The sequence below is a fragment of the Pseudomonas sp. NPDC089422 genome, assembly GCF_044749405.1.
Classification (GTDB): domain Bacteria; phylum Pseudomonadota; class Gammaproteobacteria; order Pseudomonadales; family Pseudomonadaceae; genus Aquipseudomonas.
Window position 1 is genome coordinate 168,556 of the sequence record NZ_JBIVHW010000006.1, and the last position, 224,593, is coordinate 393,148.

Here is a 224,593-nt window from a genome sequence, read left to right on the forward strand (position 1 = left end):
TACACTGCGCTGGTCGGTTCCACCGAAATGGGTTCGGGCGGCGGCATCAAGTCGACCTTCTCCACCTGCTTCGGCGCACCGTTCTTCCCGCGCCCGGCTGGCGAGTACGCCGAGCTGCTGATCAAGCGTATCAACGCCTTCGGCTCCAAGGTCTACCTGGTCAACACCGGCTGGACCGGCGGTGGCTATGGTGTTGGCAAGCGTTTCAGCATCCCGACCACCCGTGGCGTGATCGCCGCCATCCAGAGCGGTGCTCTGGTCGGCGCCGAAACCGAGCACCTGGACATCATCAACCTGGACGTGCCAAAGGCCGTTCCGGGCGTTGACACCGAGCTGCTCAACCCACGCGCTACCTGGGCTGACAAGGCTGCCTACGACGAGGCCGCCCAAGGCCTGGCCAAGCTGTTCATCGAAAACTTCAAGAAGTTCGACGTTTCCGACGCCATCAAGGCTGCTGGTCCACAGCTGTAAGCTGACCCCAGCCGTAACGAGAAAGCCGCCCCCTGGGGCGGCTTTTTTATTCCTGGAGCACTGGCGCTATCAGTGTAGGAGCGGCCTTGTGTCGCGAAAGGGCTGCGCAGCAGCCCCAGGATTTCTGCATTCAGGCAGATATTGCTGGGGCCGCGATGCGGCCCTTTCGCGACACAAGGCCGCTCCTACAAAGGATCGTGGGCAGTCAAAAACTGGAATTTCTGTTTCACTGTCTGCATCCACTGCCAAGACACGGGCCTACCAGATGACCGAATCCCCCAGCCGCACGGCCTTCTCCCATTTCCACCCGATCCTCACCCGCCCCCAGGACAACGATGTCAACGGCCACATCGCCGGCGCTACCGTGCATGGCTTCTTCGAAACCGCGATCCAGGCCTTCCTCGTCGAACAGGCCGACCTGGACCTGCGCGACGGCGAACTGGCAGCCTTCGTGGTGAGCTCGGCGGCGGACTTCTTCGCCTTGCCGGGCTTTCCGGATGTGCTGGAGGTGGGGCTGGGCGTGACACGGCTGGCAGGCAGTACGGTGGAGTACCGCCTGGCGTTGTATCGCCCGGGAGAAACGGATGCATGTGCGGCCGGCAGGGTGGTGCAGGTATTCATCGAGCGCACCAGCGGCAGGCCAGTGCCGTTGCCCGAGACGTTGCAGGTGATCCTGGCCGGCCTGCAGCTCGATCCGCAGGCATGAAAAAGCCCTGCCGGTGAGGGCAGGGCTCTTTTTACCCGTGGGCTTGGCCCCAGGTATCAGTCACGCCAGTGACGGTGCTTGCGGTGGCCATAGTGGCGGCCGCGGTCGTAGTGGCGACGGTCGTCGTAGTCACGACGGTAGCGACGGTCGTCATGGCGCTCGTCTTCATCGGCCTTGTTGCCCATGTAGTTACCCAGCGCACCACCCGCACCGCCGCCTGCGGCTGCACCGATGTAGCTACCGGTGGTGCCGCCCATCGAGCGACCTACCACGTTACCGCCTGCAGCGCCCAGGGCGCCACCGATGGCGGCCTCGCCACGCTGGCGCTTGTCGGCACCCAGGGCACCGCCGGCCGCACCGCCCAGACCGGCACCAATGGCACCGCCGGTGCTACCACCGATGGAGTTGCCCACTACGGAGCCGAGTACCCCACCCAATGCGCCGCCAATGCCAGCCTCGGTATTGCCGCCTGCCATGGCAACGCCGCTGAGCAAGCTGAAAGACAACAACAGAATCGAGGAGTACTTCTTCATCAAGAGAGCCTCATAGGGATGACGACGCGAATTTGAGGCTACGGAGGGCGGCTGGCAACGAAAATCCGACGAGTAACACGAGTTGTACACAATTCTCTAAGTTACTGTATTTGCTATGAAACTTTATCGTTTTTCGCTTGTCTGAGCTTATTGTGACAAAGCCCTGGACCTCGCGGTTCAGGGCTTTTTTGGTTTTTGCCGAGGCGTTTCTGCTTACAGGATCCGGCCGTCGTCCCGGGCGCGTTCCAGCTTGATCGCCACGAACTTGGACGTCGGCGTATGGCTGCCGTCGCCGATGCTTTCCAGCGGAATCAGCGGGTTCACTTCCGGATAGTACGCCGCTGCCTGCCCGGCAGGGATGTCGAAGGCCAGCAATGTGAAGCCCTGCACACGGCGCACATGCTCATCCCCCCACAACGAGACGATGTCGACCTTCTGCCCTGGCTGGAAGCCCAGGCGGATGATGTCGGCCTCGTTGGCGAACAGTACATCGCGCTGGCCGCGTACACCGCGGTAGCGGTCGTCCAGGCCGTAGATGGTGGTGTTGTACTGATCGTGGGAGCGCATCGACTGCATGATCAGGTCCGGCAACTGGCCGCTGGCGCGAACGCGCTCGTCGAGCAGGGTATCGGGCAGCAGGTTGGCCTTGAAGTTGGCGCGGCCCGTGGTGGTTTTCCACTGACGGCTGGCGGCGCTGTTGCCCAGGTAGAAACCGCCCGGATGGGCCAGGCGCTGGTTGAAGTCGGCAAAGCCGGCAATGGTGTCGCCGATCAGGTCGCGGATACGCGCGTAATCGGCCACCAGCCAGTGCCAGTCCACCGGGTGCTTGCCCAGGGTAGCGGCTGCGATGCCGGCGACTACGGCAGGCTCCGAGCGCATCTGGGGCGACAGCGGCTTGAGCTGGCCGTTGGAGGCGTGGACCATGCTGAACGAGTCTTCCACAGTGACTGCCTGCGGCCCATCGGCCTGCAGGTCGATGTCGGTGCGACCCAGGCACGGCAGGATCAATGCTTGCTTGCCGTGGATCAGATGGCTGCGGTTGAGCTTGGTGCTGATGTGCACGGTGAGTTCGCAGTTGCGCAGGGCCTGTGCGGTGCGTTCGGTGTCCGGGGTGGCCTGGGCGAAGTTGCCGCCAAGGCCGATGAACACTTTCGAACGGCCATCGAGCATGGCGTGGATCGCCTCGACAGTGTTGTGGCCGTTATGCCGCGGTACCGCGAAGTTGAAGCGCTGTTCGATGGCATCGAGCAGGGCCGCTGGCGGGCGCTCGTTGATGCCCATGGTGCGGTCGCCTTGCACGTTGCTGTGGCCACGTACCGGGCACAGGCCGGCGCCCGGCACCCCAAGGTTGCCGCGCAGCATCTGCAGGTTGACGATTTCCTGGATGGTCGGCACCGAATGGCGATGCTGGGTAATGCCCATCGCCCAGCACATGATCACCCGCTTGCCACGGCAGTACATGCGTGCCGCCAGCTCGATGTCGGCCAGCGTCAGGCCGGATTGCGCCTGGATGTGCTCCCAGGAGGTGGCGTCCACCGCAGCCAGGTACTCCTCCACACCATGGCCGTGCTCGGCGATGAATACATGGTCGAAGACTGCCGGCTCGCCGTTGGCCTGGGCTTCGCGCTCCCATTGCAAGACAAACTTGGCCATGCCGCGCAGCAACGCCATGTCGCCGCCCAGCGCCGGGCGGAAGAACGCGGTGTTGGTCGGGCGGTCGCTGTTGGTCAGCATCTCCAGCGGGTTCTGCGGGTGCTGGAAGCGTTCCAGGCCACGCTCCTTGAGCGGGTTGACGCAGACCACCTGGGCGCCACGTTTTACCGCGTCGCGCAGCGGGTCGAGCATGCGCGGGTGGTTGGTGCCCGGGTTCTGGCCCCAGACGAAGATCGCATCGGCATGCTCGAAGTCGTCATAGGTGACAGTGCCCTTGCCGACCCCGACGCTCTGGCCCAAGGCCACACCGCTGGCCTCGTGGCACATGTTCGAGCAGTCGGGGAAGTTGTTGGTGCCGTAGGCGCGCACGAACAGCTGATACAGGTAGGCCGCTTCGTTGCTGGCGCGGCCGGAGGTGTAGAACTCGGCCTGGTCGGGGCTGGCCAGCTTGTTCAGTTCACGGGCGATCAGGGCGTAGGCGGCATCCCAGGCGATCGGCTGGTAGCGATCACTCTGTGGGTCGTAGACCATCGGCTCGGTCAGGCGGCCCTGGTATTCAAGCCAGTAGTCACTCTGCTGCAGCAGCGCGCTGACGCTGTAGCGCGCGAAGAATGCCGCATCGACGCGGCGTTTGGTGGCCTCCCAGTTGACCGCCTTGGCGCCGTTCTCGCAGAACTTGACCATGCCGCTTTCGGGCGAATCGCCCCAGGCGCAGCCGGGGCAGTCGAAGCCGCCGTTCTGGTTGGTCTTGAGCAGGGCGCGGAGGTTCTTCAGCGCGTTGTCGCTGCCGACCCAGGCCTTGGCCACGCTGCGCAGCGCGCCCCAACCACCGGCGGGGCCGTGGTAGGGCTGGTAGCGAGGGGTGGAGGCTGGGGCGTTGTCCGGGAGTTGCTGGTACGAGGTCACGACTGTTACGACTCCGCCGCTGGGCTGTAGACCCGCGGTGCACTGTGTTTGGGCAGATGAATGAGGTTGAGGTTGTGCTTGCGTGCCCATTGCAGGGCAAGGCCGGTGGGCGCCGAGAGGCTGACCAGGGTCTGGATGCCGGCGCGCAGCACCTTCTGGATCAGCTCCAGGCTGCAGCGGCTGGTGACGATGGCCAGGCCGCCCTCGGTGCTGATGCCTTGGCGCAGCAGGGCGCCGATCAGCTTGTCGAGGGCGTTGTGCCGGCCGATGTCTTCGCGGCCCATCAGCAATTCGCCCTGGGCGTTCATGAACAGCGCGGCATGCACGGCGCCGCAGTGCTGGCCCAGCGGCGTGAATGCATCGATGCGCTCGCGCAGGCCCGCCAGCCAGTGCGCCGGCGGCAACGGTGCGCCAGGCAATGCGTTCAGTTCCGGCAGCGCCTGTTCCAGGGCTTCCACCCCGCACAGGCCACAACCGCTGGTACCGGCCAGCTGGCGGCGCTGGTTCTTGAGGTTCCAGAATGCACGGCTGGAGATCTCCAGGTCGGCGTACATCGCCGAGCCGCTGCCGGAGAGTTTCAGGTCATAGATTTCCGACGTGCCTTCGACAATGCCGCTGCCAACGCTGAAACCGACCGCGAAATCTTCCAGGTCGGTGGGGCTGACCAGCATGACGGCCTGGTTCAGGCCGTTGTAGGCAATGGCCAGGGCAACTTCTTCGGCCAGTGGCGTGCAGGTGCGTTCGCCGTCGTTGAGCTGGACGTAGTCGTAGGTGTTGCTGGCGGCGGGCAAGGCCAGAGGCGTCGAGGCCGCGCAGACCGGAGGTTTGCTTTGCATCGGGCGAGATAACCGGCGGCTATTTGATAGCACCAGCCTAGGCCGACGGGCCGGGCGCGTCTAATCGCTAGGGTCTATGCCTTGATAGACCGCGTCGATTGGTCGCAGAGGGGCGGGCAGGGCAATGCTGGCCTAGACTCCTGGCTCCGAGGTTTACGTCAACAAGGAGCGCGTCATGAGCCTGTTCAGTTTCGTGAAGGAAGCCGGCGAGAAGTTGATCGACCTGCTGACTCCCGGCAACGCCAATGCCGAAGAGCAGCTGAAGAAACACGTGGAAAGTGTCGGCCTGGGCAACCCGAACATCTCGGCCACTGTAGAGGGTGACAAGGTCATTCTCAAGGGCGAGGTGGCCAGCCAGGAGGAGAAAGAGAAGATCATTCTTGCCGCCGGCAACATCAAGGGGGTGGCCAGCGTCGATGACCAGATCACCGTGACCGGGCCGGTGGTGGCGGCGGCAAGGTTCGTCACCGTGAAAAAGGGTGACACGTTGTCGGCCATAGCGTTGGTTGAATATAAAAATGCGGGCCTGTACAACAAGATTTTCGAGGCCAACAAGCCGATGCTCAAGCACCCGGACAAGATCTATCCGGGGCAGGTGCTGCGTATTCCTGACTGATCTATGCAGGCTGGTCCGGCCTCATCGCGGATAAATCCGCTCCTACAGGCGATGCGAATCTGTGTAGGAGCGGATTTATCCGCGAAGGGCCCTTACAGGCCTACCAGCAGATCCCGGTAGTCCTCGACCGCCGCAAACTCCTCGGTATCGCGCGGCTGCGCCTTGCTGTCCGGCTGGCGCACCGCCAGCAGGTGCCCCACGCCAAAGCGCCGCGCACTGCGCAGGATGGCCAGGGTGTCATCGATGAACAGGCTGCGCTGCGGGTCAAAGCCGATATCCGCCTGCAAGGCGTCCCAGAACTGCGCGTTTTCCTTCGGGTAACCGTAATCGTGCGAACTGATCAGCCGTTCGAAATACGGCGCCAGCTCCACCCGCTCCAGCTTCAGAGACAGTGAATCGCGGTGGGCATTGGTGATCATCACCACGCGCTTGCCCGCCTGGCGGATCGCTGCCAGGAACGTATCGGCATCCGGCCGCAGGGCGATCAGGTCGGCGATTTCGCGCTTGAGCTCACGAATCGGCAATTTCAGCTCACGGCTCCAGAAGTCCAGGCAGTACCAGTTGAGGGTGCCGGCGTTGCGCTCGAACAGCGGCTGCAGCTCCATTTCTGCCATGGCCCGGCTGACCCCGTGCAGCTCGGCGTAGCGCTGGGGCAGGTGGTCGAGCCAGAAGCGGTTGTCGTAGTGCAGGTCGAGCAGGGTACCGTCCATGTCCAGCAGGACGGTATCGATGGCAGACCAGGGAAGAACAGGCATGGGAAACTCTCGATCAGTCGGCAAGCCACGGTATAGTAACCCGTTCACGCCAAGGAGCCGCCCCATGCGCCAGAAACCCACCGTCCTCAGTCGCGAGATCGTCGCCAGCAGCCGCCTGTTCCGGGTCGAGGCCGTGCAGCTGCGCTTCAGCAATGGCAACGAGCGCACCTATGAGCGCCTGGTCGGCCGTGGCAACGGCTACGGCGCGGTAATGATCGTGGCCATGCTCGACGCCGAGCACGCGGTGCTGGTGGAGGAATACTGCGGCGGCACCGACGAATACGAGCTGTCGTTGCCCAAAGGCCTGATCGAGCCGGGTGAGGACGTGCTGGCCGCCGCCGACCGTGAGCTCAAGGAAGAAGCCGGCTTTGGTGCTCGCCAGCTGGAGCACCTGACCGAGCTGTCGCTGTCGCCTGGCTACATGAGCCAGAAGATCCAGGTGGTGCTGGCCAGCGACCTTTACGAGGAGCGCCTGGAGGGCGACGAGCCGGAGCCGATGCGGGTCGACAAGGTCAACCTGCGCGAGCTTTCGGCCCTGGCCATGCACCCTCAGTTCACCGAGGGGCGGGCGTTGGCGGCGTTGTACCTGGCCCGTGACCTGTTGATCCAGCGGGGGCTGCTCGAAGCATGAACGACCTGCAACTGATGCACGAAGTGGTCAAGCTCGCCCAGTTGGCCGGCGAGGCCATTTTGCCGTTCTGGCGCGCCGACGTGGCGGTGACCAACAAGGCCGACGATTCACCGGTGACGGCCGCTGACCTGGCTGCGCATCGGGTCATTGCCGATGGCTTGCTGGCGCTGGCGCCGCAAATTCCGGTGCTCTCCGAAGAAGACTGCGATATTCCGCTGGCCGAGCGCCAGGGCTGGAGCCGCTGGTGGCTGGTCGACCCGCTCGACGGCACCAAGGAGTTCATCGCCGGCAGTGAGGAATTCACCGTCAACATCGCTCTGGTCGAGAACGGCGAGGTGGTGTTTGGCGTGGTGTCGATGCCGACCAACGGGCGCTGCTATTTCGGTGGTCGCGGCCTGGGCGCCTGGCGCTCTGAAGGGGCTGCCGAGGCGCTGTCTGTTCAAGTGCGCAATGCGCCGCCTGCCGATGGCCGTTTCACCGTGCTGGCCAGCCGTCGTCATTCCAGCCCGCAACAGGAGGCACTGCTGGCAAGCCTGAGTGCTGCTGTGGGTGAGCTTGAATTGGCGAATATCGGCAGCTCGCTGAAATTCTGCCTGCTGGCCGAGGGCAGCGCTGACTGCTACCCGCGCCTGGCGCCGACTTCGCAGTGGGACACGGCGGCGGCGCAGGGCGTGCTGGAAGGTGCTGGTGGCGAGGTGATCGAGGTGGATGGCCAGCCGTTCCGCTACCCGGCGCGTGAGTCGCTGCTCAATCCGTTCTTCCTGGCTTTGCCTGCCAAGGCGGCCTGGCGCCAGGCCTTCCTCGACCTGATCTGAAGCACTCACAGGGATCGTGCCAGCCTTGTTAGCGGTGCAGGACGTATTGGCCGCTGAAGGTGACGGCAGGCTCGTCGCTGCCGGCGTTGCTGACAGTGGTCGCCAGCGTCAGCCGGGCCCGGCCGCGGCGCTGGTACAGGGTCAGGAACCGCTCCCAGGTCTTTTCGTCCGGCGCCGCGCAACGCGCCACCGCCGCGCCGGTCACCGGCAGCGGGTAGTTGATCTGGCCTTCCTGGATGACGATATGCCCGTCATCGATGCCCAGTTCGCGCAGGCGCAAGTGCAGCCAGCCCCATCCCACCAGCACCGCAGCGCAGTACAGGCTGCCGCCGAACATGGTGCTCTTGTGGTTGACGTTGGCCGCCAGCGGCAGTTGCAGGCGCAGGGTCTGGGCTTGCCAATCGATGACTTCCAGGCCCATCTCACGGGTTAGCGGAATGTCGCCGTGCAGCACGGACTGCAGGTATTGGCTATCGGAACTCATGGGCGGTTTTCCTCGTGGTCGTCGCTGCCGCTGCTACCGCCTTCGAAATGCAGGCCGTGCTTGCGCAGCTTGTCGTGCAGGGTCTTGCGCGGGATGCCGAGGGCTTCGGCGAGGCTGCGCATGGAGCTGTGGGGCTGGGCCAGTTCGGCGGCGATCAGTGAGCGTTCGAACTGCTCGACCTGATCGCTGAGATTGCCCAGCAAAATCGGCGTCGCGGCTTGCGCAGCAGGCGGTGCCTGGCCATCGAGGGCCAGCTCCAGGCCCAGGGCAAAACGTTCGGCAGCGTTCTGCAGTTCGCGCACGTTGCCCGGCCAGTCATGGCGCAGCAGCATGGCCCGCTGGGCCGGTTGCAGGCTGTGAGGTGGCAGGCCATGGCGCTGGCTGGCGGCATCGGCGAAGTGCTGGAACAGCACCAGGATGTCGTCACCGCGCTCGCGCAAAGGAGGAATACGCAGCGGCGCCACGTTCAGCCGGTAGTAGAGGTCGGCGCGGAAGCGGCCCTGGTCGGCAGAGGTGCGCAGGTCTTCCTTGGTGGCCGCGATGATGCGGATATCCAGCGGGATGAGCTGGTTGCCACCGAGTCGCTCGACCACCCGCTCCTGCAACAGGCGCAGCAGCTTCACCTGCACATCCAGGCTCATGCTCTCGATCTCGTCGAGGAACAGCGTGCCGCCGTTGGCGAACTCGAACTTGCCGATGCGGCGCTTCTGCGCACCGGTGAAGGCGCCCGGCTCGTGGCCGAACAGCTCGCTTTCGACCACCGACTCGGCCAGTGCGCCGGCGTTGATGGCCACGAACGGCCCATCGCGGCGGCTGGACAGGTCGTGCAGGGCGCGGGCGACCACCTCTTTGCCGGCACCGGTTTCACCGAGGATCAGCACGTCGGCACGGGTGCCTGCCAGGGCGCCGATCTGCTCACGCAGGCGCTGCATCGACGGTGAGTGGCCGACCAGCCGGGTGGCCAGCTGCTGGCGGTCGCTCAGGGCCAGGCGCAGGCTGCGGTTGTCCAGCACCAGGCGGCGCAGGGCCAGGGCGCGGCGCACGCTGTCGAGCAGGGCGTCGCTGGCGAAGGGCTTTTCCAGGAAGTCGTAGGCGCCCGCGCGCATGGCCTGCACCGCCAGCGGCACATCGCCGTGGCCGGTGATCAGCAGCACCGGCAGTTCGCTGTCGCGACCGTGCAACTGCTCCAGCAGCTGCAGGCCATCGATGCCTGGCATGCGAATATCGCTGACCACCACGCCCGGCCAGTCGGGCTCGATGCGCTCGGCCAGGCCTTGGGCGTCAGCCAGGGCAACGACCTTGAGCCCGGCCAGGTCGAGGGTCTGGCTCAGGGCCTGACGCAGGTGTGGGTCGTCGTCGACCAGGATCACCTGGGCCTGGCTGTCGATGTAAGGCTCGGTCGTCATGCCGAGGGGTCCTCCGAAGTGGGCAAGGTAGCGCCAGGTGCGGCCACGCGCAGTTGCAGGGTGAGCAGGGCGCCACCTTCAGGGTGGTTGGCCAGCAGCAGTTCACCGCCCAGCGTGCGCATCAGGCTTTCGCAGATGGCCAGGCCCAGGCCCAGGCCCTGGGTGCGGGTCTTGGTGGTGAAGAACGGCTCCTTGGCGTGCTCCAGGGCCTGGCGGCTGAAGCCCGGGCCGTTGTCGCGAATGTACAGGTAGACGTAGTCATCGTGCCTTTCGGCACTCAGCCACAGGCGCCGTGGGTTGGCCTTTTCCGTCAGGGCGTCGAGGGCGTTGGCCAGCAGGTTGCCCAGCACCTGGCGCAGGCGGGTTTCACCGGCCTGCACCCACAGGGTGGCCTCGGGCAGGTCGCGGATCAGCTCCACGGCCATTGCCCGACGGCGCTTGGCCAACAGGGCCAGGGCATCATCCAGTGCCGGTTGCAGGGCCACGCTTTCCGGGGCGTGGCGGTCGCGACGGGCGAAGGCGCGCAGGTGGGCGATGATCGACGCCATGCGCCCGGTCAGTTCGCCAATCAGCTTGAGGTTGCCGCGGGCGTCCTCGGTGCGTTGATGGTCGAGCAGGATTTCGGCGTTCTCGGCGTAGCTGCGGATCGCGGCCAAGGGTTGGTTGAGCTCGTGGCTGATGCTTGCCGACATGGTACCGAGCACCGACAGCTTGCCGGCCTGGACCAGTTCATCCTGGGCGCGGACCAGTTCCTGCTGGGCATTTTCGCGCTCGAGCACGGCGCTTTTCAGCCGGGTGTTGAGGCCTTCGAGGGCGGCGGTACGCTCGGCCACGCGCTTTTCCAGCTCTTGGCGGCCACGGGCCTCGAAGCCGATGCGGTCGATGTAATGGCGACGCCGCTGCATCACCAGGCCGGCGAACAGCATCAGCACCAGCAGCGCGCCGGCGCCGATGGCCATGACCGTCTGCACCGAGCGGTCGACCAACAGGCGCGGGGCGAGGATGCTCACCTGCCAGCCGGTTTCCTTGATGTCGCGGGTCTGGGTGAGCCAGGCGTCCTGGTTCAGCACCAGCGGTTGCGGGGCCTGGGTCGGGTAGGGCTGGATGGCGATGATCGCCTGGCGCTCGGCGTCGGTCAGCTCACGGGTGGCGCGAAAGCGCCAGTCGGGGCGCGAGGTAAGGATCACCACGCCGTTGTGGTCGGTCAGCAGCAGCTGCTCGGGGGTACGGCCCCAGAGGGTTTCGGTATGGTCCAGGTCGACCTTGACCACCAGCACGCCAACGATGCGCTCGCGGTCGCGCACAGCGGCAGCGAAGAAGTAGCCGCGTTTGGCCGAAGTTGTGCCCTGGCCGAAGAAGCGACCCAGGCGGCCGGCCATGGCTTCGATGAAATACGGGCGGAAGGAGAAGTTGCGGCCGACGAAGCTGTCCGGCTTGTCCCAGTTGGACGCGGCCAGGGTGTTGCCACTGACGTCCATCAGGTACATCACCTCGGCGCCGGTCTGCTGGACGATGTCCTTGAGCAGGCGGTTGGCGTTGGTGACCGCCTCGAGGCGGAACGGGTCGGCCAGCACGCCGCGCAGTGCCGGCAGGTCGCCGAGGATCTGCGGCAGGGTTTCGTAGCGGTGCAGGGTACCGAGCAGGTTGGCGACGTACAGGTCGAGGGTCTGGCGGTTCTGCGAGGCCAGCTCATCCTGGTAGTAGCGCTCGGCCAGATGGTGCAGTGGCCACAGCAGTGGCGCCAGGCACAGGGCCAGCAGGGCCAGGCTGCGCCAGCGGGGACGGCGAGGGGGCGTGGGTTTTGCAATCATCGCGTAAGTGCGCCAGAGGGGTCTGGCGCAATTATGCGCTACTTGAGGCAGTCGATCAGCGCTTGCTGCCAGTGCGGCAGGTGCACGTCCCACTCACGGGCCAGGCGCGAGCAGTCCAGGCGTGAGTTGGCTGGGCGACGTGCTGGGGTCGGGTACTCGCTGGAGGGGATCGGCAGCAGCTCGGCACAGGGCAGGCCGCGTGCCTTGAGCTGTTCGCCGATGGCCTGGGCGAAGCCGAACCAGGAGGTTTCGCCCTGGGCGGCCAGGTGATAGGTGCCCCAGGCGCCGCGCTGCCCGGCTTGCCAGCGCTCGATGAGCTCCCGGGTGGCGACGGCGATGGTCGTGGCCCAGGTGGGGGCGCCGATCTGGTCGTCGACCACGCGCAGCTGTGGTTTTTCCTGCAGCAGGCGTTGCATGGTCAGCAGGAAATTGCGCCCGTACAGCGAATACACCCAGCTGGTGCGCAGAATCAGGTGTTCGCCATCCACTGCGGCAATGGCCTGCTCCCCGGCCAGTTTGCTGCGGCCGTAGACCCCCAGCGGGTTGGGGCGGTCGAGCTCGGTGTAGGGCAAGGCCTTTTCGCCATCGAAGACATAGTCGGTGGAGTAGTGAATCAGCGGCGCTCCCAGGCGCACCGCTTCTTCGGCCAGAACCCGCGGGCTTTCTGCGTTGATTGCAAAGGCCAGGTCCGATTCGCTTTCGGCCTGGTCCACCGCGGTATGGGCGGCGGCGTTGATGATCAACTGCGGGGTCAGGCGCCGCAGTGGCGCGCGCAGCGCCTCGGGGTTGGCCATGTTCAGTTGGTCACGGCCAAGCAGGTGCACTTCGCCGAGCCCGGCCAACTGCGCCTGCAGTGCCTGAGCGACCTGGCCATGGTGGCCACAGACGAGAATCTTCATGGGAACAGGTCCGCGTCTTTCAACAGCACGGCCGCCTGGTCCTTGGCTGACAGGATCGGGTTCTCCACGCCCCAGTCAATGGCCAGATCAGGGTCGTCCCAGCGGATCGAGCGCTCGGCGGCGGGGTTGTAGTAGTCGGTGGTCTTGTACAGGAAGTCGGCTGTTTCGCTCAGCACCAGGAAACCATGGGCGAACCCCGGCGGGATCCAGAACTGCAGGTGGTCGGTGGCGGTAAGGTGCCGGGCCACCCAGCGGCCGAAGTACGGCGAGCTGCGGCGGATGTCCACGGCCACGTCCAGCACTTCGCCCTGCACCACGCGCACCAGTTTCCCCTGCGGGTTGTCGATCTGGTAATGCAGGCCGCGCAGCACGCCGCGCTGGGAGCGCGAATGGTTGTCCTGGACAAAATGGCCATCGAACCCGGTCTGTTTCTTGAATTCGCGGGCATTGAAGCTTTCGAAGAAAAAGCCACGGCTATCGCCGAAGACCTTCGGTTCGATGATGACTACGTCGGGTATCTCGGTCGCTATGATGTTCATGGAAATTCTTCGGTCAGTGTGCTGAAGGTCCGACCTTGAAAGGTCCGCTCTAAGTCCGCCGTCTTGGCAACCTGAGCCTAGATCGGCTGGCGGTGAGCCAGCACGCGCCCACCGGTCGATTTCATCTTCGCACCGGGTTATCGGCCGCAAGTCCGGCTTCCCCAGTAGAAAGATGAAACAGGTTTCATCTTGAGGCTTTTTGGCATGCAGATGCAGCCTGCGCAAACAGATTATAGAGAACGTCGAGTCCGGTGAGATTGTGGTCGACCGCTTATCGATCTATATCGACAAAAAATAGATATTTGTTAACATTTTGCCATTCACTAGGCTTCTAAAGTCGATATGTATCGGTTATAAACTAGCCAATACCGCCGGGCATCCTGCACCGTCGGAAATGTCACATTCACTTGCTATCCATCGACCATCGGCCCAGTGCCTTTGCAGAGGTTACCCATGAAGACCCTCAACTCCACCCCCCGCGCCGACGGTTTCCACATGCCCGCCGAATGGGCCCCGCAAAGCCAGGTCTGGATGGTCTGGCCGGAGCGTTCGGATAACTGGCGCCTGGGCGGCAAGCCAGCCCAGGCAGCGCATGTCACCCTGGCCAAGGCAATCGCCCGTTTCGAGCCGGTCACGGTGGCCGTTTCCGCCGGTCAGTACGAAAACGCCCGTCGCCAGCTCGACCTGCCGAACATCCGTGTGGTGGAAATCAGCAACGATGACGCCTGGGTGCGCGACACCGGCCCGACCTTCGTGATCAACGACCACGGTGAAGTGCGCGGCGTGGACTGGGGCTTCAACGCCTGGGGCGGCTTCGACGGTGGCCTGTATGCGCCGTGGAACCGTGATGAGGAACTGGCAGCCAAGGTGCTGGAAATGGAGCGCTGCCAGCGCTACCACACCGAAGGCTTCGTGCTTGAAGGCGGTTCGATCCACGTCGATGGCGAAGGCACCCTGATCACCACCGAAGAGTGCCTGCTCAACCGCAACCGCAACCCGCACCTGAACCGCGAGCAGATCGAAGAGATCCTGCGCGAGCAGCTGGCGGTGGAAACCATCGTCTGGCTGCCCGATGGCCTGTACAACGACGAAACCGACGGCCACGTCGACAACTTCTGCTGTTACGTCAGCCCAGGCGAAGTGTTACTGGCCTGGACCGATGATTCCAACGACCCCAACTACGCCCGTTGCCACGCCGCCTACGAGGTGCTGAAAAACACCCGTGACGCCAAAGGCCGCGAGTTCGTGGTGCACAAGATGCCGATCCCCGGCCCGCTGTTTGCCACTGAAGAAGAATGCGCGGGTGTCGATCAGGTGGCCGGTAGCCAGGAGCGCGACCCGTCGGTGCGCCTGGCCGGTTCGTACGTGAACTTCCTGATCGTCAACGGCGGCATCATCGCACCGAGCTTCAATGACCCGGCAGATGCCCAGGCCAGAGCGATTCTGGCCAAGGTCTTCCCGGGTCACGAAGTGGTGATGATCCCGGGCCGTGAGCTGCTGCTCGGCGGTGGCAACATCCACTGCCTGACCCAGCAGCAGCCGGCACCGGTCAAGCGCTGATACAGGCCACACGAAGAAGCCCGTCGGATGACGGGCTTTTTTTTGCCCGGACGATATCCGGAAGCCTGGATGGCATATGTTTTGTATTGTTTTTCAGGGAGTTACCCAGGCAGGCCGGGCACACCGTTCTGTAACAATCACGACGTAGATTAGCCGCTCACGGGCCCAGGGAGTACGTGTGGACATGAACGCAGCAAGTGAGACGGCTTTGCGCCCATCGGCAGTCAATCACCAATCGCTCGCGGTTGTGGCGCAGTGGTTGAAACACCATGGAGGCAAACGGGTCAGGACGACCGACCCACGACGTCTGCTTGACGGCCGCTATCCTCAAGGGCTGATCAGCGATGCTGAGCTGGATGCGCTGCTGGGGGTCTGGCACTGACCAGGGCAGGAGCCCGCCCCATGAAGAACGCCACCGCAATTGCGGTGGCGTTTTCGTTTGTGCAAGGCGCAGACGGTTGATCAGAAACGGTAAGTACCGGTCACCACCAGGCTGCGCGGGTCGCCGACCTGGATCTGCGCGGCACTGGTCGCCGAGCTGTAGTAGGTCTTGTCGGTGATGTTGCTCAGCGCTGCCCGCACATCCCAGTCATGGGTGCGGAACCCTGCCAGCGCATCCCAACGGCCATAGCCTGGCAATACCGTGGTGTTCTGGTTGTCGGCGTAGCGTTCGCCGACCAGCGTCAGCCCGGTCTCGGCATACCAGCCCAGTTCTGGTTTCCAGGTCACGAACAGGCTGGCGTTGCGTTTGGCCACATCGTTGATGCGATTGCCTTCCTGGCCGTTGTTGTCCTTGACGATGGTGGCATCCTGCAAGCCAATGCCGCCGCGCACGTACCAGTTGCCGACGATATTGCCGGTGGCCGTCAGTTCGATGCCGCGTGAGCGTTGCAGGCCGCTGAGCAGGGTGATCTCCGGGTTGTTCGGGTCGCGGGTGCGGCGGTTGTAGAGCTCCAGTTCATAAATGGCGAGGGTGGTGCTCAAGCGTTCGTCCAGCCAGTCGCTCTTCACACCGATCTCTTTCTGCCGGGTCAGCTCCGGGCTGGTGTCGTTGCCGTTGCCCGGCGCGCCTGGAGTAATACCGATCAAACCGCCGCCCACGGGCGAGAATGTCTTGCTCCACGACGCGTAGAAGGCGTGGTCGCGCCAGGGTGTGTAGACCACCCCCAGGCGCGGGCTGGTGGTATTGCTGTCCTGTTTCTCGGACAGGTTGCGGACCTTGTTGGTGGTCTCTACCTCGAACTGGTCGAAACGCACCCCGGCCAGCAATTGCCATTGGCCATTCAGGCGGATCTGGTCCTGCAGGTAGAGCCCGCGGCTGTCGACCACGGTGTGGTTATTGCTCGACACCACCATGCGGCCATTGTGCTGCAGGCTGCGGTCGGGGTTGTAGACATTCAGGCTGGGGACCGGGCTGCCCCCGGCCGAGACCGGCGCGGCGGTGTACAGCGTCGGGTCACGGCGCTGATTGCCGAACTCCAGCCCGACCAACAGCTTGTGCTCCAGGCCAAGGGTGGCGAAATCACCTTCGGCTTCCAGGTTGTTGAACAGATTGCGGGTGTTCAGGTCCTGTTGCCAACGCTGGCGGGTTACCGTCTGGTTGCTGGCGTTGTAGCCGGTCAGGTAGGTGTTGTCGAACTCGCTGTCGAGCTTGAACAGGCCTAGGGTGTGGCGCAATTGCCAGGTTTCGTCGAGCTGGTAGTTCAGCCGAGCGCGCAGCGATTGCGCACGGTCATCGATGTAGTCGCGCTGGGTGTCGCCATAGGTGGTGCTGCGGCCGACATCGGCCGGGCGCCCGTCGACACCGGGAATGCCACGGTCAGGCGTGCGGTTGTAGCGGCTGTACTCGTACTGCACCAGCCAGTTGAGGTCGGGTGAAAGCTGCCAGCTCATCGATGGCGCGAACAGTTGACGGCTACCGTCGATGCCATCGCGGAAACTGTTGTTGTCCTGGTTGCCCATGTTCAGGCGCAAGCTGATGGTGTCGCTGGGGTCGGCACTGAGGTCGGCATACAGGCTGCGCAGGTCTTCACTGCCACCCTGGGCTTCGACCGACGAGCGCCGTCCACGCTCTGGCGCCTTGCTCACCCGGTTGACGATGCCGCCCTGGCTGCCACGGCCATAAAGCACGGCGGCTGGCCCTTTGAGTACTTCGACCCGCTCGATGTTATGCAGGTCGCGAATGTACTGGCTGTCGTCACGGATGCCGTCCAGATAGAAGTCGTTGCTGGCCTCGAAACCACGAATACGGATGCTGTCGAAGCGCGTATCGGCACCGCTGCTGACGTTGGGAATGCCCTCCAGGGCCTTGCCCAGCGTATTGCTGCCGTAGTTCATGACGTTGGAGGTCTTCACCGTGTCGATGGCTTGCGGCACATAGCGCACCGGCGTCGACGTACGGGTCGCGGTGCTGACTTCCTTGACCTGTGGGTTGTCTTCTTCGCGCTCGCTCTCGGCAGTCACCGAGAGTTCGGGCAGTGTGGTGCTGGTGGCGCTGGCCAGGCTGGGGCTGATCAACAGTGACAGGCCAAGGCCAAGGAAGGGCAGGCGATTGGGGACGAGCATCGGACATCCGGCTGAGGTAAATGAAAAATAAGCGCGAATGGTAATGCTTGTTATTTACTGCCGCTCGAGTATTTGTAAAGACTTGTCTTTACATATGTATCAGTTTGTAAATGTCGCTTTTCCACAGTTTGATGCAGAAAGTTCCCACGGAAGACAAAATGCCTGCCGATTGCTTCAAGTGGCATGGAAATGCACCAGTCACGACAGTGAAATTGGTTATATCAACCTGCAATTCACGACTTTTTGACATTTGTAATCGCACACAGCTAGGATTCGGCCAACGCTTGCTGGCCACGACTGGCCATGCTGCTGCTCAAAGCCCGCCACACCTACTGTCGGCGGGCTTTTCAGTTCGGATCCGCACAGCGTCGAACCTACGAAGGGGCGTTGGTTCCTGGCGTAATGGTGCAAAGCGTTTTTGATTTAGAAATAAGGAAAACAACATGTTGAAAACCAGGATCAGCCTGGTCGCCCTGGCGATGATCGCCGCGACCCAGGCCCAGGCCAACGATCAGGCCGACAGCAAGGGCTTCCTCGAGGACAGCCACGCCAACGTTCTGCTGCGCAACGCGTACATCAACCGTGACAAGAAGCACGGCAAGAACGACCAGAGCGAATGGGGCCAGGCGTTCATCGGCAAATTCTCTTCCGGTTTCACCCAGGGCACCGTTGGCGTGGGCGTTGACGCCTTCGGCCTGTATGCCATGCGCCTGGATGGCGGCAAAGGCCGCAACGGCGCTGCCGGCATCGACTTCTTCAAGGCCAGCGACAGCGACCCGAAGAACTCGCCGCACAACCTGGCCCGCGGTGGCGCTGCCATCAAGTTCCGCGTCTCCAACACCGTGCTCAAGTACGGTGACATGATGCCTGAGCTGCCGGTGCTGCAGTACGACGACAGCCGCCTGCTGCCCGAGAGCTACACCGGTACCTTCATCACCTCCAAGGAGATCGAAGGCCTGGAGCTGAACGCCGGTCACTTCACCGAGGAAGCGCGCAAGAGCGCTGAAGGTCGCGACAGCGGCCACCTGAAGTCGATCGATGTGTTCGGTGGCAGCTACAAGTTCACCGACAACTTCACCGCTTCCGCCTACACGTCGAACATCGAAGACGTGATGAAGAAGCACTACCTGGGCATGAACTACGTCTTCCCGATCGCGGCGGACCAGTCCCTGACCCTGGACTTCAACGGCTACAAGTCGGACATCAACAGCAAGTACGTCCAGAAAGCCGAGCTGACCGGTGACGAAAACACCATCTGGAGCCTGGCGGCCACCTACGCCTTCGGCCCGCACTCGGTGACTCTGGCGCACCAGCGCAGCACCGGCAGCACCGGCTACAACTACGGCTGGTACCAGGACCGCGGTGGCGTGGGTGACGGTGGTTCGACCATCTACCTGGCCAACTCCTACTGGTCCGACTTCAACGCCGAAGACGAGCGCTCCTGGCAGCTCGCCTACGGCCTGGACTTCGGCGCCTTCGGCATGCCGGGCCTGACCTACAAGATCGCCTACGTGGCGGGTGACAACATCAACACCCACGGCTTCGGCGAAGGTAAAGAGCGCGAAATCTTCAACCAGCTGCGCTACGTCGTGCAGGACGGCCCGGCCAAGGACCTGTCGGTCAAGCTGCGTGGTTCCTGGCTGCGTACCAACAACGCGGTACAGCAGAACGGCTACAACGACGACGGCAACGAAGTCCGCGTATTCGTCGAGTACCCGATCAGCATCTTCTGATCCTGACCGAGCGTCTCAAACAGCCCCGGCCTATGCCGGGGCTGTTTCTTTGCGGCGCACACTGGCCGCTGCAGGTGCTACCGCAACATCCCCCGTCTCTGGCGCAAAGCTGTCACTGCGCGCCATCCGCCACATCCGTGCATAGAACTCACTTTCAATCGAGCCACTGAGCAATTCGCCCGGCTTGAGGAATTGGTGCAGGTCGGAAAACAGGCTGATCTCGCTGGTGCTGATGCGTCGCGCCAGGTGCTTGGGCTTGAGCTCCGAAGGGTGCTCCAGGCCTGCGGCCGCGAGCATTTCGGCCAGGGCGTGCAGGGTGTTGCGATGGAAGCTGGCCACCCGTTCGGCCTTGTCAGGCACCACCAGCGCACGCTGGCGCAGTGGGTCCTGGGTGGCGACACCGGTCGGGCACTTGTTGGTGTGGCAGCTCTGCGACTGGATGCAGCCGATGGCGAACATGAAGCCGCGAGCGGAGTTGACCCAGTCGGCACCGATGGCCAGCACGCTGGCGATATCGAAGGCGCTGACGATCTTGCCCGCGGCGCCGATGCGGATGCTCGAGCGCAGGTTCAGGCCGACCAGGGTGTTGTGCACGAACATCAGCCCCTCGCGCATGGGCACGCCCATGTTGTCGCTGAACTCCCGAGGTGCCGCGCCGGTGCCGCCTTCCTTGCCGTCGACGACGATGAAGTCCGGGGTGATGCCGGTCACCAGCATGGCCTTGGCGATGCCCATGAATTCCCACGGGTGGCCCAGGCAGAACTTGAAGCCCACCGGCTTGCCGCCCGACAGCTCGCGCAAGCTAGCGACGAAGTGCAGCAGCTCCACTGGGGTGCGGAATGCGCTGTGGGCGGCAGGCGAGATGCAGTCCTCACCCACGCGCACGCCGCGGGTGGCGGCGATTTCCGGGCTGACCTTGTGGGCCGGCAGAATCCCGCCGTGGCCGGGCTTGGCGCCCTGGCTGAGCTTGATTTCGATCATCTTCACCTGCGGACTGCACGCTTGTTCGGCGAAGCGTTGCGCGTCGAAGCGGCCATCTTCGGTGCGGCAACCGAAGTAGCCACTGCCGATTTCCCAGATCAGGTCGCCGCCGTGCTCGCGGTGGTAAGGGCTGATGCTGCCCTCGCCGGTGTCATGGGCAAAGCGGCCAAGGCGTGCGCCCTGGTTGAGCGCGGCAATCGCGTTGGCACTGAGTGCGCCGAAGCTCATGGCCGAGATGTTGAAGATCGACGCGGAGTAGGGCAGGCGGCATTGCGGCCCGCCAATGGCAATGCGGAACGACGCCGGGTCGGGTGTGGCGACCGGCAGCATCGAGTGGCTGATGAATTCGAAGCCGGGCTTGTAGGCATCGTTGAGCGTGCCGAAGGCTTTCTCGGCGCTCTCGTTCTTGGCCCGGGCATACACTAGCGAGCGCTGTGAACGGGAGAACGGCAGCTTGTCGTCGTCGCCTTCGATCAGGTACTGGCGGATCTCGGGGCGGATGGTCTCGATCAGGTAGCGGATATTGCCCAGGATCGGGTAGTTGCGCCGCACCGCGTGGTGGCTCTGGCGCAAGTCGTTGAGGCCGACCAGGCTGAGCAGGGCGGCAACCACCGTCAGTGGCCACAGCCAACTGTGCTGGGCAAGGAACGGGATACTGGCGAAGGTGAACAGCAGGCACAGGGCCAGGCAGGCATAACGGCTGGGGAGCGAATCTTTCATGGGTCCATCACAGGCTGGATGACGCGGCCTAGGATAGGCAAACCCCGGGTCGGGAAAACCTGGGGTTTTGGTAAAAGACTATTACCTGAACGTGAGGGGCTGGATCACCGGGGCAGCAATACACTGACGCGCAAACCGCCGCCATCGCGATTGCGCAGCAGCAGTTCGCCGCCATGGCTGCTGGCGATGCGCTGGGCGATGCTCAGCCCCAGGCCATAGCCCCCGGACGCCTGATTACGTGACCCTTCGCCACGCACGAACGGGTCGGTGATGGTGGCCAGCAGGCCTGGCGCAATACCGGGGCCGCGGTCGTCGATGTGGATGTACACGCCGGTGATGGCGGTTTCCAGCGTCACCGATACCTCCTTGGCATAACGCAGGGCATTCACTACCAGGTTCTGCAGGCAGCGTTGCAGCAACAGGGCATCCACCCGCAGGCTGCCAGCCCGGCCGTGCACGGGCAGAGGCTCGGCGCTGCTGGCGAGGTCTTCACAGAGCCGCGCCACCAGGCGGTCAAGGTCGACCTGCTGGAGGTTCTGCTGCTCGCCGGCACGCAGGTAGTCGAGCACCTGGCCAATCATGTTGTCCATCTGGGTGATGTTCTGCCGCAGGCGTTCGCGCTGCTCGTCGTCCGGCAAGCGCTCCAGGCGCAAGCGCATGCGCGTCAGTGGGGTGCGCAAGTCGTGGGACACGGCAGCCAGGAAGTAGGCCTTGTCGTTGACCATGGCGATCAGGCGCTGCTGCATGGCGTTGAACGCCAGCGCGGCCTGGCGCACTTCCTCGGGGCCGTCCAGGGCCAGCGGTGGCTGTTCGAGGTTGCTGCCCAGCCCGCGCGCGGCGTCGGCCAGGCGCCGCAACGGGCGTAGGCACAGGCGCACCGCGATCAGGCAGACCAGCAGCACGGCGACGATCCGCAGCGCATAGACCCGCAGCAGGTAGTCGCTGATCAGCACCCACGCCGACTCGCCGCTCCAGCCCTGCAGTTCCTGGCCGTCGATGCTCAGCCAATGGCCATCGGGCAACGGCACGGCGAACTGGACATGCGCCTGGGCGGTGCGCAGGCCGAACAGGCTGCGCCAGACGATTGGCTGGCCCAGTTGATCGGTCAGTTGCACCTTCAGCAGGCGCACTTCCTGCGGGTGGCCCAGTTCGTACTTGAGCGCCTGTTGCAGCAACAGCTCGACGCGCCGGCGCTCGCGCCGCTGGTCATCCTGTTGCGCAGGTTCGCTCTCGGCGCAACGCAACTGATAGTGCGCCGGTACCTGCAGGTGTTCCGTGTGGCAATCGGCCTGGGCAATCAGCGGGGCGCTGCGTGCGGCCATGAGCCGGATCGGCGCCTCCAGCACCTGGGCGAAACGCACATCGAACCAGATACTGCTCGACATCAACTGGATCAGCAGCGTGCCGCTGACCATGATCAGCAGCAGCTGGCCAAACAGCGTGCGCGGCCACAGACGACGGAGCCAACGCATGTCAGCTGTCGGCCTCGGCGCGGGCGATGCTCAGCAGATAGCCTTCGTTGCGGATGGTCAGGATCTGGATATCGCCGGCCGGGGCACGGCGCAGTTGCTGGCGCAGGCGGCTGATGCACATGTCCACCGAGCGATCGTCGGGGTGGTGATCGCGGCCAAACGCACTGCGTGTCAGCTGATCGCGCGAGACCACGCGGTTGTTGGCCTCCAGCAGTTCACGCAGCACCCGGTAGTCGGAGCGGGGCAGGGTGAGGGTTTCGCCGTCGGGGCGGGTCAGCAGGCGCTTGACGTGGTCGAGGCTGAAGCCGGCGAAACGCTGGGCTTCGGCGGCCGGCCCTTCGCCAGGGGTATCCAGGCGTTGCGGGCGGCGCAGCACGGCCTTGATGCGGGCGATCAGCTCACGCGGTTCGAAGGGCTTGGCCAGGTAGTCGTCGGCGCCCACTTCCAGGCCGATGATGCGGTCCAGGGTGCTGCCCTTGGCCGACAGCATGATCACCGCCAGGCCCGGCGTCGCTTGCAACTGGCGGCACAGGCTCAAGCCGTCCTCGCCAGGCAGCATCAGGTCGAGTACCACCAGGTCGACCTTGCTCGCGGCCAGTTGCTCACGCATGCCTTCACCGTCTGCTGCCGCCAGTACGGTATAGCCGGCATCGGTAAGGTAATCGCAGAGAAGTTCGCGGATCTCGTCGTCATCGTCGACAACCAGCAAGGTTGTGCTCATCGGGAAAACACCTGTTCGTGGAGGGCCGGCAGCGCTCGTTACGTTCAATTACATCCCCGTACAAGCCGGGTATGGAGCCCAAAGGGCGGATCCCTAGAATCGTAACAAAAAATCATCTGCGAATACGAAACCTTCCCAAATGAATCACAAGAGCGCCATGAACGACTTCACTTCTGTTGTCCGGGGCGGCAGCCGCCTGCACCCGCTTGCCTTCTTCGTTGCCGTCGCTATCAGTGGCGGCGCCTTGGCAGCCGAAATCCAACCTTTGGAACTGGATGCCACCCAGATCGAGGACAGTGCGCTGGTGTCCGCAGATGAAACCGGCCAGCTCGGCTACACGGTGGAAAGCACCCGCAGTTCCACGGGCCTGAAGCTGACCCCGCGGCAGACGCCGCAGTCGGTCACCACCATCACCCGCCAACAGATGGACGACCGCGATGTGCATTCCATCGAGCAGGCCCTGGACACGACCCCAGGCGTGAGCGCCACCAAGTCCGAAGTGGGTGGGCGCACCGATTTCCGTGCCCGTGGCTACTCGATCAGCAACTGGAAGGTCGACGGCCTGCAGTTCCAGGGCGGTTCCGACTTCAGCGGTGGCGGCAACGCGCTGAACATGGACCTGTACGAGCGCATCGACATCGTCCGCGGCGCCAACGGCCTGCTCGGTGGCACCGGTGACCCATCGGCCACCGTCAACCTGATCCGCAAGGCACCCACCAGGACCTTTGGCGGCAGTGCCTACGCCACCTACGGCAGCTGGGATAAACGCCGCCTGGGCGCCGACCTCAACCTGCCGCTGTCCGAAGACGGCCGCCTGCGTTCGCGCTTGGTAATGACCCAGGGCGACGCCAACTCGTTCCGCGACAACCAGTCCGAACGCTCGCGCGCCGCCCTGGCCAACTTCGCCTTCGATATCGACGATGCCACCACGATTGGTGCCGGCTACCAATACGAATACAACAAGGTGGTCGGTGGCGGCTGGGGCGCCAACATCCCGATCTGGTACAAGGACGGCAGCAAGACCGACTTGCCGCGCAGCACCAACGTGGTGCCGAGCTGGAGCTTCGGCGAGTACACCACCCGCACCGCCTTCGGCTCGTTGGAGCACCACTTCGACAACGACTGGAGCCTCGACCTGAAAGTCGCCCAGAGCACGGCCGAAGTCCTCAACCACCGCGGCCTGGCCAAGGTCAACTCGGCCGGCCGTGGCAGCTACGGCGGCTACTGGGATCAGGACGGCAGCGGCGCAGTGCTCAACGGCCTGCACAGCTCCAGCGACACCACCCAGCAGTCCGCGCAGATCGACCTGTCCGGCCCGTTCCAGCTGTTCGGTCGCACCCACCAGGCGATGGTCGGCTACAACGACAGCCGTACCGTGGCCTGGTCGCCGGAATACAGCTGCACCATGGTCAGCGACGGCCGCGTCAGCGCGCCGTCGGTGGGCTGCCAGTTCCGCGCAAACAACGGTTTCCCGCTCACCGACTGGCACAACGGCGTGGACAGCGACTACGACATGATCGCCTCGCGCACCGGCCGCCACAGCAAGACCACCACCCGCTTGCAGGGCATGTACGCGGCCACCCGGCTGAGCATCAGCGACCCGTTGTCGGTGATCGTCGGCGTGCGCACCACCGATTACTCGGCAACTACCAACAGTGTCGCCGGCGTGCGCAGCAACCAGCAGAACAACGGCATCGTCACCCCGTACCTGGGCGCGGTGTACGACCTCAACGACCACTACTCGCTGTACGCCAGCTACACCGACATCTTCAACCCGCAGACAGCCGAGACCGAAAGCGGCACCAAGGTCGAGCCGATTCGGGGCCAGAGCTACGAGACCGGTATCAAGGGTGAGTGGCTGGACGGGCGCCTGAATGCCTCGGCGGCGTACTTCCGTACCAAGCAGCAGAACAAGGCGGTGCTAGACGACGGCCTGACCACGCCGACCGGTGGTGATGCCTACAAGGCCGGCACTGGCCAGGAAACCGACGGGATCGACCTGGAAATTGCCGGTGCGCTGACGCCGAACTGGAACGTCTATGCCGGTTATACCTACCTGCACTTCCGCCGCGTCGACAGCGACGGGCGCAGTGACCCGTCGCACCTGTTCAAGGCCTCGACCACCTATCGTCTGTCTGGCCCGCTGGACCGCCTGACCCTGGGTGCAGGGGTGAAGGCGCAGACCAACATCCGCGCCATTTCCAGCCCGGCGGGGCAGCCGGTGAACGGCGTGAGTGCAGGGGCGACCGACGTGAACTGGTCCGGTTATGCGATCTGGAATGCCATGGCCAAGTACCAGCTCACGGATGACACCACGGTGAGCCTCAATGTCGACAACCTGTTCGACAAGCACTACTACACCCAGTACGGGTTCTACGCCGGGGCGATCTACGGTGACCCGCGCAACATGTCGCTGACGGTCAGCACCGCGTTCTGATCAATTGGGGCGCTTTGCGTCCCCAACCACTGTGGGAGCGGCTTTAGCCGCGAACACCGGCAAAGCCGGTGCCAGACACCGCGTTGCCTGCTTCGCGGCTAAAGCCGCTCCCACATGACATACGCAAGCCTATTCGTCCTCTGGCATTTCATCGGTGACCATGACGCGCACATGCGAGCCGCACGGGTCTTCCATGTGCAAGCCAAAGTAACGGGAGTCGTTGGCATCCCAGAATGCCTCGACCTGCGCCATGGAGGCATTGGCAAGGAGCACTTCAGCGTTGTGCTCCAGGATGATCGAGTAACGGATTTCGGCATTCATTGCAGAGGGGCTCACAACGGCGGATTGAATAAAAGGATGGGCGGGTAGATTGCGATGCCATTATGCCAACCTGCTGATTCTCGATCTCCGCCACTCGTCGCGCGGTACAGTCCGTCGTCGGCAAGCATGCTTCCAAGGCATGCACATATCCTGTGGGTGCCGCGCTTGCCGTGGCGACGAACCGCGTCGATGGGCCGCAAAGCGGCCCCAGCTCTCTGCTTAACTGTGACGATGTGGCTGCTCGTTTTGCAAAGGCTTGCTCAACGAGTTGTCGAAGCTGTCCCAATCCTCCCCAAACAGCTCCACCGGATGCATCGTCCGATCCGCACCATTGCCGCAGGCCAGGGCTTTGGCCGGACAATACAGGTCACACCCCCAGCAGATGCGTTCGGGATGGCGGGGGTTGTTGGGGAATTTCTTGGCCATGTCATGCCTCCAGCGTTAGCCGCTCGATCCCAGCTTATGCCCACCACCTCTGACAGGCTTGATCGGGATCAAGCGCTGCTGCATTGGGCCTGTCCCGTGACGTTCTCGCCCGTCTGCTTGGCAAACTCGTGCGGCGTCACATGGTCCTCGCGGTTCGCCTCCAGAAACCGGCTCCACCAGGTCATGATCATCCGGCGCTTTTCAAGGAACTCGGCCTTGTGGGTGTAAGCGGCCCGTACGTTGTTGCGTTCCTTGTGACTCATCTGCCGCTCGATTGCCGTCTCCGACCACAGCCCGGACTCGACCAGCGCACTGGACGCCATAGCTCGGAACCCGTGGCCGCAGATATCCACCTTGGTGTCGTAGCCCATCGTCCTGAGCGCGGCATTCACCGTGTTCTCGGAAATCGGTTTCCACGGCTTGGCATCCCCCGAGAACTCCAGCTCGAACTTGCCGGTGATCGCGTGGATCTGCTCAAGCAAGGCCAATGCGAGCCAAGCATGTGTAAGAAACAGCATATTTCAGGCTGATATCCCGAAACATTTCTATCCCCGTCCACGGCAGTCGACTGCGCTAAATTCCTCCTTCTCCGGCATTTCTGCCGTCCACGATTACAGCCTTTCCTTTTTGGGTAGACCGTTGAGAAAGTTTGCGTTTGTGAGTGCAGCCGCTGAGCGTGAGTACAAGGCTCTGCCGCAGGATGTTCAGGACGACTTCGGCAAAGACCTGCGCCGTATTCAATATGGCCAGGACCCCGAGCGGCCGATCAAATCGCTGACGGAGTCGGTGGGTGCGGGTGCGATAGAGCTCATCATCAACGGCAGCCCTGCATTTCGCTGCGTGTATGTGGCCAAATTTGCGGACATGGTCGTAGTGCTGCATTCGTTTGTGAAAACGACCAACAGGTCCGACCGGCATGCGATGCAAGTTGCTGAAGACCGGATGAAGGAGTTCAAGCACGAGCTTCGCAAGATGGGGTATCGGGTCTAGTTGCCAGGCGTTTGAGAGATGACGATCTGCGGAGGGGAGCCGGCATCGTTCGAGGGCAGGGTAAGGCTGGTGCGAAAGCCGAGCTTGTCGAGCATGTCCATCATGGCATCGAGCGTGAATTTCTCGATCTTGCCATTTGCCAGCTCGGAAATGCGGGATTGGGTCACGTTCAGCCTGACCGCCGCATCATGCTGCTTGAGGCCCATTTTTTTGATGCAGTCGGTGATGAAGATGGACAGGTCCATCTTCAAGGCCATTTTGCTGGCGGTGTCGGCATCATGGGTGGCGTGGAAGGGGCTTTTGTGGAAACGAAGCGCCATGGGCTGGCCTCATGAGAAATATCTAAAATTTACGATAAATCTAGCCGTACCTTCGTGGCAAGTCAAAGCGATTCTCTTGGACGGCGCTGCTGCCCTTTGAGCTGTGCTGTGGATCAGAGATTTTACTTGGCATTGCTGGGGCCGCTGCGCGGCCCATCGCAGGCAAGCCAGCTCCTACACCGATCGCGTTGGCTTCAAGGCAATTGATCCGGCAGGACCCAGGCACCGAAAACAAAAAGGCCCACCTTTCGGTGAGCCTTTTGAGTACTGCGTATGGTGCGGCACCAGGAGTCGAAAAAAAACATAAGATAATGATTGTGTTGACTAAATTTATCTAAGTAGATTTTTTCTATCTCTAAAACTATCCTTTCGCATTCGTCGGGTATTCAATAACCTGAGGAAGGATGATATCCCTCAAAGAAATTTGAGCATTCCTTTCTCGCATTATGGGTTTTTTGAATCGGATTTTGAGTTAAACCTGAATTCCTTATCGCCTAAAGTTACGACGGTCTCCATCCCAGAACGTATTAGCTCAAATCCTAAGTCAAACGGCTTTTCTGCTGTGGACGGCATATAAGAGATGTACACATCAACGTTCTGATAAAAGCACAGCTTTACCAGAAAAATACCGAATTGGTCTGGTTCGGTATATTGGTAATAAAAAACGGATGGATTGTCACCGTGCTTAGTCTTGTCAGCAAGCTCCAGAGCCGCTTTTTCTTTGATAAATGCTTTGAAGACTTTAGGGTTGGGCACATTCGTGTGAAGAAATCCTAATAATGCCTTTGTAGTGCCCTCAAAGTTTACTTTAAAGTGATGCCTGTGTATTCCGTGAGCGATATGTGTAAAGCAGTCAATCAGGCGCTTGTAATCTGGAGTGCCCCAAAGTACGTCGATAAATTTGTTTTCGTCGCCGATCCGAGTAAACTGTTTTTTAAGGAAAACTTTTTCTAATAACCTGTAAGATGTGCGCTTGAGAGCTCGTTGGATTTTTCCATTGTAATGTTCATATCCAATGGAGTTGTTTCCTATAATCCCAGCAATGCTTACCATCAAGAATTCATCGTCATCAGATTTTTTACAGTTGTGCTCCTCGCAAGAAGGTACTGTTATTAAGTTTGACCTTAGATTTATACCTGCATCCTTTTGTTCAGGAAACAGACATTTTGGAGGAACGTGCTCTACCGTAACTCCCGGCTTATCGCACATGTAGCATGATTCAGGCATAGGGCTCTCACTGTATATTATATTTTTGTCAAGGGCGTATTGCCTGAATTATATCAGAGCAGGTGTCCAGTTTTCCAGGTGATGAATCAGTCACATCTGTCTAAGGAAGGCTTAGATCTGAATGTCGCAGATCTAGATTTATAATCAATAAGGAAACCTAATTTTTGGTAGGTTTGGAACGGGCCGGGGTAATAAAAATTCTAAGTGAGGTATTGTTACATCTGCTTTGTTTGAGCAGCACTGCCTAAATATTTCGCCACTTTTGCAAGGGCATTCAGAGTCAAGATCAACACGAGAAAACATATCGATTGGAAAGCTCTTTGTCTTTTTGATAAAGGCCCACTCATCAAAAGCCTCTTCCAAGGCAGGCATCAGATATTGAAGTGCCGAAAAATCCAATGTCTCATCATTATGGACGACTGAGTATTTTTGTACCGGCTTGGATACGATAGATATTTCTTTAAGCACTATGTCGTGTGCGATATGAACGCATAATTTTCCGTTGTATATTTTCCCTTTTTTGTGAGCGCATCTGGATCGAGGCCGTATTTTATGGTCGCAAATACCGCACGAATAGTAGCCAACAACCATTCCTGGGCTTGAGAATACACAATAAGGGTACAGTGACTGTAAGTTTGAAACCTGCTGGCTTATAAAATGAATATTTTTTGCTAGGCAAAATTCTTCGCTCGAGTTTCGTGCGATGATTTTACACTTTATTTCGCATTGTTCTAAGTCGTACCACGCCTCTCTGTAATCCGCGTTCTTTAATTTATGAAATGCCTTTATATAGGTCAGTGTAAGCTGAAGCGCTTCTGACTCTCTCCAGCAATTGTTTGCAAGATTTTCGTCTTCTGCAATAGCGGCTTGCTCTTTTATTCTTTCTAGCTCACTCAAGGCCCATTGAATATCTGGGTTTTTTGTGTGTTCAAATTTCGTCAATTCAAACTTCATTTTCTAAATCCTTGATGGCACCAAACACCTTGTCTAATTTTTCAACGCTACCGTCATAGCTAATGGAAACTGTCGAGCCGCTTTTCTTTTCGATAATAAGCTTGACAGATATTCCGTCAGATTTATCGGCTTTGAGCTTATCGTAAATATAAGAAGACATAAGATTTGTTAGAAGCGGAAGAATGAGGCTTGAGACAAAAAAAGTTCCTAGCCAAAAATCTGCCCCGTGCAGGCTTAACTCTTTGTATTCCTCATCTGTCGCGTAGATTTCAACGTCTACTTCGTTGTCGTTGAAATAGTCCAACGTATCTAATGTGCCGGTGTAAAATTCATCTGCTGTTCCGTGGGAAGGTAGAATAATTAAACTCTTATCCTTGATAAGTTTTGCCAGTGGTTGAGACGCCTTACGCATTAACTCTTCTCGGGTTACTGTGTCTTCCTTAACCTCGAAGCGAAATTTTTTCTCCAGTACTGACATTTCAGGTTGCTCCCTTGATGGCTATAACGCGTTGTCTGGAGGGGCCACCATTCAAAGGAGCTGAATGATGTATTCTGGGTGCCGACTGTCACCGCTCCCCCCCTCCCTTAATCATTTTATAGTACTAAGCCGCAAATGCATGAGCACTCTAAGATATGTAAGGGGAGTGCTTTTCTGTTGCGTTGTTTGCTTTTATTGTTGGTCAGCGCGCCTTGCGGTAGCAAGATCGTACTTCGTCGTAAACAAAATAAAGTCTTTGATTTGCCTGGCTCCAGAAAACGAGTCAGGCAAACACAGAATACCTCGATAGTATAGGCGTGGATTTATATATCGAGTTTGCCCCGAGCTTTTTACTTTCTCCAGCGCTCAATGACCTGGGCGAAGACAACATCGCGCCATGGCGTTTTCCATTCACTATGAACCTTGACGCTTTGAGAATGTGGCTCTGGAACTGGTAGTGGCATCTTTATCACCGCTGGCAACAACACGGCGTCACCAACTACTACGCACTCGCCAGGAGCGAGATTAGGCAGTATTTCTGTGATAGCATTGGCGTTATCTGGAAAAAGCCGTCGCACGTAAGTCTGATCCGCATCATTCGTCAGTCGCAAGGAAATGAAGTTGTTACATTGCGCGAATATTGTTTCCGATACTTCAGAAGGGCGTTGGCTCACTACCATTAGGCTTAAGCCATATTTTCGTCCTTCCTTCGCTATGCGTTCTATCGACTTTCGGGAAGCGCGATAGGCCGCATGACCATCTCGCGGAACATAGTTGTGCGCCTCTTCGCACACGAGCATGACTGGGATGTCATTAAGCTTGCCTTCGGCGTGCTGCAATTTAGAATAATGGAAGGAAAAGTCAAAGATTAGACGCGAGATTAGGCTAACGGTAACGCTAAGAACTTCAAACGGAACTCCGCTCAAGTCAACAATAGTAACGTTCGCCTTGTGAAGGTAACCGATGAATTGCTTCATTAGCGATTCAAAGTCTTCAGTAACATGCGCTTGTCCGTCAGACTTTTTCGAGTTTAAAAGGAAGCGAAGGCGTTTATCGGACAGTTTTCCCTCCAGTCGCGAAACGAACCTGTTGAATTCCCCATTAAATGGCCCATTGGTAGCTTTGGTTGCTGCCGCAGTCGAACTGGCAACAAAGTCGTGGATTTTTTCAAAGTAAATGCCCCGATCAACCACTAAATTGCCATTCGCTAGCTTAGGCTTATCTTCTCCAGGTAGTCGTCCAATGACCTCGCGATTAAGGTTTTCAATGAAGTTGTAAACTTCTTTGATTGAGAAGTAAACTGGGGTGTCATAGGTTACTTCGGGTACGCCTGGGTTGTGAAATTCTTTATTCAAAACAACTGCATTTTTGAACTGGCTAACCTGGTTGTGAGAGTTTGATTCGTTGCTCTCGATGAACATGCTTTCAAGTTCTTCTGAGTTCATCAGCCAGTAAGGGAGTTGCAGTGAGTCAATGTCTAGCCTGCTCAGCGTGAATGACTCTTCCTTATCTAAGGTGAATGCAGCCGTATATTCATCGTGAATGTCGAATATAACCACATGCGAGTTGTTCTGCTTTCCCTTGTTGCTGTTTTTATGCTTAGATATTCCAACAATACCTTGTAGCACGCTTGCAACTGTGCATGATTTCCCAGAGCCGGTGGAGCCCACCACAGCAATATGCTTACTAAAGAATCTATTACCGTTGATCACAAGATCAATGGCTTTGTTCATTGAGAGTTTACCTAGAGGGAAATCGTGGTCGCTATCTACCGAAAATATCTTGTCTAAGGTATCATTCTCAGCAATAAATGCATGTTCAGTCGGAACTGGCAGAAGAAGACTTCCACGGTCAAATACTCTATCCTCCACCAATGTTCCAATCGCTTGGCATTCAATTTGAAAGCTCCAGATCGTCTTTCCGTCTAGCGTAGTGGTGTTTGTGCCTTTTATATTTCGGATGGTAGCGATGGTAAAATCATGGTTGCCTTGTGCAATCTTAAGAAAGCGCCCAACCTGAAGTCGTTCCTTGTTTTTTTCGAACGCTTCAAGACTATCTACCGCGACGATGACCGCTTCTGGCGCACACGACAGTACAGATCCAATCTTAATAGGCATTGCTCACCCCCAGCATATATTTGATTTCATCAAAATTCTCGGCACCTAGGGTTTCAAGATTTATATCCTTGAGATCCAGGGTTGCGATGTCTCCAGCTCCAATCACAAAAAAATCATCTGCCTTGTTTTTAAGCTGAAGATTTTTGTAGTCATCCCAGCGAATGAGCCTCAAGCTGAACTCTTTTTTATCCTTGGAAACCATCGGTTCACGGAAAAAACTGACTTCGGAAAAAGCTTTAACTGGTCTTCCGAGGTTTGGGATCACATCTTTTCCGATTAATCGCTCCGCAATTTCATCGAATGAATCTTGAGAAACATCCAGTGCAAATAACGGGGTGTGTGTATGTGCTTGTTTGTAATGGTATTTATCAATAAATGACTTAATAAATAGAACGATTTCGTCGTCAAATCGTTCTAGGAATTCGGGGAAAATCACTAAGAATCTCAGGCGGACATTTGCACTAAGATTTTCTCTAAGCTGCTTGCGTCGTGACTCCACAACCTTCTGTCGTGTTTTTAAAGCAAGTGTCCACTGAGAAATCGCCGTATGTCTGATCCGTCGTAGTACATCCAAGAAATCCTTCTTCGTGATTTTTCTCAGTTTCTCATCGTGCTTAATACTAAGGTCGGCAATAATTTGAATTGCATTTGGGTAAAATAGCGTTTCTACTTCGCTTTTGTTGAAGCCTAGATTTTCAAGTAGCTTTGTATTTTCCTCCATTAGGTCGTCATATTTTGGTGTTATCGTAATGGAAAATACCTTCAAGAATCCATTGACGTTAACGCCACAAGCTTCCGCAATTAGGGCTTGTAGATCTTTGTTTTTTGAGTTGAGAGCGCTATTTAGATCTGTAGCGGAAATGACAACTTCTGGAGCGTTCGGGAAGTGTGCGTAAAGATGATAGCTAATTTTCGCCATCGGATTGGACTTGAAATGCTTCATCATCTGAAGCAAAGGATCATATAGGATGCTCGGCGTATATTTGTCCTTTGTTTCGTGATACTTACACTGAATCGCCTTAGTTCCGGAGAATGTTGCGACCTCAATGTCTTCAACAATTCCTTCGATGGTGATTTCAGCGTCGTCCGCCGCCTTGAGTAGTTCAGCGAGGGTCTGATTAAATTGATACAAGAATCCTTGGATTGTGTAGTCGGCCGAACGTCCCATTTTGACCTCTGCATGTTTTGAATCCAAACGCTAGCATCATTTTGATATCAAGTCACTCCACGGGCCGGCCACTTGGAACCCGAGACTGGACAGGACATGCTGCTATTGGTTGGTCGGTCGGTGCGGGGCAACCAAGGCCTAGTCCACTCAGATGAAGGTCCACGATCTTGCCAAGCGTAGCGTTAGCATCCGAACCGTAAGCACGTAGTAGTATCGTGTCGCCTCACTGCGATGGCTCATACGATTTTCGAGAAACCAAGCGACGTGCTTTCTCTGCCAAGTCCAAGGCGTCTGTCGCTGCCACCGCTTTGCAATTTCAGCCTGGATTATTTTCGCCTGTCGCACATGGCGTTGCCGAGTCACATGCGAGCCAGTCAGCACCCCAGCCAAGAACACCTCCATATCGAATGGCTTACTCATGCCCGCCCACCAATGTATGCCGCGACCACGTCGATCCGACCGTGCCCAAGCTCGTAACTGATTTGACTCCGGGCCTCACGATCAAGGCGCTGATCTAACCCGTAGCATTGACCGCCCTTGATGGGTGCTCGGTGTTGGGTGATTTGCTCATAGCGCTCACATGCGTAAGCCGCTCGTAGCTCATGGAAGCCTTTGAGGTTGTGTGAATGTAGGATGTCCCGTGCAGGGCGGATGATTTTTTGCAGCAGACTCAGATAGCTTTCGTGTGGCGCGATCAGGTTGCGGCTGCCCACAGGCGACACTTGCCGTGCAAACTCAAGGGCACCTCGAACACTGTCGCTCACCGCAATCCAGCGTGGCGCTGAGGCGCCGGCGCGGCCGCCTTTGGTGCCGTCTTGGATATTGATCTTGTCGAAGGCTTCAGCCTCACGACTTAGCCGTGGCAGGTCAGCCAAGATGGCTTCACGCAAGCGCATGCCGATTGCTCGCGCCAACAGAACGATCGCGGCGGCCCGGAGCAGATTTTGGCTGCAAAGCGCATCGACGATCTGCTTCACCTGTTCGCGGTCCTGGCCCTGTGGCACAGACTGGCGAACCCCGGTGCGCTGCATACCCAACGCCTTGCTCGGACTTGGCAGTTTCACATGCTGGTCACCGCGCAGCGCCGCCATGGTCCTGTTAACGCTGGATAGGCGGTTTTGTGCGGTACTGACAGCAAGGTCGCCGCGCCTAACCACGTCGCGCAGATACGCCGCATAGTCCGCCAGTACCTTCCGATAAATCTGCCGCGCATCATTGATACCCGGCCCCTGTTCTGAGCGGCACCACTTCACGAATGCCTGCCACCGATCACAGTGTGCCTTCACCGTGCCGTAGTGGCCGCTGCCGAACATGTCCTTCAACGCCTGCGGCCCTGCATACCTCAGTTGCCTGCCGTAGCCGAAATTGCGGCCATCGCGTCTACCCACCAATGCCATATCGGTCACCTCATCTTCTGCTCTCCAGTCCTCGCCCCACGTCATCCCGCCAAGAATGCTGAGTGTTATCAGGGATCAAGGCCCCTGCGACCTGTGGGGATGTCCTCTAACGCGGGACTGGCGGCTCCTTACGTCCGGGAGCTAGGGCATCTCATGATCTGGCCTCCTTAACACCGTTGCCGGTGGGCGGGTGGAGGCAGTGCTGGCTGACGAAACCAGCACCTGAAGATCCTGAGCCGGGTGAACGCAGCAATGCGGTGACCGGGGCATGCCTGACTGTCAGTCAGGTGCAGTCCATTCCTTGGTCTGCGGCACCATCATCCACAGCGCTGTTGCTGGTGACATCGGCGTTTGTCACGCCGATTGTCACGAGGGGAATTGCCGCAAAGCCATGTGCGATCAGGGCTGCAGCAGTGGTAGAAGTGCCCGTCTCTTTCCAGAGAAAGAGACGGGCACAGGTTGGCGCAGGATTCGGCCAAGCGGGTAGGTTGCTGCAGGGCAGCGAGGTACGGTGTGTCTGGCGCACGAGCGCTATAGGTGTAAGAGCATCCATCACATGGGTAGTGACCGGGCGAGCTGCCGGATGCGAATCGCCCTTGGGGAGAACCACCGCGGGAGCGGCGTGACCTTTAAGGTTCGGGGCACCTGGGGTGCTGTCATCGACAGCGCTTGCAACTCCCGGTCTACGCCTGTGGACAATATTCGTCAAGCAAAGCGATTTCTGGGATTTAGCGCCTGTGGATAAAACTATCCACCGGTGGACATCAGTGGTTTTCCACAGACGCACTCTGTGCCAGCGGTTTTTTTCTTAGGAATGATCCTTTCAAACGGGGCGGCTTTGCAGCCCCGTTTGAAAGGACCCGCGCGGAGGAGCTTCATGCGGTGCTGTGGGTAACTTCACAGCGAGTTGAGGTGGTGGTGCGGCGGGTTACTCGGTCCTCTTGGCACTGCGAAGCCGTGTGACGTTCTCGCCCGTCTGCTTGGCAAACTCGTGCGGGGTCACATGGTCCTCGCGGTTCGCTTCCAGAAACCGGCTCCACCAGGTCATGATCATTCGGCGTTCTTCGAGGAACTCGGCCTTGTGGGTATAAGCGGCCCGCACGTTGTTGCGTTCTTTGTGGCTCATCTGGCGCTCGATCGCTATCTCTGACCACAGACCGGACTCGACCAGTGCACTGCACGCCATGGCTCGGAACCCGTGGCCGCAGATATCCACCTTAGTGTCGTAGCCCATCGTTCTGAGCGCCGCGTTCACCGTGTTCTCGGACATTGGTTTCCACGGTTTAGCGTCTCCCGCGAACACCAGGTCGAATTTGCCGGTGATAGCGTGAATCTGCTCAAGCAAGCCCACTGCCTGCGGCGATAAGGGTACAACGTGAATGTCCCCGGCCATCTTCGTACCCCTTGTGGAAAACGGCACGCCGTCCAGTGCCGGCCGGGTGTCGGGGATTTCCCAGATTCCCCGCTTGAGGTCGAACTCGTTCCAGCGGGCGAAGCGCAGTTCACTGGAGCGTACGAACACGTGCAGCGATAGCATCACCGTGAGGCGCGTGAGCGGGCGACCTCTGTAGTCCTCGATGCATGCCAATAGCTCTGGGAGTCGCGATAGGGGTAGTGCGGGTCGGTGAGTTACCCGTGGTGTCTTGATCGAGCCATCGAGGTCGTGGGCCGGGTTCGCCGTGATCAGCCGCAGCCGTTTGGCCTCGCGCATGATGCTTTGCAGGTAGTTCTTGATCCTGAGCGCCACGTCGATGGTGCCGCGCTTCGTCACGGCTTCCAGTGGCTGCATGAGGTCGTGGGTGTCGAGGTCGACGATTGCCCTGGCGCCGAGAATGGGGAAGACGTGAGTCTTCAACCGGCTGAGTACAGTCTTGGCGTGGCCGGGCGCCCACTTGGGCACCATGCTGGCGTGCCAGTCGAGCGCAACGCTTTCGAAGGTCCGACCGTTGATCACGGCCTGAGTCTTGGTTTGTTGCTTGTACTGGATAGGGTCTATGCCGTTGGCGAGCTGCTGCTTGATCTCGAAGCGCTTGCGGCGTGCGTCGCCCAGCCCGACTACCGGATAACTGCCGAGAGCGGTCAGGCCTTCGCGGCCATCGGGTTTCACGTACCTGAGCCGCCAGCCTTTGCGGCCGTTGGGTTGCACAAGCAGGTAAAGACCGTCGCCGTCGAAGAGCTTGTACTCGCGCTCTCTGGACTTTGCCGTGCGACAGGCGGTGTCTGTAAGCGGGGCAGTGGTGCGGGCCATAAGGGTAGTCTCCGATATCGAAACGGACCTCTATCCTTAAAACTACCCTTATTAGCGCTGGCTACCCTCGGAATCCGACGGAACGCCAAAACGAAAAAACCCGCCAGAAGGCGGGTTTTTCGGGGGTTCCAGAGATTTTGAAAGCTTTCTATGGAACCTTGAATGGTGCCGGCACCAGGAATCGAACCCGGGACCTACTGATTACAAGTCAGTTGCTCTACCATCTGAGCTATACCGGCAATGGGGCGTCATTATAACGATCGGTTGGCGCCTGTAAACCACTTCCTTGCGAAAGCGTGCAAATAGCCTAAGTCACCGGCCCAAAAGGATATTTTCTTACCAGCCGCGGTGGATGGTGTTGACGCTCGGCTCGCTCTTGCCGGGGTTGAAAAACAGCTTGTCGTTGTCGCAGCCACGCTTGCGGCAGGGGCTTTCGACGCGCAAGGGCAGGCCGTTGTCGCCGCCCAGCTGCATGCCTGGGGTATTCCAGTCCAGGTTGCTGGCAGGTTGCGGGGCAGGGCTGTTGGTGCAAGCGCCAAGGGTCAGCGTGAAGGCCAGCAGGGCAAGGGGTTTGGCTTGGGTCACGAGGGTTTAGTCCGTTAGTCCATTGTCGGTTCTGGCGCAATGCCAGACGGTCGCAGGGCTGGCGAGCAGCGTGCGACGTAGCTTTTTAATGATTTGGGGGGCGGATGATACACCGTCGGGCCTCTTCGCGGGTGAACCCGCTCCCACAGGGATCTTGGTGATTTTGTGAGGGATTTCTGAACTTGAGACCAAATGCTTCAGGATTGGGGGATTTGGGAATTATCCTGCGCGCGCTACTGAACTATCGCTGTTGGCTGACAAGCGCCTTGGGGATAACGTTTCCCGGTCGTTTCGGCGACCGGGTGTGAGAACCCGAGGCGAATAATCGGTAGCCTTTCATGGCGGCCATACGCGGGCAGACTTCGGTCTGGCCGAGCTTCCTTATTCCCTCGGTTTCTCACCCCGCGTACGGCTGCCACCCTAATCCGTGAGAAAGATTCGGATGGCGGCTCCTTTCTTTGGAATAAGGAGTTTTGCCATGAAAAAGATCGTTCCGGATCCACCCCGCTGTTTAATCCAAACCCCCTATTTCTCCGTCCACAGCGACATTTCCCCCGAAGATGCCATCATCCATGGCGCCGAGCTCATCCGCGGTGTCGCCGAAACCATCGATGAACACTGCCGCCTCCATGCCGGCGAGCCTGGCTTGAACACGCTGGCCAACGCCGCCTTTGCAGCCGAATCGGCATTGATCCTGTTCCAGCACGCGTTGGCGAGCCTCAGCGATGAAGAGAGGCCGGCGCATGAGTGATGCCGCTAAAACCATCGTCACGGCAGGTGTGGAAACCTTCCTGGAAGCCGGAAACCCGACAGTGGACCTGCTACGCGTGCAGCCGGGTATCCCGATCGACCATGCCTACGAGCATGTGTCGGTGCTGCTCGGCTATATCAAGCACCTTGTGCGCGAGGGGGATATGGAGGATGACCACAAGTTGCTGGGCGCTGCCGATTATCTGTTGGCGTTGGCCAAGGCGCTGATGAACGATATCGAGATTGCCAGGAACAAGGTGCATTGATCTGTGTTGCCGCTGACATCCTGGGGCCGCTTTGCGGCCCTTTCGCGACACAAGGCCGCTCCCACAAAAAAGCAGTGCGCAGCATGCACAACGAGAGCTTATGCACAAGAGGCATTGCCGCCTTGCGCGAAAGGCATGCCGCTTCTCCATACCGCCGGTCTTTGCGCAAACACCTGTTTTTACTGGGCTTGAGGCGTATGCCGGAATAAGCCAGGCGCTTGAAATAGCGCTTGGCTCCATCCATTCATCACAAGCTTGTTCACAGAGTTATCCACAGGTTGTACTGCGGCTAACGGTCACGTTCGGCCAGTAGCAGCAGGTTGCGTGGCGTGAGCGGGTAGTCGCAGAAAGTGCCCAGGCGCACGGCGTAGCCCTGTTCTTCGAGGAACAGGGCACGGTCGAGCACCAGCCACAGCTCCAGCGGGCGGCGGAACAGGTTGCGCAGGCGCTCGAGGTTGCGCACCTCGGCCAGGCGCCGCCAGCCGGCGGCCTCCAGCGCGGTCCAGTCCGGGTTGCCACTCAGCTCGACCTTGCGCAGGTCGGCCAGCTCACGGCAGTACTGCTCGAAAGGCTTGTCCAGCCAGGCAATCGGCAGGGAAGGGGTGGACAGGTATTCATCGCACTGGCGCTGTTCGCGCTGCAGCAGGTCGAAGCCCAGGCGCCGCGCCATGGAGCAATCGCGTTGATGGCGAACGCGGGCGCTGGCGGTGACGGCTTCGTTCAGCGGCAGGCCCAGGTCGATCATGTTCAGGTGCAGCGATGAGTTCTGTGCGGCTGTGGATAACGGCTGATAGTGCTCGCCCGGGATGCGGTTGTAGCAGCAAGGTGCCACGGCCAGGTGGCGGCAGCCTTGCTGGCTGGCCTGGCGCAGCAGGTGCACGTGCAGTTCGCCGCAGGCGTGCAGGGCGACCACGCTTTTCTCGTGGTTCAGGTGCTGTGTGCTGTCGACGGCCATCACATCCTGGTGGACGTGGGTCGCAGGCAAGTGATGGTGATCGCTCAGGGCTTGGCCCGCGGCAACCAGCTCAGGGTTGTACTCCAGGCAGGTCAGTTGCTGGCCGGGTTGCAGCAGGCGGCGGCCGAGGTGGCCTTTGCCGGAGCACCAGTCGAGCCAGTGGTGCGTGTGTTCGCGAAAGCCCAGGCGGCGGCTGAAGGCTTCGATCTGCTGCCATTTGCGGCCTGGGACGTTGACGTCCAGGCGGTGGCCGGCGGCAGGCAGGCCATTGTCGGGGAGCTCGCCCAGGGCTGACAGTTGCTCGGCTTGCGCGGCCAGTTGCGGGAATGGGGCGGGCAGGCCGTGTGGGTTGATGTCGTCTTCGGCATCAGCCAGTGAGCATTGGCGCAGGTGGGCAGCGAGGTCGGGGTGTTCGGTTTCCCAGCCCAGGCGCAGAACGGTGAAGGGCCGGGGTTTCCACAGCGGCTGATGCTCGGTCAGGAACTGGTCGAGGGCCTGGAAGCGGTCGCTCAGGTGGTGGCTGTGGAGGTAGGTGGACATGGGTGTGGCTTGAGATGTGTAGTGGTTTTCAGGGCCTATTCGCGGGTAAACCCGCTCCCACAGCGTTCACCACAGCCCAGGAGGCAGTGGAATTCCTGTGGGAGCGGGTTTACCCGCGAAGACGGCAGTGGGGTCTAGCGGCCCTGGCAGGCGTCCACGCGCAACCAGCGCTCCAGCAGCTTGAAGCCTTGCACCAGCACGAACGAGATCACCAGGTAGAACACCCCGGCAGCGAAGAAGATCTCCACCGGCAGGTAGGTCCGGGCAATGATGGTACGGGCCATGCCGGTCAGCTCCAGCAGGGTCACGGTACTGGCCAGGGCGCTGGCCTTGAGCATCAGGATCACTTCGTTGCTGTAGGCCGGCAGGCCGATGCGCGCGGCACGTGGCAGCATGATGTAGAACAGCGTCTTGCCCCGCGACATGCCCAGCGCCCGTGCTGCTTCGATCTCCCCCTTGGGGATCGACTGCAGCGCACCGCGCAGGATCTCGGCGATGTAGGCGGCGGTGTGCAGGGTCATGGTCAGTACCGTGCACCAGAACGGATCGCGCAGGTAGGGCCACAACGAGCTGGAGCGCACCGCGTCGAACTGCGCCAGGCCGTAGTAGACCAGGAACAACTGCACCAGCAGTGGCGTGCCACGGAAGAAGAAGATGTAGCTGAACGGCACGGCGCGCACGTACCAGTGGCGCGAAGAGCGGGCAATGCCCAGCGGGATGGCCAGGATCAACCCGGCAACCACGGCGATGGCCACCAGCTCCAGGGTCAGGGTCGCACCCTGGGCCAGGCGCGGCAGCCACTTGAAGATGACTTCCCAATTCATTTATTCGGCCCTCGCAAAGCCGCGAGCGGCGCGTTTTTCCATGAAGTGCATGCCGGTCATGGCGATGATGGTCAGGCTCAGGTAGATGCAGGCGGCGACCATGTAGAAGGTGAACGGCTCCTTGGTCACGGTCACGCCGATCTGCGCGTGGCGCATGATTTCTTCCAGGCCGATCACCGACACCAGCGCGGTGTCCTTCATCAGGATCATGAACAGGTTGCCCAGGCCCGGCAGGGCGATGCGCCACATCTGCGGCAGGATGATCCGCGACAGGATGCGGCCCTTGGACAGGCCCAGTGCCAGGCCGGCCTCACGGTGGCCCTTGGGGATCGCCAGGATCGCACCACGGAACACTTCCGTGGCATAGGCGCCGAAGCACAGGCCCAGGGCGATAACGCCCGCAGCAAAGGCGCTCAGCTCAAGGCCCGGCATGCTCAGGGCTTCGCCGAGGCTGTTCATCAGGCCGACGGTGCCGAAGTAGATAAGCAGGACCCAGAGCAGCTCGGGCACGCCGCGCACCAGGGTCGAGTAGAAGCCGCCAAGCCATTGCAGTGGCTTGATCGAGGAAGTCTTGGCCAGGGCGCCGAGCAGGCCCAGGACCAGCCCCAGCAGCAGGGCGCAGAGCGCCAGTTTTACGGTCATCAGGGTGCCGGCCATCATGGCCGGACCGAATCCGTGCAGGTCGATATTCATGGGCAGGTCATTCTAGGGACTTGCGCGCCGCGTGGGCGCGCAGGTCGGGGCGGATCATTCGATGCTGAACGGGAAGTACTTGTCGTTGATCTTCTTGTACGTACCGTCAGCCTTGATTTCCGCCAGGGCGGCGTTCAGCTTCTCGCGCAGCGGGTCACCCTTGCGCACGGCGATGCCGATCTTGTCGCTGTCGACCACAGGCTCGCCCTTGAACTCGAAGTTCATGCCGTCCTTGCTCTTCAGCCACTCGTACTGCACGTACTTGTCGGCGAGGATGCCGTCGATGCGGCCGGACACCAGGTCCAGGTAGGCGTTTTCCTGGGTGTCGTACAGTTTGATCTCTACGTCGTTGCCGTAGTTGTCTTCCAGCCAGGTGCCCGCCAGGGTGGCGCGCTGGGTGCCGATCACCTTGCCCTTGAGCGAAGCCTTGTCGGTCTTGAAGTCGACATTCTTCGGCGCGATGAACTGCAGCTTGTTGGAGTAGTACGGGTCGGTGAAGTCGACGGCCTGCTTGCGCTCGTCGGTGATCGACAGCGACGACACCAGGAAGTCGAACTTCTTGGCGTTCAGGGCCGGGATGATGCCGTCCCAGTCGGAGGTGACCACCGAGCACTCGACCTTCATCTTGGCGCACAGGGCGTCGCCGATGTCCTTGTCGAAGCCGACGACGTTACCGCTGGCATCCTTGTTGTTGAACGGTGGGTAGGCGGCTTCGATACCCATGCGCAGTTTTTCCGCGGCCATGGCGTTTGCCGACATCACCAAGGTGGCAGCGGCTGCCAGGAGGAACTTCTTGTAAGTGTGCATGTATTGCTCCGTTAGCGGTGGCTGGACATGAATTGCTTGCAACGCGCCGAATTCGGGTTCTCGAAGACCTGCTGCGGCGATCCTTGCTCTTCAACCAGGCCCTGGTGCAGGAAGACCACTTCACTGGACACCTGGCGGGCAAAGTTCATCTCGTGCGTCACCAGCAGCATGGTACGGCCTTCTTCGGCCAGTGCGCGGATAACGTTAAGCACTTCCTGGACCATTTCCGGATCGAGCGCCGAGGTCGGCTCGTCGAACAGGATGACCTTGGGCTTCATGGCCAGGGTGCGGGCGATGGCAGCGCGCTGTTGCTGGCCACCGGAAAGCTGGGCGGGGTAGCTGTGGCGCTTGCCGTAGATGCCGACCTTGTTCAGCAGCGCTTCGGCGGCTTCGATGGCCTCGGCCTTGCTCTGGCCGAGCACGCGGCGTGGCGCCTCGATGATGTTGTCGAGGATCGACATGTGCGGCCACAGGTTGAAGTTCTGGAAGACGAAGCCGATCTCGCTGCGCAGGCGGTTGATCTGGCGGTTGTCGGCGGCGATCAGGTCGCCGTTCTTGGCGGCCTTGAGCTTGAGGCTTTCGCCGGCAACGAGGATTTCGCCCTGGTGGGGGTTTTCCAGCAGGTTGATGCAGCGCAGCAGGGTGGACTTGCCGGAGCCGGACGACCCCAGGATGGAGATCACGTCACCGTCGCGCGCGGTCAGCGAAATGCCCTTGAGAATTTCCTGCTCGCCGTAGCGTTTGTGCAGATTGCGGATTTCCAGCGCGGGCGTGGCCTGGGCCATGTGCGGTCCTCATGTGATCGGGTGCGTTCCCAGCTGTTGGCGGCCTTCCTGGCGAGCGCCACGCTAGCATAGCGGCAATATGACGGCCAACAGGGTCGCAGGGGGCTCAAGGCGTTGCCGGGGCAGTTTGTCGCATCGTTGCAGTGCAACGTCGCGCAGATGTCCGCAAAGGGTCTCGCCCAGCTCCATAGCCTTGATGAAAAAAGGCGCGATGGTGCCAGTTTTGGCCGGCACTGGGAAGCGGTTTTAGACCATTCGCGGGTCTGCTCCGCGGCTGCGGGTGCCACTTCGCCAGTTGATCCGGGGGTGGAAGGTTGTACCTTTGGGTTGCACTTATGTGCTTTGCGCTGGTGCAAAGGTGTTACCGGGGAGCACCTTTGGTGCGTTTGTAAGTGGGTATTTCAGTAATCCGGAGTTGGTAGGGGGATTTGGCGACCTTTCGGTCAAGGGGTGGCCGAATGCCCTGCAACCCGCGCCGTATACGGCCCCCGATATCGATCTGACGAATGCATTCAGCACATGGCGCGGTTATTGCCAGTAGGAATGCGCCGATTGCAGCGACGCCTAGGTCAACCCCAGGTGCGCTCTGTTCCCGCAGTCGGAGTGGTCCACTCCTTACAAAGGTAGTTTTAATGAGCGGTAACAATTCCAATGACCTCGCTCAGGGGCTCAAACAACGGCATGTCACCATGCTGTCCATTGCTGGCGTTATCGGCGCCGGTCTGTTCGTGGGTTCCGGCCACGCCATCGCAGCTGCCGGCCCGGCCGTGCTGCTGGCCTATGCCGCCGCGGGTACCTTGGTCGTACTGGTAATGCGCATGCTCGGCGAAATGGCGATCGCCTCGCCGGACACCGGTTCGTTCTCTACCTACGCCGACCGCGCCATTGGCCGCTGGGCCGGTTTTACCATCGGCTGGTTGTACTGGTGGTTCTGGGTGCTGGTGATTCCGCTGGAAGCCAACGCCGCTGCGGCCATCCTCCACGCCTGGTTCCCGTCCGTGGACCTGTGGGCCTTCTCCCTCCTTATTACCCTGGCGCTGACCCTGACCAACCTGTGCAGCGTCAAGAACTACGGTGAGTTCGAGTTCTGGTTCGCTTTGCTCAAGGTGCTGGCGATCATCGGCTTCATCGTCGTCGGCTGCATCGCCATGTTCGGCTTCGTGCCGAGCAGCCAGGTGAGCGGCGCTTCGCACCTGTTCGACACCCAAGGGTTCATGCCTAACGGCCTGGGCGCGGTGCTGGCGGCCATGCTGACCACCATGTTCTCGTTCATGGGTACCGAAATCGTCACCATCGCTGCTGCCGAATCGAAAGACCCGGGCAAGCAGATCAGCCGTGCCACCAACTCGGTGATCTGGCGTATCTGCCTGTTCTACCTGGTGTCGATCTTCCTGGTCGTGGCCCTGGTGCCGTGGAACGATCCGGCGCTGGCCGAAGTCGGTTCCTACCAGACCGTGCTCAGCCGGATCGGCGTACCGAATGCCAAGCTGATCGTCGACATCGTCGTGTTGGTGGCCGTGACCAGCTGCCTGAACTCGGCGCTGTACACCTCATCGCGCATGCTGTTCTCGCTGAGCAAGCGTGGCGACGCCCCGGCCATCGCCCAGCGCACCACCAAGGCGGCTACCCCGCATGTGGCCGTGCTGCTGTCGACCGCTGCTGCGTTCCTCTGCGTATTCGCCAACTACGTGGCCCCGGCCCAGGTGTTCGAGTTCCTGCTGGCCAGCTCCGGCGCCATCGCGCTGCTGGTGTACCTGGTGATTGCCGTGTCGCAGCTGCGCATGCGCAGCCAGCGTGAAGCCCGTGGCGAGAAGATCGCCTTCAAGATGTGGCTGTTCCCGGGCCTGACCTGGGCGACCATCGCCTTCATCGTTGCCGTGCTGGCGGTGATGGCGCTGCGTGAAGATCACCGTGCCGAGATCATCGCGACTGCGCTGCTGAGCATTGGCGTGGTGGCGGCGGGCTTGCTGGTGCATCGCAAGCGTGAAGCTGCCGGAAAGGTGGCGCTGGACAACTGATCCGCGCTGCCTGAAATGAAAAAGGCCGCGTCCTGTGCAGGACGCGGCCTTTTTTATTACCTGTTCCGGCCCGATCAGCCAAACTGCTTCTGCTGTTGCTGCTGCTTGGCCACCAGCTCGGACGCGGCGATGTAGGCTTCCTGGAACTCATCGCTTTCCAGCCAGGCCATGGTGGTGTCTTCATCGGCGCCGTCGAGCCAGGTGCGGTAGGCGTTGAACACCAGCACGATGTAGTCGGTGGCGTGCTCTTCCTTGTGGCCCTTGAGTACCAAGGCCAGCAGCGGGTCGACCAGGAACACCGAGATCATCGCCACCAGGCTGGTTTCCTGAGCGGCTTTCATCTTCGCGAACAGCTCTTTGTAGCTGTCGGTCTCCATGGCCTTGTTGAACACCTGCTCGATGCTGGCGCTGTCACCGGCGCTGGCCTTGACCGCCTGGCCGCTGCGCACCATGCGGTTCTGCTTGGCTTTGCTGGCGGCGCGCTTGGCGCGTTTCTGTTGCTTGGTTGGGGTGGCCATGGGGTGAATCCTTGGGGTGTTCGGAAATTGCGCGTATTGAAGCGCAGCAGCCCGGGCGATTCAACTGGCGGGCGCCGTCGGTTCGTCCTCCTCGAACCCGCGCGATGCCCGGCCGACCAGCAGTGCATCCGGCGCATGCGCCACGCGGTGGTCTTTGCCCGGGTAATCCAGCGAATGCAGGAAGTGCCGGATGCAGTTGATCCGCGCACGCTTCTTGTCGTCCGACTTGATCACCGTCCATGGCGCATCGGCGGTATCGGTATGGAAGAACATCGCCTCCTTGGCTGCGGTGTAGTCCTCCCACTTGTCCAGCGACTTGATGTCGATGGGCGACAGCTTCCAGTGCTTGAGCGGGTCGTCCCGGCGCGAGATGAAGCGGCGCAGCTGCTCTTCGCGGTTCACCGAGAACCAGTACTTGAACAACAGGATGCCACTGTTGCACAGCATCCGCTCCAGGTCCGGTGCCTGGCGCATGAACTCCAGGTACTGCAGCGGCGAGCAGAACTCCATCACCTTTTCGACGCCGGCGCGGTTGTACCAGGAGCGGTCGAAGAAGACCATCTCGCCCGCCGTGGGCAGGTGCTGGATGTAACGCTGGAAGTACCACTGCCCCAGCTCCTGCTCGGAAGGCTTCTCCAGCGCGACGATCCGTGCGCCCCGCGGGTTCAGGTGCTCCATGAAGCGCTTGATGGTGCCACCCTTGCCCGCCGCGTCACGCCCCTCGAACAGGATCACCACGCGCTGGCCGGTTTCCTTGACCCAGCTTTGCACCTTCAGCAGTTCGATCTGCAACGCATGCTTGGCCTTCTCGTAATCCTGGCGGCGCAGGCGGGTGCGGTACGGGTAGCTGGCCGGCAGGCGCGCCGAGGTGCTGTCTTCGTTACTGCCTTTTGGTGCGCTGGCCACTTCGAGCGCAGCCGGGGCCTGGCTGACCTGAGTGATGGTGGGCTCGGGTTTGCGCTGGCGGGGGCGGCGCGTGCGTGGAGTGGCCGGGACGCGAGTAGAGGATTCGCCGGGGGCGGGGAGCAGGAGTGGGGCTTCTTCGCTCATGGAGGTCCTTGCGAGGTGGGGTCGAATGTCCACCTGCAATTTTGAGTCTGAGCGAGAAAGGGCTATTTGATATCGGTCAACGGCGGAGGGGCAGGGCAAAAATCCCAGACAACAAAAAACCCGCACTAGGCGGGTTTCTTGTTGTCGCTTCGGGTAACTTTGCAACCACCAGAAGCTTGAAGGTGGTGCCCAGAGACGGAGTCGAACCGCCGACACGAGGATTTTCAATCCTCTGCTCTACCGACTGAGCTATCTGGGCGACGAGGTGAATTAAATAGATTTTCTGACGGCCCGTCAACGACTTTTTGAAAAAATTTTAAATTAATTCCGTCGCTTACGTTTCATAGGGTCATTCGGAGGGTGGAACGTAGCCTTCCGCCTGGGCGTATTCCTCGCCGGCGAAGAACTTGTCCATCTCACCCTGGAGGAACTTGCGGTCCTCGCCGTTCATCATGTTCAGGCGCTTTTCGTTGATCAGCATGGTCTGGTGTTTCTTCCAGTCTTCCCAGGCTTTCTCCGAGATGTGGTCGAAGATGTCCTGGCCCTTGGCGCCGGGGTAGGGCGGGCGGTCCAGGCCTGGGAGTTCTTCTTTGTACTTGCGGCACATCACGGTGCGGGTCATCGGGCTTCTCCTGCAATCAGTTCGTCGGCCGCGCGTTTGAGCAGCTTCTTGACCGGGGCGGCGAGGCCCAGGCGCGGCGGGGTGGCGAGGTTATACCAGAGCCAGTCGGCCTCGGCCACGTGCTGGCCGACCGGGTCGACGCGTACCAGCCAGGGCTCGATCGCCAGCTGGAAGTGGCTGAAGGTGTGGGTCAGGCCGTCCAGTACGCGGCTTTCGGTCAAGCGCAGGCCGTGCTGGTAGGCGAGGTCGTCGAGCTGGGCGATGTCGTCCAGCTCCGGCAGGCTCCACAGGCCACCCCACAGGCCGCTGGATGGGCGGCGGTAAAGCAGGATGGCGCCTTCGTGGTTGGCCAGCAGCGGCATCAGCGTGCGCCGTTGTGGCAGCGCCTTGCGTGGCTTGGGTTCGGGGTAGCGGGTTTCTTCGCCGTGCAGGTGCGCTTCGCAGCCGCGCTGCAACGGGCAGATCAGGCAGCTGGGCTTGCTGCGCGTGCACAGCGTCGCGCCCATGTCCATCATCGCCTGGGTGTAGTGGTTGGCGCGCTGCTGCGGGGTGAAGCGCTCGGCCGTAGCCCACAGCTGGTTGGCCACCTTGGGCTCGCCGGGGTAGCCGGCCTGGGCGGTGTAGCGGGCCAGCACGCGTTTGACGTTGCCATCGAGAATCGGCGCGCGGATACCCATGCTGATGCTGGCGATGGCCCCTGCGGTGGAACGGCCGATGCCGGGCAGTTCGGTGAGCTGCTCGACGCTGCGCGGGAATTCGCCGCCATGCTGCTCGACGACGATCTTCGCCGCCTTCTGCAGGTTGCGTGCGCGGGTGTAGTAGCCAAGGCCCGTCCACAGGTGCAGCACTTCGTCCTCCGGCGCTTCGGCCAGGGCCTGCACGGTCGGCAGGGCCTGCATGAAGCGGTCGAAGTAATTGAGCACGGTGCTGACCTGAGTCTGCTGCAGCATGATTTCCGACACCCATACCCGGTATGGGTTGATGCCCTGTTGCCAGGGCAGGTCGTGGCGACCGTGCTGGTCGTACCAGTCCAGCACGGCGCTGGAGAACTGCGTGGGGGTCATCGCTTGAACAGCCCCTTGAGCGCGTCTTTCAATTCTGGGCTCACTTTGTCTCCGAGTTTTTCATCGATCTTGTCTTTCAGGCGGTTGCCGGCCAGCTTGGCCGCGACCTTGCCCAGGCCGTCCTGATCCAGGCGGCAGGCCTTGGCACCGAGCTCCAGCGGGCCGCGGCAGCGCAGCGGCACTTCCACGCCGACGAAGCGTTCGTTGACCTGGCAGGCCGGGTCGGGCATGGCGCGTTGGTCACCTTCGACGACCACGCCAATGTTGTAGTCCATGCCCAGCACGCGCAGGTCGAGGTCGCCATGGCCGTTGACGGTCAGGCCCGGGATACGTGCCTTGAGGTCCGGGTTGCTGGCCACGCCATTGCGAATCACCAGGCTGCCGCGCAGTTCTTCGAATGGGGTGTCCTTGCCGCGCGGTTCACCGCTAAGGGGCTTGCGGTTGAGGGTGGCGATGGCCTGGCAGAGTTGCTGTTCAAGGTTGGCGTTGACCAGCACGCCGTCATTGATGGCGAAGTTTGCGCTGCCATTGAGGGTATCGACCAGTGCCTTCTGGCTGTTACCGGTGGCGGTCAGATCACTGGTCAGGGTCAGCAGGCCTTTGACCGGTGGCGTCTGCTCCTTGCCTTCGGCCTTGATGAAGTGCTCGACCGGTACCCGGTTGATCCTGGTGTTGATACCGAGCTGCGGCACGGCAGGGCGCACGTCGAGGTTGCCCTTGGCTTCGAAGGTGCCGTTGTAGAGGCCACCACGCAGGGCCTGCAAGGTCAGCAGGCCACCCTGGCCAGTGGCCTGCAGCTGAGCATCGCTGATCGGCAGCTTGTCCAGGGTCAGCGAGCCGAAGGCCAGGTCGGCCTGCAGGTCTAGCGCGCGCAGGCGGTCGACCGGCAACAGCTTGTCGTCGCTCCAGGCTACCTGAGTCGGGGCGTTGGGCAGCGGCGAGCTACCGGCTGCGGCCACGGCGGTGGATTCCTGTTGCTGGACCTCGGCCTGGCGTGCGGCAGTGGCACCCTTGGCCGCTTCGCTCTTGGCCGGCATGTAGCGATCGGCGTCGAACTTGTCGCCTTTGAGCTGCAGGCGCAGGGCCTGCCTGGCGAAGTCTTCGATGGCCACGCGGCCGGTGAAGGTGCTGTCGTCCAGTTTCACGGCCAGGTCGGCCAGGGTCAGGCTGGTCGGTGTGCCTTGCAGGCGGGTCACCAGCTCCAGCTTGCCGAACGCGGCCGGGTCGGTGGTGTCGGGCAGCGGGTGGCCGATGCCGTCGAGGAAGGTGCGCAGGTTGAACTGGGCGATGGACAGGCCGCCACTCAGTTGTGGGGTCTTGTCCAGGTCACGCAGGTTCAGTTCGCCGAGGGCGCGCAGCTGGTTGGCCGAAACTTTCAGGCCGTTCCACGAGGCAACGTTGGCGCCCATGTCGACCAGCAGCTGGCCTTGGGCGCCAAAAGTGACGGTCTTGCCACCGGTAGGCTCGCCCGAGGTTTCGCCGGTCAGGCGCAGGTCTTCGAAGTTGTAGCGCTTGAGCTTGCGGTCGAAGCGCAGTTCGCCGGCCAGTTCCGTGCGGGCCTTGATGGCCGGCTGGCTGGCGCTGAGGAAGGCGCTGGCCTTGACGGCGATGTTGGTGCCTTCGTGGACCGGGCCGGTGCTCAGCTGGATGCTTTCGGCGCTGTAGCTCTGGCCGCTCTTGGCATCGCTGTAGTAGACCCGGGCGTTGTTCACGGTGAGGCTGTCGATGTCGAGCTTCACCGCGCGCTCACTGCTGCTTTCGGCAGGTTTGGCGGGCTGCTCGGCAGGTGCCTGGGTGGGGGCGTTGGCAGTGCCGTCGGTTGCAGCCGGTAGCGGCTTGCCGATGTCCTCCCAGTTGCCGTGGCCGTTTTCGTCACGCGCCAGGGTCAGGTTGAGGCCTTCGACGCGTACATCGCTCATCTGCACTTCGCGGCGCAGCAGTGGCAGCACGCGCACGGAGAGGCCGAGCATCTGCAGGTCGGCGAACGGTTCCTTGGGTTTGGTCAGGGTGGCGATGCTGGCTTCGTGCAGCTCCAGGCCCAGCCAGGGAAACAGGCTCCAGCCGATGTCGCCGTTGAGGGTCAGCTCGACGTGGGCCTTGTCGCGCGCCAACTGGCGGATCTCGTCTTTGTAGTCGTTGGGATCGAAGAGGTGGGTCAGGGCGAAGCCCAGCGCCACGATGATCAGCAGCAACCCGAGAAGCCCAAGTCCCAGGATTTTGCCGAACGCTTTCATGGGCGAGTCCTTGTAGTCCGTAGTGTGAATTCCGAACGGCTGAGTATAGCGCCGCAGAGGTGGGGCCTGCGTATTCGACTAGCGATGCAGGGCGAATCTGGTGATTTGGGGGTTCGACAATTGTGGTTTTGACAGTTCCTTCGGTGCTGGATTCTTCGCGGGCAAGCCCGCTCCCACAGGGTCATCACAGGTTTCGAGAACTGTGCAGTACCTGTGGGAGCGGGTTTGCCTGCGAAGAGGCCGGTGCCGAAATACCGATTCAGCAACGCGAAAAATAACGATATCAGATTGCTTTCATGTCATCTGCGAACTGGTACCCTTGTGCCGCTTTGCGGAGCGGCCGCGACCCATTGTCGCGGGCCGTTACCCAGGGAAAAGGCCCGTTCGCCCTGCGTGCGAGAACAAGAGCCCGGGACGCCATCCGCCAGCACTGTCTACCTACAAAAGGATTGAATCCATGAGCAGTACCATCACGGCGGGGGGGCTGGCCAGCGCGCCGAGCTTCCTGTCGAAGGAGCGCATCATCGCCCGCCCGGGCTTCAACCGCTGGCTGGTGCCGCCAGCCGCCTTGGCCATTCACCTGTGCATCGGCATGGCCTATGGCTTCTCGGTGTTCTGGCTGCCACTGTCGCAAGCCATCGGCATCACCGCGCCGGTTGCCTGTTCGGCCGACATGGGCTTCATCGCCCGTATGTTCAGCGCCGAATGCGACTGGCCGATCTCGATGCTGAGCTGGATCTACACCCTGTTCTTCGTCTTCCTCGGCTGCTCGGCCGCAGTGCTCGGCGGCTGGCTGGAGCACGCCGGCCCGCGCAAGGCCGGCCTGGTTTCGGCGCTGTGCTGGTGTGGCGGCATGCTGATCTCGGCGATCGGCGTGAAGACCCACCAGCTGTGGCTGATGTGGCTGGGTTCCGGTGTGATCGGCGGTATCGGCCTGGGCCTGGGCTACATTTCGCCGGTCTCGACCCTGATCAAGTGGTTCCCGGACAAGCGCGGCATGGCTACCGGCATGGCGATCATGGGCTTCGGTGGTGGCGCCATGGTCGGCGCACCGCTGGCTACCGCGCTGATGGGGCACTTCGGCAACGAACATGAAGTGGGTGTGTGGCAAAGCTTTGTCGCCATGGCCGCGATCTACTTCGTGTTCATGACCGCCGGCGCCCTGGCTTATCGCGTACCGCCGACCGGCTGGAAACCTGAAGGCTGGACTGCCCCGGTGAAAAAGGCCGGCAATGGCATGGTCACCGACCGCCACGTGCATGTCAGCGTCGCCTGGAAAACCCCCCAGTTCGCCCTGGTATGGCTGGTGCTGTGCCTGAACGTTTCGGCCGGTATCGGCATCCTTGGCATGGCGTCGCCACTGCTGCAGGAAGTGTTCGCCGGCAAGCTGCTGGGCAACGAACTGAGCTTCAGCGAGCTGAACGCCGCGCAGCTGGCGCAGATCGCCGCCATCGCCGCCGGCTTCACCGGCCTGCTGAGCCTGTTCAACATCGGTGGCCGGTTCTTCTGGGCGTCGTTCTCCGACTACATCGGCCGCAAGAACACCTACTTTGCCTTCTTCGCCCTGGGCGTCGGCCTCTACAGCCTGGTGCCGAACATGGGCCACCTGGGCAACGTGGCACTGTTCGTGGCGGCGTTCTGCATCATCCTGTCGATGTACGGCGGTGGCTTCGCGACCGTGCCGGCCTACCTGGCCGACCTGTTCGGCACGCAGATGGTCGGCGCCATCCACGGTCGCCTGTTGACTGCCTGGGCTGCAGCCGGCGTGCTGGGCCCGGTGCTGATCACCTACCTGCGCGAGTACCAGCTGGCGGCGGGTGTGGAACGTGCAGCGGCCTACGACATGACCCTGTACATTCTCGCCGGCCTGCTGGTGCTGGGCTTTATCTGCAACCTGCTGATCCGCCCGGTCGCCGACAAGCACTTCATGAGCGATGCCGAGCTGGCCGCCGAACGTGCGCTGAGCCACGACAAAGGTGCTGACGGTGCGCGTTCGCTGGAGTGGCACGCCGCGCCGGGCAGCCTGCCGCTGGTGCTGCTGGCCTGGGCCGTGGTGGTCGTGCCGCTGGCTTGGGGGGTGTGGATCACCCTGCAGAAGACTGCTGTACTGTTCCATTGATGTAGCCGTGTGGGGGTTGCCTGGCAGCCCCCATGACCTGGTTGTATAGACCTGTAGGGCCGTCCGGCCCCGCAATTCCTTGCCATGCCATATGTCATCCGCGTTTCAAGCCGGCGCGTTCTGGGCCTATAATGGAGCCCTTTTCGCCCAATGATTTTGCGGAGCTGGTGATGGTCGAACGTAAGGCTTCCGTCGAGCGCAATACCCTGGAAACCCAGGTCAAGTGCTCGATCAACCTCGATGGCAGTGGCAAGGCCCGATTCGATATCGGTGTGCCTTTCCTTGAACACATGCTGGACCAGATCGCCCGTCATGGGCTGATCGATCTGGATATCGAGTGCAAGGGTGACCTGCATATCGACGATCACCATACCGTCGAAGACGTCGGTATCACCCTGGGCATGGCATTCGCCCAGGCCATCGGCGACAAGAAAGGCATCTTCCGCTACGGCCATGCCTATGTACCGCTGGACGAAGCGCTGTCGCGCGTGGTCATCGACTTCTCCGGCCGCCCAGGCCTGCAGATGCATGTGCCCTACACCCGCGCCAGCGTGGGCGGCTTCGATGTCGACCTGTTCCAGGAATTCTTCCAGGGCTTCGTCAACCACGCCCTGGTGACCCTGCACATCGACAACCTGCGTGGCCACAACACCCACCACCAGATCGAAACCGTGTTCAAGGCTTTCGGCCGCGCCCTGCGCATGGCGGTGACCCTCGACGAGCGCATGGCCGGGCAGATGCCGTCGACCAAAGGGTGCCTGTAAATGCAGACGGTAGCCGTAATCGACTATGGCATGGGCAACCTGCACTCGGTGGCCAAGGCGCTCGAGCACGTCGGCGCCGGCAAGGTGCTGGTCACCAGCGACGCCGCGGTGATCCGCGAGGCTGACCGCGTGGTGTTCCCGGGTGTGGGCGCGATCCGCGACTGCATGGCCGAAATCCGCCGCCTGGGCTTCGACAGCCTGGTCCGCGAAGTGAGCCAGGACCGCCCGTTCCTCGGCATCTGCGTCGGCATGCAGGCGCTGCTCGACCACAGCGAGGAGAACGACGGTGTCGACTGCATCGGCCTGTTCCCTGGCCAGGTGCGCTTCTTCGGCAAAGACCTGAAAGAAGACGGCGAGCACCTGAAGGTGCCGCACATGGGCTGGAACGAAGTCAGCCAGACCATCGACCACCCGCTGTGGCACGACATTCCCGACCGTGCGCGCTTCTACTTCGTGCACAGCTACTACATCAATGCCGGCAAGCCTGGCCAGGTGGTCGGCCGCGGCCACTATGGCGTCGACTTCGCTGCCGCGCTGGCCGATGGCTCGCGCTTTGCCGTGCAGTTCCACCCGGAGAAGAGCCATACCCATGGCCTGCAGCTGCTGCAGAACTTCGTCGCCTGGGACGGGCGCTGGTAAATGAGCCGTTCGAAGACCAAGGCCCCGGTCATCACCCTGGCCCCCGAAGAGGAACGCGCGGCGCTCGACACGCTCAAGCGTTTTCTCGAAGACCGCTTCGAGCTGCGGCTCGGGTCGTTCGAGGTGGCCGAGGTCCTCGAGCTGTTCAGCAAAGAAATAGCACCCCATTACTACAACAGGGCGATTGCCGATGTTCAGCTGCACCTCAAGGAGCGGTTCGAGAGCATCGAAAGCGATCTGTGGGCACTCGAAAAGCCCTGAACCCCCAAGAACAGACAGGTTCCCAAGATGCTGATTATCCCCGCTATCGATCTGAAGGACGGTGCCTGCGTGCGCCTGCGCCAGGGCCGCATGGAAGACTCCACGGTATTCTCCGACGACCCGGTGAGCATGGCCGCCAAGTGGGTCGAGGGTGGCTGCCGCCGCCTGCACCTGGTCGACCTCAACGGCGCCTTCGAAGGCCAGCCGGTCAACGGTGAAGTGGTCACCGCCATCGCCAAGCGCTACCCGAACCTGCCGATCCAGATCGGTGGCGGCATCCGCTCGCTGGAAACCATCGAGCACTACGTCAAGGCTGGCGTCAGTTACGTGATCATCGGCACCAAGGCGGTCAAGCAGCCTGAGTTCGTTGCCGAAGCGTGCAAGGCGTTCCCTGGCAAGGTCATCGTTGGCCTGGACGCCAAGGACGGCTTCGTCGCCACCGACGGCTGGGCGGAAGTGAGCTCGGTGCAGGTCATCGACCTGGCCAAGCGTTTCGAGGCCGATGGCGTTTCGGCGATCGTCTACACCGACATCGCCAAGGACGGCATGATGCAGGGCTGCAACGTACCGTTCACCAAGGCGCTGGCAGAAGCCACGCGTATCCCGGTGATCGCTTCGGGCGGTATCCACAACCTGGGTGACATCAAGGCCCTGCTGGATGCCAAGGCCCCGGGCATCATCGGTGCCATCACCGGCCGTGCCATCTACGAAGGCACCCTCGATGTCGCCGAGGCCCAGGCCTTCTGCGACAACTACCAAGGCTGAGGACTGAACCATGGCACTGGCCAAGCGCATCATCCCTTGCCTGGACGTGGACAACGGCCGTGTGGTCAAGGGCGTCAAGTTCGAGAACATCCGTGATGCCGGCGACCCGGTGGAAATCGCCCGTCGCTACAACGAGCAGGGTGCCGACGAAATCACCTTCCTCGACATCACCGCCAGCGTCGACGGCCGCGACACCACCCTGCATACCGTCGAGCGCATGGCCAGCCAGGTGTTCATCCCGCTGACCGTGGGCGGTGGCGTGCGCACCGTGCAGGACATCCGCAACCTGCTCAACGCCGGTGCCGACAAGGTCTCGATCAACACTGCCGCGGTGTTCAACCCGGAATTTGTCGGCGAGGCTGCGGACCGTTTCGGTTCGCAATGCATCGTCGTCGCCATCGACGCCAAGAAGGTCTCCGGGCCAGGCGAAGCGCCGCGCTGGGAGATCTTCACCCACGGCGGGCGCAAGCCGACCGGGCTGGATGCGGTTGAGTGGGCGAAGAAGATGGAAGGCCTGGGTGCCGGCGAGATCCTGCTGACCAGCATGGACCAGGACGGCATGAAGAACGGTTTCGACCTGGGTGTGACCCGTGCCATCAGCGATGCGCTGGGGATTCCGGTGATCGCTTCGGGTGGCGTGGGTAACCTGCAGCACCTGGCCGACGGTATTCTGGAAGGGCATGCCAGCGCGGTGCTGGCGGCCAGCATCTTCCACTTTGGCGAATACACGGTGCCGGAGGCCAAGGCCTACATGGCTTCGCGCGGGATCGTCGTTCGCTGATCGAATGCTGGGAGGGCTTTGCCCTCCTTTCGCGACACAAGGCCGCTCCTACAGGATTACGCATTCCCCTGTAGGAGCGGCCTTGTGTCGCGAAAGGGCCGCAACGCGGCCCCAAAGGCATCAACCGTGGGTCTTGCCGAGCAAGGCGTGGTAGAGCTCGGTATCCCCAAGAATCCCCACCACCTTGTCATTCTCCTGCAGCACCAGCTTGTTGCCCGTCTGGTAACGAATCTGCAGCGCCTCACGCATGCCAATGTCGGCATGCACCAGCGTCGGTTTGCGCCCCAGCCCTTCCACAGCCTGCCCAGGCGCCCAGTTCTGCATGTCCAGCCCGTTCTGCCCCTGGCGAGCGCGCTTGATCGAATTCCCTTCACCCAGGTCCAGCCACGAATCGCCACCCGGGTCCAGGCACACCGAGCCATTGACCCGTTTGCAGTTGTCCAGGCTGCGCATCAGGCTGCGGCCGCACAGCACGTTCAGCGGGTTGGTGTGGGCGACGAAGGTACGCACGTACTCGTCGGCCGGGTTCAGCACGATCTCTTCCGGCTTGCTGTACTGGATGATCCGCCCATCTTTCATGATGGCGATGCGGCTGCCCAGCTTCAGGGCCTCGTCGAGGTCGTGGCTGACGAACACGATGGTCTTGCTCAGCTTGGCCTGCAGGCCCAGCAACTCGTCTTGCAGGCCCTGGCGGATCAGCGGGTCGAGGGCCGAGAACGGTTCGTCCATCAACAGGATGTCGGCGTCCATCGCCAGCGCCCGGGCCAGGCCTACACGCTGCTGCATGCCGCCGGAGAGTTCGTCCGGCTTCTTGTTGCGCCATTGGGTCAGGCCGACCAGCTCGAGCTTCTCGTCGACCAGCTTGCGCCGTTCCTTTTCCGGGCGGCCCTGCATTTCCAGGCCGAAGCTGATGTTCTCGCGCACCGTCAGCCACGGCATCAGGGCGAACTTCTGGAACACCATGGCGATGCGCTTGGTGCGCATCATCTTCAGCTCTGCCGGGGTGCAGTGGGCAATGTCGATGTGCTTGCCTTCATGCTCGACGAACAGCTTGCCGCGGCTCACGGTGTTGAGGCCGTTGATGCAGCGCAGCAGGCTCGACTTGCCCGAGCCGGACAGGCCCATCAGCACGCAGATCTCGCCTTTGTTGATATCCAGGTTGGCCTTTTCCACACCGACCACCAGGCCGGTCTGCTTGAGGATCTGCTCGCGGGTCTGGCCCTTGTCCAGCAGCGCCAGTGCTTCGCGCGGCTTGTTGGAGAAGATGACGTCGACGTCTTCGAATCGAATGATGCTCATGCCTCACCCCTTACCGGCAGTTCCGGTTGCTTGCAGATACGGTCGAGCATGATCGCCAGCAGCACGATCGCCAGGCCCGCTTCGAAGCCCAGGGAGATATCGGCGGTGTTCAGTGCGTTGACCACAGGTTTGCCCAGGCCATCGGCGCCCACCAGGGCGGCAATCACCACCATCGACAGCGACAGCATGATGCACTGGGTGACGCCGGCGGCGATGCTTGGCATCGCGTGCGGCAGTTCGATACGGGTGAGCAGCTGGCGGCGCGAGCAGCCAAACGCCTTGCCGGCGTCCATCAGCTCCTGCGGCACGTCGCAGATGCCCAGGTAGGTCAGGCGGATCGGCGCGGCGATGGCGAACACCACCGTCGAGATCAGCCCCGGCACCACGCCCAGGCCGAACAGGGTCAGGGTCGGGATCAGGTAGACGAAGGTCGGCACGGTCTGCATCAGGTCGAGCACCGGGCGCATGGCGGTGTAGAACATCGGCTTGTGCGCGGCGACGATGCCCAGCGGCACGCCGATGGCCACGCAGACCACGGTGGCGAAGGTCACCTGGGCCAGGGTCTCCATGGTTTCCTGCCAGTACCCCAGGTTGAGGATCAGCAGGAAGGAGAGGGCGACGAATGCGGTAAGCGCCCACTTGCGCTGGATGAAATGCGCCAGGGCGGCGAACAGGGCGATGAGCACGAACGGGTTGAAGAAGGTCAGGGTACTGGTGACGCCATGGATCATGAACTCCAGGCCTCGGGCAATGGCGTCGAAGTAGTTCGCGCCATTCTGGGTCAGCCATTCGACGAACGACGCGATGTACTGACCCAGGGGTATTTTCTGATCGATAAGCATGATAGCGAGCTTCCACCTGCAAAGATTGAAATCAGTCCGGGGCGGGCACGGTCCCGCCCCGAGGTAGCGCTACGACGTATTGCGTTATTGAGCGAGCTTGGCCTTGGCCGCCTCAAGGCCGGGTTTGCCATCCACGGTGGTGACGCCCGCCAGCCAGGTATCCAGCTTGCCAGGGTTGTCCTTGAGCCACTTCTTGGCGGCCGCCTCGGGCTTCATCTTGTCGTCCAGGACATAGCCCATCATGGTGCTTTCATCCTTGAGCTCGAACGACAGGTTCTTCAGGAGCTGGCCGACGTTGCTGCATTCCTGCACATAGTCCTTGCGCGTGTTGGTCAGCACGGTGGCCTTGCCGAACTCGGGGCCGAAGAACTCGTCCCCGCCGGTCAGGTACTGCATCTTGAAGCGGGTGTTCATCGGGTGTGGTTCCCAGCCCAGGAACACCACCGCCTCGCCACGCTTCTGCGCGCGGTCGACCTGCGACAGCATGCCGGCCTCGCTCGACTGCACGATCTTGAAACCGGCGTCCTTGAGGCCGAAGGCGTTCTTGTCGATCATGCTCTGGATGGTGCGGTTGCCATCGTTGCCGGGCTCGATGCCGTAGATCTTGCCGTCCAGTTCCTTCTTGAACTTGGGAATGTCGCTGAAATCCTTGAGCCCCTTGTCATACAGCGCCTGGGGCACCGCCAGGGTGTACTTGGCGTTCTCCAGGTTGGGGCGCACGGTATCCACCGTGCCGGCGTCGCGGTACTGCTTGATGTCGTTCTCCATGGTCGGCATCCAGTTGCCGAGAAACACGTCCAGGTCCTTGCCGGTGGCCAGCGACTTGTAGGTCACCGGTACCGAGATCATGGTGGTGTGGGTCTTGTAACCCAGTGCTTCGAGCACAACGCTGGTGGTCGCCGTGGTCACGGTGATGTCGGTCCAGCCGACATCGGAGAAGCGTACCGTCTGGCACTGCTCAGGCTCGGCGGCCTGGGCCAGCAGAGGCGCGGACAGCATCGCGACCAGCAACAGCGAGGGTGAACCTTTCATGGATGGACTCCTGTGATTTTGTCTTCGGGTTCGCATGGGTCGCCGGGCTTTCTCAGGGTCCGGTCGACCAGGCCTGCAGAGGGCAGGTTGCGTGGCCGTGCTTTACGAGTCGCTTTCGATAATCCTCCAGCGCCGGGCAATCGCCTACTGGTGGGGTCGTAACCAGTACGGAACGGGTCGCATCCAGTACGGGCGATGTCGTTTATGAGTTTTTCCACCCCTGTAGCCGCATTTTTGCGTCACCACGCCGCTCGAAAGCGGCGCGCAGGTAGCCGAAAAGGCTGCGGCGCTGCTGGACAAAAGTACGTCGGTTGCAGACGGCGAGGGGGTAGGCAAAAGCCCGATGATGCGTGCATTCGTGGCGGCTCGCAGCTTCAGCCTAGCAGTTGCCCCGCCCTGCGCATGGCGCGCAGAGACAAGCCCAGCAAGAGGTGATTCGACAATGGCCATCAGCGTGTTCGACCTGTTCAAGATTGGTGTCGGGCCCTCCAGCTCCCACACCGTCGGCCCCATGCGTGCTGGCGCCTTGTTCGTCCAGGGCCTGCGTGAGCGCGGCGAGCTGGAACAGGTGCAAAGGATCGAAGTGCGGCTGTACGGCTCGCTGTCGGCCACCGGCATCGGCCACGGCACCGACAACGCCACCATCATGGGCCTGATGGGTGAATGGCCGGACGCCATCGACCCGACCCAGATCGTCCCGCGGATCGCTGACCTGCGCGAAACCAACACCCTGAAGCTGGATAACCGCCTGCCCATCGAGTTCGTCTGGGCCCGCGACATGCTGCTGCTGGACGAGAACCTGCCGTACCACCCCAATGCCATGACCCTGATCGCCGAAGGCGCCCAGGGCGAGCTGCACCGCGACACCTATTACTCGGTCGGTGGCGGCTTCGTGGTCGACGCTGCCCAGGCCGCCAGCGGCGTGCTGGATGCCGACCAGACGGTGCTGCCGTACGATTTCAACAGCGCCGCCGAACTGCTGCGCCTGTGCAAGCAAAACGACCTCAGCGTGTCGCAATTGATGATGGCCAACGAGAAGGTCTGGCGTAGCGAGGAGGAGATCCGCGCTGGCCTGCACAAGCTCTGGGAGGCCATGCAGGAGTGCGTCAACAACGGCCTGAAATACGAAGGCACGCTACCTGGCGGGCTGAACGTGCGCCGTCGCGCCGCCAAGCTGCACCGCAGCCTGCAGGAAATCGGCAAGCCCAACGTGATCGGCTCGACCATGAGCGCCATGGAGTGGGTCAACCTGTTCGCTCTGGCGGTCAATGAAGAGAACGCCGCCGGCGGGCGCATGGTCACCGCGCCCACCAACGGCGCGGCCGGCATCATCCCGGCGGTGCTGCACTACTACATGCGCTTCAGCGATGCAGTGGACGAGTCGAGCGTGGTGGACTTCTTCCTCGGCGCCGCCGCCGTGGGCATCCTGTGCAAGAAGAACGCGTCGATTTCCGGTGCCGAAGTCGGTTGCCAGGGTGAGGTCGGCTCGGCCTGTGCCATGGCTGCTGCCGGCCTTGCCGAAGTGCTGGGAGCAACCCCGCCACAGGTGGAGAACGCCGCCGAGATCGCCCTGGAGCACAACCTCGGCCTGACCTGCGACCCGGTCGGCGGCCTGGTGCAGGTGCCATGCATCGAGCGCAACGCAATTGCTGCGGTGAAGGCGATCAATGCCGTGCAGATGTCCCTGCGCGGCGACGGCGAGCACTTCATCTCCCTCGACCAGGTGATCCGCACCATGCGCGACACCGGGGCCGACATGCACGACAAATATAAAGAAACCTCGCGCGGTGGCCTGGCGGTCAGCGCCATCGAGTGCTGAGGGTTTCTGCTTCTCGCAGATTCTTGTAGGAGCGGCCTTGTGTCGCGAAAGGGCCGCAACGCGGCCCCGGCGATTTTTGCATCACAGCATAAATCCTGGGGCCCCGTTGCGGCCCTTTCGCGACACAAGGCCGCTCCTGCACGGGTCGCGGCGCACTTGATTGGTGCATACCGATCGTCGGATGTCGCTATCAGAGTGGGCATTGTCGGTGACACTCAAGAGTGTCGTTTCTGGGCAACTTACACTGCGCGTGTCACCAAATTGCTCAGTCGTTACACGCAAGGCGCTAGCACGGCGGTTTGCGAAGCATTGCCAACTCGCTCGAAGTGCCTGATTTGCCGAATGAAGGCGTCGTTTTCAGGTTTTTTCGGATGGCCGTTCAATTTCAGGCACGGCCTTTGCGTTGAGATTGGCAACAAGCCCCTGCACACGAAACCGGGGCCATAACAAGAAATCAGTGCCCGCCTGAGGCACACCCTGCATTTGTGTGAGGAGAAATCGCGATGACGTCGTACACCTCCGGGAACCCAACCCAGAACCGCACAGCACCCCAGTCCATCGGGTTTCTTCTATTGGACAATTTCACCCTGATTTCCCTGGCATCGGCGGTCGAGCCGCTGCGCATGGCCAACCAGCTGTCCGGCCGCGAGCTGTACCGCTGGCACACACTGACCGTCGATGGCGGCCAGGTGTGGGCCAGCGACGGCCTGCAGATCACCCCCGATGCCGCGATGCACAGCGCACCACCGATCGACACCGTGATCGTCTGCGGTGGCGTCGGCATCCAGCGCACCGTCACCCGTGAGCATGTCACCTGGCTGCAGGCCCAGGCGCGCCAGTCGCGCCGCCTCGGTGCGGTGTGCACCGGCAGCTGGGCCCTGGCTTGCGCGGGCCTGCTCGATGGCTTCGATTGCAGCGTGCACTGGGAATGCCTGGCAGCCATGCAGGAGGCCTTCCCGCGGGTCAACATGAGCACCCGCCTGTTCACCCTCGACCGCAACCGCTTCACCAGCTCCGGCGGCACCGCGCCGCTGGACATGATGCTGCACCTGATCAGCCGCGACCACGGCCGCGAGCTGTCGGCGGCGATCTCCGAGATGTTCGTCTACGAGCGCATCCGCAACGAACAGGACCACCAGCGTGTACCGCTCAAGCACATGCTCGGCACCAACCAGCCGAAGCTGCAGGAAATTGTCGCGCTGATGGAGGCCAACCTCGAAGAGCCGATCGACCTCGACGAACTGGCCGTGTATGTGTCGGTGTCGCGTCGCCAGCTCGAACGGCTGTTCCAGAAGTACCTGCATTGCTCGCCGTCGCGCTACTACCTGAAGCTGCGCCTGATCCGTGCACGGCAGCTGCTCAAGCAGACGCCGATGTCGATCATCGAAGTGGCCTCGGTGTGCGGTTTCGTCTCCACACCGCACTTCTCCAAGTGCTACCGCGAGTACTTCGGCATTCCGCCGCGTGACGAGCGCGTCGGCTCCAACACTGCGCAGCAGGTGGCGATGATGCCGATCCCGCAGGCCATGACCCTGTCGCCGCACAGCGGGCCGATGGCTGCCCTGAGCCAGGCGCGCAATGAGTCGACGTTTGCCAGCGTAAGGCTCTGACACCGAGTCGCCTGCTTCGCGGCTAAAGCCGCTCCTACAGGTACTGCACCGCTTTCGAGCTCGGTGCAATACCTGTAGGAGCGGCTTTAGCCGCGAAGAGGCCGGTACAGGAAAACGCGATCAGGCGCGTTTGTTGAACTGGGCCAGTGCTGGCAACAGCTGCTTGTCGATGGCCTGGCGCACCGCCGGCAGAATCGTCGCGCTACCGGTGTACATCTGCTCCACCATCCCCTTCAGCGCCCGTGCGTTAGGCTCGGTCAGCCCGCGTACCACCGCTTCGCAGGCCTGCTCGGCACTGGCCCCGGCGGGAATGTCGAACCCGCGCGCGCGCAGGTGGCCTGCCAGGTCGTCCTGGTCTATCAAATCCGCATGCATCATGGCTGTTGTCCCTTTTATCGCGAAGAGAGTGCTGCTGTGATTTACGACCGATTCTGTGTCTGCAGCGACACGCCCGCAAGGGCAGAATGTCGCCATGGCTGGTTTGGCTAAGAACAGGTCGCTCCCGGCTAATTACTGGCGCCGGGAAGCCAGCAGACTGCACCCATTCACGGTCCACGAGGGTTTGGTCACCCTCACTCATGCACAGTGGATGTTGCTCGCTCTTGGCCCCGGATGCTCACGGCTTTCCGGGGTTATTTTTTGCGTGCTCAACGGGGTAGTTGCAGGACACGGCCGACGAATTCCGCGGTCGGCAGGTCGCGTTGGCTGTCCACCAGGCTTTGCAGCAATGCCGCACTCTGTTCACTGAAAGGCGCCGACTTCGGCCCGGCCAGGTCCACATGCAACAGCATCTGCTCACTCGCCGCCAGCACCTCGTCGAACCCGGCCCTATGCAGGCTGTGATAGACATGCAGGCGCTTGCGATCAAAGCCGATGATCTGCGTCTGCACCCACACCTCAGTCCCCAGCTTCACCTCGTGCAGGTAGTTGATGTGCGCTTCCAGGGTGAACAGTGAGTTGCCGCTCTGCCCGCGGCTGTCGGCGTCCAGGCCGATGCGCTCCATCAGCGCATCGGTGGCGTAGCTGAAGATCAGCAGGTAAAAGGCATCGCGCAGATGCCCGTTGTAGTCGACCCAGTCCTCCTGGACTGGGGTGCGGTAGGTGATCAGTGCGGGCATCGTCTGCTCCTCAGTCGCCAAAGGCCATGCCGTGCTTGGCCTTGCTGGTCTTCACCGCGTCCAGCACGGCCAGCAGCGTGTCATCACGGTAGCGCTCCAGCGCGGCGATGCTGCGCTCGCCCAACTGTTCCGAAGTGCCTTCGACCACGTCGTCGATCAGCTTGTCGGTCAGCTCCGGTGCTGGCAGGTAGGTCCAGGGCAGTTTCAGCGCCGGGCCGAACTGGGCCATGAAGTGGCGCATGCCGGCATCGCCACCGGCCAGGGTGTAGGTGAGGAAGGTGCCCATGAACGACCAGCGCAGGCCGGCGCCGAAACGGATCGCGTCGTCGATTTCACCGGTGCTGGCCACGCCATCGTTGACCAGGTGCAGGGCCTCGCGCCACAGCGCTTCGAGCAGGCGGTCGGCGATAAAACCGGGGACTTCCTTGCGCACATGCAGCGGGCGCATGCCGAGGGCGGTGTAGATGCTCTTGGCGGCTTCGATGGCCTCTGGGGCCGTGCGCTTACCGCCGACGATCTCGACCAGCGGCAGCAGGTAAACCGGGTTGAACGGGTGGCCGACCACGCAACGCTCAGGGTGAGTGGACGACTCGTAGAACTCGCTGGGCAGCAACCCTGAAGTGCTGGAGCCGATGATCGCTTCGGGCTTGGCGGCGGCGCTGATCTTCGCGTGCAGGTCGAGCTTGAGGTCCAGGCGCTCGGGTGCGCTTTCCTGGATGAAGTCGGCGTCGCGCACGCATTCCTCGATGGTGGCCACGCATTTCAGCCGGTCCTGCGAGGCGCCTGGTGCCAGGCCTTGTTTCTCCAGTGCCGGCCAGGCGTTGGCGATGCGCTTGCGCAGGGCTTGCTCGGCGCCGGGGGCAGGGTCCCAGGCGACCACGTCCAGGCCGTGGGCCAGGGCGCGAGCGACCCAGCCGCTGCCGATCACGCCGCTACCCAGGGCGGCGAAGGTCTTGATCTTGGTGATGAAGGGCATATCGGTCTCCTGAAGGGAATCAGCGGCGCTTGAGGTTCATTTTTTCCCGGCCTTCTGCCGGGCTGAGCACGCGGCCACCCATGCGGGTGATGATCTCGGCGGCGCGCTCCACCAGCTGGCCGTTGCTGGCCAGCACGCCACGGTCCAGGTACAGGTTGTCTTCCAGGCCGACCCGCACGTTGCCGCCGAGCAGCACGGCTTGCGCCGCCATCGGCATCTGCATGCGGCCGATGCCGAAGCCGGCCCAGGTGACGTTGGCCGGCAGGTTGTCGACCATGGCCTTCATTGTGGTGGTATCAGCCGGTGCGCCCCACGGGATGCCCAGGCACAGCTGGAACAGCGGGTCTTCGAGCAGGCCTTCTTTGATCATCTGCTTGGCGAACCACAGGTGGCCGGTGTCGAAAATTTCCAGCTCGGCTTTCACGCCCAGCTCGGTGATGCGCTTGGCACCAGCGCGCAGCTGCGCAGGGGTGGAGACGTAGATGGCGTTGCCGTCGCCGAAGTTGAGGGTGCCGCAGTCGAGGGTGCAGATTTCCGGCAGCAGTGCTTCGACGTGGGCCAGACGCTCCAGCGGGCCGATCAGGTCGGTGCCGGGGCCGAACTCCATTGGCGACTCACCCGGGCCGATTTCCAGGTCGCCGCCCATGCCGGCGGTGAGGTTGACGATGATGTCGACGTCGGCCTCGCGGATGCGCTCCATGACTTCGCGGTAAAGCGCCACGTCGCGGCTGAAACGGCCGGTCTGTGGATCGCGGACGTGGCAGTGGACCACGGTGGCGCCGGCCTTGGCGGCTTCCACGGCGGATTCGGCGATCTGTTTCGGGGTGACCGGGACCAGGTGGCTCTTGGCGACCGTGTCGCCAGCGCCGGTGAGGGCGCAGGTGATGATGACGTCGTGGTTCATGGCGAGGTTCCTTGGGTTGTCTTTGCTGGCCCTTTCACTTGTAGGAGCGGCCGTGTGTCGCGAAAGGGCCGCGAAGCGGCCCCCGGCTTTCAGCAGGGCGCAAAAAACCTGGGGCTGCTGGCGCAGCCCTTTCGCGACACAAGGCCGCTCCTACAGGCGAAGAGGCCCTGTCAGTTGGCGGTGAGCTTGAGGTTGTCGGCGGCAGGCTTGCCATCGAAGGTGGTCACACCCTCAAGCCAGCGGGCTTTGTCGTCGGGGTGGTCCTTGAGCCACTGGCGGGCCGATTCCAGTGCATCCTTGTGGTCGAGCAGCGGCTGCATCATGCGGCTCTCGTCCTCGGCGCTGAAGTTCAGGTTGGCCAGCAGGCGGTGGGCGTTGGGGCAGCGTTCGGCGTAGTCCGGGGCGGTTACCGTCCACACCGTGGCACGGCCTTCATCCGGCCCCAGGGCGTCCTGGCTGTCGCCCAGGTAGGCCATGTCGATGTTCACGTTCATCGGGTGCGGCGCCCAGCCGAAGAACACCACGGCTTCCTTGCGTCGCACGGCGCGGTCGACGGCGGCGAGCATGCCCGCTTCGCTGGACTCGACCAGCTGGAACTTGCCCAGGTCGAACTGGTTCTTGGTGATCATCGCCTTGATCTGGGTGTTGGCGCCGGAACCGGGCTCGATGCCGTAGATCTTGCCGCCCAGCTCTTTCTCGAACTTGTGGATGTCGGCGAAGGTCTTCAGGCCCTTGTCATACAGGTATTTCGGCACGGCGAGGGTGGCGCGGGCGTCTTCCAGGCTGGGTTTTTCCAGGACCTTGACCTGGTTGGCGTCGACGAACGGGGTGATGGTCTGGGTCATGATCGGGTTCCAGTAACCCAGGAACATGTCCAGGCGCTTGTCGCGGATACCGGCGAAGATGATCTGCTGCGAGGCGCTGGTCTGCTTGGTCTGGTAACCCAGGCCGTCGAGCAGCACCTGGGCCATGGCGCTGGTGGCGATGACGTCGGTCCAGTTGACCACGCCCAGGCGTACGTTCTTGCAAGCTGCGGGCTCGGCGGCGAAAAGCGGGGTGGAAGCGATGCTGCTCAGGGCAAGGGTCAACAGGCTGCGGCGGATCAAGCTGTGCATGGTGGCTCTCCATCGGCAGTACATATTGTTATTGAGGGCGGCCTCTGCGGGCCGTGTGGATAAGCTACGCTGGCGACAGGGTGGGAAATCGCACCCTGGCGACCAAGATTTGCACGGAGGCGACCACCTTCTGTCGTGGAGCATGCAATGCCGCAACTGATTCATTTCCTGTTGTTGCCGGGGTTCTCGGCGATGGGGTTCATCAGTGCCCTGGAACCACTGCGCGTGGCCAACCGCTTCAAGGGGCCATCGTATCGCTGGCGTGTGCTGAGCCTGGATGGCGGTGCGGTACTCGCGAGCAACGGCATGTCGGTGAATGCCGATGGCGCATTGGGGGAAGGCGAAGCGGGCGGGGTGCTGCTGATCGTCGCCGGCTTCGAGCCACTGGCCTGTTATGGCCCGAGGCTGCAGCAGGTGCTGCGCCGGCTCGATCATGAAGGCGTGATTCTCGGTGGTATCGACACCGGCCCGGTGGTGCTGGCCGAGGCCGGTTTGCTCGACGGTTACCGCGCCACCCTGCACTGGGAAGCGCTGGACGCGTTCAAGGAGCGTTATCCACGCTTGCAGGTGACCCAGGAGCTATTCGAAATCGACCGCCGGCGCATCACTTGTGCCGGTGGCACCGCGTCGATCGACCTGATGCTCGACCTGATCGGCCAGGCCCATGGCAGCGAGCTGGCGGTGCAGGTGTCCGAGCAGTTCGTGCTCGGGCGTATCCGCCCGCGACAGGACCACCAGCGCATGCAGATCGCCAGCCGTTACGGCATCAGCAACAAGAAGCTGGTGAAGGTGATCGGCGAGATGGAGCGCAACCTCGAGCAGCCGCTCAATACCCAAGTGCTGGCCGATGCGATACAGGTGACCCGACGGCAGCTGGAGCGCCTGTTCCGCTTGCATCTGGACGACACGCCCAGTGGCTTCTATCTGCGGTTGCGGCTGGACAAGGCGCGGCAGTTGTTGCGCCAGACCGACATGAGCGTGCTGGAGGTCGCGGTGGCGTGCGGGTTCGAGTCGGCTTCGTATTTCACCCGCTGTTACCGGGTGCGGTTCGAGCGGTGTCCGCGGGAGGACCGCTTGGCCCGGGTCGTTTGATGCTTTCCTGTATCGGCCTCTTCGCGGGGCAAGCCCGCTCCCACAGGGATACCACAGTCTTTGAAGCAATGAAAAACCTGTGGCAGCGGGCTTGTCCCGCGAAGAGGCCGGAGCAGGTTTACTGCTGCCCAATGGACTGCAGGTACTCCGAACGGTCATCACTGCGCTGTGCCACACAGGTATCCCAAGCTGCCTGGAACGCCTTGCTTCCTGGCTTCTCGGCATAGGTCTCGACCTTGCAGTCGGCATCACGCAGCTGCGCCCACAGCTTCTCGGCGGCATCCATGCGCCCGACCAGGGCAGTGGCCTTGTCGCCTTCGTCAGCATATTGGTCGCGAATGCGCTGGATCAGGTCGTCGTACGCCGATTTCAGCTCGCGCTCGGCGGTCTGCTTGTTGAATGCCGCGCAAGCGAAGGTCTGCTGGTCGCTCTCGACGTTGTCGCACGGGGTGCTTTCTTCTTCGCCGGCTTGGGCGTTAACACAGATAACCAGCAATGCCAGCCATACCCTTGATTTCATTGATGTTCCCCTTAGCAGACGTAACAGTGCCTGGGGCAATATTCACCCATCCGCCCGAGTAAAGGTAGTGAAACAACCTTGACCGAGCCGGGTCAGGGGCTGAGCGATCACCTGGTATTTCTGCCAGTTGTAGAGCTTTTAAAGCCTACTTACATTGGTAATGTGAATAACAGGAGGTCTCAAAATGTCGGGCAAAAGGAGGATCATTGTTTGTATGTTTGTGTGGCTTGCTGGTGTTTTTTGGCTAGCGCTTAGTGGAGTTACCTATGCCGATAGTGATAACACTTCGGCAATATTAGCCAGGCTCGGTTGCGGTGCCAGTGACTCGGAAAGTTTCGAAGAGTATATAAAGCCAGGTTGGAATAACTTGGTGGAATATCCCGGCAACAAACAGGTAATGATCGTCGCATCGGACCCGCAGGCATTTCGTTATATCGCATCACGGCAACCTTGGGACGAAAGAGTAGGGGAAAGCAAGTGGCTCGAAAAAATTGTGCCCACGCTCAAAGCAATTCGTGCTGAACGAAATCAACCCTACTATGTGCCGGTGATCATCAACGGCGACATGTCAGAGTTCGGTCATGGCAACGAAAGAAAAATCACCCGATCCGTGTTTCGTCAGAACTTACCTGGGCGCATCGCTGGTCCTCTGATGTTGCCGGGCCTTGGCAATCATGACTACTCGAACAACGTAAACGATTGCGCTAATAATGGCTGCGCACGCGATTCGGTGTGTGACCTGATCACCTGGGTATATCCAATAGCGATGTCGGCCAGGCCGCAGTCAGCGTTTGATTGGACGTGGCGTATGCCCAGTACAACCACAGGTTCTCTCGCCTACTCTGTTACGGTGGGTCGTGTTCACATCGTTCAACTAAATAATGAACCGAGTTACACCGTCAATTTTTCAACAGGCGGGGCCGGTACTGGAAAAGATAAGGTGTATTTCAGCATAACCTCAGCAATGAACTGGCTTGAGCAGGATTTGGCGGCAGCCAGCGCGCGGGGTGAGCAAATCATCATTAACTTTCATCGGATGGACGTTTGGACGACGGGTTTGCATCGCAATGGCTGGTTTGCCGATATGGTCAAAAAATACAAGGTCGTTGCAATATTTAACGGTCACGATCACCTCATGTTTGGAAAAGGCAGGGTCCTGTATGGAGGCGTGCCGGTATTCTACAGCGGTTCGCTGATGGGGCAATCGTACCTGCGCTTGACGTTTGACTGGTCATTTATGACATTGAAGGTGGAACCGGTGCTGCTTGGCAGCGGCGTGGTAAAACCCGAGCAAATGGATCTGCCGCTCAGGTCGGATCCGAATATGATTGCTATCCAACTCTATGAAGGTGAAAGCTTCACCGGCGCCAGTTGCGATTTTGCTATTCCTCGCGGCACCAGCCGTGTGCGCCTGGATGACACATCCTGCAAAGGGTGGGGCAACAGGGCGTCATCGGCACTGATACAGCGTTTTCCGCCTACCGCCTTGCTGTGCTTCGCAGATAACTCGCTGCAGCGAGAAAGGTGCTTCTACGGTAAGTATTCGGGTAACTTCTCAATCAAGTCATTCAGCGGAGAACCGGCTCTGGTCCCCGGCATGCACATGCGGAGCAAGGGCGGGGGCTTGAACCGTGCAATCATCTCGGTGGCTGGGGGGTCGGTGAACCCGGATGATCTGCGAGCCACACTGTATAAGAAACCCGATATGCAGGGGGACAGTTGTTCATTTTACTACGAGCGTAGTTTAGAACACGTAAAGGTTGCTGATACTTCCTGTGGTGGGGGGGAATACCTCAACGTGGGCTCGCTGAAAGTAGATAATTTCCAGCCCGGTGACACAGTGTGTCTTCGTGCGCGGCAAGCTGGGCCTGAACGTTGTATTTCCGGAAATTACTCAGGCAGTTTCTCCGTCGATACGTTAGAGGGTATGCCTAATCTGCCAGATGATCTAGATATTACGGTCAGTGGTCGCCCGCTAAACTTAACCTTCGGCGGGTTTGCGAAACGGCCCATTCTTCAACATGCGCGCACTCTGATTGTAACGTTCTATGATGAAGAAAACTTTGAAGGTAACCGTTGTTACGGCTCGTACTCCACGGTCGGTGGCGATAGTGCGATGCCACTGAGTGGCATCGGTTGCCCGGGTTGGGAGCACCGTGTGGCCTCGGTAAAAATAGAAAATTTTTTGAATGACACGGTGTGTCTTCAGGGCAGCAATCCTACCGATCAACGTTGCATAAGAGGTAACTATAAGGGTGCTATCTCGTTACCTTCACAGTCATCCGAGATCTTCGAGTTGCCCGAAGCATTGACGATGACTAGTCGCGGTGACGCATTGCGGTATGATGTGGCAACAATTTCACGTAAATCGGTTCCCGAAGGACCGCCTAAATCGTTCCATATCACATTGTATAAAGGCGAAAACCTTACGGGCGATTCCTGTGGTTTTGAGTATCGACGGAATATGCCGGAGATGGAAATCAACGAAAGCGGTTGTTACAACTGGGGTATTGTCGCGAAATCTGCAGAAGTGAAGGACTTTGTGGCAGGTGGCACGCTTTGCTTCAGGGGGTACCACAACCAAGAGCGCTGTTTTAGTGGTGACTACACGGGCGCGTTCACCATCGGTTCGTTCGATAAGGCAATTCAAACTCCCAAAGGGCTGAGAGTAGATTATCGAGGCGGTATTATGAATCAGTTGGTTACCTCGGTTTCTCAAGCGTCAAAAACGCCTGTTAAGTACCCTGAGATAACTCTCTACGACCAGGAAGATCTTCGTGGGCAGAGCTGCACCTTCAAGATGGAGCGGGTAATGGTCCCGATTGAAGACACTGAATGTTATGCGTTCTCTAAGAAAGCACGCTCTGCAAGGGTGGTTTTCGATTCTGGAACCGTGGTTTTTGTGGGAGGGCAGGGGCTTCAAGCGAACCACAGCTATACAGGGATTTCATGGTTGTATTTTAGAATCCCGAACTTCCGGGAAATTCATGATCTGCCAGACGGTTTAAGCATGACACGAGCAGGCAAAGACTTAGCTGCTGACTTGCGCTTGATAATGTTTAGCTCAAGTCCGATCAACTTATCGACCCTTGACGGAAAGTTGTGATTTTCAGCGCACTTACAGTGTCATTTGACGAAAAAGTGACCGATAGAATCGTATGCGAAGACATTTCCCGGCCTTCGCCATGCGACAGCTCGGCGACCTGCGTGACATCGGCCACGTTAGCCGCATCGACGCCGATATGCGGCTTCATACCGAAGAAATATTGGTTGCCTTTCTTGGTCTGATGCATCTCGGAATGTTCACATTCATGGGATCATCGCAGACGGGTGGGTTCCAAACCTATCGCGGAGTCTGGTTTCGATTTGCAGTCCCGAACTTCCGCGAAATGCATGATGTACCCGACGGCATGACCATGGAGCGTTCCGGCAACAGCTTTGCCGCTGACTTGTGGACTCTAGCGCTCAGCCCCTCCGCGCCTTAACTGCGCCCGCCCCTCGCAACCTTGAGCACCGGACCCCTTTGGCTCCGGTGTTCGCCTTATCTGCGCGCATTGACGCTTTCGGCAAACCCCCTGTCGTTTTTGCATCGGGGCGCCTTTGGGCACAGGCATATGCTGGCCCCAAAGCGCCGGCAGAAGATTCGGCGCGGCCCAAATCAACAAAGGGGACAGCCTGATGAGCCCAGCCGAACTTCACGCCGACAGCATCGTCATCGACGGCCTGATCATTGCCAAATGGAACCGCGAGCTGTTCGAGGACATGCGCAAGGGCGGGCTGACCGCGGCCAACTGCACGGTGTCGGTCTGGGAAGGCTTCAAGGCGACCGTCGACCAGATCGCCGCCAGCCAGAAGCTGATCCGCGACAACAGCGACCTGGTGATGCCAGTGCGTACCACCGCCGACATCCGCAAGGCCAAGGAGCTGGGCAAGACCGGCATTCTCTTCGGCTTCCAGAACGCCCACGCCTTCGAAGACCAGATCGCCTACGTCGACGTGTTCAAGCAGCTGGGCGTGGGCATCGTGCAGATGTGCTACAACACCCAGAACCTGGTCGGCACCGGTTGCTACGAGCGTGATGGCGGCCTGTCGGGCTTCGGCCGCGAGATCGTCGCCGAGATGAACCGCGTCGGCATCATGTGCGACCTGTCCCACGTCGGCTCCAAGACCTCCGAGGAAGTCATCCTCGAATCGAAAAAACCGGTCTGCTACTCCCACTGCCTGCCTTCGGGCCTGAAGGAACACCCGCGCAACAAGTCGGACGCGGAGCTTAAGTTCATCGCCGACCACGGCGGCTTCGTCGGCGTGACCATGTTCGCGCCGTTCCTGGCCAAGGGCATCGACTCGACCATCGACGACTACGCCGAAGCCATCGAGTACACCATGAACATCGTCGGTGAAGACGCCATCGGTATCGGTACCGACTTCACCCAGGGCCACGGCCAGGACTTCTTCGAGTACCTGACCCACGACAAGGGCTATGCCCGTCGCCTGACCAACTTCGGCAAGATCATCAACCCGCTGGGCATTCGCACCGTCGGCGAATTCCCCAACCTCACCGAGACCTTGCTCAAGCGCGGCCATTCCGAGCGCGTGGTGCGCAAGATCATGGGCGAGAACTGGGTCAACGTCCTCAAGGACGTCTGGGGCGAGTAAGCCGCTCTCCAAGCCTGATAGCCCCTGCCAGCAACGCCGGGGCACCCACATAAAAATTTTATGGAGTTGAGTTTCCATGGCCAAGATCGCCCCGCAATTGCCAATCGAAGTCGACAGCGAGACCGGTGTCTGGACCAGCGACGCCCTGCCGATGCTGTATGTGCCGCGCCATTTCTTCGTCAACAACCACATCGGCATCGAGGAAGTGCTGGGCGCCGACGCCTATGCCGAGATCCTCTACAAGGCCGGCTACAAGTCCGCCTGGCACTGGTGCGAGAAGGAAGCCGAATGCCATGGCCTGGAAGGCGTGGCAGTGTTCGAGCACTACATGAAGCGCCTGTCCCAGCGCGGCTGGGGCCTGTTCGAGATCCAGGACATCGACCTGGACAAGGGCACCTGCAGCGTCAAGCTCAAGCACTCCGCGTTTGTGTACGTCTATGGCAAGTGCGGCCGCAAGGTCGACTACATGTTCACCGGCTGGTTCGCCGGTGCCATGGACCAGATTCTCGCTGCCCGCGGCAGCAAGATCCGCACCGTGGCCGAACAGGTCTACGGCGGGTCGGAAGAAGGCCACGAAGATGGCCTGTTCGTTACAAAGCCGTTGTAAGCCGGAGATAGCGTCATGGCATTCGAAGCAATGTTCCAGCCGATCCAGATCGGCAAACTGACCATCCGCAACCGTGTACTCAGCACCGCGCACGCCGAGGTCTACGCCACTGACGGCGGCATGACCACCGAGCGCTACGTGAAGTACTACGAAGAGAAGGCCAAGGGCGGCATCGGCCTGGCGATCTGCGGCGGCTCGTCTGTCGTCGCCATCGACAGCCCGCAGGAATGGTGGGCCTCGGTCAACCTGTCGACCGACCGCATCATCCCGCACTTCCAGAACCTCGCTGACGCCATGCACAAGCACGGCGCCAAGATCATGATCCAGATTACCCACATGGGCCGCCGCTCGCGTTGGGACGGCTTCAACTGGCCGACCCTGATGTCACCGTCGGGCATCCGTGAACCCGTGCACCGCGCCACCTGCAAGACCATCGAGGTGGAAGAGATCTGGCGCGTGATCGGCAACTACGCGCAGGCTGCGCGGCGTGCCAAGGAGGGCGGCCTGGACGGTGTGGAACTGTCGGCCGTGCACCAGCACATGATCGACCAGTTCTGGAGCCCGCGGGTCAACAAGCGCACCGACGAATGGGGCGGTACCTTCGAAGGCCGGATGAAGTTCGGCATGGAAGTGCTGAAAGCTGTACGTGCCGAAGTCGGCGATGACTTCTGCGTCGGCATGCGTATCTGTGGTGACGAGTTCCACCCCGATGGCCTCAGCCACGAGGACATGAAGCAGATCGCCGCCTACTACGACGCCACCGGCATGCTCGACTTCATCGGTGTGGTCGGCTCGGGCTGCGACACCCACAACACCCTGGCCAACGTCATCCCCAACATGAGCTACCCGCCGGAGCCGTTCCTGCACCTGGCGGCCGGCATCAAGGAAGTGGTCAAGGTCCCGGTGCTGCACGCGCAGAACATCAAGGATCCGAACCAGGCCACGCGCATTCTGGAAGGCGGCTACGTGGACATGGTCGGCATGACCCGTGCGCACATGGCCGACCCGCACCTGATCGCCAAGATCAAGATGGGCCAGATCGACCAGATCAAGCAGTGCGTCGGTGCCAACTACTGCATCGACCGCCAGTACCAGGGCCTGGATGTGCTGTGCATCCAGAACGCCGCGACCTCCCGTGAATACATGGGCGTGCCGCACATCATCGAGAAGACCACCGGCGTCAAGCGCAAGGTGGTGGTGGTTGGCGCCGGCCCTGCCGGCATGGAAGCGGCCCGCGTGGCGGCCGAACGCGGCCACGACGTGACCCTGTTCGAGAAGAAGGACCAGATCGGCGGGCAGATCACCATCGCCGCCAAGGCGCCGCAGCGTGACCAGATTGCCGGTATCACCCGCTGGTACCAGCTGGAGCTGGCACGCCTGAAGGTCGACCTGCGCCTGGGCACTGCCGCGGACGTGGCGACCATCCAGGATCTGCGCCCGGACGTCATCGTGCTGGCGGTGGGTGGCCATTCGTTCCTCGAGCAGAACGAGCACTGGGGCGCCGCCGAAGGGCTGGTGGTCAGCAGCTGGGACGTGCTCGACGGCAAGGTCGCACCGGGCAAGAACGTGCTGGTGTACGACACCATCTGCGAATTCACCGGCATGTCGGTGGCCGACTTCATCGCCGACAAGGGCAGCCAGGTCGAGATCGTCACCGACGACATCAAGCCGGGCGTGGCCATGGGCGGTACCACCTTCCCGACCTACTACCGCAGCATGTACCCGAAAGAAGTGATCATGACCGGCGACATGATGCTGGAAAAGGTCTACCGCGAAGGCGACAAGCTGGTGGCGGTGCTGGAGAACGAATACACCGGTGCCAAGGAAGAACGCGTGGTCGACCAGGTGGTGGTGGAAAACGGCGTGCGTCCGGACGAGCAGCTGTACTACGCGCTGAAGGAAGGTTCGCGCAACAAGGGCCAGATCGACGTGGAGGCGCTGTTCGCCATCAAGCCACAGCCGATCCTCAGCCAGCCGGGCGAGGGCTACCTGCTGTACCGCATCGGCGACTGCGTGGCCCAGCGCAACGTGCATGCGGCGATCTACGACGCCTTGCGCCTGTGCAAGGACTTCTGATCGCACCGCCTCTCTAGAGGCGGGACTGGCCCCCCTGTAGGAGCGGCCTTGTGTCGCGAAAGGGTCGCGGAGCGGCCCCAGCATTCTCAGCGCTGACGAATAGCTGGGGCCGCTTCGCAGCCCTTTCGCGACACAAGGCCGCTCCTACAGGGGTCCGCGCCGCACTTGAGAGTGGCGCAAGAATCCAGCTGTTGTGGGAGCCTCCCATGTTGAACACCCTTCTACCCATCCTGCTGTTCGCTGCCCTTGGCCTGGCAGTGCTCGGCGCCCTGCGCCGGGTGCGCATGTGGCGGCGTGGCCGGCCGAGCAAGGTCAACCTGATCGGCGGCCTGCTGGCCATGCCGCGGCGTTACCTGGTTGACCTGCACCATGTGGTCGAGCGCGACAAGTACATGTCCAAGACCCACGTGGCCACCGCTGGCGGCTTCGTGCTGTCGGCCGCCCTGGCGATCCTGGTGCACGGTTTCGGCCTGCAGAGCAAGATCCTCGGCTATGCGCTGCTGGTCGCCACGGTGATCATGTTCAGCGGTGCCATCTTCGTCTTCAAGCGTCGCCTGAACCCGCCTTCGCGCCTGTCCAAGGGCCCGTGGATGCGCCTGCCGAAAAGCCTGCTGGTGTTTGCCGCGAGCTTCTTCATCGCCACCTTGCCGGTCGCCGGCATCCTCCCGGCCAACACCGGCGGCTGGGTCATGGTCGGCATCCTCGGCCTGGGCGTGCTGTGGGGCGTGTCGGAGCTGTTCTTCGGCATGACCTGGGGCGGCCCGATGAAACACGCCTTCGCCGGTGCCCTGCACCTGGCCTGGCACCGCCGTGCCGAACGCTTTGGCGGCGGCCGCTCCACCGGCCTCAAGCCGCTGGACCTGGAAGACCCGAACGCGCCGCTGGGCGTGGAAAAGCCGGTGGACTTCACCTGGAACCAGCTGCTCGGCTTCGACGCCTGCGTGCAGTGCGGTAAATGTGAAGCGATGTGCCCGGCATTTGCCGCCGGCCAGCCACTGAACCCGAAAAAGCTCATCCAGGACATGGTCATCGGCCTGGCCGGTGGCAGCGATGCCAACTTTGCCGGTAGCCCGTACCCGGGCAAGCCGATCGGCGAGCACGGCGGCAACCCGCACCAGCCGATCGTCAACGGCCTGGTCGACGCCGAGACGCTGTGGTCGTGCACCACCTGCCGCGCTTGCGTCGAGGAGTGCCCGATGATGATCGAGCACGTCGATGCCATCGTCGACATGCGCCGCCACCTCACCCTGGAAAAGGGCGCGACCCCGAACAAGGGCGCCGAGGTCCTGGAAAACCTGATCGCCACCGACAACCCTGGCGGCTTTGCCCCGGGCGGGCGGATGAACTGGGCGGCCGACCTCAACCTGCAACTCATGGCGGATGTGAAATCCACCGAGGTGCTGTTCTGGGTTGGTGACGGTGCCTTCGACATGCGCAATCAGCGCACCCTGCGCTCGTTCGTCAAGGTGCTCAAGGCGTCGGGCGTGGACTTTGCCGTACTCGGCCTGGAAGAGCGCGACAGCGGCGACGTGGCGCGCCGCCTGGGCGATGAAGCGACCTTCCAGCAACTGGCCAAGCGCAACATCCAGACCCTGGCCAAGTACAAGTTCCAGCGCATCGTCACCTGCGACCCGCACAGCTTCCATGTGCTGAAAAATGAATATGGTGCACTCGGTGGCGAGTATCAGGTGCAGCACCACAGCACGTATATCGCCGAACTGATCGCGGCCAAGAAGTTGAACCTCGGCCAGCACAAGGGCGGCAGCGTCACCTACCACGACCCGTGCTACCTGGGCCGCTATAACGGCGAATATGAAGCCCCGCGTGAAGTGCTCAAGGCGCTGGGTATCGAAGTGCGCGAAATGGAGCGCTCGGGCTTCCGTTCCCGTTGCTGCGGTGGTGGTGGCGGTGCGCCGATCACCGACATCCCTGGCAAGCAGCGGATTCCGGACATGCGCATGGATGACATTCGCGAGACCCAGGCCGAGCTGGTGGCCGTAGGCTGCCCACAGTGCACCGCAATGCTCGAAGGCGTGGTCGAACCGCGCCCACAGATCAAGGACCTCGCCGAGCTGGTGGCTGATGTGCTGATCGAAGAGGACACGCCTGCGGCCCCAAAGTCGCCAACGGTTAAACGCGAAACTGCGGAGGTGCATTGATGAGCGACATCATCCGCCGCGACCCACGCGCCGAGTGGATCGCCCGTAACCGTCTGCATCCGCTGCACGCGGCGATGCAGACGCAGCAGACTCGCTGGATGGGGCCAAACGGCCTGATCCGCAAGAACCCCCATGCCATCGCCGCGGGTTTCATCGGCCCGGCCGGGCTCAAGCGCATCGACCGCAGCGGCGCCCAGCAGGGCACCGGTGTCGGTGGGCGGCGTACGGCGGCAGCCGAAGTGCAGCTGCCGCTGCACCAGGTCCCGGCGCCGGCGTTCTATATCGCCGTGGTGCCAGACATGGTCGGCGGCCGCCTGAGCAGCCACGACCGCGACCTGCTGGGCCTGGCCCACGGCCTCGCCGGCAGCGACGGTGCGGTGCTGGCTGTGGTGTTCGGCGAACACAAGGAAAGCAACTTTTCCACAGCCGGTGTCGACCGCCTGCTGGTGCTCGAAGGCGAGGAATTCGAAGGTTATGCACCGGAGCAACTGGTGCAGGGCCTGCGTGCTGTGGATAACCAGTTCACGCCGCGCCACTGGCTGCTGCCCGACAGCCGCAGCGGTGGCGGTGAGCTGGGGCGGCGCCTTGGCGCGTCGCTTGGCGAGCGCCCGGCAACGCGGGTTTGGCAGGTCAAGGATGGCCAGTGCATCGGCCGTGCCGGTGCCGGCCAGCAAGACCTGCAACGCTCCGTGCCACGGCTGATCCTGGGCGCGGCGGAGTGTGCCGAGCCGGTCAGCGAAACCCGTCACGAAGCGCTGCCGGTGGAGTTGTCCACAAGCGTGGTGCGCAGCCTGTCGCGCATCGAAGACCTGGGTTCGGTGGCCGTCGACCCGGCGACCATCGCCATGGCCGAGGCCGAGTTCATCGTCTCGGGCGGCAACGGGGTCAAGGACTGGGACCTGTACCACAAGGCCACGGCGGCCCTCGGCGCCACCGAAGGCGCCTCGCGGGTGGCGGTGGACGACGGCTTCATGCCGCGCAACCGTCAGGTCGGTGCCACCGGTACCTGGGTGACTGCACGGGTCTACGTGGCTGTGGGTATCTCTGGCGCGATCCAGCACCTGCAGGGCATCGGTGCCTGCGACAAGGTGGTCGCGATCAACATGGACCCAGGCTGCGACATGATCAAGCGGGCTGACCTGTCGGTGATTGGCGACAGTTCGGCAATTCTCCAGGCTTTGATCGAGGCTGTGGACAACTTCCGCAGCGGCGCTCAACGCGACGCGGCATAAGGGCACGAGCATGAGTACGAAAGTGATCAGCCTGGTTTCCATCGGTGCCCACCCCAGCTCCGGCCGCGCCCGCCGCGCCGAGCAGGATGCCCGCGCCGTTGAACTGGGTTTGCAGCTGGCTGGGGATAACTTGCAAGTGGTGCATGCCGGCGACCCGCGGGAGGAAGCACTGCGCGCCTACCTGGGCATGGGCCTGGACCATCTGGACGTGCTGGAACAGCCGGCCGGCGCCGATGTATTGGGCGTGCTGGGTGATTACCTGCGCGATGCTGGCGCTCAGCTGGTGCTGACCGGCAGCCAGGCCGAGACCGGTGAAGGGTCGGGCATGCTGCCGTTCCTGCTGGCCGAGAAGCTTGGCTGGCCGTTGGTGGTGGGGCTGGCCGAAGTGGAGTCGATCGACAACGGTACTGCCCAGGTGCTGCAAGCGCTGCCACGTGGCCAACGGCGCCGTCTGAAAGTGCGCCTGCCGCTATTGGCAACTGTGGATAACGCAGCGCCCAAACCGCGCCAGAGCGCCTTCGGCCCTGCTCGCCGCGGTGTGTTGGCGGCGCGCAACGTGGCGATCGTTGAAGATGCACTGTTGGCGGATGCCGAGCTGCAACCGGCGCGGCCACGGCCCAAGCGGCTCAAGGTGATCAAGGCCAAGAGCGGTGCGGACCGGATGAAGGCAGCCACCGCCAAGGCCAGTGGCGGCGGGGGCAAGGTGCTGAAGGATGTTTCTCCACAGGAAGGCGCCGAAGCCATCCTTAAGTTGCTGGTGGAGGAGGGCGTACTGCGCTGAATCCGGCGGCGCGTTCCTGTAGGAGCGGCCTTGTGTCGCGAAAGGGCTGCGTAGCGGCCCCAGCAATTCATCAGCGCTGAGAATGCCGGGGCCGCTACGCGACCCTTTCGCGACACAAGGCCGCTCCTACAAAAAGCGGTTATTGCCGGACCACGTTGAACGCCCAGTTCGCCAGCCCTTCGCTCACCGGTTCGAATGACACCCTCTGCCCCGCCGACAACCCTTTGTTCCTTGCTGCACAGCGCAGCACCAGGTAGTTCGCCTGCTGTCCCTCAGCGCTGATCACGCCCATCCCGTGACCTTGATGAAACCATTTCACAGTACCTGTCTGGCGGCTGTGCATAAGTCGTTCCTTCGGGTGATGGCTAATTGATAGCTATCACTCAAACACACGGGCGATCTCAGGAATACTGTTAAAAATGATAGGTCAGTGGGATTTTGCCCACGGAATCTGTTCGCCAAGGTGTGGATAAAGTGTTTGTGCTTTGCTGAAGCCAGCGTATTTAAAAGGCTCCAAGAACTTGATCAGAAAATGAACAGGCTTTTGGATGAGCGCTTTCCCAGATCTGAGGTTGCGTCTTCATAGATTGCCCACAATCACTGTTGGTGACCTTGTGGATAACATGTTTGGACTCGTTGGCAGGCACCGTAATTCAAGGCCTATGGCAATTTGATCAATAATCGATCATTTGTCAGTGGCAACGCTGGATACCGTGTGAATTGGGCGTATCAGGTACTTATGCACAAGGCGAGACGAGCATGTTAGGGAGTTGTTAAGAATTTCTGTTCATCGATCTGTGGACAAGGTGTTCGAGTTTACCAGCAGGCCTTATGGAATAAGGCTTTCATGGAATTGAGCGAATTTTGTACAGTGGTGTGAAAAGCGCTGCGCCAGCACAAGGATCGCCATTACCACAACTGCTATAGAGAGGGCTGTGGATAAACTGTCTGCTTTACTGGTCTGCCGGCAGAATCCACGCGTTCGTCTGATCGAGCAGAGAGTACACACCTGAGCACCTGGCATTTCTGCCAGTTTCGCAAGCTGGCAAACTCGATTAGTTTTGTCGTTGACAGACTCCTCTAACGCGAACGCATAAAATATGCCTCCTGTTCGTTTGTTAACGACCTATCACAACCGTTCAATGTTCGCTGAAGCCGAAGCGTCCATGCGCGCCTATACACCTTACGGTTATCGTGCTGATCAAGGTGGTCCAGTCTTGGGGTTCACTGGGCAACCACGTGATGCAAACACCGGCTGTTATCTGCTTGGTAATGGCAGGCGTGCATTCAATCCCCGCTTGATGCGTTTTCACAGTCCGGATGACATGAGCCCTTTCTCAGCGGGTGGGCTAAATGCCTACGCATATTGTGCTGGTGATCCGATCAATCGCAGTGATCCGTCTGGGCGGTCCTGGTTGGATTGGCTGGTGCAAGGCATCTTTGCGACCGGTAATGCAGTAACGATCGGCGCAGGCGTGAGCTTCAGGGGGAATCACCATGCCAATCCTTCTGGCGGCGTTGTCTCTTGGACTCAGCGCCTGACCGATCAATATATATCCCGCGCCTTGACCACAGGCGGCAGTACGGGTTTGGTCGCACGTGGCGCCGCAGTTGGGGCGATGATTAGTCCCGCGCGTGCGCCAATGTTGAATCAATTAGGTAGTTACGCAAATGCAGTTTCCGGAACACTGGTCGTTTCGGCAACGCTCATCTATGAGGGGCGTGCTGCTTATCGCTGGTGGAATCAGGCTGCTGCCGCAGGGCGATCACCTGGTCATGCCTTGAAGCGCGGCGCTTATGAGGCCACAAGCCTCGATTTGGTGGTCGGTGCAGCAATGCGTGTTGGGCGCGGTGCTGTCAGCGCAGGAAGGACTGTCGTCGCTGCTGCGGGGGATGTGGTGAATGCCGTAACTGGCGCGGTAGCGGGCGTAGCCAGGTCCATTGCCAATCGCTGGAGTGCGCGCGCGAGTAGTTATGACATCAGAAATGAAGACAGCAGGCTATGAGCATTGCGGCTTTTTGGGGTGCGCCTGGCGAGTTCCAGCAATAGGCCCTACCAGGCATGGGAGGCGTGTTGAGCATGGCTTATCTGCCTTATGGCCACTCATGTCATTCGGCTCGTAGCAGATTGGCATTCTGTGGAGAGCATCGTGACGCAATGAGCGGTGTCTATCACTTGGGCAATGGTCATCGCACCTATAACCCGATACTCATGAGATTCCACAGTGCTGATGCTCTGAGCCCATTCGGTGTTGGTGGCATCAATGCCTATACCTATTGCTCCAGCGACCCAGTCAATCGAGTCGATCGCAATGGCGCATTCTCCATACATAACTCAATTTTCCTGACAGTCTTGGCAGAAGGCGCACTTAACGTCACCGACGGGGTCTTGTCAGCGTTCAAGGTAGTCGTTCAGGGGCGTTTGTGGAATTCCGCGCCTACACTTTCCCAACAATTCCAGGTCTTCGCCAAGGTTCACAAGGGGACTTTGAAAGTCGCTGCATCTGCTTTGCTATGGGGCGAGCAAGGGGCGCCAGCCATCCCGACCGTCAAGGAGAGTGTCGTGGCAGGGGCTGCGGCCACGGGCCTAGGTCTCTTGGAGCGTCTTGTGAACCTCCAGCAGCACGCGACAGTGGTGGTGCCCTATCTGCGGGAATCACCAGCCCGGATCCCCGGTGTGGCTTTGGAAACGCTGGGAATTCTGACAGGGGTAACTCAGGTGCAGACCTTAAGCCGCATTGCTGTTCGGACGATTCGTGAAAAACTGGGGGGGCCAGTTACTCGCCTGTGAAGATAAGAACCAGGCAACCAATCGCTTGCCTGCCTGGTTCAAACCTGTTTACTGCGCCTGCACTTCCTTCAGATAAGGCGCCGGCTCCGCCCCCAGGTTGTTCAGCAAGCGCTGGCTGTACCAGTCGATGAAGTTGACCACACCAAACTCGTAGGTCTTCGAGTAAGGCCCAGGCTGGTAAGCGGTGGAGTTGATCCCGCGCTGGTTCTCTTCGGCCAGGCGGCGGTCCTGGTCGTTGGTGGCGTCCCACACCTTGCGCATGTGCTCAGGGTTGTAGTCCACGCCTTCGACGGCATCCTTGTGCACCAGCCACTTGGTGGTGACCATGGTCTCCTGGGCGCTGATCGGCCACACGGTGAAGACGATCATGTGGTCGCCCATGCAGTGGTTCCACGAGTGCGGCAGGTGCAGGATGCGCATCGAGCCCAGGTCCGGGTTCTTGATGCGGCCCATCAGCTTCTGGCAGGCCTGCTTGCCGTCCATGGTCATCGACACGGTGCCCTTGAGCAGCGGCATGCGCACGATGCGGTTACGCAGACCATGGCTCTTGTGCAGGTACGGGATCTTCTCGGCTTCCCAGGCGGCGGCGGAAGCGGCCACGTGGTCCTTGAATTCCTGGCTGGCGCGCGGGTCGTTGGTGTCGTCCCACTCCAGCAGGGTCTGCAGCAGTTCCGGGTGCGAACCGGAGCAGTGGTAGCACTCGCGGTTGTTCTCCAGTACCAGCTTCCAGTTGGCCTTTTCCATCAAGGTGGTCTGCACCGCCACCTTGGTGTTTTCCATGTCGTACGGTTCCATGTAGTGGTCCAGGGTGGCCAGGAACTCGTCGATGGCAGGCGGGTTTTCCGCCAGGCTGATGAAGATGTAGCCGCCGGAAACCTTCACATGCACAGGCTTCAGGCCGTATTCCTTCATGTCGAAGTCGGCGCCCATTTCGGTGCCGGCGAACAGCAGGCGGCCGTCCAGCTCGTAGGTCCACTGGTGGTAGTGGCAGACCAGCTTGGCCACCTTGCCCTTGTCGCTCACGCACAGACGCGAGCCGCGGTGGCGGCAGACGTTATGGAAGGCATGCACCTTGCCTTCAGCACCACGCACCACCAGGATCGGGTTCTTGCCGATCTGCAGGGTGATGTAGTTGCCCTTGGCCGGGATCTCGCAAGTCATGCCGGCGATCAGCCATTCCTTCTGGAAGATCTCCTGCATGTCAATCTGGAACAGACGCTCGTCGGTGTAGAACGGCTGGGGCAGCGAGTAGGTGCGCTCGCGGGTCTGCAGCATCTCGGCGGTGGCCTTGCGTGCAGGTTCCAGTGGATCGCCCAGGCTCAGGGTTGCGGTGACGTCCATCGTGTATTCCTCGGGGCCGTGTGCGGCCGGCAAAAGGTGGCTAATCGTTGTTGTGGTGCCGCAAGGCTGCTCTTCTGAAAAAAACAGCGAGTTGTTTTGCCGTGGAGTGTGCGTCCGAAGACGCCACGAACCGTATCCATGGGCGACATGGCCGATTTGAATTACGACGCGCCAGCCCTTGCAGCGCGGGGCTGGTCGCGATGAGCACGCCGATGTCGCTGGCAGGAATGTACGGCGCTCACGGGTTGAGCATTATCGGAGCCATGAAAAGGGCCATAGTCGGCCGCTGGAGATGAACATGTCCGATACCTTCCTCAATCCGGTCACCACCCAGACCTGGGCCAACGGCCGCCACATCGTGCGCTGCGTCAAGGTCATCCAGGAGACCTGGGACGTGCGCACCTTCTGCTTCATGGCCGACCAGCCGATCATGTTCTTCTTCAAGCCCGGGCAGTTCGTCACCCTGGAGCTGGAGATCGAAGGCAAGCCGGTGATGCGCTCGTACACCATCTCCAGTTCGCCGTCGGTGCCCTACAGCTTCTCGATCACGGTCAAGCGCGTGCCGGGCGGGCTGGTGTCCAACTTCCTCCACGACACCATGCACGAAGGCGCCGAGCTGCCGGTGCACGGGCCGGTGGGGCTGTTCAACGCCATCGACTTCCCGGCAGGCAAGGTGCTCTACCTTTCCGGTGGCGTGGGCATTACCCCGGTGATGTCGATGGCGCGCTGGTTCTACGACACCAACGCCAACGTCGACATGGTGTTCGTGCACAGCGCCCGTTCACCGAAAGACATCATCTACCACCGCGAGCTGGAACAGATGGCTTCGCGCATCCCCAACTTCAGCCTGCACATCATCTGCGAGAAGCACGGGCTGGGTGAGCCGTGGGCGGGTTATCGCGGCTACCTGAACCAGCGCCTGATGGAGCTGATCGCGCCGGACTACATGGAGCGCACGATCTTCTGCTGCGGCCCGACGCCGTACATGACGGCGGTCAAGCGCATGCTCGAGGCGGTTGGCTTCGACATGAAGAACTACCATGAGGAGTCGTTCGGCGCGACGCCGGCAGAGGCCAAGGCCGATGCCGTGGAACATGCCGAGCAGGCGGCCGATGCGCCGGAATTGGATGCTTCGGACCTCAACCTGGTGGAGTTCATCGGCAGCGAGAAGAGCATCCGCGTCGCCCCGGGCGAGACCGTGCATGCGGCGGCGGCGAAAGTCGGGTTGATGATTCCGAAGGCCTGCGGCATGGGCATATGCGGGACCTGCAAGGTGCTCAAGCTGGGCGGCGAAGTGGAGATGGAGCACAACGGCGGGATTACCGAGGAAGACGAGGCCGAGGGCTACATCCTGTCGTGCTGCAGTGTGCCGAAAGGGGATGTGCGGATCGATTACTGATCCGAGATTGCCGGCGCCGCAAAGCGGCCCCGGCTTTCTGAAGTCAGGTACGGAAGCGCGCTACCAACCCATTCAAATCCACCGCCAGGCGCGACAGCTCGGCACTCGCCGCGCTGGTCTGATGCGCCCCGGTAGCACTCTGCACCGACAAATCATTGATGTTCACCAGGTTGCGGTCCACTTCCCGCGCCACCTGGGCCTGCTCCTCGGCCGCACTGGCGATCACCAGGTTACGCTCGTTGATCTGCGCCACAGCCCCGGCAATGGTATCCAGCGCCATGCCCGCACCCTTGGCGATGTTCAGCGTCGACTCGGCGCGCTCGGTGCTGGTGCGCATCGACTCTACCGCCTGTTCGGTACCGCCCTGGATGCTGCCGATCATGCGCTCGATCTCGCTGGTCGACTGCTGGGTGCGATGGGCCAGCGCCCGCACTTCATCCGCCACCACGGCAAAACCACGCCCGGCCTCACCGGCACGCGCCGCTTCGATCGCGGCGTTCAGCGCCAGCAGGTTGGTCTGGTCGGCCAGGCCGCGGATCACGTCGAGCACCTTGCCGATGTCGCGCGATTGTTCGGCCAGGTGGGTGATCAGCTTGGCGGTGGCCTGCACGTCACCGCTCATGCGTTCGATGGCGCCCACGGTTTCCATGACCAGGTCACGACCGTCGCCGGCCGAGCAGCTGGCTTCGCTTGAAGCTTCCGACGTGCTGACCGCATTGCGCGCGACTTCTTCCACGGCACTGGTCATCTCGGTGACGGCCGTGGCGGCCTGTTCGATTTCGTTGTTCTGCTGTTGCAGGCCACGGGCGCTTTCGTCGGTGACGCAGTTCAGCTCCTCGGCGGCCGAGGCCAGCTGGGTGGCGGAACCGGCAATCAGTTGCAGGGTGTCGCGCAACTTGTCCTGCATGCGGGCCATGGCGCGCTGCAGGCGGGCCGCTTCGTCGCTGCCTTCGGCGCGGATGACCTTGGTCAGGTCGCCGTCGGCCACCTGTTCGGCTGCCTGCAGTGCTTCTTCGATCGGCTTGACGATACTGCGGGTCAGCAGGAAGGCGCAGAGGAAGGTCAGCACAGTGGCGGCGATCAACAGGCCGATCACCAGGGCGAAGGCGGCGGCGTACTGGCTGGCGGCGGTTTCATTGGTGGCGCGGGTCTGGTCAGTGTTGATCTGCACCAGGGTGTCCATGATCTTGTTGATCTGTTCGGAGTTGGCCAGCAGGTCGCGATTGAGCAGGTCACGCAGTTCGTCCAGGCGGTCGGCCTGGCTCAGGCTGCGCATGCGCGACTCGAGCTGGCGGTACTGGTTGAGCAGTTGGGTGTACTGGTCGAAGGCGGCCTGCTCGTCGGCGGCACCAATCATCGGCAGGTAGGCCTGGCGGGCACGGTCGATCTGGGCGTTGCGCTGGTCCAGCAGGTTGAGGGTATCGCGCTGGGTTTCCGGCTCGCGGTTGAGCAGCAGGCGATAGGACAGGGTGCGCAGACGCAGGTTGAGTGCCGTCAGTTCATCCAGGGTCTTGATGCTGGGCACGCTGATGTTTTCGATGGCCACACCGGCCTGGCGGATGTTGCCCATCTGCATGAGCGAAAAGATACCGAGGCCGAGCATGAGCACGCCGATCAGGGCGAACCCGAGCAACGCGCGCGGGGCGATGTTCATGTTGCGTAGAGACATGGGGAAGAATCCAGGAGGGAATATGGAGGCGCGGTCCGTGCGACGAAATATGACCTACCTGTCTATCGGTCGTGACTGATGAGTCTTGAGGCTGAGCCAGGGAAAATGTGAGCCAGCTAACTATTTACCTGACCGGCGGTTGATCCAGGTCGGAACAAGGGGCCCGATACCCTGTCAATCTGCGGGGTAGAAACCTTAAGAATCCGATATTTAATGGCGGGGGCTCACGCTTTTCTTTATCGTGTGCGCCCTTTGCAACAACCCGAGATAGACCCATGCTGGAAGCCTCCCTGAATCAACTCGAGCAACTGGTCAGCGACCTGATGCAGAAAAACGCTCAACTCACCGAGCAGAACACTACCCTCGGCCAGGCTCTGGCCCAGGCCAAGGAAGAAAACGAAACCCTGCAACTGTCGCTGATGGAGCAGGAAGAGAAACACGGCGCCACCGCTGCGCGCATCCAGGCGCTGGTCGAGCGCGCCAGTGCCGGCGTCGTCGGCGCATGAGACTGCAAGCGCAGCCGATCAATGTCGTGTCGATCCTCGGCAGCGACTATTCGATCAAGGCGCCCGAAGGCCAGGAAGAAACCTTGGCCCAGGCAGTGCGGATGCTCAACACCGCGCTGAACGAAACCAAGCGCCAGTACCCGACCCTGATCGGCGACAAATTGCTGGTGCTGGCCGCGCTGAACCTGTGTTCCAAGCAGGTTGAACTGCAGAAGGAACACCAGCAGACCCTCGAGCGTACCCAGGCGCAGATCGACGCCACGGTGGACGCTATCGTTCGGACCATCGCTGAGTCCTGATTGAATGCTGGGGCTGCAAGGCAGCCCCAGCGTCCCATGCATTGTTCCAGATCACTGGATTAACTGAATACGCAAGTGTATACACTTCTCGCAAAACAATAATGAGCGGGGAGCAGGGGCATGCGTATCTGGCGTAAGAGCATCCAGTGGCAATTGATTGCAAGCATGGGCGCCGCCCTGCTGGCGAGCATTCTGGTGGTGGTGATCATCTTCACGGTGGCGCTCAACCGTCTGACCGAGCGTTATCTGCTGGAAACGGCCTTGCCGGCCAGCATCGAAGCAATTCGCAACGACATCGAGCGCATGCTTGGCCAGCCCCTGGTGGCTGCGGCTGACATCGCGGGCAACACGCTGCTGCGTGACTGGCTCGCCGGCGGTGAGGATCCCGCTCAAACGCCGCAATTCCTGGAGTACCTGCAGGCTGCCAAGCAACGCAACCATGCATTCACCACGCTGTTCGCCTCGACCGAAACCGGCAACTACTACAACGAGGTTGGCCTGGACCGCGTCCTCAGCCGCGACAACCCCAATGACAAGTGGTTCTACGGCTACATCGACAGCGGCGCCGAACGCCTGGTGAATATCGACATCGACCATGCCACGGGCGAACTGGCGCTGTTCATCGATTACCGGGTGGAAAAGGCTGGCAAGCTGGTCGGCGTGGCCGGCATGGGCCTGCGCATGACCGAGCTGTCGAAACTGATCCACGATTTCAGCTTCGGCGAGCACGGCAAGGTCTTCCTGGTGCGCAACGACGGCCTGATCCAGGTGCATCCGGACGCGGCCTTCAGCGGCAAGCGCCAGCTCGCCGAGCAAATGGGCGAGGACGCAGCCAGGGCGGTCATGGCCAAGGGGGGGCAACTGCACAGCGGCCAGTTCAGCCGAGACGGCGAAGACTACCTGGCGCTGGGGTTGCCTTTGCGCGACCTGAACTGGACCTTGGTGGCCGAAGTGCCGAAGGCAGAAATCTACGCGCAGATGCGCCAGGCGGTGTGGCTGACCAGCCTGATCGGCGGCGCGGTTGCGTTGATTTCGCTGCTGCTGGTGGTACTGCTGGCGCGTGGGTTGGTACGGCCGATTCGCCGCGTCACCGCTGCGCTGGTAGAAATCGGCGGCGGGAGCGGGGACCTCAGCCATCGCCTGGACGATGCCCGTCAGGATGAACTGGGTGATCTGGCCCGTGGTTTCAATCGCTTCCTCGACAGCCAGCGCGGCCTGATTGGCGAAGTGTTGCGCACCAGCCAGCGCCTGCACCTGGCTGTGGAGCAGGTAACCCAGGTGGTGGACAACACGGCCGAGCGCTCCGGTCGCCAGCAGGAAATGACCGAGATGGTCGCCACTGCCGTGCACGAGATGGGCCTGACCGTGCAGGACATCGCCCGCAATGCCGGTGATGCGGCCCAGGCGTCGCAATCGGCACGGGAGGAGGCGTTGCAGGCGCGTGAAGTCGTGCAGCGTTCGATCCGAGGTATCGAGGGCATGTCGGGTGATATCGGCAAGGCGGCCGATGCCGTCAGCCAGTTGGCCGATGAAGTCGCCTCGATCGATGAAGTGCTTGCTGTCATCCGCAGTATTTCCGAGCAGACCAACTTGCTGGCGCTGAACGCAGCCATCGAGGCCGCGCGGGCAGGGGATATGGGCCGCGGGTTTGCCGTTGTGGCCGATGAGGTGCGTACCTTGGCCCGGCGTACGCAACTGTCGACCGATGAAGTGCAGCAGATGATCCAGCGCCTGAAGCAGGGTGCGGGTTCAGCCGTGAGTTCGATGCAGGCGGGGCAGCAGGCGACTGGCAGTGGTGTGGAGTCCAGCCAGCGTACTGGCGCGTCTTTGGGCGCGATTACCGATCAGGTCGAGCACATCAGCGACATGAACCACCAGGTGGCCACCGCGACCGAGGAGCAGTCGGCGGTGACCGAGGAGATCAACCGCACGGTGCAGGGGATTTCCGACCTGGCACGGGAGACGGCGGCCGAGGTGCAGGGGTGCCGCGAGGAATGCCAGGCCTTGCGTGGGTTGGCTGATGATCTGGCGCGGCAGATGGGTGGGTTCAAACTCTAGATTGCTGGGGCCGCTTTGCGGCCCTTTCGCGACGCAAGGCCGCTCCTACAAGGAAACGCGTACCTCGTGTAGGAGCGGCCTTGTGTCGCGAAAGGAGGGCGAAGCCCTCCCGGCAATCTGTCAGGCGGTGATGATGCTGCGGATATCCGCCGCCAGTTCACGCACCCGCTCTTCCTCGGTATCCCACGAGCACATGAACCGCGCCCCGCCGCTACCAATGAAGGTATAGAACCGCCAGCCCCTGCCGCGCAGCGCTTCAATGGCATGCTCCGGCATCTGCAGGAACACCCCGTTGGCCTCCACCGGGAACATCAGCTCGACCCCAGGCAAGTCGCTCACCAGCGACGCCAGCAACTGCGCGCAACGGTTGGCGTGGGCGCCATGGCGCAGCCAGGCGCCATCTTCCAGCAACCCGACCCACGGCGCCGACAGAAAACGCATCTTCGACGCCAGCTGCCCGGCCTGCTTGCAGCGGTAGTCGAAGTCCTCGGCCAGCTGGCGGTTGAAGAACAAGATCGCCTCACCCACCGCCATGCCGTTCTTGGTGCCGCCAAAGCACAGTACATCGACGCCGGCCTTCCAGGTCAGCTCGGCCGGGCTGCAGCCGAGGAACGAGCAGGCGTTGGTGAAGCGCGCGCCGTCCATGTGCAGGTTCAGGCCCAGCTCCTTGCAGGTGGCGCTGATCGCCTTGAGTTCGTCGGGGCGATAGACGGTGCCGACCTCGGTGGCTTGGGTGATGGTGACCACCCGCGGCTTGGGGTAATGGATGTCCTGGCGCTTGAGCGCCACTTCGCGGATCGACTCGGGCGTCAGTTTGCCGTTGACGCTGGGTGCGGTGAGCAGCTTGGAACCGTTGGAGAAGAACTCCGGCGCGCCGCACTCGTCGGTTTCGACGTGGGCGGTCTCGGAGCAGATCACGCTGTGGTAGCTCTGGCACAGCGAGGCCAGGGCCAGGGAGTTGGCGGCGGTGCCGTTGAAGGCGAAGAACACTTCGCAGTCGGTTTCGAACAGGTTGCGGAAGTATTCCGACGCACGTTCGGTCCACTGGTCGTCGCCGTAGGCACGGTCGTGACCGTGGTTGGCCTTTTCCATCGCGGCCCAGGCTTCGGGGCAGATGCCGGAATAGTTGTCGCTGGCGAATTGTTGGCTCTTATCTGTCATGACACTGTCCTGTGAACGACGCAGAACAGCACTCTAAACCATTGCTGAAACGGTTGCCTATACAAGCTGTCAGTGCCGGCCCTTCGCGGATAAATCCGCTCCTGCAAACGGCACATCGTGTGTAGGAGCGGATTTATCCGCGAAGGGCCGGCAAGTACAGCACAAAAGCCAATGTCGTAAACGCGCCATTGCAAGGCGTGCGCAGGCATCTGACCCGCTCCGCCCAGTCATAACATCGCCACAAAGGGCCACAGTGCCCCACGACAAAAAACGATCGCTGCCGGGAGATACATGATGTTCAGCAAGCAAGACCAGATCCAGGGTTATGACGATGCACTGCTGGCGGCGATGAATGCCGAAGAACAGCGTCAGGAAGATCACATCGAGCTGATCGCTTCGGAGAACTACACCAGCAAGCGCGTGATGCAGGCCCAGGGCAGCGGCCTGACCAACAAGTACGCCGAAGGCTACCCAGGCAAGCGCTACTACGGTGGCTGCGAGCACGTCGACAAGGTCGAGGCACTGGCCATCGAGCGCGCCAAGCAGCTGTTCGGCGCCGACTACGCCAACGTCCAGCCGCACTCTGGCTCGTCGGCCAACGGCGCGGTCTACCTGGCCCTGCTGCAGGCCGGCGACACCATCCTCGGCATGAGCCTGGCCCACGGCGGCCACCTGACCCACGGCGCCAAGGTGTCGTCCTCGGGCAAGCTGTATAACGCGGTGCAATATGGCATCGACACCAACACCGGCCTGATCGACTACGACGAAGTCGAGCGCCTGGCCGTCGAGCACAAGCCGAAGATGATCGTTGCCGGCTTCTCGGCCTACTCCAAGACCCTCGACTTCCCACGCTTCCGCGCCATCGCCGATAAAGTCGGTGCGCTGCTGTTCGTCGACATGGCCCACGTTGCCGGCCTGGTTGCCGCTGGCCTGTACCCGAACCCGATCCCGTTCGCCGACGTGGTCACCACCACCACCCACAAGACCCTGCGCGGCCCACGTGGCGGCCTGATCCTGGCCAAGGCCAACGAAGAGATCGAGAAGAAGCTCAACGCCGCCGTATTCCCGGGCGCCCAGGGCGGCCCGCTGATGCACGTGATCGCCGCCAAGGCCGTGTGCTTCAAGGAAGCGCTGGAACCTGAGTTCAAGAGCTACCAGAAACAAGTCATCGAAAACGCCCAGGCCATGGCCCAGGTGTTCATCGACCGCGGCTACGACGTGGTTTCCGGCGGTACCGACAACCACCTGTTCCTGGTCAGCCTGATCCGCCAGGGCCTGACCGGCAAAGATGCCGACGCCGCCCTGGGCCGCGCGCACATCACCGTCAACAAGAACGCCGTGCCGAACGACCCACAGTCGCCGTTCGTCACCTCCGGCCTGCGCATCGGCACCCCGGCCGTCACCACCCGTGGCTTCAAGGTCGCGCAATGTGTGGCACTGGCCGGCTGGATCTGCGACATCCTCGACAACCTCGGTGACGCTGACGTCGAAGCCGATGTGGCGAAGAACGTCGCGGCCCTGTGCGCTGACTTCCCTGTTTACCGCTGAGTGGAGTAAACGACCATGCAACGCTACTCGGGCTTCGGCCTTTTCAAGCACTCCCTCAGCCACCACGAGAACTGGCAGCGCATGTGGCGCACGCCGACCCCTAAAAAGGTCTACGACGTGGTCATCGTCGGCGGTGGCGGCCACGGCCTGGCCACGGCCTACTACCTGGCCAAGGAACACGGCATCACCAACGTCGCGGTGATCGAGAAGGGTTACCTGGGCGGCGGCAACACTGCCCGTAACACCACCATCGTGCGGTCCAACTACCTGTGGGACGAGTCGGCGCACCTGTACGAGCACGCCATGAAGCTGTGGGAGGGCCTGTCCCAGGACCTCAACTACAACGTCATGTTCTCCCAGCGCGGCGTCTACAACCTGTGCCACACCCTGCAGGACATGCGTGACTCCGAGCGTCGTGTCAGCGCCAACCGCCTCAACGGCGTCGATGGCGAGCTGCTGAATACCGCCCAGGTCGCGGCCGAAATCCCGTACCTGGACTGCTCGAAGAACACCCGCTACCCGATCCTCGGCGCCACCGTTCAGCGCCGTGGTGGCGTAGCCCGTCACGACGCCGTGGCCTGGGGCTTCGCCCGTGCCGCCGACGCCCTGGGCGTGGACCTGATCCAGCAGACCGAAGTGATCGGCTTCCGCAAGGAAAACGGCGCGGTCATCGGTGTGGAAACCAACAAAGGCTTCATCGGCGCCAAGCGCGTCGGCGTGGTCACCGCCGGTAACTCCGGGCACATGGCCAAGCTGGCCGGCTTCCGCCTGCCGCTGGAATCGCACCCCTTGCAGGCATTGGTGTCGGAGCCGATCAAGCCGATTATCGACTCGGTGATCATGTCCAACGCCGTACACGGCTACATCAGCCAGTCCGACAAGGGCGACCTGGTGATCGGTGCCGGTATCGACGGCTGGGTCGGCTACGGCCAGCGCGGTTCGTACCCGGTGATCGAGCACACCCTGCAGGCCATCGTCGAAATGTTCCCCAACCTCTCGCGCGTTCGCATGAACCGCCAGTGGGGGGGCATCGTCGACACCTCGCCGGACGCTTGCCCGATCATCACCAAGACCCCGGTCAAGAACATGTTCTTCAACTGCGGTTGGGGTACTGGCGGCTTCAAGGCGACCCCGGGTTCGGGCAACGTCTTCGCCGCGAGCCTGGCCAAGGGCGAAATGCACCCACTGGCCGCGCCGTTCTCCATGGACCGTTTCTACAACGGCGCACTGATCGACGAACACGGCGCCGCCGCCGTCGCCCACTAACCGGAGACACCGTCATGTTGCATATTTTCTGTCCCCACTGCGGCGAGCTGCGCTCCGAAGAAGAGTTCCACGCCTCTGGCCAGGCGCACATCGCCCGCCCGCTGGACCCCAACGCCTGCTCCGACGAGGAGTGGGGCACCTACATGTTCTACCGTGACAACCCACGCGGGATTCACCACGAACTGTGGGACCACGTTGCCGGCTGCCGCCAGTACTTCAACGTCACCCGTAACACCGTGACCTACGAAATTCTGGAAACCTACAAGATTGGCGAGAAGCCGCAAGTGACCGAAGCCGGCAAGCCAAGCAGCGCACCGTCGACCGTCAAAGGCCAAGGGGAAAAAGTATGAGCCAGACCTATCGCCTCGCCAGCGGCGGCCGTATCGACCGCAGCAAGGTCCTGAACTTCACCTTCAACGGCAAGACCTACCAGGGTTATGCCGGTGACAGCCTGGCCGCAGCGTTGCTGGCCAACGGCGTCGACATCGTTGGCCGCAGCTTCAAGTACTCGCGCCCACGCGGCATCATCGCCGCCGGTACCGAAGAGCCGAACGCCATCCTGCAGATCGGCTCCAGCGAAGCCACCCAGATCCCTAACGTGCGTGCCACCCAGCAGGCGCTGTACGCAGGCCTGGTCGCCACCAGCACCAACGGCTGGCCGAACGTCAACAACGATGTCATGGGCATCCTCGGCAAGGTCGGCGGCAGCATGATGCCGCCGGGCTTCTACTACAAAACCTTCATGTACCCGAAATCGTTCTGGATGACTTACGAGAAGTACATCCGCAAAGCCGCCGGCCTTGGCCGCGCGCCGCTGCAGAACGACCCGGACAGCTACGACTACATGAACCAGCACTGCGACGTGCTGATCGTCGGCGCCGGCCCTGCTGGCCTGGCCGCCGCGCTGGCCGCTGCCCGCAGCGGTGCCCGGGTGATCCTGGCCGATGAGCAGGAAGAGTTCGGCGGCAGCCTGCTCGACACCCGCGAAACCCTCGACGGCAAGCCTGCCGCCGACTGGGTCAACGCCGTGGTCAAAGAGCTGGAAAGCCTGCCGGAAGTGACCCTGCTGCCACGCGCCACGGTCAACGGCTACCACGACCATAACTTCCTGACCATTCATGAGCGCCTCACCGACCATCTCGGCGACCGCGCCCCGATCGGCCAGGTTCGCCACCGCGTGCACCGCGTCCGCGCCAAGCGCGTGGTGCTGGCTGCCGGCGCCCACGAGCGCCCGCTGGTGTACGGCAACAACGACTTGCCGGGCAACATGCTGGCCGGTGCTGTTTCCACCTACGTACGCCGCTACGGCGTGGCCCCGGGCCGCAAGCTGGTGCTGTCGACCAACAACGACCACGCCTACCGCGCCGCGCTCGACTGGCACGACGCTGGCCTGCAAGTGGTCGCCATTGCCGACGCCCGCCACAACCCACGCGGTTCGCTGGTTGAAGAAGCACGTGCCAAGGGCATCCGCATCCTCACCTCCAGCGCCGTGATCGAGGCCAAGGGCACCAAGCACGTCAGCGGCGCCCGCGTGGCCGCCATTGATGTGCAGGCACACAAGGTCACCAGCCCTGGGGAAACCCTCGAATGCGACCTGATCGCCACCTCCGGCGGCTACAGCCCGATCGTGCACCTGGCGTCGCACCTGGGCGGTCGCCCGGTCTGGCGTGAAGACATCCTCGGCTTCGTGCCCGGCGATGCCCCGCAGAAGCGTGAATGCGTGGGTGGCATCAACGGCGTGTACGTCCTTGGCGACGTGATCGCCGATGGCTTCGAAGGCGGCGCCCGCGCAGCCACCGAAGCCGGCTTCAAGGCCACCGTCGGCAGCCTGCCGAAAACCGTGGCGCGCAAGGAAGAGGCCACCGTGGCGCTGTTCCAGGTGCCGCACGACAAAGGCACTGCCCGCGCACCCAAGCAGTTCGTCGACCAGCAGAACGACGTCACCGCCGCCGCCATCGAACTGGCCACCCGCGAAGGCTTCGAGTCGGTCGAGCACGTCAAGCGCTACACCGCACTGGGCTTCGGTACCGACCAGGGCAAGCTGGGCAACATCAACGGCCTGGCCATTGCCGCCCGTTCGATCGGCATCACCATCCCGGAAATGGGCACCACCATGTTCCGCCCGAACTACACGCCGGTGACCTTCGGCGCGGTAGCCGGTCGTCACTGTGGCCACCTGTTCGAGCCGGTGCGCTTCACCGCCCTGCATGCCTGGCACGTGAAGAACGGCGCCGAGTTCGAAGACGTCGGCCAGTGGAAGCGCCCTTGGTACTTCCCGAAAGCCGGTGAAGACATCCATGCCGCCGTGGCCCGCGAATGCAAGGCCGTGCGCGACAGCGTGGGCCTGCTGGACGCCTCGACCCTGGGCAAGATCGACATCCAGGGCCCGGACGCACGCGAGTTCCTCAACCGCATCTACACCAACGCCTGGACCAAGCTCGACGTGGGCAAGGCCCGCTACGGCCTGATGTGCAAGGAAGACGGCATGGTCTTCGACGACGGCGTGACCGCCTGCGTCGGCGACAACCACTTCATCATGACCACCACCACCGGCGGCGCCGCCCGCGTGCTGCAGTGGATGGAGCTGTACCACCAGACCGAATGGCCAGAGCTGAAGGTGTACTTCACCTCGGTTACCGACCACTGGGCGACCATGACCCTGTCCGGCCCCAACAGCCGCAAGCTGCTCAGCGAGCTGACCGACATCGATATGGACAAGGAAGCCTTCCCGTTCATGACCTGGAAGGAAGGCAACGTCGGCGGCGTACCGGCCCGCGTGTTCCGTATCTCGTTCACCGGTGAGCTGTCGTACGAAGTCAACGTGCAGGCCAACTACGCCATGGGCGTGCTGGAACAGATCATCGAGGCCGGCAAGAAGTACAACCTGACCCCGTACGGCACCGAGACCATGCACGTACTGCGTGCCGAGAAGGGCTTCATCATCGTTGGCCAGGACACCGATGGCTCGATGAACCCGGACGACCTCAACATGAGCTGGTGCGTAGGCCGCAACAAGCCGTTCTCGTGGATCGGCCTGCGTGGCATGAACCGCGAAGACTGCCTGCGCGACAACCGCAAGCAGCTGGTAGGCCTGAAGCCGATCGACCCGACCAAGTGGCTGCCGGAAGGCGCCCAGCTGGTGTTCGATCCGAAGCAGCCGATCCCGATGGACATGGTGGGCCACGTGACCTCCAGCTATGCCTCCAACTCCCTGGGCTATTCGTTCGCCATGGGTGTGGTCAAGGGCGGCCTCAAGCGCATGGGCGAGCGTGTCTACTCGCCGCAGGCAGATGGCAGCGTGATCGAGGCGGAGATCGTGTCTTCGGTGTTCTTCGATCCGAAGGGTGAGCGGCAGAACGTCTAAGGCCCCGGATGGCGGCGCAGTCTGCTTGCACGGCTGCGCTGCCCTGACGAACAAGAATTCAAGGCAGGTAAGAAATGAGCGCTATCAACGTCTTCCAGCAAAACCCCGGCGCCGAGGCCAAGGCCCAGTCGCCACTGCACCACGCCGACCTGGCCAGCCTGGTTGGCAAAGGCCGCAAGAACGCAGGCGTGACCCTGCGTGAGAAGAAATTCCTCGGTCACCTGACCCTGCGTGGCGATGGCCACAACCCGGAATTTGCCGCTGGCGTGCACAAGGCCCTGGGCCTGGAACTGCCCGTGGCCCTGACCGTGGTTGCCCGTGGTGATACCTCGCTGCAATGGGTCGGCCCCGACGAGTGGCTGCTGATCGTCCCGGGCGGCGAGGAACTGGCGGTCGAGCAAAAGCTGCGTGCGGCCCTCGAAGGCCAGCACATCCAGGTGGTCAACGTCAGCGGCGGGCAGAGCCTGCTGGAACTGCGCGGCCCGAACGTGCGCGAAGTGCTGATGAAATCCACCAGCTATGATGTTCACCCGAACAACTTCCCGGTCGGCAAGGCTGTCGGCACCGTGTTCGCCAAGTCGCAACTGGTGATCCGCCGCACCGCCGAAGACACCTGGGAACTGGTGATTCGCCGCAGCTTCGCCGATTACTGGTGGCTGTGGCTGCAGGACGCTTCGGCCGAGTACGGCCTGAGCATCGAGGCATAAGGAGAGCAGAACATGAGTCGGGCACCGGATACCTGGATTCTCACCGCCGATTGCCCGAGCATGCTCGGCACCGTCGACGTGGTGACGCGTTACCTCTACGAGCAGCGCTGCTACGTCACGGAGCACCACTCCTTCGATGACCGGCTGTCGGGGCGCTTCTTCATTCGTGTGGAGTTCCGCCAGCCGGACGATTTCGACGAGGTCGGCTTCCGTGCCGGCCTCGCCGAGCGCAGCGATGCGTTTGGCATGACCTTCGAGCTGACTGCTCCGAATCACCGCCCCAAAGTGGTGATCATGGTGTCCAAGGCTGACCATTGCCTGAACGACTTGCTGTATCGCCAGCGCATTGGCCAGCTGGCCATGGACGTGGTCGCAGTGGTGTCCAACCACCCGGACCTCGAACCCCTGGCGCATTGGCACAAGATTCCCTACTACCACTTCGCCCTCGACCCGAAGGACAAGCCTGCGCAGGAGCGCAAGGTGATCCAGGTGATCGAAGAAACCGGTGCGGAGCTGGTGGTGCTTGCCCGCTACATGCAGGTGCTGTCGCCGGAGCTGTGCCGGCGTCTTGATGGTTGGGCGATCAACATTCACCACTCGTTGCTGCCGGGGTTCAAGGGCGCCAAGCCTTATCACCAGGCCTACAACAAGGGCGTAAAGATGGTCGGCGCCACGGCGCACTACATCAACAACGACCTCGACGAAGGGCCGATCATTGCCCAGGGCGTCGAGGTGGTGGACCACAGCCATTACCCCGAAGATTTGATTGCCAAGGGGCGGGATATCGAATGCCTGACCTTGGCGCGGGCCGTGGGTTACCACATTGAGCGGCGGGTGTTCCTGAACGCCAACCGAACGGTTGTGCTTTAAGCAGCTGTCCCGGGCCAATCGACGGCAAGTGGGTTTCACAGGGACTACCAAGCCCACTGGCCGTGGTGATTCTGTGATCGCTGGTTTGCCGGCTGTTGGCCTTATTCCCTTCCATGACGCCGCTAAACTCAGTCCAAAGGCCTGAGGATTGGCACATCGTCGCGTTGCCTCTTGCCCCCGCAGTGGCCACCTGTTGTATCGGCTGAACACGACGACAGCAAGTGAACACTCTCAATTCTGCCAGTAGTGATGAAAGGTTCGGACTGTTAGCGTGACCTGATAGTGGACGCTCTCAGGGGAACCTATGAAAGTCATTTTGAATGTGCTGTGTTTACCTTTTGTTTTATTTCATTTCAAAGCATTTTCGATAGAAATGAATCTGTACCAGCAACTGGTAAACACGGTTCAGGATAATTCCGTTTGCCTGGCCCTCGGTAAGGATTTTGAATCGGTATCGCTGCAAAAATGTGATGACACTGCTAATCAGCAATGGATATTCGCACAGTCCGGCGCCAGGTTTTTCATCAAAAGTATGGCACTTGGGCATTTGAACAAAGAGATGTGTTTAGTCGCTTTGGATCAGGACAGGTTGAAAATGGCAACGTGTGCCAGTGCCAGTCCGGGTGATTACCAATCGAAGCGGCTTTGGAGTAAAGGTGGGAGCGACAGCAGTGGGCTGTTAAACAAGTATATTGCTGACAAGGGCAAGCCAAACTATCTGCAAAGTACGGTCGACGGAAAATTGGTGTTTGGGAGTGGACAGCCCGAGGCCGCAAAATGGGTGTCCACTCAGCCTCTGTATGAGCAAATCGTCAGTGACATTGGTGGGGTTGAGGCGTGCCTGACGTTAGCCGACGACCACACCTCGGTCGCGCTGCAACAGTGCCGTGGAAAAGATCAGCAGCAATGGCGATTGGCCCCGTCAGGTACCCGGTTACACATCAAAAACAAGGCACTGAGCGGTGCAACGCAGGAAATGTGTTTATACGCTGCGAGTAAAAGCGTAGTCAAAATGGCTGCCTGCGCCAGCGCGGGCGGCAATGACTTCAGTTCTCGCCGTCTCTGGGAACGAAAAGGTAATCACCCCAGCTTTCTGCTGAATAAATACATCAGTGACAGAGGACAGCCTAATTTCCTTCAGTACACCGAAGACAAGCGGTTGATATTGGGCGGCCAAGACAGCGCCACTGCCAAATGGAATATCAGTAAGCGCTATGGCCATGTCAGGAATGTTGAAAAGGGCCAGGAGCGCTGCCTTGCGCTGGCGCCGAATAATGTTGATGTCGAGTTGGCCGCGTGCTCGCGTGAAGCCAGGCAGGACTGGAGCATGGGCGTTACAGCGGGCTTTAATAGATTGGAAAATCGATTTTTGGCCAGCGAGGGAAATGAAAAGTGCTTGGGGTCGGCTGCTAAAATGATTGATTGCCAAGGCAGTGGCTATCAATCACAACGGACGTGGTTGGCCAGCAGGAATTTCATCCCTGCACCGGCCATGATCGGGTTTACATTGCAAAACAAATATCGCAACGATCTAGGCAAAAAAGAGGTTCTCGGTTTCTCAGGTAATCATGTTCAGATGGTGCCGGCTTCGTCTGAAATGGGTGCCACCTGGATATTTGACCTGGACATCCCTGTTATTGCGAAGCGCCCCGTTGTGGGGAATAAAAAAGTTCTGCTGTTGCACACCCACTACAGTGACAGACCGGAAACCGACTTCGCCGAGGTCAAGCGAGGCTTTTTGGGTAGCGAAACGGGTAACTATTCGTTCGTTAACGCCGTGTCGCTTGCGTCTGGTAACAAACTACATTTCACCGGCGACGCGGTCACCGGTCTTGATTTGGGGCCACGCCCTTCAGGTTGCCCAAGTGGCGAACTGAGGGCTAAAGCGGTTGAGCGTGCACTTGAAAAGGGGTGGGATGCGAAGGGCTATGATTATCTTGCGGTTGAAATTCCCCCCACAGCTTGTTCCTGGTCTGGCCTGGCCGCGAAGCCAGGTAATTGGGCCATGGGCAATGGCGTAGGCTGGAAACCCTGGATGTGGCAGCATGAGTTTGGCCATAGTCTGGGAGGCCCGCATGCGAAATCACTGGCGCATTGCCCAACTCAACAGAATGTTGTTCAAGTCGGTGGTGACGGCTGTACTGTCACGAGTCTCGCAGACCCTTCGGATACGCTCAATGGCGGAGGGGGGCGTCTTTATCCCCTGCCTTACCAGTATTTTGCGGGCTGGATGACGGATGAACAATTCCCCGAAGTGCTGAATAATGGCACTTATAAAATTGCCCCCTTGTTTGCACCTGCCGACTCGGCAGTTGTAAAAGGCCTGCGGCTGTTCCGCAGCGATGGTAGCTACCTCGTCCTGGAGTTTCGTCAGCCCTCGGAAGGGTTTGAAAATTGGGACGCTGCTGATCCGTTCGTCAACGGTGTGATCGTCAGAGTGGTTCAATTCAGCGTGAACACCGTCTCCAATACACTTGTAGACACAACACCTGATAGCCCGAACGGCATGAAAGATGCCCCTTTGATGCAAGGTAAGCAAATAGACGACCTGCTATCGGGGAAACGGGTTACGGTTCGTCACATTGACAAGACAGGGGCAACAGTTGAGATCACCGATGTCCCCGGTCATGTGTCCTTCCACCGGCCGCCTGCCAGAACCGCTGCAGAGCTGCACGAAGAAGTCATTGAAAATTGAGGTGGAGGATGCCAGGTCAGTCAAGGCTGCCTGATTCGTGAGTGTTGTGGGCGCATGGCGTGACGGGATGTCAGTCATGCGCCTAGCGCTGAGCGCTTGAAAAGGGGCTGGCGCATTTTCACCTGCCGCTAAAAGGCATCTCTCTGTCGTTTCCAGTCAGCGCAAGTCGACCTGCCAGGCCCACAATTCCCTGCATTCCAGTAACACAAGCCGCCCATGGAAGGCGGCGCGTTCCACCACCGCTGCATAAATAAAAATCAAGCGAGGTAAGAGCATGTCTGGCAATCGTGGAGTGGTGTATCTCGGCGCGGGCAAGGTCGAGGTGCAGAAGATCGACTACCCGAAAATGCAAGACCCACGCGGCAAGAAGATCGAGCACGGCGTGATCCTCAAGGTGGTTTCCACCAACATCTGCGGCTCCGACCAGCACATGGTCCGCGGCCGCACCACTGCCCAGGTCGGCCTGGTCCTGGGCCACGAAATCACCGGTGAAATCGTCGAGATGGGGCGTGATGTAGAGCGCCTGAAGATCGGCGACCTGGTGTCGGTACCGTTCAACGTCGCGTGCGGCCGCTGCCGCTCGTGCAAAGAGATGCACACCGGTGTCTGCCTCACCGTCAACCCGGCCCGCGCCGGTGGCGCCTACGGCTACGTCGACATGGGCGACTGGACCGGCGGCCAGGCCGAATACGTGCTGGTGCCATACGCCGACTTCAACCTGCTGAAACTGCCGGACCGCGACAAGGCCATGGAGAAGATCCGTGACCTGACCTGCCTGTCCGACATCCTGCCAACCGGCTACCACGGCGCCGTCACTGCCGGCGTTGGCCCAGGCAGCACCGTCTACGTCGCTGGTGCCGGCCCGGTCGGCCTGGCCGCCGCAGCCTCTGCGCGCCTGCTGGGTGCCGCGTGCGTCATCGTGGGCGACCTGAACCCAGCCCGCCTGGCCCACGCCAAGTCCCAAGGCTTTGAAGTGGTCGACCTGTCCAAGGACACCCCGCTGCACGAGCAGATCGTCGACATCCTCGGCGAGCCGGAAGTGGACTGCGCCGTCGACGCCGTTGGCTTCGAGGCCCGCGGCCATGGCCACGAAGGTGCCAAGCATGAGGCCCCGGCCACCGTGCTGAACTCGCTGATGCAAGTGACCCGAGTGGCCGGCAACATCGGTATCCCGGGCCTGTACGTGACCGAAGACCCGGGCGCGGTGGATGCTGCCGCCAAGATCGGCGCGCTGAGCATCCGCTTCGGCCTGGGCTGGGCCAAGTCGCACAGCTTCCACACCGGCCAGACCCCGACCATGAAGTACAACCGCCAGCTGATGCAGGCGATCATGTGGGACCGCATCAACATTGCCGAAGTGGTGGGCGTGCAGGTGATCAACCTCGATCAGGCGCCGGAAGGGTATGGCGAGTTTGATGCAGGCGTTCCGAAGAAGTTCGTGATCGACCCGCACAAGATGTGGGGCGCGGCGTGATCGCGTGATGTGACAAAGAGCCCCTCGATTTGAGGGGCTTTTTTATGGCTGTTCGGCTGGGCCTTGCACGACAAGCACCGAGCCCATCTGATCGGTGGCCAGTAGGCCACCGGCTTGAGTGTCGTCTGTGCTGAGCTCTGCCAGCGGTTGTTCCGCATTGCGGAAAATGGCGCGACCCTGGTCGCCTTCTTTCACGGTAATGAGCTTGTCGCCCTGGTAGAAGAAAAGTGAACGTTTCGATGCTTTGCTCATGATTCAAGTCCCTACCGTGCTGGATGAATGGAGGCTGCTTGGAGCCCATTCTGAACAGCTGCAGGGATTTTGATACTGGCAGAAATACTAGTTTTATAGCCTGACACGAGTCTCTGTGGGAGCGGGCTTGCCCGCGAAGAGGCCAGCCCTGCCACCCCATCACTCAGCGCATCATCCCCAACTCAGCATCATCCATCAGCGCCTTGGCCATCGCGCTCAGATAGTGTGAAGCCCAAAGCAACTGCGGCTTGTTGTCCATCAGGCCATCAATGGTCAAATCCCGCACATAGCCCATCAGTTCAGAGGCCTGTTCCCGCGCACTCTGGCAGGGAATGCCCGGGGCAATGCAGAACAGCGGGTGGGTATGGCCTTCGCCCTGGTAGAAAAAAGTCGTGCCTACGGTGGTCTTGGTGTCGTCGCTGGACATCGTTCTATCTCCCTGAAGTTTCTCGATCGCCAGGCCCGGCCATTCGCGGCTAAAGCTGCTCCTACAGGCCGTGCGCCAAGCCTGAGGCCAGCATTGAACCTGTAGGAGCGGGCTTGTCCCGCGAAGAGGCCAGGCCAGGCAAAACAAGGTTGAACCCTAGTGCAGCGTTCGCGGCTCCGCCGGTACCTGCACCTGGATCAAGGCCGTTTCAAGCAGCACCCGCAACGTTTCGAGCTCATGCATCGTGGCCATGATCAGAATCGAAGCCGGCGACTTGGGCTGCAGCAGAATTGCCTGATGCGCGACGGTCTGGGCACACAGCGCATAGTCCGTGGCCTGGATAAGGGTGTCTTCGAGGGAATGGGAGGTGTGGGGTGGATCGGGGACAATCTTAAGCATGATGGATGACCTCTAAGTGATGCCACCACCGGCCTGCTGTCAAACAAGAAGGAGGCAGCTGTACATGGGTTGACAGACCGGTAGGTCAACCAAAACCCGGCGCACGTGAGTGCCCCATGCACAGCTGCCATAGCGGCAAAAGCCATGTGGTTGACGAGGGCGCCCTGTCAAAGCCGGTCGCTGAATTTGCAGCGACCGCCCGAGACTAGACACCAGCCCAGATCATCGCAATGGCTTAAGCGGCTTGGGAGCATATTTCAGAAACGTCCTACAAGTAAGCGGAAAATTCGGAAAACTTGAATCGTATTGACGCATTGAGCATCCGCTTCGGCCTGGGCTGGGTCTATTTGTACAGCTTTTTCATGATTCGAGTCTTTGAGTGGGAGTGAAAGTTGCAAATTTATTAATGCTGGTTAAGCACCGGCTCATTTTCAGTGCTACAACTAATTTTCAGTTATGGCACGTAGGTACTTGTTTAGCTTTTCAAGGTCCGCACTTAATTTGCCGATTTCCTCGAACGGTTTAAGTTTTGTTTGAACTTGGCCTAGCTTATCTCGGTATGGGGTTTGCTCGTTCCTAAGATCTTTTATCTGTTGTTGCTTTTTCGGGCTTCTGGAGCTGCCTGGTTGTTCATTGATTTGCTTTATTTTGAGGTTGCGAGAATCTATTTCTTTGTTGAAGTATGCTTCCTGCGTTTTCAAAGCCTGTACGTCGGAGTTTTTTGTCTTTTGTTGTAGTTTGGAAATCTCTTCGCTTATTATGCCAGTCTCTTGGGTTAGGGTTTGTCTATGATCAGAAGTTAGCTTTTTCGGATTTCCATTCAGACCCCTAAGGTACCTTGAATCATTGCTCGGACTTTTGAGCAGTTTATATTGACTCAAGATGTCTAGAATGGCTTGCCTTAATTGGCCGGAGGAATCGATATAATTGATGGGGTCATTACTGCAGTACGAATACGTATTTAATCCGCCCTTACCGAACGGGCTCAGGTTGTCTGGAGAGTAAAAGCGCATTAGGCTAGGGCTGTAAGTCCGGTATCCATTGCCAAGAAAATAGGCCTCGACTTGAACTTGGAAAAGCTCGCCGTTGAATCCTAGGTAAGACGGCGGATTCCGGGGCAGGCCATAGGGCGAGTAGCAGTGGGCAGTTTTATTTTTATTAAGCCCTTCAAAAACAGAGCCTTTCTGGTCGGTACTTAAGATGGTTGTTGTCTTGGTTTCTGCGTGTTGTTGCGCGAGGCATGCAGCAGGTGAGTGAAAGATTTTTTGAGTATTCTTTTCGCTAATTGTGGCTGAAAGCTTTCTGCTTATGTAGAAAAAGTGTGTGTTGTTCGTCACGATGTCCACTCCTAATTTGGTGAAAATCCGAATGTCATGAGATCTAGTGTCTGTCAGTTTTGTCGGGTTTGGCTACTGGCAAAAATGCTAGGTGCGTACTCAAACATGGCTAACCATATTTATACGTTCGTGTATTCAAACAGTGTGGTGTATTTATGCAGGTAGGAAAGGGCAGGTACTCGGCGGACTATGCTGTGGTTTCAACAACAGCCTTGGAACAATTCCTCAGATCGTCAGTCAAAACCCTCGTTTCCCAGGCCATCCCGGTCAACGAGGTCCCTCCCGATGAAAGCATTCACCCTGGCAACCCTGATGACCCTGGCCGCAAGCCCGGTGTTCGCCTTCAACCTCAGCGACGCCGCCAACGCCGTCTCTTCCATGCAGAACCAGAAGCAACAAGGCCAGGTACAGGCGCCCGAAGGGCAGGCCAACCTGCTCAACACCCTGGGCAGCCAGCTGAACATCACCCCCGAACAGGCCGTGGGCGGGGCAGGGGCCATGCTGGGGCTGGCGCGCAACAACCTGAGCAGTGACGACTACGGCCAACTGACCAAGGCCGTACCGGGCCTTGACCTGCTGTCGGGCGCCAATGTCCTGGGCGGGTTGAGTGGGTTGGGTGAGTTGCTGGGCAATGACAAGGGCAGCCAGTCGGCCCTGGACAAGGCGCTGGGCAACGATGTGGAGAACCGTGGCGACCTGGACAATGCGTTCAAGGCGCTGGGGATGGATACCGGGATGATCGGGCAGTTTGCGCCGTTGATTCTGCAGTACCTGGGGCAGCAGGGAATTGCCGGGTCGTTGTTGCAGAATCTGGGTAGCTTGTGGACTACACCGGCGCCAGTGAATACGCCATCGGTTTGATTTGTCTGGACATGGGATAGGTCAGGAGTGGAACCAACTGACCATCGCCTTGTTCACTCGGTCTTGCTGTTTTGGCACTTCACGACGGATCGAGTCCAGACTAGCAAGGTATTCCTTACGCATTTCCGGGTCATGCAAGTATTTCAGATGTTCTGGAGGTTGCGTAAGGGCCCGCTTCGACCCCGTCAGCTCATTGGCCAGCGTCACGACTTCATCCAATGTCACGCTAGGATTTCTCCGGTCTTCAAACGGCATCCGACCACCGTTTGCCAAAGGGTTTCTATTAGCCCGTGGCTGCTGAATGTGCAGTGTTGGAGTTAATGGGTTGCGGTGTGAATTGTTTCCTGTCTGCAAGTGCTGCGTGTTGAGTGAGCGATTGAGATGCTGGGCCGTCTGGGGAGGAGGAAGAGGAAAATCGGGCGTCAGTGTTACGGCGTGGCGGCGTAGTGGGTTGACGGCTCCATGCCCGTCTGGGTCTACGTTATTTATGGAGTCTCCCGCGCAATAACCATAGGCATTAACCCCCCCTTTGCCAAACGGGCTCCAGCTATCAGGCGCAAAAAAACGCCTCAGGGCTGGGCTGTAGGCGCGATAACCATTGCCTAGCAGATAGGTGCCGGAGTGACTGTCTTCTCGCTCGCCATTAAAGCCAATCATGAACAACTTGCTTACTTGATGCTGGTGGTGCCCGAAAGGGCAATAGGCACGCAGAACGACTGACATAAGGCCTGGCCTCGCAAGACGGTAATCCCGAGTCTTGGTCTTTCCGCGGCTAGGCACAACTAGCAGAACTATCAGTACACGCTGCTGGAAGCAGCCTGCTTCGCGGGGCACCGCCCCCAGGATTTCAGCTTCGCGTCGAAGATTGCCGGGGCCGCTGCGCGCCCCTTTCGCGACACAAGGCCGCTCCTACAAGGGACCGCGCAGGCCGATTGGGTCATGTGGCTTCGCTGAAGTCCATCTGGCGCACCGGGCGGCGGAAGCCGGCGGTCAGTACCGCCAGGTAGGCCAGGCCGAAGGCAAACCAGCACAGGCCGATCACCAAGGTCAGTGCAGACAGGCTGGTCCACAGCCACAGGGTCAGCGCCAAGCCCACCAGCGGCACCAGGCCATAGCACAGCATCCCCTTGAGGTTACGCTGGGCACCATCCCCCATCAGGTGCGTCTTCACCACCGCCAGGTTCACCGCCGAGAACGCTACCAGCGCACCAAAGCTGATCAGCGAGGCGAGGGTAGCCAGGTCGATCACCAATGCCAGCAGCGAGAACGCCGAAACCAGCGCAATGGCGAACACCGGTGTGCCGAAGCGTGGCGACAGGTAACCGAAGCTGCGCCGTGGCAGCACATTGTCGCGCCCCATGGTGAACAGGATGCGAGAAACCGCTGCCTGCGAGGCCAGCGCCGAACCCAGGCTGCCGGCGACGTACGCGGCGGTGAAGAAGTTGGCCAGGAACTGCCCGCCCGCCTTGAACATCACTTCATTGGCCGCCGCATCGGCATTGGCGAAGGTGGTGCCCGGCATGACGAGTTGGCTGACGTAGGCCAGCACGGTGAACAGCACACCGGCGAACAGGGTGGTGAGGATGATCGCCCGTGGAACGTCACGGCGGGCATCGCGGCATTCTTCGGCCAGGGTCGAGACGGCGTCGAAGCCGAGGAACGACAGGCACAGCACCGCCGCGCCGGCCATGATCGCGCCAAAACCGGGCTTGGAGCCATCGCCCATCAGCGGCGACAGCAGGTCCAGCGGCTGGCCGGCCAGCGACTGGCACGACAGCGCGACGAACACGAAGATGAAAACGATCTGCGCGCCGACGATCAGGTTGCTGGTCTTGGCCACCGAGTGGATGCCGACCACGTTCAGCACCGTTACCAGCACGATCGAGGCCAGGGCGATGGACCAGGCCGGGATGGCCGGGAAGGCGATGTTGAGGAACAGGCCGATCAGCAGGTAGTTGATCATCGGCAGGAACAGGTAATCCAGCAGCAGCGACCAGCCGGCGAGGAAGCCGACGTTGGGGCCGAAGGCCATGTTGGTGTAGGAGTACGCCGAGCCCGCGACCGGAAAGCGCTTCACCATGAAGCTGTAGGAGGCGGCGGTGAACAGCATGGCCACCAGGGTGACCATGTAGGCGCTGGCGGTTCGGCCACCGGTGAGTTCGGTGACGATGCCGTAGGTGGTGAAGATGGTCAGCGGGACCATGTACACCAGGCCGAAGAACACCAGGGCGGGGAGGCCGAGGACACGGCGCAGTTGGGCGGAGTTGGAGCTGGGTGGGTTGGCCATCGATCGATCCAGGCATTTTTGTAGTTGTGCTTTGGTCGATTTTTATCCACTTAAGTGGGTGATGACAAAAAAGTATTACTTATTCTGATTATTAGCCTGGGTTTTAATCGGGGTTACGCGCGCTCCTGTGCCGGCCTCTTCGCGGGCAAGCCCGCTCCCACAGAGGCCGGTCAGGTGATGGATATCAGCGCATTTCTGCGCGCAATTGCTCAATCCGCTGGTCCTTGTCCAACCACAGCTGATTCACCCAGGCCTGCACGGTCTGGCGGAAGGCCGGATCATTCTCGTAATCCCCATCCCACAATGCCGGGTCCAGCTCACGCACCTGAATGTCGATAATCACCCGGCTGATGCTGCCATTGAGCAGGTCCCAGAACCCGGGTGCCTTGTTGCCGGGATAGACGATGGTCACGTCCAGTAGCGCGTCCAGTTGCTCCCCCAGCGCCGCCAGCACGAACGCCACGCCGCCGGCCTTGGGCTTGAGCAGGTAACGGTAGGGCGATTGCTGTTCGCGGTGTTTGGCCTCGGTGAAGCGGGTGCCTTCGAGGTAGTTGACCACGGTTACCGGCTGGCGCTTGAACAACTCACAGGCGGCCTTGGTGATCTCCAGGTCCTTGCCCTTGAGTTCCGGGTGCTTTTCCAGGAACGCCTTGCTGTAGCGCTTCATGAATGGGTAGTCGAGCCCCCACCAGGCCAGGCCCAGCAGCGGTACCCAGATCAGCTCCTTCTTGAGGAAGAACTTGAAGAACGGCGTGCGGCGGTTGAGGCTTTCGATCAGCGCCGGGATGTCGACCCAGGTCTGGTGGTTGCTGACGGCCAGGTAGGAGGTGTCCTTGCGCAGGTTCTCGACGCCACGGATGTCCCATTTCGTGGGGATGCACAGGGCGAAGATGGCCTTGTCGACCTCTGACCAGGCTTCCGCGAACCACATCACGGCAGCGGAGGCGTAGTCGCGCCAGCGCCCCTGCAGCACCAGCTTGAGCAGGGCGAAGACCATCAGCGGGCAGATCATCACCACGGTGTTGAGCAGCAGCAGGGTGGTTGTGAGAATGCCGGTAAACAGGCGACGCATAAGGAAACTCTTGTTGTGGGAAATTAGCAGGGCGCAATGATAAGCAGCGCCGGGGTCTACGCCAAATGTCCAATGCCCGACGGTGGGGACAAATGTTTCACAACATGTTGGTTAGGCTTGTGACAGCGAACCTATTCAGCCAGTGCAGTCTAAGCACTGACCCTTCTCAAGGAAGCCTGCCTGTGAAATCTCTGCTTGCCCTGTTGTCGCTGCTGGCGTTGCCGGTGATGGCCGCCGAACCCACGGTCTATGGCCGTTACGAGAACATCAAGTTGCCCGAGCTGGGCCAGACCTTTAAGGCCAAGATGGACACCGGTGCCTGGACGGCTTCGCTGTCGGCCAAGGACATCGAGCTGTTTACCCGCGATGGCGAGGAGTGGGTGCGTTTCCGCCTGGCGACCAAGGATTCTGACGGCAAGGTGTATGAGCATCCGGTCTCGCGCATCAGCAAGATCAAGGGGCGTGTCGATGAAGAGGATGAGGGTGATGCGCCGGAGATCTCCAAGCGGCCGGTGGTCGACCTGGAGATGTGCCTGGGTGGCGTGAAGCGCACCATGGAGGTCAACCTGGTGGACCGCAGCCACTTCAACTACCCGTTGCTGATTGGTTCCAAGGCGCTGCGCCAGTTCAAGGCGGCGGTGAACCCGGCCAAGAAGTTTACTGCGGGTAATCCTGACTGCTGATTTCTGCTGCCTGTGCCGGCCTCATCGCGGATAAATCCGCTCCTACAAATGCGTGTAGGAGCGGATTTATCCGCGATTGGCCAGTCAGGCTGTCGGCGCTGTAGCAACCATCGACGGCCGCTTGGCCACCTCGGCATACCACGCCGCCAGGCCAGGCTGGCGCTCACGCCAGCCGAATTCAGGCTGACGCAGGTCCAGATACCCTAGCGCACAAGCCACGCCAATCGCCGCCAGATCGAACCCGGACGCCAGCTCCGCCAAGTGCTCCTGCTCAAGGTTCGCCAAGCTGCGGCGAATCTTCTCGCCCTGCGCGTCGAGCCAGCCATCCCAGCGCTTCCCTTCAGGCCGCAGGAAGCTCTCGTAACGGCTCGACACCGCCGCATCCATGATCGCATCCGCCTGCGAGGCCAGGGTCATGCGCCGCCAGCGCGCCGAACCCTCGCGCGGCAGCAGCGGCAGGCCGACATGCTGCAGGTCGAGGTACTCGCAGATCACCCGGCTGTCGTGCAGCACGGTGCCGTCTTCCAGGCGCAGGGCCGGGATCTTGCCGATCGGGTTGCCCTGGTTGAGCTGCTCGTCGCCGCTCACCGGGCTGATGTTCACTGGCTGTAGCGCGACACGGCCAAGCTGGCCGGTCTCGTGCAACACCACCATGACCTTGCGCACGAAGGGCGACAGCGGCGAGTGGAACAGGGTCATCGTGCTCATGGTTCAGTTGCCCTGCAGGCTCGGTGGCAGGCACACGCCGGTGCCGCCGATGCCGCAGTAGCCGTCGGGGTTCTTGGCCAGGTACTGCTGGTGGTAAGCCTCGGCGAAGTACACGGTCGGCGCCTGGTCGATTTCGGTGGTGATCTCGCCGAAGCCGGCCTTGCTCAGTTCGGCCTGGAAGGCATCGCGGCTGGCCTTGGCCTGCTCCAGCTGCTCAGGGCTGGTGCAGTAGATGGCCGAACGGTACTGGGTACCGACATCGTTGCCCTGGCGCATGCCTTGGGTCGGGTTGTGCAGCTCCCAGAACATCGCCAGCAGCTCGCGGTAACTGACCTTGTCCTTGTCGAACACCACCAGCACCACCTCGGTGTGGCCGGTCAGGCCCGAGCAGACTTCTTCGTAGGTCGGGTTCGGGGTGAAGCCGCCGGCGTAACCGACCACGGTGCTGACCACGCCTTCACGCTGCCAGAAGCGGCGCTCGGCGCCCCAGAAGCAGCCCAGGCCGAAGATGGCGAAGTCGATGGCGCCTTCGAAGAACGGGCCGAGCAGCGGGGTGCCTTCGAACACGTAGTGGAACTCGGGCAGCTGCATGGGCGTCTCGCGGCCAGGCAGGGCCTGTTCCGCAGTGGGCATGACGTTTTTGTTCACCAGGATTTCTGAACGCAGGACCATGGCCGTTCCTCTGTATGTCTGTTGAATTGGGGTTGGCCCTATCGCGGATAAATCCGCTCCTACAAGGATCGTGTAGGAGCGGATTTATCCGCGATGAGGCCTGAATGGGTTCTAGTGTGCCCGAGCTTGAGGCAGCTGTCAGGCCATTGGACCGCGCGGATAGCGCTTGAGTTTTTCTGCAAGCTCGCGGCCCGGGATCGGCCGGTCGAACAGGTAACCCTGGCCAACGTCGCAGCGGTGCCGGCGCAGGAAGGCCAGCTGTTCCGGCGTCTCGATGCCCTCGGCCACCACCTTGAGCTTGAGGTTGTGGGCCATGGCCACCACCGCGGAGGTGATTTCCATGTCGTCCTGGTTGTCAGGGATCTCGTTGATGAAGCTGCGGTCGATCTTGATGATGTCGATCGGGAATTTCTTCAGGTAGCTCAACGACGAATAACCGGTGCCGAAATCGTCCATGGCCAGGGTCAGGCCCAGCGCCTTGAGCTCGTCGAGCTGGCGGTGGGTGTCCTCGGTGGCTTCCAGCAGCAGGCCTTCGGTCAGCTCCAGCTCCAGCAGGTGCGGGGGCAGGCCTTCTTCCTTGAGGATCGTACCGATCGAGGCCACCAGGTCGGGGTCGGAGAACTGCTTGGGCGACAGGTTGATGGCCACGTGCAGGCAGCCCATACCGGCTTCCTGCAGTTGCTGGCTCATGCGGCACGACTGGCGCACCACCCACTTGCCGATGGGGATGATCAGGCCGGTTTCTTCGGCCACGCTGATGAACTGGTCCGGGCGGATCATGCCGCGCTCGGGGTGGTTCCAGCGCAGCAATGCTTCAAGGCCCAGCAGGCGGCCAGTGCGCAGGCACAGCTTGGGCTGGTAGAACACCTCCAGCTCGTTCTGGGTCAGGGCGCGGCGCAGGTTGTTCTCGACGAACAGTTTGTAGCTGGCTTCGGCGTTGAGCACTTCGGTGAACACCTGCACCTGGTGCTTGCCGTTGGCCTTGGCCTTGTGCAGGGCGAGGCCGGCGTTCTTCATCAGGGTGGTCGGGTCGCTGCCGTGCAGTGGCGCGCAGGCGAGGCCCACCGAGGCGGTGACGTTGATCAGCTGGTTGTCGACGAACATCGGCTTGTCGAGGGTGCGCAGCAACTGCAGGGCAACGCCTTGGCCGTCTTCCAGGCTGGTGTCGTCGAGCAGCACGGCGAACTCGTTGCTGGCAAAGCGGGCGAGCACACCATTGACGCTCAGGCTGTTGCGCAGGCGCCGGGCCAGGCTGATCAGCAGCTTGTCGCCGGTCTGGTGGCCGAGGCTGTCGTTGATCCGCTTGAAGTTGTCGATATCCACCAGCAGCAGGCAGATCGGGTTCTCGCTGTCGCGGGCGAAGCGCTCGTCGAGCTTGCGGATGAACGCCGGGCGGTTGCCCAGGTTGGTCAGGTTGTCGGTGTAGGCCAGGCGCTCGATGCGCTGCTGGGCCAGCTTGGTCTGGGTGACGTCTTCGTAGATGCCGATGTAGTGGGTCAGCTCACGGTTGTCGCCGTACACCTTGGAGATCGACAGCTGGCCCCAGTAGGGTTCGAGGCTCTTGCGCCGGCTCTTGAACTCGCCCTGCCAGCTGTTGCCCATGGCCAGGCTCGACGGCGAATCGAACAGCAGCTCGCTGAGGTTCTCCAGGGCAGGCAGTTCGGCCAGGTGGTGGCCCTGGACTTCCTCGGTGCTGTACTGGGTGATCGCCGTGAAGCTTGGGTTGACGTACTCCACCACGCCGTCGCGGTTGACCAGCAGGAAGGCACTGGCGCTTTGTTCCACGGCCCGCTGGAACAGGTGCAGGGCGCTGGCGGCGGTGCGCCGGTTGTGGTTGGTGATGACTTGGGCGAACTGGTCGGCCAGCTCGCCGGCAAAGGCGATTTCATCGGACTGCCAGGCGCGCGGCTGGCCGGTCTGCTCCAGGCACAGCACGCCGACCACCTGGCCATCGACGCGGATGCTGGCGTCGAGCATGGCGTTGTTGTCGGCATACAGGCTCTCGGCCAGCTCACGGGTACGTGGGTCGTGGTTGGCGTTGTGCGCGTCGATGGCGCGGCTGGCGTGCAGGGCTTCCAGGTAGTCGGGGAAGCGGCTGGCATCGATTGGCGCGGGCAGGCGGTGCACCTGCTCGTTGCGCAGCCAGGCACTGATCGGCTCCAGCCGATGCTCGTCCAGGTGCCAGATGCTGGCGCTGTCGACCTTGTAGATTTCGCAGGCGCTGCGGGTGATCAGCTGGGCGGCTTCGATCAGCGAGTTTTCGGCGCTGTAGCGCTGGCGGGCCAGGCGCAGGATGAGGTCCTGCTGGGCGCGCACACGCTCCAGGTGCTCGAGCTGTTCCTGCTGGGCACGCTGGTTGATCTGCAGGGCCAGTTGCAGGCGGTTGTTGCGCGATTCCAGGTCGTTGGTGTCGAGGTCGCTGTCGTCTTCGTCATCGAGCACCGTCAGGAAACCGCGCAGCAGCTGGCGGTTGTGCTGCTTGAACGCCTCGCCGGCTTCCAGCAGGCGCAGCGCGCGCGACTGGGTATGCAGGGTATAGCGCACGCGGTAGTAGCCACGGTTGCTCAGTTGCAGCTGGATTTCATCGTGCAGCCGGTAGCGTGCCTCGGGTTCCATCAGGCTGGCATAGGGCGAATCGATCAGTGCGCACAACTCGGAAGCGGGCAGGCCGAACTGGCGGTCGCAGGCCGGGTCCAGGTAGAGCATCGCCCAGCTGGCTTCGTTCAGCCTTTCGAAACGCAGCATGCCGAGCCGCGAGGGCACGGGAAGCTGCGTGACGACCTCGGCCGCCACACGGCTGGCGGCATCGGGTTGGCTTTTCATCGAAGACTCGCTTGAAGGGGGACGCGGCCTGGGCGGCGGCGCATCTGGCAAGGTTGCATCATGTCCCTGAGGCTGGCAAGCGGCCATGAGGGCTGTCATGTATATGTTTTCGGCCGCCGGGCTGAAAACTGTAATTCGGCCGGTGGATCCGGGGTTGTTGCAGGCAAAAAAAAGCCCCGCCAATCGACGGGGTTGAGGTACGAGCGTGGCAGCTCGAAAAGAGTACTGCCCCTCGCAACGAGGGGCAGTGTGCCGCCTTACAGCAGCATGGTGCGGATATCGCCCAGCACGTCGCCCAGGCGCTTGGTGAAGCGCGCGGCGGCAGCGCCGTTGATCACACGGTGATCGTAGGACAGCGACAGTGGCAGCATCAGCTTCGGCTGGAAGGCCTTGCCATCCCAGACCGGCTGCATGGTCGCCTTGGAGACGCCCAGGATCGCCACTTCCGGCGCGTTGACGATCGGCGTGAAGCCGGTGCCGCCAATGTGGCCGAGGCTGGAGATGGTGAAGCAGGCACCTTGCATGTCGTCGGCCGACAGCTTCTTGGTGCGCGCCTTCTCGGCCAGTGCAGCGGCTTCGGCAGCCAGTTGCAGCAGGCTCTTCTGGTCGACGTTCTTGATCACAGGGACCAGCAGGCCGTCCGGGGTGTCCACGGCGAAGCCGATGTGCACGTACTTCTTGCGGATGATCGCTTTGCCGCTTGGCGCCAGCGAGCTGTTGAAGTCCGGCAGTTCCTTGAGCAGGAAGGCGCAGGCCTTGAGCAGCAGTGGCAGCACGGTCAGCTTGACGCCAGCCTTTTCGGCCACGGCCTTCTGCGCAACGCGGAAGGCTTCCAGCTCGGTGATGTCGGCGGAGTCGAACTGGGTCACGTGCGGCACGTTCAGCCAGCTGCGGTGCAGGTTAGTGGCACCGACCTGCATCAGGCGGGTCAGGGCCACTTCTTCCACTTCACCGAACTTGCTGAAGTCCACGGCCGGGATCGGCGGGATGCCAGCGCCGCCGGTAGCGCCAGCGGCTGCTGGTGCTTCCTTGGCCTTCTGCATCATCGCCTTGACGTAGACCTGCACGTCTTCTTTGAGGATGCGGCCGTGCGGACCGGTGGCGGCCACTGCGCCCAGGTCGACACCGAATTCACGGGCCAGCTGGCGAACGGCCGGGCCGGCGTGAACCTTGGCGTTGCTGCCGGCAGCCGGTGCGGTAGCGACCGGGGCTGGGGCAGCGGCTGGAGCGGCAGCAGGTGCGGCGGCAGCAGCAGGCGCGGCAGCCGGGGCAGGTGCAGCGGCGGCTGGAGCCGGGGCAGCAGCAGGTGCTGCGCCAGCAACCTTGAGCTTGAAGATCAGGTCGCCAGTGCCGACTTCATCTTCCAGCTTGCACAGCACTTCTTCGACCACGCCGGCAGCCGGCGACGGGATTTCCATGGAGGCCTTGTCGGACTCCAGGGTAATCAGCGACTGGTCGGCTTCGACGATGTCGCCGACCTTGACCAGCACTTCGATGATCTTGGCCTTGCCCGACGAGCCGATGTCCGGCACGTGGATGTCCTGGACGCTGGCGGCAGCCGGAGCTGCTGCCGGAGCAGGGGCGGCTTCGGCGGCCGGAGCAGGCGCAGCAGCTGGAGCCGAAGCAGCGGCGGCGGCCGGAGCCTCAGGGGCCGCAGCAGCGGCGCCCTCGGCTTCCAGGACCAGCAGCTCGTCGCCTTCTTTCAGGCGGTCGCCCAGCTTGACCTTCAGTTCCTTGATCACGCCGGCCTTTGGCGCCGGGATCTCCATGGAGGCCTTGTCGGACTCCAGGGTCAGCAGGCTCTGGTCAGCCTCGATACGATCACCGACCTTGACGAACAGCTCGATGATTTCACCTTCACCGCTGCCGATGTCAGGTACGCGAATGAGTTCGCTCACTTAAAAATACTCCTCAGCAGTCCAGTGGGTTGCGCTTGTCCGGGTCGATGCCGAACTTGACGATGGCGTCAGCCACAACCTTGGGTTCGATCTCGCCGCGGTCAGCCAGGGCTTCCAGGGCAGCCAGCACCACGAAGTGGCGGTCGACTTCGAAGAAGTGACGCAGCTTCTTGCGGCTGTCGCTGCGACCGTAACCATCGGTACCCAGGACCTTGAACTCTTTGCTCGGCACCCACTGGCGAATCTGCTCGGCGAACAGCTTCATGTAGTCGGTGGACGCGATGACCGGGCCTTTGCGACCGTTCAGGCACTGCTCGACGTAGGTCTGCTGTGGCTTCTGGCCAGGCTTCAGGCGGTTGGCGCGTTCCACGGCCAGGCCGTCGCGGCGCAGTTCGTTGAAGCTGGTGACGCTCCACACGTCGGCACCGACGTTGAACTCTTCACGCAGGATCTTCGCCGCTTCGCGGACTTCGCGCAGGATGGTGCCGGAGCCCATCAGCTGCACGTGGTGCGCGGCTTCGCGGGTGTCTTCTTCGAGCAGGTACATGCCCTTGATGATGCCTTCCTCGACACCGGCCGGCATGGCTGGCTGCTGGTAGGATTCGTTCATCACGGTGATGTAGTAGAAGATGTCCTGTTGCTCTTCGGTCATCTTCTTCATGCCGTCCTGGATGATCACCGCCAGCTCGTAGCCGTAGGTCGGATCGTAGGTGCGGCAGTTCGGGATGGTGCCCGCCATCATGTGGCTGTGACCGTCTTCGTGCTGCAGGCCTTCACCGTTGAGGGTGGTACGGCCGGCGGTACCGCCGATCAGGAAGCCACGGGTGCGGCTGTCGCCGGCAGCCCAGGCCAGGTCGCCAATGCGCTGGAAGCCGAACATCGAGTAGAAGATGTAGAACGGCAGCATCGGCTGGTTGTGGCAGCTGTACGAGGTACCGGCAGCGATGAACGACGACATGGCGCCGGCTTCGTTGATGCCTTCCTCGAGGATCTGGCCCTTCTTGTCTTCGCGGTAGAACATCACCTGGTCTTTATCGACTGGCTCGTAGAGCTGGCCGACCGACGAGTAGATGCCCAGCTGGCGGAACATGCCTTCCATACCGAAGGTACGGGCTTCGTCCGGGATGATCGGGACGATGCGCTGGCCGATGTCCTTGTCCTTGACCAGCTGCGCGAGGATACGCACGAAGGCCATGGTGGTGGAGATTTCGCGGTCGCCAGAGCCGTCCAGGATCGCTTTCAGCGTTTCCAGTGGCGGGGTCGGCACGCTGAAGCTCTGGGCGCGGCGCTGAGGCACGAAGCCACCCAGGGCATTGCGGCGCTCGGCCAGGTACTTGGCTTCGGCGGAACCTTCTTCCGGCTTGAAGAACGGCAGGTTCTCGAGGTCGGCATCCTTGACCGGGATGTCGAAGCGGTCACGGAAGTGACGCAGGCTGTCGACGTCGACCTTCTTGGTGTTGTGCGCGGTGTTCTTGGCTTCGCCGGCACCGGTACCGTAACCCTTGATGGTCTTGGCCAGGATGACGGTCGGCTGGTCCTTGTGGTTCACAGCCTGGTGGTACGCCGCGTAGACCTTGTACGGGTCGTGGCCGCCACGGTTGAGCTTCCAGATCTCGTCGTCGGACAGGTCTTCGACCATGGCCTTGAGCTCTGGGGTGTTGAAGAAGTTCTCACGAACGTACGCGCCGTCTTTGGCTTTGTAGTTCTGGTACTCGCCGTCGATGACTTCGTCCATGCGACGCTGCAGGGCACCGTTGGTGTCCTTGGCGAACAGTGGGTCCCAGAAGCGGCCCCAGACGACCTTGTTGACGTTCCAGCCACCGCCACGGAACACGCCTTCGAGTTCCTGGATGATCTTGCCGTTGCCGCGAACCGGGCCGTCGAGGCGCTGCAGGTTGCAGTTGATGACGAAGATCAGGTTGTCCAGCTTCTCGCGGCCGGCCAGGGCGATTGCGCCCAGGGATTCCGGCTCGTCGCACTCGCCGTCGCCCATGAAGCACCAGACCTTCTGCTTGCCGGCCGGGATGAAGCCACGGGCTTCCAGGTACTTCATGAAGCGTGCCTGGTAGATGGCCTGGATCGGGCCCAGACCCATCGAAACGGTCGGGAACTGCCAGAAGTCAGGCATCAGCCATGGGTGCGGGTACGAAGACAGGCCGTTGCCGTCCACTTCCTGACGGAAGTTGTTCATCTGCTCTTCGTTGATGCGGCCTTCCATGAAGGCACGGGCGTAAACGCCTGGCGATGCGTGGCCCTGGAAGAAGATCAGGTCGCCGCCATGTTCTTCGGTCGGAGCCTGGAAGAAGTAGTTGAAGCCGATGTCGTACAGGGTGGCACTGGAGGCGAAGCTGGAGATGTGGCCGCCCAGGTCCGAGTCCTTCAGGTTGGTGCGCATCACCATGGCCAGCGCGTTCCAACGCACCATCGAGCGAATGCGGCGTTCCATGAACAGGTCGCCAGGCATGCGTGCTTCGTGGGTGACAGGGATGGTGTTGCGGTATGGCGTGGTGATTGCGTACGGCAGCTGGGAGCCACTGCGGGTGGCCAGCTCGCCCATGCGGGTCATCAGGTAATGAGCGCGGTCTTCGCCTTCTTTGTCGAGGACCGACTCCAGGGCATCCAGCCATTCCTGGGTTTCGATTGGATCGAGGTCTTGCATGGCTTGCTCCAGGGCGGAAAGGCCACCAGAATCGGGGGCCTGAGTTTGCGACTGGCCTTATGGGCAGACGTCGTGAATTCTTGGATTACCGGGGTGTCTCCCGGCGCCGTGTAGTTTTACTACATTTGCTTCGGCATTTCATGCTTTTGCACGCCATGGGTAGTAGTAAAACTACACAAATGCGACGTTTGGTCGCACCTCGGCTTGTGAGGAAAAACGTTCATGTTGGTTGGCGATGTGTCGCGAACAGGTGAATCTTGATGTTTCTTGCCAATGATTCGTTTTTTTCAGCTATTTCCAACTTTTGTATGACAGTCCAACCGTGGTCCAGCTTCCTCTTGGCCGCTTTTTCCCCTTCATTTCACGCCGATCAAGGATAGACCATGCGCCTACCTTTGCCGCTCGAACTGCCTGCTTCCCTGCAACCGCTGGTCGTTCGCAACCAGCAGTTTCTGAGCGATGCCGTGGCAGGCCACGCCGACCTCGACCTGCACACCTGGACTCCGTTGCACCGGCAACAGTTCGACCAGGTTGCTGCTGCCAGTGACTTCGTCCTTGGCGTGGCCCAGCGTGAGCCAGCCATGCTCTTCGCCCTGATCGCCAGCGGTGAACTGGACCGTCGCTACGCCCCCGGTGAGTTGCGCGGGCAGATCGCCGCAGCGGCACAGGCCGCGCAGAGCGAGGACGAGCTGGCGCGCAACCTGCGCCGCGAGCGCAACCGCCAGCAGCTGCGGATCATCTGGCGTGACATTACCCGCCAGGCCGAGCTGGGCGAGACCTGCCGCGACCTGTCGGACCTCGCCGACGCGGCCATCGACGAGGCCTACCAGTGGCTGTACCCGCGCCATTGCCAGCAGTTCGGCACGCCGATCGGCAACCGCAGCGGCCAGCCGCAGCACATGGTGGTGCTGGGCATGGGCAAGCTGGGCGCGGTGGAGCTGAACCTGTCGTCGGACATCGACCTGATCTTCGCCTTCCCCGAAGGCGGCGAAACAGAAGGCGTCAAACGCTCGCTGGAAAACCAGGAATTCTTCACCCGCCTGGGCCAGCGCCTGATAAAGGCGCTCGACCCGGTGACCGTCGACGGTTTCGTGTTCCGCGTCGACATGCGCCTGCGCCCCTACGGCTCGGCCGGCGCGCTGGTGCTCAGTTTCAATGCGCTGGAGCAGTACTACCAGGACCAGGGCCGCGACTGGGAACGCTACGCGATGATCAAGGCGCGGGTGGTGGCCGGTGACCAGGCCGCCGGCGCGCAGCTGCAGGAAATGCTGAAACCGTTCGTGTACAGGCGTTACCTGGACTTTTCGGCGATCGAAGCGCTGCGCACCATGAAGCAGCTGATCCAGCAGGAAGTGCGGCGCAAGGGCATGGCCGACAATATCAAGCTCGGTGCCGGCGGCATCCGCGAGGTCGAGTTCATCGCCCAGGCCTTCCAGCTGATCCACGGCGGCCGTGACCTGAGCCTGCAACTGCGGCCATTGCTCAAGGTGCTGGCGACCCTGGAAGGCCAGGGTTACCTGCCGCCGGCTGTGGTGGCGGAGCTGCGCGAAGGTTATGAATTCCTGCGTTACACCGAGCATGCCATCCAGGCCATCGCCGACCGCCAGACGCAGATGCTGCCGGACAGCGAGCTCGACCGTGAGCGTGTCGCCTATATCCTTGGCTTTGCCGACTGGCAAAGCTTCCACGATCAGTTGATGTACTGGCGCGGCCGGGTCGACTGGCACTTCCGCCAGGTCATCGCCGACCCGGATGAAGACGAAGGCGAGGGCGAGTTGGTGGTGGGCGGCGAGTGGTCGCCGCTGTGGGAACAGGCACAAGATGAAGAGGCCGCCGGCCGCCAGCTGGAGGAGGCGGGCTTCAAGCAGCCGGCCGAAGCCCTGCGCCGCCTGGCCGCGCTGCGCGCCAGCCCGCAGCTGCGCTCGATGCAGCGCATCGGCCGCGAGCGCCTGGATGCTTTCATTCCACGCCTGCTGGCCCAGGCCGTGGAGCATGACAACCCGGACCTGGTGCTGGAGCGTGTGCTGCCGCTGGTCGAGGCCGTGGCGCGGCGTTCGGCCTACCTGGTGCTGCTCACCGAAAACCCGGGGGCGCTGCGGCGCTTGCTGACCCTGTGCGCCGCCAGCCCGTGGATTGCCGAGCAGATCGCCCGCTACCCGTTGCTGCTCGATGAGCTGCTCAACGAAGGCCGCCTGTTCAGCCCGCCGCTGGCGCCGGAGCTGGCCGCCGAGCTGCGCGAGCGGTTGACGCGCATCCCCGAGGACGACCTGGAGCAGCAGATGGAGGCATTGCGCCACTTCAAGCTGGCCCACAGCCTGCGTGTGGCAGCCTCGGAAATCAGCGGCAACCTGCCGTTGATGAAAGTCAGCGACTACCTGACCTGGCTGGCCGAAGCGATTCTCGACCAGGTGCTGGCCCTGGCCTGGCGCCAGACCGTGGCCCGTCATGGCCAGCCCAAGCGCAGCGACGGCAGCCTGTGCGACCCAGGGTTCATCATCATCGGCTATGGCAAGGTCGGTGGCCTGGAACTGGGCCATGGTTCGGACCTGGACCTGGTGTTCATCCACGATGGCGACCCGCAAGCGGAAACCGACGGCGCCAAGCCGATCGACAGCGCGCAGTTCTTCACCCGCCTGGGCCAGCGCATCATCCACCTGCTGACCACCCAGACCAACTCCGGCCAGCTGTACGACGTCGACATGCGCCTGCGCCCGTCTGGCGCGGCGGGGCTGCTGGTCAGCTCGCTGGGGGCGTTCGAACGCTACCAGCAGAGCGAAGCCTGGACCTGGGAGCACCAGGCCCTGGTGCGCGCCCGTGTGCTGGTGGGCTGCAAGCAGGTGGCATCGGCGTTCGAGGGCGTGCGTGCCAAGGTCCTGGGCCAGGCCCGCGATCTGGGCACGTTGCGCAGCGAAGTGAGCGAGATGCGCGCCAAGATGCGCGACAACCTCGGCACCAAGGCCACGCTTGCCGGTACCGCGGCCAATGCCTTCGATGCCGGTGTGGCGTTCGATATCAAGCAGGATGCCGGCGGTATCGTCGATATCGAATTTATGGTGCAATACGCCGCTTTGGCCTGGTCTCACGAGCACCCGGCCATACTCCGATGGACCGATAACATCCGCATTCTGGAAGAGCTGGAGCAGGCAGGTTTGATGCCGGCCAGTGACGCGGTGCTGTTGCGTGAGGTGTACAAGGCGTTCCGCTCGGCGTCGCACCGCCAGGCCCTGCAGAAGCAGGCCGGGGTGATCGATGCGGCGCAGTTTGCCGATGAGCGCCGCCAGGTGCGGCGGATCTGGGGTGAACTGGGGCTGACCTGAAGGCCGTGAAAGGGTCTGAGTGGTACACTGTCCGCCACATAGCCTGAATATAAAGAGGGGAGGCCAGGCTGTATGCAGCCTGTAGCCTCCCCGAGCGTTTCTGGACTAAGCATGAGAATACTGATCATTGGCCCCAGCTGGGTCGGCGACATGGTGATGGCGCAGACCCTGTTCCAGTGCCTGAAACAGCAGCACCCCGACTGCGTGATCGACGTGCTGGCACCCGAGTGGAGCCGGCCGATCCTCGAACGCATGCCCGAAGTGCGCCAGGCCTTGAGCTTCCCGCTCGGCCACGGCGCGCTGGAGCTGGCCACGCGTCGGCGCATCGGCAAGTCCCTGGCCGGCCAGTACGACCAGGCCATCCTGCTGCCCAACTCGCTGAAGTCGGCACTGGTGCCGTTCTTTGCCGGCATCCCCAAGCGCACCGGTTGGCGTGGCGAGATGCGTTTCGGCCTGCTCAACGACGTGCGCAAGCTGGACAAGGCCCGCTACCCACTGATGATCGAGCGCTTCATGGCCCTGGCCTACGCGCCCGGTGCCGAGCTGCCGCAGCCGTATCCGCGGCCGAGCCTGCAGATCGAAGCGCAGAGCCGTGAAGCCGCCATGGCCAAGTTCGGCCTGGCGCTGGACCGGCCGGTGCTGGCGCTGTGCCCAGGCGCCGAGTTCGGCGAGGCCAAGCGCTGGCCGAGCGAACACTACGCCGCCGTGGCCGATGCGATGATCCGCCAGGGCTGGCAGGTGTGGCTGTTCGGCTCGAAGAACGATCATGCGGTCGGCGAGCAGATCCGCGACCGCCTGATTCCGGGCTTCCGTGAAGAGTCTTACAACCTGGCGGGCGAAACCTCGCTGGCCGAGGCCATCGACCTGATGTCCTGCGCCGATGCCGTGGTGTCCAACGACTCCGGCCTGATGCACGTCGCCGCCGCGCTGAACCGCCCGCTGGTCGCGGTGTACGGTTCCACTTCGCCAGGCTTCACGCCGCCACTGGCCGAACAGGTCGAGGTGGTGCGCACCGGCATCGAGTGCAGCCCGTGCTTCGACCGCACCTGCCGCTTCGGCCACTACAACTGCCTGCGCCTGCTGGAGCCCGGCAAAGTCATCGCTGCCCTGCACAGCCTGGGTGGCCCGAACCTGATCGATACCGTGGCCGAGGTCGACTAAGTGCGGGTACTGATCATCAAGACCTCGTCACTGGGTGATGTGATCCACACCCTGCCGGCGCTGACCGACGCCGCCCATGCCATCCCGGGCATCCGTTTCGACTGGGTAGTGGAAGAAGGCTTCGCCGAGATCCCCAGCTGGCACCCGGCGGTCGACCAGGTCATCCCGGTGGCGATCCGCCGCTGGCGCAAGAACATTTGGCAGACGATCAAGAGCGGCGAGTGGAAGGCGTTCAAGCAGCGCGTTCGCGAGCGCAAGTATGACCTGGTGATCGATGCCCAGGGCCTGGTCAAGTCGGCCTGGCTGACCCGCTACGTCAAGGCTCCGGTCGCCGGCCTGGACCGCTACTCGGCCCGTGAGGGCTGGGCCAGCCGTTTCTACGACCGGCCGCTGTCGGTTGCCGTTGGCCAGCATGCCGTGGAGCGGGTGCGCCAGCTGTTCGCCATGGCCCTGGCCTACGACCTGCCGGAAGGCATCGGCCAGTACGGCCTCGACCTCGACCGCCTGCAACTGCCGCCGGCTGCGCCCTACGTGGTGTTCCTGCACGGCACCACCTGGGCGACCAAGCACTGGCCCGAGGCCTACTGGCGCGAACTGGCCGAACGCCTGGGCCGGCGCAAGCTGCAGGTGCGCCTGCCGTGGGGCAACCCGGCCGAGAAGGCCCGCGCCGAGCGTATCGCCCAAGGCTTGAACAACTGCCAGGTGCTCCCCAAATTGAACCTTGCCGGCGTCGCCCGTGTGCTGGCGGCGGCCAAGGCCTGCGTGGCGGTGGATACCGGCCTCGGCCACCTGGCTGCCGCGCTGGACGTGCCGACCATTTCGCTGTTCGGCCCGACCAACCCGGGCCTGACCGGCGCCTACGGCCGTGTGCAGGTTCACCAGGCCAGCGATTTCCCTTGTGCACCGTGCCTGCAAAAGAAGTGCACCTACAAACCGAGCGCTGACGACCAGCGCCGGTTCGATCTGAAACGCGAGTGGCCGCTGTGCTTCACTCGCCTGAATCCCGAGCATGTAGCGAGCCGCCTGAGCGCGCTGCTGCTGGCTGAGGATGTTCGTTGATGCAACTGGCTTTCGTGCTTTACAAATACTTCCCCTTCGGCGGGCTGCAGCGCGATTTCATGCGCATTGCCCTGGAATGCCAGAAGCGGGGCCACCAGATCCGCGTGTACACGCTGATCTGGGAGGGTGATATTCCGCCGGGCTTCGAGGTGCTGGTGGCGCCGGTCAAGGCGATCTTCAACCACCGGCGCAACGAGAAGCTCAGCGCCTGGATGGCAGCGGACCTGGCCAAGCGCCCGGTCGACCGCTTGATCGGCTTCAACAAGATGCCGGGGCTGGACGTGTACTACGCCGCCGACGGCTGCTTCGAAGACAAGGCGCAGACCCTGCGCGGCGGCTTGTACCGCCGTTGGGGCCGCTACCGGCACTTTGCCGAGTACGAGCGTGCGGTGTTCGCCAAGGACGCTCATACCGAAGTCCTGATGATTTCCGAAGTGCAGCAACCGCTGTTCATCAAGCACTACGGCACTCCCGTGGAACGCTTCCACCTGCTGCCACCGGGCATCTCCCAGGACCGCCGCGCACCGGCCAATGCCGCCGAGATCCGCGCCGAGTTCCGCAAGGAATTCAACCTGGGCGAAGACGACCTGCTGCTGGTGCAGATCGGTTCGGGCTTCAAGACCAAGGGCGTCGACCGCAGCCTCAAGGCCCTGGCCGCGCTGCCCTCGGCGCTGCGCAAGCGCACGAAACTGATGGTCATCGGCCAGGACGACCCCAAGGTGTTCCAGCTGCAGAGCGCCACCCTCGGTCTGGGTGAACAGGTGCAGTTCCTCAAGGGCCGCAGCGACATCCCGCGCTTCCTGCTGGGCGCCGACCTGCTGATCCACCCGGCCTACAACGAGAACACCGGCACGGTGCTGCTCGAGGCCCTGGTGGCCGGTCTGCCGGTGCTGGTGTCCAAGGTCTGTGGTTACGCCCACTACATCGCCGAGGCCGACTGCGGCCTGGTGCTGGACGAGCCGTTCGAACAGGAGCAGCTCAATGGCTACCTGCAGCGCATGCTCGAAGACGGGCAGGCCCGCGCCGACTGGTCGCGCAACGGCCTGGCCTTTGCCGACAGCGCCGACTTGTACAGCATGCCGCAGCATGCTGCCGATGTGATCCTGGGGCAGGAGGACACATGAAGCTGATACTGGCCGAACCCTTCAAGCGCCTGTGGGCCGGGCGTGATGCCTTCGATGCCGTGGAAGCGCTGCAAGGCGAGGTCTATCGCGAACTGGAAGGCCGCCGCACGCTGCGTACCGAGGTCGCAGGCGAAGGCTTCTTCGTCAAGATCCACCGCGGCATCGGCTGGGGCGAGATCTTCAAGAACCTGCTCACCGCCAAACTGCCGGTGCTCGGTGCCGGCCAGGAATGGCAGGCCATCCAGCGCCTGCATGAAGTGGGCGTACCGACCATGACCGCCGTGGCCTATGGCGAGCGCGGCAGCAATCCGGCCAGCCAGCATTCGTTCATCGTCACCGAAGAGCTGGCACCGACCATCAGCCTGGAAGACTTCAGCATCGACTGGGTGAAGAACCCGCCCGAGCCGCGCCTCAAGCGTGCGCTGATCGCTGAGGTGGCGAAGATGACCGGCGGCATGCACCGCGCCGGGGTCAACCACCGCGACTGCTACATCTGCCACTTCCTGCTGCACACCGACAGGCCGGTGACGCCGGAAGACTTCAAACTGTCGGTCATCGACCTGCACCGCGCCCAGACCCGGGTGAAAATCAGCCGCCGCTGGCGTGACAAGGACCTGGCCGCGCTGTACTTCTCGGCGCTGGACATCGGCCTGACCCGGCGTGACAAGCTGCGCTTCCTGCGCGGCTACTTCCAGCAACCGTTGCGGCAGATCCTGGCCGAGGAAGCCGCGCTGCTCGCCTGGCTCGAACGCAAGGCGCAGAAGCTCTACGATCGCAAGCAACGCTATGGGGATGCACTCTGATGGCGGGTTGGACACTGGCGCCAGGCTACGAACATCTGGCGTCGGACTTCGGCAGCCTCGATGCGGTCTTTGCCCTCAAGGGCGAACACCTCACGCGTGACCCGCTCAGCGAGGTCATCCGCATCGAGCGTGACGGGGTCAACTACTACGTCAAGCGCTACACCGGCGCTGGCAAGCACATGCGCCGCTACCTGGGCCGGCCACGCATCAAGGCTGAATGGCAGAACCTCAAGCAGTTTGCCAAATGGGAGATTCCCACGGCCGAAGTGGTGGCTTGGGGCCTGGAACGCAAAGGCCTGGCCTTTGGCCGAGGCGCGATGATCACTCGCGAACTGCCACGCACCGAAGACCTCTCGGCCCTGGCCGAGCGCAACGACCCACGCCTGGCTGACCGGGTCTGGGTCGACAAGCTGAGCCGTCAGCTGGCGCGCCACACCCGAGTGATGCATGAGCACCGTTTCGCCCACAACGACCTGAAATGGCGCAACCTGCTGGTCGACGACCTGGGCACGCTGTTCTTCATCGACTGCCCGACCGGCGACTTCTGGCGCGGCTTCATGTGGCGCCACCGCATGATCAAAGACCTGGCATGCCTGGACAAGGTGGCCAAATATCACCTGTCGGCGACCCAGCGCCTGCGCTTCTACCTGCAGTACCGTGGGCGTCAGCGCCTGAATGTGCGCGACAAGCGGCGCATTCGCCAGGTGCTGGGCTTCTTCGAGGGAAGGGAATGACCGATTACCTGGCCAGCGCGGACCTCGCGCTGCTCAAACGCCATGGCTTGAACGACTTCGAGGCGCTGTGGGCGCTGCAGCTCGACGCCGTGGACGAACCCAACACCGGCCGTGGCGGCTGGAGCAGCGTCTACCGCCTGGAGCTTGAAGGCAAAGGCTATTACCTCAAGCGCCAGAGCGATTACCTGACCCGCACCTTGCACCGGCCGTTTGGCGAGCCGACCTTCGCCCGCGAATTCCGCAATATCAGCCGCTACCAGAAACTGCGCATTCCTGCCTTGCAGGCTGTGTTCTACGGCGAGCGCAAGCAGAACGGCCAGCACCGGGCGATCCTGATGACCCGTGCGCTGGACGAATGGAGCGACCTGGAGGGCCTGCTGGCCCAGTGGCCACAGCTTGCCGATGACGCCCGGGTGGGCATCCTCAAGGCCTGCGGCCAGCTGGCGCGTACCCTGCACGGCGCCGGCCTGGTGCACGGCTGTTTCTATCCCAAGCACATCTTCCTGCGCCAACGCCGCGAGGGCTGGGAAGCGCAGCTGATCGACCTGGAAAAGACCCGGCCGCTGCTGTTCGGCATGCGCGACCGCCTGCGCGATCTGGAGCCGCTGCTGCGCCGTGCCGGTGCCTGGAGCGAGGCGGACGTGCGCCAGTTGCTGGCTGCCTACCTGCAGCAGCCTGCCGACAGCGCCCTGCTCGGCACCTGGCTGCAACGCCTGACGCAACGCCGTCGTGAAAAAGAGGCCCGCTGATGCGTTTGTCCGAACTCAAAGACGCCGGGCGCAGCCCGACGCTGCCCTTGAGCATCACCCTGGCCGATGCCGCTGGCACGGCTGACCTGCAACTGCTCAGCCTGCTGCGGGTGTTGCCTGGCCAGCGCTATGTTGGCGCTGGCATCTGGCGCGGCACCCCGGTGCTGGCCAAGCTGCTGGTCGGCAGCAATGCCGCACGGCATTTCCAGCGCGAACTGGATGGCGTGAAGCTGCTGGCCAAAGAAGGCCTGACCACACCGCAACTGCTCGCTGACGGCCTCAAGGAAGGCGAGGGCGGCTGGCTGCTGTTCGAGTTCCTCGATGGCGCCGAAAGCCTGGCCGATGCCTGGGCTGCGGTGGAAAAACTGCCGGTACTGGCCGACGAGCAGCACCTGGTCCTGGGCGAAGCCCTCACGGCCGTGGCACAGATGCATGCACAAGGCCTGTGGCAGGAAGACTTGCACCTGGACAACCTGCTGCGCCACGGCGGCAAGCTGTACCTGATCGACGGTGCCGGCATCAAGGCCGAGACCCCCGGCCAGCAGCTGTCGCGCCCACGCGTGCTGGAAAACCTCGGGGTGTTCTTCGCCCAGTTACCCAAGCGCCTGGAGCCGTTCATCGAAGAGTTGCTGGTGCACTACCTGCTGGCCAACGCCGAGCACGCGCTGCCGATGGAAGCGCTGCAGAAGCAGGTGGACAAGGTGCGCAGCTGGCGGCAGAAGGATTACCTGGAAAAGGCCGGTCGCGAGTGCAGCCTGTTCAGCGTCGAGCGCAGCCTTTCGGGCCTGCGCGCGATTCGCCGCAGCGAAGTGGACGCCATGCTGCCGGTACTGGAGCAAGCCGACGCGCTGATCGACAAGGGCCACCTGTACAAGACCGGCGGTGCGGCCAGCGTGGCGCGCATCGAGGTGAACGGTCGCAAGCTGGTGCTCAAGCGCTACAACATCAAGAACACCGCACACTGGTTCAAGCGCTTCTGGCGCCCGAGTCGCGCCTGGCACTCGTGGATCGAAGGGCACCGTCTGGAGTTCCTCGACATCGCCACGCCCCGCCCGCTGGCGGTGCTGGAGCAACGGGTGATGGGCCTGCGCAGCCGCGCCTACCTGGTCACCGAATATGTCGATGGCCCGGACCTGGCCGCGTGCTTTGCGCCCTATGTGGAGAATGGCGATGCGCCTGAGGAGCAGGTCGATGCGCTGGTGCACGTGATGCAGCAACTGATCCGCGAGCGCATCAGCCATGGCGACTTCAAGGGGCACAACCTGTTCTGGGACAACGGCCAGTGGTCGCTGATCGACCTTGATGCCATGTGCCAGCACGCTACCCAACTCAGCTTCGCCCCGGCCTATGCCCGGGACCGGGCGCGCTTGCTACGCAACTGGCCTAGGGGCAGTGCCTTGCATCAGCGGCTCGACCGCCTGCTGCCCAAGCTGACCGAATAAGCTTCGGGCAGGGCCAGCCAATCGCTGCTGCGCCCAGCCTGACGCAGGCGGATGCGCCACTGGCCATCCCGCCAGCGCAGGATGGCCCATGGCACGACGCCAGCGCTGGTGGCTTCGGGGATCTGCAAGTGATAGTGCCCGGCCAGCAGGTGGTGGCGCAGTGGCAGCTGACCGCCCTGGGTTTGCAGGTAAAGCTGTTGATGATCCGTGAACAGGCCCTCGGCGTCGCTGCTCGGTAAGCCGGCCATCGGTACCTGCAGGCGGCAATCGTCGAACAGGCGCACCAGGTCCGGGAGGCCGTCGTACCAGAGCAGTGGCGAGTCGATGACCCAGTTGCCGTCCGCCAGACGTTTGATTGGCTGCTTGAGGTAGGCATCCGGGCGGTCAGGGTCGATGGCCCGCCAGCGGCTGCCATCGAATGAGACCTTGAAGTAGCGCCCTTGGGTATCTTGAATGAAGTACTCGGACAAGCCGTCGAAGGCCGAAGTCTTTTCAAACACTTCCTCGCCGTACACCCCGTCGATGCGATAACGCAGGTTGCTCGTTTCAGGGGTAACACTGAATCGTAGGGGCAGTGGCAGCGGCGGTTGCTTGGGCATCCCACGCAGTATGCGGCGCATCAGCCCCGTACTGGCCAGGCTGGTACCCGCATCGTTGAGGTGACTCAGGGCGTTGTAGGCATGGTTGAGCACACCGTTGAGGTCCTCCTGGCGGTAGGCTTCGATGCCGTTCCAGATCTCCAGAGCCATGCGCCCGAGTGCCAGCGGAATCATGACTTTGGTCGGCAGGAAGATGCTGATCAGGTCCAGCAAGGTCCAGCCCAGTTTCAGCGCCTGTTCGGCATTCACTTCGGCAGTGCTGTGGCTGTCGGCGTCTGCCGTTGCCAACATGCCGCGGACTTCGGCCATGTAACAGGCCAGGAACAGGTCGTCATCGATGGCCGGTGTCTGCAACACTCGGCCCAGGCGGCCTTTGAGCAGCAGCTTCTCGACCTGCGAAGCGGGCAGGAGCGGCAGGCGCTGGGCGAGGTAGGCGCGCAGCACTGGCTTGTCGCGCAGCAGGCGCAGCAGTGCGCGGGGGGTGGCAAATGAGCGCCAGGCACGTCGGTCTGGTGCGTCGGGTGTATAGAGCACAAAGGCGGTGGTGTTACGTGAGCTGCTGGCCAGCATTAGCACTCCCTGCACCGAGCTGCCTTGGATCAGCAGTTGGCGGGTAATCACCGCGTGCCCGTCCACGCGCGGGCGCAAGGCGTTGTGTGGTTGCGACAGCACCTGCTCGACCCAGCGATAGTGGCGCTCTGACCAGTCGCTGGAGAGGTGTCCGGCGTAGCGTGCCTTGGCCGCTTCGGCGCGCATGCGAGCACGGTTGACCTTGCTGTGTGCATGCAACCGCCACTTGCCTGCCGCTGAGTCGATCAGCTGCGTGCGCAGGTAGCTCGCGTAGCTGTCACCGACATTCAGGCTTCTGACCAGCGTCTTGATGTAGCTTGGGTTCAGCTGGGCCGGCAGGGCTGTGCCGTCGCTCCTGGCTACCCGTGCGGTCAGCCAGTAGTCATAGTCGAACCAGGCCAGATTACGGATGGCCAGCTCATCCAGCGGGTAACTGGCATGGATAGCCTCGACCAGTTCTCCGCCGACTTTTTGGAAGCCCCGCCAGGTAACGTAGGACGAAGGTTGCAAGGGGTTGAGCCAGGGCCCTGTCTGGCGTGTGTACACCACCTTGACCAGGATCTCTGACGGCTCCACGGTCAAGCCCAGGTCATGGCGAAGGCGGTCTCGTACGCGTTGCCTGGCCCAGCCCTGCAGCGATTCGCGTTGCTGGAACTGCTTGAGCGTGAGGATGCCGGGAGCGGCGACCTGCTCGCCGGCAGCGATCAGCTCCTGCATCCCTTGCATGATGTGTGCGAGCGCCTGAGGCGTTGCCGAGCGCAGCCAGTCGGGCAGGTTTTTTTCCAGGAGCGCCGCATACCGGGTGTCGAGCAGTGCCTTGCTGCCAGCCTCCATGCGCAGTGCCATGGCCTCGCGCAGCTTTTCGGCAGCTGGCTCCGGGGCGTTGGCTGGCAGTGTCGGCCAGGTCTGGCTGAGGCGCAGGCGCTGGGCTTCCAGCAGGCAGTCGACCTGCGCCTGCAACGGGTCGTCGGCGTACCACTCGTAGCGCAGGCGGTCGGCCTGGCGGGCGTTCTCGATCTGCGTATCGTTCACCATTAACCGCAGCAACGGTACGCTCTGGAGTGGATCGCCCAGGCGCTCGCACAGCTCCTGATGCAGTTCGCGCAGCGAGGGATAGGCCTCCATGCCCTGTGCCAGGCCCAATAGCAGTGCAGGGCCGGTTGCCTGGTCGGCTTCGAGGTTTTGCCCTTCCGCCGTTCCGGTGACGATCACGAACATGCCCGGCAGTGCCGCGCGCCATGCCGGGCTGCCGCGCAGGAGCACCGGGCGGTAGGCCTGGGCGCGACGTGCGAGCGGCTGGTGCTGGCGCTGCCAGGCATGGGGGAGGTCGAGGAAGGTGCCAATGACACTGGCCAGGTCCGCGCTTAGCGTCTGGTCAGCCGCGCGCAGGTCGGCCTCGGCATGCATCATCGCCCGGCGGATGTCGGCCAGACGGGTGGCGCGCGAGCGGCCTTGGGTATCGGCGGCGGCCCAGTAATCGGCGAGTTCACCATGCAGGTGCTGGCGTGATTGCAGTGGCAGGGTGACGACCGGCATCGCTTCGAGCAAGGCCAGCACCTGCTGGTGCAGGAAATCAATACGTTGCAGGGGTAGCATGTTCCGCTCTCCGCGTGTCAGGGAGCGGACATGCTGGATTGAGCGGGGCATGCCCGGGAGTTAGCCGTCTACCTCACCGGCGCAGGCCGCGCAGGCTAAGCCATGCGGGGATCCCAAGACCGACCCAGGCGAGCATGTCCCAGGCGCCATCACCGAGCAGGGCGGCGAACAGCCCCAGCGCGGCCAGCAAGGCGATGGCGGCTGGCCAGGCGAACACCCTGGCAGTTGATCGCGAACGATGGCTCATGCCTTGGCCTCCCGTGGTCGGCGTTGCTTGCCCCACCAGAGGTACACGCCGCTGCCGAGCACGATGATAGTCAGCACGTCCAGCACTGCCCATAGCACCTGCATCGGGCGGCCACCGTAGTCGCCAAAGTGCAGCGGTTGCGACAGCCCCATGGCGTCCATGTACCAGGGCCGCTCACCGACTGCGGTCACCTCAAGGGTGCGGGCATCGATCAGTACCGGTGTGAACAGGTGCGAGCTCAGGTGAGTGGCGCCGTTCATGAACACCGCGTAGTGATGCTCGCTGGAGAAGCGTGTGCCGGGGAACGCAATAAAGTCAGGACGCATGCCGGGTGCGGCCTGTTCGGCGATGTCCAGCAAGCGGCTGGCTGGCGCCCTTTCGGTGAGCGGCGGGGCATCACCATAAGGGGCGACCATCGCGGCCAGGCTGTCGTTGCGCCAGGCCGCGATGACCAGGTCGGAGAGGGCGCTGATCACGCCGGTGACGCCGACGGTGAGTGCCCAGGCCAGGGTCACCACGCCGATCAGGTTGTGCAGGTCGAGCCAGCGCAGGCGACGGGATTTGTCGTGGCGTACGGTACCGAAGTCCAGGCGGCGCATGAACGGTGCGTAGAGCACGGTGCCGGAGACGATCGCCACGACGAACAGCACGCCCATGAAGGCCAGCAGCAGTTTGCCGGGCAGGCCGGCGAACATGTCCACGTGCAGGCGCAGCATGAGCATCATGAAACCGCCATTGGCGGCCGGCATGGCCACGGCTTCGCCAGTGCGGGCGTCGAGCATGAAGGTATGGGACGAATTGGGTTCGGTGCCAGCGGTAGCAGCGGTAATCGCGAGCACGCCGTTGGGCTCATCCTTGTCGAAGCCGAAATACTGCACAACCTCACCGGGGCGATGCTGCTCAGCTTTCAGTACCAGCTGTTGCAGGTCCAGGTGTGGGGTACCGGCGGGCATCTCGCGCAGCTCTGCGGCATCGCCGAGCAGGTGTTCGAGTTCGTGGTGGAAAATCAGCGGCAGGCCGGTGAGTGCCAGCAACAGCAGGAACAGGGTGCAGACCAGGCTGCTCCAGGTGTGGACCAGGGACCAGCGGCGGATGGTTGGGCTTTTCATTACATTATGTTTCTCGATATCCAGAAAGACCGAAGCCGCCCCCAGGGGGACGGCTTGGTCGACGTGCTCAGCCAGTCAGGTCATCACCACTTGTAGGAAGCACTGGCCACGACGCTACGTTCGTCGCCGTAGTAGCAGTAGAAGCTATCGCAGGTGGAAAGGTAGTCCTTGTTGAACAGGTTGGTGGCATTGAGCGCCACCGACGCGCCCTTGAGGCTGTTGCTCAGGCGCCCCAGGTCGTAGTGCACGGTGGCGTCGAACACGGTGTAGGCGTTGGCCTTGCCCAGGTAGGTGTTGGCCTGGTCGCCGTAGGTGTTGCCGGTGTAGCGCGCGCCGCCGCCGATGCCGAAACCGTCGAGTACGCCGCTGTGCCAGGTGTAGTCGGCCCAGAGCGAGGCTTGCTGGTTGGGCATCAGCTGCAGGCGGTTGCCTTTGTACAGGCCATCCTGCACTTCCGACTTGGCCAGGGTGTAGGCGGCGGTCAGTTTGAGGTTTTCGGTGACGTCGGAAACTGCTTCCAGCTCCAGGCCATGGACTTTCACTTCGCCGGTCTGGCTGGTGAAGGTCACACCGCCTTCGTTGTTGGTGACCGAGACGTTTTTCTGCGTCAGGTCATACACGGCCGCCGACAACAGGGTGTTGGAGCCCGGCGGCTGGTACTTGATGCCCAGTTCCCACTGCTTGCCTTCGGTCGGCTTGAACGACTCGGTGGCGGACGCGGCGGCATTGGCGGCCGGCTGGAACGACTCGGCATACGACAGATAAGGCACGAAGCCCGAATCGAACACGTAGCTGATGGCGGCATTGCCGCTGAACTGCTTGTCCCGCTGGGTATTGGTGGCATCACCCTGGTTGAAGTACTTGGTGCTGGTGTGCACCCAGTCCTCACGACCGCCCAGGGTCAGGCGCCAGTTGCCGAGGGCCATCTGGTCCTGAACATACACGCCGGTCTGACGGGTTTTCTGGTCGTAGTCGTAGAATGCCGTGGAGCGGTCCGGACGGGTGATCGGCACTCCGTAGACCGGGTTGATCACGTTGCTGTCCGGCACGTTGAAGCCGAAGATCGACAGGTAGTTGGTGTTGACGCGCTGGTGGTCCAGCCCCAGCAGCAGGGTGTGGGTCACGTCGCCAGTGGCGAAGTCGGCCTGGAAGTTGTTGTCCACCGCGAACTGGCTGATGTCTTCATCGGTGTTGGTGGACATGCGGCTGACGGTGCCGTCGTCCTTCACCGGCGGCGTGGTTTCGTTATAGCTACCGGGGGTGATGGTCTGGAACGCCAGGTCCGTCTTGGTGTAGCGCAGGTTCTGGCGGAACTGCCAGACATCGTTGATGCGATGTTCGAAAGCGTAACCCAGCGCGTAGTAGGTGCGGTCGTAGAACTCGTAGTCCGGGTCGCCCAGGTTCTTGTGGTGGGAGATCTTGCCGAACGGCATGTCGATCTTGGTGCCCTGGATTGGCCGGAACTGGCTGGTGGCGCCGGTATCGTCGCGGGTGAACTGGGTCAGCAAGGTCAGCGAGGTGTCGTCGTCGATGTTCCAGGTCAGGCTTGGGGCGATGTTGTAGCGCTTGTCGTCGATATGGTCGATCTGTGTGCCGCCATCACGGATCACGCCGCTGACGCCATACAGAAAACGGCCTTCGTCGTCGATTTTACCGGTGCTGGCGAAGTTGATCTGGCGGTGGTTGTCGCTGCCGTACTGCACTTCGATCTCGTTGGCGCTTTCGGCCTGAGGGCGGCGGCTGACCATGTCCAGCAACCCGCCAGGCGGTGTCTGGCCGTAGACAGATGAGGCCGGGCCGCGCAGTAAGGCCAGGCGGTCGAGGTTCCAGGTTTCGGCTTTCGGGTTGGCATACACGCCGCGTGGCAGCGGCAGGCCGTCGAGGAACTGGGTTGGTTCGAAACCACGCACGCGCATCCAGTCGTAGCGGGTGTCGCTGCCGAAGCTGGCGGAGACGATACCCGGCATGTACTTCACGGCGTCGTCCAGGCTGTGCACACCGCGGTCGCTCATCTGCTGACGGGTGGCCACGGAGATCGAGCGCGGTACTTCGACCAGCGCGGTGTCGGTCTTGGTGCCGGCGGCGGTGCGCTTGGCCAGGTAACCATCCACCGGGCCCCAGGCGCTCTCGGAAGCGCTGGCGGCATTCACGGTGGTTTCCGGCAGGGCCAGGGCGCCCTCCGGCACGGCGACCAGGCTGTAGCTGCCCACGCTGCTCTGCTGCAGTTGCAATCCGGTGCCCAGCAAGGCGGCCTGCAGGGCGCCGAGGCCATCGTACTGGCCGTTGACCGGGGCCGAGGTGCGGCCGCTGACCAGCGCCGGGTCGATGGCCAGGGCGATGCCCGACTGGCTGGCGATCTGGTTCAGGGCGGTGGCCAGCGGTGCGGCGGGCAGGTTGTAGGCGCGCGGCGCGGATTGCTCGGCGGCGAACAGGGCGGTGCTGGACAATGGCGCGGCCACGGCGATGGCCAGGGCCATCAGGCTGGGACGCAGGATACGATCAACGGCACGGGACATGCAGCGGTTCCTCGACGGATAAGAGCTAACTGCTTCCTTGCCGAGCGAGATTCCACAAGTGACAGGGGGAATCGGAAAAAAAGTGAGAATTATTTGAATCTGGCTTTCGCCTGCACCGGCCTATTCGCGGGTTTACCTGCTAATAGGCCGGGGTACAGGTCTACTTGGGAACGACGGTCACCCACCACGGCGTATGCCGCTCGATCTTCACCGGCAGCGCCGGCACCAGTGAAGCCAGGGCCAGGTCGGTGTCGGTCAGCGGGAAGCTGCCGGTCACGCGCAGGTCGGCCACTTCGTCGGCCACGCCCAAGTGACCGCTGCGGTAGTGGCCCAGCTGTTTCAGCAGATCGGCCAGGCGCACGTTGTCGACCACCAGCATGCCGCGGGTCCAGGCATCGGCCCCGGCGTGCACCGGGCCTATCCGGCCCAGGCCGTTAGTGTTCATCAGCACCTGCTGGCCTTCGTGCAGGACCTGTTCGTCACCGCTGTTGTGCGGCATGGCGGCGACCGACGACTGCAAGACTTCCAGGCGCGTGCCGTTGTCTTCGCGGCGCACCAGGAAGCGCGTGCCCAGCGGGCGCAGGCGGCCATCGTCGGTACGTACCAGCAACGGGCGCGGGTCGTCGTGGCCGGTTTCCACCGAAATTTCGCCTTGATGCAGCACCAGCACGCGCTGGTCGCCGCCGTAGTCGATATCCACGGCGGTGTGGGTATTGAGGCTCAGCAGCGTACCGTCGGCCAGGCGCAAGGTACGCAGTTCACCGGTGGCGGTGCGCTGATCCGCGAGCCAGTAGCTGGGTGCCAACGACGGTGTGCCGACCCAGCTCAGCAGGGCGCCGAGCAGGAACAGGCCGGCAAGCCCGCTGCCGGCCTTGCCTACCCGGCGTCGCAGGCTGACGCGCGATTGCAGCAGGGCCTGGCGAGCCGGGCCGGCGGCGACGCTGACGCGTTGGTCGAGGGCACCGAGCTGGCGCCAGGCACGGGCATGTTCTTCGCTGGCGGCATGCCAGCGGATGAATTCGTTGCGCTCGTCTGGGGTGCCGCTGCCATCGTCCAGGCTCATTTTCCAGGCAATGGCGGCTTCCAGCACCCGCGACGAAACCGGTGTGTTGTTCACGTCGGTTCCCCGTACAGGGCCACATAGCACTGGCGCATGCCCTGGGCGATGTACTGGCGCACGCGTGACACCGAAACGCCCAGGCGTTCGGCGATTTCGGCGTGGCCCATGCCATCCAGGCGGTTGTGCAGGAAGGCTGCGCGGGCCTTGCTCGACAGCTTGCCGAGCAGGCGGTCGATGGCTTTGAGGTCTTCGAGGATCAGGTGCTGGGTTTCCGGGGACGGGTGTTCGGCTTCGGGGATCAGCGCCAGCTCGGCCAGGTAGGCCTGCTCCAGCGCTGCACGACGGAAGTGGTCGAACATCAGGCCCTTGGCCACGGCCGCGAGGAAGGCACGCGGTTCGCGCGGGGTGTCGAGTTGCTCGCGCCCGAGCAGGCGCACGAAGGTGTCCTGGCTCACATCTTCGGCACGCTGGCGGCAGGCCATGCTGCGCTGCAGCCAGGCGAGCAACCAGCCGCGATGGTCGCGGTACAGCGAGCCGACCAGTTCGGCATGTGGGCTGTGGGCAGAAGACACGCAGCGTCCCCCCGGAACGAATGCATTAACTAACGATAATTATTCGCGATTGTTACAGAGGGGAGGGGGTCGGTGCAATGGACGCTTATCGGATTGCCATCATCAGAAACCGTGGTGATGCGCCTTGCGCCGCCGCCAGCCGCACAGCCGCTGCTCCAGCTGCAACGGGCTGTCGAGCTGCTGGCGCCGGGCCTGGCTGAACAGGATCAGCGCCAGCTCCGCCGTGACCTGTGCATCGGCGCTGGCATGGTGACGCTCATCCACCTGCAGGCCGAAGCGTGCTACCCAGTCATCCAGCCCGGCCTCGCGCAATACGGTGTCGGGGTTGAGCATCGGTGCCAGCTCCGCCACGTCGAGGAAGGGCAACTGCAGGCGATGGCCGAGGCTCTCCTTCAAGGCGCGGGCAAGCATGCGCTGGTCGAACGGTGCATGGAACGCCAGCACCGGGCTGTCGCCGATGAATTCGAGCAGGTCGAGCAAGGCTTCGGCCGGGTCGCAGCCAGCGGCCAGGGCACTTGGCCCGAGGCCGTGGATCAGCACGCTGGCGTTGGTTTTCTGTTCAGGCCGATGCAAGGTGCGTTCGAACTGCTGGGCGAAATCGATGGCGCCGTCCTCGATGGCCACCGCGCCGATCGACAGCACCTGGTCGCGATTCGGGTTCAGGCCACTGGTTTCCAGGTCGAGCACGACCCAGCGCTGCTCGCGCAACGAGCAGACTCCCAACGGCCTGGCCTTGGGCAGCCGTCCCAGGCGCTGACGCAAGGCATCGTCCAGCAGCGGGGCAGCGGGGCGCAGCCAGGCGAACAGGCTCATAGCTGATACCGCAGGGCCAGGCTGCTCTGCAGGCGCTGGGCCTGGCGCAGGGATTCGCGCAGGATGCGCCGGTCCAGATGGTTGAGGCTGTCCGGATCGAGGCGGTTGGAATACGGCAGGTTGTCGCGGGTCTGGCGCTGGTGCTGCTGCATGCGGGTTTGCTGGATGAAGTGGTAGGCCTCTTCATAAGCGGCGCCGTCGAGTGCTTCGATGACCCCTTTGTCGACCAGCTGACGCAGGCGCTCCAAGGTGTTGCAGGCACCAATGCCATTGGCCAGGGCCAGCAGGCGGGCGCCATCGACGAAGGGGGTCAGGCCCTGGACCTTGAGGTCGAGGGTGGCGGCCTTGTCGTTGCCCTGGCGGGTCAGCACGAACTCGCGCAGGCGGCCCACCGGCGGGCGCTGGCGCAGGGCGTTGTCGGCCAGCATGCGCTGGAAGATGCGGTTGTCCGCCACCTGCTCCAGCAACTGCCGACGCAGTTGTTCGCAGCCCTGTTCATCGCCCCAGACCACGCGCAGGTCGAAGTAGATGCTCGAACCCAGCAGGTTCTCCGGGCTGGCTTCGCGGACGAAGCCGGCAAAGCGCCGGGCCCATTCCGTGCGTGACAGGCACAGCTCGGGGTTGCCGGCCATGACGTTACCCTTGCACAGGGTGAAGCCGCACTGGGCCAGGCACTGGTTGATGTACTGCGCCAAGGGCAGCAGGCGTGCGCGAATGGCCTCGGCTTCGGCGTCGTCGCTGGCTTCGAAGAGGATGCCGTTGTCCTGGTCGGTGTGCAGGGTCTGCTCGCGGCGCCCTTCGCTGCCAAAGCACAGCCAGCTGAACGGCACGCCGGGGTCGCCACGTTCGGCAATGGCCAGCTCGATCACCCGGCACACCGTGTGGTCGTTGAGCAGGGTGATGATCTGGGTGATCTGCGTCGAGGAGGCACCGTGGGCGAGCATGCGCTCGACCAGCTGGCCGATCTCGCCGCGCAGCTGCACCAGTGAATCGAGGCGTGGCGCATGGCGGATGGTACGGGCCAGGTGCACCAGGTCGACCCGCTGCAGGGAAAACAGGTCACGCTCGGACACCACGCCACACAGGCGCTGGTTATCCACCAGGCAGACGTGGGCGATATGCCGCTCGGTCATCGCCATGGCCGCATCGAAGGCGCTGGCCTGGGGGCTGAGGTAGAACGGCCGGGCGGTCATGTGCTGCTCGATCGGCGCGCCGAGGTCGGCATCGGCGGTGGCCACCACCTGGCGCAGGTCGCGCAGGGTGAAGATGCCCAGCGGGTAGCGCTGTGGGTCGACCACGACGATGCTGCCGACCTGCTGTTCATGCATCAGCCGCACGGCTTCGCGCAGGGGGGTATCCGGCGCGCAGACCACTGGGTGACGCATGGCCAGTTCGCCCAGCGGGGTATTCAGCGAGTACTGGGTGCCGAGGGTTTCCACCGCACGTTGGCGGACCTGCTGGTTGACCTGGTCGAGCAGGCTGCTGACGCCACGCAGTGCAAAATCTCGAAACACTTCTGACATCGAGAACACACGGATGAACGCGGCCTTGTTCAGCTGCAGGCAGAAGGTGTCTTCGCCGGCCAGGTGTTCGGTGCGCGTCGCCCGCTCGCCGAGCAGCGCCGCCAGCGGGAAGCATTCGCCGCCGGTGATCTCGAAGGTGGTTTCCACTCCAGGCTTGACCAGGTGCTGGCGCTCGCCGACGACCCGGCCCTGCTTGACGATGTAGAAGTGCTCGACGGGCCCATCCGTGGGTTTGATGATGCTTTCGCCGCTGGCATAGAAGCGCAGCTGGCATTGTTCCACCAGGAAGGCCAGGTGGCTCTGCTCCATCTGGTTGAACGGCGGGAAACGCTGCAGGAACTGCAAGGTGCCCTGGATGTTCTGCAGTACTGCCGTTCTTCCCGCCTGACTGTAGGCGTCCTTTTTGCTCATGACACTGACCGTATCGCTACGCCGAACTATATATATCTATATATAGGAGCGGCCTTGTTGTTCTCGGTCCCCATGGTCGGCTGGCAGCGGGGTGGTGCCCATTGGACGTAAGTCTAGTGAGCCGCTGCTGTCAAAGACCCGACGAAAGGCGAGCCGGGTTACAGGGCTTTTGCGGTCCTAACCACTGTGCGGGATTTTTTTGACGAGATGACCATGGCTGAGCATGACGACATCCTGAGTGACGCCGAACGCGCAGCATTGGCCGTGGTAAGTGCGCCCCTTGCGCCCAGTCCGGTGGTGTTGATTGTCGATGACAATCCGGTGAACAGCGAGGCGCTCAAGTGGTACCTGAAGAGCAGGGGCATCGAGAGCATGACCGCTGACGGGGCTCAGGAAGCGATGCTCAAGCTGCACTACGAACCGCGCATTGCCCTGATGATCACCGACCTGCGGATGCAGCCTGATGATGGTCTGGAGCTTATTCGGAAGATTCGTGAGTCGGAGCGGGCGGCGTTGTCGATCATCGTGGTGTCGGGCGACACCGATGTGGAGGAGGCGGTGGACGTGATGCATTTGGGGGTGGTGGATTTTCTGCTGAAGCCGGTGGACCTGGGGAAACTGCTGGGGCTGGTGAAGAAGGAACTGAAGATCGGGTAGTGCAGGACTGGGGCTGCTTCGCAGCCCTTTCGCGACACAAGGCCGCTCCTACAGGAGAATGCGATCCCCTGTAGGAGCGGCCTTGTGTCGCGAAAGGACCGCAAAGCGGTCCCGTGCGGTTTACAGCCCGTTACGCGCCTTGAACTCGCGACGGCGACGGTGCAGCACTGGCTCGGTGTAGCCGTTCGGCTGCCTGGCACCTTCGATCACCAGCTCGATCGCCGCCTGGAACGCGACGTTGTCGTCGAAGTTCGGCGCCATCGGGCGGTACTGGGCGTCACTGGCGTTCTGCTTGTCGACCACTGCAGCCATGCGCTTGAGGCTTTCCAGCACCTGCTCCTGGCTGACCACGCCATGGCGCAGCCAGTTGGCCAGCAGCTGGGCCGAGATGCGCAGGGTGGCGCGGTCTTCCATCAGGCCGACATCGTTGATGTCCGGTACCTTCGAGCAGCCCACACCCTGGTCGATCCAGCGCACGACATAGCCGAGGATGCCCTGGGCGTTGTTGTCCAGCTCGTTGCGGATCTCTTCTGCCGACCAGTTGGTGTCGGCCGCCAGCGGGATGGTCAGGATGTCATCGACCGAAGCCGGGGTGCGCGACGCCAGCTCGCGCTGACGCGCCTGCACGTCGACCTTGTGGTAGTGCAGGGCGTGCAGGGTGGCGGCGGTCGGCGACGGTACCCAGGCGGTGTTGGCGCCGGCCAGCGGGTGAGCGATCTTCTGCTCGAGCATGGCGGCCATCAGGTCAGGCATGGCCCACATGCCCTTGCCGATCTGCGCACGGCCTTGCAGGCCGGTGGCCAGGCCAACGTCGACGTTGTTGTTCTCGTAGGCGCCGATCCACTTCTCGTTCTTCATGGCGCCCTTGCGCACCACGGCGCCGGCTTCCATCGAGGTGTGGATTTCGTCACCGGTGCGGTCGAGGAAGCCGGTGTTGATGAACACCACGCGCTCGGCGGCCGCCTTGATGCAGGACTTCAGGTTGACCGTGGTGCGGCGCTCCTCGTCCATGATGCCGACCTTGACGGTGTTGCGCTTCATGCCCAGCAGGTCTTCGACACGGCTGAAGATCTCGGCGGCGAAGGCGACTTCTTCAGGGCCGTGCATCTTCGGCTTGACGATGTACACGCTGCCGCTACGGGTGTTCTTGCGGCTGGTGTTGCCGTTGAGGTTGTGCAGGGCGATCAGGTTGGTGAACAGACCGTCCTGGATGCCTTCGGGGATTTCGTTGCCCTGGGCATCGAGAATCGCCGGGTTGGTCATCAGGTGACCGACGTTGCGCACGAACAGCAGCGAACGGCCGTGCAGGGTTACGCTGCCACCGTTGGGAGCGGCGTACTCGCGGTCCGGGTTCATGGTGCGGGTGAAGGTCTTGCCACCCTTGCTCACGCTTTCGGCCAGGTCGCCTTTCATCAGGCCCAGCCAGTTGCGGTAGACGATGACCTTGTCATCGGCATCGACGGCGGCGACCGAGTCTTCGCAGTCCATGATGGTGGTCAGCGCCGACTCCATCAGGATGTCTTTGACGCCGGCGGCATCGGTGCTGCCCACCGGGGTGCTGGCGTCGACCTGGATCTCGAAGTGCAGGCCGTTGTGCTTGAGCAGCACGGCGGTCGGCGCCTTGGCGTCGCCATGGAAGCCGATCAGCTGGGCGTCATCACGCAGGCCGCTGTTGCTGCCGCCTTTCAGGGCGACGACCAGTTTGCCGCCTTCGATGCGATAGCCGGTGGAGTCGACGTGCGAGCCGGCTGCCAGTGGTGCGGCTTCGTCGAGGAAGGCGCGGGCGAAGGCAATGACCTTGTCGCCACGCAGCTTGTTGTAACCCTGGCCTTTCTCGGCGCCGCCTTCATCGCTGATGGCGTCGGTGCCGTACAGGGCGTCGTACAGCGACCCCCAACGGGCGTTGGCGGCGTTCAGGGCGAAACGGGCGTTCATCACCGGGACGACCAGCTGTGGGCCGGCCATGTGGGCGATTTCTTCGTCCACGTTCTGGGTGGTGGCCTGGAAATCGTCGGCTTGTGGCAGCAGGTAGCCGATTTCCTGGAGGAATGCCTTGTAGGCTGCGGCGTCGTGTGCCTGGCCTTTGCGTGCCTGGTGCCAGGCGTCGATCTTGGCTTGCAGCTCGTCGCGCTTGGCGAGCAGGGCTTTGTTCTTTGGAGCGAGGTCTTTAATGATCTCTGCCGCCCCTGCCCAGAACTTCTCGGCTTCGATGCCGGTTCCAGGAATCGCTTCGTTGTTGACGAAGTCGTACAGGGCCTTGGCGACCTGAAGGCCACCGACTTGAACGTATCCAGTCATTGCTTGCCTCACCTCTGCTCAGCTATTTCGCTCTTCTGTATTAAGCCTGTAGCGCTTCTCTAAACACGTACCAGTGCTTGCCATCGGACTAGACCCGAGGGCGGCTGGGTTCGGCCTGCCAGACGGGCTGGCAGACAGTGTGCGTATTTTCACAGGCGCCTTGGCAGACATCCAAACGACGTTTTGTAGTCCGCGCCACGGGATACTACATGAAGCAGTAGGCGAGGCAAAATCAGACTAAAAGCGCCGTTATGCGACCGGTTGGTCGCGTATGGTCACGCTGGGAGAACGTATGTTCGCAAAAAACCGGTGGATTGTTCCAGATAAATCTTGAAACAGTACACGATTGCTTGTGCGGATTGCCCTGCGGCAGGTTGCCGCGCCTTGCCTATACTGAGTCGATCCCCCGTATTTTCGCCGCCTTGGGCGGCCCGACGCAGAGGAAGGGCCTGTGGATCATCTTGTACTGACCGTGATTGCCCCGGACAAGGCCGGCCAGGTCGAGCGCATTGCCCAGTGCATCGCCGATCATAACGGCAACTGGCTGGAGAGCCGCATGTCGCGGATGGCCGGGCAGTTTGCCGGGATCCTGCGGGTGGCGGTGCCGGCGGAAAACTACGACGAACTGGTGAAGTCGCTGCAGGCGCTGGGGAAATACGATATACGCGTGCTCATCGCCGAGAGTGGCATCGAGCCGTCATGTACCTGGAAGCCCATTGCCATGGAACTAGTGGGCAATGACCGCCCAGGCATCGTGCGCGATATCACCCGCCTGCTGGCGGACCAGGGGGTGAACCTGGAGCGCTTCACCACCGAAGTGCGGCCGGCGCCGATGAGCAGCGAGCCGCTGTTCCATGCCGATGCGCTGCTGGCGCTGCCGTTGACCTTGTCGCAGGACGACCTGCAGCAGAAGCTGGAGAGCCTGGCGGATGACTTGATGGTGGAGTTGAAGTTGCGGCCGGATGACTGAGTGGGTTATCCCGATTTCACGGGGAAGGCCCTGTGGATAACCTGGGGGCGCACCTCGCCAGCCCAGGAGCGGCAAGCCCTCCCGAGGTTTGAGCAAAAAACGTACAAAATTCAGTCGCTTGTGCACAAAGCACGGGGACGAGGGTGTGGATAACCTTTGGAGAGGTTGCTGCAGGCCACGAACGACGTGGCCTGCGCAGTTTTGATCGTTTTTTGATCAGGCGCGCTTGCGCAGATTCAGCCAGGCATCGACGCTGTAGAGCGCCAGGCCCGCCCAGATACAGATGAAGGCCACCAGGCTGCTTGAAGACAAATGCTCATCAAAAAGCAGCACTGCCTGCAGCAGCACCAGTGTCGGCGCCAGGTATTGCAGGAAGCCCAGGGTGGTGTAAGGCAAGTGTCGGGCGGCGGCGTTGAAGCAGACCAACGGCACCAGCGTCACCGGCCCTGCTGCCATCAGCCACAGTGCTTCGCTGCTGGTATAGAACGCACCCTGCGCACTGACCGCCGCAGGGTTCAGCAGTAACCAGCCTAGCGCCAGTGGCACCAGCATCCAGGTTTCCACCACCAGCCCCGGGAGCGCTGCCACTGGGGCCTTTTTGCGGATCAACCCATAGAAACCGAAGGTCAATGCCAGCACCAGTGACACCCACGGCAGGCTACCCACCTGCCACACCTGTTGCGCCACGCCCACCGCAGCCATGCCCACGGCCAGCCATTGCAGGCGGCGCAGGCGTTCTCCGAGCAGGATCATGCCCAGCAGCACATTGACCAGTGGGTTGATGTAGTAGCCCAGGCTGGCTTCGAGCATGCGCCCGCTGTTCACCGACCACACGTAGGTCAGCCAGTTGGCAGCGATCAGCGTCCCGCTCAGGGCCAGAATCGCCAGGCGGCGGGGGTTGTCGCGCAGCTCGCGCCACCAGCCTGGGTGTTTCCACACCAGCAGCAGCAGAGAGCCGAACAACGCGGACCAGAGCACCCGGTGGACGATGATCTCCACCGCCGGGACGCTCTGGATGGCTTTGAAATACAGGGGGAACAAACCCCAGATGATGTAGGCCGACAGGCCAAGAATGTACCCGCGACGCGGGTTTGCGGCGTGCATGCAGAATCCTTGCTTAGGTAGCTAAATACAGCGACGCCTATTGTAGACAGACCCTTGCGGCTATCTAGAACAATTTCAATGGTTGCTCGTCCAGCGCCGCCGTCTGCTCACGCAGGGCGAGGATTTGGTCACCCCAGTAACGTGGTTGGCCAAACCAGGGGAAGCTACGCGGGAACGCCGGATCATCCCAGCGCCGCGCCAGCCATGCGCTGTGGTGCAGCTGGCGCAGGGCGCGCAGGGGCTCGATCAGTGGCAGTTCGCGCGGGTCGAAATCGTGGAACTCGTTGTAGCCGTCGATCAGTTCGGCCAATTGGCCAAGGCGCTCTTCGCGGCTGCCAGCCAGCATCATCCACAGGTCCTGCACGGCCGGGCCCATGCGGCAGTCGTCCAGGTCGACGACGTGATAGACGTCGTCGCGATGCATCAGGTTGCCAGGGTGCAGGTCGCCGTGCAGGCGCATCACCTGATGCGGGGTACGTGCGTAGATATCCTCGACCCGCTTGAGCAGTTCGCGGGCTACGGACTCGAACGCGGGCAGCAACTCACGCGGGACGAAATCGCCCTCCAGCAGTGTTTGCAGCGAAGCGTGGCCGAAGTTGTCCACAGCCAATGTTTCGCGATGTTCGAACGGGCGGGTAGCGGCAACCGCGTGCAGGCGGCCGAGCAACTGGCCGAGGCGGTAGAGCTGGTCGAGGTTGCCGGGCTCCGGCGCGTGGCCACCTCGGCGGGGAAACAGGGTAAAGCGGAAGCCCTTGTGCTCGAACAGGGTCTGGCCGCCATGTTGCAGCGGCGCGACCACGGGCACTTCGCAGTCGGCGAGTTCGGCGGTGAACTGGTGTTCTTCGAGAATCGCCGCATCGCTCCAGCGGCCCGGGCGGTAGAACTTGGCGATCAACGGTTGCGAGTCTTCGATGCCCACCTGATAGACACGGTTTTCGTAGCTGTTCAGCGCCAGGACCCGGGCATCGCTGAGAAAGCCCAGGCTTTCCACGGCGTCCAGGACCAGGTCGGGGGTGAGGGTGTCGAAGGGGTGGGACATGGGGGCTCCGGGGTGGGCGTCATGTCGGCATGGTAACTCATTCCATGGCCTGCCCAGATGTTGCCTGAGCTGGCCCTTTCGCGGGTAAACCCGCGAAGCGGCCGGCACAGGTTAAACCGGTACCCCGAGCAATACATAGGAAGGATGAAACTGCACACGCACCTTGCTTCCTTCACTGACGGACTGCCCGGCCAGCCAATCCGCCTCGGCAAACGCACACAACGTCTGCCCATTGCCCAGCGCCAGCCGCACTTCACTGTCGCCCTGCGAATCCGCCAGCACCTCTTCGACAGTGGCGTTCAGCACATTGCTGCCGGCGTCTACATCATCCTCCGCTCCCAGCAACTGCACCCATCCGGCCTTGAGCAGCGCCATCACCGTGGTCCCCAGGGTCAGCTCCAGCCGCGCCGTGCTGTCATGGGTAATCAATGCGTCGATCTCCAGCCCGCCGCCCAGCGCCAGGCTGACCCGATCATGCCGGCCCTCCCTGCGCAGCCCGCTGACCTGCCCCTGCAGCTGATTGCGCGCACTGGTGCGCAGCATCAGGCGGCCCAGCAAGTCGAGGTCGCTGGACTCTTCCGCCGCTTCAAGAATCTGTGCCTGCAGGGCCTGCACTTTCTGGTACAGGCGCAGCACCCGTTCGCCTTCTACCGAGAGCCGTGCACCACCACCGCCACGCCCGCCCGTGCTGCGCTCGACCAAGGGCTGGCTGGCCAGGTTGTTGAGTTCATCGATCGCATCCCAGGCTGCCTTGTAGCTGATGCCGGCAGCCTTGGCCGCGCGGGTGATCGAGCCTTGTTCGGCGATGTGCTGGAGCAGGGTGATGCGCTGCGGGCGGCGGGCAATGTGTTGGGTGAGGAGTGCGGGCAGGGACATGGTGGCGCCTATCTGGAACTGACCCGTCAAGCTTGCCCCGGTTTTGCCGTGCGTGCCAGGCAATACACATCGACCCGGCGTGCGCCGCCCTGGCGCAACAGTTGCGCGATGGCCTGCGCGGTGGCCCCGGTGGTCAGCACATCATCGACCACGGCAACGTGGCTGCCCTTGAGCGAAGCCTCGCAGGCCAGCGCGAACGCCCGGCGCAGATTATGCCGGCGTGCCTGGGCGTCCAGGCTCTGTTGTGCCGGGGTTTCACGCGTGCGCAACAACAACCGCTCATCACATTCGATATCCAGTGCCCTCGACAGCCAGCGCCCGAGCATGCCGGCCTGGTTGAAACCGCGCGCGCGCAGTCGACGCGGGGCTAACGGAACAGGCAACAGCAGGTCTGGCCTGGCCAGGCCATCCTGATAGCGATGGTGCAAATGGTGGCCGAGCATTTCGGCCATCAGCCGGCCCAGCGGCCATTGGCCGTTGTGCTTGAAACGGCTGATCAGGGTGTCCAGCGGGAACCCATAGTGCCAGGGCGCCAGGACCTGATCGAAAGCCGGCGGGCGACGGCTGCACTGGGCGCAGATCAGGCCGGTCATCGGCAAGGGCAGGGCGCAGCGCAGGCAATGCTCATCGAGCCACGGCAGTTCCTGCTCGCAGGCGACGCACAGCGGGTGGCGCTGTTCGGCGGGTTCACTGCAGAGCAAGCAGGATTGGTTAATATTTAAACACTTGTGAACCAGTGATTTTAACCAAGGTTGACAGTTCATAGGCCTTCCATGACTATGCGAACTAACCGTGATGCGCTGGCGGGCACTTGTGCCTCGGCGCCAGCTACAGCCTAAACAAGGAAACGCCGATGAGCGCCAGCACAACTGCAACAACACGTCACGACTGGTCCCTGCCTGAGGTCAAGGCACTGTTCCAGCAGCCTTTCAACGACCTGCTGTTCCAGGCGCAGACCGTGCACCGTGCGCATTTCGACCCGAACCGCGTGCAGGTTTCGACGCTGCTGTCGATCAAGACCGGCGCCTGTCCGGAAGATTGCAAATATTGTCCGCAGTCTGGCCACTACAACACCGGGCTGGAAAAACAGAAGCTGATGGAAGTGCAGAAGGTGCTCGAGGAAGCTGCTCGCGCCAAAGCCATCGGCTCTACCCGCTTCTGCATGGGTGCGGCCTGGAAGCACCCGTCGGCCAAGGACATGCCCTACGTGCTGGAGATGGTCAAAGGCGTGAAGGCCATGGGCCTGGAAACCTGCATGACCCTCGGCAAGCTCGACCAGGAGCAGACCGTGGCCCTGGCCCAGGCTGGCCTGGACTACTACAACCACAACCTCGACACCTCGCCTGAGTTCTACGGCAGCATCATCACCACCCGCACCTACGGCGAGCGACTGCAGACCCTGGCCTACGTGCGCGATGCCGGGATGAAGATCTGCTCCGGCGGCATTCTGGGCATGGGCGAGTCGCTGGACGACCGCGCTGGCCTGCTGATCCAGCTGGCCAACCTGCCCGAGCACCCTGAGTCGGTGCCGATCAACATGCTGGTCAAGGTCGCAGGCACCCCGCTGGCCGAGGAAGAGGACGTCGACCCGTTCGACTTCATCCGCATGCTGGCAGTCGCCCGTATTCTCATGCCCAAGTCGCACGTGCGCCTGTCCGCCGGCCGCGAGCAGATGAACGAGCAGATGCAGGCCCTGGCCTTCATGGCTGGCGCCAACTCGATCTTCTATGGCGAGAAACTGCTGACCACCGCCAACCCGCAAGCCGACAAGGACATGCAGCTGTTCGCCCGCCTGGGCATCAAGCCCGAAGCGCGCGAAGAGCATGCCGACGAAGTGCACCAGGCGGCCATCGAGCAGGCCTTGGTCGAGCAACGCAGCAGCGAGCTGTTCTACGACGCAGCTTCGGCCTGAGATGGCCTTCGACCTGGCGGCGCGCCTGGCCGAACGGCGCGCCGCAGACCTGTATCGGCAGCGGCCATTGCTGGAAAGCCCCCAGGGGCCTGAAGTCGTGGTCGATGGTCAGCGCCTGCTGGCCTTCTGCAGCAATGACTACCTCGGCCTGGCCAACCACCCTGAAGTGATCGCTGCCTGGCAGGCTGGCGCCGAGCGTTGGGGTGTCGGTGGCGGCGCCTCGCACCTGGTGATCGGCCACAGTTCGCCGCACCATGCCGTCGAAGAGGCGCTGGCCGAACTGACCGGTCGCCCGCGCGCGCTGCTGTTTTCCACAGGCTACATGGCCAACCTTGGCGCCATCACCGCGCTGGTGGGGCAGGGCGACACCGTGCTGCAGGACCGCCTGAACCACGCGTCGCTGCTCGATGGCGGGCTGCTCAGTGGGGCCCGTTTCAGCCGCTACCTGCACAACGACGCTGCCAGCCTGGCCAGCCGCCTGGGCAAGGCCACCGGCAACACCCTGGTGGTCACCGACGGCGTGTTCAGCATGGACGGTGACCTTGCCGACCTGCCGGCCTTGGCCACTGTGGCCCGCGCCCGCGGCGCCTGGCTGATGGTCGACGACGCCCATGGCCTGGGCACCTTGGGGGCTCAGGGCGGCGGCATCGTCGAACACTTCGGCCTGGGTATCGACGACGTGCCGGTGCTGATCGGTACCCTGGGCAAGGCCTGTGGTACTGCCGGCGCCTTCGTCGCCGGCAGCGAAGAGCTGATCGAAGCACTGGTGCAGTTCGCCCGGCCCTACATCTACACCACCAGCCAGCCGCCGGCGCTGGCCTGCGCCACGCTCAAGAGCCTGGAGCTGCTGCGCCGCGAAACCTGGCGCCGCGAGCACCTGGCGGCGCTGATCCAGCAGTTCCGTAAGGGGGCCTCGCGAATCGGCCTGCAGCTGATGGACAGCCCGACGCCGATCCAGCCGATCCTGATTGGCGACAGTGCCCAGGCCCTCAAGCTGTCGCGCATGCTGCGTGACCGCGGCCTGCTGGTGACTGCCATCCGCCCGCCAACCGTGCCTGCCGGCAGTGCCCGCCTGCGGGTCACCCTGAGCGCCGCGCACAGCGAGGCGCAGGTACAGCTATTGTTGAATGCATTGGCCGAGTGTTATCCACAGCTGGAGGCCGCCGATGCGTAACCGTTTGATCCTTCTTCCCGGCTGGGGGCTGGGCACCGCCGCCCTCGAGCCGCTCGCCGCCAGCCTGCGGGCCCAGGACGCACGTCTGCAGGTCGAACTGATGCCCCTGCCGGAACTGGCCGATGGCGATGTGCAGGCGTGGGTGGACTACCTTGACCGCAAATTGCCCAGCGATACCTGGCTGGGTGGCTGGTCGCTTGGCGGCATGCTCGCCAGCGAACTGGCGCGCAAGCGTGGCGACCACTGCTGCGGCCTGCTGACGTTGGGCAGCAACCCCAGTTTCGTGGCCCGTGCCGATTGGCCGCACGGCATGGCCGAGGATACCTTCGGCACGTTTCTCGATGGTTGCCGCAGCCACACCTCGGTGACCCTCAAGCGCTTCCGCACCCTGTGCAGCGACGGTGCCCTGCAACCTCGCACGCTGCTGCGCCAACTGGGTGTCGGTGTGCCTGACACTGACCCGCTGTACCTGGCCACCGGCCTTGAAGTGCTGGCCAGGCTCGATACCCGTGAGGCCCTGCAGGCCTATGCTGGCCCGCAGTTGCACCTGTTCGCCGGCAGCGATGCGCTGGTGCCGGCAGAGGCGGCCAAAGCGCTGAGCGAGCTGCTGCCCGACGTGGAAGTCGGCCTGGTCGAAGACAGTTCCCACGCTTTCCTGCTGGAGTATCCACAGGAGCTGGCGGCGGGCATCAAGAGTTTCCTGCATGAGAGTGGCGATGACTGACCTTTCCCGTCCAACCCTGCCCGGCGCGTTGCCGGACAAGCGCCAGGTGGCCGCCTCGTTCTCCCGTGCGGCCGCCAGCTACGACAGCGTTGCGGCCCTGCAGCGTGCGGTGGGCGTGAGCCTGCTGGACCAGTTGCCGGATGACGTGGCGCCGACGCGCTGGCTGGACCTTGGCAGTGGCACGGGGCATTTCAGCCGGGTGCTGGGCGAGCGTTTTGCCCAGGCCACCGGTGTTGCCGTGGATATCGCCGAAGGCATGCTGCGCCATGCCCGCGATGAGCGCGGCGGGGCGCACTATCATGTGGCCGGTGATGCCGAACGGTTGCCGCTGGGGGATGCCTGTGTCGATCTGGTGTTCACCAGCCTGGCGGTACAGTGGTGTGGCCAGTTCGCCAGTGTGCTGGAAGAAGCCCGCCGTGTGCTGCGCCCTGGCGGCGTGCTGGCCTTCAGCAGCCTGTGCGTTGGCACACTCGATGAATTGCGCGCCAGCTGGCAGGCGGTTGATGGCATGGTGCATGTCAATCGTTTCCGCAGGTTTGAAGACTACCAGCGCCTGTGTGCGGCCAGTGGCCTCGCCCAGGTCAGCCTGCAGCGTCAGGCCCATGTGCTGCACTACCCCGATGTGCGCAGCCTGACTCACGAACTCAAGGCGCTCGGTGCTCACAATCTCAACCCCGGGCGGCCTTCTGGCCTGACCGGTCGGGCGCGCATGCAAGGCCTGTTGCAGGCCTATGAAGCGTTTCGCCAGCCCCAGGGGCTGCCCGCCACCTATCAGGTGGTCTATGGTGTGTTGCGCAAGCCACAGGCATGAGAGGAGCGACATGAGCCAGGCCTATTTCATCGCCGGGACCGACACCGATGTCGGCAAGACCACTATCGCAGCCGGGCTGCTGCATGCGGCACGGTTGCAGGGGCTGAGTACCTTGGGCGCGAAGCCGGTGGCTTCGGGTTGCACGATGACGCCCAAAGGCCTGCGCAACAGTGACGCCCAGGCGCTGATCGACGAAAGCTCGGTCAAGCTCGCCTACGAAGAGGTCAACCCGTTTGCCTTCGAACCGGCCATTGCACCGCACGTGGCGGCCCGGGAGGCGGGTGTTGCGCTGGAAGTCCCGGTGTTGTCCAGGGCCATGCGCCATGTACTGGACCAGGGCGCAGACTTCACCCTGGTCGAAGGTGCAGGTGGTTGGCGCGTGCCATTGTCCAACCACGCCAACCTGTCGGACCTGGCGATCGCCCTCAAGCTGCCGGTGATTCTGGTGGTCGGGGTGCGCCTGGGCTGCATCAACCACGCTTTGCTCAGTGCCGAGGCGATTGCCCGGGACGGGCTGCAACTGGCGGGCTGGGTGGCGAATATCATCGAACCACGGACTTCGCGGCTGGAGGAAAACCTGGCCAGCCTGGCAGAGCGCTTGCCAGCGCCGTGCCTGGGGCGGGTGCCGAAGCTCAAGCAGGCCACGGCGGATGCAGTGGCGGAGCATTTGCAACTCGACTTGCTGGATTGAGCGTTGGCAGATATGCCCATGGCCTATCAAGTAGCACTGGGCCATTAGGGATTTAAACGGGCCTTTTCGCGCCTGGCCTGCTTTAATTGGCCCTGATCACATGCAGCGTCATTGGAGTTCTGACATGGAAATCACCGGCAGCACCGCGTACTACGCCGGCCTCAACGCCATCTACAACGGCCAGAACCGCGTCGATCAGGCCGCCGGCCAGATCGCCAATGCCTCGGTCGAGCGCGCCGCCACCAGCCAGTCCAGCGACTTCCAGGCCGAGCGCCTGCGTGGGGTCGACCGCAGCCAGCAGATGGACCTGGCAACCAGCACCGTGCAATTGGCCCTGGGCAAGACCGAGGTCGAACTCGGCGCAAAGGTGGCCAAGGCGTCCGACGAAATGCTCGGGCGGTTCATCGACACCTACGCCTGATCGGCCACTTTATTCGAGTTATACACAGCCCCTGTGGGAGCGGGCTTGCCCGCGAATGCGTCAGACCAGGCAGCGTTGTTGTCTGTCCTGGCCCTTTCGCGGGCAAGCGCGCTCCCACAGGGGCATTGTTTTTTTCGGGCTTGGCATAAACGCCATCTTTCGCGGCGTAAATGGCACTATAGTCCCTCCTTGACATCGGGCGGTCCTAAACGTAAGTTTCAAACAACTGTTTGACCGAAAGCCGACAAGAGCTGGTCGGTATCAGCGGTCCCCTACCGAACTCATCACAGAGGTTCATCGCAATGCCTGATTACAAAGCCCCCTTGCGTGATATTCGTTTCGTCCGCGACGAGCTGCTCGGCTACGAGGCGCACTATCAGAGCCTGCCGGGTTGCCAGGACGCCACACCGGACATGGTCGACGCGATCCTGGAAGAAGGCGCGAAGTTCTGTGAGCAGGTGCTGTCGCCGCTGAACCGTGTCGGTGACCAGGAAGGCTGCACCTGGAGCGAGTCGGGCGTGAAGACCCCGACCGGTTTCAAGGCGGCCTACGAGCAGTTCGTGGAAGGTGGCTGGCCAAGCCTGGCGCATGACGTCGAGCACGGCGGCCAGGGCCTGCCTGAGTCGCTGGGTCTGGCCCTGAGCGAAATGGTCGGTGGTTCGAACTGGTCGTGGGGCATGTACCCAGGCCTGTCCCACGGCGCGATGAACACCATCTCCGCCCACGGCACCGCCGAGCAGCAGCACACCTACCTGACCAAGCTGGTGTCCGGCGAGTGGACCGGCACCATGTGCCTGACCGAGCCACACTGCGGTACCGACCTGGGCATGCTGCGCACCAAGGCCGAGCCACAGGCCGACGGCAGCTACAAGGTGTCCGGCACCAAGATCTTCATCTCGGCCGGCGAACACGACATGGCCGACAACATCGTCCACATCGTGCTGGCGCGTCTGCCGGATGCTCCGGCGGGCACCAAGGGCATCTCGCTGTTCATCGTGCCGAAGTTCCTGCCCAACGCCGAAGGCGGCGTGGGTGAGCGTAACGGCGTGAGCTGTGGCTCGATCGAGCACAAGATGGGCATCCACGGCAACGCCACCTGCGTGATGAACTTCGACGCTGCCACCGGCTACCTGATCGGCCCGGCCAACAAAGGCCTGAACTGCATGTTCACCTTCATGAACACCGCACGCCTGGGCACTGCACTGCAAGGCCTGGCCCACGCCGAAGTGGCCTTCCAGGGCGGCCTGAAGTATGCCCGTGAACGCCTGCAGATGCGTTCCCTGACTGGCCCGAAAGCACCGGACAAGGCCGCTGACCCGATCATTGTCCACCCGGACGTGCGTCGCATGCTGCTGACCATGAAGGCCTTCGCTGAAGGCAACCGCGCCATGGTGTACTTCACCGCCAAGCAGGTGGACATCGTCAAGTACAGCCAGGACGAGGAAGAGCGCAAGAAGGCCGACGCCCTGCTGGCGTTCCTGACCCCGATCGCCAAGGCATTCATGACCGAGGTCGGCTTCGAGGCTGCCAACCACGGTGTGCAGATCTACGGCGGTCACGGCTTCATCGCCGAGTGGGGCATGGAGCAGAACGTGCGCGACAGCCGTATCTCCATGCTGTACGAAGGCACCACCGGCATCCAGGCCCTCGACCTGCTGGGCCGCAAGGTGCTGATGACCCAGGGCGAAGCGCTCAAGGGCTTCACCAAGATCGTGCACAAGTTCTGCCAGGCGCAGGAAGGCAATGACGCGGTCAAGGAGTTCGTCGAGCCATTGGCTGCGCTGAACAAGGAGTGGGGCGAGCTGACCATGAAAGTGGGCATGGCCGCGATGAAGGACCGCGAGGAAGTCGGTGCTGCGTCGGTGGATTACCTGATGTATTCCGGCTACGCGTGCCTGGCCTACTTCTGGGCTGACATCGCTCGCCTGGCAGCTGAAAAGCTGGCAGCCGGCACCAGCGAAGAAGCCTTCTACACCGCCAAGCTGCAGACCGCGCGCTTCTACTTCCAGCGCATCCTGCCGCGTACCCGTACGCACGTGGCTACCATGCTGTCGGGCGCCAACAACCTGATGGACATGAAGGAAGAAGACTTCTCGCTGGGTTACTAAGCCCTGGTGAAGTATCGAAGAAAACGCCGCTCCCAGTGAGCGGCGTTTTTTTTGGTTCTGATATTCATCTTCAGCTGTTCTGGCTCGTCTGCTTGCTTCGATATTTTTAAATGGTAATAGCTGGCGCAGCGCAACTTTCGTGCGCGCTCAGTTTTCATTGTTTCGTAAGTTTCAGTTTGCCCGTGCTTCAGGTTTCTTCCACTGTCGGGCGCCTGTTCAATATGAAGTAGCAAATACATTGCCAGGTTTTCCTGCTTGCCGCTGTGGCGCTGGATGCCCATGGATCGTGGGGTTTCGTGGGGTTGTGAAGACTTTGTGAAGGCGGCGTGGGGAATGTCACCCACTACTGGGGGCGAATGTGCACCGGAACTGAGTAACTTGGGTGATCAGTATTTATTGGTATGAGTGCCTAAATAAACCGGTATAAAAAATCATTGAATGTTTCGCGCCGAAATACTTTGTTACAGCTATGGTGGCATTAAGCGCACTTAGTTGCGTGAACGATCAGCCTGAAAACCCTGAGCCGTCGGGAAGTCCATCATGGTCGACTATCTGAGTAATTTGCGAATCCCCCGCCTGGCCTGTGCGATAGCGATGACGCTCGCCGCCGGCCTTCCTTTGACCAGCGTTCGGGCTGCTGACCCGGCAGGGACCGTACCGGTCGTGCCGGATGTGCCCAGCCTGCAGTCACTGCGTGGCATGACGCCACCGGACCCCTCCGGTACCGAAGGCGGCCGCAAGGTCGACCTGATGTCCGATTATGTGATCAATCGCGGGGCGGTGGTGCTTCTGGGCAAGGCCCTGTTCTGGGACATGGCGATCGGCAGTGATGGCGCCACTGCCTGCGCTTCCTGCCACTACCACGCGGGTGTCGATCACCGGGTCACCAACCAGATCAACCCCGGCCAGGCCAATACCAATGCCAACGTTGCGTCGATCTTCAACAAGCCGTTCACGGCTGCTGATATTCCCGGCGACGTGCCGAGCTACGCCATGCGTTCCGGTGGCAAGGGCGGCCCGAACTACACGTTGAAAAAAGGCGACTTCCCGACCCACGTGCTGGCCAACCCTCTGGATCGCAACTCGGCGATCGTCTATTCGAGCGATGACGTCATCGGCTCGCAGGGCGTGTTCGACGCCAACTTCGTGAAACCTCGCCAATCGCGCTACGACAAATGCACCCAGCAACCGGACGGTATCTTCCAGGTGGGTGGCATCAACGTGCGCCGGAGCACCGGTCGCAATGCGCCGTCGGTGATCAACGCGGCCTTCAACGTACGCAACTTCTGGGATGGGCGGGCCAACAACGTGTTCAACGGCTTCTCGCCGTTCGGTAATCGCGACCCTGATGCGGGGATCTTCGTGACCAAGGACGGCAGTGGCGTAGCGGCCAAGGTACGCCTGGCCCTCAAGGATGCCTCGGCGGCCTCGCAAGCCGTCGGGCCTCCCGGCAGCGCGGTGGAAATGTCCTGTGGCGGGCGCACCTTCGCCGACATTGGCCGGCGCATGCTCGACACCATGATGCTCAAGGGGCAAAAGATCTCGCCCACCGATTCGGTACTCGGGCCCGTCTCCAGCGCCCGTCGGCCGACCTATCGCGAGCTGATCAAGAACGCCTTCCAGCCACGTCTGTGGAATGCCACGCAGCAGGTTTCACTGGGCGGCGAACCGTACACCCAGATGGAGGCCAACTTCCCGCTGTTCTTCGGGCTGGCGATCCAGATGTACGAGTCCACCTTGATCTCCGATCAGGCACCTCTGGATGCCTATCTGCAGGGTGATCACAGCGCCATGAACGCTCAGCAGGTGCAAGGCATGGAGCTGTTCCTGGGCAAGGGCAAGTGTGTCGCCTGCCATGGTGGTGCGGAGTTGACCAACGCGGGCAGCCGGCTGCTGTTCCAGCCCCATGAGCGCATCGAGCGCATGGTCATGGCCGACGGCCTGACCACGCTCTACGACAACGGCTTCTACAACACCGGTGTGCGCCCGACTTCCGAGGACCTGGCACTGGGTGGCTCGGACGCCTGGGGCAATCCTCTGTCCTTCACCCGTCAGTACAACACCCAGCTGCAAGGCGGGAATATTCCTGATCCACTGGAGGTCGATGTGTGCACCTTCGAGGTGCCGCTGAGCGCAGCAGTGCCCTGCGACCCAACCCTCAAGCCCAGTGTCGGTTTCCGCGACTCGGTCGATGGCGCCTTCAAGACCCCGACCCTGCGCAACATCGCGTTGACCGGGCCGTACTTCCATAACGGCAGCCGGGCAACGCTGCAACAGGTGATGGAGTTCTACAACCGCGGCGGTGACCGGCGTGGCGAGGACGCCAGCAACACCAGCGGCTTCGAACACCCGGCAGTCAATCAGCACAATGGCTCCAACCTTGATCCGGACATGACCGCGCTGAACCTGACCCCCGATGAAGTCGATGCACTGGTCAAGTTCATGGAGGTCGGCTTGACCGATCCGCGCGTCGCCTGGGAGCGGGCGCCGTTCGATCACCCGTCACTGGTGCTGCCACAGGGTGAGAAGGGTGATGAAAACTCGGTCGGGCAAAAACCGGCCAGCGCACAGATCACCTCTCGGCAAGCGCAAGACGCCGACTTCCAGCTCAATGCCGTGGGTGCTTCGGGTCGCTCCACTGCGCAGGGGCCACTGCTGCCATTCAACAACGACCTGTAGAGATATCTCTGTGGCAGCGCGGTTCATGTGGGAGCCGCGCTTGCCGGCGATGGGCTGCAAAGCAGCCCCAGCGTTTGAACCGGAAATGCCGGCGGCCAGATAAACCGCTTGGGGCCGCTTTGCGGCCCATCGCCGGCAAGCGCAGCTCCCCAGGGATCGCGATGACTTCAATCACGAGAAAAAGCTCAAGCCCTCCACCTCCGCTGCCGTTAACCCACCGGCGTACTCATCTATTCACGTGTGCTGCCGATGAAGTAAAGGCACAATGCTATTATTGATCTGCCGGGTCGGAGATTGCCCTTGTTTCGTCTAAACGCTGTTCGCGCGAGCCATTTCCTGCCTTCGCTGATTTTGCTGCTGGCTGGGCTTGCGGCGGCTTATGTAAGAGACCTCAGCGTCTTCTTCACATCATTGTTCAATGTCCTCCCCACCTTGGTCCTGCTGCTGGGCGGCGCCTACTGCGCCGTGTATCGCCGCCAGCGTGAGCTGTTCCTGATGGTCACGGTGTACATCGCCTATTTCCTGCTCGACACGCAGACCGACTTCTATCGTGACAACGGCCGCGTGCGCGAGGACGCGGCCGTGATCTTCCACCTGGTGTGCCTGTTGCTGCCTGCCCTGTACGGCCTGTTCGGCGCCTGGCAGGAACGTACCCACCTGGCCCAGGACCTGCTGGCCCGCTTCGCCGTGCTGTTCGCCGTCGGCAGCGTGGCCGTGGCCCTGGAACAGAGCTTCCCGCAGGCGCTGCTGGCCTGGTTGGCGGAGATCCGCTGGCCGTCGCTGCATGGCCAGTGGATGAGCCTGATCCAGATGGTCTACCCGGTGTTCATCGTGGTGTTCGTCCTGCTGGTCGTGCAATACCTGCGCGAGCCCCGGCCCTTGCATGCGGCGCAGGTGATCGGCCTGGTCGGCATCTTCTGGATGCTACCCAAGACGTTCATCCTGCCTTTCACCCTGAACATCATGTGCAGCCAGGTGATGCTGATGATTGCCGCGGCGGTCTCGCACGAGGCCTACCAGATGGCGTTCCGTGACGAACTGACCGGTTTGCCGGGGCGCCGCGCGTTGAACGAGCGCATGCAACGCCTGGGTCGCAATTACGTGATCGCGATGACCGACGTCGACCACTTCAAGAAATTCAACGACACCCACGGCCATGATGTCGGTGACCAGGTGCTGCGGCTGGTCGCCAGCCGGTTGTCCAAGGTCACCGGCGGTGGCCGCGCCTATCGCTACGGTGGCGAGGAGTTCGCCCTGGTGTTCGCCGGCAAGACCGCCGAAGAGTGCGTGCCGCACGTGGAAGCGGTGCGCGAGATGATCGCCAACTACACCATGCACCTGCGAGACCAGAACAGCCGCCCGCAGGACGATTCCGCCGGGCGTCAGCGCCGCAGCGGCAGCGCCGGCGGTACGGTCTCGGTGACGATCAGCATCGGCGTCGCCGAGCGGCTGGTCGATCATCGCAACCCGGAAGAAGTGCTCAAGTCCGCCGACCAGGCGCTTTACAGTGCCAAGGGTGCCGGGCGTAACTGTGTCATGGTCCATGGTCAACAATCCCAGCGCGGGGCCGTGCGGATGGCGTGACCAAAACAGACTATGCGGTCGCGTGATGACCCTATGTCTCGCAAAAGTTGTTCGGTTACACTGGATTCAAACCTGGGTTGCTTTTTTTACGAACCCCGTGCCGCGGTCCCTATGGCCGCCCCGACCCGACCAGCGAGAGGTTGTCATGGCTGACTATAAAGCGCCCCTGCGCGACATGCGCTTCGTACTGAATGAAGTCTTCAACGTGGCCGAGTTGTGGGCGCAGCTGCCCGCACTGGCCGAGGCGGTCGATGCGGATACCGCCATGGCGGTGCTGGAAGAAGCCGGCAAGGTCACCAGCAAGACCATTGCCCCTCTCAGCCGCGCCGCCGACGAAGAAGGCTGCCACTGGGACAACGGCGCCGTGCGTACGCCAGCCGGTTTCATCGAGGCCTACAACACCTACGCCGAAGGCGGTTGGGTGGGCGTGGGCGGTGACCCGCAATTCGGTGGTATGGGCATGCCCAAGGCGATCTCGGCCCAGGTCGAGGAAATGGTCAACGCCTCCAGCCTGGCGTTCGGCCTGTACCCGATGCTCACCGCCGGTGCCTGCCTGTCGATCAACGCCCATGCCAGTGAAGCACTGAAGGCACAGTACCTGCCGAACATGTACGCCGGCGTCTGGGCCGGCTCCATGTGCCTGACCGAACCGCATGCTGGTACCGACCTGGGCATCATCCGCACCAAGGCCGAGCCCCAGGCCGATGGCAGCTACAAGGTCAGCGGCACCAAGATCTTCATTACCGGCGGCGAGCATGACCTGACCGAGAACATCATCCACCTGGTGCTGGCCAAGCTGCCGGACGCACCGGCAGGGCCAAAAGGCATCTCGCTGTTCCTGGTGCCGAAGTTCCTGGTCAACCAGGACGGCAGCCTCGGCGCACGCAACCCGGCCACCTGTGGCTCGATCGAGCACAAGATGGGCATCCAGGCCTCGGCGACCTGCGTGATGAACTTCGACGAGGCCGTCGGCTACATCGTTGGCGAGCCGAACAAGGGCCTGGCGGCCATGTTCACCATGATGAACTACGAACGCCTGGGCGTGGGCATCCAGGGCCTGGCGTCGGCCGAGCGTTCCTACCAGAACGCTGTGGAATACGCCCGTGATCGCCTGCAGAGCCGCGCCCCGACCGGGCCGCAGGCCAAGGACAAGGCCGCCGACCCGATCATCGTCCACCCGGATGTGCGGCGCATGCTGCTGACCATGAAGGCGCTGATCGAGGGCGGTCGTGCCTTCTCCACCTATGTGGCGATGCAACTCGACAGCGCCAAGTACAGCGAAGACCCGGCCACGCGCAAGCGCAGCGAAGAGCTGGTGGCGCTGCTGACCCCGGTGGCCAAGGCCTTCCTCACTGACCTCGGCCTCGAGTGCACGGTGCATGGTCAGCAGGTTTTTGGTGGCCATGGTTACATTCGTGAATGGGGCCAGGAACAACTGGTGCGCGATGTGCGTATCACCCAGATCTACGAAGGCACCAACGGTATCCAGGCGCTGGACCTCATGGGGCGCAAGGTGGTGGCCAGCGGTGGTGCGTACTACACGCTGTTCTCTGACGAGATTCGCCAGTTCATTGCCAGCGCTGATGGCCAGCTGGACGAGTTTGCCAAGCCGCTGGGCGCTTACCTGGATCAGCTCGACGGGCTGACCGAGTGGGTACTGGAGCAGGCCAAGGGCAACCCGAATGAGATCGGTGCCGCGTCGGTCGAGTACCTGCAGGCCTTTGGCTATGTGGCTTATGCCTACATGTGGGCACTGATGGCGCGTGCCGCCAAGGCGGGTGAGGGCGACGAGGCGTTCTATGCGGCCAAGCTGGGCACGGCACGCTTCTACTTCGCGCGCTTGCTGCCGCGGGTGAATTCGTTGGTGGCCTCGGTGAAGGCGGGCAGTGAGTCGTTGTACCTGCTGGATGCAGAACAGTTTTGAAGTGTTTGCGAAAGATTACTTCTTGTAAGCCTTTTCCTACATGACGTGGTGACTTTTCGCCACTGGCGCCAGATTGGATCCACAGTTAATCTTTCTACATGGACGTTGCGCAGGAAGCGCAAAGGACAGAACAGGGACAACGAAGGATTTCCTGCCAGGATGGCGGGGCGATACGGATGTCACAGGGAAACAGTCTAGAAAACCCCGCTTCGGCGGGGTTTTCTTCGTCTGCGGGTTTTCAGCCCAGCACATCCAGCGGCGTGGCACCCAGCTGCCGGGCATCGGTCTCTTCCTCCAGCAAGGTGCGCAGCAGCTCCACCGACGCCTGCTGGCGTTGGGCATCACGGAACACCAGGCCGACCTTGAGCGGCACGCGCGGCTCACTCAACGGTTTCCACAGCAAACCCTGGTCATCCTCGGCGGCATCCTTGGCCCGCCCAGGCAGGATGGTTGCCAGCGCGGTGTGCGCCAGGCTGTCGAGAATCCCCGCCATGTTGTTCATTTCGGCTTGCACCTGCGGCCTGCGGCCTTGTGCGGCCAGTTGCTCCTTCCAGATCTGGCGGATCTGGAATTCCTCGCCGAGCATCAGCATGGGTAATTCGGCGGCCTGCTTGAGGGAGACTTTCTTGAAGTCTTTCAATGGGTGGGTATCCGGGATGACAACCTGCAACTCGTCTTCGTACAGAAGCGAGCCGTGCAGCCCTGGCTGGCGCGGTGGCAGGTAGCTGATGCCGATATCCAGGTTGCCATTGAGCAGCCGCCGTTCGATCTCCAGCCCCGACAACTCGTAGATCTGTACCACCAGATGCGGCTGGGCCTTGCGCAAGCGCTCCAGCAACTGTGGCACCAGGCTTGGCCGCACGGTCTGCAGTACCCCGATGGCCAGGGTGCGCAGTGACTGGCCCTTGAAGTTGCGCATGGCCTCATGGGCACGTTGCAGGCCATCCAGCAGTGGCAGGGCATGGTTGTACAGAGTGTGTGCAGCCAGGGTCGGCAGCAGCCGCTTGTTGCTGCGTTCGAACAGGCTCAGGTCGAGGCTGTGCTCAAGCTGGCGAATCTGCTGTGACAGTGCCGGTTGCGACAGCGACAGGCGTTCGGCGGCGCGGCCGACGTGGCCTTCTTCATACACCGCGACGAAATAACGCAGTTGGCGAAAATCCATAAGTAACACTTATCGAAAAAGCTGGGAAAACGAAATGGCCGCAATCGCCGCCGAAGCCTAGTCTATCGCCGTATTCCAACGGGTTACAGCGATCGATCAACTCATTGTTACCGCGTTTGAAAAACACTTTTGATAGGCAAGGCAAAATTATCCAGCGCCGGCAGCAAGACCGGACCCCTGGCCGCCCTTTACCGTGATTGGTTGGAGCCCCGATGAACCTGTTCAACCTGCGCCGTTCGGCCCCTGCCGCGGTTGCCGAGCCCAAGCGTGCGCCGGTGATCGTGGCGGATGCGCCGCAGCTGTCCCGCGAGCGCCTGATGCCGAGCACCGAACGTGCGGCGCAAGTGTTCGTGCGTGGCCAGGGCTCCTGGTTGTGGGATAACGAAGGGCATGCCTATCTGGACTTCACCCAGGGCGGCGCGGTCAACAGCCTCGGGCATAGCCCGACGGCGCTGGTCAAGGCACTGGGCAACCAGGCCCAGGCGCTGATCAACCCGGGGGCGGGTTACCACAGCCGTGGCCTGCTGGCGCTGGTCAACCGCCTGTGCCAGAGCACCGGCAGCGACCAGGCCTACCTGCTCAACAGCGGTGCCGAGGCCTGTGAAGGGGCGATCAAGCTGGCGCGCAAGTGGGGCCAGCTGCACCGCAACGGCGCCTACCACATCATTACTGCCAGCCAGGCCTGCCATGGCCGCAGCCTGGGCGCGCTGTCGGCCTCCGACCCGCTGCCGTGCAACCGCTGCGAACCGGGCCTGCCGGGGTTCAGCAAGGTGCCGTTCAATGACCTGGCGGCGCTGCATGCCGAGGTCGATTCGCGCACCGTGGCGATCATGCTCGAGCCGATCCAGGGCGAGGCGGGGGTGATCCCGGCGACACGTGAGTACCTGCAAGGCGTGGAGAAGCTCTGCCGGGAACTGGGCATCCTGCTGATTCTGGACGAAGTGCAGACGGGTATTGGCCGCTGTGGGGCATTGCTGGCAGAAGAGACCTACGGTGTGCGTGCCGACATCATCACGCTGGGCAAGGGCCTGGGTGGCGGTGTACCACTGGCGGCCTTGCTCGCTCGCGGGACAGCCTGCTGTGCCGAACCCGGTGAACTGGAGGGCAGCCATCACGGCAATGCCCTGATGAGCGCCGCGGGCCTGGCCGTGCTGGAAACCGTGCTGGAGCCGGGCTTCTTCGGGCAGGTGCAGGACAGTGGCCGTCATCTGCGTGACGGCCTGAGCCGCCTGGCCGGCCGCTATGGCCAGGGCGAAGTGCGCGGCCAGGGGCTTTTGTGGGCCTTGCAGTTGCAGGAAAACGTTGCCAAGGAACTGGTCGAGGCTGCCTTGCACGAAGGTTTGCTGCTGAACGCGCCGCAGGCCGATGTGGTGCGCTTCTCGCCGGCGCTGACCGTGAGCAAGGGCAACATCGACGAAATGCTCCTGCGCCTGGCCCGGGCCTTTGCCCGCTTGCATGCGCAACAACAGGCCCGCCGCGAAATGCCGGCCTGATCAAGAATTCTACGAACCGTCTGGCGTTTCTGCGCATCGCCCCGTGCCTGTTTCATTTGGCCCGGGGCGTTTTTTTTGCCTGTGGAACCTCCAGCAAGCGCAGCGGGTCTTCCTTGTAACCCCTTCAGGAGAGACCCGCATGGACTTCATTCGCATCATCATCGCCATCATCCTGCCACCGCTTGGCGTGTTTCTGCAGGTGGGGTTTGGCGGGGCGTTCTGGCTGAATATTCTTTTGACCCTGCTGGGTTACATTCCCGGGATCGTGCATGCGGTCTACATTATCGCCAAGCGCTGAGGATGCCGGGGCCGCAGAGCGGCCCCAGGCTGTCAGCCCTCCAACACCCGGCAATAGAACTTCCACTCTTCCTCCAGCGCATGCGCCAGGTTCTCGGCCTTGCGGAAACCATGCCGTTCCCCTGCATAGAAATGCCCTTCAGCCGCGATGCCATTGGCCTGCAACGCCGCCATCATCGAGCGCGTCTGCTCCGGCACCACCACTGCATCCAGCTCGCCCTGGAAGAAGATCACCGGCACCTTGATTGCCGAGGCATGCAGCAGCGGCGTACGTTGGCGATAACGTTCGGCATCCTGCTGCGGGTCACCGATCAGCCAGTCCAGGTAATCACCTTCGAACTTGTGCGTGGCCTGGCCCAGGGCAATCGGATCACTGACCCCGTAAAGGCTGGCGCCTGCACGGAACACACCGTGGAAAGCCAAGGCGCACAGTGTGGTGTAGCCACCGGCACTGCCGCCGCGAATGAACGCCTTGCCGGGGTCGATCAGCCCTAGCCCGGCCAGATACTCGACGGCGGCACAGGCATCCTGCACATCGCTTTCGCCCCAACGCAGGTGCAGCGCCTGGCGGTATGCCCGGCCGTAGCCGGTGCTGCCTCGGTAGTTCAGGTCGGCCACGGCAAAACCGCGTCGGGTCCAGTACTGGATGCGTGGGTCCAGTACCGGGTAGCAGGCCGAGGTCGGGCCGCCGTGGATGAACACCACCAAGGGTACCGGGCCCACGCTGGCGGCTGCCGGATAGAAGAAACCATGGGCCAGCGCACCGCCGCTGTCGTAATGAATCGACTGCGGCAGACTGATTTGCGCGACAGGCAGCACTTCGGCGCCACCGGCCAGCACGCTGACTTCGTGGCCGCTGCGGGCTATGGCTATCACTGCCGGCGGGCTGATCGGCGAGGCCGCGACGGCATAGAGGTATTCGGCATCCATGGCCAGGTTGCGGAACCGGGTGTAGGCGCTGGCGAAGCGCTCCATGCGGCCATGTTCATCGTGCAGGCCCAGTTGCCCGATGCCACCTTCGAACCAGGTGGCCAGATAACGTTGCGGATTTACCGGCAGCCAAGTGCTGGCGCCCAGTTGCCAGGGGGCGGCGGCATGGTCGGCGGGCTCGGCCGGCAGTGCCTGCCAGTGGCCGTCGACCTCGCCCCAGGGCTGCCAGAAGCCATTGCGGTCAGACAAACAGTACAAGCGGCCTTCGGCGTCGAAATGCGGCTGTTGCAGTGATTCATCCTCGGCGGCGATACAGCGTACGGCCCCCCAGTCGCCGTTGGCGTCGCGTTCGCGGCACATCAGCCGGGTAACGGTCCAGGGCTGTGCCGGGCGGTTCCATTCGACCCAGGCCAGGCGCTGGCCATCAGCGCTGAGCGTTGGCGAGGCATAGAAGTCGGCGCCCTCGGCGAGCACCTCGCGGGCGGTTTCGGCCAATGCCACCAGGCGATGTTCGACGCTTTCGCCATGGCGCTCTTCGACTGCCAGCACCTTGCCGTCGTGCCACTGCACATCGCCATAGCGGCATTCGGCCTCGGCGGTCAGGGCGCGTGGTGCAGTGCCGTCGAGGCGCTGGGTATAGAGTTGCTGATCCTTTTCGTTGACGAACAGCAGCCCGTCGCCGCCCAGGCAGAAGCTGCCACCACCGTATTCGTAGACCCGGCTGCGCACGCTGAAACCATCGGGCGTGAGGCAACACGCCTGGTGATCACGCCACTGCCAGATACGGCAGGCCCCATCGGCCGGGCGGAACTCGTTCCAGAACAGCCCCTCGGCACTGACCTTGAGTTCGGCAAAGTCGGTGCCGGCGGCAACGGCCTGGGCGGCGCTGAAGTCAGCCGCGGACGATGACACGGGAGTTGCGCTCATTGCGGAAGGTCATCTCTTCGATGGCGAGTTGGGCGGTCTCCGCCTCTTCGCGGGCCTTGAGGATGATGCCGTGGTCGGCCGACTTTGCGCACACCGGGTCGGCCTTGCTGGCATCGCCGGTCAGCATGAAGGCCTGGCAACGGCAGCCGCCGAAGTCCTTTTCCTTTTCGTCGCACGAACGGCACGGCTCGGGCATCCAGTCGTAACCGCGGAAGCGGTTGAAGCCGAACGAGTCGTACCAGATGTGGTGCAGGTCATGGTCGCGCACGTTGGGGAACTGCACCGGCAATTGCCGGGCGCCGTGGCAGGGCAGGGCAGTGCCGTCCGGGGTGATGGTCAGGAACAGGCTGCCCCAGCCGTTCATGCAGGCCTTGGGGCGTTCCTCGTAGTAGTCCGGGGTGACGAAGATCAGCTTGCACGGGCTGCCCTCGGCCTTGAGCTTTTCCCGGTACTCGTTGGTGATGCGTTCGGCGCGTTCGAGCTGCGCGCGGGTCGGCAACAGGCCCAGGCGGTTGAGGTGCGCCCAGCCATAGAACTGGCAGGTGGCAAGCTCGACGAAGTCGGCTTCAAGGGCGATGCACAGCTCGATGATGCGGTCGATCTTGTCGATGTTGTGCCGGTGGGTGACGAAGTTGAGCACCATCGGATAGCCGTGGGCCTTCACCGCCCGGGCCATCTCCAGCTTCTGCGCGAAGGCCTTCTTCGAGCCGGCCAGCAGGTTGTTGACCTGCTCGTCGCTGGCCTGGAAGCTGATCTGGATATGGTCCAGCCCGGCCTGCTTGAAGGCGGCGATGCGCGCTTCGGTCAGGCCAATGCCGGAGGTGATCAGGTTGGTGTAGTAGCCCAGCCGGCGGGCTTCGCCGATCAGCTCGGCGAGGTCCTGGCGCACCAGCGGTTCGCCACCGGAAAAGCCGATCTGCGCAGCGCCCATCTCGCGGGCCTCGGCCATTACCTTGAACCACTGCTCGGTGCTCAGTTCCTGGCCCTGGGCGGCGAAGTCCAGCGGGTTGGAGCAGTATGGGCACTGCAACGGGCAGCGGTAGGTCAGCTCGGCCAGCAGCCACAGCGGCAGGCCGACCGGCACCTCAGGCGAGGGTGATCCAGTGTTCGGCACGGGCCACCTCCATGAATTGCTCGATGTCGTCGGCGACTTCGGGCACACCAGGGAATTGTCGTTCGAGGTCGGCGATGATTGCCGCCACGTCACGCTTGCCGTCGATCAGCCCGCCGATCAGGCCGGCACTGTCGTTGAGCTTGATCATGCCCTCGGGGTAGAGCAGCACATGGCCTTTCTGCGCCGGCTCGTACTGGAAGCGGTAGCCGGGGCGCCAGTTTGGCGTTTGCTTGCGGTCGAAACTCATAGGGCGATCCCCTTGTGCCAGACCCGTTGCTGGGTGACGGTGTGGTAGGGCGGGCGGTTCAGTTCGTAGGCCATGCTCATGGCGTCGAGCATGCTCCAGAGGATATCCAGCTTGAACTGCAGGATTTCCAGCATACGCTCCTGGCCCGCGCGGGTGGTGTAGTGCTGCAGGGTGATCGCCAGGCCGTGCTCGACGTCGCGCCGGGCCTGGCCCAGGCGGGTGCGGAAGTACGCGTAGCCGGCAGGATCGATCCACGGGTAGTGCTGCGGCCAGCTGTCCAGGCGCGACTGGTGGATCTGCGGGGCGAACAGCTCGGTCAGCGAGCTGCTGGCCGCTTCCTGCCAGCTGGCGCGGCGGGCGAAGTTGACGTAGGCATCGACGGCGAAGCGCACGCCGGGCAGCACCAGTTCCTGGGAGCGCAACTGGTCGGGGTCGAGGCCGACCGCCTGACCCAGGCGCAGCCAGGCTTCGATACCGCCATCCTCGCCGGGCGCGCCGTCATGGTCGAGCAGGCGCTGGATCCACTCGCGGCGGATTTCGCGGTCCGGGCAGTTGGCCAGGATCGCGGCATCCTTCATCGGGATGTTGACCTGGTAGTAGAAGCGGTTGGCCACCCAGCCCTGGATCTGCTCGCGGCTGGCGCGGCCTTCATACATCGCCACATGGTACGGGTGGTGGATGTGGTAGTAGGCGCCCTTGGCGCGCAGGGCCTGCTCGAACTCGGCAGGTGACATTGGCAGTGCGTCGCTCACGGGGCCTCCTTACAGCTCGATGCTCATGCCATCGAAGGCGACTTCGACGCCGCGGCGCTGGACTTCGGCGCGTTCGGGGGAGTCTTCGTCGAGAATCGGGTTGGTGTTGTTGATATGGATGAGCACCTTGCGCTGGCGCGGGAAGCCGTCGAGCACTTCGAGCATGCCGCCCGGGCCGTTCTGTGCCAGGTGGCCCATCTCGCGGCCGGTACGGGTACCGACACCGCGGCGCTGCATTTCATCCTCCTCCCACAGCGTGCCGTCGACCAGCAGGCAGTCGGCGCCGTGCATCATCTGCAGCAGCTTGGCATCGACCTGGCCGAGGCCGGGGGCGTAGAACAGCTTGCCGCCGGTGCGGGTATCCTCTACCAGCAGGCCGAGGTTGTCGCCCGGGTGCGGGTCGAAGCGGTGCGGCGAGTAGGGCGGCGCGGCGCTGCGCAGGGGGAAGGGGGTGAACTTGAGGTTGGGGCAGGCTTCGATCACGAAACTGCCTTCGAGCTCGATGCGGTTCCACTGCAGGCCACCGTTCCAGTGGCTGAGCATGTTGAACAGCGGGAAACCGGTGGTCAGGTCCTGGTGGACCATGTCGGTGCACCAGACCTGGTGCGGGCAGCCTTCGCGCAGGCTGAGCAGGCCGGTGGTGTGGTCGATCTGGCTGTCGAGCAGGACGATGGCGTTGATGCCGGTGTCGCGCAGGGCGCGTGCCGGCTGCATCGGCGCGAAGGCCTGGAGCTGGGCGCGTATGTCAGGCGAGGCATTGCACAGGATCCAGTGCTCACCGTCGTCGGACAGGGCGATGGACGACTGGGTGCGCGCGGTGGCACGCAGGCTGCCGTCGCGATAGCCTTTGCAGTTGACGCAGTTGCAGTTCCACTGCGGGAAACCACCACCGGCGGCGGAACCGAGAATCTGGATGTACATGGCCACTCCTTCTGCGAAAAGCCGTATTCGAAAAACGACGACGCCCCGGCGGGCCGAGGCGTCGAACCGCAAAAGCAGGGCTTAGCGGTTGGCGAAGTACATGGTCACTTCGAAGCCGATACGCAGGTCAGTGTATGCAGGTTTGGTCCACATGGGCGTTCTCCTTCCGGATGGGGTTGGGGTGCTTCAGCTATTGATTGGGGGCCGCCTGGAGCAGGAGGTTCCGTTGGCTGAGATAGCGGTATCTTACAAGAATTTTTTGTACCGAAAGGTTAATTCTTTGATAAGCGCCCTTGCGGTAAACGTAACAATCCCCGCCGAATCAGTGCCAGGACGCATCTGGCGCCGCGCTGTTGGCCAGGCAGAGCCAGGCGCAATCGGTGCTGAGCAGGTCACTTAGCAGGCCATCCAGATCCGCTTGTCGCGTCATCAGAATAGACCGCTGCAGCGCAAGCAGATTGCCGGGTTGTGTGGCCAGGTGTGTCTGCCATGCCCATTCGGCGACGTCGGCGTTGGCCATGGCAGGTTCGTCGAACTGCTCGGCCAGCGCTTGACGGGCGCCGATGTCGAGGGTGACGCCTTGACCCAGAAGTTTGCGCAGGTGGTCGAGGATTTCCGCCTGACTGGCATGTGGGGACTGCACGCCGAACAGCAGGCCACCGATGCCTTCGACCTGACGGAAGGTACTGAAAACCGCGTAGCCGAGTTGCAGTTCGACCCTCAGTCGTTGATAAACCGGGCCTTGCAGCAGCTGGGCCAGCAGGCGACCACTGGCTTGCTGCTCGGCTGGCAGTGGGCAGAACAGCAGCAGGGCGTTTTCACTGCCCGGCACCTCGGCATGATGCCAGCGCTGGCCGCTCCAGAGGTTGGCAGGCGTAGGCACCGCGCCTTGCCCTGGGCAGCCCTGCAGTACTGCGCCCAGTGCCTGCACGGCGCTTGCATCGAAGCCCAGAGCCAGGCCATGCCAGTGGCTGTGCTGCCAGGCGCCGTCGAGCAGCGCCTGGTCGAGGGTGCAGGGCGGCGTTGCGGCGGGGTGATTGCCGAGCACGGCGTCTGTCAGCTGATTGATCAATGCCCTGATCGGTATCAAGGCGGGCGCCTCAGGTGGTGATGATTGCCAGTTGGAGGGCGCCTGCATCAGCGCCAGGGCCTGGCCTGTGGCGCGTACCACGGCTGCAGGGTGGCCAGCGCAGCGTAGCTGCCAGTATTCGCCAGACGCGCTGAACTGCAGTTGCACGCAGGTTTGCTCGCAACGTGACTGCAGGGGGTGCAAGGCGCGTTCAAGTACGCCCCGCAGAGGCTGGCGCAAAGCCGATGGCACGTGCCAGCGCAGATAAAGTGCTGCGTATTGCCTGGAGGGTGGAAGCAGGTCGCTCATGGCCAGCGCAGGGGGCAGTTCTGCAGTTTGAACAGTGGGCAGCTCATCGATCAACAACGGCTCGGCCGCAGGCAGTTGCCATTGCCCATATGCGTGACGTGGCAGCTGTTCAAGCAAGGCTTTGAGCGCGCCCAGTGCTTGTTTATCCAGTGCTGCAAACGGCTGCCCGGCGCTGTCGCGGCGGGCCAGCTCCAGTGCGGTGGCGTTGCGTTCGCGACGTTGTTGCAGGCGGCCAAACGCGCTGTTGAATTGGCCGGGGTCTGTCTGGCGGATGAAGTCGAACCAGCCGTACAGTAGCTTCAGCGCCTCATCGGTGTCGGCATCCGGGTCGAGCTTCAGGTCGATGTGCCAGAGCAGTTGCCCGGCGAAGGCATACAACTTCTCGACCTTGCACCCTTTGAGCCAGCCACGTCGCTCCAGTGCATCCAGCCAACTGCCGGCGCGGTTGTCTCCGAGGTTGGCCACCAGCAGCTCCAGCGCCTGTTCTGCACCTGCGGGCAGGCCCTGGTGGGCGAACAGCAGCGGCGTGTTGGCAGCCAAGGCCGGTGGCGACGCTTGCGGCACAAGGGCGCCCTTTTCGAAGATAGCGGCGTATTGCCTGCCCAGTTGCTCCAGTTCATCCAGCGGCTGTGGGCCACAGAGACTCAGGGTGATCTGGCCGCCCTGGTAGAAGCGCTGGTGAAAGCCGCTGAGGGCCTGCTGGAAGGCCACATTGCGCAAACCGAGGGAATAGCGGTTGCCTGCATGAAAAGCGCTCAACGGATGATTGCCCGCTACAGACTGCAGCAAGGCGAACTGCTGCTGCGCCTGCGGGTTGCGCGACCAGGCGATGAATTCGGCGTGGATGACTTCCCGCTCGCGGCATTGGCGCTCGATGCCCAGGTCCGGTTCGGCAAGCATCTGGCACAAGCGCTCCAGCCCACCGGCCAATGCGGTGGGGGGCACTTCGAAGAAGAAGTCGGTGGTGCGTTCGCGGGTGCTGGCGTTGACTTGGCCGCCGAGGGCCTGGACATGGCGCATCAGGCCGTCTTCCAGAGGGAAGCGTGTGGTGCCGAGGAAGAACAGGTGTTCGAGGAAGTGGGCCAGGCCCGGCCATGCGCTCGGGGCGTCATGGCTTCCCGCGTGAACCCTCAAGGCGGCTGCAGAACGCTTCAGGCGAGGTGCGTGGCGCAGGGTCAGCTGCAGGCCGTTGGCGAGGGTGAGGTGGCGGGTGGTGTCAGGCATGGGTACTCCGGGGCAGGTGTTCATGCTAACCCATTTGCAAGGCGGCCCCTGTCAGCCCTGACGCAAGTGCAATTCCTGGCGCAGATCGGCCAGATAAGGAAATGCCTCACGCCCCCGCACCACTCGCTCATGCTCCAGCTCGGCCAGCAACTGGCACTCATCGCGCCCGGCCATGGCCAGCAGGCTGCCATCGGGCCCGATGATGCTGCTCTGCCCGCAGTACTGGATCTCGTCCTCCGCCCCGCAGTAGTTGGCATACACCAGGTAGCACTGGTTTTCCTGCGCCCGCGAGCGCACGGTCACCTGGCAGACGAAATCGTAAGGCGTCATGTTCGCCGTCGGCACCAGGATCAGTTCGGCACCTGCCAGCGCCAGGCGCCGGGCGTTCTCCGGGAATTCAATGTCGTAGCAGATCAGCATGCCGACCTTCCAGCCCTCCAGCTCGACCACCGGGAAATGGTCGGCGCCTGCGCTGAACATCGCCCGGTCCAGCTCGCCGAACAGGTGGGTCTTGCGGTAATTGCACAGGCTGCGGCCATGGGCATCGATCAACTGCACGCTGTTGTAGATGGCCCCGTCATCGGCGCGTTCGGGGTAGCCATAGACGATGGCGATGCGGTGCGCCTGGGCGATCTCCACCACTGCCATGGCCGAGGGGCCATCGTCGGCTTCGGCCAGCCGTTCGACCTGCGCCAGGCCGATGTTGTAGCCGCTCAGGAACATCTCCGGGCACACCAGCAATTGTGCGCCGCGCTCGGCTGCCAGTTGCGCCTGGTGGCGCAGCCGTTGCAGGTTGCCGGGCACGTCCAGCGGGTTGGGTGTGCCCTGGAACAGAGCGATGCGCATGCTGCCTCCTTGGTTTCAGTCAGCCAGGGCGATGGGACCGATCTCGTCGAACACATCGCCCGGGCCTGGGTTGTCCGGGTGGGTCTGGCCACCGAAGTGGTTCATGATACCCCACACCGCATTCAGCGACGTCTGCACCGCACCTTCGACCCAGGCCGGGGTCCACGACACGTCGTCACCGGCAATGAACATGCCGCGCTGCTCGGCGGGCAGGTCCTGTTGCATGAAGTGCGCATACATGCGCTGGTTGTAGCGGTAGTGACCCGGCAGCGCACCCTTGAACGCGCCGAGGAAGTGCGGGTCGGCCTCCCAGGAAATGGTGATCGGGTCGCCGATGATGTGCCCGGCGATGTCGGTCTTCGGGTAGATTTTCTTCAGCGCATCCAGGGCCAGCTGCACGCGCTTTTCCACGGGATGAGGCAGCATCTTCAGGGCGTCGCTCATCCAGGCGTAGGACAGGCAGATTACCCCCGGTTTGTCGTCACCGTTGTCGAACAGGTAGGTCCCGCGGGTGAGGCGATCGGTGAGGGTCATGCTCATCAGGTCGCGGCCGGTCTGCGGGTCCTTGTCCTTCCAGAATGGCCGGTCGACCATGACGAAGGTCTTCGATGACTGCATGTAGCGGGTGCGGTCCAGGGCCATCCACATCTTCTGCGAGAACAGCGACTCTTCGCAGTCGATCTGGGTGGTCAGCAGCCAGCTCTGGCAGGTGGCGAGTACCGCGTCATAGTGGCGGGTATCGCCCCAGTTGTCGGTGACCGCCAGGCGCCCATCGGCAGCACGCGCAATACGTTTGACCCCGGTGCGCGGTGCGCCACCATGCAGCGAACTCAGGCTGGTACCTGCCGGCCAATGGGCGCAACGCTCCGGCACATGGCGCCAGATGCCTTGAGGGACTTGCTCCACGCCACCGACGATCAGGTGCTGGTGGTCGTCGCAGTTGGTCATGACCACGCGGAAGATTTCCAGCATCGAGTTGGGGAAGTCCGAGTCCCAGCCGCCGGTGCCGAATCCGACCTGGCCGAACACTTCGCGGTGCTGGAAGCTCAGCTGGGCGAACGAGCGCGAGGTAGCGACAAAGTCGTAGAAGGTGCGGTCGTCCCACAGGGGGACCAGCTTGTTCCACAGTTCTTTGAGCCGAGGCACGTCACGGTCACGGATCGCCTGCTGGATATCGGCGAACCGGGCACCGCTTTCCAGCGCATCCGCCCAGGCGTCGGCCACTTCATGGAACAGTTTCGGCAGGTCACTGGCCTTTTCGGCGTAGTAGGTCTGGCCTTCGAGGTCGATCACCGTGCTGCCTGAGGCGGAAGTCAGCGGGTTGGGGAAAGGCTTGGTTTCCAGCCCCAGCTTGTCGACGTAATGGTAGAAGGCGGTGGAGGACACCGGAAAACGCATGCCGCCGAGTTCGGCGATGATGCCGTCGGTGCCGTTGAAGGCCTGTGAACGCAGCCGCCCGCCGAGCTTCGAGGCCTCGTACACCACGGGCTTGAGGCCCAGCTTCATCAGCTCGTAGGCCGCGACCAGACCGGCGATGCCCGCGCCGACGATGGCGACTTCCTCACCATGGCGCTCGGCCGGAATGCTACCCAGGCCGGCAGGGTGTTCCAGCCAGTCGTCGAAGGCGAAGGGGAAGTCCGGGCCGAAGATGGTGATGGGTGGTTTGCCGTCGGCGGGGTGGCGGTTTTTCTTGTTCATGAAGTGACCTTGCCAGAGCGGCTGCGCGAGGGGCGGAGCCTGAGTATAGGAGATGGCTGAGGGTCATTTTATGAAGCGGGGTGTTCGTAATTAAGATGCAGAGTGATGGCGAAATCGATGCTTGGTTGTCATTACGTCGGCTGATTAATCCATTTTGACGTTAATCAGCCTTCAGGCTGGCTGCCCTCGATCGACCTTGCTGCTGAGAATGATCGACGTGGTGGTCTTTTCCACCCCTTCGACACTGCCGATCTGGTCCAGCAACTGGTCGAGTTGCTCCGGCGAATCGCTGCGCAACCAGGCTACGTAATCGAACTCGCCACTCACCGCGCACAACTGCTGTACCTGCCCCATGGCGCTCAGGCGACGCACCACTTCCTTGCCGGAGCGTGGCTGCACCTTGATCCCGACATAGGCCTGCAGCCCACCGCCAATCAGGCGCTGGCCAAGGCGTACGCCATAGCCGGTGATGACCTTGTTCTTTTCCAGCCGTTCCAGGCGCGAGTTGACCGTGGTGCGGGCGATGCCGAGCTGGCGGGCGAGGGTGGCGACGCTTTCGCGGGCGTTGATCTGCAGCAGGGCGATCAGCTGGCGGTCGATTTCGTCGAGGGCGATGGGGCGGGAGTCCGACATGGTGAGTCTCTACGGAGGGTCCGCTAGCCTAGCCAGCTGCAGACAAACAGGGCAAGCCCAACATTCTCATCCATCGAGCACAAAAAAGCCGCGCATCAGCGCGGCTTTCGTCATATCTGGTGGGCCCACACGGACTCGAACCGTGGACCAAAGGATTATGAGTCCTCTGCTCTAACCAACTGAGCTATAGGCCCTCAGTAAGTGCCCGGATTATAACGAGGGTTTTGAAAGCGTGCCATCCGAAAGATCAGACAGTGCTATACGAAGAAACGTCGCGGCGAATTCATCCGGCGGCAATGGCAGGCTGACGATGTAGCCCTGGATCTGCTCGCAGCCCTCGGCTGCAAGGAAGCGTTGCTGGGCCTGGTTCTCCACGCCCTCGGCAATGATCGTCAATTGCATGCTGCGCCCCAGCGCGATGATGGCGCGGGCGATGGCGGCGTCGTGCGGGTCGTCCGGCAGGCCGCGGATGAACGACTTGTCGATCTTGAGGATGTCCAGCGGTAGGCGCTTGAGGTAACTCAGCGACGAGTAGCCGGTGCCGAAGTCGTCGATCGCCAGTTGCACGCCCAGTTGCTTGAGCTGATGCAGCACGGCCAGGGCTTCTTCGGCCTGGCTCATGATGAAGTTCTCGGTGATTTCCAGCTGCAGGTCGCCCGCCTTCAACTGGTAGACCTTCAACAGATGCTCGATGCGTTTGGCGAGGTGGGGGTGGCGCAACTGCGCGCCCGCCAGGTTGATCGACAGTGGGCCAAAGGCCTGGTAAGCCTTCTTCCAGCGATGCATCTGCTGGCAAGCCTGTTCCAGCACCCAGTCACCCAGCTGGAGAATGGTGCCGTTCTCTTCGGCAAGGTGAATGAAATGCTCGGGCGGTACCTCGCCGAATGTCGGGTGGCTCCAGCGAATCAGCGCTTCGGCCCCGACCAGGGTCTGGGTCTTGAGGCTCAGCTTGGGCTGGAAGCTCAGGCTCATCTCGTTACGCTCGATGGCGCGGCGCAGTTCGTGCTCCATGGCGATGCGTTCGCTGGCCTGCGTGGTCAGGTCACGGGTATAGGCCTCCACACGGTTGCGGCCTTTGGCCTTGGAGCGATACATGGCGGCATCGGCGTTGCGGATCAGCGTGGCGACGTCGGTGCCATCCTGCGGATAGAGGCTGGTGCCGATGCTGGCGCTGGTGAAGAACTCGTGCTCACCGGCCTGGAACGGGGCGACGAAGCAAGCCAGCAGCTTGTTGGCAATGGCATGGGCATCGCTGGGCTTGTGCAGGCCGGGCAGCAGGATGATGAACTCGTCGCCACCCAGGCGGGCCACGGTGTCGACATCGCGCACCTGCTCCTTGAGACGCTGGGCGATGCCTTTGAGCAAGAGGTCGCCAACCGGGTGGCCGAGGCTGTCGTTGATGTGCTTGAAACGGTCCAGGTCAAGGAACAGCACGGCGCCCTGGCGGTTGGAGACCTGCGAGCAGGTCAGCACGGCCTGCAGCCGGTTTTCGAAGAGCGCGCGGTTGGGCAGGCCGGTCAATGGGTCGTGGTGGGCCTGGTAATCGAGTTTGGCCTGGGCATGCTTGAGGCTGGAAATGTCGGCGAACACGGCGACGAAGTGGGTGATGTCGCGCTCGTTGTTGCGTACGGCGCTGATGGTCAGCCAGCCGGGGTACAGCTCGCCATTCTTGCGTTTGTTGTAGATCTCGCCCTGCCAGTGGCCTTCAGCGGTGAGTTGGTGCCACATGGCGGCGTAGAAGGCGCTGTCATGCTGACCCGAGGCGAGCAGGCGCGGAGTCTGGCCGAGTGCCTCGATCTCGCTGTAGCCGGTGATCTCGCTGAAGGCACGGTTGACTGCGCTGATGCGTTGGTCGGTGTCGGTGATCAGTACGCCTTCAGCGGTATTTTCGAACACGGTGGCGGCCAGTTGCAGTTTTTCCTGCATCAGGTGGCGTTCGGTAATGTCGCGGGCGATGGTCAGCATGCAGTCGACACCACCGATCGGCAATGGCCGAGCCGACAGCTCGCAGAGGCGAATCTGCCCGTCGCTGCGGCGCAGGTGGCAACTGAAGTCACGCACGAAACCATCGCGGCCAAGCCGGTCGATCAGGCGCTTGCGTTCGTTGAGGTCGACCCAGATCCCCAGGTCGAACGAGGTCTGATCGATAGGCGGGTTGAATTCGTAACCGGTCAGGCGGCAGAAGCCCTCGTTGACCTCCAGCAGAAGGCCGTCGCTCTGGCGCGACAGCAGCAGGCCGTCCGGCGAGGCGTGGAAGGCCTTGGCGAACTTTTCCTCGGAGGTCTGCAACTGTTGCTGGGTTTCCTTGAGCTGGCTGATGTCGCGAACGGCCACGACCAGCGCCAGGCTGCCGTCAAGCTCGAAGGTTTCGGCGGAGGTCAGGCCGGTGAACATCTGGCCGTTGCTGCGGCGGAAGGTCATTTCGATGTTGCGGATGCCGCCTTGGTGCAAGCGTTCGAGCAGCCTTGGGCCCATGCCTTCGATGCCCCACAAGTTGAGCTCGGTGGCGGTGCGGCCGATCACTTCGCCCGGTGTCAGGCCAATCTGCTCTTCGAAGGCTTCATTGACCTCGAGCAGTACGCCATCGCTGTGCCGTGCGATCAGCAGAATGTCCGGGCACTGCTCGAATACCGAAGCGAACTTCTGTTCCGACAGGCGCAGGGCGTCTTCGGTGCGCTTGGTCTCGCTGATGTCGATCATCAGGCCGCGCATCAGGGGCCGGTGGCCGTGTTCGATCATGCTGACGATGTTGCGTACCCAAAGCGGCTGGCCGTCGGCGCGCATTACGCGGTAATCGAGGCTGTGATCACGCCCTGCAGCGGTTTCACTCTCGCAGAAGGCCTGGGCCCAGAGCGCGTCGTCGGGGTGCAGGATGCTGCGCCAGAAACCGGGCTTGAGCCAGTCGTGCAGGGGGTAGCCCAGCAAGTCTTCGGCATGCGGCGAAACATAGCTGTAGGTGAAGTCGTTGGCGTCGGCTTCCCAGGCAATTGCCGACAGGCTCTCGATCAGGCCGCGGTAGTGGTATTCGCTGCTGCGCAGTTCCTGCTCCAGGGCGATGCGTCGGGAGATTTCCGAGCTGAGCCGGCGATTGATGCGGATGACCACGGCGAGAATGGCGATCAGCAACAGGACGGCGGGCAGGCCATAGAGCAGCGTGTCCCGCCAGAAACTGCGCTGGTCGACCACGTTGCCAACCCAGCGCTGCTGGATATGGCTGACTTCATCGCTGGACATGTCGGCCATCACTTTGTCGAGGATGCCGATCAGTATTTGCTGGTCACGGGGCGCGGCCATTGCCAATTGGTAGCGGTAGGGGGTTTCGCCGCTTACGTACAGCCCTTCGAGCTTGAGCTGGCGCAAGCTCCAGATGCTCGAGGCGAGGTCGCCGACCACGGCGTCCACCGCGTCGGTGGCCAATGCCTGCAGGGTCGAGCTGACATTGGGCATCGCCACCAGGTTGAGGTCCGGGTGGTGGGTGCGTAGCAATTCATGGGGCGCGTAGTTTTCCACCACGGCGACCTTCAGCCCGTACAAGTCCTTGAGCGTGCGCGGTTGCGGGCCGCCGTCATGGGCCAGGATGACGATGGGGAAATCGAGGTAGGGGCGGGTGAACGCCAGGTAGCCCTGGCGTTCCGGCGTCGACATGATGCCGGGCAGCAAATCGATGCGGCCTTCGCGCGCCTGCTGCAGCACTTCGGTCCAGCTGCTGGGCTCGACCGGCTTCAGTGATACTCCCAGGCGGTCCTGGAGCAAGGCAATGTAATCGGCGGCCAATCCCTGGTACCGGCCCTCCTGGTCACGAAACTCGAATGGTGGCCAGGAGGCGTCGACGCCCAGCCTCAGCTGCGGGTGAGCAGCGAGCCAGGTTTTTTCCTCGTCTGTCAGGGTCAGGGCGCCGGCCGTTGTGTTCCACAGCATCAGGAGCAACAACAGAATGGCCGGCATCGGCAGCATAGCGGCCTCGCATTCAGTTGGTCTGAAGTCGAGTGTAGACGGGCATTCAGCCAGCCGGCCAGCCGATCACAACTATTTGTCGGATAAGAAAAACCCCGGCCTGGGCCGGGGTTTGTCATCACTCGTCGAGGAAGGAGCGCAGGTGCTCGCTGCGAGTCGGGTGGCGCAGTTTGCGCAACGCCTTCGCTTCGATCTGACGGATCCGCTCACGGGTCACGTCGAACTGCTTGCCCACCTCTTCGAGGGTGTGGTCGGTGTTCATGTCGATACCGAAGCGCATGCGCAGCACCTTGGCTTCGCGTGCGGTCAGGCCCGAGAGCACGTCACGGGTCGCTTCCTTGAGGCTTTCGACCGTGGCCACGTCGATCGGGGACTGCATGGTCGAGTCCTCGATGAAGTCGCCCAGATGCGAATCTTCGTCGTCACCGATCGGCGTTTCCATGGAGATCGGCTCTTTGGCGATCTTCAATACCTTGCGGATCTTGTCCTCAGGCATTTCCATGCGCTCACCGAGCTCTTCCGGGGTCGGTTCACGGCCCATTTCCTGCAGCATCTGGCGGGAAATACGGTTGAGCTTGTTGATCGTCTCGATCATGTGCACCGGAATACGGATGGTGCGCGCCTGGTCGGCGATCGAGCGGGTGATCGCCTGGCGGATCCACCAGGTGGCGTAGGTCGAGAACTTGTAGCCGCGACGGTATTCGAACTTGTCCACCGCCTTCATCAAGCCGATGTTGCCTTCCTGGATCAGGTCGAGGAACTGCAGGCCACGGTTGGTGTATTTCTTGGCGATGGAGATCACCAGACGCAGGTTCGCCTCGACCATTTCTTTCTTGGCGCGGCGGGCTTTCGCCTCACCGATGGACATGCGACGGTTGATTTCCTTGATCTCGGCAACGGTCAGGCCGGTCTCGGTCTCGAGGTCGATCAGCTTCTGCTGGCAGGCGACGATGGCGGCGTCCTTTTCACCCAGGGCGGCTGCCCACTTGGTGCTGCGCTTGGCGAGGTCACCGGACCAGGTCTGGTCGGTTTCGTTGCTCGGGAACAGGCGCAGGAAGTCGGCACGCGGCATGCGGGCGTCACGCACGCACAGCTGCATGATCGCACGCTCTTGCTGACGCAGGCGGTTCAGGGCATCGCGCACGCGCTCGACCAGAACGTCGAACTGCTTCGGCACCAGCTTGATCGGCATGAACAGGTCAGCCAGGGCCTGCAAGGCCTCGATGCTTTCCTTGACGTTGCGGCCGCCCTTCTTCAGGACCTTGTTGGTGGCCTGGAGCTGATCGGCAACGGCGCCGAAGCGCTGGGCTGCAACGACCGGATCAGGGCCGCTTTCGGCCTCTTCCTCGTCGTCACTGCCTTCACTTTCTTCGTCTTCGTCGTCCGACTCTTCCTTGGCCGCAGGCGCCTTGGCGCCAGGTACTGGCACTTCGTCGGTCGGTGCGGCGATGTTGTCGTCAGGGTCGATGTAACCGCTGAGAACGTCGGACAGGCGGCCGCCTTCGGCGGTGACGCGGTCGTATTCGCCGAGGATGTAGTCGACAGTACCCGGGAAGTGAGCGATGGCGCCCATGACTTCACGGATGCCTTCCTCGATCCGCTTGGCGATTTCGATCTCGCCTTCGCGGGTCAGCAGCTCGACGGTACCCATTTCGCGCATGTACATGCGCACCGGGTCGGTCGTGCGGCCGATATCGGTTTCAACTGCCGCCAACGCAGCAGCGGCTTCTTCGGCCGCGGCTTCGTCGGTGTCGGCTTCCGCCAACAGAAGGGCATCCGCATCCGGAGCACTCTCGAATACGTTGATCCCCATGTCGTTGATCATGCGGATGATGTCTTCCACCTGTTCCGGATCTGAAATATCCTCAGGCAGGTGGTCGTTGACCTCCGCGTAAGTCAGGTAGCCCTGCTCACGACCGCGGGTGATCAACTCTTTGATACGAGACTGCTGTTGCGCTTTTCCGGACATAACACCCTATCCACTGAAGGTCTTGGCGGGCAAAAAACAAGCCGAGGATTATACCCGAGCATGGGCCTCACGCGCCAGATGAGGTCGGCGTTTGTGCGGGAACATTCCGGCTCAGCAGGGCGAGGAGCTGTGATTTTTCCTCGCTGGTCAATTCGCTTTGACGTGATTTCCTGAGCAGTTGTTCCAGGCTGCGCTCGCGTTGGCGGGCGGACAAGCTAGTTATAGTGTCGAAAAACTGTTGTTCAAGGTTGTCGGCCACGATCAACCATTCCTTTTCCGCCAGGGCCCGCAGCAGGCGGCCTTGTTCGGTGCCGTGCCAACGTGCGATCAGCTGCATTGAGCTTAGCCCAGGATTCTTCTGCGCAGCTTCGATCAGGGCCACCAGCAGCTGGCTGTACAGGTGCTCTTCGTCGGCGAAATGGCTGGCATCCTCGACCTTGCCGGCCAGTAGCGGGTGGTGCAGCAAGGTGCGCAGGGCCGCCAGGGTCGGTGGTTCGACCGGTGCCGGCACCCGCGGCGGCGCTTCGTCGCGCTGCTGCCATGGCTTGCCGCCCTTGCGGTTCTTGTCCCAGGGCTTGTCGCTCCATGCTTTCTTGCCCCCGCCTTTGTTCGGCTTCCACTCCGGTTCCTGATGAACGGGGGCGTAGTCGTGCTGTGGCATGTCGCCGTAGTCGGGGGTGTAGCTGGCCATGGCATCGTAGTCATAGCCAGGGTCGTAGTCCGGCACACTGCTGGCCGCCGGCGCCTGTTGCGCCAGTTGCTCGACCTGCTGTGGGTCCAGGCCGGTGATTTCCTTCAGGCGGTTGCGCATCAGCTGACGCAGGTTGGCGCCGGGGATCTTTTCGATCAACGGTGCGGCCAGGGTCGCCATGTGCGCCTTGCCTTCCAGCGAGCGCGGGTCGGCTTCGTTGCTCAGTTGCTCGAAGAAATAGTCGGCCAATGGCTGCGCGTGCTGGTTGATCCGGGCCATGAAGGCATCGGTGCCTTCGGCGCGTACCAGGCTGTCCGGGTCTTCGCCTTCGGGCAGGAACAGGAAGCGCGCACGGCGGCCATCCTGCAGTGCCGAGAGGGTCGACTCCAGTGCGCGCCAGGCGGCCTTGCGCCCGGCCTGGTCGCCGTCGAAGCAGAACAGCACGCTGGGCACCACGCGGAACAGGCGTTTGAGGTGCTCTTCGCTGGTCGCGGTGCCAAGGGTGGCCACGGCATTGCGCAGGCCCTGCTGGGCCAGGGCGATCACGTCCATGTAGCCCTCGACGACGATGATCTCGTCGAGGTTGCGGTTGTGCTTGCGTGCCTCGTACAGCCCGTAGAGTTCCTGGCCCTTGTGGAACACCGGGGTTTCCGGGGAGTTGAGGTACTTGGGCTTGTCGTCGCCCAGTACCCGGCCGCCAAAGGCGATGATGCGCCCGCGGCTGTCGCGGATCGGGAACATCACCCGGTCGCGGAAGCGGTCATAGCGTTTGCCGCTTTCGGCGTTCTCGATCAGCAGGCCGGCGTCGATCATCACCTTTTGTTGCAAGGTGTCGGCGCCCAGGTGCTTGAGCAGGTTGTCCCAGCCAGGCGGCGCGAAGCCCAGGCCGAAGTCGCGGGCGATTTCACCCGACAGGCCGCGGCCCTTTAGGTAGTCCACCGCGGCCTTGCGGGTCGGATGGCTGCGCAGGGCCTGGCGGTAGAACTCCGAGGCGGCATCCAGCAATGGGTACAACGGCGAGTCGGTTGGCTGGCGCGGCTTGTTGTCGCGACGGCCTTGTTCCCTGGGCACTTCCATGCCGGCTGCGCGGGCCAGTTCCTCGACGGCCTGGGGGAAGTCCAGGTTGTCGTGGTCCATGACGAAGCCGAGGGCGTTGCCGCCGGCGCCGCAGCCGAAGCAGTAGTAGAACTGCTTGTCGGGGCTGACCGTGAAGGAAGGGGTCTTTTCCTTGTGGAACGGGCAGCAGGCGGAGTAGTTCTTGCCGGTCTTTTTCAGCTGAACGCGCGAACTCACCACGTCGACAATGTCGAGGCGGTTGATCAGGTCGTCGATGAAGCTTTGGGGAATCAGCCCGGCCATGGCAGTCTCGTCATCTGGCAACTGGCAAGTCTAATCGCTAACGCGCCGCAGAGGGGCGAATGCTGAATAGGGGGAAGTGCGAGGGAGTGTGTGCTCGTCGGTAGCCGCAAGGGCCCGTCAGTCAGGACGTGCACGCCTGGCCGTAGCCAGATCTGACGCTTTGATGCATTTGCCCACTGCAGGTTGCGACGGGCGCCTTGGGCTAGCTGCTCAAGGTTTGAAACAAGCCGCTGCCATCGGCCCGGCGGTGAGCCGGGCAGGGCAGAAGCTCTAGCGTAGAACGTCTGTATTAGTACAGACGAACGGCGCGGCGCTGTTCGCGCTGAACTTTCTTGGCGTGACGCTTAACAGCAGCAGCTGCTTTGCGCTTACGCTCGGCGGTCGGCTTCTCGTAAAACTCGCGGCTACGAACTTCAGCCAGTACACCGGCTTTTTCGCAGGAGCGCTTGAAACGACGCAGAGCTACGTCGAAGGGTTCGTTCTCTTTAACTTTGACGGCTGGCATCCAGGGCTACCTTAATTCATTACCGGGGTAGACGTGCTCCTGGCAAAACAAAAGGTGTGCTGGAGAACGTCGGTTTTCAAGGGTTGCGGATGTTAACCCTTAGTACGCCGGAATGCAAAGCCTCTGATCGAAAACCGCTGGTCGGCACCCGGCACGGGGACTATCATGCGCGGCTTCGAATTCAGCCCCCACAAGGGACGAGCCCATGCTAGTACTGGGATTGGAAACATCCTGCGACGAAACCGGCGTCGCATTATACGACAGCGAGCGCGGTTTGTTAGCCGACGCGCTGTTCAGTCAGATCGACCTGCACCGCGTGTTCGGTGGCGTGGTGCCCGAGCTCGCCTCGCGTGATCACGTCAAGCGCATGCTGCCGCTCATCCGCCAGGTGCTGGAGGAGGCCGGCTGCGTTGCCACCGAGATCGACGCCATCGCCTACACCGCGGGTCCTGGCCTGGTCGGTGCGCTGCTGGTCGGTGCCTCGTGCGCCCAGGCCCTGGCCTTCGCCTGGGATATCCCGGCGATCGGCGTGCACCACATGGAAGGCCACCTGCTGGCACCGATGCTGGAGGAAAACCCGCCCGAGTTTCCGTTCGTCGCTTTGTTGGTTTCCGGCGGCCATACCCAGCTGGTGCGGGTGGATGGCATCGGCCACTACGAGCTGCTGGGCGAGAGCCTCGACGATGCGGCTGGCGAAGCATTCGACAAGACCGCCAAGCTGATCGGCCTCAATTACCCAGGCGGCCCGGAAATCGCGCGCCTGGCCGAACAGGGTGTGCCTGGGCGCTTCGTGTTCCCGCGGCCGATGACCGATCGGCCGGGCCTTGAGTTCAGCTTCAGTGGCCTCAAGACCTTCGCCCTGAACACCTGGCAGCAATGCAAGAATGCTGGCGACGACAGCGAGCAAACCCGTTGCGACCTGTCCCTGGCATTCCAGCAGGCGGTGGTGGAGACTCTGACCATCAAGTGCAAGCGCGCCCTCAAGCAGACCGGCCTCAAGCGCCTGGTCATTGCCGGTGGCGTGAGTGCCAACAAGGCGTTGCGCGCCTCGCTGGAGGACATGCTGGCCGGTCTCAAGGGCAACGTGTACTACGCGCGTCCGCAGTTCTGCACCGACAATGGCGCGATGATCGCCTATGCCGGTTGCCAGCGCCTGTTGGCCGGGCAGCAGCAGGACTTGGCGATCAGCGTGCAGGCACGTTGGCCGATGGAGCAGCTGCCGCCGGTGTAAAGGCTTGCGGGCGCGTCAGAAATGCCTTTCGCGCCCGGCAAACAAATCGCGCAGATTGTTGCGGTGGCGCCAGACGATCATCACCGTGAGCACGGCGATCGGCAACAGCGCCTCCGGCTCGCGCCAGGCCAGCAGTGGCAAGGTCAGCGGGGTCGCGACAAGCGCCGCCAGCGAGCTGGTGCGCGTGAGGTAGAAGGTCAGCAGCCAGGCGCCGATGGCCAGCAGTGCGGCCGGGAAATACAGGCCCATGAGCATGCCGGCGGCGGTGGCGACGCCTTTGCCGCCGCGGAAGCGGAAGTACAGCGGGAACAGGTGGCCGAGCACTGCGCAGACACCGACCCAGGCCTGCTCCTGCAGGCCAAGGCCGGCGGCGCGGGCGAGCAAAACCGGCAGCAGGCCCTTGCACAGGTCGCCAAGCAGGGTCAGGATCGCCAGTTTACGGCCCGCCAGGCGCAGCATGTTGGTGGCGCCGGCATTGCCCGAACCGCTGGAACGCGGGTCCGGGCTGCCCGAAAGGCGGCTGAGGACGATGGCGAAGGACAGCGAGCCGAGCAGGTAGGCGAGCAGCGCCAATAACCAAAACATGCTAACTATTCCGGGCGAGGACGCCCTGATTCTAACGGCGCCAGTCGCCCTTGTCGTGCTGTGGAGAGAAGTGCTTGGACAGAGTGTTCATCGAAGGCCTGGAAGTCGATACCGTCATCGGTGCCTATGACTGGGAACGGGATATTCGCCAGTGCCTGCGCCTGGACTTGAGTTTTGCCTGGGACAACCGTCCGGCAGCGGCCGGTGACGACCTGAACCTGGCGCTCGACTACGCCAGTGTTTCGGCACGGGTCCAGGCATTTGCCGAGCAGGCGCGCTTCGAACTGGTGGAAACCTTTGCCGAGCGCCTGGTGGCAACGCTGATGGAAGAATTCCACATTCCCTGGGTTCGGTTGAAGCTGACCAAGCCAGGGGCCGTTCCCGCCGCCCGTGGCGGTGTTGGCGTGGAGATCGAGCGCGGATGTCTCTGAGCACGGTTTATCTGGGCCTTGGCAGCAACATCGATCGCCACCAGCACCTGTGTGCGGGGCTCGATGCGTTGGCGTCCATTCTCAGCGACATGCAATGTTCCCCGGCGTTCGAGAGCCAGGCGGTGGGGATCAAGAGCGGGCCGTTCATCAACTTCGTGGTCACCGGCAAGACCGATCTGCCACTGATGGAACTGGATCGTCGGCTCAAGTTCATCGAAGCGGACAACGGTCGCTATGCGCCGGATCGCAAGGGCTTGCCGCTGGATATCGATGTGCTCATGTATGACGACCTGCATGGCACGTTCGATGGGCTGGTGCTGCCTAGGGCGGAGATCCTGAAGAATGCCTTCGTGCTGTGGCCGTTGTCGCTGCTGGCGCCGGAGCTGGTGCATCCGGGGGCGGGCAAAAGCATGGCGCAGTTGTGGCAGGAGGCGCGGATCGACCAGGTGTTGGCACCTGTTGCTTTCGAATGGCGGGGCGTGCAGCTGACCCAGGTGTGAGGCCTTCCGCTCCTGCAGCGACCGTGGTGGTCAGCCTGTTTTGTAAGTATCGAGCGCTTTCAGTCGCTCAGCTTTGAGTGCCTCGCCCAGGCCTTGGCCGGTCAATCCGGCTTCCACCAGCGGTTTCACATCCACCGCCCTGGCCGCTGCCGCTGCTCCACGCAGATAATGGGCCTGTGGATAACCTTCAAGAGCGGCCATTTCACAGGCGGCAATGAAATCTTCGAAGCGCTGCGGTCGTCGATAAACGTCGAACTTCTGCAGCATTTCCAGCAAGTTTGCAGGCGTTAACTGCAACGCCTCGTCCGCCCGCCCGGCAAACTCGCCCACCAGCGCGGACAGTTCCTGGCATTCACGCGGCGCCTTGAAACGCTGGTTGAGCGCTTTTATCGCCGCGGGTTCCAGCCTGCGAAGCAAGCACGCCCAGCGCACCGCCAATGGCTGCTGGTGCTCAGCCGCCCGCTGCAGTGCCACCAGGGTATCCCCGCCATGCTCCAGTTCGGGCATCAATTCCTTCAGGGCGCCACAGGCGCGCAGTACCTGGATGAACACTTGGGGCTGGCTTTCCATCAGCGCCCGCTCGATCTCCTTCCAGCTACGTTCGGCTGTCAGTGCCTGCAGTTCGCCCGACTCGGCGATCTGGCGCATCAGAGCCAGTGTTTCATCGGCGACCTGAAAACCGAGGGGAGCATAGCGCGCGGCAAAGCGGGCAACGCGCAGTACACGCAAGGGATCTTCGGCGAACGCGGGGGAAACATGGCGCAGAATACGTTGTTCAAGGTCGGCCTGGCCGTGGTAGGGGTCGTAGACCGCGCCCTGTTCGTCTTCGGCCATCGCATTGATGGTCAGGTCTCGGCGGATCAGGTCTTCTTCCAACGTCACGTCGGGGCTTGCGTGAAAGGTGAACCCGCCATAACCACGCCCGCTCTTGCGCTCGGTGCGCGCCAGGGCATATTCCTCGCCCGTCTTCGGATGCAGGAAAACCGGGAAATCAGCGCCAACCGGGCGATAGCCCCTGGCGTGCATTTCTTCGACCGTGGCGCCGACCACCAGCCAGTCGATATCGCTGACCGGGCGCCCGAGCAGGCGGTCACGTACCGCGCCGCCGACTTTGTAGATGTGCATGTGCAGCCTCCATTACTGCCCACAGGATACCCTGTCGGCAGTAATGGCGGTGCAGCATCAGAGGTGGTGGATGACGGCGAGGTCCATGCGCCCGTAGTCGCCGCTCTCGGCATGTTCCCCACGCGGCGGCATGTGATGGGTCTTGACCACCTGGTCGCCCTGTACGGTCTCCAGGTGGATATCGAAGCCCCACAGGCGGTGCAGATGCTTGAGCACTTCCTCGGTGGAGTCGCCCAGCGGTTTGCGGTTGTGCTGCTGGTGGCGCAGCGTCAGCGAGCGATCGCCACGGCGGTCGATGCTCCAGATCTGCACGTTGGGCTCGCGGTTGCCGAGGTTGTACTGGGCTGCCAGTTGCTCGCGAATGATCCGGTAGCCAGCCTCGTCATGGATGGCCGGTACCAGCAGATCGTCGCGCTGGTCGTCATCGAGGATGCTGAACAGCTTCAGGTCACGCATCACCTTGGGGGACAGGTACTGCAGGATGAAGCTCTCGTCCTTGAAGCTGCTCATGGCGAACTTGATGGTAGAAAGCCAGTCGCTGCCGGCAATGTCGGGGAACCAGCGGCGATCTTCCTCGGTCGGGTTTTCGCACATGCGGCGGATGTCGGTGTACATGGCAAAGCCCAGCGCGTAGGGGTTTATGCCGCTGTAATACGGGCTGTCGAACCCGGGCTGGAACACCACGCTGGTATGCGACTGGAGGAACTCCATCATGAAGCCTTCGGTGATCAGGCCTTCGTCGTACAGGTCGTTCATCAGCGTGTAGTGCCAGAAGGTCGCCCAACCTTCGTTCATCACCTGGGTCTGGCGTTGTGGGTAGAAGTATTGGGCGATCTTGCGCACGATACGCACCACTTCGCGTTGCCAGGGCTCGAGCAGCGGGGCGTTCTTCTCGATGAAGTAGAGGATGTTTTCCTGCGGTTCGGAGGGGAACCGCGCGTCGTCGCGCTCGCCGCCTTTTTCGGCACTCTTGGGGATCGTGCGCCACAGGTCGTTGATCTGCCGCTGCAGGTGCTCTTCACGGTCTTTCTGGCGCCGGCGTTCTTCTTCGGCGGAGATCGGATAGGGGCGCTTGTAGCGATCCACGCCGTAGTTCATGAGCGCGTGGCAGGAGTCGATCAGGTCTTCCACGGCATCGATGCCGTGACGCTCCTCGCACTGGGCAATGTACTGCTTGGCGAACACCAGGTAGTCGATGATCGACGTGGCATCGGTCCAGGTGCGGAACAGGTAGTTGCCCTTGAAGAAACTGTTGTGGCCATAGCAGGCGTGGGCGATCACCAGTGCCTGCATGCACATGGTGTTTTCTTCCATCAGGTAAGCGATGCACGGATCGGAGTTGATCACGATCTCGTAGGCCAGGCCCATCTGGCCCCGGCTGTAGGACTTCTCGGTACTGAGGAACTGCTTGCCGTAGGACCAGTGGTGATAACCCAGCGGCATGCCGACGGAGGCATAGGCGTCCATCATCTGCTCGGCGGTGATCACCTCGATCTGGTTGGGGTAGGTATCCAGTGCGTAACGCTCGGCCAGCCGGCTGATTTCCCGGTCGTAGGTCTGGATCAGCTCGAACGTCCACTCGGACCCGGTGGAAATGGGTTGGCGTCTCTGTGCTCTGGCGGTCATGTGGCTAACCTGCGCTGGAAGAGTTCACGGAAGACCGGGTAGATATCGCCGGCCGATACCAACTGCTGCTGGGCGAATGTGTCGGGGAAGGCCTCGCCGATTCGCTCGTACTCGTACCACAACGCCTGGTGCTCACGCGGGGTGATCTCAACGTAAGTGTAGTACTGCACATGCGGCATGATCTGCTTGGACAGGATCTCGCGGCAGATCGGCGAGTCGTCGTTCCAGTTGTCGCCGTCGGAGGCCTGGGCGGCATAGATGTTCCAGTCGGCGGCCGGGTAACGTTCAGCCATGATCTCCTGCATCATCTTCAGTGCGCTGGAAACGATGGTGCCGCCGGTTTCCCGGGAGTAGAAGAACTCTTCTTCGTCAACTTCGCGGGCACTGGTGTGGTGGCGGATGAACACCACCTCGATGCGGTCGTAGTTACGCTTGAGGAACAGGTACAGCAGGATGAAGAAGCGTTTGGCGATGTCTTTGGTGGCCTGGGTCATCGAGCCGGACACGTCCATCAGGCAGAACATCACGGCCTTGGAACTGGGGTTGGGCTGCTTCACCAGCAGGTTGTACTTGAGGTCGAAGGTGTCGAGGAAGGGCAGGCGGTTGATGCGAGCCTTGAGCCGCTCGATTTCCTGCTCGACTTCCTGGATGTCGGTGAAGTTGTCGGGTTCCTCGACTTTCAGCCGGTCCAGTTCCTTCTGTGCTTCGCGCAGCAGTGCACGGCTGCTGCCGGTCAGGGCAATGCGACGGGCGTGGGCCGAGCGTAGGGTGCGGACGATGTTGATGCGTGACGGGTTGCCCTCGTTGGCAATACCGGCTCGTACGGTCTTGAAAGTGTCGGCGCCGGTCAGGTGGCGTTTCACCAGGTTGGGCAGTTCGAGGTCTTCGAACATGAATTCGAGGAACTCTTCCTGGGTGATCTGGAAGACGAAATCATCCATGCCCTCGCCGGAGTTGCCGGCCTTGCCGCGACCGCTGCCACCCCCGCCGCCTTGCGGCCGCGGGATGTGCTCGCCAGCGGTGAACTCCTTGTTGCCTGGGTGCACGATGGTCTGCTTGCCGCCACGACCATGGTGCAGCACCGGTTCATCGATGTCCCGTCCCGGAATGCTGATCTGTTCCCCGTGCTCCATATCCATGATGGAGCGGCGGCTTACGGCCTCTTCGACGGCCTTCTTGATGTGTTCGCGGTAACGCCGCAGAAAGCGCTGGCGGTTGACCGTGCTCTTGTTCTTGCCGTTCAGGCGTCGGTCGATAACGTAGCTCATGGTCCCTCCGGTAGCTGGGAGCAGCTGCAAGCCACAAGCTTCAGGCTGCAGGAAAGAGCAGCCACCGCTGCTGCAAGCTACGGCGCCGGGCTTGCGCTCGGCGCTGGGCAGCTTGAAGCGTGCGGCTTGTAGCTTGCCGCTTTATTGCGATTTCCTGACCCGCAGGTACCATTCCGACAGCAGGCGCACCTGTTTGTCGGTGTAGCCACGCTCCACCATCCGCGTGACGAAGTCGTTGTGCTTCTGTTGGTCCTCCTTGCTGGCCTTGGCGTTGAAGCTGATGACCGGCAGCAGGTCCTCGGTGTTGGAGAACATTTTCTTCTCGATCACCACCCGCAGCTTCTCGTAGCTCAGCCAGCTCGGGTTCTTGCCATTGTTGTTGGCACGGGCACGCAGCACGAAGTTGACGATCTCGTTGCGGAAGTCCTTCGGATTGCTGATGCCTGCCGGTTTCTCGATCTTTTCCAGCTCCTCGTTGAGGGCGATACGGTTGAGGATCTCGCCGGTCTCCGGGTCGCGGTACTCCTGGTCCTGGATCCAGAAGTCGGCGTACAGCACATAGCGGTCGAAGATGTTCTGGCCGTATTCGCTGTAGGACTCAAGATAGGCAGTCTGGATTTCCTTGCCGATGAACTCGATGTAGCGCGGTGCCAGGTACTCTTTCAGGTAGCGCAGGTAACGCTCGCGTACTTCGGCCGGGAATTGTTCCTGCTCGATCTGCTGTTCCAGCACATACAGCAGGTGTACCGGGTTGGCTGCCACTTCATGCGGGTCGAAGTTGAACACCTTGGAAAGAATCTTGAAGGCGAAGCGGGTCGACAGGCCGTTCATGCCTTCGTCGACGCCCGCTGCATCGCGGTACTCCTGAATCGACTTGGCTTTGGGGTCGGTGTCCTTGAGGTTTTCGCCGTCGTAGACGCGCATTTTCGAGTAGATATTGGAGTTTTCCGGCTCCTTGAGGCGCGAGAGCACGGTGAACTGGGCGAGCATCTTCAGCGTGTCTGGCGCGCAATGGGCCTTGGCCAGCGAGCTGTTGACCAGCAATTTGTCGTAGATCTTGATCTCGTCGCTGACGCGCAGGCAGTACGGCACCTTGACGATGTAGATCCGGTCGATGAACGCCTCGTTGTTCTTGTTGTTGCGGAAGGTGTGCCACTCCGATTCGTTGGAGTGGGCCAGCAGGATACCGGTATAGGGAATGGCCCCAAGGCCTTCGGTACTGTTGTAGTTGCCTTCCTGGGTAGCAGTGAGCAAGGGGTGCAGGACCTTGATCGGCGCCTTGAACATTTCGACGAACTCCATCAGGCCCTGGTTGGCCCGGCACAGTGCGCCCGAGTAGCTGTAGGCATCGGCGTCGTTCTGCGGGAATTCTTCGAGTTTGCGGATATCCACTTTACCGACCAGGGCAGAGATGTCCTGGTTGTTCTCGTCACCTGGCTCGGTCTTGGCGATGGCGATCTGGTTGAGGATCGAGGGGTACAGCTTCACCACCCTGAACTTGCTGATATCACCGCCGAATTCCTGCAGCCGCTTGGTGGCCCAGGGCGACATGATGGTGTTCAGGTAGCGCCGCGAGATGCCGTACTCTTCCTCGAGAATGGCCCCGTCCTCGGTGGCATTGAACAACCCCAGCGGTGACTCGAATACCGGCGAGCCCTTGATGGCGTAGAAGGGCACCTTTTCCATCAGCTGCTTGAGTTTCTCGGCCAGCGACGATTTACCGCCGCCTACCGGGCCCAGCAGATAGAGGATCTGCTTCTTCTCTTCCAGGCCTTGGGCGGCATGGCGGAAGTACGAAACGATCTGGTCGATGCACTCTTCCATGCCATGGAAGTCGGCAAAGGCCGGATACCGGCGGATTACCTTGTTGGAGAAGATTCGCGACAGCCTGGAGTTGGTAGAGGTGTCGATCAGTTCGGGCTCACCGATGGCCAGCAACAGCCGTTCAGCCGCCGATGCGTAGGCACTGCGATCCTCTTTGCACAGCTCGAGGTACTCCTGCAGCGAGAGTTCTTCCTGGCGCGTAGACTCGAAGCGTTGTTGGAAGTGGCTAAAAATACTCATGACGTCACCTCGCTCGATACGTGGAGACGACGCCGGATCAGTCAGCTGATGCTGGCATGCAACCGGGTTCGCCGATTGCTGTATACCCCCCAGAACACCCTGAAACGCTACCGATGACCCGCACGCCGGTGTACCGGCTCTCCCCTTTTTTTGGATGGCCTGCGCTTAAGAATAGTTGGTAATCCGCAAGGTCAAGGGCGTGCAGCGGAGAAGTTGTGAACGACCGTTCGTCAGGTGGGCTGCAAGCCCGCGTGGTGCGCGGGCTGCAGTAAAAATGAAAAAATTATTCGGCAGCGCCCTGGGCGGTCTCGGCCGGGTAGGTGGTACGCCACAGTTCGAAGCCGCCATCGACGCTGTAGACGTCGGAGAAGCCCTGGCCGACCAGGTAGGCGGCTGCGCTCTGGCTGGAGTTGCCGTGGTAGCAGACCACCAGGGTCGGGGCGTCCAGGTCGGCATTGCGGATGAACTCGGCGACCGAGTGGTTATCCAGATGCTTGGCGCCGGTGATGTGGCCGGCGGCAAAGGCTTGCGGGTCGCGAATGTCGACGACTACCGCACCTTGCGCGCGCAGGGCCAGGGCCTGCTCGGGAGGGATGCGCTTGAATTCGCTCATGGGTAGGGCTTCCTTCAGGGGGGATCGTTGAGTGTAGGTGTTCAGGCCGGGAGGCGTAAGTTGCCGTCGTCGGCGCAGTCGCAGCGGTGGTATTCGCCGCTGTCAACGTTGTACAGGGTCATCGCACCGCCCCACACACAGCCGGTGTCGAGGGCAATGATGCCGGGTTCGTCGACCTGACCCTGAAGCGCGGCCCAGTGGCCGAAGATGATTTTCACGTGGCGCGAACGACGGTCCTTGTGTGCATACCAGGGCTTGTAGCCTTTGGGCGCGGCGTCCAGGCCTTCCTTGCTCTTGAGGTCGAGCTTGCCGGCAGCGGTGCAGAAGCGCATGCGTGTGAGGTAGTTGGTGATTACCCGCAGGCGCTCGATACCCGTGAGGTGCTTGCTCCACTTGTTCGGCTCGTTGCCGTACATGCCGTCCAGGTAGGGCTGCAGGCGGTTGTCGTCGCGCAACACCTGCTCGACTTCTTCAGCCAGTTGCAGCGCCTGGCCGAGGGTCCATTGCGGCGGGATGCCGGCATGGACCAGGGCGATGCCGCGGGGCTCGTCGTAATGCAGCAGCTTCTGCTGGCGCAGCCAGTCGAACAGTTGGTCGGCGTCCGGCGCCTCGATGATCTCGCGCAGGGTGTCGCTTTTCTTCAGGCGCTCGACGTTGTGCCAGACGGCCAGCAGGTGCAGGTCGTGGTTGCCCAGCACGCACACCAGCGATTGGCGGATCGAATAGAGGTAACGCAGGGTTTCCAGTGACTCGGGGCCGCGGTTGACCAGGTCACCGACCAGCCACAGGCGGTCGACCGCCGGGTTGAAGTTGACCCGTGCGAGCAGGCACTTGAGCGGCCCCAGGCAGCCTTGCAGGTCTCCGATGGCGTAGGTGGCCATCAGTGCAGCGCCCCAGGGACCGCGAGGCGGAAGGGGGCGATGTCGGCTTCGAAGCGCTTGCCGTCTTCGGCGAACATTTCGTAGCTGCCCTGCATGGTGCCGACGCGTGTGCTGATCACCGCGCCACTGCTGTAGGTATGGCTCTGGCCGGGTTCGATGGTCGGCTGCTGGCCGACTACACCGGCACCGCGCACTTCCTCGACTTCGCCGTCACCGTTGGTGATCAGCCAGTGACGCGACAACAGCTTGGCTTTGACCGAGCCGTTGTTCTGCACGGTGATGGTGTAGGCGAAGGCGAAGCGACTGCTTTCGGGGTCGGATTGGTCTTTCAGGTAACGGGTCACGACGCTGACGTCGATCTGATAGCGAGGGTCGGACATGCAAGGGCCTTGGGCGAACTGACGCAATAATGCAGTCTAGGCCATTGGCGGGGGGGAGGGCCAGCGCCATCCTGATCGGCTGGCGCGGTCAGTCAACACCCCGCAAACGCTGAATCAGGCCTGCTGGTCGGCCAGCTGATCGGCCAGGCGCACGAAGGCCGCCAGGTCGAGCTGTTCAGGGCGCAGGCTGCCATCCACGCCTGCTGCCTCGATGGCGGCACTGTCGAGCAAGCCTTTCAGGGTGTTGCGCAGGGTCTTGCGACGCTGGTTGAACGCTTCACGCACCACCTGCTCCAGCAAACGCGCATCCTTGGCCGGATGCGGCAGCACTTCGTGCGGCACCAGGCGCACGATCGCCGAGTCGACCTTCGGCGGTGGGTTGAACGCGCCTGGGCCCACGTTGAACAGGTGTTCCACACGGCAGTGGTACTGCACCATGATCGACAGGCGCCCCCAATCACCACCGCCTGGGCCGGCGGCCATACGCTCGACCACTTCCTTCTGCAGCATGAAGTGCATGTCACGGATCAGCCCAGCGTGGCTGAGCAGGTGGAAGATCAGCGGGGTGGAGATGTTGTACGGCAGGTTGCCGACCACTTTCAGGCTACGGGCAGGCACGCCCAGCTGGTTGAAGTCGAACTTCAGGGCGTCGCCCTGGTGCAGGCGGAAATTGCTGCGCCCGGCGAACTTGTGCTGCAGGATCGGCACCAGGTCCTTGTCCAGTTCCACTACATCCAGCTGGGCACCACTGCCCAGCAGGCCTTCGGTCAGGGCGCCCTGGCCCGGGCCGATTTCCAGCAGGTGTTCGCCGGCCTTGGCGTTGATGGCGCGCAGGATGCGGTCGATGATGCCTGCATCGTGCAGGAAGTTCTGGCCGAAACGCTTGCGCGCCCGGTGTTGGTATTGCTCGTTCATGGTCGGTTCTCGGCCATCTGGTAGGCGGTTTCCAGGGCGACGCGCAGGCTGCCGGTGTCGACCTTGCCGCTGCCGGCCAGGTCCAGGGCGGTGCCGTGGTCGACCGATGTGCGGATGATCGGCAGGCCCAGGGTCACGTTGACGGCAGCGCCAAAGCCTTTGTACTTGAGTACGGGCAGGCCCTGGTCGTGGTACATCGCCAGCACCGCGTCGCAGTGCTCCAGATATTTGGGGGTAAACAGGGTATCGGCCGGCAGCGGGCCGCGCAGGTCCATGCCTTCGGTGCGCAGGCGGGCCAACGTCGGCTCGATGATGTCGATTTCTTCGCGGCCAAGATGGCCGCCTTCCCCGGCATGCGGGTTGAGGCCGCAGACCAGGATGCGCGGGTTGGCAATGCCGAACTTGTCGCGCATGTCGGCGTGCAGGATGCGGGTGACCCGCTCCACACGCTCGGTGGTGATGGCGTCGGCAATGTCCCGCAGCGGCAGGTGCGTGGTCACCAGGGCGACACGCAAGCCACGGGTGGCCAGCATCATCACCACCTGGGCGGTGCCGGTCAGGTCGGCAAGAAACTCGGTATGGCCGGAGAAGGCGATACCGCTTTCGTTGATCACGCCCTTGTGCACCGGCGCGGTGATCATCCCGGCGAATTGCCCGTCAAGGCAACCTTGGCCGGCACGGGTCAGGGTCTCCAGCACGAACGCTGCGTTGGCCTTGTCCAGCTGGCCTGGCACCACGGGCGCGGCCAACGGTGTATCCCACACGTACAGGCTGCCAGCAGGCGCAGGCTGGTCGGGCCATTGGCCTGGCATAACCGGCAGCAGGCTGACAGCCAGCCCCAGCTGCGCGGCCCGCTCGGCGAGCAGGTCACGGCTGGTGATGGCAATCAGGGGGTGGGGCTGGGCGTCGGCGGCGAGCAGCAGGCACAGGTCGGGGCCTATGCCGGCTGGTTCGCCGGGGGTGACGGCGAAGCGCAGGGGCTTCACTGTGCGGCCTGGTCAGCGCCAGGCAGCTTGATTTCAACGTAGGCTTCGTCGCGGATCTGACGCAGCCAGGTCTGCAGCTCTTCGTCGTACTTGCGGTTGCGCAGCACGTTCATGGCCTGTTGCTCACGCGCCTGCTCGGTGCTGTCGGTGGCGCGGCGGCCCAGCACTTCCAGGACGTGCCAGCCGTACTGGGTCTTGAACGGTTTGGTCACCACGCCTTGCTGGGCGTTGGCCATCTGCTCGCGGAACTCCGGTACCAGGCTGTTCGGGTCGACCCAGTTGAGGTCGCCGCCGTTGAGTGCAGAACCTGGGTCTTCCGAGAAGCTCTTCGCCAGCTCGCCGAAGTCCTCGCCGTTCTGGATGCGGTCGTACAGGCGCTCGGCCAGCTGCTTGGTGGCCGCTTCGCTGCGGATCTCGCTCGGCTTGATCAGGATGTGGCGGACATGTACTTCGTCACGCAGCACGTTCTCGCCGCCACCACGTTTCTCCTCGAGCTTGAGGAGGATGAAGCCGTTGGGGATGCGGATTGGCTGGGTGATGTCGCCGACCGCCATGCTGCTGAGCATCTTGGCGAAGTCCGGCGGCAGCTGGGCAGCTTTACGCCAGCCCATTTCACCGCCTTCAAGGGCGTTTTCGCTGGCCGAGTTGGCAATCGCCACCTGGCCGAAGTCGGCGCCCTGGCGCAGTTGCTGGTAAAGGTCGCCGACCTTGCGCGCGGCTTTCTGGATGTCGTCCGAGTTGGCGGCTTCCGGGGTCGGGATGAGGATGTTGGCCAGGCGGTACTCTTCCGACATCTGCATCTTGCCCATGTCCGAATTGAGGAAGTTCTTCACTTCCTGCTCGGAAACCTGGATGCGCTCGGCAACGCGGCGCTGGCGCACGCGGCTGATGATCATCTCGCGCTTGACCTGCTCGCGGGCGTCGTCGAACGACAGGCCGTCATGGGCGAGGGCAGCGCGGAACTGCTCCAGGGACATGCCGTTGCGCTGGGCAATGGTGCCGATGGCCTGGTTCAGCTCTTCGTCGGTGATGCGGATGCCCGAGCGTTCGCCGATCTGCAATTGCAGGTTCTCGACGATCAGGCGCTCCAGTACCTGCTGCTCCAGTGCGCCGGTCGGCGGCACGCCGCCGCCGCGCTTGGCGATGGTCTGCTGCACCTCGTGGACACGCTGGTCCAGTTGGCTCTGCATGACCACGTCGTTGTCGACGATGGCCACCACGCGGTCCAGAGGTTGTACCGCGGCATGCACCGCGCCACTCAGCAATGCAGCGCCCAGCAACACCGGGCGCAGTCGATCAATAAGCTTGGTCTTCACGTGTACGGTAACCTTGAATGCCTTGGTCGAGGAACGATTCCACCTTGTTGCCCACTACGCCGCCGAGGCCTTTCAGGACGATTTGCAGGAAGATGCCGTGGTCGCCTTTTTCGTTTTGCGGCGTGGCCTGGCTGAAGTCGTCGTAGTCGATCCAGTAACGGTTGATCAGGCGAAGCTTCCAGCAGCAGTTGTCGTATTCGAAACCGCCCATGGCTTCCAGGGTGCGGTTGCGGTTGTAGTCATGCTGCCAGCGGGCGATTACGTTCCATTGCGGCACGACCGGCCAGATGACCGAAAAGTCGTGCTGCTGAATCTTGTAATAGTCCTTGATGTAATTCGCTGTGCCCGGGGTGCCATAGTCGCCACCACCCACTTTCCAGGTGCCCGTGGTGGAGTCGTAGGCAATGGTGTCGTTGCGGTAGCGATAACCGACGTTGACGATCTTGTTCGGGTTGTCTTCAGGCTGGTAGTGGAACATTGCACTGCCCGAGCGGGTGCTGCGGCTGTCTGGGTCCCAGTTGAAGTCCGAATTGAAGCGCCAGTCGCGGTTGAAGTAGTAGTTGTACAGCAGTGCATAAGGCGAGACGTCAGACTGCGAGTCCTGGCGTTCACGATAGTCGATGCCTGGCAGCTGAACTTTTCGGTCCTTGAAGTAATACGCCTGGCCGATGCTGAAGTTCTGCCGTTCGAAGCCGTTGTCCTCGATCCAGCGGGTAGTCACCCCCAGCGACAGCTTGTTCTCGTCGCCGATGCGGTCTGTGCCGGAGAAACGGTTATCGCGGAACAGCGAATCGTAGCTGAACAGTGTTTCGCCCGAGTCGAACAGCGGGATGTCCTTCTGGTCCTTGTAAGGGACGTAGAGGTAGAACAGGCGCGGCTCGAGGGTCTGGCGGTAGTTGGTACCGAACAGCGAAGTGTTGCGGTCAAAGTACAGGCCGCTGTCGATGGAGGCGATCGGGATATCACGGTTCAGCGTGCTGTTATAGCTGCCGTATGCCGGATTGGCCGATTGCGTGATCGCTTGCGCCTTGCCTTGGCTGTCCAGGTCCAGATCGTAGTGAGTATATGCGTACTTCAGCTTCGGCGTGATGTAACCGTAGCTGGCTTGCATTGGCAGGCTGATCGATGGCGCGACGTTCAAGCGCGTGCCGTTGGCCCGGGCAATGCCACTGACGTTCTGATCCAGGCGGCGGCCATCGGCGCCAGCGGTGGTGTCGAGGTTGCCATCCTTGTCGAACACGGTGCCATCTTTCAGGTCACGGTCGAAGCGTACCGCTTCGGTTTCGTAACCCAGGCTCAGGCCGCCCGGGTGGAACGGCAGCGCACCGATAAAGGTGATTTGCGGCAGTTTGTTGTAAGGGGTGATCTGCGACAGGGTCGCCATCTCGTACGCTTGCGCATTCAGGCGGGCGGTGTAGGTGTCGCCACGCCAGGTCAGAGCGCCCTGCTGGTTGACCACATCCTGGCTCTTCACGCCGATCTGGTCGGTTTCCAGGTCCTGGAAGTAGAACGGGTCACTGATGTCGGTGTAATCGACTTCAGTCATCAGGCGTTCGTCCAAGCCACCCTTGTGCTGCCAGTTGTACATCCAGCGCTGTTTCTTGTAGTCGGTCTGGTCCTTGCGGTCGTCGTCCCCGTCATTCAGGTACGCAGCGCCGAACTGCCCTTCGCTGGACTTGGTCAGGTAGCGGAATTCGCCTTCCATCAGCAGGCCGCGCTTGGTCATGTAGCGCGGGTACAACGTGGCGTCGTAGTTTGGCGCCAGGTTGAAGTAGTAAGGCGTGACCAGCATGAAGCCGGTGTCGCTGGTGCTGCTGAACGACGGCGGCAGGAAGCCGGACTGGCGACGGTCGTCGATCGGGAAGTAGATGTACGGTGTGTAGAGCACCGGGATATCTTTGACCCGCAGGGTGACGTTGGTCGCGGTACCGAAGCCGGTCGCCGGGTTCAGGGTGATGTTGTTGCCCTTGAGCTGCCAGGCGTTGCTGCCGGGTTCGCAGGTGGTGTACGTACCGTCTTTCAGACGGATGATGGCGTTTTCGCCACGCTTGGCGTACAGGGCGTTGCCGCGAATGTGCGACTTGTGCATCACGTATTCGGCGTTGTCGACCTGGGCTTCGCCGGTATCGAGCTGAATCTGGGCCTCGTCACCGACCACCAGCGAGCCGTTGTCGCGGATCTTGACGTTACCCTTGAGCTCGCCACGGTTCTCGGCCTGGTACAGGTTGGCCTCGTCGGCTTCGGCCTGCATGCTGCCCTGGCGCATGACCACGTCACCGGCGAGGGTAGCGATCTGCTGCTCCTGCTGGTACTTGGAGACCTTGGCGTTGATGTAGGTCGGCGACTCGTCCTTCGGCGTGGAGTCGGCCATGCCTGGGCGCGTGGGCTCGATGTATGCGCCACCGCAGTACGGGCCGGTTTCGGCCAGCTGGGCTGCAGTGAGCTTTTCGCGTGGAACCCAGTCGAGGTGGCTGTAGTCTTCGCTACGCGACTTCAGGCCACGGCCCTTGGCCTCGGTGACCAGCATGGGCTTGTCAGCGGACTCGGTCGGCTCGGCTTCGGTGCCCGAAGTGAGTGCGGCGCCTTCATGCACCGGGCGCGGAGGCAGGTTGTTGACTGGGGTCTTGGGCTTGCAGTCCCAACCACCGGAGGCGGACACTTGACAGTCAAACTGCTCGGCAGCCACCACATAGGCGCTGGCCAGAGGTTGCATGGCCAGCAGACCGCCGGTCACCAGCAACGGAAACTTTCTACGAAACGCGGGGGATTTCAATGCCATCTTATTAGTCCGGGCTTCCTGCGTGCCATCTGCCCGCGTGTGGGGCCGCACGCCTCTCGATGGTCTGAAAAAGATGCTGGATAATAAAGCATGACCCGCTTGACGGCTAGGGCCGTCGGAGACCCTTGTAATGCCTGAACACGATGTACGCTTGCAACAACTGACTGTCTGGCTCCATGAGCAGCTCGATCAACTTTTCCGCGACAACGCCTGGGGCGAGGTGCCCGAGGGCAGTCTCACTGCCGCCAGCAGCGATGCCAGCTTCCGCCGTTACTTCCGCTGGCAGGGTGCAGGCCACAGCTTCGTGATCATGGACGCGCCACCGCCTCAGGAAAACTGCCGACCATTCGTCGCCATTGACCATCTGTTGGCCGGTGCTGGCGTGCATGTGCCGCAGATTCACGCACAGGACCTGGAGCGCGGCTTCCTGATGCTGGGGGATCTGGGTCACCAGACATACCTGGACATCATTGATGCCGACAACGCCGATGGATTGTTCGCCGATGCCATCGACGCCCTGCTGGCCTTCCAGCGTCTGCCGATGGACGCGCCGTTGCCCAGCTACGACGACGCCTTGCTGCGCCGTGAAGTCGAGCTGTTCCCGGAGTGGTACGTAGGCCGCGAGCTCGGCCTGGCCTTCACTGACGCGCAGAAGGCCAGCTGGCAGCGTATCAGCCAGCTGCTGATCGACAGCGCCCTGGCCCAGCCCAAGGTGCTGGTACACCGTGACTACATGCCGCGCAACCTGATGCAGAGCACCCCGAACCCAGGCGTGCTGGACTTCCAGGATGCGGTCTACGGCCCGGTCACCTACGACATCACCTGCCTGTTCAAGGATGCTTTCCTCAGCTGGCCGCAGGCGCAGGTCGAGGGCTGGCTGCGCAGCTACTGGAACCAGGCACAGGCCGCGGGCATTCCAGTGCAGCCGGCATTCGACGATTTCCAGCGCGCCAGCGACCTGATGGGCGTGCAGCGCCACCTCAAGGTGATCGGTATCTTCGCGCGAATCTGCCATCGTGACGGAAAACCGCGTTATCTGGCCGACGTCCCGCGATTCTTCGCCTATATAGATGAAGTGGTCAGCCGTCGCCCGGAGCTTGCCGAACTGGGCCAGCTGATCGCCGAGTTGCAAGCCGGAGCGCGTGCATGAAGGCGATGATTCTTGCAGCAGGCAAAGGCGAGCGCATGCGCCCGCTGACCCTGCATACCCCCAAACCGCTGGTGCCAGTCGCGGGTCAGCCACTGATCGAGTACCACCTGCGCGCGCTGGCGGCGGCCGGGTTTACCGAGGTGGTGATCAACCACGCCTGGCTTGGCCAGCAGATCGAAGACCATCTTGGCGATGGCAGCCGGTTCGGCCTGAGCATTCGCTACTCGGCCGAAGGTGAGCCGCTGGAAACCGGCGGCGGCATCTTCAAGGCCTTGCCATTGCTGGGCAGTGAGCCCTTCGCGCTGATCAACGGCGATGTCTGGTCCGACTATGATCTGGCCCGCCTGCGCGCGCCACTGAAAGGGCTGGCGCATCTGGTGCTGGTCGACAACCCCGGCCATCACGGTCGAGGCGACTTCCGCCTGAACGGCGAGCGGGTGGTCGATGGTGACGACGCCCCCGGCAACTTGACCTTTAGCGGCCTCTCGGTGCTGCACCCGGCCTTGTTCGAGGGCTGCCAGGCGGGCGCCTTCAAGCTGGCGCCGTTGCTGCGCCAGGCGATGGCGTCAGGCCAGGTGAGCGGTGAGCACTTCCGTGGCCACTGGGTCGATGTCGGTACCCTGGAGCGCCTGGCCGAGGCCGAGCGCTTGATCGGCGAGCGCGCCTGACATGTGGTGGCCAGGCACGGTAATCGGGCTGGGCGCGGGCTTTGCGGTCGCCAGTATTCCAGGCGCGCTGCTCGGTGCCTTGCTGGGCCAGGCAATGGACCGTCGCATCCGCTTGCAGGGCTGGGAAGACATGCGCGAGCGCCTGGGCGGTCGCCCGGCCCTGCAAGACGATGAGTTGCTTTTCGTGTTGCTCGGGCGACTGGCCAAGAGCGATGGCCGTGTGGCCGAGCAGCACATCCAGCAGGCGCGGCAGGAAATGGTCCGCCTGGACATGGCCGAGGCCGAGCGTTTGCGGGCGATAGCCGCGTTCAACCGGGGCAAGGCCGGCAAAGACAGACTCACCGGCCACCTGCGCCGCATCCGGCTGCAGCCGCATGCTGCCGAGGGCACCTTGCGCGCCTGCTGGCGCATGGCCTGGGCCGACGGCAAGGCCGGGCGGCACGAGCGTGAACTGCTGCTGGAGTGGGGGCAGAAGCTGGGCCTCAGCCGTCGTCAGGTGCAGGCCATGTCGCTGGAGTACGAGCCACGCAAGGCGCCGGTGTCAGGCGGGGTGATGAACTACGCGGCAGCCCTGCGCTTGCTGGGGGTCGAGGCCGATAGCGAAGGGGACCAGGTCAAGCAGGCTTACCGGCGCCTGGTCAGCAAGCATCACCCGGACAAACTGGCGGGCAGCGGAGCAAGCGAGGCGCAAGTGCGCGAAGCGACCGAGCGGACCCGCGAACTGCACCAGGCCTATGCCATCGTTCGAAAGCGGGGCGGGTTCTAAAAGGGGCGCACAGCGCCCCTGGCAACCTGGAATTAATGTTGCGGGCTCATCCAGCCCCGAACCCTGCGGAACAACTGCTCCTGTTCACCGTCCTTGTTGGCCGGCATGGCAATCAATGACAGCTGCTTGTATTGGCTGTCCTTTTGCCGCTTGCTGGCCTGCAGGCGCTGTGCTGCCGCAGTGCGGTCACCGGTACGGGTGGCGTAGTAGAGGTCGGCCGTCGGTACCTTGAGGGTTGGCGTCAGGCTTTCCAGGTCGTGCTCGACCCGGGCCGGCGTCTGTGCGGCAACCATCACCAGCTTCTGCACCTGCGGCGGTTGCTTTTCGCTCAGGTAGCGCGCTGCCCAATAGGCGCCGCTGCCGTGGCCGATCAGCACGATGCTGCGTGAGTTGTGCTGCTGGGCATAGGCCACGGCAGCATCCAGGCGGGCGAAGATGCGTTCGGCGTCGGCCACGTCGTTCTGTTCGCTGGCTTGCTCGGCGTCGGTGCTTTCTGCGGTATCGGCGTCGGTGGCGGTGGCCTGGGCGATGTTGGCATTGGCGTCGGCGGGGGTGTCCTTGGCCGGTGCGGTTTCGCCTGCTTTCTTCTCAGGCGCTGGCGTCGGCTTGGCCTCTACCCGCGCCTGCGGGGCATCGGCGAGCAGGTCGGGCAGGCTCACGCTCAGGCTGTGCCAGCCGATATCCGGGAACTTGCGCCGTAACGGGCCGACTGCGTTGGGCCAGTCGGCATTCTCGCCAGCGCCAGGGACGATGATCACGGCACCCTGCGGATCGCTGTCGTTGGCCGGCTTCCACAGGGCCAGGAAGCTGTCCGCTCCGGCCTGCAGGGTCTGTTGTTCGGCTTTTGGCACCAGGCGCTCCAGGGCTTGGGCGTCCTCCTGGCTGCGCTCCAGCAGGGGCGGGCGTGGCGCCGGGGCGGCGGGCGCCTCGGCTGCAGCCTCCGGCTTGGCGGCGTCAGCGGCCAGGGCGCCGAGTGGTAGAAGCGAGGCCAGGCAGCACATTGCCAGCGTCGTGCGATAAAGTGTGGACATGAATCAACCCAAGGCCAGAATGATACCGGCAGCCTAATAGTATTTGCCCGCGGCGGCCATGCTGCATGGCCGCCCTTGCCAAGACGAGCGTGTAGATGAAGCGATTGCGTCGCCTGTTGGTTATCGGCTGGTTGTGCCTGCCCTTGATCGCCCTGGCACGGCCGGAAGTGCCGTCAACGGTGACGCTGGAGCCTGCCCAGCAGCAATGGCTCGACAGTCATCGCAGCCTGCGTGTCGGCCTGGTGCTGCAGGCGCCCTACGCGCAGTTCGACCGCCGCCTGCAGCAGCTTTACGGCGCCAACGTCGAGTTGGTCAACTGGCTGGGGCAAGCGCTGGGCCTGGATCTTACCTGGCGCAATTTCGCTGACCAGGCAAGCCTTGAACATGCCTTGCAGGCGGGGGAGATCGATTTCGCCCCAGGACTGACGCAAACACCGGCCAGCCTGCGCCTGTGGCTGTTCAGCGACCCTTACATGCGGGTACCGCAGCTGGTGGTGGGGCCGCGTACTGGGGCGATGGCGGTAGAGCTGGAAAAACTCGATGGCGAAACCCGCGTGGCCGTACGCATGCCCAGCGTCCTTGCCGACTATCTGCGCGGCAATTACAGCGGGCTCAATCTTCAGGGCGTGCCCAGCGAGCGCGAAGCCTTGCAACTGGTGGTCGGTGGCCAGGCCAGTTACGCCGTGCTCGATGAGGCACAGCTGAGTCGGCTGTCACGGGAAAGTGAGTTTGCCGAGCTGGTGGTGGTGGGAGATATCGGCTTGCCGCAGTTGCTGCGAGTGGGTTCGCGACGCGACTTGCCGGTGCTTGCCGATGTGCTCGAACGCGGGCTGCAGGCCATGCCGGCCAAGGAACTGGAGCAACTTCACCAGCGCTGGTTGCAGCCTAAATACCCACGCTTGAGCGAGTCGCCTGGCTTTTGGCAGAACCTGGCCTTGCTGTTCGGCATGTTGCTGCTGTGCGCCCTGGCCACGCTGGTGTGGCAGCGTCGGCAGCAACGTCAGCTGGAGCGCAGCCTGCTGGCCACGCGGGAAAGCCTGACCGAGCGGCAGGGGCGCGAAGAGGCGCTGCGCCTGAGCCAGTTCGCCATCGATCAGAGCACGGTGGGCATTCTCTGGGTCAACTGGGACAGCCATGTACGCTACGCCAACCATGCGGTGGAGCACATGCTCGGCTATGCCGAGGCCGAGCTGCTGGAGCGCCCGCTGATCGACTTCGAGCCGAACCTGACCATGGATCGCTGGCTTGAACTGTGGAAGGGCGCCCGTGCCGGCGATGGCGGTGCCCGGCAATTCGAAACCCAGTGCCGGCGCGCCGACGGCAGCTTGCTGCCGGTGGAGCTGTCGCTCAGTTTCCTGCGTTTTCGCGATGCCGAATACCTGGTGGTGTACCTCGCCGATGTCACCGAGCGCCATCGCGCCCTGGCGGCCTTGCGCGAAAGCGAGGCGCGGCTAAAGGGCATCGCCGGCAACGTGCCAGGCCTGGTGTTCCGCCTTGAGCCCGCGCCTGCCGAAGGTGAGCTGGAATTTCCATACATCAGCGAGGGCAGCGAGGCACTGGTCGGCTACACGCCCGCGCAGATCCAGCACCCACTGATGGGTTTGCGCAATCTCGTTCATCCAGACGATCGGGCTGACTACCACCAGGTGCAGGACCTGGCCATTGCCAGCGATCAGGACTGGTCGTGGCAAGGGCGCATCCTCACCCGCCAGGGCGAGCAGCGCTGGGCCGACATCAAGGCCAGTGCCCGGCGTTTGCCCAATGGCCGGGTGGCCTGGGACGGTATCGTCTGGGACATCACCCAAGGCAAGCGCGCCGAACTGGCGCTGGCCCAGTCGCAGGAGCAGCTACGCGAACTATCGGCGCACCTGGAGAGCGTGCGCGAAGAAGAAAAGGCCCGCATCGCCCGCGAAGTGCACGATGAGCTGGGGCAGATGCTGACCGTGCTCAAGCTGGAAGTGTCGATGTGCGAGCTGGCATTTGCCGAACTGGACCCTGGCCTGCACGAGCGCCTGGGCAGCATGAAGCGCCTGATCGCCCAGCTTTTCCAGCTGGTGCGCGACGTCGCCACCGCGCTGCGTCCACCGATCCTCGATGCGGGCATCGCCTCGGCCATCGAATGGCAGGCGCGGCGCTTCGAAGCGCGCACGCAGATACCTTGTCTGGTACAGGTACCGGATAATCTGCCAGCATTGAGCGATGCCAAGGCCACCGGCCTGTTCCGCATCCTGCAGGAGGCGTTGACCAACGTGATGCGCCATGCCCAGGCGCACAGCGTCGAGATCGAGCTGGTGCGTGAAGACGGGCAACTGCGCATGACCGTCAGTGACGATGGCACCGGGTTCTGCCGGGACCAGCCCAGGCCCACGTCGTTTGGCCTGGTCGGCGTGCGTGAGCGGGTGCTGATGCTGGGTGGCAGCATGGCGCTGGACAGTGAACCAGGCGAGGGCACCAGCCTGAGCGTGGCCATTCCCTTGGAGTAGGAGAGCGAGCGTGATTCGAGTGCTGGTGGCCGAAGACCACACCATTGTCCGGGAAGGCATCAAGCAGTTGATCGGCCTGGCCAAGGACATGCAGGTGGCGGGTGAGGCCGGGAATGGCGAGCAATTGCTCGAGACCCTGCGCCACACACCTTGCGAGGTGGTGTTGCTGGATATCTCCATGCCGGGGGTGAATGGCCTGGAGGCGATCCCGCGTATCCGCGCGCTGCACGATGCCCCGGCGATCCTGATGCTGTCGATGCATGATGAGGCGCAGATGGCGGCCCGTGCGTTGAAAGCTGGCGCTGCGGGCTATGCGACCAAGGACAGCGACCCGGCACTGTTGCTCACGGCGATTCGCCGGGTGGCAGGCGGCGGGCGCTATATCGACCCGGCCCTGGCCGACCGCATGGTCTTCGAGGTAGGCCTGACCGAAACCCGGCCACTGCACACGCTGTTGTCGGAGCGCGAGTTCTCGGTGTTCGAGCGCCTGGCCCAGGGCGCCAACGTCAACGACATCGCCCAGCAGCTGGCACTGTCGAGCAAGACCATCAGCACCCACAAGGCCAGGCTGATGCAGAAGCTCAAGGTCAATTCGCTGGCGGAACTGGTGAAGTACGCCATGGAGCACAAGCTGGTCTGATTGCGACATCCTTGTAGGGATCGCCCTACAGAAAATCTTCCATCGGGATGATGGCATTCTCTCAGCACCGCCGATTTCCGGGCGCTTGCGGCTCTTCTACTCTTTTGCCTACGCAGTCATTCCAACAAGAAGGTGCAGGCATGAGCGAGGCGAATTCGAACGCTGCCACCGGCGAGACGCTGGTCAGCTTCCGTGGTGTGCAGAAGAGCTACGACGGCGAGTCGCTGATCGTCAAAGACCTCAACCTGGACATTCGCAAGGGTGAATTCCTCACCCTGCTCGGCCCCTCCGGCTCGGGCAAGACCACCAGCCTGATGATGCTGGCGGGTTTCGAAACCCCCACTGCCGGCGAGATCCAGCTGGCCGGGCGTTCGATCAACAACGTGCCGCCGCACAAGCGCGACATCGGCATGGTGTTCCAGAACTACGCACTGTTCCCGCACATGACCGTGGCCGAGAACCTGGCCTTCCCACTGACCGTGCGCGGTCTGAGCAAGACCGACATCAGTGAGCGGGTCAAGCGGGTGCTGAACATGGTCCAGCTCGATGCCTTCGCCAAGCGTTACCCCGGCCAGCTTTCTGGCGGTCAGCAGCAGCGTGTGGCGCTGGCCCGGGCACTGGTGTTCGAACCACAGCTGGTGCTGATGGACGAACCGCTGGGGGCCCTCGACAAGCAGCTGCGCGAACATATGCAGATGGAGATCAAGCACATCCACCAGCGCCTGGGCGTGACCGTGGTCTACGTGACCCACGACCAGGGAGAGGCGCTGACCATGTCCGACCGCGTGGCGGTGTTCCACCAGGGCGAGATCCAGCAGATCGCCGACCCGCGCACCCTCTATGAAGAACCCTGCAACACCTTTGTCGCCAACTTCATCGGCGAGAACAACCGCATCAACGGCACCCTGCTGGCCAGCGACGGCAACCGTTGCCAGGTGCAGCTGGCCCGCGGCGAGCGGGTCGAAGCGCTGGCGGTGAACGTCGGCCAGGCCGGCGAGCCGGTGACCCTGTCGGTGCGCCCCGAGCGCGTGCGCCTCAACGGCCACAGCGAAAGCTGCGTCAACCGTTTCTCCGGCCGCGTGGCCGAGTTCATCTACCTGGGCGACCACGTACGGGTGCGCCTGGAAGTCTGCGGCAAGGCCGACTTCTTCGTGAAGCAGCCGATCGCCGAGCTCGACCCGGCGCTGGCCGTGGGCGATGTGGTACCGCTGGGCTGGGAGGTGGAGCACGCCCGCGCGCTCGATCCGATTGCCGAAGCCCACTGATGGATTGCTTCACCAACCCTGTACTGTGGAGAGAATAATAATGCGCAAGCAGTTGAAACTGACCGCCCTGGCCCTCGGCCTGTGCGCCGCTGGCCAGAGCATGGCGGCGGACCTGACCGTGGTCTCCTTCGGTGGTGCCAACAAGGCGGCCCAGGTCAAGGCGTTCTACGAGCCATGGGAGAAGGCCGGCAAGGGCAAGATCGTCGCAGGCGAGTACAACGGTGAAATGGCCAAGGTCAAGGCCATGGTCGACACCAACAGCGTGTCGTGGAACCTGGTGGAGGTGGAGTCACCAGAGCTGGCCCGGGGTTGCGACGAAGGCATGTTCGAAGAGCTCGACCCGAAATTGTTCGGCAACGAGTCCGATTATGTGAAGGGCGCCATCCAGCCTTGCGGCGTGGGCTTCTTCGTCTGGTCCACGGTGCTGGCCTACAACGCCGACAAGCTGAAGACCGCACCCACCAGCTGGGCCGACTTCTGGGATACCAAGAAATTCCCGGGCAAGCGTGGCCTGCGCAAGGGCGCCAAGTACACCCTCGAATTCGCCCTGATGGCCGACGGCGTTGCGCCGAAGGACGTGTATCAGGTGCTGGGTACCAAGGAGGGCGTGGATCGCGCCTTCAAGAAGCTCGACGAGCTCAAGCCAAGCATCCAGTGGTGGGAAGCCGGTGCCCAGCCGCCGCAATACCTGGCCTCGGGTGACGTGGTCATGAGCTCGGCCTACAACGGCCGCATCGCTGCAGTGCAGAAAGAGAGCAACCTCAAGGTGGTGTGGAACGGCGGCATCTACGACTTCGATGCCTGGGCGATCCCGAAAGGCGCCAAGGATGTGGAAGAGGCGAAGAAGTTCATCGCCTACACCGTGCAGCCAGAGCAGCAGAAGACCTACTCCGAGAACATCGCCTACGGCCCTGCCAACTCCAAGGCCGTACCGCTGCTGGCCGATGCAGTGAAGAAAGACATGCCGACCACGCCTGAGAACATCGCCAACCAGGTGCAGATCGACGTGGCCTTCTGGGCCGACAACAGCGAGCAGCTGGAGCAACGCTTCAACGCCTGGGCGGCGAAGAAGTAAGAAACCGGGAAGCGGGGCTGCGCAGCAGCCCCAATTTCAGCCTGTATCGCGGAGTTCGCCATGGCCATTGCAGTGCCCCTCAACGAAGGCGCAGGTCCAAGTCTCAAGCAGCGCCTCAAGCATGCCGAGCGGGTCAACCGCTGGAAGGCGCAGGCGTTGATAGCGCCGCTGGCGCTGTTTCTCCTGCTGGTGTTCCTGGTGCCGATCGCGGCGCTGCTGTACAAGAGCGTCGGCAACCCGGAAGTGGTCGGCGGCCTGCCGCGCACGGTCGAGGTGATCAGCCAGTGGGACGGCAAAAGCCTGCCCGGCGAGGACGTCTACAAGGCGTTGAGCCAGGACCTGGCCGAGTCGCGCAAGAACCAGACCCTGGGCGACCTCTCCAAGCGCCTGAACATGGAGCTGGCCGGCTACCGCAGCCTGCTGGCCAAGACTGCCCGGGCGTTGCCGTTCAAGGCCGAGCCTGCTTCTTATAAAGACGCTTTGCAGGCGCTCGACGAGCGTTGGGGCGACCCGGCCTACTGGCAGGCGATCCGGCGCAATACCAGTTCGGTGACCTCGTTCTACCTGCTGGCTTCGCTCGACCACCGTATCGATGACCTCGGCGAGCTGGCCAAGGCCACCCCCGACCAGGCCATTTACCTGGATATCTTTGCCCGCACCCTGTGGATGGGTGTGGTGATCACCGCCATCTGCCTGGTGCTGGCCTATCCGCTGGCCTACCTGCTGGCCAACCTGCCGACCCGGCAGAGCAACCTGCTGATGATCCTGGTGCTGCTGCCGTTCTGGACCTCGATCCTGGTGCGGGTGGCCGCCTGGATCGTGCTGCTGCAGTCCGGCGGTTTGATCAACAGCGCGCTGATGGCGATGGGCATCATCGACCAGCCGCTGGAACTGGTGTTCAACCGCACCGGCGTGTACATCTCGATGGTGCACATCCTGCTGCCGTTCATGATCCTGCCGCTGTACAGCGTGATGAAAGGCATTTCGCCAAGCTACATGCGTGCGGCGATTTCGCTGGGCTGCCACCCGTTCGCCAGCTTCTGGCGGGTCTATTTCCCGCAGACCTACGCCGGCGTCGGTGCCGGTTGCCTGCTGGTGTTCATCCTGGCCATCGGCTACTACATCACCCCGGCACTGCTTGGCAGCCCGAACGACCAGATGGTCAGCTACTTTGTCGCCTTCTACACCAACACCAGCATCAACTGGGGCATGGCCACCGCGCTGGGCGGGCTGTTGCTGCTGGCGACCGTGCTGCTGTACCTGATCTATAGCTGGCTGGTCGGCGCCAGCCGCCTGCGCCTGAGCTGAGGAGCCTTGAGATGCTGAGCCCCTACATGTCGCCCGTCGAGCGGGTGTGGTTCTACACCCTGCGCATCCTTTGCGGCCTGATCCTGTTGTTCCTGGTGCTGCCGGTACTGGTGATCGTGCCCCTGTCGTTCAACAGCGGCAGCTTCCTGGTGTACCCGCTGCAGGGGTTTTCGCTGCAGTGGTACCACGACTTCTTTGCCTCGCCCGAGTGGATGCGGGCGCTGAAGAACAGCATCATTGTCGCGCCAGCGGCTACGGTGCTGGCCATGGTATTTGGCACGCTGGCATCGATCGGCCTGACCCGTGGTGACTTCCCGGGCAAGTCGCTGGTGATGGCACTGGTGATTTCGCCGATGGTCGTGCCGGTGGTGATCATCGGCGTAGCCAGCTACCTGTTCTTCGCCCCGCTGGGCCTGGGCAACAGCTTCATCTCGCTGATCCTGGTGCACGCGGTGCTGGGTGTGCCGTTCGTCATCATCACCGTGTCGGCGACCTTGCAGGGCTTCAACTACAACCTGGTACGTGCGGCAGCCAGCCTCGGTGCCTCGCCGTTGCTGACCTTCCGTCGGGTGACCTTGCCGCTGATTGCCCCTGGGGTGATCTCGGGGGCGCTGTTCGCCTTTGCCACGTCGTTCGACGAAGTGGTGGTGACGCTGTTCCTCGCCGGGCCTGAGCAGGCGACCCTGCCGCGGCAGATGTTCAGCGGCATTCGCGAGAACCTCAGCCCGACCATCGCGGCGGCGGCGACCTTGCTGATCGCCTTCTCGGTAGTGTTGTTGCTGACCCTGGAGTGGCTGCGCGGGCGCAGTGAGAAACTCAGGACTCAACAGCCTGCCTGAAGCAAGGGTGTGGTCGGGGTTTGATACCAATCAGCCCCGATCCGCTTCCCTGAGTTACAATGCGCGCCACCGTGATTCTGCCAACAGGTGCGCCATGCAGCCCTACGCTATTGCCCCCTCCATTCTCTCTGCCGATTTCGCCCGTCTGGGCGAAGACGTCGACAAGGTTCTGGCGGCGGGTGCCGACATCGTCCACTTCGATGTCATGGACAACCACTACGTACCCAACCTGACCATCGGCCCGATGGTCTGCACCGCGCTGCGCAAGTACGGCGTGACCGCGCCGATCGACGTGCACCTGATGGTCAGCCCGGTCGACCGCATCATCGGCGACTTCATCGAGGCCGGCGCCACCTACATCACCTTCCACCCGGAAGCCTCGCAGCACATCGACCGCTCGCTGCAACTGATCAAGGACGGCGGCTGCAAGGCCGGCCTGGTGTTCAACCCGGCCACCAGCCTGGACGCCCTGAAATACGTGATGGACAAGGTCGACATGGTCCTGCTGATGAGCGTCAACCCAGGCTTCGGCGGGCAGAAGTTCATCCCCGGCACCCTCGACAAGCTGCGTGAAGCCCGCGCGCTGATCGACGCCAGTGGCCGCGACATCCGCCTGGAGATCGACGGCGGCGTCAACGTCAACAACATCCGCGAAATCGCCGCCGCTGGCGCTGACACCTTCGTGGCCGGCTCGGCGATCTTCAACGCCCCGGACTACCAGGAAGTCATTGCCAAGATGCGCGCCGAACTGGCCCAGGCCCGCCCATGAGTGGCTTCGAGCAGCTGTTCCCGGGGACGCTGCCCAGGCTGGTGATGTTCGATCTGGACGGTACCCTGATCGACTCGGTGCCGGACCTGGCTGTTGCCGTGGACCGCATGCTGCTCGAACTGGGGCGCCCACCTGCAGGCCTGGAGGCAGTACGCCACTGGGTCGGCAATGGTGCCCAGGTACTGGTGCGCCGCGCCCTGGCCGGTGGTATCGAGCATGATGCCGTGGACGACGCGCTGGCGGAAAAGGGCCTGGCGTTGTTCATGGACGCCTATGCCGAAAGCCATGCGCTCACCGTGCTCTACCCCGGTGTGAAGGACACCCTGCGCTGGCTGCAGAAGCAGGGTGTGGAAATGGCGCTGATCACCAACAAGCCGGAGCGTTTCGTCGCACCATTGCTGGACCAGATGAAGATCGGCCGTTATTTCCGCTGGATCATCGGCGGCGATACCTTGCCGCAGAAAAAACCCGACCCGGCGGCGCTGCTGTTCGTCATGCAGATGGCCGGGGTCAGCCCGCAGCAGTCGCTGTTCGTCGGCGATTCGCGTAGCGATGTACTGGCGGCCAAGGCGGCCGGTGTGCAATGCGTGGGCCTCACCTACGGCTACAACCATGGCCGGCCGATCACCGAGGAATCCCCCAGCCTGGTGGTCGACGACCTGCGCGCACTGCTGCCCGGTTGCGCAGACCCGGCCACTGGGATAACGTTGGCGGACCTTCAAGCCTCCCAAGACAGAGAGTCCACCGTGGCGGTCACTGGCAAATTCTGGATGAAAGTCATCAAGGCCCTGGCCCGTTGGCGCTGGCGCGCCTGACTTATGCCCGCCGGCGCCTGCCGGCCCGTCCGCTTGCCCGACCCCCATTGCTGCTTGCCACGAGGCTACCCATGACCCGCGAAGAATTCCTGCGCCTGGCCGCTACCGGCTACAACCGCATCCCTTTGGCCTGTGAAACCCTGGCCGACTTCGACACGCCGCTGTCGATCTACCTGAAACTGGCCGACCAAGCCAACTCCTACCTGCTCGAGTCCGTGCAGGGCGGCGAGAAGTGGGGCCGTTACTCGATGATCGGCCTGCCGTCGCGCACCGTGATGCGCGTGCATGGCTACCACGTGAGCATCCTGCAGGATGGCGTGGAAGTGGAAAGCCACGACGTCGAGGACCCGCTGGCCTTCGTCGAAAGCTTCAAGGACCGCTACAAGGTCGCCGACATCCCCGGCCTGCCTCGTTTCAACGGCGGCCTGGTCGGCTACTTCGGCTATGACTGCGTGCGGTACGTGGAGAAGCGCCTGGGCGCCAGCCCCAACCCGGACCCGCTGGGCGTGCCGGACATCCTGCTGATGGTTTCCGACGCGGTGGTGGTGTTCGACAACCTGGCTGGCAAGATGCACGCCATCGTGTTGGTCGACCCGGCTGAAGAGCAGGCCTTCGAGCAAGGCCAGGCACGCCTGCAAGGCCTGCTGGAGAAACTGCGCCAACCCATCACGCCTCGCCGTGGCCTGGATTTGAGCGGGCCGATGGCTGCCGAGCCGGCATTCCGTTCCAGCTACACCCGTGACGACTACGAGAACGCGGTGGGACGTATCAAGGAATACATCCTGGCCGGCGACTGCATGCAGGTCGTGCCGTCGCAGCGCATGTCGATCGACTTCAAGGCGGCACCCATCGACCTGTACCGCGCGCTGCGCTGCTTCAACCCGACGCCTTACATGTACTTCTTCAACTTCGGCGACTTCCATGTGGTCGGCAGCTCGCCGGAAGTGCTGGTCCGGGTAGAAGACAACCTGGTCACCGTGCGCCCGATCGCCGGTACCCGTCCGCGTGGGGCCACCGAGGAGGCCGATCGTGCGCTGGAAGACGACCTGCTCTCGGACGAGAAAGAGATCGCTGAGCACCTGATGCTGATCGACCTGGGCCGCAACGACGTGGGCCGGGTATCCTCGACTGGTAGCGTGCGCCTGACCGAGAAGATGGTGATCGAGCGCTACTCGAACGTGATGCACATCGTGTCCAACGTGACCGGCCAACTGCGTGAAGGCCTGACCGCGATGGATGCGCTGCGGGCAATCCTGCCGGCGGGCACCTTGTCGGGTGCACCGAAGATCCGCGCGATGGAGATCATCGACGAGCTCGAGCCGGTCAAGCGTGGCGTTTACGGTGGTGCGGTGGGTTACTTCGCCTGGAACGGCAACATGGATACCGCGATTGCCATCCGTACTGCGGTGATCAAGGACGGCGAACTGCACGTGCAGGCCGGTGGCGGCATCGTCGCCGACTCGGTGCCGGCGCTGGAGTGGGAAGAGACCATCAACAAGCGCCGGGCGATGTTCCGTGCCGTGGCGCTGGCTGAGCAGACTACCGCCAAGTAAATCGATTGGGGCCGCATAGCGGCCCCATGGATCTAGAAGTCCACGCTGACCCCAAGGCTTACACCTTGCTGCGTCAACTCATCACTCTTGCGCCAGTTGTAGTTCCCGCGCAGGTGCACCCCCGTCACCAGCTCATGAGTCACCCCCAGGCTCGCCCGGGTCAGGTCGCTATGGGGCGTATATCCGGTCAAGGTGAAGTCATTCGCGGGCAATGTCGTCAGATGCATTGTCACATCCTGCTGGTCATCCTCGAACTCATGCTCCTGGGCCACCTCGGCGAACAGCCGGGTACTCGGCAATACCTGCACGCTGCCTAGCAACCCAACGCCCAGGCGCCGTGAAGTCCGCTCCTGGTCATCGAAGCCCAGGGCTGTCGAGCGCCCGCTCTTCTCGTCATAGCCATCGACCTTCACCCGCGCATAATCAGCACTGATAAAAGGTGCCAGTTGCCATCTGCTGGTGTCGGCCGCCAGGTTGTAGCCCAGCCGGGCAGTCAACGCCCAGGCCTCGCCATCGGTGTCACCCTTCTCGCTGCGGTCGTTGACGCCAAGCGCAAAGGTGCGTTTGAGGTCGCGGTAATCCAGATGGCCGGCGCTCAGCGCGGCATCGGCCCACCAGCGGTCCTGACGGAACTGGGCGAAGGCGCTGGCCAGGTAGCTGTCCAGCTTGTAGTCAGAGTCCTGTTCACCGGCCTCCAGCTTCTGCCGGTATATGCCGCCGGCCAGGCCCAGGCGCCAGGCGTCGTTGAGCCGGTAACTGCCGCCCAGGGTCAGGTTGTAGCCATGGCCGTCAGCGCTGGCAGCACTGTGCTGGTCATCGAAGTCCAGGTCCTGGCCGCCAGTGCTGACAAAGGCTTGCCATTGGCCGACCGCCTGCCAGGGCGTTTGCCATTGGTTGCGCAGTTCGTCCTGATGCGCGCGCAGGCTGGCATGGGCCATTTCCGGCAAGAGGGTCAGCTCCCAAGGCGCGGAAATGATCGAGTAGGCATAGTCGGCAATCAGTTGCTGCCCGGCGATGGTAGGGTGCACCGAATCGTTGAACAGCAGTTTGCTCGGGTCGGGCGTCAGGCCGTTGATGCCATAAATCGGGTTTTCCACGCAGCCTTCGCCGCTGTAGCAGGTGCCAACCAGGTTCTGGCCGGTGGCCAGGCCGAACTGACTGGGGCTGGCCAATGCCTCGCTCAGCAGCATGGGTATGTTCAAGGGAATGATTTCGGCATCGACCTGCCTCAGCTGGCTGAGCAGCGACTGATTGAATGCGCTGGAAAGCTGTGACAGCGGGTTCTGCTGTGGCGTGCCACTGAAGTTCGGTGTCTGCCCCAGATCGGGCAGCAGCCAGACCATGATGTAACGGGCGCCGCCCTGCTGCAGGGCTTGAGCACTGGCGGCCAGGCGACCACCGGCAGCCACGGCGTCGGCCGGGCTGTTTATCAGGCCTTGAAGGAAGTCGTTGCCACCACCGGTCAGGTAGTAAAGGGCGTTCGGGTCGGCGCGCAAGCCGTTGGCCAGATAGCCCGGCTTCTCCCGCAGTACCTGCCCGGCGCCGGGGCGCCCAGGCGGGATGATGGTCTCGGACGTGCTGGTGATCGAATCCAGGATCTGCTGGGTGGTGTAGCCGCCGACCGCCCAATTGTTGCCGTCGGGCAGCCCCAGCGCCGGGTTGACGGGCGAGGTGGAAGGGCCAAGCTCAGTCGGGCTCACTCCCAGCCGCCCTCCAAGGATCATCGGTGACACCGGGGCATAGTTGCCATTGGCATCGCGGTTGGTGAAGCGCATGCCGCCAAACTGCCCGGCGTCGCTCAGGCTGTCGCCGAACACGATCAGGGTGGAGTAGGGCGAAGGGCTTGCGAAGGCCTGGCTGCAGGCCAAGGCCAATGAGGCAAAGGTAAAACGCAACAACGGTGCTTTTCGCATCACAGAACATCCTTTTCTTTGTTTTTATCAGGACAACCCGATCGACCTTAGCAAATTGCCGCGCATCCCTCCCAAGTCCATTCGTTTCCCCGTGTTTACGGGCATATTGCGCCCGCCGCCCCGGTAGGCTACTGTGCGTGCAAGTATGAGCGAGACCTATCTTGTGTTGATCGTCAGCAAACTCTTGATGCGCGTTATCAAGGCCCACGCCCGTTGGCGTTGGCGCGCCTGACTTTATCTCCTGCCGGCCCGTCCGGCCCGTCCCCGTTTGCCTTCCTGTCCGTTTAGCGACCGCCCTTCGTGGCAAAGCCGTGCCTATGGTCGGTGTAGGAAGGTTCGTTTTTTAAAGTCAGTAGATTCTAGAGGTTTAGCCCGATGTTACTGATGATCGACAATTACGACTCATTCACTTACAACGTCGTCCAGTACCTTGGCGAGCTGGGTGCCGAGGTCAAGGTCATTCGCAATGACGAAATGACCATCGCCGAGATCGAAGCCCTCAACCCCGAGCGCATCGTCGTCTCCCCTGGCCCGTGCACGCCGAGCGAAGCAGGCGTGTCCATCGAAGCCATTCTGCATTTTGCCGGCAAGCTGCCGATCCTCGGCGTATGCCTGGGCCACCAGTCCATCGGCCAGGCCTTTGGTGGTGATGTGGTGCGTGCCCGTCAGGTCATGCACGGCAAGACCAGTCCGGTGCACCACCGCGACCTTGGCGTGTTTGCCGAGCTCAACAACCCGCTCACGGTGACCCGCTACCATTCGCTGGTGGTCAAGCGCGAAACCCTGCCGGATTGCCTGGAAGTCACCGCCTGGACTGCCCATGAAGACGGTTCGGTCGACGAGATCATGGGCCTGCGCCACAAGACCCTGAATATCGAAGGGGTGCAGTTCCACCCCGAGTCCATCCTCACCGAGCAGGGCCACGAGCTGTTCGCCAACTTCCTCAAGCAGACCGGCGGCCGCCGCTAAGGATCGATCATGGATATCAAGAGTGCGTTGAGCCGCATCGTCGGCCACCTGGACCTCAGCACCGATGAAATGCGCGATGTCATGCGCCAGATCATGACTGGCCAGTGCAGCGAAGCGCAGATCGGCGCCTTCCTGATAGGCATGCGCATGAAGAGCGAGAGCATCGACGAGATCGTCGGCGCGGTCTCGGTGATGCGCGAGCTGGCCGACAAGGTCGAACTGAAAAGCCTTGATGGCGTGGTCGACATCGTTGGCACGGGTGGTGATGGCGCCAACATCTTCAACGTTTCCACCGCCTCGTCGTTTGTCCTCGCTGCCGCCGGCTGTACCGTTGCCAAGCACGGCAACCGCGCGGTATCGGGCAAGAGCGGCAGCGCCGACCTGCTGGAAGCCGCTGGCATCTACCTGAACCTGACCCCGACCCAGGTCGCCCGCTGCATCGATAGCCTGGGGATCGGCTTCATGTTCGCCCAGAGCCATCACAGCGCTATGAAGCATGCCGCTGGTCCGCGTCGCGATCTGGGGCTGCGTACCCTGTTCAACATGCTCGGCCCGCTTACGAATCCGGCCGGTGTGAAGCACCAGGTGGTCGGCGTGTTCACCCAGGCGCTGTGCCGTCCGCTGGCCGAGGTGCTGCAGCGCCTGGGCAGCAAGCATGTGCTGGTGGTGCATTCGAAGGATGGCCTGGACGAGTTCAGCCTGGCGGCGCCAACCTTTGTCGCCGAGCTGAAGAACGGCGAGATCACTGAATACTGGGTCGAACCCGAAGACCTCGGCATGAAGAGCCAGAGCCTGCACGGCTTGGCGGTCGAAAACCCACAGGCGTCGCTGGAGCTGATCCGCGATGCCCTGGGCCGGCGCAAGACCGAAAACGGCCAGAAGGCCGCCGAAATGATCGTGCTCAATGCCGGCGCGGCGCTGTATGCCGCTGACCATGCCATGAGCCTGAAGGGCGGCGTGGAACTGGCCCACGACGTCCTGCACACCGGGCTGGCCTGGGAGAAGCTGCAGGAACTGGGCGCCTTTACTGCAGTATTCAAGGTGGAGAACGAAGCATGAGTGTGCCGACGGTGCTGGAAAGGATCATCGCCCGCAAGTTCCAGGAAGTGGCCGAGCGCAGCGCGCGCGTCAGCCTTGCCGAACTGGAGCGTCTGGCCAAGGTAGCCGATGCCCCCCGTGGCTTTGCCAATACGCTGATCGAGCAGGCCAAGCGCAAGCAGCCGGCGGTGATCGCCGAAATCAAGAAGGCTTCGCCGAGCAAAGGCGTGATCCGCGAGAACTTCGTGCCAGCGGAGATCGCCGTCAGCTACGAGAAGGGTGGGGCAACTTGCCTGTCGGTGCTGACCGATGTGGATTACTTCCAGGGCGCAGACGAGTACCTGCAGCAGGCCCGCGCGGCAGTTTCGCTGCCGGTGATCCGCAAGGACTTCATGGTCGACCCCTACCAGATCGTCGAGGCCCGCGCCCTGGGTGCCGACTGCGTGCTGTTGATCGTGTCGGCGCTGGATGATGTGAAGATGGCCGAACTGGCTTCGGTGGCCAAGGATGTCGGCCTTGACGTGCTGGTCGAAGTACATGACGGCGATGAGCTGGAGCGTGCGCTGAAGACCCTCGATACGCCGCTGGTGGGGGTGAACAACCGTAACCTGCACACCTTCGAGGTCAGCCTGGAAACCACCCTCGATCTGCTGCCACGCATTCCACGCGACCGCCTGGCGATTACCGAGAGCGGTATTCTCAACCGCGCCGATGTCGAGTTGATGGAGATCAACGAGGTCTACTCGTTCCTGGTCGGTGAGGCGTTCATGCGCGCCGCGCAGCCGGGGCTGGAACTGCAGCGGTTGTTCTTCCCGGATCAGGTAAAGAAGACTGTTCAGCCTCTGGACTGATCAAAATCGAAGCCGGCTTTATGCCGGCTTTTTTGTATGCCTGTTATGACCTCTTCGCGGGCGAGCCCGCGAAGAGGCCGGTGAACCCAACTTCAAAGGTGGATCAATGACCGATCAACCCCTGGCCCTTACCGTCGAGCAGGGCCTGCAGGCCGAGCAGGAGCTGTTGGCCGCCGTCTGTCGAGGCGAACGCGATTCTGGCGTGCTGTTCTGGCGCCCCACCGATCACGCCTTGGTCATGCCGCGGCGCATGAGCCGGCTGGACAACTTCGAAGCCGCCTGTTCGGAGCTGGCGATTGCCGGTTGGCCGGTCTTGCTGCGTGAAACGGGTGGCGAGCCGGTGCCTCAGTCGCACGCGACGGTGAACGTAGCGCTGGTCTACGTGGCCCCGCGCAGCGAAGGTGACCATGGCCGCATCGAAAGCGCCTATGAGCGCCTGTGTCTGCCACTGTGCGATGTGTTGCGCGAGTGGGGCGGTGTCGCGTCGGTGGGGGAAATCGACGGTGCCTTCTGCGATGGCCGTTACAACGTCAACCTCAATGGCCGCAAGCTGGTCGGCACGGCCCAGCGCTGGCGCCAGGGCCTGGGTGGCAAACGCCCGGTGGTGCTGGTGCATGGCGCGCTGCTGTTGGACAACGAGCGCGAGTCAATGGTCGCGGCGGTCAACCGCTTCAATGAATGCTGTGACCTGGAGCAGCGCTGTCGCGCCGACAGCCATATTGCCCTGCACGAAGTGGCGCCCGAGGCGCCCTGGTTCGAGCGCCTGTCCCTGGCCTACAACGACGTGCTGGCGGCCCTGCCAAAGGATTAACGGGTGCCGTAGACCACCATGGTCTTGCCCTTGACCTGCACCAGGCTGCGTTCTTCGAGGTCTTTGAGGACGCGGCCGACCATTTCCCGCGAGCAACCGACGATTCGGCCGATTTCCTGGCGGGTGATCTTGATCTGCATGCCGTCCGGGTGGGTCATGGCATCCGGTTGCTTGCACAGGTCGAGCAGGCAACGGGCCACGCGGCCGGTGACATCGAAGAAGGCCAGGTCGCCGACCTTGCGCGTGGTATTGCGCAGGCGTTGAGCCATCTGGCTGCCCAGGGCGTAGAGAATCTCCGGGTCCTGGCGGGCCAGTTCGCGGAACTTGTCGTAGCTGATCTCTGCCACTTCGCACTCGGTCTTGGCGCGCACCCAGGCGCTACGCTGTTGCTCGCCGCCTGCCGGTTCGAACAACCCCAGCTCGCCGAAGAAATCGCCATTGTTGAGGTAGGCGATGATCATCTCGTGACCTTGGTCGTCTTCGATCAGGATGGTGACCGAGCCCTTGATGATGAACGACAGCGTTTCGGCACGGTCACCGGCGCAGATGATGTTGCTTTTGGCGGTGTAGCGGCGGCGCTGGCAGTGAACCAGCAGCTTGTCGATGTTCTTGATCTTGGCGGGTAGGGCTGAGGCAACCATCACGAAATCCTGTTCGATGCGAGGCATAGGCTCTTGTTAGACCTTGTCTGGCGCGACGCGCCAGTCAATTGGCGCCAGCTTATCAGACAGCGCTGGAAGTTTTGACACTAAAGCGACTCGCATTGAGCTTTTCCGACAGGCATACAAGGCTTAAGCTGACACCCTTTTGCGAAATCCAGGAGTACGGACAGATGAAGGCACGCATCCAGTGGGCCGGTGAAGCGATGTTCCTCGGTGAATCGGGGAGCGGCCACGTGGTGGTGATGGACGGCCCGCCCGAAGCCGGAGGCCGCAACCTCGGCGTGCGCCCGATGGAAATGCTCCTGCTTGGCCTTGGTGGCTGCAGCAGCTTCGACGTGGTGAGCATCCTGAAGAAGTCGCGCCAGGCGGTGGAAAGCTGCGAAGCGTTCCTGGAAGCCGAGCGTGCCACTGAAGACCCGAAGGTGTTCACCAAGATCCACATGAATTTCGTGGTGAAAGGGCGTGGGCTGAAAGAAACTCAGGTCAAGCGTGCGGTGGAACTGTCGGCAGAGAAGTACTGCTCGGCATCGATCATGCTCGAACGTGCCGGTGTTGAAATCACCCATGGCTACGAAATCGTAGAGCTGGGCTGACTGCGAGATTGTGGGGCTGCACAGCAGCCCCGGCGATCGCCAGTCAGTCGCGCAGGGCCGGAAGGGCGGTCAATAACCATTCCGGCAAGCTGCTTCTGACCGCCTGGCTCAACTGCTCCCGCCGCTTCTGATACCCCAGTCCCAAGCCGATCACCCCCAGCCCGATCAAGGTCAGCACCACCGGGAACAGCAGCGAATCGGCAAATACCTCGTAAGACAGATACCCCAGATACGCCGCCACCCCCAGCGCCCCGAAGACCATGAACACCGGCCGGCGCAACAGCACCGCCACGCCCATCAACCCGAGGTTGATCAGGCAGTACAGCGCCTTGCCCAGTTCACTGTCGCTGTCCATCATCGTCAGCCCGCCCCAGAATGCCGCCAGGCCGGCCAGGTAGCCCCAATGGGCATAGTCTTCGCGGGTACGCCCGTCGACGACCAGGAACACCAGCAGCATGCCGAGCCCGAACCACAGTGACACCGTACGCCGCTGTTCCCAGGAGAAGGGCGAGCCATACACCCATTCGCTCAGATCCATGGACATGAACCAAAGGGCCACGGCAATCGGCATCACCACGAAGGGGTAGGGGATCAGGCGCAGCATCAGCAGCCCGGCAAGCACGGTGGCGGCTTCCATCAGCAGCCAGCCGCCCTGGACGTAGGTGTAGTACTGGTGATAGTCCGCTTGCGCATCATCCAGTGGCCACCAGCCCGTCAGACGTTCGATGGCGAATACGACCAACGGTACGATGCTGACCGCGACGGCGGCCAGTACACCGGCGGCAACCGGTTGCTTGCGCCCCTGCAGGTTGAGGGCGAACGCCGTGAGGAGACCGATGTAAAGCATGGCGACTGCCAGCAAGGCCCCATCGCCAATACTCATCCAGGCTTCGGTGAGCAGCCAGCCCATTGCCCCCATGATCAGCAGGGCGCCGAAGTAGAAGGCGACATGGGCAAGCTGGAAATTGCCCCGGGCGGGCGGTTGCTGGCGCAGAAACGCCAGCAAGGCCTGGTCCTGGCCTGGCTGGAGAATGCCGGCTTGCACGGCGCGCGCCAGGTCCTTGGCGTTGATACGGTCCGTCATGTATGCGCCCTTGTCAGATGCGGTAGGTGCTCTTGGTCATGACCTTGGCCAGCAGGCTCATGCCGAAACGCACCGGCATCGGGAAGCGATAGCCGCCGGCTTCGAGCGCAGACTCGGCGTGCTGTTCTTCATCCACGCGCATCTGTTCGAGGATGGCGCGGGATTTTTCGTCTTCCTGCGGCAGCTGCTCCAGGTGTTCGTCCAGGTGCTTGCACACCTGATGCTCGGTGGCGGCGACGAAACCAAGGCTGACTTTGTCGCTGACCAGGCCGGCGAGGGCGCCGATGCCGAACGACATGCCGTAGAACAGCGGGTTGAGCACGCTCGGGTGGCTGCCCAGCTGACGGATGCGTTGTTCACACCAAGCCAGGTGGTCGACTTCTTCCTCCGCTGCATGCTCCATGGCCTTGCGCACTTGCGGCAGCTTGGCGGTCAGGGCCTGGCCCTGATACAGCGCCTGGGCGCAGACTTCGCCGGTGTGGTTGATGCGCATGAGCCCGGCAATGTGGCGGGTCTGGTTGTCATCCAGTTCCGCATCCGGCTGGATGATCGCCGGCGATGGGCGGGAGGGTTGGCCGCTGAAAGGCAGCAAGGTGCGCATGGCGGTATCGGCCTGCAGCAACAAGCGGTCGAGCGGCGAGTAGTGACGTTCGGTGGCCATCGGGCACCTCCGCTGAAGTGATGCCCGACAGTTTACCTCAATCGCTCTGGAGGAGCTTGCCTTGGGTCAGCCCGGTGGCCAGTGCATCTGGCGCTGGCCAAGCACGTGCATGTGGATGTGGTAGACGGTCTGACCGCCTTGCTCGTTGCAGTTCATGACCACGCGGAAGCCATCCTCGCAGCCCAGTTCCTTGGCCAGGCGCTGGGCGGTGAACAGGATATGGCCGGCCAGGCCCTTGTCCTCTTCGGTCAGGTCGTTGAGAGTGCGAATGTGCTTTTTCGGGATGACCAGAAAATGCACTGGCGCCTGCGGCATGATGTCGTGGAACGCCAGGACCTGGTCGTCCTCGTAGATGATCTTCGCCGGGATTTCCCGGTTGATGATCTTGATGAATAAATCTTCCACAGCACTTGCTCCATGGTGAGTGTCGGCCGAGTGTACTCAGCCGGGCGCCACTCGCCCAGAGGCTATTCCATGCCGACCGGGCAGTAGCGGCGGTGGATGAAGCCGGCCAGCTTGCGCGTCAGCCAGCGTGGCAGCAGGCGCGGAGCGAAGGCCAGCCAGCGATTGCGGCGTACCGGCATGATCACTGCGCGATTCCTGGCCAATGCGCGCACTGTGTACAGCGCCACTTCTTCAGGGCTCAGGCAACGGCTGTTGCCTTCAAGCCTGGGGATGCGGCGGCGCGACGAGCGTACCGGGCCGGGGCAAAGTACCGATACCTTGATGCCGGCGGGCTTGAGCTCTTCACGCAGCGCTTCGCTGAAATTCATCACGTAGGCCTTGCTGGCGGCATAGGTGGCCATCCCCGGCCCCGGCGCGACGGCGGCCAGGCCGGCGACGTTGAGGATCTGCCCGCCACCTTGCACCGCCATCAGGTTGCCAATGGCGTGGCACAGGCGGCTCAGGGCGAGGATGTTGACCTCCAGCAGGTCTTGCTCGTCGGCCCACTCGTGGGCCAGGAACGGGCCATAGGTACGCTGGCCGGCGCAGTTGACCAACAGGTCGATGCGCCGCTCGCCTTCTTCCAGCTCCAGCACGAAACCGGACAGCCGCAGGGGCTGGCTGAGGTCGCAGGCGCGCAGCAGCACTTCGACGCCGAAGCGTTGGGCCAGTTCGAGCGCTACCGGCTCCAGCGTTTCTCGGTGGCGTGCCACCAGGATCAGGTTGCGCCCGCGCCGTGCCAGGGCTTCCGCCAGGGCCAGGCCCAGGCCGCTGGAAGCTCCGGTAATCATGGCGTAACGGGTCATGCAAGGCTCCTGGGGACTGAAGAGGGCGCCTAGTGTACAGCCTGGCCGGGCGAGTTGTTGCCTTTTGCTAATGGGCCTTGGCGCGCAATGCCTGGGAACGCTCCAGGGCAGCGTGGTACTCGCCGTGCAGGCGCTCGATCAGTGTGGCGGCAGCGGGCAGGTCATGAATGTCGCCGACGCCCTGGCCGGCAGACCAGACGGTTTTCCAGGCCTTGGCTTCAT

The 224,593-nt window shown here is 62.3% G+C and carries 196 protein-coding genes, 3 tRNA genes and 3 pseudogenes (2 of these 202 running past the window's edge); 88 read left to right on the plus strand and 114 right to left on the minus strand.

The genetic code is table 11. The features are described from left to right. Together ACIPZ8_RS13330 and ACIPZ8_RS13335 are read left to right on the plus strand one after the other, a co-directional pair. Positions 1–471, plus strand: the end of a protein-coding gene (locus tag ACIPZ8_RS13330) for a phosphoenolpyruvate carboxykinase (protein ID WP_400723639.1). 1,077 nt of this gene lie to the left of the window's left edge; 471 of the gene's 1,548 nt are visible here — the last part of the coding sequence; the start codon falls outside the window, past its left edge; the stop codon is at positions 469–471. Between the two features lie 265 nt (positions 472–736). Continuing rightward, positions 737–1,177 carry an acyl-CoA thioesterase gene (locus ACIPZ8_RS13335; protein ID WP_400723642.1) on the plus strand — a complete coding sequence of 147 codons (441 nt, stop codon included), beginning with the start codon at positions 737–739 and terminating at the stop codon, positions 1,175–1,177. A gap of 56 nt (positions 1,178–1,233) precedes the next feature. On the opposite strand, the gene ACIPZ8_RS13340 is transcribed toward ACIPZ8_RS13335, so the two are convergent. The 3 genes from ACIPZ8_RS13340 to fdhD form a co-directional block, all read right to left on the minus strand. Further along, positions 1,234–1,710: a glycine zipper domain-containing protein gene (locus ACIPZ8_RS13340; RefSeq protein ID WP_079230437.1), complete on the minus strand. Its 477-nt coding sequence runs from the start codon at positions 1,708–1,710 to the stop codon at positions 1,234–1,236. Between the two features lie 213 nt (positions 1,711–1,923). Then, complete coding sequence (locus tag ACIPZ8_RS13345) at positions 1,924–4,269, minus strand: FdhF/YdeP family oxidoreductase (protein WP_400723645.1); 2,346 nt, start codon at positions 4,267–4,269, stop codon at positions 1,924–1,926. A 5-nt stretch (positions 4,270–4,274) separates the two neighbouring features. Then, entirely contained in the window at positions 4,275–5,105 is an 831-nt protein-coding gene (gene fdhD, locus ACIPZ8_RS13350; RefSeq protein ID WP_400723648.1) for a formate dehydrogenase accessory sulfurtransferase FdhD, read from the minus strand. Positions 5,106–5,280: 175 nt separating this feature from the next. Here fdhD and lysM point away from each other — a divergent pair, with 175 nt between their 5' ends. Next, positions 5,281–5,721 carry a peptidoglycan-binding protein LysM gene (lysM, locus tag ACIPZ8_RS13355; RefSeq protein WP_400723651.1) on the plus strand — a complete coding sequence of 147 codons (441 nt, stop codon included), beginning with the start codon at positions 5,281–5,283 and terminating at the stop codon, positions 5,719–5,721. A gap of 92 nt (positions 5,722–5,813) precedes the next feature. Here the strand turns inward: lysM and yrfG are convergent, their stop codons facing one another. Further along, positions 5,814–6,476 (minus strand): GMP/IMP nucleotidase, encoded by a 663-nt coding sequence (gene yrfG / locus ACIPZ8_RS13360; RefSeq protein ID WP_400723654.1) that lies wholly within the window; start codon positions 6,474–6,476, stop codon positions 5,814–5,816. Between the two features lie 64 nt (positions 6,477–6,540). Between yrfG and nudE the strand changes: the two genes are divergently transcribed. Both nudE and cysQ read left to right on the plus strand, forming a co-directional pair. After that, on the plus strand, positions 6,541–7,107 hold the full coding sequence (gene nudE, locus ACIPZ8_RS13365; RefSeq protein ID WP_015268611.1) for an ADP compounds hydrolase NudE: 567 nt from the start codon (positions 6,541–6,543) through the stop codon (positions 7,105–7,107). Further along, a complete protein-coding gene (gene cysQ / locus ACIPZ8_RS13370) occupies positions 7,104–7,922 on the plus strand; it encodes a 3'(2'),5'-bisphosphate nucleotidase CysQ (RefSeq protein WP_400723657.1) in 819 nt (272 codons plus the stop codon). The genes nudE and cysQ overlap by 4 nt, the downstream gene beginning before the upstream one ends. Before the next feature lie 28 nt (positions 7,923–7,950). Here the strand turns inward: cysQ and ACIPZ8_RS13375 are convergent, their stop codons facing one another. Genes ACIPZ8_RS13375 through rfbC form a run of 5 tightly spaced genes read right to left on the minus strand, consistent with a single transcriptional unit; the run spans position 7,951 to position 13,061 of the window. Next, positions 7,951–8,406, minus strand: coding sequence for a YiiD C-terminal domain-containing protein (locus tag ACIPZ8_RS13375; RefSeq protein WP_400723660.1), 456 nt, complete (start codon positions 8,404–8,406; stop codon positions 7,951–7,953). Then, on the minus strand, positions 8,403–9,812 hold the full coding sequence (locus ACIPZ8_RS13380; RefSeq protein WP_400723663.1) for a sigma-54-dependent transcriptional regulator: 1,410 nt from the start codon (positions 9,810–9,812) through the stop codon (positions 8,403–8,405). The genes ACIPZ8_RS13375 and ACIPZ8_RS13380 overlap by 4 nt, the downstream gene beginning before the upstream one ends. Then, positions 9,809–11,623, minus strand: coding sequence for an ATP-binding protein (locus ACIPZ8_RS13385; protein WP_400723666.1), 1,815 nt, complete (start codon positions 11,621–11,623; stop codon positions 9,809–9,811). Before ACIPZ8_RS13385 ends, ACIPZ8_RS13380 begins: the two co-directional genes overlap by 4 nt. A gap of 38 nt (positions 11,624–11,661) precedes the next feature. After that, positions 11,662–12,522, minus strand: coding sequence for a dTDP-4-dehydrorhamnose reductase (gene rfbD, locus ACIPZ8_RS13390; protein WP_400723669.1), 861 nt, complete (start codon positions 12,520–12,522; stop codon positions 11,662–11,664). Further along, a complete protein-coding gene (gene rfbC, locus ACIPZ8_RS13395; RefSeq protein WP_400723672.1) occupies positions 12,519–13,061 on the minus strand; it encodes a dTDP-4-dehydrorhamnose 3,5-epimerase in 543 nt (180 codons plus the stop codon). Before rfbC ends, rfbD begins: the two co-directional genes overlap by 4 nt. Before the next feature lie 453 nt (positions 13,062–13,514). Here rfbC and aguA point away from each other — a divergent pair, with 453 nt between their 5' ends. Then, a complete protein-coding gene (gene aguA / locus ACIPZ8_RS13400; RefSeq protein WP_400723675.1) occupies positions 13,515–14,621 on the plus strand; it encodes an agmatine deiminase in 1,107 nt (368 codons plus the stop codon). A gap of 184 nt (positions 14,622–14,805) precedes the next feature. Continuing rightward, positions 14,806–15,003 (plus strand): hypothetical protein, encoded by a 198-nt coding sequence (locus ACIPZ8_RS13405; RefSeq protein ID WP_400723678.1) that lies wholly within the window; start codon positions 14,806–14,808, stop codon positions 15,001–15,003. An 80-nt stretch (positions 15,004–15,083) separates the two neighbouring features. On the opposite strand, the gene ACIPZ8_RS13410 is transcribed toward ACIPZ8_RS13405, so the two are convergent. Further along, positions 15,084–17,186: a TonB-dependent receptor gene (locus tag ACIPZ8_RS13410; protein WP_400723681.1), complete on the minus strand. Its 2,103-nt coding sequence runs from the start codon at positions 17,184–17,186 to the stop codon at positions 15,084–15,086. Positions 17,187–17,629: 443 nt separating this feature from the next. On the opposite strand from ACIPZ8_RS13410, the gene ACIPZ8_RS13415 reads away from it, so the two are divergent. Beyond that, complete coding sequence (locus ACIPZ8_RS13415) at positions 17,630–18,919, plus strand: OprD family porin (protein WP_400723684.1); 1,290 nt, start codon at positions 17,630–17,632, stop codon at positions 18,917–18,919. Between the two features lie 30 nt (positions 18,920–18,949). On the opposite strand, the gene ACIPZ8_RS13420 is transcribed toward ACIPZ8_RS13415, so the two are convergent. The 3 genes from ACIPZ8_RS13420 to ACIPZ8_RS13430 form a co-directional block, all read right to left on the minus strand. Beyond that, on the minus strand, positions 18,950–20,620 hold the full coding sequence (locus ACIPZ8_RS13420; RefSeq protein ID WP_400723687.1) for an FMN-binding glutamate synthase family protein: 1,671 nt from the start codon (positions 20,618–20,620) through the stop codon (positions 18,950–18,952). Between the two features lie 104 nt (positions 20,621–20,724). Then, positions 20,725–22,092, minus strand: coding sequence for an ATP-binding protein (locus ACIPZ8_RS13425; protein WP_400723690.1), 1,368 nt, complete (start codon positions 22,090–22,092; stop codon positions 20,725–20,727). A 1-nt stretch (position 22,093) separates the two neighbouring features. Further along, the gene (locus ACIPZ8_RS13430; RefSeq protein ID WP_400723693.1) at positions 22,094–22,813 is read right to left on the minus strand and encodes a response regulator; all 720 of its coding nucleotides are present in this window, start codon (positions 22,811–22,813) and stop codon (positions 22,094–22,096) included. Positions 22,814–22,970: 157 nt separating this feature from the next. On the opposite strand from ACIPZ8_RS13430, the gene ACIPZ8_RS13435 reads away from it, so the two are divergent. Further along, the gene (locus ACIPZ8_RS13435; RefSeq protein WP_400723696.1) at positions 22,971–25,250 is read left to right on the plus strand and encodes a TonB-dependent siderophore receptor; all 2,280 of its coding nucleotides are present in this window, start codon (positions 22,971–22,973) and stop codon (positions 25,248–25,250) included. A gap of 129 nt (positions 25,251–25,379) precedes the next feature. Here ACIPZ8_RS13435 and ACIPZ8_RS13440 read toward each other — a convergent pair whose 3' ends face one another. From ACIPZ8_RS13440 to ACIPZ8_RS13450, 3 genes and pseudogenes are all read right to left on the minus strand, one after another. Beyond that, positions 25,380–25,571, minus strand: coding sequence for a hypothetical protein (locus ACIPZ8_RS13440; RefSeq protein ID WP_054885888.1), 192 nt, complete (start codon positions 25,569–25,571; stop codon positions 25,380–25,382). A 219-nt stretch (positions 25,572–25,790) separates the two neighbouring features. Continuing rightward, complete coding sequence (locus ACIPZ8_RS13445; RefSeq protein ID WP_400723699.1) at positions 25,791–25,997, minus strand: DUF3079 domain-containing protein; 207 nt, start codon at positions 25,995–25,997, stop codon at positions 25,791–25,793. Positions 25,998–26,065: 68 nt separating this feature from the next. After that, positions 26,066–26,488 (minus strand): annotated as a pseudogene (locus ACIPZ8_RS13450) (tyrosine-type recombinase/integrase); the annotation flags it as partial. Positions 26,489–26,636: 148 nt separating this feature from the next. On the opposite strand from ACIPZ8_RS13450, the gene ACIPZ8_RS13455 reads away from it, so the two are divergent. Beyond that, on the plus strand, positions 26,637–26,987 hold the full coding sequence (locus tag ACIPZ8_RS13455; RefSeq protein WP_400723702.1) for a type II toxin-antitoxin system RelE/ParE family toxin: 351 nt from the start codon (positions 26,637–26,639) through the stop codon (positions 26,985–26,987). On the opposite strand, the gene ACIPZ8_RS13460 is transcribed toward ACIPZ8_RS13455, so the two are convergent. From ACIPZ8_RS13460 to ACIPZ8_RS13510, 11 genes are all read right to left on the minus strand, one after another. Continuing rightward, on the minus strand, positions 26,984–27,307 hold the full coding sequence (locus tag ACIPZ8_RS13460) for a helix-turn-helix domain-containing protein (RefSeq protein WP_400723704.1): 324 nt from the start codon (positions 27,305–27,307) through the stop codon (positions 26,984–26,986). The genes ACIPZ8_RS13455 and ACIPZ8_RS13460 overlap by 4 nt on opposite strands. Positions 27,308–27,751: 444 nt before the next feature. Beyond that, on the minus strand, positions 27,752–28,534 hold the full coding sequence (locus tag ACIPZ8_RS13465; RefSeq protein WP_400723707.1) for a hypothetical protein: 783 nt from the start codon (positions 28,532–28,534) through the stop codon (positions 27,752–27,754). Positions 28,535–28,678: 144 nt separating this feature from the next. Continuing rightward, a complete protein-coding gene (locus ACIPZ8_RS13470; RefSeq protein WP_400723710.1) occupies positions 28,679–29,488 on the minus strand; it encodes a hypothetical protein in 810 nt (269 codons plus the stop codon). Then, complete coding sequence (locus ACIPZ8_RS13475) at positions 29,478–29,966, minus strand: hypothetical protein (RefSeq protein ID WP_400723713.1); 489 nt, start codon at positions 29,964–29,966, stop codon at positions 29,478–29,480. Before ACIPZ8_RS13475 ends, ACIPZ8_RS13470 begins: the two co-directional genes overlap by 11 nt. Positions 29,967–30,316: 350 nt before the next feature. Then, complete coding sequence (locus tag ACIPZ8_RS13480; protein ID WP_019437436.1) at positions 30,317–32,083, minus strand: ATP-binding protein; 1,767 nt, start codon at positions 32,081–32,083, stop codon at positions 30,317–30,319. Beyond that, positions 32,073–33,251 carry a hypothetical protein gene (locus ACIPZ8_RS13485; RefSeq protein WP_400723716.1) on the minus strand — a complete coding sequence of 393 codons (1,179 nt, stop codon included), beginning with the start codon at positions 33,249–33,251 and terminating at the stop codon, positions 32,073–32,075. Before ACIPZ8_RS13485 ends, ACIPZ8_RS13480 begins: the two co-directional genes overlap by 11 nt. 147 nt (positions 33,252–33,398) lie before the next feature. Further along, entirely contained in the window at positions 33,399–33,671 is a 273-nt protein-coding gene (locus tag ACIPZ8_RS13490) for a hypothetical protein (protein WP_019437434.1), read from the minus strand. Continuing rightward, the gene (locus tag ACIPZ8_RS13495; protein WP_400724095.1) at positions 33,668–34,648 is read right to left on the minus strand and encodes an integrase domain-containing protein; all 981 of its coding nucleotides are present in this window, start codon (positions 34,646–34,648) and stop codon (positions 33,668–33,670) included. The genes ACIPZ8_RS13490 and ACIPZ8_RS13495 overlap by 4 nt, the downstream gene beginning before the upstream one ends. Before the next feature lie 928 nt (positions 34,649–35,576). Then, the gene (locus ACIPZ8_RS13500; protein WP_400723719.1) at positions 35,577–36,896 is read right to left on the minus strand and encodes a tyrosine-type recombinase/integrase; all 1,320 of its coding nucleotides are present in this window, start codon (positions 36,894–36,896) and stop codon (positions 35,577–35,579) included. Positions 36,897–37,059: 163 nt separating this feature from the next. Beyond that, positions 37,060–37,135, minus strand: a tRNA-Thr gene (locus ACIPZ8_RS13505). Between the two features lie 97 nt (positions 37,136–37,232). Next, positions 37,233–37,481 carry a hypothetical protein gene (locus ACIPZ8_RS13510; protein ID WP_400723722.1) on the minus strand — a complete coding sequence of 83 codons (249 nt, stop codon included), beginning with the start codon at positions 37,479–37,481 and terminating at the stop codon, positions 37,233–37,235. Between the two features lie 478 nt (positions 37,482–37,959). Here ACIPZ8_RS13510 and ACIPZ8_RS13515 point away from each other — a divergent pair, with 478 nt between their 5' ends. Together ACIPZ8_RS13515 and ACIPZ8_RS13520 are read left to right on the plus strand one after the other, a co-directional pair. Further along, positions 37,960–38,232 (plus strand): hypothetical protein, encoded by a 273-nt coding sequence (locus ACIPZ8_RS13515; RefSeq protein WP_400723725.1) that lies wholly within the window; start codon positions 37,960–37,962, stop codon positions 38,230–38,232. Beyond that, positions 38,225–38,497 (plus strand): DUF3077 domain-containing protein, encoded by a 273-nt coding sequence (locus ACIPZ8_RS13520; protein WP_400723728.1) that lies wholly within the window; start codon positions 38,225–38,227, stop codon positions 38,495–38,497. The genes ACIPZ8_RS13515 and ACIPZ8_RS13520 overlap by 8 nt, the downstream gene beginning before the upstream one ends. Before the next feature lie 289 nt (positions 38,498–38,786). On the opposite strand, the gene ACIPZ8_RS13525 is transcribed toward ACIPZ8_RS13520, so the two are convergent. From ACIPZ8_RS13525 to ACIPZ8_RS13545, 5 genes are all read right to left on the minus strand, one after another. Then, positions 38,787–39,992: a methyltransferase gene (locus ACIPZ8_RS13525; protein ID WP_400723731.1), complete on the minus strand. Its 1,206-nt coding sequence runs from the start codon at positions 39,990–39,992 to the stop codon at positions 38,787–38,789. Between the two features lie 134 nt (positions 39,993–40,126). Continuing rightward, complete coding sequence (locus ACIPZ8_RS13530; RefSeq protein WP_159412907.1) at positions 40,127–40,816, minus strand: ABC transporter permease; 690 nt, start codon at positions 40,814–40,816, stop codon at positions 40,127–40,129. Further along, positions 40,817–41,509 carry an ABC transporter permease gene (locus ACIPZ8_RS13535; RefSeq protein WP_400723733.1) on the minus strand — a complete coding sequence of 231 codons (693 nt, stop codon included), beginning with the start codon at positions 41,507–41,509 and terminating at the stop codon, positions 40,817–40,819. A gap of 54 nt (positions 41,510–41,563) precedes the next feature. Further along, on the minus strand, positions 41,564–42,316 hold the full coding sequence (locus tag ACIPZ8_RS13540; RefSeq protein ID WP_152956865.1) for an ABC transporter substrate-binding protein: 753 nt from the start codon (positions 42,314–42,316) through the stop codon (positions 41,564–41,566). Positions 42,317–42,327: 11 nt separating this feature from the next. Beyond that, positions 42,328–43,101, minus strand: coding sequence for an ABC transporter ATP-binding protein (locus tag ACIPZ8_RS13545; RefSeq protein ID WP_400723736.1), 774 nt, complete (start codon positions 43,099–43,101; stop codon positions 42,328–42,330). A 632-nt stretch (positions 43,102–43,733) separates the two neighbouring features. Between ACIPZ8_RS13545 and gabP the strand changes: the two genes are divergently transcribed. Continuing rightward, positions 43,734–45,119, plus strand: coding sequence for a GABA permease (gene gabP, locus ACIPZ8_RS13550; RefSeq protein WP_400723739.1), 1,386 nt, complete (start codon positions 43,734–43,736; stop codon positions 45,117–45,119). Between the two features lie 74 nt (positions 45,120–45,193). Here gabP and ACIPZ8_RS13555 read toward each other — a convergent pair whose 3' ends face one another. From ACIPZ8_RS13555 to ACIPZ8_RS13580, 6 genes are all read right to left on the minus strand, one after another. Continuing rightward, on the minus strand, positions 45,194–45,637 hold the full coding sequence (locus ACIPZ8_RS13555) for a hypothetical protein (RefSeq protein WP_054886711.1): 444 nt from the start codon (positions 45,635–45,637) through the stop codon (positions 45,194–45,196). A 60-nt stretch (positions 45,638–45,697) separates the two neighbouring features. After that, positions 45,698–46,687, minus strand: a complete 990-nt coding sequence (ppk2, locus tag ACIPZ8_RS13560; protein ID WP_400723742.1) for a polyphosphate kinase 2 — start codon at positions 46,685–46,687, stop codon at positions 45,698–45,700. Between the two features lie 183 nt (positions 46,688–46,870). Next, positions 46,871–46,946 (minus strand) — tRNA-Phe (locus ACIPZ8_RS13565). Positions 46,947–47,036: 90 nt separating this feature from the next. Then, positions 47,037–47,309: an oxidative damage protection protein gene (locus ACIPZ8_RS13570; RefSeq protein ID WP_400723745.1), complete on the minus strand. Its 273-nt coding sequence runs from the start codon at positions 47,307–47,309 to the stop codon at positions 47,037–47,039. After that, on the minus strand, positions 47,306–48,373 hold the full coding sequence (gene mutY, locus ACIPZ8_RS13575; protein WP_400723748.1) for an A/G-specific adenine glycosylase: 1,068 nt from the start codon (positions 48,371–48,373) through the stop codon (positions 47,306–47,308). Before mutY ends, ACIPZ8_RS13570 begins: the two co-directional genes overlap by 4 nt. Beyond that, on the minus strand, positions 48,370–50,607 hold the full coding sequence (locus ACIPZ8_RS13580; protein ID WP_400723751.1) for an AsmA family protein: 2,238 nt from the start codon (positions 50,605–50,607) through the stop codon (positions 48,370–48,372). The genes mutY and ACIPZ8_RS13580 overlap by 4 nt, the downstream gene beginning before the upstream one ends. 457 nt (positions 50,608–51,064) lie before the next feature. Between ACIPZ8_RS13580 and ACIPZ8_RS13585 the strand changes: the two genes are divergently transcribed. The 6 genes from ACIPZ8_RS13585 (at position 51,065) to hisF (ending at position 55,936) form a co-directional block, all read left to right on the plus strand. Further along, a complete protein-coding gene (locus ACIPZ8_RS13585) occupies positions 51,065–52,726 on the plus strand; it encodes an OFA family MFS transporter (protein WP_400723754.1) in 1,662 nt (553 codons plus the stop codon). A gap of 170 nt (positions 52,727–52,896) precedes the next feature. Next, positions 52,897–53,490, plus strand: a complete 594-nt coding sequence (hisB, locus tag ACIPZ8_RS13590) for an imidazoleglycerol-phosphate dehydratase HisB (protein WP_023532883.1) — start codon at positions 52,897–52,899, stop codon at positions 53,488–53,490. Further along, entirely contained in the window at positions 53,491–54,129 is a 639-nt protein-coding gene (hisH, locus tag ACIPZ8_RS13595) for an imidazole glycerol phosphate synthase subunit HisH (protein ID WP_028688463.1), read from the plus strand. Continuing rightward, positions 54,130–54,390 (plus strand): DUF2164 domain-containing protein, encoded by a 261-nt coding sequence (locus ACIPZ8_RS13600; protein ID WP_400723758.1) that lies wholly within the window; start codon positions 54,130–54,132, stop codon positions 54,388–54,390. Between the two features lie 27 nt (positions 54,391–54,417). Continuing rightward, positions 54,418–55,155 carry a 1-(5-phosphoribosyl)-5-[(5-phosphoribosylamino)methylideneamino]imidazole-4-carboxamide isomerase gene (gene hisA / locus ACIPZ8_RS13605; protein WP_003255731.1) on the plus strand — a complete coding sequence of 246 codons (738 nt, stop codon included), beginning with the start codon at positions 54,418–54,420 and terminating at the stop codon, positions 55,153–55,155. A 10-nt stretch (positions 55,156–55,165) separates the two neighbouring features. After that, positions 55,166–55,936 (plus strand): imidazole glycerol phosphate synthase subunit HisF, encoded by a 771-nt coding sequence (gene hisF / locus ACIPZ8_RS13610; protein ID WP_011536177.1) that lies wholly within the window; start codon positions 55,166–55,168, stop codon positions 55,934–55,936. Between the two features lie 120 nt (positions 55,937–56,056). Here hisF and choV read toward each other — a convergent pair whose 3' ends face one another. From choV to ACIPZ8_RS13625, 3 genes are all read right to left on the minus strand, one after another. Beyond that, the gene (choV, locus tag ACIPZ8_RS13615) at positions 56,057–57,235 is read right to left on the minus strand and encodes a choline ABC transporter ATP-binding protein (protein ID WP_400723761.1); all 1,179 of its coding nucleotides are present in this window, start codon (positions 57,233–57,235) and stop codon (positions 56,057–56,059) included. Beyond that, positions 57,232–58,080 carry a choline ABC transporter permease subunit gene (gene choW, locus ACIPZ8_RS13620; RefSeq protein ID WP_177408542.1) on the minus strand — a complete coding sequence of 283 codons (849 nt, stop codon included), beginning with the start codon at positions 58,078–58,080 and terminating at the stop codon, positions 57,232–57,234. Before choW ends, choV begins: the two co-directional genes overlap by 4 nt. An 81-nt stretch (positions 58,081–58,161) precedes the next feature. After that, positions 58,162–59,109 (minus strand): choline ABC transporter substrate-binding protein, encoded by a 948-nt coding sequence (locus ACIPZ8_RS13625; protein ID WP_400723764.1) that lies wholly within the window; start codon positions 59,107–59,109, stop codon positions 58,162–58,164. A 442-nt stretch (positions 59,110–59,551) separates the two neighbouring features. On the opposite strand from ACIPZ8_RS13625, the gene ACIPZ8_RS13630 reads away from it, so the two are divergent. Both ACIPZ8_RS13630 and ACIPZ8_RS13635 read left to right on the plus strand, forming a co-directional pair. Next, positions 59,552–60,928 carry an L-serine ammonia-lyase gene (locus tag ACIPZ8_RS13630; protein WP_294340994.1) on the plus strand — a complete coding sequence of 459 codons (1,377 nt, stop codon included), beginning with the start codon at positions 59,552–59,554 and terminating at the stop codon, positions 60,926–60,928. Positions 60,929–61,431: 503 nt separating this feature from the next. Beyond that, the gene (locus tag ACIPZ8_RS13635) at positions 61,432–62,538 is read left to right on the plus strand and encodes a GlxA family transcriptional regulator (protein WP_054886700.1); all 1,107 of its coding nucleotides are present in this window, start codon (positions 61,432–61,434) and stop codon (positions 62,536–62,538) included. A 120-nt stretch (positions 62,539–62,658) separates the two neighbouring features. Here the strand turns inward: ACIPZ8_RS13635 and ACIPZ8_RS13640 are convergent, their stop codons facing one another. The 5 genes from ACIPZ8_RS13640 to choX form a co-directional block, all read right to left on the minus strand. Then, positions 62,659–62,916 carry a hypothetical protein gene (locus ACIPZ8_RS13640; protein ID WP_003255717.1) on the minus strand — a complete coding sequence of 86 codons (258 nt, stop codon included), beginning with the start codon at positions 62,914–62,916 and terminating at the stop codon, positions 62,659–62,661. A gap of 269 nt (positions 62,917–63,185) precedes the next feature. Continuing rightward, on the minus strand, positions 63,186–63,656 hold the full coding sequence (locus ACIPZ8_RS13645) for a thioesterase family protein (RefSeq protein ID WP_400723767.1): 471 nt from the start codon (positions 63,654–63,656) through the stop codon (positions 63,186–63,188). Positions 63,657–63,666: 10 nt separating this feature from the next. Beyond that, positions 63,667–64,632: an L-carnitine dehydrogenase gene (locus tag ACIPZ8_RS13650; protein WP_400723770.1), complete on the minus strand. Its 966-nt coding sequence runs from the start codon at positions 64,630–64,632 to the stop codon at positions 63,667–63,669. Positions 64,633–64,651: 19 nt separating this feature from the next. Next, positions 64,652–65,536 (minus strand): 3-keto-5-aminohexanoate cleavage protein, encoded by an 885-nt coding sequence (locus ACIPZ8_RS13655; protein WP_400723773.1) that lies wholly within the window; start codon positions 65,534–65,536, stop codon positions 64,652–64,654. 170 nt (positions 65,537–65,706) lie between these two features. Continuing rightward, a complete protein-coding gene (gene choX, locus ACIPZ8_RS13660) occupies positions 65,707–66,651 on the minus strand; it encodes a choline ABC transporter substrate-binding protein (RefSeq protein ID WP_400723776.1) in 945 nt (314 codons plus the stop codon). Positions 66,652–66,798: 147 nt separating this feature from the next. Here choX and ACIPZ8_RS13665 point away from each other — a divergent pair, with 147 nt between their 5' ends. After that, positions 66,799–67,743, plus strand: a complete 945-nt coding sequence (locus tag ACIPZ8_RS13665; RefSeq protein ID WP_400723779.1) for a GlxA family transcriptional regulator — start codon at positions 66,799–66,801, stop codon at positions 67,741–67,743. A gap of 118 nt (positions 67,744–67,861) precedes the next feature. On the opposite strand, the gene ACIPZ8_RS13670 is transcribed toward ACIPZ8_RS13665, so the two are convergent. Continuing rightward, on the minus strand, positions 67,862–68,263 hold the full coding sequence (locus tag ACIPZ8_RS13670) for a lysozyme inhibitor LprI family protein (RefSeq protein WP_400723782.1): 402 nt from the start codon (positions 68,261–68,263) through the stop codon (positions 67,862–67,864). 184 nt (positions 68,264–68,447) lie between these two features. Here ACIPZ8_RS13670 and ACIPZ8_RS13675 point away from each other — a divergent pair, with 184 nt between their 5' ends. Continuing rightward, positions 68,448–71,369, plus strand: coding sequence for a hypothetical protein (locus tag ACIPZ8_RS13675; RefSeq protein WP_400723785.1), 2,922 nt, complete (start codon positions 68,448–68,450; stop codon positions 71,367–71,369). Between the two features lie 73 nt (positions 71,370–71,442). Here the strand turns inward: ACIPZ8_RS13675 and ACIPZ8_RS13680 are convergent. Further along, positions 71,443–71,559: pseudogene (locus ACIPZ8_RS13680) on the minus strand (IS5/IS1182 family transposase); the annotation flags it as partial. A gap of 382 nt (positions 71,560–71,941) precedes the next feature. Here ACIPZ8_RS13680 and ACIPZ8_RS13685 point away from each other — a divergent pair. The 6 genes from ACIPZ8_RS13685 (at position 71,942) to ACIPZ8_RS13710 (ending at position 79,774) form a co-directional block, all read left to right on the plus strand. After that, positions 71,942–72,919 (plus strand): dipeptidase, encoded by a 978-nt coding sequence (locus ACIPZ8_RS13685; RefSeq protein WP_009682902.1) that lies wholly within the window; start codon positions 71,942–71,944, stop codon positions 72,917–72,919. Positions 72,920–72,995: 76 nt separating this feature from the next. Continuing rightward, entirely contained in the window at positions 72,996–73,526 is a 531-nt protein-coding gene (locus ACIPZ8_RS13690) for a DUF5943 domain-containing protein (protein WP_008091518.1), read from the plus strand. A 15-nt stretch (positions 73,527–73,541) separates the two neighbouring features. Then, the gene (dgcA, locus tag ACIPZ8_RS13695) at positions 73,542–75,602 is read left to right on the plus strand and encodes a dimethylglycine demethylation protein DgcA (RefSeq protein ID WP_159412933.1); all 2,061 of its coding nucleotides are present in this window, start codon (positions 73,542–73,544) and stop codon (positions 75,600–75,602) included. A 206-nt stretch (positions 75,603–75,808) separates the two neighbouring features. Further along, entirely contained in the window at positions 75,809–77,761 is a 1,953-nt protein-coding gene (dgcB, locus tag ACIPZ8_RS13700) for a dimethylglycine demethylation protein DgcB (protein ID WP_400723788.1), read from the plus strand. After that, positions 77,761–78,993 carry an electron transfer flavoprotein subunit alpha/FixB family protein gene (locus tag ACIPZ8_RS13705; RefSeq protein ID WP_400723791.1) on the plus strand — a complete coding sequence of 411 codons (1,233 nt, stop codon included), beginning with the start codon at positions 77,761–77,763 and terminating at the stop codon, positions 78,991–78,993. Before dgcB ends, ACIPZ8_RS13705 begins: the two co-directional genes overlap by 1 nt. A 10-nt stretch (positions 78,994–79,003) precedes the next feature. Next, the gene (locus ACIPZ8_RS13710) at positions 79,004–79,774 is read left to right on the plus strand and encodes an electron transfer flavoprotein subunit beta (protein WP_400723794.1); all 771 of its coding nucleotides are present in this window, start codon (positions 79,004–79,006) and stop codon (positions 79,772–79,774) included. 139 nt (positions 79,775–79,913) lie between these two features. Here ACIPZ8_RS13710 and ACIPZ8_RS13715 read toward each other — a convergent pair whose 3' ends face one another. Next, the gene (locus ACIPZ8_RS13715; RefSeq protein ID WP_400723797.1) at positions 79,914–80,117 is read right to left on the minus strand and encodes a cold shock domain-containing protein; all 204 of its coding nucleotides are present in this window, start codon (positions 80,115–80,117) and stop codon (positions 79,914–79,916) included. Positions 80,118–80,916: 799 nt separating this feature from the next. Between ACIPZ8_RS13715 and ACIPZ8_RS13720 the strand changes: the two genes are divergently transcribed. Beyond that, positions 80,917–81,780, plus strand: a complete 864-nt coding sequence (locus ACIPZ8_RS13720; protein ID WP_400723800.1) for an RHS repeat-associated core domain-containing protein — start codon at positions 80,917–80,919, stop codon at positions 81,778–81,780. Between the two features lie 74 nt (positions 81,781–81,854). Next, positions 81,855–82,565, plus strand: coding sequence for an RHS repeat-associated core domain-containing protein (locus ACIPZ8_RS13725; RefSeq protein WP_400723803.1), 711 nt, complete (start codon positions 81,855–81,857; stop codon positions 82,563–82,565). 48 nt (positions 82,566–82,613) lie between these two features. On the opposite strand, the gene gbcA is transcribed toward ACIPZ8_RS13725, so the two are convergent. Next, positions 82,614–83,906, minus strand: a complete 1,293-nt coding sequence (gene gbcA, locus ACIPZ8_RS13730; protein WP_400723806.1) for a glycine-betaine demethylase subunit GbcA — start codon at positions 83,904–83,906, stop codon at positions 82,614–82,616. Positions 83,907–84,204: 298 nt separating this feature from the next. Here gbcA and gbcB point away from each other — a divergent pair, with 298 nt between their 5' ends. Continuing rightward, complete coding sequence (gene gbcB / locus ACIPZ8_RS13735) at positions 84,205–85,305, plus strand: glycine-betaine demethylase subunit GbcB (RefSeq protein ID WP_400723809.1); 1,101 nt, start codon at positions 84,205–84,207, stop codon at positions 85,303–85,305. Positions 85,306–85,348: 43 nt separating this feature from the next. Here the strand turns inward: gbcB and ACIPZ8_RS13740 are convergent, their stop codons facing one another. Then, positions 85,349–86,974, minus strand: coding sequence for a methyl-accepting chemotaxis protein (locus ACIPZ8_RS13740; protein WP_400723812.1), 1,626 nt, complete (start codon positions 86,972–86,974; stop codon positions 85,349–85,351). 275 nt (positions 86,975–87,249) lie between these two features. On the opposite strand from ACIPZ8_RS13740, the gene ACIPZ8_RS13745 reads away from it, so the two are divergent. The 4 genes and pseudogenes from ACIPZ8_RS13745 (at position 87,250) to ACIPZ8_RS13760 (ending at position 89,837) form a co-directional block, all read left to right on the plus strand. Continuing rightward, a complete protein-coding gene (locus tag ACIPZ8_RS13745) occupies positions 87,250–87,480 on the plus strand; it encodes a hypothetical protein (protein ID WP_261941869.1) in 231 nt (76 codons plus the stop codon). After that, a complete protein-coding gene (locus ACIPZ8_RS13750; RefSeq protein WP_400723815.1) occupies positions 87,477–87,779 on the plus strand; it encodes a cell division protein ZapA in 303 nt (100 codons plus the stop codon). Before ACIPZ8_RS13745 ends, ACIPZ8_RS13750 begins: the two co-directional genes overlap by 4 nt. Before the next feature lie 165 nt (positions 87,780–87,944). Then, positions 87,945–88,973: pseudogene (locus ACIPZ8_RS13755) on the plus strand (cache domain-containing protein); the annotation flags it as partial. A 135-nt stretch (positions 88,974–89,108) separates the two neighbouring features. Then, positions 89,109–89,837, plus strand: coding sequence for a methyl-accepting chemotaxis protein (locus ACIPZ8_RS13760; protein ID WP_400724098.1), 729 nt, complete (start codon positions 89,109–89,111; stop codon positions 89,835–89,837). A 120-nt stretch (positions 89,838–89,957) separates the two neighbouring features. Here ACIPZ8_RS13760 and ACIPZ8_RS13765 read toward each other — a convergent pair whose 3' ends face one another. Continuing rightward, positions 89,958–90,998 (minus strand): low specificity L-threonine aldolase, encoded by a 1,041-nt coding sequence (locus ACIPZ8_RS13765; protein ID WP_400723818.1) that lies wholly within the window; start codon positions 90,996–90,998, stop codon positions 89,958–89,960. A 294-nt stretch (positions 90,999–91,292) separates the two neighbouring features. Between ACIPZ8_RS13765 and ACIPZ8_RS13770 the strand changes: the two genes are divergently transcribed. The 8 genes from ACIPZ8_RS13770 to fdhA all read left to right on the plus strand — a co-directional run bounded on the left by ACIPZ8_RS13770 (position 91,293) and on the right by fdhA (position 102,922). Next, positions 91,293–92,546 (plus strand): serine hydroxymethyltransferase, encoded by a 1,254-nt coding sequence (locus tag ACIPZ8_RS13770; RefSeq protein WP_063914517.1) that lies wholly within the window; start codon positions 91,293–91,295, stop codon positions 92,544–92,546. 15 nt (positions 92,547–92,561) lie between these two features. Next, complete coding sequence (locus ACIPZ8_RS13775; RefSeq protein ID WP_003255680.1) at positions 92,562–93,812, plus strand: sarcosine oxidase subunit beta family protein; 1,251 nt, start codon at positions 92,562–92,564, stop codon at positions 93,810–93,812. Between the two features lie 14 nt (positions 93,813–93,826). Next, entirely contained in the window at positions 93,827–94,162 is a 336-nt protein-coding gene (locus ACIPZ8_RS13780; RefSeq protein WP_400723821.1) for a sarcosine oxidase subunit delta, read from the plus strand. Then, positions 94,159–97,176 carry a sarcosine oxidase subunit alpha gene (locus tag ACIPZ8_RS13785; RefSeq protein ID WP_400723824.1) on the plus strand — a complete coding sequence of 1,006 codons (3,018 nt, stop codon included), beginning with the start codon at positions 94,159–94,161 and terminating at the stop codon, positions 97,174–97,176. Before ACIPZ8_RS13780 ends, ACIPZ8_RS13785 begins: the two co-directional genes overlap by 4 nt. A gap of 74 nt (positions 97,177–97,250) precedes the next feature. Beyond that, the gene (locus ACIPZ8_RS13790) at positions 97,251–97,883 is read left to right on the plus strand and encodes a sarcosine oxidase subunit gamma (protein ID WP_400723827.1); all 633 of its coding nucleotides are present in this window, start codon (positions 97,251–97,253) and stop codon (positions 97,881–97,883) included. A 12-nt stretch (positions 97,884–97,895) separates the two neighbouring features. Then, positions 97,896–98,753 (plus strand): formyltetrahydrofolate deformylase, encoded by an 858-nt coding sequence (gene purU, locus ACIPZ8_RS13795; protein ID WP_400723830.1) that lies wholly within the window; start codon positions 97,896–97,898, stop codon positions 98,751–98,753. 304 nt (positions 98,754–99,057) lie between these two features. Next, entirely contained in the window at positions 99,058–101,448 is a 2,391-nt protein-coding gene (locus ACIPZ8_RS13800; RefSeq protein WP_400723833.1) for a lectin, read from the plus strand. Between the two features lie 274 nt (positions 101,449–101,722). After that, a complete protein-coding gene (gene fdhA, locus ACIPZ8_RS13805) occupies positions 101,723–102,922 on the plus strand; it encodes a formaldehyde dehydrogenase, glutathione-independent (RefSeq protein ID WP_060480490.1) in 1,200 nt (399 codons plus the stop codon). Positions 102,923–102,964: 42 nt separating this feature from the next. Here fdhA and ACIPZ8_RS13810 read toward each other — a convergent pair whose 3' ends face one another. The 4 genes from ACIPZ8_RS13810 to ACIPZ8_RS13825 all read right to left on the minus strand — a co-directional run bounded on the left by ACIPZ8_RS13810 (position 102,965) and on the right by ACIPZ8_RS13825 (position 105,337). Then, entirely contained in the window at positions 102,965–103,174 is a 210-nt protein-coding gene (locus tag ACIPZ8_RS13810; protein ID WP_400723836.1) for a hypothetical protein, read from the minus strand. Between the two features lie 163 nt (positions 103,175–103,337). Beyond that, a complete protein-coding gene (locus ACIPZ8_RS13815; RefSeq protein ID WP_400723839.1) occupies positions 103,338–103,601 on the minus strand; it encodes a DUF3077 domain-containing protein in 264 nt (87 codons plus the stop codon). Between the two features lie 156 nt (positions 103,602–103,757). After that, complete coding sequence (locus tag ACIPZ8_RS13820) at positions 103,758–104,000, minus strand: hypothetical protein (RefSeq protein ID WP_400723841.1); 243 nt, start codon at positions 103,998–104,000, stop codon at positions 103,758–103,760. Positions 104,001–104,443: 443 nt separating this feature from the next. Beyond that, entirely contained in the window at positions 104,444–105,337 is an 894-nt protein-coding gene (locus ACIPZ8_RS13825) for an RHS repeat-associated core domain-containing protein (RefSeq protein WP_400723844.1), read from the minus strand. A gap of 285 nt (positions 105,338–105,622) precedes the next feature. On the opposite strand from ACIPZ8_RS13825, the gene ACIPZ8_RS13830 reads away from it, so the two are divergent. Continuing rightward, positions 105,623–106,198, plus strand: a complete 576-nt coding sequence (locus ACIPZ8_RS13830) for a DUF2780 domain-containing protein (RefSeq protein ID WP_400723847.1) — start codon at positions 105,623–105,625, stop codon at positions 106,196–106,198. Between the two features lie 21 nt (positions 106,199–106,219). Here the strand turns inward: ACIPZ8_RS13830 and ACIPZ8_RS13835 are convergent, their stop codons facing one another. From ACIPZ8_RS13835 to ACIPZ8_RS13845, 3 genes are all read right to left on the minus strand, one after another. Then, positions 106,220–106,921 (minus strand): RHS repeat-associated core domain-containing protein, encoded by a 702-nt coding sequence (locus tag ACIPZ8_RS13835; protein WP_400723850.1) that lies wholly within the window; start codon positions 106,919–106,921, stop codon positions 106,220–106,222. 214 nt (positions 106,922–107,135) lie between these two features. After that, complete coding sequence (locus tag ACIPZ8_RS13840; RefSeq protein WP_400723853.1) at positions 107,136–108,485, minus strand: APC family permease; 1,350 nt, start codon at positions 108,483–108,485, stop codon at positions 107,136–107,138. Positions 108,486–108,669: 184 nt separating this feature from the next. Further along, entirely contained in the window at positions 108,670–109,557 is an 888-nt protein-coding gene (locus ACIPZ8_RS13845; RefSeq protein WP_400723856.1) for an acyltransferase, read from the minus strand. Between the two features lie 182 nt (positions 109,558–109,739). Here ACIPZ8_RS13845 and ACIPZ8_RS13850 point away from each other — a divergent pair, with 182 nt between their 5' ends. Beyond that, complete coding sequence (locus ACIPZ8_RS13850; RefSeq protein ID WP_400723859.1) at positions 109,740–110,240, plus strand: ATP-dependent zinc protease; 501 nt, start codon at positions 109,740–109,742, stop codon at positions 110,238–110,240. 84 nt (positions 110,241–110,324) lie between these two features. Here the strand turns inward: ACIPZ8_RS13850 and ACIPZ8_RS13855 are convergent, their stop codons facing one another. The 5 genes from ACIPZ8_RS13855 to aceE form a co-directional block, all read right to left on the minus strand. Next, positions 110,325–110,948: a glutathione S-transferase gene (locus tag ACIPZ8_RS13855; RefSeq protein WP_400723862.1), complete on the minus strand. Its 624-nt coding sequence runs from the start codon at positions 110,946–110,948 to the stop codon at positions 110,325–110,327. Positions 110,949–110,951: 3 nt separating this feature from the next. Beyond that, complete coding sequence (gene msrA / locus ACIPZ8_RS13860; protein ID WP_294338592.1) at positions 110,952–111,620, minus strand: peptide-methionine (S)-S-oxide reductase MsrA; 669 nt, start codon at positions 111,618–111,620, stop codon at positions 110,952–110,954. 138 nt (positions 111,621–111,758) lie between these two features. Continuing rightward, on the minus strand, positions 111,759–114,443 hold the full coding sequence (locus ACIPZ8_RS13865) for a putative bifunctional diguanylate cyclase/phosphodiesterase (protein WP_400723865.1): 2,685 nt from the start codon (positions 114,441–114,443) through the stop codon (positions 111,759–111,761). A gap of 257 nt (positions 114,444–114,700) precedes the next feature. Then, a complete protein-coding gene (gene aceF / locus ACIPZ8_RS13870) occupies positions 114,701–116,341 on the minus strand; it encodes a dihydrolipoyllysine-residue acetyltransferase (protein WP_400723868.1) in 1,641 nt (546 codons plus the stop codon). A gap of 13 nt (positions 116,342–116,354) precedes the next feature. After that, a complete protein-coding gene (gene aceE / locus ACIPZ8_RS13875; RefSeq protein WP_400723871.1) occupies positions 116,355–119,000 on the minus strand; it encodes a pyruvate dehydrogenase (acetyl-transferring), homodimeric type in 2,646 nt (881 codons plus the stop codon). A gap of 383 nt (positions 119,001–119,383) precedes the next feature. On the opposite strand from aceE, the gene glnE reads away from it, so the two are divergent. The 8 genes from glnE (at position 119,384) to ACIPZ8_RS13915 (ending at position 129,389) form a co-directional block, all read left to right on the plus strand. Further along, positions 119,384–122,317 (plus strand): bifunctional [glutamate--ammonia ligase]-adenylyl-L-tyrosine phosphorylase/[glutamate--ammonia-ligase] adenylyltransferase, encoded by a 2,934-nt coding sequence (gene glnE, locus ACIPZ8_RS13880; RefSeq protein WP_400723874.1) that lies wholly within the window; start codon positions 119,384–119,386, stop codon positions 122,315–122,317. 111 nt (positions 122,318–122,428) lie between these two features. Next, entirely contained in the window at positions 122,429–123,478 is a 1,050-nt protein-coding gene (gene waaF / locus ACIPZ8_RS13885) for a lipopolysaccharide heptosyltransferase II (protein ID WP_400723877.1), read from the plus strand. Beyond that, positions 123,479–124,537 (plus strand): lipopolysaccharide heptosyltransferase I, encoded by a 1,059-nt coding sequence (waaC, locus tag ACIPZ8_RS13890; RefSeq protein ID WP_400723880.1) that lies wholly within the window; start codon positions 123,479–123,481, stop codon positions 124,535–124,537. It begins immediately after the preceding gene. Continuing rightward, complete coding sequence (locus ACIPZ8_RS13895; RefSeq protein ID WP_400723883.1) at positions 124,537–125,661, plus strand: glycosyltransferase family 4 protein; 1,125 nt, start codon at positions 124,537–124,539, stop codon at positions 125,659–125,661. Before waaC ends, ACIPZ8_RS13895 begins: the two co-directional genes overlap by 1 nt. Then, a complete protein-coding gene (gene rfaP / locus ACIPZ8_RS13900) occupies positions 125,658–126,464 on the plus strand; it encodes a lipopolysaccharide core heptose(I) kinase RfaP (protein WP_400723886.1) in 807 nt (268 codons plus the stop codon). The genes ACIPZ8_RS13895 and rfaP overlap by 4 nt, the downstream gene beginning before the upstream one ends. Continuing rightward, positions 126,464–127,198 carry a lipopolysaccharide kinase InaA family protein gene (locus tag ACIPZ8_RS13905; protein WP_400723888.1) on the plus strand — a complete coding sequence of 245 codons (735 nt, stop codon included), beginning with the start codon at positions 126,464–126,466 and terminating at the stop codon, positions 127,196–127,198. The genes rfaP and ACIPZ8_RS13905 overlap by 1 nt, the downstream gene beginning before the upstream one ends. Then, positions 127,195–127,947, plus strand: a complete 753-nt coding sequence (locus ACIPZ8_RS13910) for a lipopolysaccharide kinase InaA family protein (protein ID WP_400723891.1) — start codon at positions 127,195–127,197, stop codon at positions 127,945–127,947. The genes ACIPZ8_RS13905 and ACIPZ8_RS13910 overlap by 4 nt, the downstream gene beginning before the upstream one ends. Next, positions 127,947–129,389 (plus strand): lipopolysaccharide kinase InaA family protein, encoded by a 1,443-nt coding sequence (locus ACIPZ8_RS13915; protein ID WP_400723894.1) that lies wholly within the window; start codon positions 127,947–127,949, stop codon positions 129,387–129,389. Before ACIPZ8_RS13910 ends, ACIPZ8_RS13915 begins: the two co-directional genes overlap by 1 nt. On the opposite strand, the gene ACIPZ8_RS13920 is transcribed toward ACIPZ8_RS13915, so the two are convergent. From ACIPZ8_RS13920 to ACIPZ8_RS13955, 8 genes are all read right to left on the minus strand, one after another. Further along, positions 129,350–132,154, minus strand: coding sequence for a dermonecrotic toxin domain-containing protein (locus ACIPZ8_RS13920; RefSeq protein ID WP_400723897.1), 2,805 nt, complete (start codon positions 132,152–132,154; stop codon positions 129,350–129,352). The genes ACIPZ8_RS13915 and ACIPZ8_RS13920 overlap by 40 nt on opposite strands. Positions 132,155–132,227: 73 nt before the next feature. Then, on the minus strand, positions 132,228–132,401 hold the full coding sequence (locus ACIPZ8_RS13925) for a hypothetical protein (RefSeq protein WP_400723899.1): 174 nt from the start codon (positions 132,399–132,401) through the stop codon (positions 132,228–132,230). Then, on the minus strand, positions 132,398–133,510 hold the full coding sequence (locus tag ACIPZ8_RS13930; RefSeq protein ID WP_400723902.1) for a PepSY-associated TM helix domain-containing protein: 1,113 nt from the start codon (positions 133,508–133,510) through the stop codon (positions 132,398–132,400). Before ACIPZ8_RS13930 ends, ACIPZ8_RS13925 begins: the two co-directional genes overlap by 4 nt. Before the next feature lie 83 nt (positions 133,511–133,593). Next, positions 133,594–136,026 (minus strand): TonB-dependent siderophore receptor, encoded by a 2,433-nt coding sequence (locus ACIPZ8_RS13935; RefSeq protein ID WP_400723905.1) that lies wholly within the window; start codon positions 136,024–136,026, stop codon positions 133,594–133,596. 160 nt (positions 136,027–136,186) lie between these two features. After that, positions 136,187–137,143, minus strand: a complete 957-nt coding sequence (locus ACIPZ8_RS13940; protein WP_400723908.1) for a FecR domain-containing protein — start codon at positions 137,141–137,143, stop codon at positions 136,187–136,189. Continuing rightward, positions 137,140–137,658, minus strand: a complete 519-nt coding sequence (locus tag ACIPZ8_RS13945) for an RNA polymerase sigma factor (RefSeq protein ID WP_400723910.1) — start codon at positions 137,656–137,658, stop codon at positions 137,140–137,142. Before ACIPZ8_RS13945 ends, ACIPZ8_RS13940 begins: the two co-directional genes overlap by 4 nt. Positions 137,659–137,760: 102 nt before the next feature. After that, on the minus strand, positions 137,761–138,471 hold the full coding sequence (locus ACIPZ8_RS13950; RefSeq protein WP_400723913.1) for a PolC-type DNA polymerase III: 711 nt from the start codon (positions 138,469–138,471) through the stop codon (positions 137,761–137,763). Further along, positions 138,468–140,405, minus strand: coding sequence for a DUF294 nucleotidyltransferase-like domain-containing protein (locus tag ACIPZ8_RS13955; RefSeq protein ID WP_400723916.1), 1,938 nt, complete (start codon positions 140,403–140,405; stop codon positions 138,468–138,470). The genes ACIPZ8_RS13950 and ACIPZ8_RS13955 overlap by 4 nt, the downstream gene beginning before the upstream one ends. Positions 140,406–140,618: 213 nt before the next feature. Between ACIPZ8_RS13955 and ACIPZ8_RS13960 the strand changes: the two genes are divergently transcribed. Then, the gene (locus tag ACIPZ8_RS13960; RefSeq protein ID WP_400723919.1) at positions 140,619–141,062 is read left to right on the plus strand and encodes a response regulator; all 444 of its coding nucleotides are present in this window, start codon (positions 140,619–140,621) and stop codon (positions 141,060–141,062) included. Between the two features lie 120 nt (positions 141,063–141,182). On the opposite strand, the gene ACIPZ8_RS13965 is transcribed toward ACIPZ8_RS13960, so the two are convergent. Then, positions 141,183–143,360, minus strand: coding sequence for a malate synthase G (locus tag ACIPZ8_RS13965; RefSeq protein ID WP_400723922.1), 2,178 nt, complete (start codon positions 143,358–143,360; stop codon positions 141,183–141,185). A gap of 451 nt (positions 143,361–143,811) precedes the next feature. Here ACIPZ8_RS13965 and ACIPZ8_RS13970 point away from each other — a divergent pair, with 451 nt between their 5' ends. Then, positions 143,812–144,330, plus strand: a complete 519-nt coding sequence (locus tag ACIPZ8_RS13970; RefSeq protein WP_400723924.1) for a glycine cleavage system protein R — start codon at positions 143,812–143,814, stop codon at positions 144,328–144,330. A gap of 216 nt (positions 144,331–144,546) precedes the next feature. On the opposite strand, the gene rarD is transcribed toward ACIPZ8_RS13970, so the two are convergent. The 4 genes from rarD to ACIPZ8_RS13990 form a co-directional block, all read right to left on the minus strand. Further along, positions 144,547–145,434, minus strand: a complete 888-nt coding sequence (gene rarD, locus ACIPZ8_RS13975; RefSeq protein WP_400723927.1) for an EamA family transporter RarD — start codon at positions 145,432–145,434, stop codon at positions 144,547–144,549. A gap of 64 nt (positions 145,435–145,498) precedes the next feature. Beyond that, positions 145,499–146,473: a serine/threonine protein kinase gene (locus tag ACIPZ8_RS13980; protein WP_400723930.1), complete on the minus strand. Its 975-nt coding sequence runs from the start codon at positions 146,471–146,473 to the stop codon at positions 145,499–145,501. A 111-nt stretch (positions 146,474–146,584) separates the two neighbouring features. Further along, positions 146,585–147,349, minus strand: coding sequence for a TOBE domain-containing protein (locus tag ACIPZ8_RS13985; RefSeq protein ID WP_400723932.1), 765 nt, complete (start codon positions 147,347–147,349; stop codon positions 146,585–146,587). Positions 147,350–147,375: 26 nt separating this feature from the next. After that, complete coding sequence (locus tag ACIPZ8_RS13990) at positions 147,376–148,113, minus strand: ComF family protein (protein WP_400723935.1); 738 nt, start codon at positions 148,111–148,113, stop codon at positions 147,376–147,378. An 89-nt stretch (positions 148,114–148,202) separates the two neighbouring features. On the opposite strand from ACIPZ8_RS13990, the gene bioB reads away from it, so the two are divergent. The 7 genes from bioB to ACIPZ8_RS14025 all read left to right on the plus strand — a co-directional run bounded on the left by bioB (position 148,203) and on the right by ACIPZ8_RS14025 (position 155,190). Continuing rightward, positions 148,203–149,261: a biotin synthase BioB gene (bioB, locus tag ACIPZ8_RS13995; protein WP_400723938.1), complete on the plus strand. Its 1,059-nt coding sequence runs from the start codon at positions 148,203–148,205 to the stop codon at positions 149,259–149,261. A 1-nt stretch (position 149,262) separates the two neighbouring features. Beyond that, positions 149,263–150,435, plus strand: coding sequence for an 8-amino-7-oxononanoate synthase (gene bioF / locus ACIPZ8_RS14000; protein ID WP_400723941.1), 1,173 nt, complete (start codon positions 149,263–149,265; stop codon positions 150,433–150,435). After that, the gene (locus tag ACIPZ8_RS14005) at positions 150,428–151,159 is read left to right on the plus strand and encodes an alpha/beta fold hydrolase (protein WP_400723944.1); all 732 of its coding nucleotides are present in this window, start codon (positions 150,428–150,430) and stop codon (positions 151,157–151,159) included. Before bioF ends, ACIPZ8_RS14005 begins: the two co-directional genes overlap by 8 nt. Then, positions 151,152–151,970, plus strand: coding sequence for a malonyl-ACP O-methyltransferase BioC (gene bioC / locus ACIPZ8_RS14010; protein ID WP_400723947.1), 819 nt, complete (start codon positions 151,152–151,154; stop codon positions 151,968–151,970). The genes ACIPZ8_RS14005 and bioC overlap by 8 nt, the downstream gene beginning before the upstream one ends. 10 nt (positions 151,971–151,980) lie before the next feature. Beyond that, the gene (gene bioD, locus ACIPZ8_RS14015) at positions 151,981–152,661 is read left to right on the plus strand and encodes a dethiobiotin synthase (RefSeq protein ID WP_400723950.1); all 681 of its coding nucleotides are present in this window, start codon (positions 151,981–151,983) and stop codon (positions 152,659–152,661) included. Between the two features lie 124 nt (positions 152,662–152,785). Beyond that, positions 152,786–153,082, plus strand: coding sequence for a hypothetical protein (locus ACIPZ8_RS14020; RefSeq protein WP_060512164.1), 297 nt, complete (start codon positions 152,786–152,788; stop codon positions 153,080–153,082). A 302-nt stretch (positions 153,083–153,384) separates the two neighbouring features. After that, entirely contained in the window at positions 153,385–155,190 is a 1,806-nt protein-coding gene (locus ACIPZ8_RS14025) for a phenylacyl-CoA dehydrogenase (RefSeq protein WP_400723953.1), read from the plus strand. On the opposite strand, the gene ACIPZ8_RS14030 is transcribed toward ACIPZ8_RS14025, so the two are convergent. Continuing rightward, entirely contained in the window at positions 155,187–155,471 is a 285-nt protein-coding gene (locus tag ACIPZ8_RS14030) for a hypothetical protein (protein WP_400723956.1), read from the minus strand. The two genes, ACIPZ8_RS14025 and ACIPZ8_RS14030, sit on opposite strands and share 4 nt — an antisense overlap. A 259-nt stretch (positions 155,472–155,730) precedes the next feature. On the opposite strand from ACIPZ8_RS14030, the gene ACIPZ8_RS14035 reads away from it, so the two are divergent. The 3 genes from ACIPZ8_RS14035 (at position 155,731) to ACIPZ8_RS14045 (ending at position 161,377) form a co-directional block, all read left to right on the plus strand. Next, positions 155,731–157,869: a cytochrome-c peroxidase gene (locus ACIPZ8_RS14035; protein ID WP_400723958.1), complete on the plus strand. Its 2,139-nt coding sequence runs from the start codon at positions 155,731–155,733 to the stop codon at positions 157,867–157,869. 300 nt (positions 157,870–158,169) lie between these two features. After that, positions 158,170–159,453 carry a diguanylate cyclase gene (locus ACIPZ8_RS14040; RefSeq protein ID WP_400723961.1) on the plus strand — a complete coding sequence of 428 codons (1,284 nt, stop codon included), beginning with the start codon at positions 158,170–158,172 and terminating at the stop codon, positions 159,451–159,453. A 145-nt stretch (positions 159,454–159,598) separates the two neighbouring features. Continuing rightward, entirely contained in the window at positions 159,599–161,377 is a 1,779-nt protein-coding gene (locus ACIPZ8_RS14045; RefSeq protein WP_400723964.1) for an acyl-CoA dehydrogenase C-terminal domain-containing protein, read from the plus strand. A gap of 238 nt (positions 161,378–161,615) precedes the next feature. Here the strand turns inward: ACIPZ8_RS14045 and ACIPZ8_RS14050 are convergent, their stop codons facing one another. Continuing rightward, a complete protein-coding gene (locus ACIPZ8_RS14050) occupies positions 161,616–162,539 on the minus strand; it encodes a LysR family transcriptional regulator (RefSeq protein ID WP_400723967.1) in 924 nt (307 codons plus the stop codon). A gap of 212 nt (positions 162,540–162,751) precedes the next feature. Between ACIPZ8_RS14050 and ACIPZ8_RS14055 the strand changes: the two genes are divergently transcribed. Together ACIPZ8_RS14055 and ACIPZ8_RS14060 are read left to right on the plus strand one after the other, a co-directional pair. Further along, positions 162,752–164,032 carry an aspartate aminotransferase family protein gene (locus tag ACIPZ8_RS14055; RefSeq protein WP_400723970.1) on the plus strand — a complete coding sequence of 427 codons (1,281 nt, stop codon included), beginning with the start codon at positions 162,752–162,754 and terminating at the stop codon, positions 164,030–164,032. Positions 164,033–164,171: 139 nt separating this feature from the next. Continuing rightward, on the plus strand, positions 164,172–164,330 hold the full coding sequence (locus ACIPZ8_RS14060; protein WP_009681539.1) for a YqaE/Pmp3 family membrane protein: 159 nt from the start codon (positions 164,172–164,174) through the stop codon (positions 164,328–164,330). A 32-nt stretch (positions 164,331–164,362) separates the two neighbouring features. Here the strand turns inward: ACIPZ8_RS14060 and ACIPZ8_RS14065 are convergent, their stop codons facing one another. The 15 genes from ACIPZ8_RS14065 to rpsU form a co-directional block, all read right to left on the minus strand. Continuing rightward, positions 164,363–166,186 (minus strand): S9 family peptidase, encoded by a 1,824-nt coding sequence (locus ACIPZ8_RS14065; protein WP_400723973.1) that lies wholly within the window; start codon positions 166,184–166,186, stop codon positions 164,363–164,365. After that, a complete protein-coding gene (gene pqqE, locus ACIPZ8_RS14070) occupies positions 166,152–167,300 on the minus strand; it encodes a pyrroloquinoline quinone biosynthesis protein PqqE (protein ID WP_400723980.1) in 1,149 nt (382 codons plus the stop codon). The genes ACIPZ8_RS14065 and pqqE overlap by 35 nt, the downstream gene beginning before the upstream one ends. Beyond that, positions 167,272–167,547 carry a pyrroloquinoline quinone biosynthesis peptide chaperone PqqD gene (pqqD, locus tag ACIPZ8_RS14075; RefSeq protein WP_294337067.1) on the minus strand — a complete coding sequence of 92 codons (276 nt, stop codon included), beginning with the start codon at positions 167,545–167,547 and terminating at the stop codon, positions 167,272–167,274. The genes pqqE and pqqD overlap by 29 nt, the downstream gene beginning before the upstream one ends. Further along, complete coding sequence (gene pqqC / locus ACIPZ8_RS14080; RefSeq protein WP_400724101.1) at positions 167,544–168,281, minus strand: pyrroloquinoline-quinone synthase PqqC; 738 nt, start codon at positions 168,279–168,281, stop codon at positions 167,544–167,546. The genes pqqD and pqqC overlap by 4 nt, the downstream gene beginning before the upstream one ends. Before the next feature lie 27 nt (positions 168,282–168,308). Further along, complete coding sequence (gene pqqB, locus ACIPZ8_RS14085) at positions 168,309–169,220, minus strand: pyrroloquinoline quinone biosynthesis protein PqqB (RefSeq protein WP_400723983.1); 912 nt, start codon at positions 169,218–169,220, stop codon at positions 168,309–168,311. Positions 169,221–169,301: 81 nt separating this feature from the next. Next, positions 169,302–169,373 (minus strand): pyrroloquinoline quinone precursor peptide PqqA, encoded by a 72-nt coding sequence (pqqA, locus tag ACIPZ8_RS14090; protein ID WP_003243383.1) that lies wholly within the window; start codon positions 169,371–169,373, stop codon positions 169,302–169,304. 169 nt (positions 169,374–169,542) lie between these two features. Further along, entirely contained in the window at positions 169,543–171,822 is a 2,280-nt protein-coding gene (gene pqqF / locus ACIPZ8_RS14095; protein WP_400723986.1) for a pyrroloquinoline quinone biosynthesis protein PqqF, read from the minus strand. Between the two features lie 51 nt (positions 171,823–171,873). Next, positions 171,874–172,668 carry a carbon-nitrogen hydrolase family protein gene (locus ACIPZ8_RS14100; protein ID WP_400723988.1) on the minus strand — a complete coding sequence of 265 codons (795 nt, stop codon included), beginning with the start codon at positions 172,666–172,668 and terminating at the stop codon, positions 171,874–171,876. A gap of 15 nt (positions 172,669–172,683) precedes the next feature. Then, positions 172,684–174,366, minus strand: a complete 1,683-nt coding sequence (locus ACIPZ8_RS14105) for a flavin monoamine oxidase family protein (RefSeq protein ID WP_400723991.1) — start codon at positions 174,364–174,366, stop codon at positions 172,684–172,686. A 171-nt stretch (positions 174,367–174,537) separates the two neighbouring features. Next, entirely contained in the window at positions 174,538–174,999 is a 462-nt protein-coding gene (locus ACIPZ8_RS14110; RefSeq protein ID WP_400723994.1) for an Lrp/AsnC family transcriptional regulator, read from the minus strand. A gap of 117 nt (positions 175,000–175,116) precedes the next feature. Further along, positions 175,117–175,193: transfer RNA gene (locus ACIPZ8_RS14115), tRNA-Ile, on the minus strand. Positions 175,194–175,209: 16 nt separating this feature from the next. Then, positions 175,210–178,953, minus strand: coding sequence for an EAL domain-containing protein (locus ACIPZ8_RS14120; protein ID WP_400723997.1), 3,744 nt, complete (start codon positions 178,951–178,953; stop codon positions 175,210–175,212). 118 nt (positions 178,954–179,071) lie between these two features. Next, the gene (gene rpoD / locus ACIPZ8_RS14125) at positions 179,072–180,922 is read right to left on the minus strand and encodes an RNA polymerase sigma factor RpoD (RefSeq protein ID WP_400724000.1); all 1,851 of its coding nucleotides are present in this window, start codon (positions 180,920–180,922) and stop codon (positions 179,072–179,074) included. A gap of 67 nt (positions 180,923–180,989) precedes the next feature. After that, on the minus strand, positions 180,990–182,972 hold the full coding sequence (dnaG, locus tag ACIPZ8_RS14130; protein ID WP_400724003.1) for a DNA primase: 1,983 nt from the start codon (positions 182,970–182,972) through the stop codon (positions 180,990–180,992). A 289-nt stretch (positions 182,973–183,261) separates the two neighbouring features. After that, positions 183,262–183,477, minus strand: coding sequence for a 30S ribosomal protein S21 (gene rpsU / locus ACIPZ8_RS14135; protein WP_003255575.1), 216 nt, complete (start codon positions 183,475–183,477; stop codon positions 183,262–183,264). A gap of 205 nt (positions 183,478–183,682) precedes the next feature. Between rpsU and tsaD the strand changes: the two genes are divergently transcribed. Next, on the plus strand, positions 183,683–184,708 hold the full coding sequence (gene tsaD / locus ACIPZ8_RS14140) for a tRNA (adenosine(37)-N6)-threonylcarbamoyltransferase complex transferase subunit TsaD (protein WP_400724006.1): 1,026 nt from the start codon (positions 183,683–183,685) through the stop codon (positions 184,706–184,708). A 15-nt stretch (positions 184,709–184,723) separates the two neighbouring features. Here tsaD and plsY read toward each other — a convergent pair whose 3' ends face one another. Further along, positions 184,724–185,293, minus strand: coding sequence for a glycerol-3-phosphate 1-O-acyltransferase PlsY (gene plsY / locus ACIPZ8_RS14145; RefSeq protein WP_054885227.1), 570 nt, complete (start codon positions 185,291–185,293; stop codon positions 184,724–184,726). 74 nt (positions 185,294–185,367) lie between these two features. Between plsY and folB the strand changes: the two genes are divergently transcribed. Together folB and folK are read left to right on the plus strand one after the other, a co-directional pair. Beyond that, positions 185,368–185,724: a dihydroneopterin aldolase gene (folB, locus tag ACIPZ8_RS14150; protein ID WP_027917471.1), complete on the plus strand. Its 357-nt coding sequence runs from the start codon at positions 185,368–185,370 to the stop codon at positions 185,722–185,724. Continuing rightward, a complete protein-coding gene (gene folK, locus ACIPZ8_RS14155; RefSeq protein WP_400724010.1) occupies positions 185,715–186,224 on the plus strand; it encodes a 2-amino-4-hydroxy-6-hydroxymethyldihydropteridine diphosphokinase in 510 nt (169 codons plus the stop codon). The genes folB and folK overlap by 10 nt, the downstream gene beginning before the upstream one ends. Positions 186,225–186,254: 30 nt before the next feature. Here the strand turns inward: folK and ACIPZ8_RS14160 are convergent, their stop codons facing one another. From ACIPZ8_RS14160 to ACIPZ8_RS14210, 11 genes are all read right to left on the minus strand, one after another. Continuing rightward, positions 186,255–187,349, minus strand: a complete 1,095-nt coding sequence (locus ACIPZ8_RS14160) for a multifunctional CCA addition/repair protein (RefSeq protein ID WP_400724013.1) — start codon at positions 187,347–187,349, stop codon at positions 186,255–186,257. A gap of 57 nt (positions 187,350–187,406) precedes the next feature. Next, on the minus strand, positions 187,407–188,975 hold the full coding sequence (locus ACIPZ8_RS14165) for a SpoVR family protein (RefSeq protein ID WP_110639247.1): 1,569 nt from the start codon (positions 188,973–188,975) through the stop codon (positions 187,407–187,409). Continuing rightward, positions 188,972–190,243 carry a YeaH/YhbH family protein gene (locus ACIPZ8_RS14170; protein WP_103448722.1) on the minus strand — a complete coding sequence of 424 codons (1,272 nt, stop codon included), beginning with the start codon at positions 190,241–190,243 and terminating at the stop codon, positions 188,972–188,974. The genes ACIPZ8_RS14165 and ACIPZ8_RS14170 overlap by 4 nt, the downstream gene beginning before the upstream one ends. Positions 190,244–190,384: 141 nt before the next feature. Next, a complete protein-coding gene (locus ACIPZ8_RS14175) occupies positions 190,385–192,307 on the minus strand; it encodes a PrkA family serine protein kinase (protein ID WP_085676236.1) in 1,923 nt (640 codons plus the stop codon). Positions 192,308–192,590: 283 nt separating this feature from the next. After that, positions 192,591–192,920, minus strand: coding sequence for a thiosulfate sulfurtransferase GlpE (glpE, locus tag ACIPZ8_RS14180; RefSeq protein ID WP_400724017.1), 330 nt, complete (start codon positions 192,918–192,920; stop codon positions 192,591–192,593). A gap of 41 nt (positions 192,921–192,961) precedes the next feature. Next, positions 192,962–193,801 (minus strand): symmetrical bis(5'-nucleosyl)-tetraphosphatase, encoded by an 840-nt coding sequence (locus tag ACIPZ8_RS14185; protein WP_400724020.1) that lies wholly within the window; start codon positions 193,799–193,801, stop codon positions 192,962–192,964. After that, complete coding sequence (gene apaG, locus ACIPZ8_RS14190; RefSeq protein ID WP_027917463.1) at positions 193,801–194,181, minus strand: Co2+/Mg2+ efflux protein ApaG; 381 nt, start codon at positions 194,179–194,181, stop codon at positions 193,801–193,803. Before apaG ends, ACIPZ8_RS14185 begins: the two co-directional genes overlap by 1 nt. Before the next feature lie 114 nt (positions 194,182–194,295). Then, complete coding sequence (gene rsmA, locus ACIPZ8_RS14195; protein ID WP_400724024.1) at positions 194,296–195,096, minus strand: 16S rRNA (adenine(1518)-N(6)/adenine(1519)-N(6))-dimethyltransferase RsmA; 801 nt, start codon at positions 195,094–195,096, stop codon at positions 194,296–194,298. Continuing rightward, a complete protein-coding gene (pdxA, locus tag ACIPZ8_RS14200) occupies positions 195,093–196,082 on the minus strand; it encodes a 4-hydroxythreonine-4-phosphate dehydrogenase PdxA (RefSeq protein ID WP_400724027.1) in 990 nt (329 codons plus the stop codon). Before pdxA ends, rsmA begins: the two co-directional genes overlap by 4 nt. Further along, positions 196,079–197,398, minus strand: a complete 1,320-nt coding sequence (locus ACIPZ8_RS14205) for a peptidylprolyl isomerase (RefSeq protein WP_400724030.1) — start codon at positions 197,396–197,398, stop codon at positions 196,079–196,081. Before ACIPZ8_RS14205 ends, pdxA begins: the two co-directional genes overlap by 4 nt. Further along, a complete protein-coding gene (locus tag ACIPZ8_RS14210) occupies positions 197,379–200,177 on the minus strand; it encodes an LPS-assembly protein LptD (protein ID WP_400724032.1) in 2,799 nt (932 codons plus the stop codon). Before ACIPZ8_RS14210 ends, ACIPZ8_RS14205 begins: the two co-directional genes overlap by 20 nt. A gap of 130 nt (positions 200,178–200,307) precedes the next feature. On the opposite strand from ACIPZ8_RS14210, the gene ACIPZ8_RS14215 reads away from it, so the two are divergent. Genes ACIPZ8_RS14215 through ACIPZ8_RS14225 form a run of 3 tightly spaced genes read left to right on the plus strand, consistent with a single transcriptional unit; the run spans position 200,308 to position 202,761 of the window. Next, positions 200,308–201,327, plus strand: a complete 1,020-nt coding sequence (locus ACIPZ8_RS14215; protein ID WP_400724034.1) for an aminoglycoside phosphotransferase family protein — start codon at positions 200,308–200,310, stop codon at positions 201,325–201,327. Continuing rightward, positions 201,324–201,995: an N-acetylmuramate alpha-1-phosphate uridylyltransferase MurU gene (murU, locus tag ACIPZ8_RS14220; protein WP_400724037.1), complete on the plus strand. Its 672-nt coding sequence runs from the start codon at positions 201,324–201,326 to the stop codon at positions 201,993–201,995. The genes ACIPZ8_RS14215 and murU overlap by 4 nt, the downstream gene beginning before the upstream one ends. Before the next feature lies 1 nt (position 201,996). Then, the gene (locus ACIPZ8_RS14225) at positions 201,997–202,761 is read left to right on the plus strand and encodes a TerB family tellurite resistance protein (RefSeq protein WP_400724040.1); all 765 of its coding nucleotides are present in this window, start codon (positions 201,997–201,999) and stop codon (positions 202,759–202,761) included. A gap of 32 nt (positions 202,762–202,793) precedes the next feature. Here the strand turns inward: ACIPZ8_RS14225 and ACIPZ8_RS14230 are convergent, their stop codons facing one another. After that, entirely contained in the window at positions 202,794–203,792 is a 999-nt protein-coding gene (locus ACIPZ8_RS14230) for an alpha/beta hydrolase family protein (RefSeq protein ID WP_400724043.1), read from the minus strand. Between the two features lie 95 nt (positions 203,793–203,887). Here ACIPZ8_RS14230 and ACIPZ8_RS14235 point away from each other — a divergent pair, with 95 nt between their 5' ends. From ACIPZ8_RS14235 to trpE, 9 genes are all read left to right on the plus strand, one after another. After that, positions 203,888–206,275, plus strand: a complete 2,388-nt coding sequence (locus tag ACIPZ8_RS14235; protein WP_400724045.1) for a PAS domain S-box protein — start codon at positions 203,888–203,890, stop codon at positions 206,273–206,275. A 10-nt stretch (positions 206,276–206,285) separates the two neighbouring features. Beyond that, positions 206,286–206,915 carry a response regulator transcription factor gene (locus tag ACIPZ8_RS14240; RefSeq protein WP_054885209.1) on the plus strand — a complete coding sequence of 210 codons (630 nt, stop codon included), beginning with the start codon at positions 206,286–206,288 and terminating at the stop codon, positions 206,913–206,915. Between the two features lie 140 nt (positions 206,916–207,055). After that, positions 207,056–208,180 (plus strand): ABC transporter ATP-binding protein, encoded by a 1,125-nt coding sequence (locus ACIPZ8_RS14245; protein WP_400724048.1) that lies wholly within the window; start codon positions 207,056–207,058, stop codon positions 208,178–208,180. Positions 208,181–208,220: 40 nt separating this feature from the next. Beyond that, a complete protein-coding gene (locus ACIPZ8_RS14250; RefSeq protein ID WP_400724051.1) occupies positions 208,221–209,255 on the plus strand; it encodes an ABC transporter substrate-binding protein in 1,035 nt (344 codons plus the stop codon). Positions 209,256–209,315: 60 nt separating this feature from the next. After that, positions 209,316–210,563: an ABC transporter permease gene (locus ACIPZ8_RS14255; RefSeq protein WP_103448737.1), complete on the plus strand. Its 1,248-nt coding sequence runs from the start codon at positions 209,316–209,318 to the stop codon at positions 210,561–210,563. An 11-nt stretch (positions 210,564–210,574) separates the two neighbouring features. Then, complete coding sequence (locus ACIPZ8_RS14260) at positions 210,575–211,402, plus strand: ABC transporter permease (RefSeq protein WP_400724055.1); 828 nt, start codon at positions 210,575–210,577, stop codon at positions 211,400–211,402. Between the two features lie 94 nt (positions 211,403–211,496). Further along, positions 211,497–212,171 (plus strand): ribulose-phosphate 3-epimerase, encoded by a 675-nt coding sequence (gene rpe, locus ACIPZ8_RS14265; protein WP_027917448.1) that lies wholly within the window; start codon positions 211,497–211,499, stop codon positions 212,169–212,171. Next, positions 212,168–212,986, plus strand: coding sequence for a phosphoglycolate phosphatase (locus ACIPZ8_RS14270; RefSeq protein ID WP_110639263.1), 819 nt, complete (start codon positions 212,168–212,170; stop codon positions 212,984–212,986). Before rpe ends, ACIPZ8_RS14270 begins: the two co-directional genes overlap by 4 nt. A 71-nt stretch (positions 212,987–213,057) precedes the next feature. Further along, positions 213,058–214,539, plus strand: a complete 1,482-nt coding sequence (gene trpE / locus ACIPZ8_RS14275) for an anthranilate synthase component I (protein ID WP_400724059.1) — start codon at positions 213,058–213,060, stop codon at positions 214,537–214,539. Between the two features lie 32 nt (positions 214,540–214,571). Here the strand turns inward: trpE and estP are convergent, their stop codons facing one another. After that, on the minus strand, positions 214,572–216,452 hold the full coding sequence (estP, locus tag ACIPZ8_RS14280; RefSeq protein ID WP_400724062.1) for an esterase EstP: 1,881 nt from the start codon (positions 216,450–216,452) through the stop codon (positions 214,572–214,574). A gap of 375 nt (positions 216,453–216,827) precedes the next feature. Between estP and ACIPZ8_RS14285 the strand changes: the two genes are divergently transcribed. The 4 genes from ACIPZ8_RS14285 to ACIPZ8_RS14300 all read left to right on the plus strand — a co-directional run bounded on the left by ACIPZ8_RS14285 (position 216,828) and on the right by ACIPZ8_RS14300 (position 220,121). Next, entirely contained in the window at positions 216,828–217,421 is a 594-nt protein-coding gene (locus ACIPZ8_RS14285) for an aminodeoxychorismate/anthranilate synthase component II (protein ID WP_054885201.1), read from the plus strand. Between the two features lie 9 nt (positions 217,422–217,430). Next, complete coding sequence (gene trpD, locus ACIPZ8_RS14290) at positions 217,431–218,480, plus strand: anthranilate phosphoribosyltransferase (protein ID WP_400724065.1); 1,050 nt, start codon at positions 217,431–217,433, stop codon at positions 218,478–218,480. Beyond that, positions 218,477–219,310 carry an indole-3-glycerol phosphate synthase TrpC gene (gene trpC / locus ACIPZ8_RS14295; protein ID WP_400724068.1) on the plus strand — a complete coding sequence of 278 codons (834 nt, stop codon included), beginning with the start codon at positions 218,477–218,479 and terminating at the stop codon, positions 219,308–219,310. Before trpD ends, trpC begins: the two co-directional genes overlap by 4 nt. Positions 219,311–219,416: 106 nt before the next feature. Next, positions 219,417–220,121 (plus strand): biotin/lipoate A/B protein ligase family protein, encoded by a 705-nt coding sequence (locus ACIPZ8_RS14300; RefSeq protein ID WP_400724070.1) that lies wholly within the window; start codon positions 219,417–219,419, stop codon positions 220,119–220,121. On the opposite strand, the gene crp is transcribed toward ACIPZ8_RS14300, so the two are convergent. Next, positions 220,118–220,762 (minus strand): cAMP-activated global transcriptional regulator CRP, encoded by a 645-nt coding sequence (gene crp / locus ACIPZ8_RS14305; RefSeq protein WP_400724072.1) that lies wholly within the window; start codon positions 220,760–220,762, stop codon positions 220,118–220,120. The genes ACIPZ8_RS14300 and crp overlap by 4 nt on opposite strands. 191 nt (positions 220,763–220,953) lie before the next feature. Between crp and ACIPZ8_RS14310 the strand changes: the two genes are divergently transcribed. Further along, the gene (locus ACIPZ8_RS14310) at positions 220,954–221,376 is read left to right on the plus strand and encodes an OsmC family protein (protein ID WP_400724073.1); all 423 of its coding nucleotides are present in this window, start codon (positions 220,954–220,956) and stop codon (positions 221,374–221,376) included. A gap of 43 nt (positions 221,377–221,419) precedes the next feature. Here ACIPZ8_RS14310 and ACIPZ8_RS14315 read toward each other — a convergent pair whose 3' ends face one another. The 5 genes from ACIPZ8_RS14315 to ACIPZ8_RS14335 all read right to left on the minus strand — a co-directional run. Beyond that, complete coding sequence (locus ACIPZ8_RS14315; RefSeq protein WP_400724075.1) at positions 221,420–222,460, minus strand: DUF2157 domain-containing protein; 1,041 nt, start codon at positions 222,458–222,460, stop codon at positions 221,420–221,422. A gap of 13 nt (positions 222,461–222,473) precedes the next feature. Next, positions 222,474–223,121, minus strand: a complete 648-nt coding sequence (gene coq7, locus ACIPZ8_RS14320; protein WP_400654580.1) for a 2-polyprenyl-3-methyl-6-methoxy-1,4-benzoquinone monooxygenase — start codon at positions 223,119–223,121, stop codon at positions 222,474–222,476. Between the two features lie 66 nt (positions 223,122–223,187). Further along, on the minus strand, positions 223,188–223,526 hold the full coding sequence (locus tag ACIPZ8_RS14325) for a histidine triad nucleotide-binding protein (protein WP_294336836.1): 339 nt from the start codon (positions 223,524–223,526) through the stop codon (positions 223,188–223,190). 62 nt (positions 223,527–223,588) lie between these two features. Then, positions 223,589–224,371 carry an SDR family NAD(P)-dependent oxidoreductase gene (locus ACIPZ8_RS14330; RefSeq protein WP_400724077.1) on the minus strand — a complete coding sequence of 261 codons (783 nt, stop codon included), beginning with the start codon at positions 224,369–224,371 and terminating at the stop codon, positions 223,589–223,591. A 67-nt stretch (positions 224,372–224,438) separates the two neighbouring features. Further along, positions 224,439–224,593 carry the final stretch of an NAD(P)H-dependent flavin oxidoreductase gene (locus ACIPZ8_RS14335; RefSeq protein WP_400724079.1) on the minus strand. It continues 802 nt past the right edge of the window, so the window shows 155 of its 957 coding nt (coding positions 803–957); its start codon lies beyond the right edge, outside the window; it ends in the stop codon at positions 224,439–224,441.

What these genes read in the sequence shown, in the direction of transcription:
- rfaP (WP_400723886.1), top strand. Translation starts at nt 125,658, where the DNA reads ATGAAGCTGATACTGGCCGAACCCTTCAAGCGCCTGTGGGCCGGGCGT.
- ACIPZ8_RS13865 (WP_400723865.1), bottom strand. Translation starts at nt 114,443, where the DNA reads ATGAAAAGCCAACCCGATGCCGCCAGCCGTGTGGCGGCCGAGGTCGTC.
- ACIPZ8_RS14185 (WP_400724020.1), bottom strand. Translation starts at nt 193,801, where the DNA reads ATGGCCACCTACGCCATCGGAGACCTGCAAGGCTGCCTGGGGCCGCTC.
- ACIPZ8_RS13665 (WP_400723779.1), top strand. Translation starts at nt 66,799, where the DNA reads ATGCCGCAACTGATTCATTTCCTGTTGTTGCCGGGGTTCTCGGCGATG.
- coq7 (WP_400654580.1), bottom strand. Translation starts at nt 223,121, where the DNA reads ATGGCCACCGAACGTCACTACTCGCCGCTCGACCGCTTGTTGCTGCAG.
- ppk2 (WP_400723742.1), bottom strand. Translation starts at nt 46,687, where the DNA reads ATGAGCGAAGAAGCCCCACTCCTGCTCCCCGCCCCCGGCGAATCCTCT.
- ACIPZ8_RS13815 (WP_400723839.1), bottom strand. Translation starts at nt 103,601, where the DNA reads ATGTCCAGCGACGACACCAAGACCACCGTAGGCACGACTTTTTTCTAC.
- ACIPZ8_RS13440 (WP_054885888.1), bottom strand. Translation starts at nt 25,571, where the DNA reads ATGAATGCCGAAATCCGTTACTCGATCATCCTGGAGCACAACGCTGAA.
- ACIPZ8_RS13705 (WP_400723791.1), top strand. Translation starts at nt 77,761, where the DNA reads ATGAGCGACATCATCCGCCGCGACCCACGCGCCGAGTGGATCGCCCGT.
- ACIPZ8_RS14005 (WP_400723944.1), top strand. Translation starts at nt 150,428, where the DNA reads ATGCGTAACCGTTTGATCCTTCTTCCCGGCTGGGGGCTGGGCACCGCC.
- fdhD (WP_400723648.1), bottom strand. Translation starts at nt 5,105, where the DNA reads ATGCAAAGCAAACCTCCGGTCTGCGCGGCCTCGACGCCTCTGGCCTTG.
- ACIPZ8_RS13775 (WP_003255680.1), top strand. Translation starts at nt 92,562, where the DNA reads ATGCAACGCTACTCGGGCTTCGGCCTTTTCAAGCACTCCCTCAGCCAC.
- choV (WP_400723761.1), bottom strand. Translation starts at nt 57,235, where the DNA reads ATGAGCATCATTCGATTCGAAGACGTCGACGTCATCTTCTCCAACAAG.
- ACIPZ8_RS13645 (WP_400723767.1), bottom strand. Translation starts at nt 63,656, where the DNA reads ATGCCCGCACTGATCACCTACCGCACCCCAGTCCAGGAGGACTGGGTC.
- dgcA (WP_159412933.1), top strand. Translation starts at nt 73,542, where the DNA reads ATGGCATTCGAAGCAATGTTCCAGCCGATCCAGATCGGCAAACTGACC.
- ACIPZ8_RS13780 (WP_400723821.1), top strand. Translation starts at nt 93,827, where the DNA reads ATGTTGCATATTTTCTGTCCCCACTGCGGCGAGCTGCGCTCCGAAGAA.
- ACIPZ8_RS13545 (WP_400723736.1), bottom strand. Translation starts at nt 43,101, where the DNA reads ATGGCCCAGGCCACGCCCGCGCTGGAAATCCGCAATCTGCACAAACGC.
- murU (WP_400724037.1), top strand. Translation starts at nt 201,324, where the DNA reads ATGAAGGCGATGATTCTTGCAGCAGGCAAAGGCGAGCGCATGCGCCCG.
- choX (WP_400723776.1), bottom strand. Translation starts at nt 66,651, where the DNA reads ATGCACAGCTTGATCCGCCGCAGCCTGTTGACCCTTGCCCTGAGCAGC.
- ACIPZ8_RS13955 (WP_400723916.1), bottom strand. Translation starts at nt 140,405, where the DNA reads ATGAGCAAAAAGGACGCCTACAGTCAGGCGGGAAGAACGGCAGTACTG.
- ACIPZ8_RS13495 (WP_400724095.1), bottom strand. Translation starts at nt 34,648, where the DNA reads ATGGCATTGGTGGGTAGACGCGATGGCCGCAATTTCGGCTACGGCAGG.
- pqqC (WP_400724101.1), bottom strand. Translation starts at nt 168,281, where the DNA reads ATGTCACCTGCCGAGTTCGAGCAGGCCCTGCGCGCCAAGGGCGCCTAC.
- rfbD (WP_400723669.1), bottom strand. Translation starts at nt 12,522, where the DNA reads ATGAAGATTCTCGTCTGTGGCCACCATGGCCAGGTCGCTCAGGCACTG.
- ACIPZ8_RS13835 (WP_400723850.1), bottom strand. Translation starts at nt 106,921, where the DNA reads ATGTCAGTCGTTCTGCGTGCCTATTGCCCTTTCGGGCACCACCAGCAT.
- trpC (WP_400724068.1), top strand. Translation starts at nt 218,477, where the DNA reads ATGAGTGTGCCGACGGTGCTGGAAAGGATCATCGCCCGCAAGTTCCAG.
- hisF (WP_011536177.1), top strand. Translation starts at nt 55,166, where the DNA reads ATGGCACTGGCCAAGCGCATCATCCCTTGCCTGGACGTGGACAACGGC.
- tsaD (WP_400724006.1), top strand. Translation starts at nt 183,683, where the DNA reads ATGCTAGTACTGGGATTGGAAACATCCTGCGACGAAACCGGCGTCGCA.
- ACIPZ8_RS13715 (WP_400723797.1), bottom strand. Translation starts at nt 80,117, where the DNA reads ATGCACAGCCGCCAGACAGGTACTGTGAAATGGTTTCATCAAGGTCAC.
- ACIPZ8_RS13490 (WP_019437434.1), bottom strand. Translation starts at nt 33,671, where the DNA reads ATGAGTAAGCCATTCGATATGGAGGTGTTCTTGGCTGGGGTGCTGACT.
- ACIPZ8_RS14260 (WP_400724055.1), top strand. Translation starts at nt 210,575, where the DNA reads ATGCTGAGCCCCTACATGTCGCCCGTCGAGCGGGTGTGGTTCTACACC.
- ACIPZ8_RS13980 (WP_400723930.1), bottom strand. Translation starts at nt 146,473, where the DNA reads ATGTCCCACCCCTTCGACACCCTCACCCCCGACCTGGTCCTGGACGCC.
- bioF (WP_400723941.1), top strand. Translation starts at nt 149,263, where the DNA reads ATGGCCTTCGACCTGGCGGCGCGCCTGGCCGAACGGCGCGCCGCAGAC.
- ACIPZ8_RS13555 (WP_054886711.1), bottom strand. Translation starts at nt 45,637, where the DNA reads ATGGCCACCCCAACCAAGCAACAGAAACGCGCCAAGCGCGCCGCCAGC.
- ACIPZ8_RS13790 (WP_400723827.1), top strand. Translation starts at nt 97,251, where the DNA reads ATGAGCGCTATCAACGTCTTCCAGCAAAACCCCGGCGCCGAGGCCAAG.
- ACIPZ8_RS13845 (WP_400723856.1), bottom strand. Translation starts at nt 109,557, where the DNA reads ATGCGTCGCCTGTTTACCGGCATTCTCACAACCACCCTGCTGCTGCTC.
- ACIPZ8_RS14255 (WP_103448737.1), top strand. Translation starts at nt 209,316, where the DNA reads ATGGCCATTGCAGTGCCCCTCAACGAAGGCGCAGGTCCAAGTCTCAAG.
- pqqF (WP_400723986.1), bottom strand. Translation starts at nt 171,822, where the DNA reads ATGCCTGACACCACCCGCCACCTCACCCTCGCCAACGGCCTGCAGCTG.
- ACIPZ8_RS13810 (WP_400723836.1), bottom strand. Translation starts at nt 103,174, where the DNA reads ATGAGCAAAGCATCGAAACGTTCACTTTTCTTCTACCAGGGCGACAAG.
- bioB (WP_400723938.1), top strand. Translation starts at nt 148,203, where the DNA reads ATGAGCGCCAGCACAACTGCAACAACACGTCACGACTGGTCCCTGCCT.
- ACIPZ8_RS14020 (WP_060512164.1), top strand. Translation starts at nt 152,786, where the DNA reads ATGGAAATCACCGGCAGCACCGCGTACTACGCCGGCCTCAACGCCATC.
- ACIPZ8_RS14025 (WP_400723953.1), top strand. Translation starts at nt 153,385, where the DNA reads ATGCCTGATTACAAAGCCCCCTTGCGTGATATTCGTTTCGTCCGCGAC.
- ACIPZ8_RS13910 (WP_400723891.1), top strand. Translation starts at nt 127,195, where the DNA reads ATGACCGATTACCTGGCCAGCGCGGACCTCGCGCTGCTCAAACGCCAT.
- fdhA (WP_060480490.1), top strand. Translation starts at nt 101,723, where the DNA reads ATGTCTGGCAATCGTGGAGTGGTGTATCTCGGCGCGGGCAAGGTCGAG.
- ACIPZ8_RS13385 (WP_400723666.1), bottom strand. Translation starts at nt 11,623, where the DNA reads ATGATTGCAAAACCCACGCCCCCTCGCCGTCCCCGCTGGCGCAGCCTG.
- dnaG (WP_400724003.1), bottom strand. Translation starts at nt 182,972, where the DNA reads ATGGCCGGGCTGATTCCCCAAAGCTTCATCGACGACCTGATCAACCGC.
- ACIPZ8_RS14330 (WP_400724077.1), bottom strand. Translation starts at nt 224,371, where the DNA reads ATGACCCGTTACGCCATGATTACCGGAGCTTCCAGCGGCCTGGGCCTG.
- gabP (WP_400723739.1), top strand. Translation starts at nt 43,734, where the DNA reads ATGAGCGGTAACAATTCCAATGACCTCGCTCAGGGGCTCAAACAACGG.
- waaF (WP_400723877.1), top strand. Translation starts at nt 122,429, where the DNA reads ATGAGAATACTGATCATTGGCCCCAGCTGGGTCGGCGACATGGTGATG.
- ACIPZ8_RS13760 (WP_400724098.1), top strand. Translation starts at nt 89,109, where the DNA reads ATGGTCGCCACTGCCGTGCACGAGATGGGCCTGACCGTGCAGGACATC.
- cysQ (WP_400723657.1), top strand. Translation starts at nt 7,104, where the DNA reads ATGAACGACCTGCAACTGATGCACGAAGTGGTCAAGCTCGCCCAGTTG.
- ACIPZ8_RS14105 (WP_400723991.1), bottom strand. Translation starts at nt 174,366, where the DNA reads ATGAACAAGAAAAACCGCCACCCCGCCGACGGCAAACCACCCATCACC.
- ACIPZ8_RS13415 (WP_400723684.1), top strand. Translation starts at nt 17,630, where the DNA reads ATGTTGAAAACCAGGATCAGCCTGGTCGCCCTGGCGATGATCGCCGCG.
- ACIPZ8_RS13770 (WP_063914517.1), top strand. Translation starts at nt 91,293, where the DNA reads ATGTTCAGCAAGCAAGACCAGATCCAGGGTTATGACGATGCACTGCTG.
- ACIPZ8_RS13750 (WP_400723815.1), top strand. Translation starts at nt 87,477, where the DNA reads ATGAGACTGCAAGCGCAGCCGATCAATGTCGTGTCGATCCTCGGCAGC.
- plsY (WP_054885227.1), bottom strand. Translation starts at nt 185,293, where the DNA reads ATGTTTTGGTTATTGGCGCTGCTCGCCTACCTGCTCGGCTCGCTGTCC.
- ACIPZ8_RS13480 (WP_019437436.1), bottom strand. Translation starts at nt 32,083, where the DNA reads ATGCCTATTAAGATTGGATCTGTACTGTCGTGTGCGCCAGAAGCGGTC.
- ACIPZ8_RS13915 (WP_400723894.1), top strand. Translation starts at nt 127,947, where the DNA reads ATGCGTTTGTCCGAACTCAAAGACGCCGGGCGCAGCCCGACGCTGCCC.
- ACIPZ8_RS13335 (WP_400723642.1), top strand. Translation starts at nt 737, where the DNA reads ATGACCGAATCCCCCAGCCGCACGGCCTTCTCCCATTTCCACCCGATC.
- ACIPZ8_RS14160 (WP_400724013.1), bottom strand. Translation starts at nt 187,349, where the DNA reads ATGCACATCTACAAAGTCGGCGGCGCGGTACGTGACCGCCTGCTCGGG.
- ACIPZ8_RS14300 (WP_400724070.1), top strand. Translation starts at nt 219,417, where the DNA reads ATGACCGATCAACCCCTGGCCCTTACCGTCGAGCAGGGCCTGCAGGCC.
- rfbC (WP_400723672.1), bottom strand. Translation starts at nt 13,061, where the DNA reads ATGAACATCATAGCGACCGAGATACCCGACGTAGTCATCATCGAACCG.
- ACIPZ8_RS14215 (WP_400724034.1), top strand. Translation starts at nt 200,308, where the DNA reads ATGCCTGAACACGATGTACGCTTGCAACAACTGACTGTCTGGCTCCAT.
- ACIPZ8_RS14030 (WP_400723956.1), bottom strand. Translation starts at nt 155,471, where the DNA reads ATGGGCATCCAGCGCCACAGCGGCAAGCAGGAAAACCTGGCAATGTAT.
- ACIPZ8_RS13950 (WP_400723913.1), bottom strand. Translation starts at nt 138,471, where the DNA reads ATGAGCCTGTTCGCCTGGCTGCGCCCCGCTGCCCCGCTGCTGGACGAT.
- ACIPZ8_RS13515 (WP_400723725.1), top strand. Translation starts at nt 37,960, where the DNA reads ATGAAAAAGATCGTTCCGGATCCACCCCGCTGTTTAATCCAAACCCCC.
- ACIPZ8_RS14250 (WP_400724051.1), top strand. Translation starts at nt 208,221, where the DNA reads ATGCGCAAGCAGTTGAAACTGACCGCCCTGGCCCTCGGCCTGTGCGCC.
- ACIPZ8_RS13405 (WP_400723678.1), top strand. Translation starts at nt 14,806, where the DNA reads ATGAACGCAGCAAGTGAGACGGCTTTGCGCCCATCGGCAGTCAATCAC.
- ACIPZ8_RS13820 (WP_400723841.1), bottom strand. Translation starts at nt 104,000, where the DNA reads ATGCTTAAGATTGTCCCCGATCCACCCCACACCTCCCATTCCCTCGAA.
- glpE (WP_400724017.1), bottom strand. Translation starts at nt 192,920, where the DNA reads ATGAGCGAATTCAAGCGCATCCCTCCCGAGCAGGCCCTGGCCCTGCGC.
- ACIPZ8_RS13985 (WP_400723932.1), bottom strand. Translation starts at nt 147,349, where the DNA reads ATGTCCCTGCCCGCACTCCTCACCCAACACATTGCCCGCCGCCCGCAG.
- ACIPZ8_RS13925 (WP_400723899.1), bottom strand. Translation starts at nt 132,401, where the DNA reads ATGAGCCATCGTTCGCGATCAACTGCCAGGGTGTTCGCCTGGCCAGCC.
- mutY (WP_400723748.1), bottom strand. Translation starts at nt 48,373, where the DNA reads ATGACCCCCACGCAGTTCTCCAGCGCCGTGCTGGACTGGTACGACCAG.
- ACIPZ8_RS14110 (WP_400723994.1), bottom strand. Translation starts at nt 174,999, where the DNA reads ATGTCGGACTCCCGCCCCATCGCCCTCGACGAAATCGACCGCCAGCTG.
- ACIPZ8_RS13430 (WP_400723693.1), bottom strand. Translation starts at nt 22,813, where the DNA reads ATGAGCACAACCTTGCTGGTTGTCGACGATGACGACGAGATCCGCGAA.
- ACIPZ8_RS13710 (WP_400723794.1), top strand. Translation starts at nt 79,004, where the DNA reads ATGAGTACGAAAGTGATCAGCCTGGTTTCCATCGGTGCCCACCCCAGC.
- ACIPZ8_RS13830 (WP_400723847.1), top strand. Translation starts at nt 105,623, where the DNA reads ATGAAAGCATTCACCCTGGCAACCCTGATGACCCTGGCCGCAAGCCCG.
- ACIPZ8_RS13740 (WP_400723812.1), bottom strand. Translation starts at nt 86,974, where the DNA reads ATGTCTCTACGCAACATGAACATCGCCCCGCGCGCGTTGCTCGGGTTC.
- ACIPZ8_RS13470 (WP_400723710.1), bottom strand. Translation starts at nt 29,488, where the DNA reads ATGAAGTTTGAATTGACGAAATTTGAACACACAAAAAACCCAGATATT.
- gbcA (WP_400723806.1), bottom strand. Translation starts at nt 83,906, where the DNA reads ATGGACGTCACCGCAACCCTGAGCCTGGGCGATCCACTGGAACCTGCA.
- glnE (WP_400723874.1), top strand. Translation starts at nt 119,384, where the DNA reads ATGCGCCTACCTTTGCCGCTCGAACTGCCTGCTTCCCTGCAACCGCTG.
- ACIPZ8_RS14310 (WP_400724073.1), top strand. Translation starts at nt 220,954, where the DNA reads ATGAAGGCACGCATCCAGTGGGCCGGTGAAGCGATGTTCCTCGGTGAA.
- estP (WP_400724062.1), bottom strand. Translation starts at nt 216,452, where the DNA reads ATGCGAAAAGCACCGTTGTTGCGTTTTACCTTTGCCTCATTGGCCTTG.
- ACIPZ8_RS13990 (WP_400723935.1), bottom strand. Translation starts at nt 148,113, where the DNA reads ATGAACTGTCAACCTTGGTTAAAATCACTGGTTCACAAGTGTTTAAAT.
- folK (WP_400724010.1), top strand. Translation starts at nt 185,715, where the DNA reads ATGTCTCTGAGCACGGTTTATCTGGGCCTTGGCAGCAACATCGATCGC.
- rsmA (WP_400724024.1), bottom strand. Translation starts at nt 195,096, where the DNA reads ATGAACGAGCAATACCAACACCGGGCGCGCAAGCGTTTCGGCCAGAAC.
- pqqD (WP_294337067.1), bottom strand. Translation starts at nt 167,547, where the DNA reads ATGAGTTTCGACCGCAAGCAAACGCCAAACTGGCGCCCCGGCTACCGC.
- ACIPZ8_RS13410 (WP_400723681.1), bottom strand. Translation starts at nt 17,186, where the DNA reads ATGCTCGTCCCCAATCGCCTGCCCTTCCTTGGCCTTGGCCTGTCACTG.
- ACIPZ8_RS14210 (WP_400724032.1), bottom strand. Translation starts at nt 200,177, where the DNA reads ATGGCATTGAAATCCCCCGCGTTTCGTAGAAAGTTTCCGTTGCTGGTG.
- ACIPZ8_RS13475 (WP_400723713.1), bottom strand. Translation starts at nt 29,966, where the DNA reads ATGTCAGTACTGGAGAAAAAATTTCGCTTCGAGGTTAAGGAAGACACA.
- ACIPZ8_RS14315 (WP_400724075.1), bottom strand. Translation starts at nt 222,460, where the DNA reads ATGACGGACCGTATCAACGCCAAGGACCTGGCGCGCGCCGTGCAAGCC.
- ACIPZ8_RS13485 (WP_400723716.1), bottom strand. Translation starts at nt 33,251, where the DNA reads ATGGGACGTTCGGCCGACTACACAATCCAAGGATTCTTGTATCAATTT.
- ACIPZ8_RS14235 (WP_400724045.1), top strand. Translation starts at nt 203,888, where the DNA reads ATGAAGCGATTGCGTCGCCTGTTGGTTATCGGCTGGTTGTGCCTGCCC.
- rpoD (WP_400724000.1), bottom strand. Translation starts at nt 180,922, where the DNA reads ATGTCCGGAAAAGCGCAACAGCAGTCTCGTATCAAAGAGTTGATCACC.
- ACIPZ8_RS13685 (WP_009682902.1), top strand. Translation starts at nt 71,942, where the DNA reads ATGAGCCCAGCCGAACTTCACGCCGACAGCATCGTCATCGACGGCCTG.
- rarD (WP_400723927.1), bottom strand. Translation starts at nt 145,434, where the DNA reads ATGCACGCCGCAAACCCGCGTCGCGGGTACATTCTTGGCCTGTCGGCC.
- rpsU (WP_003255575.1), bottom strand. Translation starts at nt 183,477, where the DNA reads ATGCCAGCCGTCAAAGTTAAAGAGAACGAACCCTTCGACGTAGCTCTG.
- ACIPZ8_RS13690 (WP_008091518.1), top strand. Translation starts at nt 72,996, where the DNA reads ATGGCCAAGATCGCCCCGCAATTGCCAATCGAAGTCGACAGCGAGACC.
- ACIPZ8_RS13635 (WP_054886700.1), top strand. Translation starts at nt 61,432, where the DNA reads ATGACGTCGTACACCTCCGGGAACCCAACCCAGAACCGCACAGCACCC.
- ACIPZ8_RS13340 (WP_079230437.1), bottom strand. Translation starts at nt 1,710, where the DNA reads ATGAAGAAGTACTCCTCGATTCTGTTGTTGTCTTTCAGCTTGCTCAGC.
- dgcB (WP_400723788.1), top strand. Translation starts at nt 75,809, where the DNA reads ATGTTGAACACCCTTCTACCCATCCTGCTGTTCGCTGCCCTTGGCCTG.
- ACIPZ8_RS13745 (WP_261941869.1), top strand. Translation starts at nt 87,250, where the DNA reads ATGCTGGAAGCCTCCCTGAATCAACTCGAGCAACTGGTCAGCGACCTG.
- ACIPZ8_RS13380 (WP_400723663.1), bottom strand. Translation starts at nt 9,812, where the DNA reads ATGACGACCGAGCCTTACATCGACAGCCAGGCCCAGGTGATCCTGGTC.
- purU (WP_400723830.1), top strand. Translation starts at nt 97,896, where the DNA reads ATGAGTCGGGCACCGGATACCTGGATTCTCACCGCCGATTGCCCGAGC.
- ACIPZ8_RS13920 (WP_400723897.1), bottom strand. Translation starts at nt 132,154, where the DNA reads ATGCTACCCCTGCAACGTATTGATTTCCTGCACCAGCAGGTGCTGGCC.
- bioD (WP_400723950.1), top strand. Translation starts at nt 151,981, where the DNA reads ATGAGCCAGGCCTATTTCATCGCCGGGACCGACACCGATGTCGGCAAG.
- ACIPZ8_RS14045 (WP_400723964.1), top strand. Translation starts at nt 159,599, where the DNA reads ATGGCTGACTATAAAGCGCCCCTGCGCGACATGCGCTTCGTACTGAAT.
- msrA (WP_294338592.1), bottom strand. Translation starts at nt 111,620, where the DNA reads ATGGTCCTGCGTTCAGAAATCCTGGTGAACAAAAACGTCATGCCCACT.
- ACIPZ8_RS13525 (WP_400723731.1), bottom strand. Translation starts at nt 39,992, where the DNA reads ATGTCCACCTACCTCCACAGCCACCACCTGAGCGACCGCTTCCAGGCC.
- ACIPZ8_RS13855 (WP_400723862.1), bottom strand. Translation starts at nt 110,948, where the DNA reads ATGAGCACGATGACCCTGTTCCACTCGCCGCTGTCGCCCTTCGTGCGC.
- ACIPZ8_RS14120 (WP_400723997.1), bottom strand. Translation starts at nt 178,953, where the DNA reads ATGCTGCCGATGCCGGCCATTCTGTTGTTGCTCCTGATGCTGTGGAAC.
- ACIPZ8_RS13535 (WP_400723733.1), bottom strand. Translation starts at nt 41,509, where the DNA reads ATGAATATCGACCTGCACGGATTCGGTCCGGCCATGATGGCCGGCACC.
- ACIPZ8_RS13580 (WP_400723751.1), bottom strand. Translation starts at nt 50,607, where the DNA reads ATGAAAGCGTTCGGCAAAATCCTGGGACTTGGGCTTCTCGGGTTGCTG.
- crp (WP_400724072.1), bottom strand. Translation starts at nt 220,762, where the DNA reads ATGGTTGCCTCAGCCCTACCCGCCAAGATCAAGAACATCGACAAGCTG.
- nudE (WP_015268611.1), top strand. Translation starts at nt 6,541, where the DNA reads ATGCGCCAGAAACCCACCGTCCTCAGTCGCGAGATCGTCGCCAGCAGC.
- ACIPZ8_RS14285 (WP_054885201.1), top strand. Translation starts at nt 216,828, where the DNA reads ATGTTACTGATGATCGACAATTACGACTCATTCACTTACAACGTCGTC.
- ACIPZ8_RS14230 (WP_400724043.1), bottom strand. Translation starts at nt 203,792, where the DNA reads ATGTCCACACTTTATCGCACGACGCTGGCAATGTGCTGCCTGGCCTCG.
- ACIPZ8_RS13445 (WP_400723699.1), bottom strand. Translation starts at nt 25,997, where the DNA reads ATGGCCAAGAAATTCCCCAACAACCCCCGCCATCCCGAACGCATCTGC.
- trpE (WP_400724059.1), top strand. Translation starts at nt 213,058, where the DNA reads ATGACCCGCGAAGAATTCCTGCGCCTGGCCGCTACCGGCTACAACCGC.
- aguA (WP_400723675.1), top strand. Translation starts at nt 13,515, where the DNA reads ATGAAGACCCTCAACTCCACCCCCCGCGCCGACGGTTTCCACATGCCC.
- bioC (WP_400723947.1), top strand. Translation starts at nt 151,152, where the DNA reads ATGACTGACCTTTCCCGTCCAACCCTGCCCGGCGCGTTGCCGGACAAG.
- ACIPZ8_RS13460 (WP_400723704.1), bottom strand. Translation starts at nt 27,307, where the DNA reads ATGGCGCTTCGTTTCCACAAAAGCCCCTTCCACGCCACCCATGATGCC.
- ACIPZ8_RS13935 (WP_400723905.1), bottom strand. Translation starts at nt 136,026, where the DNA reads ATGTCCCGTGCCGTTGATCGTATCCTGCGTCCCAGCCTGATGGCCCTG.
- ACIPZ8_RS13765 (WP_400723818.1), bottom strand. Translation starts at nt 90,998, where the DNA reads ATGACAGATAAGAGCCAACAATTCGCCAGCGACAACTATTCCGGCATC.
- hisH (WP_028688463.1), top strand. Translation starts at nt 53,491, where the DNA reads ATGCAGACGGTAGCCGTAATCGACTATGGCATGGGCAACCTGCACTCG.
- ACIPZ8_RS13960 (WP_400723919.1), top strand. Translation starts at nt 140,619, where the DNA reads ATGGCTGAGCATGACGACATCCTGAGTGACGCCGAACGCGCAGCATTG.
- hisA (WP_003255731.1), top strand. Translation starts at nt 54,418, where the DNA reads ATGCTGATTATCCCCGCTATCGATCTGAAGGACGGTGCCTGCGTGCGC.
- ACIPZ8_RS13600 (WP_400723758.1), top strand. Translation starts at nt 54,130, where the DNA reads ATGAGCCGTTCGAAGACCAAGGCCCCGGTCATCACCCTGGCCCCCGAA.
- ACIPZ8_RS14170 (WP_103448722.1), bottom strand. Translation starts at nt 190,243, where the DNA reads ATGAGCTACGTTATCGACCGACGCCTGAACGGCAAGAACAAGAGCACG.
- ACIPZ8_RS13500 (WP_400723719.1), bottom strand. Translation starts at nt 36,896, where the DNA reads ATGGCCCGCACCACTGCCCCGCTTACAGACACCGCCTGTCGCACGGCA.
- ACIPZ8_RS14060 (WP_009681539.1), top strand. Translation starts at nt 164,172, where the DNA reads ATGGACTTCATTCGCATCATCATCGCCATCATCCTGCCACCGCTTGGC.
- ACIPZ8_RS13800 (WP_400723833.1), top strand. Translation starts at nt 99,058, where the DNA reads ATGAAAGTCATTTTGAATGTGCTGTGTTTACCTTTTGTTTTATTTCAT.
- ACIPZ8_RS13375 (WP_400723660.1), bottom strand. Translation starts at nt 8,406, where the DNA reads ATGAGTTCCGATAGCCAATACCTGCAGTCCGTGCTGCACGGCGACATT.
- ACIPZ8_RS13625 (WP_400723764.1), bottom strand. Translation starts at nt 59,109, where the DNA reads ATGAAAGGTTCACCCTCGCTGTTGCTGGTCGCGATGCTGTCCGCGCCT.
- lysM (WP_400723651.1), top strand. Translation starts at nt 5,281, where the DNA reads ATGAGCCTGTTCAGTTTCGTGAAGGAAGCCGGCGAGAAGTTGATCGAC.
- ACIPZ8_RS13435 (WP_400723696.1), top strand. Translation starts at nt 22,971, where the DNA reads ATGAACGACTTCACTTCTGTTGTCCGGGGCGGCAGCCGCCTGCACCCG.
- ACIPZ8_RS13965 (WP_400723922.1), bottom strand. Translation starts at nt 143,360, where the DNA reads ATGACTGGATACGTTCAAGTCGGTGGCCTTCAGGTCGCCAAGGCCCTG.
- ACIPZ8_RS13675 (WP_400723785.1), top strand. Translation starts at nt 68,448, where the DNA reads ATGTCGGGCAAAAGGAGGATCATTGTTTGTATGTTTGTGTGGCTTGCT.
- ACIPZ8_RS13895 (WP_400723883.1), top strand. Translation starts at nt 124,537, where the DNA reads ATGCAACTGGCTTTCGTGCTTTACAAATACTTCCCCTTCGGCGGGCTG.
- yrfG (WP_400723654.1), bottom strand. Translation starts at nt 6,476, where the DNA reads ATGCCTGTTCTTCCCTGGTCTGCCATCGATACCGTCCTGCTGGACATG.
- ACIPZ8_RS13640 (WP_003255717.1), bottom strand. Translation starts at nt 62,916, where the DNA reads ATGATGCATGCGGATTTGATAGACCAGGACGACCTGGCAGGCCACCTG.
- ACIPZ8_RS13520 (WP_400723728.1), top strand. Translation starts at nt 38,225, where the DNA reads ATGAGTGATGCCGCTAAAACCATCGTCACGGCAGGTGTGGAAACCTTC.
- ACIPZ8_RS14245 (WP_400724048.1), top strand. Translation starts at nt 207,056, where the DNA reads ATGAGCGAGGCGAATTCGAACGCTGCCACCGGCGAGACGCTGGTCAGC.
- ACIPZ8_RS14055 (WP_400723970.1), top strand. Translation starts at nt 162,752, where the DNA reads ATGAACCTGTTCAACCTGCGCCGTTCGGCCCCTGCCGCGGTTGCCGAG.
- ACIPZ8_RS13540 (WP_152956865.1), bottom strand. Translation starts at nt 42,316, where the DNA reads ATGCACACTTACAAGAAGTTCCTCCTGGCAGCCGCTGCCACCTTGGTG.
- ACIPZ8_RS13725 (WP_400723803.1), top strand. Translation starts at nt 81,855, where the DNA reads ATGGCTTATCTGCCTTATGGCCACTCATGTCATTCGGCTCGTAGCAGA.
- ACIPZ8_RS13530 (WP_159412907.1), bottom strand. Translation starts at nt 40,816, where the DNA reads ATGAATTGGGAAGTCATCTTCAAGTGGCTGCCGCGCCTGGCCCAGGGT.
- trpD (WP_400724065.1), top strand. Translation starts at nt 217,431, where the DNA reads ATGGATATCAAGAGTGCGTTGAGCCGCATCGTCGGCCACCTGGACCTC.
- ACIPZ8_RS13670 (WP_400723782.1), bottom strand. Translation starts at nt 68,263, where the DNA reads ATGAAATCAAGGGTATGGCTGGCATTGCTGGTTATCTGTGTTAACGCC.
- ACIPZ8_RS13840 (WP_400723853.1), bottom strand. Translation starts at nt 108,485, where the DNA reads ATGGCCAACCCACCCAGCTCCAACTCCGCCCAACTGCGCCGTGTCCTC.
- ACIPZ8_RS14175 (WP_085676236.1), bottom strand. Translation starts at nt 192,307, where the DNA reads ATGAGTATTTTTAGCCACTTCCAACAACGCTTCGAGTCTACGCGCCAG.
- ACIPZ8_RS14225 (WP_400724040.1), top strand. Translation starts at nt 201,997, where the DNA reads ATGTGGTGGCCAGGCACGGTAATCGGGCTGGGCGCGGGCTTTGCGGTC.
- ACIPZ8_RS13785 (WP_400723824.1), top strand. Translation starts at nt 94,159, where the DNA reads ATGAGCCAGACCTATCGCCTCGCCAGCGGCGGCCGTATCGACCGCAGC.
- ACIPZ8_RS14165 (WP_110639247.1), bottom strand. Translation starts at nt 188,975, where the DNA reads ATGACCGCCAGAGCACAGAGACGCCAACCCATTTCCACCGGGTCCGAG.
- ACIPZ8_RS13585 (WP_400723754.1), top strand. Translation starts at nt 51,065, where the DNA reads ATGAGCAGTACCATCACGGCGGGGGGGCTGGCCAGCGCGCCGAGCTTC.
- ACIPZ8_RS13930 (WP_400723902.1), bottom strand. Translation starts at nt 133,510, where the DNA reads ATGAAAAGCCCAACCATCCGCCGCTGGTCCCTGGTCCACACCTGGAGC.
- ACIPZ8_RS14035 (WP_400723958.1), top strand. Translation starts at nt 155,731, where the DNA reads ATGGTCGACTATCTGAGTAATTTGCGAATCCCCCGCCTGGCCTGTGCG.
- ACIPZ8_RS13465 (WP_400723707.1), bottom strand. Translation starts at nt 28,534, where the DNA reads ATGCCTGAATCATGCTACATGTGCGATAAGCCGGGAGTTACGGTAGAG.
- ACIPZ8_RS13720 (WP_400723800.1), top strand. Translation starts at nt 80,917, where the DNA reads ATGTTCGCTGAAGCCGAAGCGTCCATGCGCGCCTATACACCTTACGGT.
- ACIPZ8_RS13905 (WP_400723888.1), top strand. Translation starts at nt 126,464, where the DNA reads ATGGCGGGTTGGACACTGGCGCCAGGCTACGAACATCTGGCGTCGGAC.
- aceE (WP_400723871.1), bottom strand. Translation starts at nt 119,000, where the DNA reads ATGCAAGACCTCGATCCAATCGAAACCCAGGAATGGCTGGATGCCCTG.
- pqqB (WP_400723983.1), bottom strand. Translation starts at nt 169,220, where the DNA reads ATGTACATCCAGATTCTCGGTTCCGCCGCCGGTGGTGGTTTCCCGCAG.
- ACIPZ8_RS14270 (WP_110639263.1), top strand. Translation starts at nt 212,168, where the DNA reads ATGAGTGGCTTCGAGCAGCTGTTCCCGGGGACGCTGCCCAGGCTGGTG.
- ACIPZ8_RS14100 (WP_400723988.1), bottom strand. Translation starts at nt 172,668, where the DNA reads ATGCGCATCGCTCTGTTCCAGGGCACACCCAACCCGCTGGACGTGCCC.
- ACIPZ8_RS13630 (WP_294340994.1), top strand. Translation starts at nt 59,552, where the DNA reads ATGGCCATCAGCGTGTTCGACCTGTTCAAGATTGGTGTCGGGCCCTCC.
- ACIPZ8_RS13570 (WP_400723745.1), bottom strand. Translation starts at nt 47,309, where the DNA reads ATGACCCGCACCGTGATGTGCCGCAAGTACAAAGAAGAACTCCCAGGC.
- rpe (WP_027917448.1), top strand. Translation starts at nt 211,497, where the DNA reads ATGCAGCCCTACGCTATTGCCCCCTCCATTCTCTCTGCCGATTTCGCC.
- ACIPZ8_RS13650 (WP_400723770.1), bottom strand. Translation starts at nt 64,632, where the DNA reads ATGCCCTTCATCACCAAGATCAAGACCTTCGCCGCCCTGGGTAGCGGC.
- gbcB (WP_400723809.1), top strand. Translation starts at nt 84,205, where the DNA reads ATGTCCGATACCTTCCTCAATCCGGTCACCACCCAGACCTGGGCCAAC.
- ACIPZ8_RS14050 (WP_400723967.1), bottom strand. Translation starts at nt 162,539, where the DNA reads ATGGATTTTCGCCAACTGCGTTATTTCGTCGCGGTGTATGAAGAAGGC.
- ACIPZ8_RS13425 (WP_400723690.1), bottom strand. Translation starts at nt 22,092, where the DNA reads ATGCGTTGGCTCCGTCGTCTGTGGCCGCGCACGCTGTTTGGCCAGCTG.
- ACIPZ8_RS13655 (WP_400723773.1), bottom strand. Translation starts at nt 65,536, where the DNA reads ATGAACCACGACGTCATCATCACCTGCGCCCTCACCGGCGCTGGCGAC.
- ACIPZ8_RS13420 (WP_400723687.1), bottom strand. Translation starts at nt 20,620, where the DNA reads ATGAAAGATTCGCTCCCCAGCCGTTATGCCTGCCTGGCCCTGTGCCTG.
- ACIPZ8_RS14065 (WP_400723973.1), bottom strand. Translation starts at nt 166,186, where the DNA reads ATGAGCGCAACTCCCGTGTCATCGTCCGCGGCTGACTTCAGCGCCGCC.
- hisB (WP_023532883.1), top strand. Translation starts at nt 52,897, where the DNA reads ATGGTCGAACGTAAGGCTTCCGTCGAGCGCAATACCCTGGAAACCCAG.
- apaG (WP_027917463.1), bottom strand. Translation starts at nt 194,181, where the DNA reads ATGTCCGACCCTCGCTATCAGATCGACGTCAGCGTCGTGACCCGTTAC.